General features: G+C 74.4%; 213 protein-coding genes, 3 tRNA genes, 2 pseudogenes and 1 riboswitch (2 of these 219 running past the window's edge). Of the genes and pseudogenes, 97 read left to right on the forward strand and 121 right to left on the reverse strand.

Annotation, left to right across the window (positions count from 1 at the left end):
- From ACWIX7_RS12120 to ACWIX7_RS12130, 3 genes are all read left to right on the forward strand, one after another.
- Positions 1-54, forward strand: partial view of a TcmI family type II polyketide cyclase gene (locus tag ACWIX7_RS12120; protein WP_448621780.1) — the 3' portion only. Its footprint begins 1,992 nt before the window's first position; 54 of the gene's 2,046 nt are visible here — the last part of the coding sequence; its start codon lies beyond the left edge, outside the window; it ends in the stop codon at positions 52-54.
- Positions 55-70: 16 nt separating this feature from the next.
- Positions 71-502 carry a VOC family protein gene (locus ACWIX7_RS12125; RefSeq protein WP_448621781.1) on the forward strand — a complete coding sequence of 144 codons (432 nt, stop codon included), beginning with the start codon at positions 71-73 and terminating at the stop codon, positions 500-502.
- A 155-nt stretch (positions 503-657) separates the two neighbouring features.
- Positions 658-1,059: an aggregation-promoting factor C-terminal-like domain-containing protein gene (locus tag ACWIX7_RS12130; protein WP_448621782.1), complete on the forward strand. Its 402-nt coding sequence runs from the start codon at positions 658-660 to the stop codon at positions 1,057-1,059.
- A 57-nt stretch (positions 1,060-1,116) separates the two neighbouring features.
- Here the strand turns inward: ACWIX7_RS12130 and ACWIX7_RS12135 are convergent, their stop codons facing one another.
- Complete coding sequence (locus ACWIX7_RS12135; protein ID WP_448621783.1) at positions 1,117-2,106, reverse strand: LLM class flavin-dependent oxidoreductase; 990 nt, start codon at positions 2,104-2,106, stop codon at positions 1,117-1,119.
- A gap of 65 nt (positions 2,107-2,171) precedes the next feature.
- Positions 2,172-2,810: a dihydrofolate reductase family protein gene (locus ACWIX7_RS12140; protein WP_448621784.1), complete on the reverse strand. Its 639-nt coding sequence runs from the start codon at positions 2,808-2,810 to the stop codon at positions 2,172-2,174.
- Positions 2,811-3,047: 237 nt separating this feature from the next.
- Here ACWIX7_RS12140 and ACWIX7_RS12145 point away from each other — a divergent pair, with 237 nt between their 5' ends.
- The 3 genes from ACWIX7_RS12145 to ACWIX7_RS12155 all read left to right on the forward strand — a co-directional run bounded on the left by ACWIX7_RS12145 (position 3,048) and on the right by ACWIX7_RS12155 (position 5,088).
- Positions 3,048-4,208 (forward strand): PKD domain-containing protein, encoded by a 1,161-nt coding sequence (locus ACWIX7_RS12145; protein WP_448621785.1) that lies wholly within the window; start codon positions 3,048-3,050, stop codon positions 4,206-4,208.
- A gap of 67 nt (positions 4,209-4,275) precedes the next feature.
- Positions 4,276-4,932, forward strand: coding sequence for a class E sortase (locus ACWIX7_RS12150; RefSeq protein ID WP_448621786.1), 657 nt, complete (start codon positions 4,276-4,278; stop codon positions 4,930-4,932).
- Positions 4,933-4,935: 3 nt separating this feature from the next.
- Positions 4,936-5,088, forward strand: a complete 153-nt coding sequence (locus ACWIX7_RS12155; RefSeq protein WP_448621787.1) for a hypothetical protein — start codon at positions 4,936-4,938, stop codon at positions 5,086-5,088.
- A 72-nt stretch (positions 5,089-5,160) separates the two neighbouring features.
- Here the strand turns inward: ACWIX7_RS12155 and ACWIX7_RS12160 are convergent, their stop codons facing one another.
- From ACWIX7_RS12160 to ACWIX7_RS12170, 3 genes are all read right to left on the reverse strand, one after another.
- Positions 5,161-6,048: a serine hydrolase domain-containing protein gene (locus ACWIX7_RS12160; protein ID WP_448621788.1), complete on the reverse strand. Its 888-nt coding sequence runs from the start codon at positions 6,046-6,048 to the stop codon at positions 5,161-5,163.
- 2 nt (positions 6,049-6,050) lie between these two features.
- The gene (locus ACWIX7_RS12165; RefSeq protein WP_448621789.1) at positions 6,051-6,275 is read right to left on the reverse strand and encodes a serine hydrolase; all 225 of its coding nucleotides are present in this window, start codon (positions 6,273-6,275) and stop codon (positions 6,051-6,053) included.
- A gap of 223 nt (positions 6,276-6,498) precedes the next feature.
- Positions 6,499-8,337, reverse strand: a complete 1,839-nt coding sequence (locus ACWIX7_RS12170; RefSeq protein ID WP_448621790.1) for an ABC transporter ATP-binding protein — start codon at positions 8,335-8,337, stop codon at positions 6,499-6,501.
- 67 nt (positions 8,338-8,404) lie between these two features.
- On the opposite strand from ACWIX7_RS12170, the gene ACWIX7_RS12175 reads away from it, so the two are divergent.
- On the forward strand, positions 8,405-8,821 hold the full coding sequence (locus ACWIX7_RS12175) for a MarR family winged helix-turn-helix transcriptional regulator (protein ID WP_448621791.1): 417 nt from the start codon (positions 8,405-8,407) through the stop codon (positions 8,819-8,821).
- A gap of 635 nt (positions 8,822-9,456) precedes the next feature.
- On the opposite strand, the gene ACWIX7_RS12180 is transcribed toward ACWIX7_RS12175, so the two are convergent.
- Positions 9,457-10,533 carry an IS110 family transposase gene (locus ACWIX7_RS12180; RefSeq protein WP_448621792.1) on the reverse strand — a complete coding sequence of 359 codons (1,077 nt, stop codon included), beginning with the start codon at positions 10,531-10,533 and terminating at the stop codon, positions 9,457-9,459.
- A gap of 589 nt (positions 10,534-11,122) precedes the next feature.
- Here ACWIX7_RS12180 and ACWIX7_RS12185 point away from each other — a divergent pair.
- Positions 11,123-11,323, forward strand: a pseudogene (locus ACWIX7_RS12185) (HNH endonuclease); the annotation flags it as partial.
- Positions 11,324-11,520: 197 nt separating this feature from the next.
- Entirely contained in the window at positions 11,521-11,952 is a 432-nt protein-coding gene (locus ACWIX7_RS12190) for a DUF1707 SHOCT-like domain-containing protein (RefSeq protein WP_448621793.1), read from the forward strand.
- A 136-nt stretch (positions 11,953-12,088) separates the two neighbouring features.
- Here ACWIX7_RS12190 and ACWIX7_RS12195 read toward each other — a convergent pair whose 3' ends face one another.
- From ACWIX7_RS12195 to ACWIX7_RS12230, 8 genes are read right to left on the reverse strand one after another with little or no spacing between them, the layout of a single operon-like run.
- A complete protein-coding gene (locus ACWIX7_RS12195) occupies positions 12,089-12,988 on the reverse strand; it encodes a fumarylacetoacetate hydrolase family protein (protein WP_448621794.1) in 900 nt (299 codons plus the stop codon).
- Positions 12,985-14,178, reverse strand: a complete 1,194-nt coding sequence (locus tag ACWIX7_RS12200; protein ID WP_448621795.1) for a CaiB/BaiF CoA transferase family protein — start codon at positions 14,176-14,178, stop codon at positions 12,985-12,987. The genes ACWIX7_RS12195 and ACWIX7_RS12200 overlap by 4 nt, the downstream gene beginning before the upstream one ends.
- Entirely contained in the window at positions 14,175-14,951 is a 777-nt protein-coding gene (locus ACWIX7_RS12205) for an enoyl-CoA hydratase/isomerase family protein (RefSeq protein ID WP_448621796.1), read from the reverse strand. Before ACWIX7_RS12205 ends, ACWIX7_RS12200 begins: the two co-directional genes overlap by 4 nt.
- A complete protein-coding gene (locus tag ACWIX7_RS12210; RefSeq protein ID WP_448621797.1) occupies positions 14,944-16,482 on the reverse strand; it encodes a tripartite tricarboxylate transporter permease in 1,539 nt (512 codons plus the stop codon). Before ACWIX7_RS12210 ends, ACWIX7_RS12205 begins: the two co-directional genes overlap by 8 nt.
- A gap of 1 nt (position 16,483) precedes the next feature.
- Positions 16,484-17,173 (reverse strand): tripartite tricarboxylate transporter TctB family protein, encoded by a 690-nt coding sequence (locus ACWIX7_RS12215; protein ID WP_448621798.1) that lies wholly within the window; start codon positions 17,171-17,173, stop codon positions 16,484-16,486.
- Positions 17,170-18,153, reverse strand: coding sequence for a tripartite tricarboxylate transporter substrate binding protein (locus ACWIX7_RS12220; RefSeq protein WP_448621799.1), 984 nt, complete (start codon positions 18,151-18,153; stop codon positions 17,170-17,172). Before ACWIX7_RS12220 ends, ACWIX7_RS12215 begins: the two co-directional genes overlap by 4 nt.
- A gap of 40 nt (positions 18,154-18,193) precedes the next feature.
- Complete coding sequence (locus tag ACWIX7_RS12225; RefSeq protein ID WP_448621800.1) at positions 18,194-18,589, reverse strand: thioesterase family protein; 396 nt, start codon at positions 18,587-18,589, stop codon at positions 18,194-18,196.
- An 11-nt stretch (positions 18,590-18,600) separates the two neighbouring features.
- Positions 18,601-19,866, reverse strand: a complete 1,266-nt coding sequence (locus ACWIX7_RS12230; RefSeq protein WP_448621801.1) for a CaiB/BaiF CoA transferase family protein — start codon at positions 19,864-19,866, stop codon at positions 18,601-18,603.
- Between the two features lie 182 nt (positions 19,867-20,048).
- Between ACWIX7_RS12230 and ACWIX7_RS12235 the strand changes: the two genes are divergently transcribed.
- The 12 genes from ACWIX7_RS12235 (at position 20,049) to ACWIX7_RS12290 (ending at position 30,616) form a co-directional block, all read left to right on the forward strand.
- Positions 20,049-20,822, forward strand: a complete 774-nt coding sequence (locus ACWIX7_RS12235; RefSeq protein ID WP_448621802.1) for a GntR family transcriptional regulator — start codon at positions 20,049-20,051, stop codon at positions 20,820-20,822.
- Positions 20,806-21,231 carry an FAS1-like dehydratase domain-containing protein gene (locus ACWIX7_RS12240; RefSeq protein WP_448621803.1) on the forward strand — a complete coding sequence of 142 codons (426 nt, stop codon included), beginning with the start codon at positions 20,806-20,808 and terminating at the stop codon, positions 21,229-21,231. Before ACWIX7_RS12235 ends, ACWIX7_RS12240 begins: the two co-directional genes overlap by 17 nt.
- On the forward strand, positions 21,228-21,632 hold the full coding sequence (locus ACWIX7_RS12245; protein ID WP_448621804.1) for a MaoC/PaaZ C-terminal domain-containing protein: 405 nt from the start codon (positions 21,228-21,230) through the stop codon (positions 21,630-21,632). Before ACWIX7_RS12240 ends, ACWIX7_RS12245 begins: the two co-directional genes overlap by 4 nt.
- Positions 21,629-22,540 (forward strand): U32 family peptidase, encoded by a 912-nt coding sequence (locus tag ACWIX7_RS12250; RefSeq protein ID WP_448621805.1) that lies wholly within the window; start codon positions 21,629-21,631, stop codon positions 22,538-22,540. Before ACWIX7_RS12245 ends, ACWIX7_RS12250 begins: the two co-directional genes overlap by 4 nt.
- A 28-nt stretch (positions 22,541-22,568) precedes the next feature.
- Positions 22,569-23,336 (forward strand): dihydrodipicolinate synthase family protein, encoded by a 768-nt coding sequence (locus ACWIX7_RS12255; RefSeq protein ID WP_448621806.1) that lies wholly within the window; start codon positions 22,569-22,571, stop codon positions 23,334-23,336.
- 52 nt (positions 23,337-23,388) lie between these two features.
- Entirely contained in the window at positions 23,389-24,756 is a 1,368-nt protein-coding gene (locus tag ACWIX7_RS12260) for an FAD-binding oxidoreductase (RefSeq protein WP_448621807.1), read from the forward strand.
- A gap of 145 nt (positions 24,757-24,901) precedes the next feature.
- Positions 24,902-25,993, forward strand: coding sequence for a winged helix DNA-binding domain-containing protein (locus tag ACWIX7_RS12265; protein WP_448621808.1), 1,092 nt, complete (start codon positions 24,902-24,904; stop codon positions 25,991-25,993).
- Between the two features lie 9 nt (positions 25,994-26,002).
- Entirely contained in the window at positions 26,003-26,200 is a 198-nt protein-coding gene (locus tag ACWIX7_RS12270) for a hypothetical protein (protein ID WP_448621809.1), read from the forward strand.
- 66 nt (positions 26,201-26,266) lie between these two features.
- On the forward strand, positions 26,267-26,476 hold the full coding sequence (locus tag ACWIX7_RS12275) for a hypothetical protein (protein WP_448621810.1): 210 nt from the start codon (positions 26,267-26,269) through the stop codon (positions 26,474-26,476).
- Positions 26,477-26,506: 30 nt separating this feature from the next.
- On the forward strand, positions 26,507-26,635 hold the full coding sequence (locus ACWIX7_RS12280; RefSeq protein ID WP_448621811.1) for a hypothetical protein: 129 nt from the start codon (positions 26,507-26,509) through the stop codon (positions 26,633-26,635).
- 40 nt (positions 26,636-26,675) lie between these two features.
- Complete coding sequence (locus ACWIX7_RS12285) at positions 26,676-28,745, forward strand: hydantoinase/oxoprolinase family protein (protein WP_448621812.1); 2,070 nt, start codon at positions 26,676-26,678, stop codon at positions 28,743-28,745.
- Positions 28,742-30,616, forward strand: a complete 1,875-nt coding sequence (locus ACWIX7_RS12290) for a hydantoinase B/oxoprolinase family protein (protein ID WP_448621813.1) — start codon at positions 28,742-28,744, stop codon at positions 30,614-30,616. Before ACWIX7_RS12285 ends, ACWIX7_RS12290 begins: the two co-directional genes overlap by 4 nt.
- A gap of 80 nt (positions 30,617-30,696) precedes the next feature.
- On the opposite strand, the gene ACWIX7_RS12295 is transcribed toward ACWIX7_RS12290, so the two are convergent.
- Entirely contained in the window at positions 30,697-30,894 is a 198-nt protein-coding gene (locus ACWIX7_RS12295) for a hypothetical protein (RefSeq protein ID WP_448621814.1), read from the reverse strand.
- A 63-nt stretch (positions 30,895-30,957) separates the two neighbouring features.
- Positions 30,958-31,452: a DnaJ family domain-containing protein gene (locus ACWIX7_RS12300; protein ID WP_448621815.1), complete on the reverse strand. Its 495-nt coding sequence runs from the start codon at positions 31,450-31,452 to the stop codon at positions 30,958-30,960.
- A 163-nt stretch (positions 31,453-31,615) separates the two neighbouring features.
- Here ACWIX7_RS12300 and ACWIX7_RS12305 point away from each other — a divergent pair, with 163 nt between their 5' ends.
- Positions 31,616-32,626 carry an ATP-dependent DNA ligase gene (locus tag ACWIX7_RS12305; protein ID WP_448621816.1) on the forward strand — a complete coding sequence of 337 codons (1,011 nt, stop codon included), beginning with the start codon at positions 31,616-31,618 and terminating at the stop codon, positions 32,624-32,626.
- A 179-nt stretch (positions 32,627-32,805) separates the two neighbouring features.
- A complete protein-coding gene (locus tag ACWIX7_RS12310; protein ID WP_448621817.1) occupies positions 32,806-34,137 on the forward strand; it encodes an ATP-dependent 6-phosphofructokinase in 1,332 nt (443 codons plus the stop codon).
- A 6-nt stretch (positions 34,138-34,143) separates the two neighbouring features.
- Here the strand turns inward: ACWIX7_RS12310 and ACWIX7_RS12315 are convergent, their stop codons facing one another.
- From ACWIX7_RS12315 to ACWIX7_RS12330, 4 genes are all read right to left on the reverse strand, one after another.
- Positions 34,144-35,286 carry a low temperature requirement protein A gene (locus tag ACWIX7_RS12315; RefSeq protein WP_448621818.1) on the reverse strand — a complete coding sequence of 381 codons (1,143 nt, stop codon included), beginning with the start codon at positions 35,284-35,286 and terminating at the stop codon, positions 34,144-34,146.
- A 100-nt stretch (positions 35,287-35,386) separates the two neighbouring features.
- Complete coding sequence (locus ACWIX7_RS12320; protein WP_448621819.1) at positions 35,387-35,881, reverse strand: MarR family winged helix-turn-helix transcriptional regulator; 495 nt, start codon at positions 35,879-35,881, stop codon at positions 35,387-35,389.
- A gap of 32 nt (positions 35,882-35,913) precedes the next feature.
- Positions 35,914-36,912, reverse strand: coding sequence for an anti-sigma factor RsbA family regulatory protein (locus ACWIX7_RS12325; protein ID WP_448621820.1), 999 nt, complete (start codon positions 36,910-36,912; stop codon positions 35,914-35,916).
- Between the two features lie 104 nt (positions 36,913-37,016).
- On the reverse strand, positions 37,017-42,143 hold the full coding sequence (locus ACWIX7_RS12330; RefSeq protein WP_448621821.1) for a SpoIIE family protein phosphatase: 5,127 nt from the start codon (positions 42,141-42,143) through the stop codon (positions 37,017-37,019).
- Between the two features lie 196 nt (positions 42,144-42,339).
- Between ACWIX7_RS12330 and uraD the strand changes: the two genes are divergently transcribed.
- Both uraD and ACWIX7_RS12340 read left to right on the forward strand, forming a co-directional pair.
- Positions 42,340-42,915 carry a 2-oxo-4-hydroxy-4-carboxy-5-ureidoimidazoline decarboxylase gene (gene uraD / locus ACWIX7_RS12335; protein WP_448621822.1) on the forward strand — a complete coding sequence of 192 codons (576 nt, stop codon included), beginning with the start codon at positions 42,340-42,342 and terminating at the stop codon, positions 42,913-42,915.
- A gap of 115 nt (positions 42,916-43,030) precedes the next feature.
- Positions 43,031-43,225 carry a hydroxyisourate hydrolase gene (locus ACWIX7_RS12340; protein WP_448621823.1) on the forward strand — a complete coding sequence of 65 codons (195 nt, stop codon included), beginning with the start codon at positions 43,031-43,033 and terminating at the stop codon, positions 43,223-43,225.
- A gap of 59 nt (positions 43,226-43,284) precedes the next feature.
- On the opposite strand, the gene ACWIX7_RS12345 is transcribed toward ACWIX7_RS12340, so the two are convergent.
- The gene (locus ACWIX7_RS12345; RefSeq protein WP_448621824.1) at positions 43,285-43,779 is read right to left on the reverse strand and encodes a hypothetical protein; all 495 of its coding nucleotides are present in this window, start codon (positions 43,777-43,779) and stop codon (positions 43,285-43,287) included.
- Positions 43,780-43,843: 64 nt separating this feature from the next.
- On the opposite strand from ACWIX7_RS12345, the gene ACWIX7_RS12350 reads away from it, so the two are divergent.
- A complete protein-coding gene (locus ACWIX7_RS12350; protein WP_448621825.1) occupies positions 43,844-44,338 on the forward strand; it encodes a phosphoribosyltransferase in 495 nt (164 codons plus the stop codon).
- Positions 44,339-44,390: 52 nt separating this feature from the next.
- On the opposite strand, the gene ACWIX7_RS12355 is transcribed toward ACWIX7_RS12350, so the two are convergent.
- From ACWIX7_RS12355 to msrA, 4 genes are all read right to left on the reverse strand, one after another.
- A complete protein-coding gene (locus ACWIX7_RS12355) occupies positions 44,391-45,974 on the reverse strand; it encodes a methyl-accepting chemotaxis protein (RefSeq protein ID WP_448621826.1) in 1,584 nt (527 codons plus the stop codon).
- A 132-nt stretch (positions 45,975-46,106) separates the two neighbouring features.
- A complete protein-coding gene (locus ACWIX7_RS12360) occupies positions 46,107-47,198 on the reverse strand; it encodes a class I SAM-dependent methyltransferase (RefSeq protein ID WP_448621827.1) in 1,092 nt (363 codons plus the stop codon).
- A gap of 67 nt (positions 47,199-47,265) precedes the next feature.
- Positions 47,266-48,396, reverse strand: coding sequence for a class I SAM-dependent methyltransferase (locus ACWIX7_RS12365; protein WP_448621828.1), 1,131 nt, complete (start codon positions 48,394-48,396; stop codon positions 47,266-47,268).
- 96 nt (positions 48,397-48,492) lie between these two features.
- Positions 48,493-49,146, reverse strand: a complete 654-nt coding sequence (gene msrA / locus ACWIX7_RS12370; protein WP_448621829.1) for a peptide-methionine (S)-S-oxide reductase MsrA — start codon at positions 49,144-49,146, stop codon at positions 48,493-48,495.
- Between the two features lie 79 nt (positions 49,147-49,225).
- On the opposite strand from msrA, the gene ACWIX7_RS12375 reads away from it, so the two are divergent.
- The 3 genes from ACWIX7_RS12375 to ACWIX7_RS12385 are packed head-to-tail and all read left to right on the forward strand — an operon-like array spanning position 49,226 to position 51,180.
- Complete coding sequence (locus ACWIX7_RS12375) at positions 49,226-50,245, forward strand: NADP-dependent oxidoreductase (protein WP_448621830.1); 1,020 nt, start codon at positions 49,226-49,228, stop codon at positions 50,243-50,245.
- 36 nt (positions 50,246-50,281) lie between these two features.
- The gene (locus ACWIX7_RS12380; protein ID WP_448621831.1) at positions 50,282-50,491 is read left to right on the forward strand and encodes a hypothetical protein; all 210 of its coding nucleotides are present in this window, start codon (positions 50,282-50,284) and stop codon (positions 50,489-50,491) included.
- On the forward strand, positions 50,488-51,180 hold the full coding sequence (locus tag ACWIX7_RS12385; protein WP_448621832.1) for an alpha/beta fold hydrolase: 693 nt from the start codon (positions 50,488-50,490) through the stop codon (positions 51,178-51,180). Before ACWIX7_RS12380 ends, ACWIX7_RS12385 begins: the two co-directional genes overlap by 4 nt.
- Here ACWIX7_RS12385 and ACWIX7_RS12390 read toward each other — a convergent pair.
- From ACWIX7_RS12390 to ACWIX7_RS12405, 4 genes are all read right to left on the reverse strand, one after another.
- Positions 51,177-52,196, reverse strand: a complete 1,020-nt coding sequence (locus ACWIX7_RS12390) for a 1-aminocyclopropane-1-carboxylate deaminase (RefSeq protein ID WP_448621833.1) — start codon at positions 52,194-52,196, stop codon at positions 51,177-51,179. The genes ACWIX7_RS12385 and ACWIX7_RS12390 overlap by 4 nt on opposite strands.
- The gene (locus ACWIX7_RS12395) at positions 52,183-52,842 is read right to left on the reverse strand and encodes a GntR family transcriptional regulator (protein WP_448621834.1); all 660 of its coding nucleotides are present in this window, start codon (positions 52,840-52,842) and stop codon (positions 52,183-52,185) included. The genes ACWIX7_RS12390 and ACWIX7_RS12395 overlap by 14 nt, the downstream gene beginning before the upstream one ends.
- A 74-nt stretch (positions 52,843-52,916) precedes the next feature.
- Positions 52,917-53,468 (reverse strand): GNAT family N-acetyltransferase, encoded by a 552-nt coding sequence (locus ACWIX7_RS12400; RefSeq protein WP_448621835.1) that lies wholly within the window; start codon positions 53,466-53,468, stop codon positions 52,917-52,919.
- 129 nt (positions 53,469-53,597) lie between these two features.
- Positions 53,598-54,110, reverse strand: a complete 513-nt coding sequence (locus ACWIX7_RS12405; protein WP_448621836.1) for a VOC family protein — start codon at positions 54,108-54,110, stop codon at positions 53,598-53,600.
- Between the two features lie 97 nt (positions 54,111-54,207).
- Here ACWIX7_RS12405 and ACWIX7_RS12410 point away from each other — a divergent pair, with 97 nt between their 5' ends.
- Positions 54,208-54,915, forward strand: a complete 708-nt coding sequence (locus ACWIX7_RS12410; RefSeq protein ID WP_448621837.1) for a Mut7-C RNAse domain-containing protein — start codon at positions 54,208-54,210, stop codon at positions 54,913-54,915.
- A gap of 25 nt (positions 54,916-54,940) precedes the next feature.
- Here the strand turns inward: ACWIX7_RS12410 and ACWIX7_RS12415 are convergent, their stop codons facing one another.
- Positions 54,941-55,255, reverse strand: coding sequence for a hypothetical protein (locus ACWIX7_RS12415; protein WP_448621838.1), 315 nt, complete (start codon positions 55,253-55,255; stop codon positions 54,941-54,943).
- Between the two features lie 253 nt (positions 55,256-55,508).
- Here ACWIX7_RS12415 and ACWIX7_RS12420 point away from each other — a divergent pair, with 253 nt between their 5' ends.
- From ACWIX7_RS12420 to ACWIX7_RS12430, 3 genes are all read left to right on the forward strand, one after another.
- A complete protein-coding gene (locus ACWIX7_RS12420) occupies positions 55,509-56,801 on the forward strand; it encodes an Nramp family divalent metal transporter (protein WP_448621839.1) in 1,293 nt (430 codons plus the stop codon).
- A 107-nt stretch (positions 56,802-56,908) separates the two neighbouring features.
- The gene (locus tag ACWIX7_RS12425; protein WP_448621840.1) at positions 56,909-57,148 is read left to right on the forward strand and encodes a hypothetical protein; all 240 of its coding nucleotides are present in this window, start codon (positions 56,909-56,911) and stop codon (positions 57,146-57,148) included.
- A gap of 289 nt (positions 57,149-57,437) precedes the next feature.
- The gene (locus tag ACWIX7_RS12430) at positions 57,438-57,560 is read left to right on the forward strand and encodes a hypothetical protein (RefSeq protein ID WP_448621841.1); all 123 of its coding nucleotides are present in this window, start codon (positions 57,438-57,440) and stop codon (positions 57,558-57,560) included.
- Positions 57,561-57,611: 51 nt separating this feature from the next.
- Here ACWIX7_RS12430 and ACWIX7_RS12435 read toward each other — a convergent pair whose 3' ends face one another.
- The 3 genes from ACWIX7_RS12435 to ACWIX7_RS12445 form a co-directional block, all read right to left on the reverse strand.
- Positions 57,612-57,782: a hypothetical protein gene (locus ACWIX7_RS12435; RefSeq protein WP_448621842.1), complete on the reverse strand. Its 171-nt coding sequence runs from the start codon at positions 57,780-57,782 to the stop codon at positions 57,612-57,614.
- 127 nt (positions 57,783-57,909) lie between these two features.
- Positions 57,910-58,539 (reverse strand): TenA family protein, encoded by a 630-nt coding sequence (locus ACWIX7_RS12440; RefSeq protein WP_448621843.1) that lies wholly within the window; start codon positions 58,537-58,539, stop codon positions 57,910-57,912.
- 19 nt (positions 58,540-58,558) lie between these two features.
- Complete coding sequence (locus ACWIX7_RS12445) at positions 58,559-59,158, reverse strand: thiaminase II/PqqC family protein (protein WP_448621844.1); 600 nt, start codon at positions 59,156-59,158, stop codon at positions 58,559-58,561.
- A 68-nt stretch (positions 59,159-59,226) separates the two neighbouring features.
- A riboswitch (TPP riboswitch) is annotated at positions 59,227-59,339 on the forward strand.
- Between ACWIX7_RS12445 and ACWIX7_RS12450 the strand changes: the two genes are divergently transcribed.
- From ACWIX7_RS12450 to ACWIX7_RS12470, 5 genes are all read left to right on the forward strand, one after another.
- On the forward strand, positions 59,329-60,675 hold the full coding sequence (locus ACWIX7_RS12450; RefSeq protein WP_448621845.1) for a purine-cytosine permease family protein: 1,347 nt from the start codon (positions 59,329-59,331) through the stop codon (positions 60,673-60,675). It overlaps the preceding riboswitch by 11 nt.
- Positions 60,672-61,781 carry a glycine oxidase ThiO gene (thiO, locus tag ACWIX7_RS12455; RefSeq protein ID WP_448621846.1) on the forward strand — a complete coding sequence of 370 codons (1,110 nt, stop codon included), beginning with the start codon at positions 60,672-60,674 and terminating at the stop codon, positions 61,779-61,781. The genes ACWIX7_RS12450 and thiO overlap by 4 nt, the downstream gene beginning before the upstream one ends.
- A 5-nt stretch (positions 61,782-61,786) precedes the next feature.
- Positions 61,787-61,987, forward strand: coding sequence for a sulfur carrier protein ThiS (gene thiS / locus ACWIX7_RS12460; RefSeq protein WP_448621847.1), 201 nt, complete (start codon positions 61,787-61,789; stop codon positions 61,985-61,987).
- 1 nt (position 61,988) lies between these two features.
- On the forward strand, positions 61,989-62,801 hold the full coding sequence (locus ACWIX7_RS12465) for a thiazole synthase (protein WP_448621848.1): 813 nt from the start codon (positions 61,989-61,991) through the stop codon (positions 62,799-62,801).
- A complete protein-coding gene (locus tag ACWIX7_RS12470; protein WP_448621849.1) occupies positions 62,798-63,412 on the forward strand; it encodes a thiamine phosphate synthase in 615 nt (204 codons plus the stop codon). Before ACWIX7_RS12465 ends, ACWIX7_RS12470 begins: the two co-directional genes overlap by 4 nt.
- Before the next feature lie 3 nt (positions 63,413-63,415).
- Here the strand turns inward: ACWIX7_RS12470 and ACWIX7_RS12475 are convergent, their stop codons facing one another.
- The gene (locus ACWIX7_RS12475; RefSeq protein ID WP_448621850.1) at positions 63,416-64,807 is read right to left on the reverse strand and encodes a uracil-xanthine permease family protein; all 1,392 of its coding nucleotides are present in this window, start codon (positions 64,805-64,807) and stop codon (positions 63,416-63,418) included.
- Between the two features lie 286 nt (positions 64,808-65,093).
- On the opposite strand from ACWIX7_RS12475, the gene ACWIX7_RS12480 reads away from it, so the two are divergent.
- Positions 65,094-65,516, forward strand: a complete 423-nt coding sequence (locus ACWIX7_RS12480; RefSeq protein WP_448621851.1) for an ATP-binding protein — start codon at positions 65,094-65,096, stop codon at positions 65,514-65,516.
- 135 nt (positions 65,517-65,651) lie between these two features.
- Here ACWIX7_RS12480 and ACWIX7_RS12485 read toward each other — a convergent pair whose 3' ends face one another.
- From ACWIX7_RS12485 to ACWIX7_RS12500, 4 genes are all read right to left on the reverse strand, one after another.
- The gene (locus tag ACWIX7_RS12485; protein WP_448621852.1) at positions 65,652-66,092 is read right to left on the reverse strand and encodes an OsmC family peroxiredoxin; all 441 of its coding nucleotides are present in this window, start codon (positions 66,090-66,092) and stop codon (positions 65,652-65,654) included.
- Positions 66,093-66,141: 49 nt separating this feature from the next.
- Complete coding sequence (locus ACWIX7_RS12490) at positions 66,142-66,603, reverse strand: VOC family protein (protein WP_448621853.1); 462 nt, start codon at positions 66,601-66,603, stop codon at positions 66,142-66,144.
- Between the two features lie 423 nt (positions 66,604-67,026).
- On the reverse strand, positions 67,027-67,602 hold the full coding sequence (locus tag ACWIX7_RS12495) for a dihydrofolate reductase family protein (RefSeq protein WP_448621854.1): 576 nt from the start codon (positions 67,600-67,602) through the stop codon (positions 67,027-67,029).
- 503 nt (positions 67,603-68,105) lie between these two features.
- Positions 68,106-68,507 (reverse strand): hypothetical protein, encoded by a 402-nt coding sequence (locus ACWIX7_RS12500; protein WP_448621855.1) that lies wholly within the window; start codon positions 68,505-68,507, stop codon positions 68,106-68,108.
- A gap of 382 nt (positions 68,508-68,889) precedes the next feature.
- Here ACWIX7_RS12500 and ACWIX7_RS12505 point away from each other — a divergent pair, with 382 nt between their 5' ends.
- Both ACWIX7_RS12505 and ACWIX7_RS12510 read left to right on the forward strand, forming a co-directional pair.
- The gene (locus ACWIX7_RS12505; protein ID WP_448621856.1) at positions 68,890-69,444 is read left to right on the forward strand and encodes a dihydrofolate reductase family protein; all 555 of its coding nucleotides are present in this window, start codon (positions 68,890-68,892) and stop codon (positions 69,442-69,444) included.
- Between the two features lie 22 nt (positions 69,445-69,466).
- Positions 69,467-70,060, forward strand: a complete 594-nt coding sequence (locus ACWIX7_RS12510) for a dihydrofolate reductase family protein (protein WP_448622151.1) — start codon at positions 69,467-69,469, stop codon at positions 70,058-70,060.
- Positions 70,061-70,282: 222 nt separating this feature from the next.
- Here the strand turns inward: ACWIX7_RS12510 and ACWIX7_RS12515 are convergent, their stop codons facing one another.
- Positions 70,283-72,340: a SpoIIE family protein phosphatase gene (locus tag ACWIX7_RS12515; protein ID WP_448621857.1), complete on the reverse strand. Its 2,058-nt coding sequence runs from the start codon at positions 72,338-72,340 to the stop codon at positions 70,283-70,285.
- A gap of 729 nt (positions 72,341-73,069) precedes the next feature.
- Positions 73,070-73,741: a hypothetical protein gene (locus tag ACWIX7_RS12520; protein WP_448621858.1), complete on the reverse strand. Its 672-nt coding sequence runs from the start codon at positions 73,739-73,741 to the stop codon at positions 73,070-73,072.
- A gap of 315 nt (positions 73,742-74,056) precedes the next feature.
- On the opposite strand from ACWIX7_RS12520, the gene ACWIX7_RS12525 reads away from it, so the two are divergent.
- Positions 74,057-75,406 (forward strand): APC family permease, encoded by a 1,350-nt coding sequence (locus ACWIX7_RS12525; RefSeq protein ID WP_448621859.1) that lies wholly within the window; start codon positions 74,057-74,059, stop codon positions 75,404-75,406.
- Positions 75,407-75,419: 13 nt separating this feature from the next.
- A complete protein-coding gene (locus ACWIX7_RS12530; RefSeq protein WP_448621860.1) occupies positions 75,420-76,364 on the forward strand; it encodes a nucleoside hydrolase in 945 nt (314 codons plus the stop codon).
- A gap of 65 nt (positions 76,365-76,429) precedes the next feature.
- Here the strand turns inward: ACWIX7_RS12530 and ACWIX7_RS12535 are convergent, their stop codons facing one another.
- Complete coding sequence (locus ACWIX7_RS12535; protein WP_448621861.1) at positions 76,430-77,116, reverse strand: GAF and ANTAR domain-containing protein; 687 nt, start codon at positions 77,114-77,116, stop codon at positions 76,430-76,432.
- A 153-nt stretch (positions 77,117-77,269) separates the two neighbouring features.
- Between ACWIX7_RS12535 and ACWIX7_RS12540 the strand changes: the two genes are divergently transcribed.
- Positions 77,270-77,758 carry an ATP-binding protein gene (locus tag ACWIX7_RS12540; RefSeq protein ID WP_448621862.1) on the forward strand — a complete coding sequence of 163 codons (489 nt, stop codon included), beginning with the start codon at positions 77,270-77,272 and terminating at the stop codon, positions 77,756-77,758.
- Between the two features lie 192 nt (positions 77,759-77,950).
- Here ACWIX7_RS12540 and ACWIX7_RS12545 read toward each other — a convergent pair whose 3' ends face one another.
- The 4 genes from ACWIX7_RS12545 to ACWIX7_RS12560 all read right to left on the reverse strand — a co-directional run bounded on the left by ACWIX7_RS12545 (position 77,951) and on the right by ACWIX7_RS12560 (position 82,707).
- Entirely contained in the window at positions 77,951-79,561 is a 1,611-nt protein-coding gene (locus ACWIX7_RS12545; protein ID WP_448621863.1) for a GTPase, read from the reverse strand.
- Positions 79,558-81,255, reverse strand: coding sequence for an ABC transporter (locus ACWIX7_RS12550; protein ID WP_448621864.1), 1,698 nt, complete (start codon positions 81,253-81,255; stop codon positions 79,558-79,560). The genes ACWIX7_RS12545 and ACWIX7_RS12550 overlap by 4 nt, the downstream gene beginning before the upstream one ends.
- Positions 81,256-81,310: 55 nt before the next feature.
- Positions 81,311-81,970, reverse strand: coding sequence for a flagellar brake protein (locus tag ACWIX7_RS12555; protein ID WP_448621865.1), 660 nt, complete (start codon positions 81,968-81,970; stop codon positions 81,311-81,313).
- 101 nt (positions 81,971-82,071) lie between these two features.
- Positions 82,072-82,707 carry a flagellar brake protein gene (locus ACWIX7_RS12560; RefSeq protein WP_448621866.1) on the reverse strand — a complete coding sequence of 212 codons (636 nt, stop codon included), beginning with the start codon at positions 82,705-82,707 and terminating at the stop codon, positions 82,072-82,074.
- Between the two features lie 187 nt (positions 82,708-82,894).
- Here ACWIX7_RS12560 and ACWIX7_RS12565 point away from each other — a divergent pair, with 187 nt between their 5' ends.
- From ACWIX7_RS12565 to ACWIX7_RS12575, 3 genes are read left to right on the forward strand one after another with little or no spacing between them, the layout of a single operon-like run.
- Positions 82,895-85,588 carry a sensor domain-containing protein gene (locus ACWIX7_RS12565; protein ID WP_448621867.1) on the forward strand — a complete coding sequence of 898 codons (2,694 nt, stop codon included), beginning with the start codon at positions 82,895-82,897 and terminating at the stop codon, positions 85,586-85,588.
- Between the two features lie 36 nt (positions 85,589-85,624).
- Positions 85,625-86,284, forward strand: a complete 660-nt coding sequence (locus tag ACWIX7_RS12570) for a pyridoxamine 5'-phosphate oxidase family protein (RefSeq protein WP_448621868.1) — start codon at positions 85,625-85,627, stop codon at positions 86,282-86,284.
- Complete coding sequence (locus ACWIX7_RS12575; protein ID WP_448621869.1) at positions 86,284-87,141, forward strand: formate/nitrite transporter family protein; 858 nt, start codon at positions 86,284-86,286, stop codon at positions 87,139-87,141. The genes ACWIX7_RS12570 and ACWIX7_RS12575 overlap by 1 nt, the downstream gene beginning before the upstream one ends.
- Positions 87,142-87,294: 153 nt before the next feature.
- On the opposite strand, the gene ACWIX7_RS12580 is transcribed toward ACWIX7_RS12575, so the two are convergent.
- The 7 genes from ACWIX7_RS12580 to ACWIX7_RS12610 form a co-directional block, all read right to left on the reverse strand.
- Complete coding sequence (locus tag ACWIX7_RS12580) at positions 87,295-87,531, reverse strand: hypothetical protein (protein ID WP_448621870.1); 237 nt, start codon at positions 87,529-87,531, stop codon at positions 87,295-87,297.
- 62 nt (positions 87,532-87,593) lie between these two features.
- Positions 87,594-89,093: a phospholipase D-like domain-containing protein gene (locus ACWIX7_RS12585; RefSeq protein ID WP_448621871.1), complete on the reverse strand. Its 1,500-nt coding sequence runs from the start codon at positions 89,091-89,093 to the stop codon at positions 87,594-87,596.
- 5 nt (positions 89,094-89,098) lie between these two features.
- Positions 89,099-89,803 carry an NYN domain-containing protein gene (locus ACWIX7_RS12590; protein WP_448621872.1) on the reverse strand — a complete coding sequence of 235 codons (705 nt, stop codon included), beginning with the start codon at positions 89,801-89,803 and terminating at the stop codon, positions 89,099-89,101.
- Positions 89,804-90,009: 206 nt separating this feature from the next.
- The gene (locus tag ACWIX7_RS12595) at positions 90,010-92,109 is read right to left on the reverse strand and encodes a putative bifunctional diguanylate cyclase/phosphodiesterase (protein ID WP_448621873.1); all 2,100 of its coding nucleotides are present in this window, start codon (positions 92,107-92,109) and stop codon (positions 90,010-90,012) included.
- A 130-nt stretch (positions 92,110-92,239) separates the two neighbouring features.
- Positions 92,240-93,871: an acyl-CoA dehydrogenase family protein gene (locus tag ACWIX7_RS12600; protein ID WP_448621874.1), complete on the reverse strand. Its 1,632-nt coding sequence runs from the start codon at positions 93,869-93,871 to the stop codon at positions 92,240-92,242.
- Between the two features lie 21 nt (positions 93,872-93,892).
- A complete protein-coding gene (locus ACWIX7_RS12605; protein WP_448621875.1) occupies positions 93,893-95,143 on the reverse strand; it encodes an MFS transporter in 1,251 nt (416 codons plus the stop codon).
- Between the two features lie 153 nt (positions 95,144-95,296).
- Complete coding sequence (locus ACWIX7_RS12610; RefSeq protein WP_448621876.1) at positions 95,297-96,535, reverse strand: DUF222 domain-containing protein; 1,239 nt, start codon at positions 96,533-96,535, stop codon at positions 95,297-95,299.
- Positions 96,536-96,662: 127 nt separating this feature from the next.
- Here ACWIX7_RS12610 and ACWIX7_RS12615 point away from each other — a divergent pair, with 127 nt between their 5' ends.
- Positions 96,663-97,100: a GNAT family N-acetyltransferase gene (locus tag ACWIX7_RS12615; RefSeq protein ID WP_448621877.1), complete on the forward strand. Its 438-nt coding sequence runs from the start codon at positions 96,663-96,665 to the stop codon at positions 97,098-97,100.
- A gap of 11 nt (positions 97,101-97,111) precedes the next feature.
- On the opposite strand, the gene ACWIX7_RS12620 is transcribed toward ACWIX7_RS12615, so the two are convergent.
- The 3 genes from ACWIX7_RS12620 to ACWIX7_RS12630 are packed head-to-tail and all read right to left on the reverse strand — an operon-like array spanning position 97,112 to position 99,131.
- Positions 97,112-97,507 carry an SRPBCC family protein gene (locus ACWIX7_RS12620; protein ID WP_448621878.1) on the reverse strand — a complete coding sequence of 132 codons (396 nt, stop codon included), beginning with the start codon at positions 97,505-97,507 and terminating at the stop codon, positions 97,112-97,114.
- Positions 97,504-97,857: a cupin domain-containing protein gene (locus ACWIX7_RS12625; RefSeq protein WP_448621879.1), complete on the reverse strand. Its 354-nt coding sequence runs from the start codon at positions 97,855-97,857 to the stop codon at positions 97,504-97,506. Before ACWIX7_RS12625 ends, ACWIX7_RS12620 begins: the two co-directional genes overlap by 4 nt.
- Positions 97,857-99,131: a competence/damage-inducible protein A gene (locus tag ACWIX7_RS12630; protein ID WP_448621880.1), complete on the reverse strand. Its 1,275-nt coding sequence runs from the start codon at positions 99,129-99,131 to the stop codon at positions 97,857-97,859. Before ACWIX7_RS12630 ends, ACWIX7_RS12625 begins: the two co-directional genes overlap by 1 nt.
- Before the next feature lie 121 nt (positions 99,132-99,252).
- Here ACWIX7_RS12630 and ACWIX7_RS12635 point away from each other — a divergent pair, with 121 nt between their 5' ends.
- Entirely contained in the window at positions 99,253-99,942 is a 690-nt protein-coding gene (locus ACWIX7_RS12635; protein WP_448621881.1) for a hypothetical protein, read from the forward strand.
- Positions 99,943-100,187: 245 nt separating this feature from the next.
- Here ACWIX7_RS12635 and ACWIX7_RS12640 read toward each other — a convergent pair whose 3' ends face one another.
- The 4 genes from ACWIX7_RS12640 to efeU all read right to left on the reverse strand — a co-directional run bounded on the left by ACWIX7_RS12640 (position 100,188) and on the right by efeU (position 105,408).
- On the reverse strand, positions 100,188-101,801 hold the full coding sequence (locus ACWIX7_RS12640) for a protein kinase domain-containing protein (RefSeq protein WP_448621882.1): 1,614 nt from the start codon (positions 101,799-101,801) through the stop codon (positions 100,188-100,190).
- 243 nt (positions 101,802-102,044) lie between these two features.
- Positions 102,045-103,340, reverse strand: coding sequence for an iron uptake transporter deferrochelatase/peroxidase subunit (efeB, locus tag ACWIX7_RS12645; protein ID WP_448621883.1), 1,296 nt, complete (start codon positions 103,338-103,340; stop codon positions 102,045-102,047).
- A gap of 18 nt (positions 103,341-103,358) precedes the next feature.
- Positions 103,359-104,507 (reverse strand): iron uptake system protein EfeO, encoded by a 1,149-nt coding sequence (efeO, locus tag ACWIX7_RS12650; RefSeq protein ID WP_448621884.1) that lies wholly within the window; start codon positions 104,505-104,507, stop codon positions 103,359-103,361.
- Positions 104,494-105,408 carry an iron uptake transporter permease EfeU gene (efeU, locus tag ACWIX7_RS12655; protein WP_448621885.1) on the reverse strand — a complete coding sequence of 305 codons (915 nt, stop codon included), beginning with the start codon at positions 105,406-105,408 and terminating at the stop codon, positions 104,494-104,496. Before efeU ends, efeO begins: the two co-directional genes overlap by 14 nt.
- 192 nt (positions 105,409-105,600) lie before the next feature.
- Here efeU and ACWIX7_RS12660 point away from each other — a divergent pair, with 192 nt between their 5' ends.
- Both ACWIX7_RS12660 and ACWIX7_RS12665 read left to right on the forward strand, forming a co-directional pair.
- Positions 105,601-106,377, forward strand: a complete 777-nt coding sequence (locus ACWIX7_RS12660) for an enoyl-CoA hydratase-related protein (protein ID WP_448621886.1) — start codon at positions 105,601-105,603, stop codon at positions 106,375-106,377.
- Positions 106,378-106,593: 216 nt separating this feature from the next.
- On the forward strand, positions 106,594-107,196 hold the full coding sequence (locus ACWIX7_RS12665; protein ID WP_448621887.1) for a hypothetical protein: 603 nt from the start codon (positions 106,594-106,596) through the stop codon (positions 107,194-107,196).
- Here the strand turns inward: ACWIX7_RS12665 and ACWIX7_RS12670 are convergent.
- From ACWIX7_RS12670 to ACWIX7_RS12680, 3 genes are all read right to left on the reverse strand, one after another.
- Complete coding sequence (locus ACWIX7_RS12670; protein ID WP_448621888.1) at positions 107,170-108,693, reverse strand: dynamin family protein; 1,524 nt, start codon at positions 108,691-108,693, stop codon at positions 107,170-107,172. The genes ACWIX7_RS12665 and ACWIX7_RS12670 overlap by 27 nt on opposite strands.
- Positions 108,690-110,495, reverse strand: a complete 1,806-nt coding sequence (locus ACWIX7_RS12675) for a dynamin family protein (protein ID WP_448621889.1) — start codon at positions 110,493-110,495, stop codon at positions 108,690-108,692. Before ACWIX7_RS12675 ends, ACWIX7_RS12670 begins: the two co-directional genes overlap by 4 nt.
- Positions 110,496-110,609: 114 nt before the next feature.
- Positions 110,610-111,905, reverse strand: a complete 1,296-nt coding sequence (locus ACWIX7_RS12680; RefSeq protein WP_448621890.1) for an IniB N-terminal domain-containing protein — start codon at positions 111,903-111,905, stop codon at positions 110,610-110,612.
- Between the two features lie 292 nt (positions 111,906-112,197).
- On the opposite strand from ACWIX7_RS12680, the gene ACWIX7_RS12685 reads away from it, so the two are divergent.
- Complete coding sequence (locus ACWIX7_RS12685) at positions 112,198-114,123, forward strand: Hsp70 family protein (protein ID WP_448621891.1); 1,926 nt, start codon at positions 112,198-112,200, stop codon at positions 114,121-114,123.
- Positions 114,120-116,669, forward strand: a complete 2,550-nt coding sequence (locus tag ACWIX7_RS12690) for a LuxR C-terminal-related transcriptional regulator (RefSeq protein ID WP_448621892.1) — start codon at positions 114,120-114,122, stop codon at positions 116,667-116,669. Before ACWIX7_RS12685 ends, ACWIX7_RS12690 begins: the two co-directional genes overlap by 4 nt.
- Positions 116,670-116,709: 40 nt before the next feature.
- Here ACWIX7_RS12690 and ACWIX7_RS12695 read toward each other — a convergent pair whose 3' ends face one another.
- On the reverse strand, positions 116,710-117,063 hold the full coding sequence (locus tag ACWIX7_RS12695) for a hypothetical protein (RefSeq protein WP_448621893.1): 354 nt from the start codon (positions 117,061-117,063) through the stop codon (positions 116,710-116,712).
- Here ACWIX7_RS12695 and ACWIX7_RS12700 point away from each other — a divergent pair.
- On the forward strand, positions 117,062-117,700 hold the full coding sequence (locus ACWIX7_RS12700; protein WP_448621894.1) for an MBL fold metallo-hydrolase: 639 nt from the start codon (positions 117,062-117,064) through the stop codon (positions 117,698-117,700). The genes ACWIX7_RS12695 and ACWIX7_RS12700 overlap by 2 nt on opposite strands.
- 16 nt (positions 117,701-117,716) lie before the next feature.
- On the opposite strand, the gene ACWIX7_RS12705 is transcribed toward ACWIX7_RS12700, so the two are convergent.
- From ACWIX7_RS12705 to ACWIX7_RS12720, 4 genes are all read right to left on the reverse strand, one after another.
- On the reverse strand, positions 117,717-117,986 hold the full coding sequence (locus ACWIX7_RS12705; protein WP_448621895.1) for a GlsB/YeaQ/YmgE family stress response membrane protein: 270 nt from the start codon (positions 117,984-117,986) through the stop codon (positions 117,717-117,719).
- 99 nt (positions 117,987-118,085) lie between these two features.
- Complete coding sequence (locus ACWIX7_RS12710) at positions 118,086-118,358, reverse strand: GlsB/YeaQ/YmgE family stress response membrane protein (RefSeq protein ID WP_448621896.1); 273 nt, start codon at positions 118,356-118,358, stop codon at positions 118,086-118,088.
- Positions 118,359-118,485: 127 nt separating this feature from the next.
- A complete protein-coding gene (locus ACWIX7_RS12715; protein WP_448621897.1) occupies positions 118,486-118,971 on the reverse strand; it encodes an SRPBCC family protein in 486 nt (161 codons plus the stop codon).
- Positions 118,972-119,157: 186 nt separating this feature from the next.
- Complete coding sequence (locus tag ACWIX7_RS12720) at positions 119,158-119,898, reverse strand: GntR family transcriptional regulator (protein ID WP_448621898.1); 741 nt, start codon at positions 119,896-119,898, stop codon at positions 119,158-119,160.
- 222 nt (positions 119,899-120,120) lie between these two features.
- On the opposite strand from ACWIX7_RS12720, the gene ACWIX7_RS12725 reads away from it, so the two are divergent.
- The gene (locus ACWIX7_RS12725) at positions 120,121-120,681 is read left to right on the forward strand and encodes a TetR/AcrR family transcriptional regulator (protein ID WP_448621899.1); all 561 of its coding nucleotides are present in this window, start codon (positions 120,121-120,123) and stop codon (positions 120,679-120,681) included.
- Between the two features lie 3 nt (positions 120,682-120,684).
- Here ACWIX7_RS12725 and ACWIX7_RS12730 read toward each other — a convergent pair whose 3' ends face one another.
- Both ACWIX7_RS12730 and ACWIX7_RS12735 read right to left on the reverse strand, forming a co-directional pair.
- Positions 120,685-122,001 (reverse strand): metallophosphoesterase, encoded by a 1,317-nt coding sequence (locus ACWIX7_RS12730; protein ID WP_448621900.1) that lies wholly within the window; start codon positions 121,999-122,001, stop codon positions 120,685-120,687.
- A 130-nt stretch (positions 122,002-122,131) separates the two neighbouring features.
- Positions 122,132-123,718, reverse strand: a complete 1,587-nt coding sequence (locus ACWIX7_RS12735; protein ID WP_448621901.1) for a CYTH and CHAD domain-containing protein — start codon at positions 123,716-123,718, stop codon at positions 122,132-122,134.
- Between the two features lie 141 nt (positions 123,719-123,859).
- On the opposite strand from ACWIX7_RS12735, the gene ACWIX7_RS12740 reads away from it, so the two are divergent.
- On the forward strand, positions 123,860-124,852 hold the full coding sequence (locus ACWIX7_RS12740; protein ID WP_448621902.1) for a PRC and DUF2382 domain-containing protein: 993 nt from the start codon (positions 123,860-123,862) through the stop codon (positions 124,850-124,852).
- Positions 124,853-124,878: 26 nt separating this feature from the next.
- On the opposite strand, the gene ACWIX7_RS12745 is transcribed toward ACWIX7_RS12740, so the two are convergent.
- The 6 genes from ACWIX7_RS12745 to ACWIX7_RS12770 all read right to left on the reverse strand — a co-directional run bounded on the left by ACWIX7_RS12745 (position 124,879) and on the right by ACWIX7_RS12770 (position 129,403).
- The gene (locus tag ACWIX7_RS12745; protein WP_448621903.1) at positions 124,879-125,637 is read right to left on the reverse strand and encodes a nitrilase-related carbon-nitrogen hydrolase; all 759 of its coding nucleotides are present in this window, start codon (positions 125,635-125,637) and stop codon (positions 124,879-124,881) included.
- Between the two features lie 10 nt (positions 125,638-125,647).
- Positions 125,648-126,844, reverse strand: a complete 1,197-nt coding sequence (locus ACWIX7_RS12750) for a pyridoxal phosphate-dependent aminotransferase (RefSeq protein WP_448621904.1) — start codon at positions 126,842-126,844, stop codon at positions 125,648-125,650.
- Between the two features lie 158 nt (positions 126,845-127,002).
- Complete coding sequence (locus ACWIX7_RS12755) at positions 127,003-127,227, reverse strand: RNA-binding S4 domain-containing protein (protein ID WP_448621905.1); 225 nt, start codon at positions 127,225-127,227, stop codon at positions 127,003-127,005.
- Positions 127,224-127,937, reverse strand: a complete 714-nt coding sequence (locus tag ACWIX7_RS12760; protein ID WP_448621906.1) for an MOSC domain-containing protein — start codon at positions 127,935-127,937, stop codon at positions 127,224-127,226. Before ACWIX7_RS12760 ends, ACWIX7_RS12755 begins: the two co-directional genes overlap by 4 nt.
- A gap of 1 nt (position 127,938) precedes the next feature.
- Complete coding sequence (locus ACWIX7_RS12765) at positions 127,939-128,856, reverse strand: aldose 1-epimerase family protein (protein ID WP_448621907.1); 918 nt, start codon at positions 128,854-128,856, stop codon at positions 127,939-127,941.
- Positions 128,857-128,935: 79 nt separating this feature from the next.
- On the reverse strand, positions 128,936-129,403 hold the full coding sequence (locus ACWIX7_RS12770; protein ID WP_448621908.1) for a GNAT family N-acetyltransferase: 468 nt from the start codon (positions 129,401-129,403) through the stop codon (positions 128,936-128,938).
- 106 nt (positions 129,404-129,509) lie between these two features.
- Between ACWIX7_RS12770 and ACWIX7_RS12775 the strand changes: the two genes are divergently transcribed.
- On the forward strand, positions 129,510-129,968 hold the full coding sequence (locus tag ACWIX7_RS12775; protein WP_448621909.1) for a DUF1707 SHOCT-like domain-containing protein: 459 nt from the start codon (positions 129,510-129,512) through the stop codon (positions 129,966-129,968).
- Positions 129,969-130,048: 80 nt separating this feature from the next.
- On the forward strand, positions 130,049-130,426 hold the full coding sequence (locus tag ACWIX7_RS12780) for a nuclear transport factor 2 family protein (RefSeq protein WP_448621910.1): 378 nt from the start codon (positions 130,049-130,051) through the stop codon (positions 130,424-130,426).
- A 104-nt stretch (positions 130,427-130,530) separates the two neighbouring features.
- Here ACWIX7_RS12780 and ACWIX7_RS12785 read toward each other — a convergent pair.
- Positions 130,531-130,613: transfer RNA gene (locus ACWIX7_RS12785), tRNA-Leu, on the reverse strand.
- A 176-nt stretch (positions 130,614-130,789) separates the two neighbouring features.
- Here ACWIX7_RS12785 and ACWIX7_RS12790 point away from each other — a divergent pair.
- The 7 genes from ACWIX7_RS12790 (at position 130,790) to pknB (ending at position 140,356) form a co-directional block, all read left to right on the forward strand.
- Positions 130,790-131,599, forward strand: coding sequence for an FhaA domain-containing protein (locus tag ACWIX7_RS12790; RefSeq protein WP_448621911.1), 810 nt, complete (start codon positions 130,790-130,792; stop codon positions 131,597-131,599).
- A 73-nt stretch (positions 131,600-131,672) separates the two neighbouring features.
- Positions 131,673-132,137 (forward strand): FHA domain-containing protein FhaB/FipA, encoded by a 465-nt coding sequence (locus tag ACWIX7_RS12795; protein ID WP_448621912.1) that lies wholly within the window; start codon positions 131,673-131,675, stop codon positions 132,135-132,137.
- A gap of 28 nt (positions 132,138-132,165) precedes the next feature.
- Positions 132,166-133,569, forward strand: coding sequence for a PP2C family protein-serine/threonine phosphatase (locus ACWIX7_RS12800; RefSeq protein WP_448621913.1), 1,404 nt, complete (start codon positions 132,166-132,168; stop codon positions 133,567-133,569).
- Positions 133,566-134,987, forward strand: coding sequence for an FtsW/RodA/SpoVE family cell cycle protein (locus tag ACWIX7_RS12805; protein ID WP_448621914.1), 1,422 nt, complete (start codon positions 133,566-133,568; stop codon positions 134,985-134,987). Before ACWIX7_RS12800 ends, ACWIX7_RS12805 begins: the two co-directional genes overlap by 4 nt.
- Positions 134,984-136,426 carry a peptidoglycan D,D-transpeptidase FtsI family protein gene (locus ACWIX7_RS12810; protein WP_448621915.1) on the forward strand — a complete coding sequence of 481 codons (1,443 nt, stop codon included), beginning with the start codon at positions 134,984-134,986 and terminating at the stop codon, positions 136,424-136,426. Before ACWIX7_RS12805 ends, ACWIX7_RS12810 begins: the two co-directional genes overlap by 4 nt.
- Positions 136,426-138,240, forward strand: a complete 1,815-nt coding sequence (locus ACWIX7_RS12815) for a protein kinase domain-containing protein (RefSeq protein WP_448621916.1) — start codon at positions 136,426-136,428, stop codon at positions 138,238-138,240. The genes ACWIX7_RS12810 and ACWIX7_RS12815 overlap by 1 nt, the downstream gene beginning before the upstream one ends.
- Positions 138,241-138,367: 127 nt before the next feature.
- Positions 138,368-140,356: a Stk1 family PASTA domain-containing Ser/Thr kinase gene (gene pknB / locus ACWIX7_RS12820; RefSeq protein ID WP_448621917.1), complete on the forward strand. Its 1,989-nt coding sequence runs from the start codon at positions 138,368-138,370 to the stop codon at positions 140,354-140,356.
- A gap of 66 nt (positions 140,357-140,422) precedes the next feature.
- On the opposite strand, the gene ACWIX7_RS12825 is transcribed toward pknB, so the two are convergent.
- Both ACWIX7_RS12825 and ACWIX7_RS12830 read right to left on the reverse strand, forming a co-directional pair.
- Positions 140,423-141,079: an aminodeoxychorismate/anthranilate synthase component II gene (locus tag ACWIX7_RS12825; RefSeq protein WP_448621918.1), complete on the reverse strand. Its 657-nt coding sequence runs from the start codon at positions 141,077-141,079 to the stop codon at positions 140,423-140,425.
- Between the two features lie 107 nt (positions 141,080-141,186).
- On the reverse strand, positions 141,187-141,924 hold the full coding sequence (locus ACWIX7_RS12830) for a DUF881 domain-containing protein (RefSeq protein WP_448621919.1): 738 nt from the start codon (positions 141,922-141,924) through the stop codon (positions 141,187-141,189).
- 98 nt (positions 141,925-142,022) lie between these two features.
- Between ACWIX7_RS12830 and crgA the strand changes: the two genes are divergently transcribed.
- Positions 142,023-142,295: a cell division protein CrgA gene (gene crgA, locus ACWIX7_RS12835; protein ID WP_448621920.1), complete on the forward strand. Its 273-nt coding sequence runs from the start codon at positions 142,023-142,025 to the stop codon at positions 142,293-142,295.
- Between the two features lie 495 nt (positions 142,296-142,790).
- On the opposite strand, the gene ACWIX7_RS12840 is transcribed toward crgA, so the two are convergent.
- Complete coding sequence (locus ACWIX7_RS12840; protein ID WP_448621921.1) at positions 142,791-143,951, reverse strand: thiolase family protein; 1,161 nt, start codon at positions 143,949-143,951, stop codon at positions 142,791-142,793.
- A gap of 257 nt (positions 143,952-144,208) precedes the next feature.
- Here ACWIX7_RS12840 and ACWIX7_RS12845 point away from each other — a divergent pair, with 257 nt between their 5' ends.
- Positions 144,209-144,616 carry a PH domain-containing protein gene (locus ACWIX7_RS12845; protein WP_448621922.1) on the forward strand — a complete coding sequence of 136 codons (408 nt, stop codon included), beginning with the start codon at positions 144,209-144,211 and terminating at the stop codon, positions 144,614-144,616.
- Positions 144,617-144,682: 66 nt separating this feature from the next.
- Here ACWIX7_RS12845 and ACWIX7_RS12850 read toward each other — a convergent pair whose 3' ends face one another.
- From ACWIX7_RS12850 to ACWIX7_RS12870, 5 genes are all read right to left on the reverse strand, one after another.
- Positions 144,683-145,441: a rhomboid family intramembrane serine protease gene (locus ACWIX7_RS12850; RefSeq protein WP_448621923.1), complete on the reverse strand. Its 759-nt coding sequence runs from the start codon at positions 145,439-145,441 to the stop codon at positions 144,683-144,685.
- Between the two features lie 131 nt (positions 145,442-145,572).
- Positions 145,573-146,106 carry a peptidylprolyl isomerase gene (locus tag ACWIX7_RS12855; RefSeq protein WP_448621924.1) on the reverse strand — a complete coding sequence of 178 codons (534 nt, stop codon included), beginning with the start codon at positions 146,104-146,106 and terminating at the stop codon, positions 145,573-145,575.
- 50 nt (positions 146,107-146,156) lie between these two features.
- Positions 146,157-147,317, reverse strand: a complete 1,161-nt coding sequence (locus tag ACWIX7_RS12860; RefSeq protein WP_448621925.1) for a S49 family peptidase — start codon at positions 147,315-147,317, stop codon at positions 146,157-146,159.
- Positions 147,318-148,031: 714 nt separating this feature from the next.
- The gene (locus ACWIX7_RS12865; RefSeq protein WP_448621926.1) at positions 148,032-148,679 is read right to left on the reverse strand and encodes a response regulator; all 648 of its coding nucleotides are present in this window, start codon (positions 148,677-148,679) and stop codon (positions 148,032-148,034) included.
- Positions 148,676-149,743 carry a sensor histidine kinase gene (locus ACWIX7_RS12870; protein ID WP_448621927.1) on the reverse strand — a complete coding sequence of 356 codons (1,068 nt, stop codon included), beginning with the start codon at positions 149,741-149,743 and terminating at the stop codon, positions 148,676-148,678. Before ACWIX7_RS12870 ends, ACWIX7_RS12865 begins: the two co-directional genes overlap by 4 nt.
- 311 nt (positions 149,744-150,054) lie before the next feature.
- Here ACWIX7_RS12870 and ACWIX7_RS12875 point away from each other — a divergent pair, with 311 nt between their 5' ends.
- On the forward strand, positions 150,055-150,528 hold the full coding sequence (locus ACWIX7_RS12875; protein ID WP_448621928.1) for a DUF6326 family protein: 474 nt from the start codon (positions 150,055-150,057) through the stop codon (positions 150,526-150,528).
- A gap of 423 nt (positions 150,529-150,951) precedes the next feature.
- Positions 150,952-151,545, forward strand: coding sequence for a TIGR04222 domain-containing membrane protein (locus tag ACWIX7_RS12880; RefSeq protein ID WP_448621929.1), 594 nt, complete (start codon positions 150,952-150,954; stop codon positions 151,543-151,545).
- Between the two features lie 6 nt (positions 151,546-151,551).
- Here the strand turns inward: ACWIX7_RS12880 and ACWIX7_RS12885 are convergent, their stop codons facing one another.
- Positions 151,552-151,782 (reverse strand): hypothetical protein, encoded by a 231-nt coding sequence (locus ACWIX7_RS12885; protein WP_448621930.1) that lies wholly within the window; start codon positions 151,780-151,782, stop codon positions 151,552-151,554.
- A 317-nt stretch (positions 151,783-152,099) separates the two neighbouring features.
- Between ACWIX7_RS12885 and ACWIX7_RS12890 the strand changes: the two are divergent.
- A pseudogene (locus ACWIX7_RS12890) lies at positions 152,100-153,047 on the forward strand (tyrosine-type recombinase/integrase); the annotation flags it as partial.
- A gap of 205 nt (positions 153,048-153,252) precedes the next feature.
- Here the strand turns inward: ACWIX7_RS12890 and ACWIX7_RS12895 are convergent.
- The 7 genes from ACWIX7_RS12895 to ACWIX7_RS12925 all read right to left on the reverse strand — a co-directional run bounded on the left by ACWIX7_RS12895 (position 153,253) and on the right by ACWIX7_RS12925 (position 161,366).
- Positions 153,253-153,325, reverse strand: a tRNA-Ala gene (locus ACWIX7_RS12895).
- Positions 153,326-153,353: 28 nt separating this feature from the next.
- The gene (locus ACWIX7_RS12900; RefSeq protein ID WP_448621931.1) at positions 153,354-153,497 is read right to left on the reverse strand and encodes a DLW-39 family protein; all 144 of its coding nucleotides are present in this window, start codon (positions 153,495-153,497) and stop codon (positions 153,354-153,356) included.
- A gap of 93 nt (positions 153,498-153,590) precedes the next feature.
- Positions 153,591-153,664, reverse strand: a tRNA-Ile gene (locus ACWIX7_RS12905).
- Positions 153,665-153,961: 297 nt separating this feature from the next.
- Entirely contained in the window at positions 153,962-154,687 is a 726-nt protein-coding gene (locus ACWIX7_RS12910) for a DUF3566 domain-containing protein (RefSeq protein WP_448621932.1), read from the reverse strand.
- 160 nt (positions 154,688-154,847) lie between these two features.
- A complete protein-coding gene (gyrA, locus tag ACWIX7_RS12915) occupies positions 154,848-157,316 on the reverse strand; it encodes a DNA gyrase subunit A (protein ID WP_448621933.1) in 2,469 nt (822 codons plus the stop codon).
- 162 nt (positions 157,317-157,478) lie between these two features.
- The gene (gene gyrB / locus ACWIX7_RS12920) at positions 157,479-159,521 is read right to left on the reverse strand and encodes a DNA topoisomerase (ATP-hydrolyzing) subunit B (protein WP_448621934.1); all 2,043 of its coding nucleotides are present in this window, start codon (positions 159,519-159,521) and stop codon (positions 157,479-157,481) included.
- 429 nt (positions 159,522-159,950) lie between these two features.
- The gene (locus tag ACWIX7_RS12925) at positions 159,951-161,366 is read right to left on the reverse strand and encodes an APC family permease (protein ID WP_448621935.1); all 1,416 of its coding nucleotides are present in this window, start codon (positions 161,364-161,366) and stop codon (positions 159,951-159,953) included.
- 130 nt (positions 161,367-161,496) lie between these two features.
- Here ACWIX7_RS12925 and ACWIX7_RS12930 point away from each other — a divergent pair, with 130 nt between their 5' ends.
- Positions 161,497-163,029 (forward strand): SDR family oxidoreductase, encoded by a 1,533-nt coding sequence (locus ACWIX7_RS12930; protein ID WP_448621936.1) that lies wholly within the window; start codon positions 161,497-161,499, stop codon positions 163,027-163,029.
- Positions 163,030-163,132: 103 nt separating this feature from the next.
- Here ACWIX7_RS12930 and ACWIX7_RS12935 read toward each other — a convergent pair whose 3' ends face one another.
- The 7 genes from ACWIX7_RS12935 to dnaA all read right to left on the reverse strand — a co-directional run bounded on the left by ACWIX7_RS12935 (position 163,133) and on the right by dnaA (position 172,637).
- Positions 163,133-164,908 carry an ABC transporter ATP-binding protein gene (locus ACWIX7_RS12935; protein WP_448621937.1) on the reverse strand — a complete coding sequence of 592 codons (1,776 nt, stop codon included), beginning with the start codon at positions 164,906-164,908 and terminating at the stop codon, positions 163,133-163,135.
- A 14-nt stretch (positions 164,909-164,922) separates the two neighbouring features.
- Positions 164,923-165,858, reverse strand: coding sequence for a hypothetical protein (locus ACWIX7_RS12940; protein ID WP_448621938.1), 936 nt, complete (start codon positions 165,856-165,858; stop codon positions 164,923-164,925).
- 88 nt (positions 165,859-165,946) lie between these two features.
- Complete coding sequence (locus ACWIX7_RS12945) at positions 165,947-166,447, reverse strand: DciA family protein (RefSeq protein ID WP_448621939.1); 501 nt, start codon at positions 166,445-166,447, stop codon at positions 165,947-165,949.
- Entirely contained in the window at positions 166,444-167,631 is a 1,188-nt protein-coding gene (recF, locus tag ACWIX7_RS12950) for a DNA replication/repair protein RecF (RefSeq protein ID WP_448621940.1), read from the reverse strand. Before recF ends, ACWIX7_RS12945 begins: the two co-directional genes overlap by 4 nt.
- A gap of 189 nt (positions 167,632-167,820) precedes the next feature.
- Positions 167,821-168,753, reverse strand: a complete 933-nt coding sequence (gene gnd, locus ACWIX7_RS12955) for a phosphogluconate dehydrogenase (NAD(+)-dependent, decarboxylating) (protein WP_448621941.1) — start codon at positions 168,751-168,753, stop codon at positions 167,821-167,823.
- Positions 168,754-168,861: 108 nt separating this feature from the next.
- A complete protein-coding gene (dnaN, locus tag ACWIX7_RS12960) occupies positions 168,862-170,022 on the reverse strand; it encodes a DNA polymerase III subunit beta (RefSeq protein WP_448621942.1) in 1,161 nt (386 codons plus the stop codon).
- Between the two features lie 851 nt (positions 170,023-170,873).
- Positions 170,874-172,637, reverse strand: a complete 1,764-nt coding sequence (gene dnaA, locus ACWIX7_RS12965) for a chromosomal replication initiator protein DnaA (protein ID WP_448621943.1) — start codon at positions 172,635-172,637, stop codon at positions 170,874-170,876.
- 589 nt (positions 172,638-173,226) lie between these two features.
- On the opposite strand from dnaA, the gene rpmH reads away from it, so the two are divergent.
- The 8 genes from rpmH to ACWIX7_RS13005 all read left to right on the forward strand — a co-directional run bounded on the left by rpmH (position 173,227) and on the right by ACWIX7_RS13005 (position 178,776).
- On the forward strand, positions 173,227-173,364 hold the full coding sequence (rpmH, locus tag ACWIX7_RS12970; protein ID WP_089305879.1) for a 50S ribosomal protein L34: 138 nt from the start codon (positions 173,227-173,229) through the stop codon (positions 173,362-173,364).
- A gap of 1 nt (position 173,365) precedes the next feature.
- Positions 173,366-173,743, forward strand: a complete 378-nt coding sequence (rnpA, locus tag ACWIX7_RS12975) for a ribonuclease P protein component (protein WP_448621944.1) — start codon at positions 173,366-173,368, stop codon at positions 173,741-173,743.
- Positions 173,740-174,075: a membrane protein insertion efficiency factor YidD gene (yidD, locus tag ACWIX7_RS12980; protein ID WP_448621945.1), complete on the forward strand. Its 336-nt coding sequence runs from the start codon at positions 173,740-173,742 to the stop codon at positions 174,073-174,075. The genes rnpA and yidD overlap by 4 nt, the downstream gene beginning before the upstream one ends.
- Entirely contained in the window at positions 174,068-175,201 is a 1,134-nt protein-coding gene (gene yidC, locus ACWIX7_RS12985; RefSeq protein ID WP_448621946.1) for a membrane protein insertase YidC, read from the forward strand. Before yidD ends, yidC begins: the two co-directional genes overlap by 8 nt.
- A 90-nt stretch (positions 175,202-175,291) precedes the next feature.
- A complete protein-coding gene (locus ACWIX7_RS12990) occupies positions 175,292-175,936 on the forward strand; it encodes a Jag family protein (RefSeq protein ID WP_448621947.1) in 645 nt (214 codons plus the stop codon).
- Entirely contained in the window at positions 175,933-176,604 is a 672-nt protein-coding gene (gene rsmG, locus ACWIX7_RS12995) for a 16S rRNA (guanine(527)-N(7))-methyltransferase RsmG (RefSeq protein ID WP_448621948.1), read from the forward strand. The genes ACWIX7_RS12990 and rsmG overlap by 4 nt, the downstream gene beginning before the upstream one ends.
- 76 nt (positions 176,605-176,680) lie before the next feature.
- Positions 176,681-177,739 carry a ParA family protein gene (locus ACWIX7_RS13000; RefSeq protein ID WP_448621949.1) on the forward strand — a complete coding sequence of 353 codons (1,059 nt, stop codon included), beginning with the start codon at positions 176,681-176,683 and terminating at the stop codon, positions 177,737-177,739.
- Complete coding sequence (locus ACWIX7_RS13005) at positions 177,736-178,776, forward strand: ParB/RepB/Spo0J family partition protein (RefSeq protein ID WP_448621950.1); 1,041 nt, start codon at positions 177,736-177,738, stop codon at positions 178,774-178,776. Before ACWIX7_RS13000 ends, ACWIX7_RS13005 begins: the two co-directional genes overlap by 4 nt.
- Before the next feature lie 58 nt (positions 178,777-178,834).
- Here ACWIX7_RS13005 and ACWIX7_RS13010 read toward each other — a convergent pair whose 3' ends face one another.
- The 9 genes from ACWIX7_RS13010 to ACWIX7_RS13050 all read right to left on the reverse strand — a co-directional run bounded on the left by ACWIX7_RS13010 (position 178,835) and on the right by ACWIX7_RS13050 (position 191,020).
- Positions 178,835-179,830, reverse strand: a complete 996-nt coding sequence (locus tag ACWIX7_RS13010) for a D-alanine--D-alanine ligase family protein (RefSeq protein WP_448621951.1) — start codon at positions 179,828-179,830, stop codon at positions 178,835-178,837.
- Positions 179,827-181,215, reverse strand: a complete 1,389-nt coding sequence (locus tag ACWIX7_RS13015; protein WP_448621952.1) for an aminotransferase-like domain-containing protein — start codon at positions 181,213-181,215, stop codon at positions 179,827-179,829. Before ACWIX7_RS13015 ends, ACWIX7_RS13010 begins: the two co-directional genes overlap by 4 nt.
- Before the next feature lie 154 nt (positions 181,216-181,369).
- The gene (locus ACWIX7_RS13020) at positions 181,370-182,518 is read right to left on the reverse strand and encodes an N-acetylmuramoyl-L-alanine amidase (RefSeq protein WP_448621953.1); all 1,149 of its coding nucleotides are present in this window, start codon (positions 182,516-182,518) and stop codon (positions 181,370-181,372) included.
- A 171-nt stretch (positions 182,519-182,689) separates the two neighbouring features.
- Positions 182,690-183,016 carry a thioredoxin gene (gene trxA / locus ACWIX7_RS13025; RefSeq protein WP_448621954.1) on the reverse strand — a complete coding sequence of 109 codons (327 nt, stop codon included), beginning with the start codon at positions 183,014-183,016 and terminating at the stop codon, positions 182,690-182,692.
- Between the two features lie 128 nt (positions 183,017-183,144).
- Positions 183,145-184,155, reverse strand: a complete 1,011-nt coding sequence (gene trxB / locus ACWIX7_RS13030; RefSeq protein WP_448621955.1) for a thioredoxin-disulfide reductase — start codon at positions 184,153-184,155, stop codon at positions 183,145-183,147.
- 96 nt (positions 184,156-184,251) lie between these two features.
- On the reverse strand, positions 184,252-185,874 hold the full coding sequence (locus tag ACWIX7_RS13035) for a hypothetical protein (protein WP_448621956.1): 1,623 nt from the start codon (positions 185,872-185,874) through the stop codon (positions 184,252-184,254).
- A gap of 65 nt (positions 185,875-185,939) precedes the next feature.
- Positions 185,940-187,973: a murein biosynthesis integral membrane protein MurJ gene (gene murJ / locus ACWIX7_RS13040; RefSeq protein WP_448621957.1), complete on the reverse strand. Its 2,034-nt coding sequence runs from the start codon at positions 187,971-187,973 to the stop codon at positions 185,940-185,942.
- Positions 187,974-188,124: 151 nt separating this feature from the next.
- The gene (locus tag ACWIX7_RS13045) at positions 188,125-190,473 is read right to left on the reverse strand and encodes a DUF6049 family protein (RefSeq protein WP_448621958.1); all 2,349 of its coding nucleotides are present in this window, start codon (positions 190,471-190,473) and stop codon (positions 188,125-188,127) included.
- A 70-nt stretch (positions 190,474-190,543) separates the two neighbouring features.
- Positions 190,544-191,020: an NUDIX hydrolase gene (locus tag ACWIX7_RS13050; protein ID WP_091220955.1), complete on the reverse strand. Its 477-nt coding sequence runs from the start codon at positions 191,018-191,020 to the stop codon at positions 190,544-190,546.
- 241 nt (positions 191,021-191,261) lie between these two features.
- Between ACWIX7_RS13050 and ACWIX7_RS13055 the strand changes: the two genes are divergently transcribed.
- Positions 191,262-192,686: a CCA tRNA nucleotidyltransferase gene (locus ACWIX7_RS13055; RefSeq protein ID WP_448621959.1), complete on the forward strand. Its 1,425-nt coding sequence runs from the start codon at positions 191,262-191,264 to the stop codon at positions 192,684-192,686.
- A gap of 40 nt (positions 192,687-192,726) precedes the next feature.
- Positions 192,727-193,716: a peptidase gene (locus ACWIX7_RS13060; RefSeq protein WP_448621960.1), complete on the forward strand. Its 990-nt coding sequence runs from the start codon at positions 192,727-192,729 to the stop codon at positions 193,714-193,716.
- A gap of 13 nt (positions 193,717-193,729) precedes the next feature.
- Here ACWIX7_RS13060 and ACWIX7_RS13065 read toward each other — a convergent pair whose 3' ends face one another.
- The gene (locus tag ACWIX7_RS13065) at positions 193,730-194,980 is read right to left on the reverse strand and encodes an MFS transporter (RefSeq protein ID WP_448621961.1); all 1,251 of its coding nucleotides are present in this window, start codon (positions 194,978-194,980) and stop codon (positions 193,730-193,732) included.
- Positions 194,981-195,097: 117 nt separating this feature from the next.
- Between ACWIX7_RS13065 and ACWIX7_RS13070 the strand changes: the two genes are divergently transcribed.
- The gene (locus ACWIX7_RS13070) at positions 195,098-195,757 is read left to right on the forward strand and encodes a YqgE/AlgH family protein (RefSeq protein ID WP_448621962.1); all 660 of its coding nucleotides are present in this window, start codon (positions 195,098-195,100) and stop codon (positions 195,755-195,757) included.
- Positions 195,758-195,954: 197 nt separating this feature from the next.
- Here ACWIX7_RS13070 and ACWIX7_RS13075 read toward each other — a convergent pair whose 3' ends face one another.
- From ACWIX7_RS13075 to ACWIX7_RS13090, 4 genes are all read right to left on the reverse strand, one after another.
- On the reverse strand, positions 195,955-196,713 hold the full coding sequence (locus ACWIX7_RS13075; protein ID WP_448621963.1) for a hypothetical protein: 759 nt from the start codon (positions 196,711-196,713) through the stop codon (positions 195,955-195,957).
- A gap of 210 nt (positions 196,714-196,923) precedes the next feature.
- Positions 196,924-198,003: an inositol-3-phosphate synthase gene (locus tag ACWIX7_RS13080; protein WP_448621964.1), complete on the reverse strand. Its 1,080-nt coding sequence runs from the start codon at positions 198,001-198,003 to the stop codon at positions 196,924-196,926.
- A gap of 52 nt (positions 198,004-198,055) precedes the next feature.
- Positions 198,056-198,517, reverse strand: coding sequence for a PepSY domain-containing protein (locus ACWIX7_RS13085; RefSeq protein WP_448621965.1), 462 nt, complete (start codon positions 198,515-198,517; stop codon positions 198,056-198,058).
- 193 nt (positions 198,518-198,710) lie between these two features.
- Entirely contained in the window at positions 198,711-199,364 is a 654-nt protein-coding gene (locus ACWIX7_RS13090) for an FHA domain-containing protein (protein WP_448621966.1), read from the reverse strand.
- Positions 199,365-199,519: 155 nt separating this feature from the next.
- Between ACWIX7_RS13090 and ACWIX7_RS13095 the strand changes: the two genes are divergently transcribed.
- The 6 genes from ACWIX7_RS13095 to ACWIX7_RS13120 all read left to right on the forward strand — a co-directional run bounded on the left by ACWIX7_RS13095 (position 199,520) and on the right by ACWIX7_RS13120 (position 210,714).
- The gene (locus ACWIX7_RS13095) at positions 199,520-201,313 is read left to right on the forward strand and encodes a glycoside hydrolase family 15 protein (RefSeq protein WP_448621967.1); all 1,794 of its coding nucleotides are present in this window, start codon (positions 199,520-199,522) and stop codon (positions 201,311-201,313) included.
- Positions 201,314-201,369: 56 nt separating this feature from the next.
- A complete protein-coding gene (locus ACWIX7_RS13100; RefSeq protein ID WP_448621968.1) occupies positions 201,370-202,614 on the forward strand; it encodes an FHA domain-containing protein in 1,245 nt (414 codons plus the stop codon).
- A gap of 16 nt (positions 202,615-202,630) precedes the next feature.
- Positions 202,631-203,446 carry a protein kinase domain-containing protein gene (locus tag ACWIX7_RS13105; RefSeq protein WP_448621969.1) on the forward strand — a complete coding sequence of 272 codons (816 nt, stop codon included), beginning with the start codon at positions 202,631-202,633 and terminating at the stop codon, positions 203,444-203,446.
- Positions 203,447-203,548: 102 nt separating this feature from the next.
- The gene (locus ACWIX7_RS13110; RefSeq protein ID WP_448621970.1) at positions 203,549-207,019 is read left to right on the forward strand and encodes an ABC transporter transmembrane domain-containing protein; all 3,471 of its coding nucleotides are present in this window, start codon (positions 203,549-203,551) and stop codon (positions 207,017-207,019) included.
- 116 nt (positions 207,020-207,135) lie between these two features.
- Complete coding sequence (locus tag ACWIX7_RS13115) at positions 207,136-208,899, forward strand: trypsin-like peptidase domain-containing protein (RefSeq protein WP_448621971.1); 1,764 nt, start codon at positions 207,136-207,138, stop codon at positions 208,897-208,899.
- Positions 208,900-208,914: 15 nt separating this feature from the next.
- On the forward strand, positions 208,915-210,714 hold the full coding sequence (locus tag ACWIX7_RS13120) for a serine/threonine-protein kinase (protein WP_448621972.1): 1,800 nt from the start codon (positions 208,915-208,917) through the stop codon (positions 210,712-210,714).
- On the opposite strand, the gene ACWIX7_RS13125 is transcribed toward ACWIX7_RS13120, so the two are convergent.
- From ACWIX7_RS13125 to ACWIX7_RS13135, 3 genes are read right to left on the reverse strand one after another with little or no spacing between them, the layout of a single operon-like run.
- On the reverse strand, positions 210,704-212,068 hold the full coding sequence (locus tag ACWIX7_RS13125) for a phosphotransferase family protein (protein WP_448621973.1): 1,365 nt from the start codon (positions 212,066-212,068) through the stop codon (positions 210,704-210,706). The genes ACWIX7_RS13120 and ACWIX7_RS13125 overlap by 11 nt on opposite strands.
- Positions 212,065-212,892, reverse strand: a complete 828-nt coding sequence (locus ACWIX7_RS13130; RefSeq protein WP_448621974.1) for an ATP-grasp domain-containing protein — start codon at positions 212,890-212,892, stop codon at positions 212,065-212,067. The genes ACWIX7_RS13125 and ACWIX7_RS13130 overlap by 4 nt, the downstream gene beginning before the upstream one ends.
- Complete coding sequence (locus ACWIX7_RS13135) at positions 212,889-213,863, reverse strand: ATP-grasp domain-containing protein (RefSeq protein WP_448621975.1); 975 nt, start codon at positions 213,861-213,863, stop codon at positions 212,889-212,891. The genes ACWIX7_RS13130 and ACWIX7_RS13135 overlap by 4 nt, the downstream gene beginning before the upstream one ends.
- 285 nt (positions 213,864-214,148) lie before the next feature.
- On the opposite strand from ACWIX7_RS13135, the gene ACWIX7_RS13140 reads away from it, so the two are divergent.
- On the forward strand, positions 214,149-215,012 hold the full coding sequence (locus tag ACWIX7_RS13140) for a glycerophosphodiester phosphodiesterase (protein WP_448621976.1): 864 nt from the start codon (positions 214,149-214,151) through the stop codon (positions 215,010-215,012).
- 75 nt (positions 215,013-215,087) lie between these two features.
- Here ACWIX7_RS13140 and ACWIX7_RS13145 read toward each other — a convergent pair whose 3' ends face one another.
- Both ACWIX7_RS13145 and ACWIX7_RS13150 read right to left on the reverse strand, forming a co-directional pair.
- Complete coding sequence (locus ACWIX7_RS13145; RefSeq protein WP_448621964.1) at positions 215,088-216,167, reverse strand: inositol-3-phosphate synthase; 1,080 nt, start codon at positions 216,165-216,167, stop codon at positions 215,088-215,090.
- 115 nt (positions 216,168-216,282) lie between these two features.
- Positions 216,283-216,909 (reverse strand): PadR family transcriptional regulator, encoded by a 627-nt coding sequence (locus ACWIX7_RS13150; protein WP_448621977.1) that lies wholly within the window; start codon positions 216,907-216,909, stop codon positions 216,283-216,285.
- Between the two features lie 235 nt (positions 216,910-217,144).
- Here ACWIX7_RS13150 and ACWIX7_RS13155 point away from each other — a divergent pair, with 235 nt between their 5' ends.
- The 3 genes from ACWIX7_RS13155 to ACWIX7_RS13165 all read left to right on the forward strand — a co-directional run bounded on the left by ACWIX7_RS13155 (position 217,145) and on the right by ACWIX7_RS13165 (position 221,720).
- Positions 217,145-217,558 carry a DUF5318 family protein gene (locus ACWIX7_RS13155; protein ID WP_448621978.1) on the forward strand — a complete coding sequence of 138 codons (414 nt, stop codon included), beginning with the start codon at positions 217,145-217,147 and terminating at the stop codon, positions 217,556-217,558.
- Positions 217,559-217,727: 169 nt separating this feature from the next.
- Positions 217,728-220,172 carry a transglycosylase domain-containing protein gene (locus ACWIX7_RS13160; protein WP_448621979.1) on the forward strand — a complete coding sequence of 815 codons (2,445 nt, stop codon included), beginning with the start codon at positions 217,728-217,730 and terminating at the stop codon, positions 220,170-220,172.
- Positions 220,173-220,196: 24 nt separating this feature from the next.
- Complete coding sequence (locus tag ACWIX7_RS13165) at positions 220,197-221,720, forward strand: glycosyltransferase family 87 protein (RefSeq protein ID WP_448621980.1); 1,524 nt, start codon at positions 220,197-220,199, stop codon at positions 221,718-221,720.
- 54 nt (positions 221,721-221,774) lie between these two features.
- On the opposite strand, the gene ACWIX7_RS13170 is transcribed toward ACWIX7_RS13165, so the two are convergent.
- Positions 221,775-222,599, reverse strand: a complete 825-nt coding sequence (locus ACWIX7_RS13170) for a deoxyribonuclease IV (protein WP_448621981.1) — start codon at positions 222,597-222,599, stop codon at positions 221,775-221,777.
- A 264-nt stretch (positions 222,600-222,863) separates the two neighbouring features.
- Here ACWIX7_RS13170 and rpsF point away from each other — a divergent pair, with 264 nt between their 5' ends.
- The 4 genes from rpsF (at position 222,864) to rplI (ending at position 224,420) form a co-directional block, all read left to right on the forward strand.
- Positions 222,864-223,151, forward strand: a complete 288-nt coding sequence (rpsF, locus tag ACWIX7_RS13175; protein ID WP_448621982.1) for a 30S ribosomal protein S6 — start codon at positions 222,864-222,866, stop codon at positions 223,149-223,151.
- Positions 223,152-223,153: 2 nt separating this feature from the next.
- A complete protein-coding gene (locus tag ACWIX7_RS13180) occupies positions 223,154-223,633 on the forward strand; it encodes a single-stranded DNA-binding protein (RefSeq protein ID WP_012951017.1) in 480 nt (159 codons plus the stop codon).
- A gap of 92 nt (positions 223,634-223,725) precedes the next feature.
- Positions 223,726-223,962, forward strand: coding sequence for a 30S ribosomal protein S18 (gene rpsR, locus ACWIX7_RS13185; protein WP_073422051.1), 237 nt, complete (start codon positions 223,726-223,728; stop codon positions 223,960-223,962).
- Positions 223,963-223,964: 2 nt separating this feature from the next.
- Complete coding sequence (gene rplI / locus ACWIX7_RS13190) at positions 223,965-224,420, forward strand: 50S ribosomal protein L9 (protein WP_448621983.1); 456 nt, start codon at positions 223,965-223,967, stop codon at positions 224,418-224,420.
- 132 nt (positions 224,421-224,552) lie between these two features.
- On the opposite strand, the gene ACWIX7_RS13195 is transcribed toward rplI, so the two are convergent.
- Positions 224,553-224,858 (reverse strand): RidA family protein, encoded by a 306-nt coding sequence (locus ACWIX7_RS13195; RefSeq protein ID WP_448621984.1) that lies wholly within the window; start codon positions 224,856-224,858, stop codon positions 224,553-224,555.
- Between the two features lie 385 nt (positions 224,859-225,243).
- On the opposite strand from ACWIX7_RS13195, the gene dnaB reads away from it, so the two are divergent.
- Positions 225,244-226,833, forward strand: a complete 1,590-nt coding sequence (gene dnaB, locus ACWIX7_RS13200) for a replicative DNA helicase (protein ID WP_448621985.1) — start codon at positions 225,244-225,246, stop codon at positions 226,831-226,833.
- A gap of 150 nt (positions 226,834-226,983) precedes the next feature.
- Here dnaB and ACWIX7_RS13205 read toward each other — a convergent pair whose 3' ends face one another.
- On the reverse strand, positions 226,984-227,396 hold the 3' portion of the coding sequence (locus ACWIX7_RS13205) for a hypothetical protein (protein ID WP_448621986.1). It continues 52 nt past the right edge of the window; 413 of the gene's 465 nt are visible here — the last part of the coding sequence; the start codon falls outside the window, past its right edge — the gene reads right to left on this strand; its stop codon occupies positions 226,984-226,986.

Raw genomic sequence — 227,396 nt, forward strand, 5'->3', positions numbered from 1 at the left:
GTGGCCACGGTGTTCTACCGCTGGCAGGCCGACGACTGGCAGCCCGAGGGCTGAGGGGCGGGTGCCGACGATGACCCTGCGCGGGATCACCACCCTCATCTACCTGGTCGACGACGTGGCCGCGGCCACCGACTGGTACACCGACCTCCTGGGCTCGGGGCCCTTCTTCACCCGGCCCGGGCCCGGCGGCCGCGTCCAGTACGCCAAGTTCGCCGTCGGCGAGTCGGGAGCCGAGCTCGCCATCGCCGACCGCACCAAGGCCCCGCCCGGCACGGTGGCCGGGCCGGGCGGCGTGATCGTGCACTGGCGGGTCGACGACCTCGACGCCACCCTCGCCCGCCTGCAGGAGATGGGCGCGAAGGAGTACCAGGGGCGCACGCCCCACGGCCCGTTCGTCACCGCGGTCGTGATCGACCCCTTCGACAACCTGCTCGGCCTGCAGGGGGTCGCGGCCAGCCCGCACTACTCCGACGACCGCGACTGCGCCCCGGTCACCACCTGACCGTGGTCGTCGTCCGCCGGCCCGGGACCACCCCGGGCCGGCGGCCACCCCCTGCCCCTCAGGCCTCGGGCAGCAGCGCCCCGACCCGTACGACGCCACCGGCGCGCGCTGCCCTCGGCGTGCGCCCTCCGCAGAGCGCCCAGGAGGACTGCCCGATGCACACGCACGCCCGGACCCCCCGCCGCACCCTGCACCTGCTCACCGCCGCGGGCGCCATGACGGTCGCGCTCACCGCCACCGGCGAGTCGGTCGCCCACGCGGCGTCCGCGAAACAGGACTACAAGGACTACGCGGCGAGCCAGTTCCGGAGCCCCGCCCAGTTCGACTGCCTCGACCTGCTGTGGGAGGCCGAGAGCAACTGGAACCCCACCGCGCAGAACCCGACGAGCACCGCGTACGGCATCGCCCAGTTCCTGGACGCGACCTGGGCCACCACCGGCATCGCCAAGACCTCGGACGCGTACCGGCAGATCGACGCGGGCCTCATCTACATCGACGAGCGCTACGACACCGCCTGCAACGCCTGGGCCTTCCACCAGGCCAACAACTGGTACTGACGCACCGACGACGAGGGCCCCTCCCGGTGGGGGAGGGGCCCTCGTCCTGCACCGGCTTCAGGCGGCGACGGTCTCCATCGCCTCGGCGGTGAGCTGCACCGACCGCAGCCGGCCCTCCACCCCGGGGAACTGGTGGGCGACGATCAGCTCGTCGGCGTCGGCCTCCCGCGCGAAGCCGGTCAGGTACTCGCGCACCTCGGCCGGCGTGCCGACGGCGGTGTGGGTCAGCATCGTGTCGACGTGCCGCCCGGCGCCGCCGTCGAGCAGCAGCTGCGCCTCGTCGTCCGACAGCTGCCTGCCCCGGCCGAACAGGCCGACGGCCAGCGTCCGGCGGACGGCGGCGTACGCGGACTCCGCGGCCTCGCGGGTGTCGGCCGCGACCGCGTTGACCCCGGCGATCACGTACGGGGCGTCGAGGTGCGCCGATGGCTGGAACTCGCGCCGGTAGGCCTCGACGGCGGGCTGGAGCATGGCCGGCGCGAAGTGCGAGGCGAAGGCGTACGGCAGGCCCAGCGCGGCGGCGAGCGTGGCGCCGAACATCGACGAGCCCAGGATGTACAGCGGCACGTTCGAGCCCTTGCCCGGGACGGCGTCGACGCCGGGCACCCGGGTGTCGCCGGTCAGGTAGCCCTGCAGCTCCAGCACGTCCTGCGGGAAGCGGTCGGCCGAGCGCGGGTCGCGGCGCAGCGCGTACATCGTGTTCTGGTCCGAGCCCGGCGCCCGGCCCAGGCCCAGGTCGATGCGGCCCGGGTGGACGGCCTCGAGCGTGCCGAACTGCTCGGCGATCGTCAGCGGCGAGTGGTTCGGCAGCATGACGCCGCCGGCGCCCAGCCGGATGGACGAGGTGTGCGCGCCGACGTGCGCGATCAGCACGCTGGTCGCCGAGGAGGCGATGGTCGGCATGTTGTGGTGCTCGGCGTACCAGACGCGGCGGTAACCGGCCTGCTCCGCGCGCTGGGCCAGCGCGACGCTCGCCGCGATGCTCTCGCCCGGCGTCTGACCCCTGGAGATCGGCGCCAGGTCGAGGACGGACAACGGGATGCTCATGTGCTCCAGACCTCTCACGTGGTGTTGCCATGGGCAACCACCGCCGTCCCGCCGTCCTTCCCCGCTCAGCCGTTGCCGGCGTCCTCGTACTCGGCGCCCAGCGCGCCGGTCTCGACCTCGCCACCCCGGCGGTAGGTGCACAGCAGCACGCCGGTCGGCGTGGCCGCCGACGAGGTCAGCCGCCACGACCGCGGGATCGCGCCGTCGCCGAACAGCCGCTTGCCCTCCCCGAGCACCACCGGCGCCACGACCAGGCGCAGCTCGTCGACCAGGTCGGCGCGCAGCAGGGTCTGCACCAGGCCCGGCGAGCCGTGCACCTGCAGCTCGCCGCCGTCCTGGTCCCGGAGCGCGCGGACGGCCTCGACGACGTCGCCCTCCACGAGCCGAGCGCCGGACCAGCCGAGCGAGGTCAGGGTGCGCGAGGCGACGTGCTTGGTGCGCGTGTTGAGCGCCTCGGCGACCGGGTCGTCCTCCGTCGGCGCCTGGGGCCAGGCTCCGGCGAAGATCTCGTAGGTCCCGCGGCCGAGCAGGAAGTCCTCGACGCCGGCGAACCAGGCGTCCATCTGCGCGCCGAGGGTGTCGTCGAAGAACGGCACCAGCCAGCCGCCGTGCGCGAAGCCGCCGGTGGTGTCCTCGTCCGGGCCGCCGGGAGCCTGCACGACCCCGTCCAGCGTCGTGAACTCGGTGACGACGAGCGGTCGCATGGTGTCCTCCTCGGGTCGGGAGCAGTCCTCGGAGATGGGACGGCGGACCGACGCGCGACTCATCGCTGCCGACGAGTGCGTCACGGAGAGTGACGACGCGGCGGCAGACCCCCAGCCTGGGAGTCACCCAGGCGGGCGTCCGGGGGTGTGGCCCGCGCCGCGCTGCCCTCGACGCTCCAACTGCTCGACGGGGGACGGGCAGGCCGGCCCCTGCGTGCACGACCACGGGGGACGATCGTGAAGCGCACCACCAGCCTGATCACCGCGGGGGCTCTGACCCTCGGCACCACGGCCCTGCTCGGCAGTGTCGATCCCGGGACCGCCTCGGCGTCCGGCTGCGGTGTCACCACGCTCGACATGGTCGGCCTCCAGAGCACCTTCAACGGCGCGCTCAGCGGAGTGGGCGGCGGCGCCACCGCCGAGATGCTCCCGGGTGGCCTGCGCATGACGACCCCCTCGGCCGACGCCGACCCGGACCGGGCCGCCTACGCCGCCTGGTTCGTGGACGGTCTGGACCTCGCGCTCGCCGACGCGACGGCGCAGTCGAACTACGCCGTCGACACCACGCCCGCCGCGGGCCAGCCCATCGACAACCACCCGACGTACGAGCTCTACGTGGACCTCGACGGACCGGCCGCCGCAGGCGAGGACCTCCTCGTGTACTGGGCGCCCGAGGCGGGCGAACCGACCGACGTCTGGGAGAGCATCTTCAGCCCGCTGACCGCGATGGACCCGGATGCCTCCGAGGCCCCCGAGGAGGGGACGCTCGTCGACATCAGCGCCGCCTACCCCGACGCCGTCGTCACGGGCCTGGGCTTCCAGCTCATCGACCAGCCGGGCGCCGACGTCACCGTCCACGGCATGACGTTCGGCTGCAACGAGTTCCGGTTCAGCTCCGGCCCGGGCGGCGGCCCCGGTGGGCCCGGCGGTGACCCGGGCGGCGACCCCGGTGGTGACCCGGACGGCGACCCGGCCAATCAGGCGCCGATCGCCGCCGTCACGGCCACCAGCACCGGCGCGACCTTCGCCTTCTCCGCCGCCGGGTCGACCGACAGCGACGGCGAGATCGCTGGTTTCACGTGGAGCTTCGGTGACGGCTCCGCGCCCGCCGAGGGCGAGGAGGTCGTGCACGAGTACGCCGCCGCCGGCACCTACACCGTCACGCTGACCGTCACCGACGACGACGGCGCCTCGACCACGGCCACCCGCGAGGTCGTCGTCCCCGCGAGCGACGCGGGCGGTCCGACGGACCCGGCGGAGCCGACCGAGTACGGCACCCCTCTCCCCAACACCGGTGCCGACGTCCTGGGCCTGGCCGCGGTCGGCGGGCTGGTCCTGGCCGGCGGTGGCGCCGGGCTGGTCGTGAGCCGTCGCCGCAGGGCCGGCTCCCCGTCCTGACCGTGGCCACCCGCGTCCCGCCCGCCGGCACCCGGCGGGCGGGACGCGCCATCGGACAGGGGGACCGATGATCCGCACGCTCGTCCGCGGGCTCTCCGAGCTCGCGGTCACCGCCGGCGCGGTGCTGCTCCTCTTCGTCGTCTACGAGGTCTGGGTGACCGACCTGTCCAGCGACCAGGCGCAGGACCAGGTCGCCGAGGAGCTCCGCGAGGACTGGACGACCGGAACGCCCGATCCCGAGCCCGATCTCGGCCAGGCCTTCGCCTTCGTGCACGTCCCGCGCTTCGGCGCGGACTGGACCCGCGCCGTGGTCGAGGGGACCGACCCGGACGAGCTCGAGGAGGGCCCCGGCCACTACGTCGGCTCGGCCATGCCCGGGGAGCAGGGGAACTTCGCCCTGGCCGGCCACCGCGTCGGGCGCGGCAGCCCGTTCCTCGCCCTCGACGTCCTCCGGCCCGGTGACCCGGTCGTCGTGGAGACCGTGGACGCCTGGCACGTCTACCGGGTGACGACGACGACCGTCGTCGACCCGAGCGAGAGCAGCGTCGTGGCACCCACCCCCGGCGGGGCGGCGAACGGCGAGCCGACCGGGGCGTTCCTCACCATGACCACCTGCCACCCGAAGTTCTCCACCCGCGAGCGGCTCGTCGTGCACGGGGAGCTGGAGGGCTCGACCAGCAAGACCGCGGCCCCGGACGGCCCCGCGGCCCTCGAGGAGGTCTGAGGCGTGTACTCCTGGATCTGGCGCCACCTGCCCGGCCCCCTCCCGGTACGGGGGACGACGGCGCTCGTGCTCGTCCTCGCCGTGGTGGCGCTGCTGCTGTTCGTCGTCTTCCCGGCGGCCTCCTCCCACCTGGAGTTGTGGACGCCCTCGCTCTGAGGCACGACGGCACGCGACAGCGGGCGGGACAGGGGGCGGGACAGGGGGAACCGGCCCGCCCGCTGTCGTCGGTCAGCGCTGGAGCGACGAGTACAGCGCCGTCTCGAACTCCAGGTAGCCGCCGAAGGAGGTGGCGTCTCCGAAGGGCAGTACCTGCGTCGCCCAGAAGCCGCCGCAGCCGTTCTCCCGGTCGATCCAGTAGAAGAGGTTGCCCAGCCCGGCCCAACCCAGGGCGCCCGCTGGTCGGCCGGTCGGCGCGGGCTCGTCGTCGACCATGAACGGCAGCGACCAGGACTTCGACAGCCCGGGGAAGAACTCCGCGTCGTGGGTCACCGACGGGATCACCCCGGGCAGCATCTTCAGCTTGAGGTCGCCGAGGTGGTTCTGCACGGCCATCTGCACCGTCTCCGGCTGCAGGACGGCGCCGCCCTCCCCGCGGCCGTCGTCGAGCCACATGCGGATGAAACGCATGTAGTCCCCGACCGTGCCGTAGAGCCCCTGGCCGCCCATGTGCACCTCGGGCGGCTGCGGCAGGTCCCAGTCGTCCAGCGGCCTCAGCGACCCGTCGTCGCCCCGGGCGTGCATGGTCGCCCGGCGTCCCTGCAGCCGGGCGTCCGGCTCGAACGTCGTCTCGGTCATCCCGAGCGGCTGGAAGATGCGCGCGGCGAAGACGTCGCCCAGGCGGTCACCGGTGACGCCCTCCACCACCTGGCCGGCCCAGTCGGTGTTGCTGCCGTACTCCCACCGCTCGCCCGGGTCGAACAGCAGCGGGGTCTGCAGGCACGCCTCGGTCGCGGTGAGGACGCTGGGCTGCCCGTGCTCCCTGGTCAGCCGGTTGTAGTGCTCGTTGAAGAAGTTGTATCCGAAGCCGGCGGTGTGGGTGAGCAGGTGCTCGGTGGTGATCTCCCGCTTCGGGTCGCGCAGTCGGGGTGAGCCGTCGTCGTCGAACCCGTCGAGCACCTTCAGCTCGCCGATGGCAGGTGCGTACGTGCGGGCCGGGGCACGAGGTCCAGCCGCCCCTCCTCCACGAGTTGCAGGACGGCCGTGGCGGCCACGGCCTTGGTGGTGGAGAACAGGGCGAAGACCGTGTCGGTCGTCATGGGCACGTCCCCGCCGATGCGGCGGGTGCCGGCCGCCCCCTCGTAGACGTTGCCCTCCCGGTCGGTGGCCATGGCGACCACGCCCACGACCGGCGCGTCGGCTCAGACCGAGCGCTCGAGGATGGCATCGGCCTCGTGGCGGAAGGTCTGTGCGACCTGCGTCGTCTGCGACATCGCAGTCTCCTCGTGGGTGGGACGGTGCCGGCGATCCGGCACACCACAGGCTGTCAGCGGAACTCGGAGCCCGGGAGCGGCCACCTCGTCGCACGTCCCCCGATGGGGCCGACGCCGTCCGGTCGTGGTGAGCCGGTCAGGCGGCCAGCGCGGGCTCGCGGTCGCCGGCGGCCACGAGGGCGGCGTAGCGGCCGCCGCGGGCGACCAGCTCGTCGTGCGTGCCGCTCTCCGCGACCCGGCCGGCGTCGAGGACGGCGATCCGGTCGGCGTGCCGCACGGTGGAGAGCCGGTGGGCGATGGTGATCGTCGTCCGACCGCGGCTGGCCTCGTCGAGCGCGGCCTGCACAGCCCGCTCGGTGCCGGTGTCCAGCGCGCTGGTGGCCTCGTCGAGCACCAGCACGCGCGGGTCGCGCAGCAGCGTCCGGGCGATCGCCAGCCGCTGCTTCTCCCCGCCGGAGAAGCGGTGCCCGCGGGCGCCGACGACGGTGTCGTAGCCGTCGGGCAGCGCGACGACGGCCGCATGGATCTGGGCGCGGCGGGCGGCGTCCTCGATCTCGGCGTCCGTCGCGTCGGGCCGGGCGTGCCGCAGGTTCTCCCGCACGGTCGTGTGCAGCAGGTAGGTCTCCTGTGCGACGACCCCGACCACCCGCGACAGCGTGGCCAGCGAGAGGTCGCGCAGGTCGACGCCGTCGATCGTCACCCGGCCGGCGGTGGGGTCGGCCAGCCGGGCGACCAGCGAGGCCAGCGTGCTCTTGCCCGACCCGGTCTCCCCCACCAGCGCCAGCGACGTCCCGGCGGGGACGGTCAGGTCCACGTCGGCCAGCGCCGGCCGGTGCCCGTCGGGATAGGTGAACGAGACGCCCTCCAGCGCCACGTCGCCGCGCACGCGGGCCGGGTCCAGCGGCACCGGGTCGGCCGGGTCGTCGACCTCCACCGGCAGGTCGACGTACTCGAACACCCGGCTGAACAGCGCCATCGAGGCGGTCACCTGCACGCCGACGTCCAGCAGGCCCATGAGTGGGCGGAACAGCGTGCCCTGCAGTGCGGTGAAGGCGACCAGCGTGCCGATCGTCATCCCACCGGAGGTCGCCGGCAGGCCCGCGGCCAGGTAGATCAGCGCCGGGATGCCGGCGAAGACGATGCTCATCGTGGCCATCCGCCACCGCCCGGCCAGCTGCGCCCGGACCTCGAGGCCGACGAGGTCCGCGGAGGTCTCGGCGAAGCGCCGGGACTGGGCGGGGCCGGCCCCCAGGGTCTTGCCGAGCAGCACGCCGCTGACGCTGAGCCCCTCCTCGACCTGGGCGTGCAGGTCGGCGAGGTGGCGCTGGCGCTGGGCGGTGACCGTTCGGCGCATCCGCGCGACCTTGCGGGTGAGCACCACCGCCGGCGGCAGGACGAGCAACGACAGCAGCGACAGCCGCCACGACAGCGCGACCATGGCGACGATCGTGCCGACGACGGTTGTCGCGTTGGACGCCAGGGACGTCGCCGTCGAGGTCACCACCGACTGCATGCCGGAGATGTCGTGGGTCAGCCGCGACTGCACCTCGCCGCCGCGCGTGCGGGTGAAGAAGCCCAGCGACTGGCGCTGCAGGTGGCTGAACACCGAGGTCCGCAGGCCGTGCATGACCCGTTGCCCGACCGTCGTCGACAGCCAGGTCTGCACCACGCCGAGGACGGCGGTGGTGGCGGCGACGGCGAGCATGCCGAGGACCGCCCAGACCAGCAGCCGCACGTCCTGCCGCGGCAGCGCCTCGTCGATGACGAGCTTGACGAGGAACGGCGTCGCCAGCGCCACCAGGGACGAGGCGACGATGAGCACCACGACCGTGGCGACCTGCCAGCGGAACGGTGCGAACAGCGCGGTCACCCGGCGCAGCGGCACCGGGTTGCGCTCGAGTTGGGCCCGGTCGGCCGGGTCGAGGGTGCGTCCGCCGCCCCTGCCCTGCGCTCTCGAGTCGTCGATGGCGACCACCTCCCGTGTCCGATGCTGAGGTTACCTCACCATGAGGCAACCACGCGATCAACGGTAGGGTTTCCGCATGCCGGACGACGACGCCGAGGTGCTGGGCGAGCTGCTCGTGCGGGTCACCCGCGGGCAGCGCCGACGGTGGCGCGAGGCGCTGACGCCCTGGGACCTCTCCCCCCACCACGTCCGCGCCCTGCGGGTGGTCACCGATCGGTCCGGCACCCGTCTCTCGGAGCTGGCCGAGGCGCTGCACATCGCGCCGCGCTCGGCCACCGAGGTCGCCGACGCGCTGCAGGCCCGCGGGCTGGTCGAGCGGACGTCCGACCCCACCGACCGGCGGGCCGTGGTGCTCACGCCCACCGAGGAGGGACGGCGGGTGCAGGCCGAGATCGCCGCCGCCCGTGCCGCCGACAACCGCGACCTGTTCGCCCGGCTGGACGCCGACGACCGCGCCACCCTGGCCCGGATCCTGCGCACCCTCGCCGAGTGAGTCGATGCGGGGCACCGCGCGCTCCGGCGCCGCCGCAACTGCTGGGCCAGCCGCACTCGCGGGGTGACGGAGGCGGTCATCCGAACTCGCAGTGACCAGACCGTGGCCCCCTGCAGACCGGGTGGAGAACTCCTGGTCGGCGGCCGAGAACTGTCGTACCTCGTACGTGTTCGGTCCATGCCGCAGCTCACCGGTCAGGTCTCGCCCATGGCGAGGTCAACGGGCTGCCGATGACCGCCGCGCACGTGCGCGAGCTGCTGACCCGCCTCGGCGCGCTGGGGCTGCGCGCGCCCGAGGGCGGCTCGCTGACCCTGGCGCTCACCGCCGCCGACGGCGCGCTGCGGGCCACCACCACTTCGGAACAACGTCAGCGGCTGGCCCGCCGCGGCTGTAGGCAGCACCCCGACCGCGACTGCGGCTGCCCGATGCTGCAGCGGCCGGCGCCGACCGACGCCTACACCCCCACCGCCGCCCAGCACGCCTTCCTCACCACCCGCGACCGGGCCTGCCGGTTCCCCACCTGCGGCCAGCGGGTCGGCCGGGCCGACCGCGACCACGTCATCCCCCACCACTGCGGCGGGCCCACCGACTGCGCCAACCTGACGCTCCTATGTCTCGTCAAGCGGCGTCGGGTGTCAGCGCGGTGGCGGCGAGGAACGGGCCGCGAGGGCGGGCTGGTCGGCCATCACGGCGGCGTAGATCTCTCGGGCGACGTAGCGCTTGAGCGCTCGCATGATGAACTTCTTGTCCTTTCCCTCGAGCGTGCGGCGCATGACGTAGGCCTTGGTGCGCGGGTCGTGGTTCATGCGGGTCAGAACAATGCGCCAGAGGGCATTGTTGGCGTCGCGGTTGCCGCCGGTGTTGAGCCGGTGGCGGCCATTGGTCTTGCCGCTACCGTCGGGCAAGGGGCTGACTCCAGCCATGGCGGCGAACGAGGATTCGCTTCTCATGCGGTCGGGATTGTCGCCGGCCGCGACCAGAAGAGCGGCCGCCACGTCGGTTCCCACGCCCATGCGGCTACGCAATTGCGGAGCGGCGCGCTCAATGATCGTGGCCATCTCGCTGTCGAGCTCCTGGAGCTCGGCGTCGAGAGCATGGATTCGCCGGGCGAGGCTGCGCAGCGCAAGCTTCGCTGCCGCGGTGGGCTCGGTGCCTTTCGGCCGCAACGATGCGCACTTGTCGGGCAGCGTGTCCTTGGTCAGTCCGCGCAGCTGCTCGCGGAGGTCGTCGGGTGCGGTGACGATGAGGGCCTTCATCGAGTTCAGCGCCTGAGTGCGGGCCTTGACCGCGGTCTTGCGGGCGACGCGGAGCATGCGCAGGCACTCGACGTCGCCGACCCGGGACTTGGGGCTGATCTTGAGCTCCAGCCGGTGCAGCCGCTGCGCGGCGAGCAGGGCGTCGATGGCGTCGGACTTGCCCCGGTTACGGCGGACCGCGGCGTCCTCCCGTTTGGGCCGAGTCGCCTCGACCACGTACTGGCCCTTGGCCTGCAGGAACCGGGTCAGGCTGGCCCCGTAGCTGCCGGTGCCTTCCACCGCGAAGGCCACGACGGTCGCGCCGAGACTGCCGGCCCAGGCCAGCAGGTCGGCGTTGCCGGCCGGCGTGGTCGGCACGGTGATGGAGGCGGGGGCTTCGTCGCCGATCGTGCGGCCGGCCTCGTCGACGGCGGCGGCGACGTTGACGTCCTTGTGGGTGTCGATGCCGATCCACACCTCCTGCGCCGAACCAGGAGCCGTTGTCTTCGCTCTTTCCCGGAACAGACTGGCGACCGGATCGGCCGTTCGACCTGAAGCCTTCGATTTCATCACTTCTGCACTACTCCTGTCGACTTCCGAAGGGACCTCTCGACCGCTTCGTCCGCAATGGACAGCACTGCTATCGGCCATGCACTAGCGGCGTGGCACGCTCCTATTCGGTCACGCGGGCTGGCGGTCAAAGGAACGGAGCTCGGTACCTGCGGCGACGAGTCCATTGCAAGACACGAGGGTCAGTGATCCAAGAAGTCAGTCCACAGGGCGAGGATCCGCCGTTGCGGACAATGACACCAGAGCCATTCTTTGGATCTGACCGGGGTGAAGCCGAGAAGGGCTGCCGCCCGCCGACAGGCCAGATTCGAGGCAGCGAAGCGCCCGTGTGCTGCCTTCGGTCAGGCGGAGCGGCAGCCCGGTCAGAGGGGCAGCGGCGAAGCCTCCGGGCCAACAACTCCCGAGTGGACCACTGGGCCGGTCCTGTACCCCTTGCGGTCAGACCCGAAGGCCTCGTCAGCACCCCTCAGAGGCTGCCCTTCAGGTCTAGCAGGGCTGCCTGTGCCGCACCCACCACCGCCTCAAGACCCACGCCCGCGGCTGGCACTTCGCCATGGACCCCGACGGCACCCTGCACGTCACCACACCGTCCGGGGTCACCCGCACCACCCGACCACCCGGCCTGCGCGCACCGGCACCCGACCCACCGGAGGCCGACGGCCCGGCACCGCCGGACGACGATCCACCGCCCTTCTGACCCTGCACGATGACCTGTGTCGGCCCGGCCTCACGCGGCCGAGCCGACACGGGGCAGGCCCGTCGCCAGGACGGAGGTCGCCGGGGACGGAGGTGCGGGTACTCGTGGCAGCGGTCCGGGACGAGAGGAACACCCGGCACGAGCCGGCCGCGCGTCGGAGCTCCCGCAGCGGGCGGCCGCGGTGTCACGATCGGCGCGTGATCGAGCCGGTGCACCCCGACCAGCTGCGCGTGTCCGACCCGGAGCGGGCCGCCGTCCAGGAGAAGCTCCGCCGCGCCGTCGCCGCCGGCCAGCTCGACCTGCACGAGTTCGACATCCGCGTGCAGTCGGCCTGGGCCGCCCGCACGCGCGGCGAGCTGGCCCGGGTGACCCGCGACCTGCCCGAGCCGCCACCTGAGCCGCCGTCCCCGCCACCGCTGGGCCGCCGGTTCTCCGACGACGACGCCGGCACCGCGATGCGGGTGCTGATGATCATCTGGGCGAGCGTCACCGCGGTGAACCTCCTGGTCTGGGGGCTCGTGTCGGTGAGCAGCGACGGGGACGTCTACCCGTGGTGGATCTGGCTGTCGGTCCCCGGCGCCGCCCTGCTCGTCCTGTACGTCGTCGGCATCGGCCGGCCGCGGCGCTGACGCCGTCGTCCCCGGGCCACCGCACGTCCGGTGCGGGCGGTCCAGCCGGTGTCGGCGAGGGCCGGGCTGCTCGCGGCCAGGCCGGCGAGGACCTGCTCCAGCGTCGCGTCGTCGGTGTGGGGCACCGCGGTCACCGTCACCAGGGCGCCCCGGCCGGCACGCGTCGCGCTCCGGCCGCCCGCGCGGCGTCCAGCGTGCCGACGGGGTTGGTGAGGGTCCCGACGTGCTCGACGGTCACCTCCACCTCGTCCCCCTCGAGCAGCGTGAAGTCCAGACCCGGCACGATCCCGGTCCCGGTGGAGAGCACCGCTCCGGCCGGGAAGTCCTGCGCCGCCACGAGGTGGGACACGAGCTCGGCCACCGACCGGCGCATCCGCGCGGTCGACGTCGTGCCCTCGAAGACCGGAGCGCCCGCGCGGGTCACGCGGACGTCGATGGCCAGCGCCGACGCATCGGGCACCTCCCACGCCGGCCGGATCCCCGCGGCGAGCGCGCAGCTCCCGGCATAGATCTTGGCCTGGGGAAGGTAGAGCGGGTTCTCCCCCTCGATGTCGCGGGAGGAGACGTCGTCGCAGACGGTGTAGCCGAACACCTCCGCGGTCGCCGTGACGACGGCCGCCAGTTCCGGCTCGGGCACCGTCACCGCGGAGTCGGGCCGGACGGCGATCGGCTCGCCGTCGGTGACCACCCGCCAGGCGACGGACTTGAAGAAGAGCTCGGGCCGGTCGGCGGCGTAGACCCGGGAGTAGACGTCCTGGACCTGGCTCTCCTCGACGCGCGCGTCCATCGACCGCTCGTAGGTCACGCCCGAGGCCCAGACCTCCGTCAGCCCGTCGACCGGCGGGAGCAGCCGGACCTCGCCCACCGGGACGGCCGGCTCCCCGGCCGCGGCCTCGACCGCGGACCTGGCTGCGGCCAGGTCCCCGCCCAGCAGCTCGGCCATCGAACTCACGCCCGGCACGGGCCGCACGGCACCGTCGTCGAGGACGCCGACGCGCACGACGCCGTCCGACTCGTAGCGGACCACGTGGGTCATCGGCCGTTCCCCTCCTCGAGCCAGCCCAGGATCTCCTCGTCGTGCTGACCGAGCAGCGGCGGCGCGCTGTGCCGGTGCCGTCCGGCCGGGGCGCCGGCCAGGGTCTCCAGCCGCAGGGGTGGTCCGGGCAGCTGCACGGTGCCGAGCGTGGGGTGGTCGACGTCGACGACCAGGCCCTGGCTGAGAGTCTGCGCCCACGTGTAGACCTCGTCCAGCGTGCGCACCTTGCCCGACGGCACCCCCGCCTCGGCCAGCAGCGCGAGCCACTCGGCGGCCGGCCGGGTGACGAGCCGCTCCTCCATGGCCTCGATCAGCTCCGGCCGGTGCGCCACCCGGTCCCGGCCGGTGGCGAACCGCGGGTCGGCGGCATCGAGGCCGAGGACGGCCGCCATGGCGCGCCACTGCGCGTCGTTGCCGGCGGCCACCTGGATGATCCCGTCCTGCGCCCGGAAGGCGCCGTAGGGCGCGATGGCCGGGTGGTGGTTGCCTGTCGCGCGCGGCACCTCCTGGGCCACCGTCCACCGGGTGCCCTGGAAGGCGTGCACGCCGACGATGGCGGCCAGCAGGGACGTCCGGACCACCGTCCCGCGGCCGGTCCGGGCCCGCTCGGCCAGCGCGGTGGCCACCCCGAACGCGCCGTACATGCCGGCCAGCAGGTCGCCGATCGGCACGCCGACCCGGGTGGGCTGCTCCGGCGAGGGCCCGGTGAGGGACATCAACCCGGCCTCGCCCTGGGCGATCTGGTCGTAGCCGGCGCGCCCGCCCTCCGGCCCGTCGTGCCCGAAGCCGCTGATGGACAGCACCACCAGGCCCGGGTTGAGCTCCTCGAGCCGGGCCGTGCCGAAGCCGAGCCGGTCGAGCACCCCGGGCCGGAAGTTCTCCACGAACACGTCGGCCCGTTCCAGCAGCCGGGTCAGCGCCTGTCGCCCGGCCTCGGACTTCAGGTCCAGCTGCAGCGACTCCTTGTTGCGGTTGGCCGACAGGAAGTAGGTCGACACCGGGTCGTCCTCCGGGCCGACGAACGGCGGGCCCCACGACCGGGAGTCGTCGCCGGTCCCGGGCGTCTCGACCTTGATGACGCGCGCGCCCATGTCGCCGAGCATCATCGTCGCCTGCGGCCCGGCCAGCGCCCGGGACAGATCGACGACGAGGGTGCCGGCGAGCGGGCCCCCGGCGGACGGGTCCGTCACCGGCCCTGCCAGACGACGGGCTGCTTGGTCGCGAACGCGGCGACCGCCGAGTGGAAGTCCTCGCTGGCGAAGACCCGGCTGACGATGTCGTCGCCGTCGGGGAGGGTGGCCCGGCGGATGCGGCGGACCGCCTCCTTCGCCGCCCACATGCTCAGCGGCGCGTGCCCGAGCAGCGTCGTCACCACGGCGTCCGTTGCGGTGTCCAGGTCCTCCTCGGCGCACAGTTCGGCGACGAAGCCGGCGGCCGCAGCCTCCTCGCCGGTGAACAGCCGCGCCCGCAGCAGCATGTCCAGGGTCCGGGCCGGGCCCAGGTGGTTCAGCAGGATCGAGTAGTTGTTCATCGAGAGGCAGTTGCCCAGGGTCCGCGCGATGGGGATGCCGAAGCGGGCCGAGGGCGTGGCGATCCGCAGGTCGCAGACCGAGGCGATGCCCAGGCCGCCACCGACGCAGAACCCCCGGACGGCCGCGACGGTCGGGACGTCGACGTCCTCCAGCCGGTTGACGATCCGGGCGATCTTCTCCTCGTACGCGACGCCCTCCGAGCCCTCGCGGAAGTCGGCGAACTGGCCGATGTCCGTGCCGGCCACGAACGCCTTGTCCCCCGCCCCCTTCAGGACGAGGACCCGGACGTCGTCGTCGGCGTCGGCCTTCTCGCAGGCCTCGTAGAGGCCCTCGTACATCCCCCAGGTCATCGCGTTGCGCTGGCGGGGGCGGTTGAACGTGACGGTCAGGACGCCGCCGTCCTGGGCGACGAGCAGCTCTGGTTCATCCACGGGTGGAGCCCTCCGGGGTGCTGTCGGCGGAGTCGGACCGCCGGGAACGGGTGGTGGCACGGCGCCGCAGCAGCCGGGCCATGATGCTCGGCGCGACGAGCTGCAGGACGGCGATCGCCAGGACCACCAGGGCGAGCGGGCGGGTGAAGAGGATGAGCAGGTTGCCGTCGCCGATCGCCGAGGTCTGGACCAGCGCCTTCTCGAACAACGGGCCGAGCACGAGGCCGAGGACCAGCGGGGCCATGGGCAGGTCCAGCCGCTTCATGAAGTAGCCGATGATGCCGAAGACCAGCACCACCCAGACGCTGTACATGCCGTTGGTGATGGAGTACGCGCCGACCAGGCTGGTCAGCAGGATCAGCGGGTACATGTAGCCGTAGGGCACGCGCAGGAGCTGCGCGAACACCGGGGCCAGCGGCAGGTTGAGGAACAGCAGGATCACGTTGCCGATGAAGAACGACGCCAGCAGGCCCCACACGAGGTCGGGCTGCTCGTCGAACAGCAGCGGACCCGGCTGGATGCCGTAGATCAGGAAGGCGCCCAGGAGGACGGCCGTGGTCGCGCCCCCCGGGATGCCCAGGGTCAGGGTGGGCACGAAGTTGGCGTTGGCCGCCGCGTTGTTGGCCGCCTCCGGAGCGGCCACGCCCTCGATCGCGCCCGTGCCGAACTCCTTGCCCCGCTTGGAGACCCGCTTCTCGATGCCGTAGGCCATGAACGAGGCCAGTGTCGAGCCGGCACCGGGCAGGATGCCGAAGACGAAGCCGAGGAAGCTGCCCCGCACGATCGGGCCCCCGGAGCGGCGGAGGTCCTCACGGCTGATCATCAGCTCCCGGAACCCGGCACGGATCGGCGCCGCAGCCCCCTGCCGGATCTGGTACAGCACCTCGCCCACCGCGAACAGGCCGATCATGACCTCGACGAACGGGATGCCGCTGAGCAGGTAGATGGACCCGAAGGTGAACCGGGAGGTGCCGCTGCCGGGGTCGACGCCGACGGTCGCGATCAGCAGTCCGACCAGCGCCATGAGCAGCCCGAGCATCCGGTTGTCGCCGGCGAAGCTGATGATCGTGGCGAGGCCGAGGATCATCACGGCCAGCATCTCCGGCGGACCGAAGTCCAGCGCGAACTCCGCGAAGGGCGGCGCCAGCGCCACGAGCAGGGCGAGCGAGATGATCGCCGCGACGAAGGACCCGATCGCCGCGATGGACAGGGCCGCACCCGCCCGCCCCTGCCGCGCCATCTGGTAGCCGTCGAGCGTGGTGACCACGCTCGATGCCTCACCGGGCGTGGAGATGAGGACCGAGGTGATGGTCCCGCCGTACTGCGAGCCGTAGTAGATGCCGGCCAGCATGATCAGGCCGGTCACCGGCTCGAGGGAGAGCGTCAGCGGCAGCAGCACCGCGACGCCGGTGGTCGACCCGAGACCCGGCAGGACGCCGATGACGGTGCCGACCAGCACGCCGACGAAGCACCAGAGCAGGTTCTCGAGGCTCAGCGCGGTCGAGAAGCCGAGGACGAGGTTGTCGAGCACGTCAGCCTCCGATGCCGATCAGCCCGGTGGGCAGTGGCACGCCCAGGAACCCGACGAAGACGCCGTAGACGGCGGCGACCGCCAGGAACGACACGACCAGGGAGGGCACCCAGCCTCGCCGCTCCACCACCGCGGAGATGAACACCGACAGCACGAGGAGGGAACCGAGGAGCCCGAGCAGCGGGACGAGCAGGGCCGCCACGATGAGCGCGGCGCTGACCGTCCACAGCTGGCGGCTCCGGTCCGCGGGCGTGCGCCCGAAGATGTCCACGTCGTCCGGACCCGGACCCGGACCCGGACCCGGACCCGGGCCGGGGCCGGGGATGTGGACCGGGCCGCCGTCCGGGGACATGGAGCCCGAGCCGCCGGAGGGGAGACCCCCCGGGGTGGCGCTCTGCGACGAGGCGCCGCCCCGGGGGGCGTCCACGGCGGCGGCGGCGACGACCTCCGCCAGCCCCTGGTCGTGCGGGGTCCGGTGACCGCGCAGGGTGGCGATGAGCTCCCAGCCGGCGATGAGCGCGGTCAGGCCGCCGACCACAGCGGGCACGAGGCCGGGCCCGACGCGGGACTCCTCGAGGAAGAGCCCGTAGTCGAGGGCCATGACGAGTGCGCCGAGGCCGAGGGCGGTGAGCAGGCCGTACACGACGGCCTGCTCGACCGCGATGCCCCGACGAGCCGTGGGCGTGGTCATCCGCCCAGGACCTGCTTCAGCAGCTCGTTGTTGCCCTCGAGGTACTCGACGAACTCGTCACCTGCAGCGGTGTTGGCCTGCAGGTAGTTCTCCTCGATGTACTTCTGGTACTCGTCGGTCTGGACGGCGGCCTGCATGGTCTCGATCCAGAACTGGCGGGCCGCCTCGTCGATGCCGCCGGGCGCGAGCACGCCGCGGAACTGGGCGAAGGCGACGTCGATGCCCTGCTCCTCGGCCGTCGGGATGTCGGCCAGCTCCGCGTAGTCGGAGTAGCGCTCCTCGGAGAAGGCGCAGAGCGCCTTCACCTCGCCGGCCTCCAGCTGACCGATGATCTCGCCGGGGTTGAGCGAGGCGATGTCGATCTGGCCACCGAGCAGCGCGGCGGTCAGCTCGCCGCCGGACTCGAAGGGCACCCGGTCGAACTCGACGCCGGCCTGCTGCTCGGTGAGCGTGAAGACGATGTTGTCCAGGCCGGTGATGCCGCTGATGCCGGCGGTGATCCGCTCCGCCTTCGCCGCCTCGACCACGTCGGTGCAGGTCTGGTAGGGGCTGTCGGCATTGACGATCATGAGGGTGAAGTCGTCGCCCAGCTTCATGATCGGTGTGAAGTCGGTGTAGTCGAACTCGACGTCACCGCTGATCGGCAGGGCCAGCAGCGCTGTCTCGGTGGCGAGCAGGGTCTCCGCGTCACCGGCCTGACCGAGGAAGTTCGAGTAGCCGACGGCACCGGAGCCACCCTCGCGGTTCTCGACGTTGACGTTCACGTCCTCGTTCGCCGCCTCGATCATGGTGGCGGTCGCGCGACCGGCGAGGTCGCTGCCGCCTCCGGCGCCGAACGGCACGATCATCGTGACGTCGCCGCGCGGCGTGAACCCGCCGCCGGCGGCCGAGCCGCCACCGGACTCGGCACCGCCGCAGGCGGCGAGGGACAGGGCCAGGACCGAGGTCGTGGCCAGGACGGCGGAACGCGTGCGCTTCACAGGAACTCCTCGTCGGTTGGGCGGATCGGGTGGCGCGGGATCACCGGAGCTGCTGGGCCTTGGCGGCGAGCCGGCCCTCGAACGAGGGCAGGTCGACGACGAACCGCTCGTGCGTGCCGTGGCCGATCAGTTCCTCGTCGTCCTCGACGCGGATGTCGAACAGGACGCGGCGACGGTCGACCTCGGTCACGGTGGCGGTCGCCCGCACGGTCTGGCCCCGCAGCGTCGGGGCGATGTGCGCGACGTCGACCTTGCTGCCCACGCTGGCCTGGTCGTCCCGGAGGTGCGGAGCCAGGCCCTCGATCGCGGCCTCCTCCAGCAGGAGGACGAGGTTGGGGGTCGAGAAGATGTCGTACTCACCGCGGCGGGTGCAGTGCTCGGCCTCGACGGTGCGCTCCAGGACGCCCTGGACACCGGGTTCGAGTGTGCTGGTCATGCGAGGGCTCCTCAGAGGGGTCGGTCGTCGGCGGGGAGCGGGGCGACATCGGGAGCGGCCGCCACGGTGTGGGCCGGGTCGGCGGCGACCCCGGACTCGATGAGCGCGTCGATCTCGGCGGGCGGGATCTCCGCCCACTCGAGGGCCGCGCGGGTCCCGGTCCCCAGCTGGGGACCGGCGCTGTCCTGGCGGGCGGGGGTGCGTGACAGACGCATGGGCGACCCGAGCTGACGGACCGGACCCAAGATCGGGTGCGGGGCGTCCCAGAAGTAGCCGCGCTGGTTCAGGTGGTCGTCGGTGAAGACCTGGCCGTAGTCGGCGATCGGGGCGCACGGCACGCCCGCCTCGTCGAGTGCGGCCACGACCTCGGCGGTGGTCCGGGTGGTGGTGACCGCCTCGATCGCGGGGATGAGGGTGTCGCGGTGGCCGTGCCGCGCGGAGGCCTCCTGGTAGCGCTCGTCGTCGAGCAGCTCCTCGAGCCCCAGAGCCATGCACAGCCCCTTCCACGTCTTCGGGGTGACGGCGCCGACGGTGACGTGGCCGTCAGCGGTCCGCACCGCCTGGTAGGGCGCCGTGCTCTGGTGCGCCGAGCCCAGGGGGCGACCCACCTCACCGGTGGCGAAGTACTTGCCGGCCTCCCAGATGGCGAACGAGACGCCGCTCTCCAGCAGGGACACGTCCAGGTACTGGCCCTCGCCGGAGCGGTCGCGCTCCTTGAGGGCGGCGGTCACCCCGAGGGCGACGTACATGGCGCAGACGAGGTCGCAGATCGGGACGCCGATCTTGACCGGGTCGCCGTCCGGGGTCCCGGTGATGCTCATCAGCCCACCGCGCGCCTGGGCCATGATGTCCAACCCGGGCAGCGCGGCCAGCGGGCCGTCCTGGCCCCAACCCGACGCCGAGGCGTAGACGATCCGGGGGTTGACCTCGCGGATCGCCTCGTAGCCGAAGCCCAGCCCCCGCATCGCCCCGGGCCGGAGGTTCTCCACCAGGACGTCGGCCCGTGCGGCCAGCCGGAAGAACGCCTGCTTGCCCGCGGGGGACTTGAGGTCCAGCGCCACCGACTCCTTGTTCCGGTTGAGCCGCACGAAGGGCGAGCTCTCACCGTCGAGGAAGGGGCCGGTCGCCCGGACCGGGTCGCCGCCGGTCGGGTTCTCGACCTTGAGGACCCGGGCGCCGAGATCCGCCAGCTGCATCGTGGCGAAGGGGGCGGCCATGAAGGCGCCCACCTCGAGCACCGTCACGCCGGCCAGCGGGCCACCTGTTCCGACCGCCATCCGCAGCCTCCGTTCGAGATTTCGGGCGCTGCGGGGTGGTGTGCCTCACAGCAGGTCGACTACTGTCTACAAAAGACCGAGCACCATGACAAGGGTCACAGCTCGATCCGTTACGAAGGGATGTCGCTCACCGCGGCCGGGCAGGCTGGGGCACCGACCCCGAGACAGGAAGGAGGACCCCCGTGACCGCACCGCCGGACCCGGTGTCCTCCGCGCGCCGCATCGAGGCGCCGCCGAGCATGTCCGCCCTGGCCGCCCAGGCCCTCCGCCAGATGGTGCTCAACGGGGAACTGCGCCCCGGCGACCGCGTGATCGAGAACCGGCTGACCGAGGAGCTGGGCGTCAGCCGCCCGCCGCTGCGCGAGGCGATGCGGGTCCTCGAGCAGGAGGGCCTGATCGTGCAGGTGCCCCGCAAGGGCGCCGTCGTCGCGTCGGTCACGCCGCACGACATCTACGAGATCGTGTCGCTGCGCGAGGAGATCGAGCAGATCGCCGTCCGCCTCGGCGTCCCGGTGCGCTCGCAGGAACGGCTGGACCGCCTGCGCGATGCGTTCGTCGACCTCCAGGCCGCCGCCGAGGAGGACGGCGCACCACGGGTGGTGGAGTGCAGCTTCGCCTTCCACCTGGCGATCGTCGGCCTGGCGGGGCACCGCCGGCTCGAGGACGTCTACCGGTCGCTGTCGCTGCAGATGCGCATGTGCATGGCCATGAACCGCCGCGCCCGGGCCGGGATCGAGACCGCCCGCCAGGACGCCGCCCGCCACCGACCGCTCATGGACCTGGTCGAGGCCGGAGACGTCGACGCCATGGCGCACGCGCTGGCCCATCACGGCCAGCGGACGTACCTGCTGAGCATCGAGGACGACGCCGAGGGCCACTCGCCCGAGTCGCGGGCGTGGTTCGCGCGGATCCGGCAGGAGGAAGAGGAGGCGATGCGGCGTGACGGACACGCCTGAGACCGGCACCGACCCGCTGGAGGCGCTGCAGGCGGCGATCGGCTGGACCGCCGACGAGCGCGTCGACGTCATCGAGCGGCGCCACCTCCGCGACTACCGCAGGGCGATCGGCGCGGACGAGACCGGCACCGATGTGCCGGCCACCATCACCGCCTGCTTCCTCACCGAGCCCCCGACCATGCCGGAGGCGCTGGCCTACGGCATGGGGTGGATCAACGGCGGCGACCGGTTCGAGGTGCACCGCCCGCTGCGGCTGGGCGACGAGGTGACCTCGCGGCTGACGTTCACCGGGGTGGAGGAGAAGACGGGGCGGTCGGGCACCCTCGCCCTGCTGACCTTCGTCACCGAGTTCCGGCTGCCCGACGGCACGCTGGCGGTCCGCCACGTCGGGACGCGGGTGCGGCGATGAGCGGGACCGACCAGCGGACCGACGAGATCACCCGGGTCGAGACCGCCACCCTGCGCACCCTGGTGCAGTACGCCGGCGCCAGCGGCGACTTCTACGAGATGCACTACGACGTCCCCTTCGCCCGCGAGCGCGGCCACCGCGAGCTCGCGGTGCACGGGCTCCTCAAGACCGCCTGGCTCGGCCGGCTGGTCGAGGAGTGGTTCGCCGGCCGGGGTCGGATCACCGTCCTGGACGTGAGCTATCGGGGCATGGACTTCCGCGACGAGCCGGTCACCTGCGGAGCCCGGGTCACCGGCCACGACGGCGACCACGTCGCCCTCGAGGTCTGGACCGGGAGCGCGGACGGGACACGGACGACCATCGGGACGGCCGAGGTCGCACTCACGGAGGACCGGTCATGACCCTGGAACGCCTCAACAGCCTCTGCGCCGGACTGGGGCACCCGGTGCTCAGCCACGGCGCCGACTCGGCCGGGCGGTTCCCCGACGGCTCCCGCTACCGGGTCGAGATCCCGAGCTGCGAGGGCCCGGACGTCATGGCGGCCGTCCTCGACGAGGCCGACCGTCGGGGCGTGCCGGTGCACCGCGTCTCCCAGGGCAGCGGCGTCATGATGCTGACCGACGCCGAGATCGAGCGGATGGTGACCCTCGGCGCCGAACGCGACATCGAGGTGAACCTCTTCCTCGGCCCGCGCAGCGCCTGGGACGTCGGCGGCCAGGCCAAGGTGTCGGCCGCCGTCGGTGCAGCCGCCCGGGGGAACGCGGCTGTGGCCGCCTCCCTCTGCGACGCCGAGCGCGCGGTCCGGCTCGGCGTCCGCAGTCTCCTCGTCGGTGATCTCGGCGTGCTGCAGCTGTTGGGCCGGATGAAGCGGGACGGCCGGCTGCCCGAGGACCTGGTGCTGAAGACCTCGGTGCTCATGCCGCTGTCCAACGGCCCGACCGCCGCCCTGTACGAGGAGCTCGGCGCGACCAGCCTCAACATCTCCACCGATCTGACCGTGGCCCAGATCGCCGAGATCCGGGCGGCGACGACGGTGCCGATCGACATGTACGTCGAGGTCCCCGACGACCAGGGTGGCGCCGTCCGGTTCTACGACGTCCCCGAGGTCGTCCGCGTGGCGGCTCCGGTGTACCTGAAGCTCGGCCTCCGCAACGCCCCCAACATCTATCCCGTGGGCGCACACATCGGTGCCATGGCGCAGCACCTGGGCCGTGAGCGCGTGCGCCGAGCGGAACTGGTCCTGCGACTGCTCACCGAGCTCGCGCCGGAGCTGACCACCGACCCCGCCGCGGCCACCGTCGCCGGCTGACCCGACCCACGTCCGAGAGGAAACCCCCGTGCCCCCGCTGTTCACCGGTGTCGGCGTCGCCCTCGTCACGCTCTTCGACGACGACGGCCGCCTCGACGCCTCCGCCACCGCCGACCTCGCCGTCCAGCTGACCGGTCTGGGCATGCGCTCGGTCCTGGTCGCCGGCACCACGGGCGAAGCCATGTCGCTGTCCGCCGATGAGCGCAGGGAGCTGATCGCCGCCGTCAGGGCAGCGGTTCCGGCCGACGTGCCCGTGCTCGCCGGGACCGGCGCCCCCACGGGCGCCCAGGCCGCCGACCTGACCACACGCGCCTTCGACGCCGGTGCCGACGCCGCGCTCGCGCTCTCGCCGCCTGCGGTCGCCGACCCGCGGCGGTACTACGAGCGGGTCGCGCAGGCCGCCGCCTACCGGCCGCTGCTGGCCTACCACTTCCCGTTCGCCGCCTCCCCCGGGATCCCGGTCGAGGTGCTCCCCGATCTCCCGGTGACCGGGCTCAAGGACTCCTCCGGCGACGCCGGCCGGCTCCTCGACGAGCTCGAGGTGTTCGACCGCGACATCTACGTGGGCGCGACCACCGTGCTCACGATGGGGGGCGCGGTCGGCGCCACCGGCGCGATCCTCGTACTGGCCAACGCCGAGCCCGAGCGCTGCATCGCCGCCTTCGCCGGGGACGGCAAGGCGCAGGTCGAGCTGTCCGCGCCGCACCGCGCCTCGATGGTCGGTTTCCCGGCCGGCATCAAGGACCTGGTGGCCCAGCGCTTCGGCGTCTCGGCCGTCGCCCGGATCGGTGCCTGACACGACGCCGCAGGCCGTCGGTGCGAACGCAGCGAGAGGGAGAGGCACGACCGTGACGGCACCCGTCGACGAACTGGCGGCGCTGCTGCCCGAGGGCGCCCTCGTCACCGACGAGGCGACGAGCGACTCCTACCGGCACGACAGCGCCAGTTCCTGCGCTGCCGGGCGTCCGCTGGGCGTCGTCCGGCCCACGACCACGGCCGAGGTGCAGGCCGTGATGCGCTGGGCCACCCGGCACCAGGTGCCGGTCGTGCCCCAGGGCGCCCGGACCGGGCTCTCGGGCGGTGCGAACGCCGTCGACGGCGCGCTGGTGGTCTCGATGGTGCGGATGAACCGCATCGTGGAGATCGACGAGGTCGACCAGGTCGCCGTCGTCGAGCCCGGGGTGGTCAACGCCGACCTGTCCCGGGCCGTGGCCGCGGTCGGCCTCTTCTACCCGCCGGATCCCTCCTCCTGGGAGCTGTCGACGATCGGCGGCAACCTCGCCACCAACGCCGGCGGCCTGTGCTGCGTGAAGTACGGCGTCACGGCCGACTTCGTCCGTGGCCTCGAGGTCGTCCTCGCGGACGGGGAGGTGGTCCGCGTCGGACGCCGCACGGCCAAGGGCGTGGCCGGCTACGACCTCACCCGTCTGCTCGTCGGGTCGGAGGGCACCCTCGGCATCATCACCGAGGCGACACTGGCCCTGCGTCCGGCACCCGAGCCGGCGCTGACCATGGCGGCGGTCTTCGACAAGACCGCCGACGCGATGACGGCCGTCGCCCGCATCATGGCCTCGGGGATGCGCCCGTCGATGATGGAGTTCCTGGACAAGGCCTCCATCCGGGCGGTCCAGGCCTACCGCGACATGGGCCTGCCCGTCGACGCGGAGGCCATGCTCATCACCCAGTCCGACCGGGGTCCCCTGGCCGCGGCCGACGTGGCCGCCATGGGAGCGATCTGCGAGGAGCTGGGGGCGAGCGAGGTCGCCGTCGCCGAGGACGCCGTCGAGTCCGCGATGCTGACCCAGGCCCGGCGGCTGGTGAACCCCGCGGTCGAGGAGCTCGGCGCGACGCTCATCGACGACGTCGCGGTGCCGCGTGCCCGGCTCGTGGACCTGCTGGCCGGCATGGAGGAGGTCGCCGCCACGACCGGGACGCTCGTCGTCTGCCCCGGTCACATCGGCGACGGCAACATGCACCCCACGGTGGTCTTCGACCGGGGCGACGCCGCCGCCGCGGAGCGGGCCCGGGCGGCCTTCGACGCCATCATGCGACTGGCCCTGGACCTGGGCGGCACCATCACCGGGGAGCACGGCGTCGGGCTGCTCAAGCGGACGTGGCTGCGCTCGGAGCTGGGTGAGCGGTCCTACGCCCTGCAGCAGCAGATCAAGTCGGTCTTCGACCCGCTGGGGATCCTCAACCCCGGCAAGGTCCTCTGAGGCCCGAGGGCGCCCACGGCCGAGCGACCGGCCGTCGGAGGAGCCGGCCGCGCGGTGCTCGACCAGCCGGCGAAGCGGCACGTCGGGCTGACCGAGCGGAGAGCTGACCTGGTGCTCCGACCGTCCAGGGCGGAGGGTGTGGGGCGTGGGAGTCTCCTCGACGCGCAGGCGGGTGCTCGACCTGCGGGTCCACGCCCAGCAGCTCGGCCGCGCCGCAGGCAGCATCGCCGACACCGCCGTCCTCGACCTCGGGGTGCAGGACACGGGGGCGGACGGCGGGCTGTGGGCGCTCGCGCTGCGCGGCGTGGACACCGCGGCCCTGGACGGCGACGAGCTGGCGACCGTGTGGACCCTCCGCGGTGCACCGCACCTGTACCGGCGGGCCGACCTGCCCGGGGTCGCCGCGGCCACCGCGCCGTTCTCCGACGCCGACGCGGGCAAGCGCATCTACGACGCCGCCGAGCCGCTGAAGGCCGCGGGCATCGGCAACCTCGAGGCGCTGGACGCCGTCGCCGACACCATGCGGTCACTGGTCACGGTGCCGATGGTCAAGGGCGAGGTGTCCGGGCGGCTGACCGAGCTCCTGCCCGAGCCCCACCTGCGGTTCTGCCGGCCGTGCGACGCCACGCACGTCCACGAGATGCCGTTCCGGCTGGCCGCGCTGCGCGCCGGGCTGGAGCTGGAGCCGGGCACCTCGCCGCCGGTGCTGCGCCCGGTCCCGGGCCTGGTCCCCACCGACACCGTGCCTCCGCACCTGGACGTCGTCCGCGGCTACCTGCGGTTGCTCGGCCCGGCCACGCCCAAGCTGGTCGCCGGTCACCTCGACGCGCCGGTCAAGGACGTGCAGGCCCGCTGGCCCGACGACGCCGTCGAGGTCACGGTGGACGGCGAGCGGCGCTGGCTGCTGGCCGAGGACGCCGACCGGGTCGACGCCGTCCCGCCCGCGGCCGGCGTGTTCCTGCTCGGCCCGTTCGACCCGTTCCTGCAGGCCCGCGACCGGCCGCTGCTGGTCGACGACCCCGCCCGGGCCAAGGCGCTGTGGCCGGTGCTCGGCCGGCCCGGCGCGGTGCTGGCCGACGGCGAGGTCGCGGGCACCTGGCGGCCGCGCAAGGCCGGCTCGACGCTGACCGTGGCGGTCGAGCTGTGGACGCCGGTGCCACGGGAGGCGGTCACCGAGGCCGCCGAGCGCTTGGCCGCCTTCCGCGGGGTAGTGCTCAAGGACGTCCACATCGACTGAGGAGAGGCCATGACCGGTCCCGACGACGCCTTCCTGGCTCCTGACGACGCACTGCGCGGCTTCGACGACGACAGTGACGTCGAGTCCGGCACGGGCGGTGCCGAACGTCCCGGCGCGGACGACGTCGAGCGCCCGAACCCCGCCGGCGCCGCGGTCGAGGACGCCGGCCGCTCGACCGGCTCCCTCGAGGGCGGGACCGAGGGCTGACGACCGCCCCGGCGCGACACGGCTCGGCTGCGGGTCGGCGTCCTGCCGTCCTGGCAGGGTGCCCGCATGACCGCGCCCGGGCACTCCTCGCCCGTCCGGCGCTGGACGGTGTGGACGCCGCTGGGCGTCGCCCTCGCCGTCGTGCTGTTCCTGGCGACCATCGGGAGCCTCGGCGTCGGCTTCGGCGTGATGACCGACTGCACCAACACCCACAGCTGCACCTCGACCGGGTGCACGCCGTGCGCGAGCACGAGCGCCTGGCTGGCCGCCGGCTGAATCGGGCAGGGGGCGCTGCTGCTGGTCGCCGTGGCGCTCGTCGTCCTCGCCGCGCGCCGCCGCCGGCTGCCGGCGGTCCGGGCGACGGCCCTGGTGCTGCCCCCGCTCGGCGTCGTCCTGGTCGTGGCCACGACGGCTCTGGCGATCGCCGCCGCCTGACGCTTCCCCACCCGGTATCTCAGCCCTAAGGTATCTGCGCATGGAACCGCGTCGCGTCCGCATCGGCATCGACACCGGCGGGACCTTCACCGACGTCGTCGCGGTGGACGAGGCGACCGGCCGGACGACGACCACCAAGACGCCGTCCACCCCGGCCGACCCCGCCGAGGGCTTCCTCACCGGCGTCCGCAAGGTGCTCGACCTGCTCGGACTGGACGGCGGCGCGATCACCGCGGTCAGCCACGGGACGACGGTCGCGACCAACCAGCTGCTCGAGGGCAGGCTCGACCGGATCGGCTTCATCACCACCGAGGGCTACGAGTCGGTGCTGGAGATCGCGCGGCAGTCGGTGCCCGACGGCTACGGCAACAGCTACTTCTGGGTCAAGCCGCCGCGGATCGTCCCCGCCGACCTGGTCCGCACCGTGCGCGGCCGGCTCGACTCCCGCGGCGGCGAGGTGCGCCCCCTCGACGAGGACGACGCCCGCGCCGCGGCCCGGTTCCTCCGCGAGGCCGGGGTGGCGACCATCGGCGTCTGCCTGCTGCACTCCTACGCGAACGACGCCCACGAGCGCCGGGTCCTGGAGGTGCTGCGCGAGGAGCACCCCGACGCGGTGGTGAGCATCAGCTCCGAGGTGCTGCGCGAGTACCGCGAGTACGAGCGGTCGGTGACCACGCTGGTCGACGCCGCGGTGAAGCCGCGGGTGGGCGCGTACGTGACGGCGATCCGCGAGCGGCTGGACGGCATCGCCCCGGGCGTGCCCTTCTACGTGATGAAGAGCAACGGCGGCGTGCTGTCGGCCGAGGAGGTCGTGCACCAGCCGATCACCACGATGCTGTCCGGGCCGGCCGCCGGCGCCCTCGGCGCGGCCCTGGTCGCGGGCGCGGCCGGCTTCGACCGGGTGCTCACCTGCGACGGCGGCGGCACCTCCACCGACGTCGCGGTCGTGGTGGACGGCGAGCCGGCGCTCACCACCGAGGGCTCGGTCGGCGCCTACCCGTCGAAGATCCCGATGATCGACGTCGTCACCGTCGGCGCCGGCGGCGGCTCGATCGCCTGGCTGTCGCCGGAGGGCACGCTCAAGGTCGGGCCCCGCTCGGCCGGCGCCGACCCGGGGCCGATCTGCTACCCGGAGGGTGGGTCGGAGCCGACCGTCACCGACGCGCACGTGGTGCTCGGCCGGATCCCGCCGCACCTGCTGGGCGGGGAGATCCCGCTGTCGGTCGAGGCCGCACGCGCGGGCCTGGAGCAGCTCGGGGAGAAGCTCGACCTGGACCTCGAGCGCACCGCCACCGGCATCCTCGAGATCTCCGCGTGGAACCAGGCCAACGCACTGCGCCAGGTCACGGTGGCCAGGGGCCTCGACGTCCGCGACTTCACGCTCACCACCTTCGGCGGCTCCGGCTCGCTGCTGGCCTGCCGGCTGATGGACGTCCTCGGTCTGCCCCGCACCCTCGTCCCGCCGGACCCCGGCAACCTCAGCGCGTTCGGCCTGCTGACCGTCGACGTCCGCAACGACCACGTGCAGACGACGATCAGCCGGCACGCCGACCTCGACCTCGACCGCGTCCGCACGGTCTTCGGTGAGCTGGAGGCCCGGGCGCGGGAGGCGCTCGACGGCGAGGGCTTCCCCCGCGACCGGCAGCGGATCCAGCGCAGCGCCGACCTGCGCTACGTGGGCCAGGCGTTCGAGGTGCGCGTCCCGGTGGCGGACGGCGACCTGGACGACGCCGCCGCGGAGGACGTCGCCCAGGCCTTCCACGCCGCGCACCGCCAGCTCTACGGCTACGACTTCGCCGAGGACCCCCGCCAGGCCGTCGAGTGGGTGAACCTGCGGGTGAGCGGCATCGGACCGATCCGCCGTCCGGACCTCGTCGAGCTGCCGGCCGCCGAGGGCGGGGCGGACCGGGCCGTCACGGGCTCCCGGCCGGTCTTCTTCGACGACTGGGTGGAGACGCCGACGTACGACCGGCCGCGGCTGGCCCCCGGGGACGTGGTGCACGGCCCCGCGGTGATCGAGGAGTTCGGCTCGACCGTGCCGGTGCACCCCGGCTTCCGCGCGACCGTGGACCTCCACGGGAACCTGCTGATGGAGAGGGACGCCCGATGAGCACCGCGGAGACCGCCGACCCGGTGCTCGTGGAGATCGTCGCCGGCACGCTGGCCGCGATCGAGCGCGAGGTGGAGACCTCGATCGGGCGGACGTCGCGGTCGCCGATGATCCGCGACGCGCACGACTTCCGCGCGGGCATCCACGACCGGGAGCTGCGCAAGCTGACCGGCCGCTCGTACTCCGCACTGGTGCACCCGGTGGTGCGTGACCACCCGATCGAGACGATGAACGTCGGCGACGTCTACTTCCACAACGACGTCTACCTCTCCGAGGGCGGGATCGGGCACCTGCCCGACCTGTGCGTCACCGTCCCGGTCTTCGCCGAGGTGGACGGCCCCGCTGGTCCGGAGGCGAAGGTGGTCGCCTTCGTGCAGGCGTTCGGCCACCACGACGACATCGGCGGCGCGGTACCCGGGTCGATGCCGTCGGCGGCGACGAGCGTGTACGAGGAGGGCCTGATGGTCCCCCCGATCAAGCTGTGGGACCGCGGCGTCCGCAACGAGGCCGCGATGACGATCATGACCCGCAACTCGCGGATGCCCGACTCGCTGGCCGCCGACCTCGACGCCGAGTGCTCGGCCTGCCTGGCCGGCGCGCGGCGGCTGGGCGAGCTGTTCGAGCGGTACGGGGTGCCCGCCGTCGAGGCCTGCTTCGACGCGATCCTGGCCAACTCGACGGAGGTCTACCGACGCGAGGTGCTCTCGCAGATCCCCGACGGGACCTACGTCTGGGAGGACTACGCCGAGCACGACGGCGTGGAGCCGCCGAAGCTGCACCGGCAGCGGATCACGCTGACCATGGACAACTCCGCCGACGTCCCCCTGGTCATCGACTTCACCGGCACCGGGCCGCAGGCCAAGGGGCCGATCAACCACTGCGGCGACCACGCCGACGGCAACTTCCTCAAGAAGTGGCTGGCGCCGATCCTGCGCAACCTCGCCGAGACGCCGGAGCGGATGGCCGAGCTCGACGTCAACGAGGGCGTCGTCCCGCTGATCGAGATGCGCTTCCCCGAGAAGGGCACGCTGCTCACCCCGGTGTTCCCGGCGCCGACCAACGCGCGGACGTTCGTCATCCTGCGGCTGCTCGGCGTCCTGGCCGGGGTGCTCGCCAAGGCGACCGGCGGCCGGATGCCCGCCGACCAGGAGACGATCCGCTACACCGGCGTGTACGGCACCGACGCCGACGGCCAGCCCTACCTGATGCGCGAGGTGCTCGGCGGCGGCTCGGGCGGGCGGTACTACGCCGACGGCGAGGACACGATCCACGTCGTCCCGGACTCGCGGAACCTGCCGACCGAGTTCACCGAGAGCCGCTTCCCGCTGCGCGTCGAGCGGCTGGGGCTGGCCCTGGACTCCGGCGGGCCGGGCCGCTACCGCGGTGGCTGCGGCTACGAGAAGCACATCCGGGTGCTGCGCGACGCGCACTTCATGTCGATCGCCGACCGCTCGATCCTGTCCTGCTGGGGCGTCGCCGGCGGTCGCGCCGGGCGGCCGTTCCAGATCACCGTGGACCCGGGTGGCCCCGACGAGCACGACGTCGACGCGCTCGCCGACGCCGAGCCGCTGGCCGCCGGCACGGTCGTCCGCATCCGGACGACGGGCGGCGGCGGGTGGGGCGACCCGCTGGACCGGCCGGTCGAGGAGGTGCTGCGCGACATCGCCTGGCGCAAGGTGAGCGTCGCCGGCGCGCGGGCGGACTACGGCGTGGTGGTGCGGGACGACGGCACCGCCGACGAGGCGGCCACCGCGGCCCTGCGGGAGGAGGTGCGGGCCGCCCGCACCGGCGAGGAGCCGTTCTTCGACCGCGGGCCCGGCTACGCGCGGCTGTCCGGCGGGGCGGCGTCCAACGAGTTCGACCTGCTCTGAGAGGACCCCGCTGCCCCCACGGCTCGCGAGCTCGCCGCGGGAACCTGCAGGGGGCCGGGGCGGGGCAGCGGGGTCCTTCCTCAGGGCGTGCCGAAGTCGGTGCTGCCCGCCGGCGGCTTGGCCTCGTCGCCGGTCTCGCCCTCGTCGCCGCGGTTCGTCGGGTTGTCGCTGGTGCGCGGGTCGTCGTCGGTGTCGTCGACGTCCTCGGGGACCAGCGGCGTCTCGTGGAGGACGTGCTCGCGCGCCTCGTCGCGGTCGGTGCCCGGTACCTCGGTCATGGCGACCTCCTCATCTCGGGGTCGAGCACCTACCCGGCGGCTCCGTGGCGGATGCGCCCGCCGCTACGCCCGGGGCGAACGGCGGCGCCGCCACCAGCGGGTGCGCACCGGTGCGGACGGCGGTGCCGCGACCGGCTCGGGCTCCGACGACGGCGGTCGGGTGGCGTGCCACAGCCGCACGAGCGCGTCCTCGTCGGCCAGCCCGGGGACGGCGTCGGGCCCGTCCGCCGGACGCCGCCAGTGCTGCTCCACCCGGGCGTTGAACTCGGCCACCGTCGCGCGCACCGCGGCCTCGCTGGGGAGGCGGGGGACCCGCAGCGCGAGGTCCTCCCGCTCGCGGCGCAGCGCCATGCCCGGCGGCAGCAGGTCGCGCGGGTCGGCCTGCTGGCGGCGCGCCCACTCCAGCGCCCACTCGTAGCTGGTCTGCTCCTTGTCCAGCCGCGGCAGCGGCCGGCCGGTGCCCCCGAGCCCCTCGAACGCACCACGCTCCTGCGCCTGGGCGATCTGGTGGTCGATCCAGGTCTCGAAGGCCATCCCCGGGGGCTTGCGCTCGGTCATCGTCCCCCTTGGTACCCCGCCGTTGCCGGATCGTGCCTTGACCTCCGACGTCACCCGTGCGGGGACCCCGGCGTCCTCGCGGAGCGTGGCGACCGGCCCCGAAGGGGTGAACCGGCAGCTCAGCGCCCTGCGCGGAGGGCCGGGAACCACCACGCTGACCGTCGTGCCGCTGTCCGTGCCCGGCTTGCCCGACGTGCCGCCCGAGCTGGCCGGACCGGTCGCGGTGGAGCTGGCCAAGCCGGTGCGCGACCTCCCGCGGGCCGACGCGCTGCCCGGCGGCGTCCTCTACGAACCCAAGTGGGACGGCTACCGCCTGGTCGTCGTCCGCACCGGTGGCACGACCCGGGTCTGGTCGCGGCAGGGCCGCGACCTGTCGTCCCGCTTCCCGGACGTCGTCGCCGCGGCCGTCGCCCAGGTGCCGCCGGGCACGGTGCTCGACGGGGAGGTCGTCGTCTGGAACGGCTCACGGCTGGACTTCGGGCTGCTCCAGCAGCGGATGGTCGCGGCCGGCGGCCGGATCGGGACGCTGGTCGCCGCCGCGCCCGCCTCCTACGTCGCTTTCGACCTGCTCGCGCTCGGCGGCGCCGACCTGCGCGGCCGCCGGCTCAGGGAGCGGCGGGCGGCGCTGGAGGAGCTCGCCGCCCGCTGGGTCCCGCCGATGCAGCTGTCGCCGGTCACCACCGACCCCGCCGAGGCCCGGCAGTGGTCGGCCGACTTCCGCCCCGCCGGGGTGGAGGGGTTGGTCGCCAAGGGCGCCGGCACCCGGTACGCGCCCGGCCGCCGCGAGTGGCTGAAGGTGAAGTCCTGGGAGACCACCGAGGTGCTCGCCGGCGGTGTCATCGGGCCGCTCGAGCGGCCCGGCCAGCTGGTGGCCGGGCGCTACCGGGACGGCGAGCTGGTCGTCGTCGGCCGGACCAGCCCGCTCTCGCCCGCGCAGTCCGCCGAGCTGGCCGACGTCCTCACCCCGGCCGGGCCGGACCACCCGTGGCCCGAACGGATCGGCACCGGCGCCTTCGGCGGCGGCCGGCTGTCGGTGCCGCTGACCCGGGTGCGCCCGGACGTCGTCGTCGAGGTCAGCGCGGACGCCGCGCTGCAGGCCGGCGTCTTCCGCCACCCGCTGCGCTTCGTGCGGGTGCGCCCGGACCTCGCCCCGGACGACGTGCCCGGGCTGTGACACCGTCGGCCTACCGGCCGACACCGCGGCCACGAGCCGTCCCCGACGAGCGTCGAGCCCACCCGCCGCCTCGTCGCGGACCCCTCCGGGGTCCACTCCTCGACGGCAGCGATGTCATCCCGGCACAGCAGACCGGCACGGTAACCCGGCCGGAACACGGGGCGCGGACGATCGGGCGGGTGCACACCGGCGACCAGCTCTGCCTGACGGCGGCCGACCTGACGGTCCGCACCCTCGGCCCGGCGACCGTCCCCTCCCCGCTGGACGGCTCCCTGCTCGACCCGCGAGACAGCGTCCACTACGTCGCCGAGACCGACCGGGTGCTCCTCGACGACACCCTCGACATGGCCGTGCGCCGCGGGCTGCCCACCCGCGAGCTGCCCGCCTTCGAGCCCGGCGGCCCGCGCTCCCGGCTGTTCTTCGACCCGCCCCGCACCCGCGTCGGCGTCGTCACCTGCGGCGGGCTGTGCCCGGGGCTGAACAACGTCATCCGCGGGCTGGTGCTGGAGGCGTGCGGCCACTACGGCGTCGCCTCGGTGACCGGCTTCCGCAACGGCTACCGCGGCCTGACCCGCGCCGGCGCGGCGGACGCGGTCGAGCTGACTCCGGCCGCCGTCCGCGGGATCAACGACCAGGGCGGCACCGTGCTGGGGACCTCCCGCGGCGGCCAGGACCCGGCCGAGATGGTCGACACCCTCGTCGCGCGCGGCATCGACGTCCTCTTCGTCATCGGCGGCGACGGCACCCTGCGCGGTGGGCAGGACATCGCCGACGAGGCCACCCGCCGCGGCCTGCCGATCGCCGTCGTCGGCATCCCCAAGACGATCGACAACGACATCCCGTGGATCGACGCAAGCTTCGGCTTCCAGACCGCGTTCGGCCGGGCCGCCGAGTCGATCCGGGCCGCGCACACCGAGGCGCGGTCCACGCCGAACGGGGTCGGGCTGATCAAGCTGATGGGCCGGCACTCGGGCTTCATCGCCGCCTACGCGTCACTGGCCAGCGAGGACGTCGACGTCGTCCTCGTGCCGGAGGTGCCCCTCGACCTCGACGGCCTGCTGGCCCACCTCGGCCGGGTGCTCGACCGGCAGGGGCACGCGGTGGTCGTCGTCGCCGAGGGCGCCGGGCAGGAGCACTTCGCCGGGCAGCCGCAGGAGCGGGACGCCTCGGGCAACCTGCGGATGGGCGACATCGGCGCGCTGCTGCGCGACCGGATCACCGCCGACGCGCGGACCCGCGGCCGCGACCTCAGCCTGCGCTACGTCGACCCGGGCTACGCCATCCGCAGCGTGCCGGCCAACCCCTTCGACAGCGTCTACTGCGCGCGGCTGGCGCAGGCCGCCGTCCACGCCGCCATGGCCGGGCGGACGGCGACCGTCGTCGGCCGCTGGCACGGCCGGTTCGTGCACCTGCCCATCGCGCTGGCCACCGCCAGCCGCAACCAGGTCGACCCGCAGGGCGACCTGTGGCTCTCGGTGCTCGAGGTCACCGGCCAGCCGGTCGGCGGTTGAGCGATCTCAGCCACCGACCGCGACCCGGTCCTTGGCCACCTGCACCGCCGCGACCAACCCGGCGAGGACGACCGCGGTCAGCTGGACGGGAGCGCCGAGGAAGGCAGTGCCGAGGACGAGCACGGCGGCGACCGGGAAGCCGACCTGCGCGACCGGGCCGTAGTGGTCGCCGCGGTGCCGGACGTGCAGAGCCCAGACCACCAGCAGGAAGACCGCCACGGGCAGCGGGACCGCCAGGTCGCCCGCCAGCTCGGGGCCGGCGTAGGCGCCGGTGTCGACGTCGATCGCCACCTCCAGACCCGAGCCCACCGCCGCGGTCGCCGCGAAGACGGCGTAGTGCCCGTAACCCCACAGCAGGGGCAGCCGCCGGCCGGCGAGCAGGTCCCCACGCGGCTCGTCGAAGTAGAGCCACCACAGCGCGAAGACGACGACGAGGCCGGCGGCAGCCAGCGTGGACAGCGGGAGCCGCTCCGCGCTGTGCTCGGTCAGGGCGTCGGTGATGGCGTTGGTCGCCCCGAGGATCACCTCACCGAGCACGATGAGGGTGAACAGCCCGTAGCGCTCGGCGATGTGCTCCGGGTGCCACGGCGTCACCAGCCGGCGCTCGGCCAGGGCCGGCACGGCCAGCTCCGCGGCGACCAGGACGACGACGGCCGGCCACAGCAGCGCCTCCGGGAGCAGCAGCCGCAGCAGCCACAGCGCCTGGACGGCGGTGACCAGCACGGCGTAACGCAGCGCGGGCTCGCGGAACTCGGGGGTCGACGCCGCCGCGCGCAGCCACTGGCCGACCATCGCCAGCCGCATGACCACGTAGCCGAGGGTGGCGATCCCGAAGTCGCCGTCCCCGGCCACCGCGGGGACACCGGCGGCGAGCACCAGCACGCCGGCCATCTGCACGAGGGTGGTCAGCCGGTAGACCCCGTCGTCGGTGTCGAAGGCGGAGGCGAACCAGGTGAAGTTCATCCACGCCCACCAGATGGCGAAGAAGACCGCGAGGTAGCCGACGACACCGCTCGCGGCGTGGTCCTCGCTGACCGCGTGGTGCAGCTCGGCGGCCGCGGAGGCGACGGCCACCACGAAGCACAGGTCGAAGAGCAGCTCGAGCGGGGTGGCGGCGCGGTGCTCCTCGTCGGGCCTCCGGGGGCGCATGCGGCGACGCCAAGGCGACTGCGGTCCGGTGTGGGTCTCGGCGGGCACGGCAGGATGCAACTGCGGCCGGCCTGCGCCGGTCAAGGACGCCCCGGGGTCGCTACGGCACCCTCCCCAGGGCGATCAGGAGGCGGCGCAGCAGGCCGGCGAGGGCGTCGAGGTCGTCGTCGGAGAGGCCGGTCAGCAGCCGGCGCTCGGTCTCCAGGTGGTCGGGCAGCGCGGCGTCGAGCGCCGCCCGGCCGGCCTCGGTCAGCGTGACGACGACGGCCCGCCCGTCGGCCTCGCTGCGCTCGCGGGTGATCAGCCGCTTCTCCTCCAGCCGGTCCAGCCGCTGGGTGATCGCGCCGGAGGTGACCAGCGCGGTCCGCATGAGCGCGGTGGGGGTCAGCTGGTACGGGGCCCCGGCCCGGCGCAGCGCGGCCAGCACGTCGAAGGAGGGGACGTCGAGACCGTGGCGGGCGAAGGTGGCGCGCTGGGCGAGGTGGACCTCGCGCTGCAGCTGGGAGATGCGCCCGATGACGCCCATCGGGCTGCAGTCGAGGTCGGGCCGCTCCCGGGCCCACTGGGCCAGGATCTGGTCGACGGCGTCCCCCACCCCGATACCTCAGCAGTGAGGTTTCGACGCCGTCAAGCGGGGTGCAGGCGGGTGCTGAGCCGGACGGTGAGCCCGTCGGGACCGGGCAGCAGGTCGACGGAGTCCCAGAGCTTGCGGGCCAGCCACAGGCCCATGCCGCCACGGCCGAGGTCGGCGCCGTGGGCGGGCAGGAAGCCGGCCAGCGGATCGCCGAAGGAGTGCCCGGAGTCGGTGATGGCGCAGACCAGCCGATCGCCGTCGGCCCACATCCGCGCCGACACCGGCCGGACGCCGTGCCGGAAGGCGTTGGCGGCGACCTCGGCGGCGGCCAGGTGCAGGTCCTCCCGCTGCTCGCGGTCGGGCACCCGGGCGGCGAGGACCCGGCCGATCCCGTGGCGCAGCGCCACCAGGGTGGGGACGTCGTCGAGGGCGAGCACCGGCGCGGTGTCCTCGACCGGCTCCCGCGGCCACGGCAGCCGGGACAGGTACTCCGCCGGGTCGCGGTAGGCCGGGCTCGGCGCCCAGGCACCGTCGACGACCAGGAAGGGGTGGGTGGCGGCAGCGGTCTCGACGACCGCCGCGGGCAACCGGCGCCGGTCGTAGAGGCAGAGGGACTCGACCGGCATGTCCTGCACGACCCGGCTGGCCGCCGACTCGAACCGCACCCCCTCGCGCCAGCCGGCCGGGGTGGGCCCGAAGTCCACGAGGGAGAGGACGCGCAGCTGCCGGTCCCCCGCCTGCTCGGCGGTCCGCCGGGCGTGGGCCAGCGCGTCGGGCGCCCGGGCACCGAGCAGGCTCAGCCGCGGGTCGTCGCGGACCTGCGCGGCGCGCTCACCGAGTGCGCCGCAGAGCAGCGCCGCGACGTCGGGCGGGCAGGTCAGCGCCACGACGTCCCCGGCACGCAGCCCGGCGTCGAGGAAGGGCAGGGCCACGGCCAGCAGGTCGGCCTCCCCGCGCACCACCGCGGCGGCGTGCCGCGACAGGACCCGGGAACCGACGCCGCTGCGCAGGTGCGGCAGCGGCGCCCGGGCCTCGCCCACCGCTCGGTCCACCTCGTCCGGTCCTCCCTCCGGCCGAGAGCTCAGGCCGGGTGCCGCGTCATCCTCGTACACGTCCACCCCCCGCTCACCTGAGGGGGTGCCCAATGTGCGCGCCGTCACGCCTGCAGTTCCTCCCAGGCCTGCTCGTCGACCCCCGCCAGGGCGAGGATCCGCGCCGGCGGGGTCCCGGGCCGGGCCAGCACCCGCAGCTCGACGCCGGCCCGCTGCGCCCGGGCGACGGCCTCCAGGACCAGTCCGACGCCCGCGCTGGCCAGGTAGCCGGTCGGCCGGAGGTCCAGCGTCGCCACCGACCCCGGGGCGAGCTGCTCGAGCCGGACGAGCACCTGCCGGCGGACCCGCGCCGCGGTGGCCAGGTCGACCTCGCCGTACACCTCCAGGCGCGGGCCGCCGGGCTCGTCGTGCACGGCCACGCTCGTCCCGCCGTCCCCCGCCGTCCCTCCCCCACCGTCCCCCGCCGGCGCCCGCTCGAGGCGGGCCACCGGGCCGGGGACGGCAGGGACCATCCGGAAGCGGACCGTGGTGCCGACGACCCCCGGGGCGTGCACCACCTCGACGTCGGTGCCCAGCGCCTCGATCAGCTCCAGGCCGCGCCCGCGGTAGCCGCGGTCGGCCGGGGGCGGCCGCCACAGCCCGGTGTCGCGCACCTCGACCCGCACGCTGCCGTCGGGCTCGCGGGCGACCCGGTAGCTGCACTCGCCGTCGTCGGGGGACGCGGCGTAGGCGTGCTCGACCGCGTTGGCCAGCGCCTCGCCCAGCGCCAGCTGCAGGTCCTCGGCGGTGTCCCCGGGCAGCCCGACCGCCACCGTCCACGCCGCCACGGCCCGGCGGATGCCGGACAGCCGGCGCGGGTCGGCGGGCAACCGCGCGGTCAGCGGCTCCGGCAGCAGCCGGGCGGCGATCAGCGCGACGTCGTCGGGCTGGGCGGCGTCGGCGAGGACCTCGGCGAGCAGCTCCCCGGTCAGCGCGACCGGATCGGCCGCGGCGTGCCGGGCGGCCGCGGCCCGGACCCGCTCGAGCCCGACGTCGAGGACCTCGCCACGGCGCTCCACCAGGCCGTCGGTGTAGAGCAGCAGGGTCGCGCCGGGAGCGATGTCGGCCGTGCCCTCGGTGTAGGGACGACGTCCGGGTACGCCGAGGACGGTCCCGGAACCGGCGCCGTCGAGCAGCTGCGCCCCACCCGGCGTCACCAGCAGCGCCGGCGGGTGCCCGGCACGGGCCCAGCGGACCGTGCCGGCCGTGCCGTCGACGACCAGGCAGGCCGCGGTGGAGGCCAGCGCGCCGGGCAGCCGGGCGGCGAAGCGGTCCAGCAGCTCCAGCGCCTCCGCCGGGCCGCAGCCCTGCAGCAGGGCGGTCGAGAGCGCGCTGCGCAGCTGTCCCATGACCGCGGCGGCGGCCGGGCCCTGGCCGACGACGTCGCCGACGGCGATCGCGATCCGGTGGTCGGCCAGCTCGACGACGTCGTACCAGTCCCCGCCGGCCTGGCTGCCCTCGGCGCCGGGCAGGTAGTGCGCGGCCAGTGCCAGCCGCTCCAGGGCAGGCAGCTGCGCCGGCAGCAGGCTCAGCTGCAGCGTCTCGGCGATGCCCCGCTCGGCCCGGTACAGCCGGGCGCGGTCGAGGGCCTGCGCGCACTGCTCGGCGACGGCGAGCAGCATCGCCCGGTCCGTGGCGGAGAAGCGCCGCACCTCGGGCCAGGCCACCGACAGGACGCCGACCACCCGGCCGGCCACGGTCAGCGGCAGCGCCGCCACCGCGGCCAGCCCGAAGTCCCGCATCGACGCGGCCAGCTCGGGAGCCAGTCCGCGGTCGGCCGGGGGCTGCGCGGTGACGTCCTCGATCCAGATCGGACGTCGCTCGTTGACGGCCGTGGTGGCCACCACCGGGGCCGACATCGGCAGCGTCCGCCAGAGCTCCCGCCCGGCCGGGCTGCCGCCGTCGATGGCCAGCGCGGACAGCGCCCGGTGCGAGGGGTCGACTTCGTAGACCGCGACCCGGCTGTCCGGGCCGGTCAGCGCGCGGACGTGCCCGCCGGCCACCTCGGCGACCTCCAGCGGGGTGGTCGCCGCGGACAGCTCGGCGGTCGCCCGCTGCAGCAGCGCCAGCCGCCGCGCCGCGGCCCGCTCCTCCGCGAGCAGCACCGCGTTGTCGACCGCCAGGGCGGCCCGGCCGGCGACCTCCTCGAGCAGCACCCGGTCGTCGTCGTCGTACGACGGCGAGTCCGGGTGCCGGGCCAGCGCGAGGACGGCGAGGACCCGGCCGCGGACCGACAGCGGCACCGCCATCCCCGAGCCGACGGCCAGGGCCTCCGCGATCTCCGGACGGTCGGGAGCCAACGGGGGCAGCTGCGCCCGCAGCACGGCCCGGCCGGTCGTCACCACCTCGCGCCCGAGCCCCGAGTCGGGGTCGAGGGCGGTCATGGCGGCCTCGGCCGCATCGTGGAGCCCGGCGACCCCGGCGAAGCGCAGCTGTCCGTCGTCCCCCAGCACGCGGGCGGTGCAGAGGTCCGCGAGGCGCCGGTCGACCAGCAGCCGGGCCAGGGCACCGAGCTGGCCCTCTACGGTGGTCTCCCGGTCCAGGGCCGTGCCGACCTCGGCGAGCAGCGTCTGTCGCGCCGTCTCGCGGGTCCGGGCGTTGATGTCGGTGCAGCTGCCGACGTACCCGGCGAACGTCTCACCGGCCCCGATGGGTGCGGCCCGCTCCAGCAGCCAGTGGTAGGTGCCGTCGGCGCGGCGCAGCCGGACGTCGACCTCCCAGCCCTCACGGCGGGCGGTCGCCGCGGCGACGACCTCGGCGTAGCGGTCGCGGTCCTCCGGGTGCAGGCCCTGCGCCCAGCCGTCGCCGACCTCCTCGCGGGCCGGGCGGCCGGTGAACTCGGTCCAACCGCGGTTGACGAACACCCGCCGTCCGTCGGGGTCGGCCACCCAGATGAGGGCCGGCGCCAGGTCGGCCATCGCGGTGAACTGCTCCTCCGCGGCGCGGCGGGCCCGGCCGAGCTCCAGGTGCGCGCCGACGCGGGCCAGCAGCTCCTGCGCGGAGAACGGCTTGACCAGGTAGTCGTCGGCGCCGGCGGCCAGGCCCTCGACGGCGGCCTCCTCGCCGGCCCGGGCCGAGAGCAGCACCACCGGGACGCGGGCGGTGCGCGGCTCGGCGCGCAGGGCCGCGAGCAGCCCCATGCCGTCGAGCTCGGGCATCATCACGTCGCTGACGACCAGGTCGGGCGGGTCGGCCAGCGCCGCCTCGAGCGCCTGCCGGCCGTCGGCGACGGTGCGGACGTCGTAGTGCGGGCCGAGCAGCCGCTGCAGGTACCCCCGCATGTCGGCGTTGTCGTCGGCGACCAGCACCCGCCCGGAGACCGCGGCCGGGCCCGGGACGACGGGTGGCAGCTCGGCGCCGGGCGCGCCGTCCCCACGGGGCAGCCAGCGCATGGCCTCGGTGACGAAGGGGACGGCGGCGGACGAGACCGCGGGCGCGTCCGGAGCGGCCTCGGCCAGCCGGTCGGCGGGCAGGTGGGCGGTGCCCATCGGCAGGGTGACGGTGAACGTCGTCCCGGCGCCCGGGGTGCTCTCGACGTCGATGCTGCCGCCGTGCAGGGCGACCAGCTCGCGCACCATCGCCAGGCCGATACCGCTGCCCTCCCCCGACCGGCCGCGGGCGTCGGCCACCCGGTGGAAGCGCTCGAACAGGCGGGGCAGCTCGTCGGCGGGGATGCCGGTGCCGGTGTCGCTGACGGTGAGCCGCGCGCCGTCGTCGTCCTGCCGCAGCCGGACGGCGATGCCGCCGGTGAAGGTGAACTTCAGCGCGTTGGAGAGCAGGTTGAGGACGACCTTCTCCCACATGTCCCGGTCGACGTGCACCGGCGCGTCCAGCGGCGCGCAGTCGACGGTGAACTCCAGCCCCGCGCGGACGACGGCCGAGCGGAAGACGCTGGCCAGCTCGGCGGTGGTGGCGGCGAGGTCGACGGGCTCGAAGCGGGCGTCGATGCGGCCGGCCTGGATGCGGGAGAAGTCGAGCAGGGTGTTGACCAGCCTGCCCAGCCGCTGCGCGTTGCGCTCGATCACCTCGAGCTCCTCGCGCAGCCGCGGGTCGGACGCCGCGGCCGGGGAGGCGCGCAGCTCGGCGACCGGGCCGGCGATGAGCGTCAGCGGGGTGCGGAACTCGTGGCTGACGTTGCTGAAGAAGTCGGTCTTGGCCCGGTCCAGCTCGGCCAGCGCCTCGGCCCGGCGGCGCTCGGCCTCGTAGCTGCCGGCGTTGGTGAGGGCGGCGGAGACCTGGTTGGCCACGAGGCCGAGGAAGCCGCGGTAGGCGTCGTCCCAGCGGCGGTGCGGGTTGAGACCGACGACGAGGAAGCCGGCGACCGGGCCGCGGTCGGGGGCCGTGGAGGCGATCGGCAGCGCGACGCCCTGCACCGGCGGGCGGTCCCAGGCGCCGGTCGGCAGGCCGGGGCACCGGTCGGCGAGGTCCTCCACCAGCACGTCCTCGCCGGCCAGGAGCCGAACCAGCGGCCACGCCCCGTGGTCGTCGGTCAGGACCCGGGGGACGGCGGGCGACCCGGGCTCGATGCCGACCGCGGTGCCCAGCCGGGCGGTGCCGTCGTCGTCCACCAGGTACACGGCGCTGAACGGCAGGTCGGCTGGGTTGCGGGCGAGCTGCTCGGCGGTGCCGGCGAGCACGGCCTCCGCGGAGCGCGCCGCCCCGAGCGCCGCGGCGAGGTCGCGCAGCGTGCCCATCCGGCGCTCGCCGACGACCTGCTGGGTGGTCTCGGTGACCACGCAGAACAGGCCGCCGGTGCCGCCGTCGTCGTCGGGCAGGGGGCTGTAGGAGAAGGTGTGGTACGTCTCCTCCGAGTAGCCGCTGCGCTCGAGGAAGAGCAGCAGGTCCTCGTCCCAGGTGGCGGCGCCGTCCTGGAGGACCGCGCGCGTGCGCGGCGCGATGTCGGGCCAGATCTCCGCCCACACCTCGGAGGCGGGCCGCCCCAGCGCCCACGGGTGCTTGGCCTGCAGCGTGTCGTGCCGGTACGCGTCGTTGTAGAAGAAGGCGAGGTCCGGGCCCCAGCCGGCCCACATCGCGAACCGCGACGTCAGCAGGATCCGGACGGTGTGGCGCAGTGCGGAGGGCCACTGCTCCGGCGGGCCGAGCGGCGTCTGCGACCAGTCGACCGCGGCCATCGCGCGGCCGACCTCGCCCCCACCGGCGAACAGCGAGGTGCCGGGGTCCTCGTCGCTCACGGCGTCTCCTCGCTGGCGCTCGTCGATGCTGCGAGCGGCACTGCTGTCCTCGTCCGTGACCTCGCACGCTCGGTCACGGACACCTTCACGAGGGGATGGTAGGTCGAGCGCCGCCACGGTCGGTTGCGGGCGGGGGGACCCGCGCGGCGAGTCGGTCGCCCCTGCCACGTGGACCGCCGGCTGCCATCCTCGTCGCATGGCCACCCTCGACGACTTCAACGGCGAGCCCGCCGACCGCGCCGTCCAGGCCCTCCGGGCGTGCAACGCCGCGCCGCGGTTCGCAGCAGCGGTGGTGGCCGGGCGGCCGTATCCGGACGTCGACGCGCTGGTCACCCGAGCCGAGGAGGCCGTCCGCGGGCTGCCGTGGGAGGAGGTCGAGCTGGCGATCGGCGTCCACCCGCGGATCGGCGAGCAGCCCGAGGGCTCCTCGCCCGAGGCAGAGGCCTCCCGGCGGGAGCAGAGCGCGGTGGGCTCGGCGGACGACGCCACGCGGACGGCGCTGGCCGAGGGCAACCGGGCCTACGAGGAGCGCTTCGACCACGTCTTCCTGATCCGCGCGGCCGGCCGCTCCCCGGAGGAGGTGCTCGCCGAGCTGCGCCGCCGGCTGGACAACGACGAGGAGACCGAGCGCACCGAGGTGACCGGTCAGCTGGCGGAGATCACCGCGCTGCGGGTGCGGGACCTCGTCTCGGACGCGACGGGCGAGCGAGCACCGCAGCGAGCGCCCGCGAGCGAGGAGCGGGACGAGCCCGGAGCGGAGCCATCGACGTGAGCGTGTCGACGCACGTGCTGGACTCCGTGCTGGGGCGGCCGGCGGCGGGGGTGGCCGTCCGGCTGGTCGCCGGGGAGGAGCTGGTCGCCGAGGGGGTCACCGACGCCGATGGCCGGTGCCGGCTGGCCGAGGGTCGACCGCCCCGGGCGCCCACCGGCTCGTCTTCGCCACCGGCCCGTGGTTCGCCGGTCAGGGGCGGGACACCTTCTACCCCGAGGGGGTGCTCGCCTTCGACGTCCGCGAACCCAGCGAGCACCACCACGTGCCGCTGCTGGCCCCGTTCGCCTACTCGACCTACCGCGGGAGCTGAGGCGGAGCTCCTGCTGAGCGGTGTGTGCACACACCGTGTGACGGGGATCAGGGGCGCGGTCAGCGGCCCCAGCTGTCGTCCTGCGGCGCGGTCTCGAGGCCGACCCCGGCGAAGAGCAGGTCGGCGTGCACGCGCAGGTCCGCCCCGCGCTCGTCGTCGGTGGTCAGGACGTCGGCACCCTCGGCCACGCCCACCCCGCCCACGCCGCGGCAGCTCCACCACACGTGCCAGCCGGCCGGCACCTGCACCCCCACGCCGCCCATCAGCGCCCGCACGGTGAGGTCCACCCCGCCGGGCACCTTGGGCACCGCGGTCAGGTCCAGTCGGACGCCGCCCATGAGCACGTCCAACCGCACCCGCGACAGCTCGGGGTTGACCGGCCGCAGCTCGTCGCCACCGACCACCACGACCCGCCGGATCCCGGCCGTGCTCTCGTCGCCCTCGTCCTTGCGCCGGGCCACCAGCCGGCCGGTCACGGCGATCACCGCCTGCACCCCCCACCAGCCCAGCAGCCAGGGCAGCAGCCGACGGACGGCGGGCGGGGGGCTCGTCATGCGCTCAGCCTGCCCGCCGCCCCGCCCGGTGCCCAGGCCCGGGCTCCTGGCACCATCGGCCGGCGTGGGCGACGAGCGCGAGGTCCTGACCTACGAGGCGTTCGGCACCGCGGCGCGCGAGCTCGCCGAGCAGGTCGCCGCCGACGGCTTCGAGCCGGACCTCGTCCTCTCCATCGCCCGCGGCGGACTGTTCCTCGGCGGCGCGCTGGGCTACGCCCTCGACGTCAAGAACCTGTTCGCGATGAACGTGGGGTTCTACACCGGCGTCGACGAGCGGCTCGACCTCCCGGTGGTGCTGCCCCCGACCCTCGACGTCGTCGACCTGACCGGGGCGCGGGTGCTGGTGGCCGACGACGTCGCCGACACCGGCAGGACCCTGGAGCTGGTGCGCGACTTGTGCGCCGGGCACGTGACCGAGGTGCGGACGGCGGTGGTCTACGAGAAGCCGCAGTCGGTCGTGCGCTGCGACTACGTGTGGCGGCGGACCGACCGCTGGATCGACTTCCCCTGGTCCAGCCAGCCACCCGTCGTCCGACGCAGCGACCGCCCGGCTCGGTGAGGTGCTGGACCGGCCCCTGCAGGGTCCCTCCATGGTGGAGGGCAGGGGGTCCTTAGTACCGGAAGCGCTGCACCGACGCGCTGAGTGCCGAGGCCATCCGGGCGACCTCGTCCATCGCCGTCCGGGCGTCGGTCATCGCGCGGGTCGTGGCGGTCGCGGCGCCGGCCACCGCGGTGATGTTGTCCGCGATCTGCCCGGCCGACTGCGCGGCCTCGGCGACGTTGCGGTTCATCTCCGTGGTGGTCGCGGTCTGCTCCTCGACGGCGGCGGCGATGGTGCCCTGCGAGTCGTTGATCAGGGCGATGATCTGTGCGATCTCACCGATCGCCCGCACCGCGCCCTCGGTGTCGCCCTGGATCGCCTCCACCCGCGAGGTGATGTCCTGCGTGGCCTTGGCGGTCTCCTGCGCCAGCTCCTTGACCTCGTTGGCGACGACGGCGAAGCCCTTGCCCGCCTCACCGGCGCGGGCGGCCTCGATGGTGGCGTTGAGCGCCAGCAGGTTGGTCTGCTCGGCGATCGCGGTGATGGTCTTGACGACGCTGGCGATCTCCAGCGAGGACTCCCCCAGCTTGGCGACGGTCGCGTTCGTCGCGTCGGCGACCTGCACCGCCTGACCGGCGACCCGGGCCACCTCGCTGGCGTTCTGCGCGATCTCGCGGATGGAGACGCCCATCTCCTCCGAGCCGGCGGCCACGGTCTGCACGTTGACCGACACCTGACCGGCGGCGTCGGCGACCACCCCGCTCTGCACCGAGGACTCGTCGGCCAGCCGGGTCATGTCCTGGGCGGTCGCCGAGAGCTCCTCGGTGGCCGAGGCGAGCGTCCCGGTGGTCTCCCCGATCGAGGTCAGGACGGCCCGCACGTTGCCCATCGAGGCCTCCAGCGCGGCGGCCATCCGGCCCACCTCGTCCCTGCTGGTCACGCCGGTGGAGCCGCGCAGGTCGCCGTCGGCCATCGCGGTCAGCACCGCGCCGACCCGCTGCAGGGGCCGCACGACCGACCGGGTCACCACCCAGCCGAGCAGGGCCAGCACGAGCACGCCCGCGACGGCGACGACGACCGCGAGCGTGGTCGCGCTCGCCCGCTGGTCCTCGGCCCCCTCGGCGGCGGACGCCGCGTGGGCGGCGACGGCCTCGCCGACGCTCGGCAGCGCCTCCTCCAGGGTGGAGAAGGCCGCCGAGAACTCGGGGTACGTGGCGCGCGCCTGGGCCGGGTCCTGACCGGCCAGGGTGACGACGCGCTGCGCCGTGGCGAGGTAGTCCTCGACGACCGGGCCGACCTCGACCACGGCGGCGTGCACGTCGTTCCCGAGGTCGGCGGCGTCCACCGCGGCCAGGCTGGCGCGGAGGGTCCCGCCGTGCTCGGCCAGATCGGCGGCCGCGGCGGAGTACTCCGGGCCGGCGACGGCGAGCATCGCCTGCAGCACGTCACCGCGGACGGCGTCGTGCATCATGTCCGCCTCCAGCGCCGCCCCGGTGGCGTGCGTGGTGGCCAGCAGCTCGTCGGTGCGTTCCCCGGTGCCGCGCAGCGCCTGCACCGTGAGGACGGCGAAGACGGCGAGGACGACGGCGCCCGCGGCGACGAGCGCTGCGAGCTTCACGCCGAGGGGACGGTCGGACCAGAGGTTGCGCGCCATGCCGGCACTCCTGCGGGGAGGGATCGGCGCGCTCGGTGCACGCCGTTGCCCCGTGTTCGGCATGTCCCTGGAGCCGTTACAGCGCAACCGGTCCGGCCGAGGATCCTTTCTGGTTCCGGAACGTGGCCGCGCTCACCCCCCGGCGCGCAGCCGGTAGAAGCGGAACACGTCGTGCTCGATGGGCAGGACGTCGACCCCGGCGAACCCGGCCTCGCGGGCGTAGCGCTCCAGGACCGACGGCCGCATCACCGTGCCGGTGCCCGCCGACGGCCGGGTGGAGAGCCCGTCGGGCAGGCAGCAGGTGACGCTGAAGCCGTACATCAGCCGTTCGACCTGGTCGCCGGGCGCGGTGAACCGCTCGGCCACCTTCTCGTCGACGACCAGCACGGTGCCGCCCGGGCGGACCATCCGGCGCATCGCGGTGAGCACCGCCACCGGGTCGGCCAGGTCGTGGACGCACTCGAAGGCGGTGACCAGGTCGTAGCTGCCCTGCTCCCCGGCGGCCGCGGCGTCCACCGTGGTGAACCGGACCCGGTCGGCGACGCCGGCCTCCTCGGCGTTGAGCCGGGCCTGCTCGACGGAGGGCTCGTCGATGTCGTACCCGTCGACCCGGGCCTGCGGGTACGCGCGGGCGATGCCGATCGCGGACCAGCCCATGCCGCACCCCACGTCGGCGACCCGGCCACCGGCCCGCAGCGCCGCGTCGATCTCGGGCACCGAGGCGAGGTCCTGCGAGGCCATGGGGCCGAGGAAGTACGGCCGGTTGCCGGCGGCCTGCGCGGCGCGGGCATCGCCCATCTCGGCCCAGGAGAGCCCCTCGCCGGTGCGGTAGACCTCGAGCAGCCGGGGCACGTTCCGGCTGAACACCAGCGCCTGCTGCACGAACGGCGGCATGAAGGCGAGGTCGTCGCGGTCGACGAGGACGGGGCGGTGCGCCTCCGGGAGCGTGTAGCGCCGCTCGTCGGGTCCGGCGGCCTCGTCGTCCACCGTGAGGAGGCCGGCGACAGCCTGCTGCTCCAGCCACTCTCGGGCGTACCGCGGGGCGGTGCCGGTGCGCTCGGCCAGCTCGGGCGCGGTCGCGGGGGCCTCGGCGAGGGTGCGGTACCAGCCCAGCTCGCTGCCCAGGTGGACCGCGGCCAGTTCCAGGGTGGCGATCACCCCGTCGAACAGGCGCTCGGCCAGGGCGGTGGTGGCGTCGACGGGCGGTGTCTCGGTCGTCGTCATGACCCCCGACCGTGGCCCGGTGGAGTCCGTCCAGCCAGGGCCGTCGGTCCCCCGGCCCTGCACAGGGTCATGCTCCGCGGCGGGTGGAGACGGTGACGGTGAAGCGCCGATCGGACGCCGCGACCTGCGTGGGGCCGACGAGCCGGCGCAGCGCGGCCCGGTGCGGCAGCCGGTTGTTGTAGACGCACCACAGCTCACCGCCGGGCCGCAGCACTCGCCCCGCCGCGGCGAACAGCCGGTCGGCCGCGCCGGTCACCACGGCCGCGCCCACGTGGAAGGGCGGGTTGCAGACGACGAGGTCCACGCTCGCGTCGGACACGGTCGACGCCGCGTCGTCCCGCACCACCCGGACCCGGTCGGCCAGCCCGTTGGCCGCCGCCGTCTCCGCCGCCGAGGCGACCGCCGCCGCGGACTGGTCGGTGGCCAGCACGGTCAGCTCCGGCCGGGCGAGGGCGAGCGCGGTGGCCAGCACGCCGGTGCCGCAGCCGAGGTCGAGCGCCGTCCGGGCGTCGGGTGCCATCCGGGGCAGCGCGGCAAGCAGGGCACGCGTCCCGGCGTCCACCTTCGTGCCGGCGAACGCGGCGCCGTGCGAGCAGACGGTCAGCCCCAGGTCGGGGTGCTCCTGCCGGCGCGGGAAGGACGACGTCACACCCGGCCGGGGCCCGCGGGCGACCAGCACCCGGGACTTGTGCCGGGCCAGCGTCGCGTGCACGTCGGTGAACCCGAGGCCCAGGACGTCGTTCATCGCGTGGGTCATGTGCTTGACCCGCGCTCCGACCAGCAGCGTGACGTCGGGCGCGGCGGAGGAGGCCACCACCTCGGTGAGCTCGCGCAGGGCGTCGAGGGACTTCGGCGCCTTGGCCAGCACGAGCCGGACGCCGTCCGCCAGCCCGGGGTCCAGCGGCAGCGAGCGGTACGTGCCGGTCAGCCCGGTGCGCTCGGCGTTGCGGCCCAGGGCCAGCTCGCCGACCAGCAGGTCCTGGTGCACCCGGACGTCGCGGGCGCCGGCGGCGACCGCGCCCAGGGTCAGCGCGCCGTAGGAGTCGTCGACGACGGCGACCGCACCGGGGCCGGCCGCGGCGAGCAGGTCGGCGGCCTCGTCGAGCAGCAGCCGGTCGGTCGCGTCGACGGCGACCAGGTCCGGCGCCTCGACGTCCGGCTCCCGCCGCAGCTGGTCGAGGAGCCCGAGGTCGGCCACGGCACTCCCCTCCTCCGGCGAGATCGCGCGATCTCGCACGCGTACGGCCCGGGAACCGTACGAGATCACGCGATCTCGCCGGAGTGGGGTGCGGCTTCAGACGCCGGAGAGACCCACCGGGCAGGAGACGCCGGTCGAGTGGATCGGGCAGTAGCCGTTGGGCACCTTGTACAGGTACTGCTGGTGGTAGTCCTCGGCGTAGTAGAAGTCGCCGAGCGGCGCGATCTCGGTGGTGATCTCGCCGTAGCCGGCCGCGGTCAGCCGCTGCTGGAAGGCCTCACGGCTGGCGCGGGCGGCGGCCTCCTGCTCCGGCGAGGCGTAGTAGATCGCCGAGCGGTACTGGGTGCCGACGTCGTTGCCCTGGCGCATGCCCTGCGTCGGGTCGTGGTCCTCCCAGAAGACCTTGAGCAACTGCTCGTAGGAGGTCACCGCCGGGTCGAAGACGACCAGCACGACCTCGGTGTGGCCGGTCTGCGCCGAGCAGACCTCCTCGTAGGTCGGGTTCGCGGTGTGGCCACCGGCGTAGCCCGCCGCGGTCGAGTAGACGCCCGGCTGCTCCCAGAAGACCTTCTCCACGCCCCAGAAGCACCCGGCCCCGAAGACGGCGGTCTGCATGCCCTCCGGGAACGGCGGCCGGATGCGGTTGCCGTTGACCGCGTGCAGCTCCGGGACGTTCGGCAGCGGCGTCGGGCGGCCCGGCAGCGCGTCCTCGGCTGCCACCGGCTGGGTCCTGGACCGGGAGAAGAACATGCTCCGAGCGTAGGCCGGTGCCGCAAGGAGGACCGGCGGCGAGGGAGCGGCCCGACCTCGGCGGATGCAGGATCGGGGCATGGCGGCGACGACGCGTGAGTGGCACCTGGCGGCCCGGCCCCACGGCGAGCCGACCCCCGAGGACTTCCGGCTGGTCGAGGTGCCCCTCCCTGAACCGGCCGAGGGGCAGGTCGTCGTCCGGGTGGTCGTGATGTCGGTCGACCCGTACATGCGCGGCCGGATGCGGTCCGGGCCCTCGTACGCGCCGCCGTGGGAGGTCGGTGAGGTGATGAAGGGCGGCGCCGTCGGCCGGGTGGTCGCCTCGCGCGCACCCGAACTGCCGGAGGGGTCGCTGGTCCTCACCGACGCCGCCTGGCGGGAGACCGCCGTCCTCGACGCCGCCGCGGTGACCCGGCTGCCGACCGAGGAGGACGTGTCCCCGTCCTGGTACCTGGGCGTGCTCGGCATGCCGGGGCTGACCGCCTACGCCGGGCTGTTCCGGGTCGGCGCCTTCCGCGAGGGGGACGACGTGTTCGTCTCCGGGGCCGCCGGCGCGGTGGGCAGCCTGGTCGGGCAGTTCGCGCGGCTGCGCGGCGCCGGCAGCGTCATCGGCAGCGCCGGGTCCGCGGAGAAGGTCGCCTGGCTGCGGGAGCTGGGCTTCACCGCGGGCTTCGACTACCACGACGGTCCCGTCGCCGAGCTGCTCGCCGCGCCCGCCCCGGACGGCGTCGACCTCTTCTTCGACAACGTGGGCGGCGAGCACCTGGAGGCCGCGATCGGCGCGCTGCGGGTGCACGGGCGGGCCGCGCTGTGCGGCGCGATCTCCGGCTACAACGCCGTCGAGCCGCCGCCCGGGCCGCGCAACATGTTCCTCATGGTCGGCAGGCGGCTCACCCTCCGCGGTTTCCTGGTGAGCGACCACGCCGACCTGCGCCCGGAGTTCACCGAGACGGTGACCGGCTGGCTGCGCTCGGGCGACCTGGTGGTCCGGGAGACCGTGCACGAGGGGATCGAGCAGGCCGTGCCGGCCTTCCTGGACCTGCTGCGCGGGGGCAACGTCGGGAAGATGGTCGTCCGCCTGGCGCCCGACCCCGACTGAGGTTCCCGCCGGCCGCATCCGGGCAGGATGGCGATCATGTGGCTCTTCCTGACCAGCCGGCTGCGCACCTGGCTGCTGCTGACCGTCGTCGTCCCCCTCGCCACCGGCCTGCTGCGCCGGGCCGCGCAGGTCCTCGAGCGGCGCACCGGGTCCACCCAGGTGACCCGCGGGCTGTACAAGGCCGGAGACCTCGGCGACCGCGCCCGCGCGACGCTCCGCGGCGGGCGCCGGCGCCGGCGCCGGTGACCACCAGCGGCGGGCGCCCGGGTCTGGACCACGAGCCCGCCCGGGGGCCGACCCGGGCGCTCGCCGTGTTCTGCCACGGCGGCACCGTGGCCAGCGTGCAGCCGCCCAAGGAGCGGGCGCTGTCGCTGCTGCGGATGCGCGCCATCGAGCAGTACGTGCGCGCCTCGGCGGCCGACCGCGGCCTGGGCACCTACCTGCTGCGCTACCGGGTGGCCGGCTGGAACGGCGTGGCCGCCGACGCGTACGCCGACGTCCGGTGGGCGCTGGGCGAGCTGCGGGCACGGCACGGGGACGACGTCCCGGTCGTGCTGGTCGGCCACTCGATGGGCGGCCGCGCCGTGCTGCGCGCCGGGGACGACCCCTCCGTCCGGGTGGTCTGCGCGCTCGCGCCGTGGACGCCGCCGATCGAGCCGGTCGAGCACCTGCGTGGGCAGACCGTCGCGATCCTGCACGGCCGCGGCGACCGCTGGGTGCCGGCCGCGCTCTCGGCCGACTTCGCCGTCCGCGCGGAACGGGCCGGCGCCCACATCGCGCGGTTCACGATCGCCGGCGGGCACAGCATGGTGCGCAGGGCGCCGGTCTGGCACGCCTTCGTGCGGGACGTCGTCCTCGCCGGGACCGGGCTCGCACCGTGGCGGCCCGAGCTGCGCGCGGCCCTGGACCGCCGCGAGCTCGCCGCCACCCTCTAGGAGAACAGCGCGCTGTAGCCGTTGAGCGCGGGCTGCCCGCCGAGGTGCGCGTAGAGCACGGTGGACGACGGGTCGATCTCCCGGCGGCCGACGAGGTCGATGGTCGCGGCCATCGACTTCCCCTCGTACACCGGGTCGGTGACCATGCCCTCGGTGCGGGCGGCGGTCTCCATGGCGCGGATCGTCGTCTCGTCCGGGATGCCGTAGACCCCTGCGTGGTAGCGCTCGTCGAGCTCGACGTCGTCGAGGGTGAGCTGGCGGCGCAGGCCGATCAGCTGGCCGGTGCGCTGGGCGATCCGCAGCACCTGGTCGCGCGTCTCGGCGGGCTTCGCGGAGGCGTCGACGCCGAGGACCCGGCGCGGGCGGGCGCCGTCCTCCTCGAGCTTCGCGAAGCCGGCGACCATGCCGGCCTGCGTCGAGCCGGTGACCGAGCAGACGACGACGGTGTCGAAGAAGACGCCCAGCTCGGCCTCCTGGGCGGCGACCTCCTCCGCCCAGGAGGCGAAGCCCAGCCCGCCGAGCGGGTGGTCGCTGGCGCCGGCCGGGATCGCGTAGGGCTTGCCGCCGCGCGCCTCGATCTCGGCGAGCGCGGCCTCCCAGCTCTCCTTGAACCCGATGCCGAAACCGGCCTTGACCAGCCGGACGTCGGCCCCGGCCAGCCGGCTGATCAGGATGTTGCCCACCTTGTCGTAGACGGCGTCGGGCCAGTCCACCCAGCTCTCCTGCACGAGGACGCACTCCAGCCCGACCCGTGCCGCCACCGCGGCCACCTGGCGGGTGTGGTTGCTCTGCACGCCGCCGATCGACACCAGCGTGTCGCAGCCCTGGGCCAGCGCGTCGGCGACCAGGTACTCGAGCTTGCGGGTCTTGTTCCCGCCGAAGGCGATGCCGGAGTTCACGTCCTCGCGCTTGGCCCACACCGCGGCGCCGCCGAGGTGCTCGGTGAGCCGGTCCAGCCGGTGCACGGGCGAGGGGCCGAACAGCAGCGGGTACCGGGGGTGGTCAGACAGTGCCATCAGGGGTCTCCTCCAGCTCGGACAGCAGGGCCGTCCAGATCTCGGTGGTGGTGGCGACGGCGGCGTCGGCGTCGGAGTCGGCGCAGGCGGCGATCAGGCGGTCGTGCAGGTCGACGGACTCCGCGCCGTGCGCCGCGGCGAAACGGCGGCGCTCCAGCCGGCGGACGGCGGGGGTGAGCCGCTCGACGGTCGCGGTGAGCGCGGTGTTGCCGCAGCGGGCCAGGAGCACGCCGTGCAGGTCGTCGTCGGCGGCCAGGGCGGCGTCGACGTCCCCGGCCCGCACCGCGGCGGCGAACCGCTGGTTGGCCGCGCGCATGGCGGCGACGTCGTCCGGGGTCACCGCGGGCACGGCCTCGCGGACGGCGAGCTCGTGCATCGCCCGGACGACGACGGCGGCGTCGCGGACGTCGCGCACCCGCAGCGGCGTCACGCGGGTGTGGCTCTGCGGCTTGGCCTCGACCAGGCCCTCGTCGGCCAGCCGGGCCAGCGCCGCGCGCACCGGGGTCACCGACAGGCCGAGGCGGGCGGCCAGCTCGGCGTCCTTCACCACCGTGCCGGGCTCGAGGTCACCGGAGACGATCGCCGCCCGGATGCGCTCGAGTGCGATGTCCCGCAGCAGGATGCGCGAGACGGGAGCCAGGGCCACAACTGACATCTCAGATGTCAGATGGCCTCGACGTCAACCCACTCCGGTCTTCTCCGCGGACATGGGCGGAGGACTCAGCTGCTGAGATCCGGTGAGGGGTCGTCGGCCAGCCGGCTCCAGATGAACTCGTCGTGCTTGAGCCCGTCGCCGTAGCGGTACGAGCGGCGCAGCCGCCCCTCGAGGGTGAAGCCGGCCTTCCCGGCCACCCGGCCGGAGGCGGTGTTCTCCACGGCGTGGCACAGCTCCACCCGCTCCAGCGGCACGGCCGCGAAGGCCCACCGGCAGGCCGCGTCCACCGCCCGGGCGGCGACCGCGCGCCCGCGAGCGGCCGGGACGGTCCAGTAGCCGATCTGCGCGTTGCCCTGCGCGACGGCGATGGAGTGCAGCGACACCGAGCCGAGCAGCGCGCCGGTCGCGGCGTCGGTGACCGCCCAGGAGGCGTGGTCGCCGGTGGTCCAGTCGCCGCGCCGGCGCAGGAATGCCACGGCGTCGGGGCGGGTCGTGGCCGGCAGGCCGTTCCACAGCTGCATGACCGGGTCCTGCATCACCGCGACGACGTCATCGGCGTCGTCCTCCCGCCAGGGCCGCAGGCGCAGCGCGCCGGCATCGAGCTCGACCGGGTCCACGGGGAGCCATGGTCTCCCACGGGACCGGCCCCTGCAGGATCCCGCCGCTGGCCCCGTCCCGAGGCTCGCGCCGAGCGTGCGACGCGTGAGGACGGGGTCCTTCCATGGCGGGGGGCAGGAGGTCCTTCCTCAGGCGGGGACGGAGACCCCCACGCCGCCGCGGGTGTCGGCCCCGTAGCGGGCGATCTCGCGGTCGAGGTCCAGCGGAGCGGTCATCGGGGCGCCCTCGGTGAGCTCCGGCGTGATCAGCGCGGCCGGGACCAGCCAGGAGACCTCGAACTCCAGCCCGTCGGGGTCCTGCGCGTAGAGGGCCTTGGTGGTCACGTGGTCCGAGGCCCCGACCAACGCGCCGGCCTGCAGCAGCGCGGCGCGGACGCGGGCGAGCTCGGCGAGCGTGTCGACCTCCCAGGCCAGGTGGTACAGGCCGACGGTGCGCCGGCCGGCCTCGGAGGCGCCGGCCGCGGCGCCCACCTGGAACAGGCCCAGGTCGTGGTCGTTGGTCGACCCCTCGGCCTGCAGGAACACCGCGGCACCGGGGATGTCGGTCTTCACCCGGAAGCCGAGGACGTCGCGGTAGAAGGCGAGGCTGCGCTCCACGTCGCGGACGTAGAGGACGGCGTGGTTGAGGCGCTGGACGGGCACGGCGGGCTCCTGACCGATCGGGACGACGCCGTCCAGTGTGCGCCCCCCTGCTTGAGAATTCAAGTATCCGCGGTGTCCGATGGGGTAGGTCGCGTCCGTGGGCAGCGCGTGCGTCACCGTCCGGGTCGTGCCCGAGCTGGCCTTCCTGTTGCGCCCCCGCGACCGGGCGGCGCGGGAGCGGCGGCTCGGCCACGACCCGGACGCCACGGTCGCCCACCTCGTGCGGGCCGCCGGGGTACCCCTGACGGAGGTGGGCGGGGTGCGCGTGGACGGCGATGCCGTGCCGCTGTCGGCGCGCACCCGTCCCGGCGCCGTGCTGGAGGTCGACGCGGTCCCCCGTCCGCAACCGGTGCCGGCCGGGGGCTTCCTGCTCGACGTGGGGCTGGGCACGCTGGCCCGCCGGCTGCGGCTGCTCGGCCTGGACGCCGCCTGGTCCAACGACGCCGAGGACGCCGACCTCGCCGCCCGGGCCGCCGCCGAGGAGCGGGTGCTGCTCACCCAGGACCGCGGCCTGCTGATGCGGCGCGGGGTGCCCGGGGCGCTGGTGCGCGGGAGCCGGCCGGACGACCAGCTGGCCGACGTCCTCGACCGCTTCGCGCCGTCCCTGGCCCCGCTGACCCGGTGCACCACCTGCGGCGCCCGGCTCGAGCCGGTGCCGAAGGCCGACGTCGCCGACCGGCTGCCCCCGGGCACCCGCCGGACCTTCGACGACTTCTCCCGCTGCGCGGCGTGCGGCCGGGTCTACTGGCACGGCGCGCACGCTCGACGGATCAACGCGCTCATCCGGGTGGCGCAGCGCGGCTGAGCTCGGCCACGGCGCGCCCGGTCACTCAGGGGGTGCTCGCGGCGTCCGGGGGGTACACCTGACCCAGGCCCCTCTCCAGGTCCTCGAGGTTCATGCAGGGTACGAACGTCACCTTCGCCTTCCCGTCGAGGAACAACGGCTCGGCGATGGCCGCGATCTGCGAGGTGTCGGCCATGTCGAACACGACGAGACAGCTGCGCTGCCCGCCCTCGGTCAGGAAGTAGGCGGCCTCCGGATCGAGCTGCTCGACGAGCCGCTGCGTGAGCTCCAACACCTGTCCCTTGCGCGCCGCCTCGTTGCCGGCATCGGTGTCGACGACGGCCTTCAGCATCATCCGCATGACCGCCTCCGGTGGTGTGGGGTGGGATGTGACTCCCAGCGTCGACCGGCCGGCCGACGGGCGCCCAGAGCCGTTCGGCACTGCCAACTCCACCCGGCCGGGGCTCCGGGGTCCACCGGGCGCCCGCACGCTCGCCGGCCCGGCCGACGAGTCGGCCCCGGGGGGCCACGGCTTGGCCCAGGTGTGACAGCCGCGGCGGGCAGCCCAGGAGCGCACACCCAGCCACTCCTGCTCCCGCTCCTGCGAGGCCGCCGTGTACCTGTCGAAGACCGAGGCCGCCGTCCTGCCCACCACGCTGGTCGGCACGCCGAGACGACCTCCCCAGGCCACCGGCCGGCGGCGCATCTGGCCGCTGCTCGGGCCTGCGTTCGTGGCCGCGGTCGCCTACGTGGACCCGGGCAACTTCGCGACCAACTTCTCCGGCGGCGCCGCCTTCGGCTACACGCTGCTGTGGGTGATCGTCGCGGCCAACCTCATGGCGATGCTCATCCAGTCGCTGACCGCGAAGCTGGGCCTGGCCACCGGCCGCGACCTGGCCACCAACTGCCGCGAGCAGCTGCCCAAGCCGGTCACCCGGGGGCTGTGGCTGCAGGCCGAGGCGGTCGCGATCGCCACCGACCTGGCCGAGATCGTCGGCGGCGCAGTCGCGCTGAACCTGCTGTTCGGCGTCCCGCTGCCCGTCGGCGGGCTGATCACCGCCGTCGTCGCCTTCGTGCTGCTGGCCGCGCAGTCGCGTGGGCACCGGCCGTTCGAGCGGGTGATCACCGGCCTGCTGCTGGTCATCGGGCTGGGCTTCGGCTACACGCTGGTCGGCTCGGGCGTCGACGTGGGCGGACTGGCCGGCGGTCTGGTGCCCTCCTTCGCCGGCCCGGACAGCCTGGTGCTCGCTGCCGGCATCCTCGGCGCGACGGTGATGCCGCACGTCATCTACGTGCACTCCGCGCTCACCCCGGGCCGCTACGGCGACGTCGTCACCGCCGGGAAGACCTGGGAGGGACGGCGCCGGCTGCTGCGGGCCCAGCGGCTCGACGTGCTGCTGGCCATGGGCCTGGCCGGGCTGGTCAACGCGGCGATGCTGGTCATCGCGGCGCAGCTCTTCACCGGCGGGGACGACGCCGGCTCGCTGGAGGGTGTGCACGCCGGGCTCGGCGACCAGCTCGGAGCCGGGGCCTCGCTGGCCTTCGCGCTGGCGCTGCTGGCCTCGGGGTTCGCCTCCTCCTCGGTCGGCACGCACGCCGGCCAGGTGGTCATGGCCGGGTTCCTTCGCCGGCACATCCCGGTGCTCGCCCGCCGGCTGATCACCCTCGCGCCGGCACTGCTGGTGCTGCTGCTCGGCGGCGACCCGACGACCGCGCTGGTCTGGTCACAGGTGGTGCTCTCGTTCGGCATCCCGTTCGCTCTGGTGCCGCTGCTGTGGCTGACCAGCCGGCGCGATCTGATGGGCGGCTGGGTGAACCGGCGGGTCACCACCGTCGCCGGTGCGGTGGTCGCCGCGCTGATCATCGGCCTCAACGGCCACCTGCTGCTGGGCTTCGTGCTCGGCTGAGGAAGGACTCCTGCCTCCCTCGGCGAGTTCAGGGCCGGGTTCGGGACGGGACCACCGGACCCGGGCATCCGAGACGAGTACCAGCGTGATGCACCAGCATCAGATGCGTGCGCACCACCTTGAGCATCGACGACGACGTCCTGCTGGCCGTCCGCGAACGAGCCCGGCGAGAACGGCGGACCGCCGGAGAGGTCCTCTCCGACCTCGCCCGCCAGGCCCTGACCGGCGCACACCGCACGCCGGCCGGATCCACGACCGCTCGGCACGGGTTCACCCCTCTCCCCCGCCGTGGTCCCGCGGTGTCGAACGCTCTCATCGACCGGCTGCGTGAGGACGAGGGAGAGTGAGGCGAGCCCTCCTCGATGTGAACGTCCTCCGCGCCCTGCTGGACAGCGACGACGTCGATCACGAGCGGGCAGGCAAGTGGTTGGACGTCCTGCCTGATGACCGAGAACGGTTTCGTACGGGTCATCAGCCAGCCGCGCCACCCGAGCCCGATCTCCCCGGCGCGGGCGGTCGAGCTGCTCGCGGCGGCCCAGGGGGCCGCCACCACGAGTTCTGGCCCTGCGACGTGGGTCTCCTGGACCCACGGGTCGTCGACCGCTCACGCCTGCACGCCTGCACGGCTCCCGTCAGGTGACCGACGCCTACCTCCTCGGACTGGCGGTGGCGCACGGCGGGCGGTTCGTGACCTTCGACCGGTCACTCTCCCTCACCACGGTGCACGGTGCGACGGAGGACCACCTCACCGTCCTGTGATCACAGTGGCGCTGCCGGGTTCCGCCGTCCGTCGACATTCCCGCGGGAACGTCAGGCGGGTTCGGGCACGCCACCCGGGTCGCCGCCGGGGTCGTCGGGGGTCGACTCGATCGGCGGGGGCGGGAGGGGCTCGGGCGCGTCGGGGAGCAGCTCGCCGGGGTCGTCCGGCACCGGCTCGGTCGGATCGATGCTCGGGTCCGGCTCAGGGATCGGCGCGACCATGCGGCGAGTCAACCACCCGTCCGCGCCTGTTCGCGGGGATGACCGCGGCCCGGCCCCGGGCACCGCGGCTCACCGACACCCGCGAACTCGTGGCCATCAGCCCGGGATCGCCACGAGAGCGCAGCGATCATGGCGTTTCCCGTGAAACGTGCCAGGCGGCGTCGAAGAAGCCGACCTCCAGCCGCATCGCCCGCCGGTACGCCGTCCGGACGGCGGGGACGTCGGAGGCGTGCCGGTCGAGCAGCCGCTCCAAGCCGGCGGCGAGCTCCTCGAAGCCCGGGTCGGCGTAGGTGGTGACCCACTCGGCGTAGTCCCCGGCGCGCTCGGCCGACAGCGACCGGCCCAGGTACGCGTAGAGCCGCATGCACGGGGTCATCGCCGCGCAGGTGGCGCCGACCCCGCCGAGGGACGCCGTCGCCAGCAGGAAGTCGGTGTAGGCGGTGGTCGCCGGCAGCGGCTCGACGCCGGCGAGGTCGATGCCCCAGCGGGCGGCGTAACCGGCGTGCAGGCGCAGCTCCTCGCGGACACCGGCCAGCAGGTCGGCGAAGGCATCGAGGGTCGCCCGGTCGGGGCTGTGCGCGACGCCGAGCGCGTAGGCGCGGGCGAAGGACTCGAGGAAGAACGCGTCCTGGGCGACGTAGCCGGCGAAGCGCTCACGGGGCAGCGTGCCGTCGCCGATGCCCGCGACGAACGGGTGCGCCAGGGCCTCCGCGGCAAGGTCGGCGTTGGCCGCCCAGAGGTCGGCGGCGAGGCTCACGCCGTCTCCATCGCCATGCTCATCGCGCCGAGTCCTGCGCCATCGCCCAGAAGGCGGTCTCGGCCGCGACCACCTCGGTGAACACCGCGTCCGCGTCGGGCGCGGGGACGCCGTCCGCCGCCGCCTCCAGGCCGGCCACGTAGTCAGCGAACCCGGGCTGCGTCCAGTGCTCGACGAAGGGGCCGTACTCCGGCGCCCCTGGCGACGCCCCCGACCAGGCGTCGAGGTAGGTGCGCTCGATCGTCCACAGCGCGGTCAGGGCCGTCCCGACGTCGGCGGCGTCGAGCCGCTCGAGCAACTCCGCGTAGGCGGCGGTGGCCGGCAGCGCGGGCGTGCCGAGGTCCAGCCCGCGGACGGCGGCCTGCTCCTCGAACCAGGCCAGCTCGTCGACCAGCGCCACCAGCCCGCCGGCGAGGACGGCCTGCGCCGGTCGGGGCACGCGCGCCAGCAGCCGGGCCTGGAAGCGCAGCAGGTCGGCGACGAAGCGGGCGTCCTGCACCAGCCAGGTGTCGAAGGCGGCGACCGGGACCGTCCCGTCGCGCACGGCGTCGAGGAACGGGTAGCGGGTCGCTCCCCGCCAGGCGTCGGGGTGGCGGGACAGGAGGTCGGCGACCGGCACGGCGGCGACCGTACGCGGCCTGGTCGGGCAGACCGCAGCGTGCGCTGCAGGGCGGGCCTATGGTGAGGACAGCCATGTGCGGGAGCTCGGGCGGAACGGGCTGAGAGGGCGACTCGACGCGTCGCCGACCGCTGGAACCTGACCGGGTAATGCCGGCGTAGGGAGCGACCATGAGCACGTCGGACGACGTCCGCACCAGCGCGCCCACCGCGGATGCGCCCCTGACCCTCGACCAGGCCCCCGCTCCCACGCTGGGCCTGCGCGACTCCTTCGGCCTGTGGGCCAACCTCGGGATCAGCCTGCTGCTGCCGGTCGCCGCGGTGTTCGTCGTCCTCCCGGGCCGGCCGCTGTCGACGACGCTCGGCGCGATCGTCGTCGGCGCCGCGATCGGCGCCGTCCTCCTCGGGCTGGCCGCCGCGGCCGGCGCGCGGGAGCGGGTGCCGACGATGGTGCTGCTGCGCGGGCTGCTGGGCCGCCGCGCCTCCGCGCTGCCCACCGCGCTCAACCTCGTGCAGTGCGTCGGCTGGGCGACCTTCGAGATCGTCATCATCGCCGAGGCCGCGTCGCGGGTGCTCGACGCGCCGCGCTGGCCGTTCGTGCTGGTCGCCGGCGTGCTGGCCACCGCGATGGCGCTGCGCCCGCTGGGCGTGGCCCGTGTGCTGGCCCGCTACGCCGTGTGGGCGGCGCTGGCCGCGGTGGTCTACCTCTTCGTCGAGGTGCTCGCCGAGCCGCTGCCGCCGCTGACGAACGGTGCCGCGACGTCGTTCTGGACGGCGGCCGACATCGTCATCGCCCTGCCGATCTCCTGGTTCCCGCTGGTCGCCGACTACACCCGGCACGTGCGCAGCGGCCGGGCGGCGTTCACCGGGGCCTCGCTCGGCTACGGCCTGGCCACCGTCGCGATGTTCACCCTCGGCGTCCTCGCGCTGGCCGCCTACGGCAGCTCCGGGCTCGACGTCATCGACGCCCTGCTCGCCGTCCCGCTCGGGGCGGTGGCGGTGCTCGTGCTGGTCGCCGTGGAGCTCGACGAGGCCTTCGCCAACGTCTACTCGACCGCGGTGTCGACGCAGAACCTCGTCGTCCGCGCCGACCGCCGGCTGCTCGCCGTGGCCGTCGGCACCGTCGCGACGCTGCTGGCGCTGACCTTCGACATCGCCGCCTACGAGCCGTTCCTCTTCCTCATCGGCGCGGTGTTCGTCCCGCTGGTCGGGGTCTTCGCCGTCGCCTACTCCACCACCCCGCGCGGCGCCTGGGACACCTCCGCCACCGCCCCGGCCCGGCCGCTGCTCCTGCTGCCGTGGCTCGCCGGCTTCCTGGCCTACCAACTCACGCTGCCGACCCACCTCTCCGGCTCGGGCGCCGGCTGGACGGCGTGGTGGACCGCCCGCCAGGCCGACCTCGGCATCGACCCGGCCAACGGCTGGTCGGCGTCGCTGGTGGGCCTGGGTGTCGCGGTGCTGCTCACCGCGCTGGTCTGCCTGCCGGGGTGGCTGCGCCGGCGGAGACTGCCGGCATGAGCGACGTCGCGGTCGCCGGCGGGGGGCTCATCGGGCTGGCCACGGCCTGGCAGGCGGCCCGGCGTGGGCTCTCGGTCACCCTCGTCGACGACTCCCCCGGCACCGGCGCGTCGGCCGCCGCCGCCGGGATGCTCGCCCCGGTCACCGAGGCCGGCTACCGCGAGGAGGCGCTGCTGCGGCTGGGCCTGGCCTCGGTCGAGCGGTGGCCGGCCTTCGCCGCGGAGGTCGAGCGGGCCAGCAGCACCCCGGTCGGGCTGCGCACGGCCGGCACGCTCGTCGTCGGCTTCGACGAGGACGACGTCCGCGAGCTCGCCGCACTGCACGCCTTCCAGCGGGAGCTGGGCCTGGACGCCGAGCGGCTCACCCCCCGGGAGGCCCGCCGCCGCGAGCCATCGCTCACGCCGCGGGTGCGCGGCGGGCTGCTCGTCGCCGGCGACCACTCCGTCGACGGCCGGGCCCTGCACGCCGCGCTGCTGGTCGCCGCGCTGGACGCCGGAGTGCGCCTGGTGCGCGACCGGGTCACCGAGCTGCGCGTCGTCGGGGGGCGGGCGGTGGGCCTGGAGACGGCGGACGGCGGCACGGTGTCGGCCAGCACCGTCGTCCTCGCGCTCGGCGCGCACAGCGGCCGCCTGCCCGGGGTCCCGCCGCTGCCGGTGCGCCCGGTGAAGGGCCAGATCCTGCGGCTGGCCGGCGCGAGCGACCTGCTCGAGGGCACAGTGCGCGCGCTGGTCCGCGGGCGGCCCGTCTACCTGGTGCCCTACGCGGGCGACCGGCTCATCGTCGGCGCGACGACCGAGGACCGCGGTTTCGACCCGACCGTCACCGCGGGCGGGGTGCACGACCTGCTGCACGACGCGATCGACGTCGTCCCCGGGATCAGCGAGCTGGAACTGGTCGAGACGCTGGCCCGGTGGCGCCCCGGCACGCCGGACAACGCCCCGCTCCTGGGCCCCGGTCCGCTGCCGGGCCTGGTGCTGGCCACCGGGCACCACCGCAACGGCGTGCTGCTCACCCCGGTCACCGCCGAGGTGACCGCCGAGCTGCTGGCCACCGGCGTGCTGCCCGAGCTCGCCGCCCCCTTCACCGCCGACCGCTTCGGGAGGTAGCCGTCATGCAGGTCACCGTCAACGGCGAGGACACCGAGCTGGCCACGGACGCCACCGTCGCCGACCTGGTCGCCGCGCGCAGCGGCGCGCACGACCGGGTCGCGGTCGCGCTCAACGGGGACGTCGTCCCCCGGAGCAGCTGGCCGGGGACGCGCATCTCCCCCGGCGACACCCTCGAGGTCCTCGCCCCGACCGCAGGAGGCTGACATGACCACGTCCGACCTGGCTCCCGCCCTCGCCCGCGAGGAGGCCACCGACCCGTTCGTGATCGCCGGTGAGACCTTCACCTCCCGGCTGCTGCTCGGCACCGGCGGCGTGCCCGACCTGGAGACCCTCGAGGCGGCGGTGCGGGCCTCGGGCACCCAGCTGGTCACGGTGGCGCTGCGCCGGGTGGAGGCGTCGTCGAGCGCGTCGATGCTCGAGGTGCTCGACCGCTGCGGCGTGCGGCTGCTGCCCAACACCGCCGGCTGCCGCACCGCCCGCGAGGCCGTGCTGACCGCGCGGCTGGCCCGGGAGGCGTTCGGCACGCCGTGGGTCAAGCTGGAGGTGATCGGCGACGAGCACACGCTGCTGCCCGACGCCGTCGAGCTGCTCGACGCCGCCGAGCAGCTGGTCGCCGACGGCTTCACCGTGCTCGCCTACACCACCGACGACCCCATCCTCGGCCGCCGGCTGGCGGACGCCGGGTGCGCCGCGGTCATGCCCCTGGGCTCGCCGATCGGCAGCGGGCTGGGCATCCGCAACCCGCACAACATCGCGCTGCTGCGGGAGGGCGTCGACGTCCCGGTGGTGCTGGACGCCGGCATCGGCACCGCCTCGGACGCCGCCCTGGCGATGGAGCTCGGCTGCGACGCGGTGCTGCTGGCCTCCGCGGTGACCCGCGCCCGCGACCCCGAGAGGATGGCACTGGCCATGCGGCAGGCGGTCGAGGGCGGGCGGCTGGCCAAGCTCGCCGGCCGCATCCCGCGCCGCTGGCACGCCGAGGCGTCGACGTCCTTCGAGGGCCTGCCGGAGCTGTGAGCGAGTTCTCCGCGGACAGCACAGCACGCCTGCCACGGCTGCTGGTCGTCACCGACCGGGTGCAGGCCGCCGGGCCGCTGCCAGGCGTGGTGGCCGACGCCGTCGCCGCCGGGGCCCGGGCGGTCCTGCTGCGCGACCGCGACCTGCCGGACGACGAGCGCGCGGCCCTCGCCGCCGACCTCCGCGCCGTGCTCGACCCGGTGGGCGGGTTGCTGGTCACGGCCGGGTCGGTCCCCGGGCCCGCCCACCGCGCCGTCCAGCCCGCCGTCCACCTGGCCGCGGCCGAGCCGTTCCCCGACCCGCGCCCGGCGCTGGTCGGCCGCTCCTGCCACTCCGCGGCGGAGCTGGCGCAGGCCCGCGCCGAGGGCTGCGACTGGGCCTTCCTCTCCCCCGTGTTCCCCACCGCGTCCAAACCCGGCTACGGCCCAGCTCTCGGCGTCGAGGGGTTCGCCCGCCTGCGGCCGCCGGGCCCGCCGGTCTACGCGCTCGGCGGCGTACTGCCGGAGCACGTGCCGGACCTGGTCGCCGCCGGTGCGCACGGGATCGCGGTGATGGGGCCGGTGATGCGTGCCCCATCCGCCGTCCGGGACTACCTGGCGGCCCTGGCCTGACCGTCAGCCCGCGGGCGGACGGTGCTCCGCGGCGACGTCCGCCACGACCACCTCGGCCGGCGCCGGCGGGTCCTCCGTGCGGCCCCTCCTGCCGGGGAGCACGAGGTTCAGGACGACGGCGACGACGGCCGCGACGACGATGCCCGAGTCGAACAGCGCGCCCCACTCGCCGGTCACCCGGTCGACGGCGTCCGGCGCGGCGGCGACGCCCCGGCCCAGGCCGACCGACAGCGCGACGATGAGCAGCGCGCGGGTGTCCAGGCCGTCCTTGCTGAGCAGCTGGATGCCGATCGCGACGACCATGCCGAAGAGCACCAGCACCCCGCCGCCGAGGACCGCGGGCGGGATCGCGGCGAGCACCGCGGCGACCTGCGGGAGCAGCGAGAGGGCCACCAGCACGACCGCGCCGAGGGTGACCACGTGCCGGCTCATCTGCTTGGTGAGGGCGACCAGGCCGATGTTCTGGCTGAACATCGTCGTCGGCAGGGCGCCGAAGGCGCCGCCGAGCACCGCGCTGCCGCCCTCGGCGAGGATGCCGCCGCGCAGCTCCCGCGCGGTCGCCGGCCGGCCCGCGCCGCCCTCGGTCACCGCGTGCACGGTGCCCACCGAGTCCACCATGTTGACCACTCCGACGACGGCCATCGACAGCACCGCGACCAGGGGGAAGGACACCCCGAACTCGAACGGCGTCGGCACCGCGACCAGCGGCCGGTCACCGACGCCGGACAGGTCGAGCAGGCCCAGCGGGATCGACACCAGGTAGCCGACGGCCACCGCGATCAGCACCGATGCGCTGCACAGCAGCCCGCGGCAGAACTGGTTGAGGACCACGGTGACCACCAGCACGAGGCCGGCGATGCCCAGGTTGACCGGTGCGCCGAAGTCCGGCGAGCGGACGCCGCCGGCGGCCAGGTTGATGCCGCTGGGCAGCAGCCCCAGGCCGATGACCAGGATGATCGTCCCGGTCACCACCGGCGGGAACAGCCCGGCGACGCGGTGGATGCCCAGCGCGATGGCCACCTGGACGGCGGCGGTGACCAGCACCCCGCCGAGGACGGCGTCCAGACCGAAGTCCCCGGCCAGCGGGACGGCGACGGCGATGAACGCGAATCCCGAGCCCATCATCAGCGGCAGCCGGCTGCCGACCGGGCCGATGCCGACGGTCTGCAGCAGCGTGGCCAGCCCCGCGCACAGCAGCGCGGCCTGCACCAGCAGCACCGCCTCGCCGGTCGTCGCGCCGATGACCCCGGCCAGCAGGATGGCCGGGGTGAGGTTCGAGGTGAACATCGCCAGCACGTGCTGCAGGCCCAGCGGCACCGCCTCGGTCCACGGCGGCCGGGCGTTCGGGTCGGTGCGGTCGAACGTCCGGGGGCTCGCCGGCCGGGTGGTCGCCATCGCAGCACTCCTGGGGGTGGGGGGTCGCTTCCCGGAGCAGGCTCGCTGCCGCGTGTTCCACCACGGTGTCACCGCGGTTGCGATCCGCTGAGCCGCCCTGGCAGGTCGCCGGGGCACACCGCCTGCGCTGGCCGGGGTGTGACACCTGTCTCACGATGTTTGGGACCGCCCGCGTGGACCCATACGCAGGTGTTCGACTCGCTCGCGAGCCGACGATGGGTCACGCCCAGCGGGCGAGGGCCAGGGTGCGCCTCCGGGCGGGACGAGCACGTGAGGGGACCACAGCGTGACAGGCGAGACGGCCAGGCAGCTGTGGCCGTCCGCACGACCACCCGCGGCTCCCGAGCACTTCGCCTGGGACCTCGAGAGCGTCGCCGAGCTGCCCGTCGTCCGCGCCGAGGTGCGGGCCCACATCGGCGGCCCCCACCAGGCCGACCTGCGCGACCGGCTGGTCCTGGCCCTCGACGAGATGGCCTCCAACGCACTGCGACACGGCGGCGGCCGGGTCCGCGCCACCGTGCGTCCCCTGGCGAACGCCTGGCTGATCGAGGTCCGCGACGGCGCGCCGGACACCCCGCCCGCCCCCGCCGTCAACCGCGACCCCAGCGACGGCGGGCTCGGGCTCTACCTCATCGCCGAGCTGGCCACCGACCACGGCTGGTACGTCACCGCCGGCGTCAAGCACGTCTGGGCCGTGCTCGCCCCCTGATCGGACGCAGTGCACGAGGTGCCCGGAGCCGTGTCGGGGTCGTGGCCACCGGACCGCGCGGGGATGTCGTCCTGGTGCGGGGCCGCGAGGTCAGGATCACGGCGCCGGCCGTGGAGATCGACGCGGACGGCGAGGTCAGCTCTCCAGGGTGGCGTCGAGGGTGACCTCGTCGACCCCGGCGAGCGCGCGGCTGACCGCGCAACCGGCCTTGGCGGCCTGAGCGGCCTGCTCGAACCCCGCGGCGTCGATGCCCTCGACCTCGCCACGGACGGTCAGCGCGATCTTCGTGATGGTCGGCGCGCCGTCCTCCTGGCCGAGGGTCACGTCGGCGGAGACCTCCAGCGACCGCGGCGTGCCACCGGCCTCGGCGATCTCGTAGGACAGCGCCATCGAGAAGCACGACGAGTGGGCCGCCGCGATCAGCTCCTCGGGGCTCGTGGTGCCCCAGGCGTCCTCGGCCGTGCGCTCGGGGAAGGACACGTCGAACGTGCCGACCTCGGAGCTGCTGAGCTCGACCTGGCCGGCCCCCTCCTGCGGGGTGCCGTTCCAGGCGGTACGGGCGGTGCGGATGGCCATGAGGCTGCGCTCCCTTGCGATCCCAGCGGAGAGTGGGTTCGCGACCGGCTCATCGGATGAGGACGCCGTCCGCGCGGGTGACCTGCCACATGTGGCCGTCGGGATCGGCGAACGCGCCGGCGTAGGCATCAGGGCTTCGCGTCTCCGCGAGGTCATCGTCCACCGGGACGGAGCCCCATGTCTGGTCTCCGGATTCGAAGACGATGTCGGCGCCGGCATCCTGTGCGCGACGCATCAGCTCGTCGACCTCGGCATCGGTGCCCAGCCCGATCACGACGAGACACTCGTGCGCATTCCGGGGCGATCGTCGCCGGCGGCCGATCACCCAGCCGAAGCCGACCGCCGGGATCAGCATCACCCGCATACCGACGCTGATCTCGAACTGCAGGGGCTCGGGAAGGCCATCGTCACCCGGCTCACCAACTGCCACGAACCCGAGGGCGGCGTAGAAGGCGTGTGACACCGAACGGTCCTTGATGGGCAGGCACACAGTCGCTCGGTCGAGTTCCACGATGCCCTCCTGAGGACGGATCCCGCTTCCTCAGCACCGACCCGACAGACGTCCAGAAGTCATCGCTCGGTTCGCCGTCCTCCTGCGACTGGACCGGCATCCCACCGTCCGACGTCCTCATGGGCCGGCGTCCCCGCAAGGCGAGCCCTCAGCGGCCACCTCTCACCGGGGCAGCGGGACGGCCATGGCGTCCCGGAGAGGATCGGCCACCGGACGCGTACCGCTTGCCGATCGTCCAGCCACCGCGCGCCACGCGGACCGCAACCCCTGGGGCGCCACGTGACCTGACCGTGACGCTGCTCTTCATCGGCCAGGGGCGAACCGCGGGCGTCGATGCACCGAGAACGCACTGCAGGAGGGTCCGTCATCGGTGGGGGGACCAGCCAGGCCTGGGCACTGCCACCCGCGGGCGGCAGGCCGGGGTCATGCCCTCACGCGGGTGTAGCTGGTGACCGTGGTGCCGCCGGTCAAGGTGCGCTGGTCGGTGACCGTGAAGGGCAGCGCAGAGGCGTGATCGGCGGCGATGGCCGGGATGCCGGTGCCGATCACCACCGGGTAGCGCTTGATGACCAGTTCGTCGATCTCGTCCAGCAGCGTTCCGGCCAGCGTGCCTCCGCCGGCCAGCCAGATCCCGGCGCCGTGCTCCTGCTTCAGCTGGCGGATCAGGGCGAGGGGCTCGGACACCACCGTCACCTGCGGATCGGAGCCGGCGGGCAGGGTGGTGGAGGCCACGTACTGGCGCAGGTGCGCGTACGGGCTGGTGATCCCCGCCTGCAGGGCCGGGGCGTAGGTGGCGCGGCCCATCAGCAGGGTGTCGAACCGGGTGCCCGGCGCGATGAGGCCCAGGTGAGCCCGCACGTGGCTGGGGAGGGTCTCGGGGAACTCCTCGGCTATGAAGTCCAGCACCGATCGATCGACAGGGAAGAAGTCGTAGGAGCCGTCGGGGGCGGCGATGTACCCGTCCAGGCTCACCCCCACGTAGTAGGTCAGCGCACGCACGTCCACCACTCCTCTCCGCGGACGCCCCTGGCGGGCTGCCGCAACCACTACGCCGTCGTCGCCGCAATCGTCCAGCGCATCCTCGAGGCCGCTCCTGAGCAGCCGCCGGGCACCACCGCGACCGTGCCGTAGCTCGATCGGTCACTGGGACGGGTCGCCAGCGGGCGCCGGGCAGCGCCCGCTGGCAGGTGCGGCGACTCTGATGGAGATGCCGGGAGCCGAGCGCCGCCCCGACCCGCCTGGTACCGCCGATGGCCGGTACCGGCCATACGGCACAGCCGCGAGCATGGCACGGCAACGCAGGCCTCCCTCGAGCGACTGTCCCGTGACCGGTACCGAGTCGATGACCTCGCCGCCTCAGGAGCACTCACCGCAGCCTCCGGTCAGAGGCTGGTGCTGCGGCCCGAGACCACGATCCACCATCGATCTCTGCTGAGGCCCAGGCCATCGCAGAGCTCGAGGCGCTCCTGGGGCCTACGCCCCTGAGTGCCGGACGAGATCTCTCAGAGCCCGGTGTCGTCCTCACCGGGAGGAGTGGGTCCGGTGCCAACGACCAAGGCCTGGAGCAGGCTTGCTTCGTCGCGGAGCCGCTGTGCCGCCTCGGGCTCCGCGCCACCCAGTGACTCGGCGGCAGCCCGGCGCTCGTTCGCCTCCTGCAGGACGATGTCGATCATGTCCTGTTCGGTGAGCAGGCGTCGCTGTACATCGGTCCGGCCGGCTCCGACCGCGGACAGTTCCCATGCACCGGCCTGGTGCGACGTGCCCGATGGGACGGACTCCGCATTGTCGATGGCTCCGAGCGCCGTCCGGTACGCGGCGAGTGCGCCGCGGTCGCGCTGCTTCATCGCTCGGATGACGGCGAGCTCGAGAGCATCTCGAATCGACGCCGCGTCGCTGCCTGTCACGTCCTCATTGGACCTGACGCCGGATGGGACGCTGCGCGCGCCGTCCCAGCCGGGGATCCCCCACGGGACCGCAGCACGTCAGCCCGTTCGCTGCTGTGAGTTGCACCGTTGGCGGTTCGCCAACCAGGACTCCCGACGAGCGCGACCCGTTCGCACCCCAGCTCGCGCTCGGCAGATCTGCACCGCCCGGTCGGTTCCGGGAGCTCGGGGCCGGCCGCGCGATGAGTTCGGCCGAGGTGGCGGGTCTTCACCTACATCAGCGGCCGCGCCTCCGCCGGGAGGCGCTCACTCGCCCGGGACAGCCGTGCACCGCTCTGCTGCACGCCACCACGCTACGGCCACCCGTGGCGACAGGCCCTCGTGAAGGGATCTGGTGGTGGTGATGCGAGACGTCGTCTCGTACTTGTCGATGTCCCTGGACGGGTTCGTCGGCAGCGACCGTGAGCACCCCGGGATCGCCATCCCCGAGGGCGTCGAACTGGAGCAGTGGGAGCTCGACGGCATCAGCGAGGCCGGTGCCCACCTCATGGGCCGCGTCACCTACCAGGAGCTGTCGTCGTACTGGCCGCAGTCGCAGGATCCGTACGCCGGGCCGATGAACGACATCCCCGAGGTGGTGTCCTCGAAGACGCTCGGCGACGCCGAGGCCACCTGGCCGGCGACCCGAGTCGCGCGGGGCGACCTGGCGACCGAGATCTCGACCATCGAGGCTGAGCCCGGCCCGGACGTCATCGTCCGGGGCGGCAGCCGGTCGGCCGGCGCGCTGGCCGCGGCGGACCTGGTCGACGAGTACCGCCTCCTGGTCCAGCCGTTGGTCCTGGGCCGCGGACAGGCCCTGTTCGACCAACTCCCGTGCTCGCGGCACCTGGGGCTCATCGAGGCCGAGCCGCTCCCCAGCGGCATCCTCGCGCGGGTCCACCGGCCAGAGCACACCTGAGGAGCGAGGATCCGTGGGCAGAGTGGTAGCGAACGCGATCATGTCCCTCGACGGGTACGTCGCCAAGCAGGACAACACCATCGGCCGGTTGTTCGACTGGCTGCAGAACGGCGAGGTCGCGATCCCGACCCCCGCCGGCGACTTCACCGTCCACCTGACCCCGGCCAGCGCGGAGCACTGGCGGCGGTGGACGTCCTCGCTGGGGGCGCTGGTCTGTGGCCGGACGCTCTTCGAGGTGGCCGAGGGCTGGCAGGGCCGACACACCCTGGACGTCCCCGTCGTCGTCGTGACGCACCGGGTCCCGGCGGACTGGGCCGAGGCGCACCCCGACGCTCCGTTCACCTTCGTGACCAACGGGATCGCGGCCGCGGTCGCACGAGCTCAGGAGCTCGCCGGCGACCGTGTCGTCGCGATCACCGGGGGCACCATCGCCCGGCAGTGCCTGGACCTGGGGCTGCTCGACGAGGTGGCCGTCGACCTGGTCCCCGTCGTGATGGGCGAGGGCAACCGTCCCTTCTTCGGCAAGCTGTCGTCCCGGGACGTCCTGCTCGGCAACCCGACGGTCTGCCTGCAGGGCGACAGGGTCACCCACCTGGTGTTCCCGGTGCTGCGGTGACCCGGCGGAACGCTCTTGCCGTCCGCCCACCGCTGACCGACCAGCTCCTCGACGGCTGACGGGCAGCCGCCCGTGAGAGGGACCTCGAACGGGCATGGTGCTGGTCGGGCGGAGTGCCACGGGCGCGCCACCCCGTACGACCCGCCGGGTGACGATCCCGCTGGGGAGCGCCGAACGGACTCGTCGCTGCCAGCAGGGCGCGCCGGCCGGTGACCGCCCGGCTCAGCCCTGGGGGTGCAGGCGGATGGCGACCAGGGCGATGTCGTCCTGCAGCCCCTCGGGGCGCAGCCGCTCGATGACCGCGTCGCAGAGCCGCTCCAGCGGCTGGTCGCCGAGGTCGGCCAGCGCGGCGCTCAGCCGGCCGATGCCCTCGTCCAGGGGCAGGTCGCGGCCCTCCACCAGCCCGTCGGTGTACAGCAGCAGGGTCGTCCCGCGGCGCACGGTCAGCACGCTCTCGGACCGCGACGCAGCCGGGTCGACGCCCAGCATCAGCTCCGGCCGCTCGGCCGCGAGCGCCTCCACCCGGCCGTCGGTGTGCAGCACCAGCGGTGGCGGGTGCCCGGCGTTCGACCAGCGCAGCGTGGTCAGCCCGGAGTCCCGCTGCTCGGGGCTCTGCTCGACCCGCGCCACCGCCGCGGTCGCCATCGTGCGCATGCCCAGCCCCTGCACGGCGGCGTCGAGGTCGCTGAGCACCTGCGCCGGGCCGACGCCGTCGCGGTAGGCGATGCCGCGCAGCAACCCGCGCAGCTGCCCCATCGCCGCGGCGGCCTCGGTGTCGTGGCCGACGACGTCGCCGATCACCAGCATCGTCGTCCCGGAGGGCTGGACGAACGCGTCGTACCAGTCGCCGCCGACCTGGGCGACCTCCACAGCCGGCCGGTAGCGGACGACGATCTCCGCGGCGTCCGGCGCCGGAGGGGCGCTGAGCAGGCTGCGCTGCAGGCCCTCGGCCAGCCGGCGCTGCTGCTCGTAGAGCCGGGCGTTGTCCAGCGCCAGCGCGACGCGCGCCGCGACCTCCTGGGCCGTGGCGACGTCGTCCTCGTCCGCGGCGGGCCGCCCGGCGGAGCGGTAGGTGCTCAGCGCGCCCAGCGTGCGGCCACGGGCGGCGAGCGGCAGCGTCACCGCCGTCCGCGGGTCGAGGGTCCAGAAGACGTCGCTGACCTCGCCGGGGGGCAGGGTGCGCCCGACAGCCGCGCCGACGTCGGCGACGGTCATCGTCCGGCCCGAGGCCAGCGCCCGCAGGATCGGCGCGTCCGGCTGGATCGAGGCCAGGCGCAGCTCGGCGTAGCGCGCGACGGTCGCCCGCAGCGCCGGGTCCCGGTGCCAACTGCCGACGTCCCGCATCCGGCCGTCCTCGCCGGCGAGGCTGACGATCACCCAGTCCCCCAGTACCGGGACGACGGACTCGGCCAGCCGCTGCAGCGCGGCGTCCTCCCCCGCTCCGGAGCCCAGGGTCTCGCCGGTCACCGCGCCGACCTCGGCGATGAGGGCAAGCCGGGCGGCGCTGGCGCGGGCCCGCGCCTCGGCGGCCCGGCGCTCGGTGACGTCGAGGAAGTAGACCGACAGCCCGTCGGGGCCCGGCCACGCCCGGACCTCGTACCAAGCGTCCAGCGGCGCCGGGTAGTAGGCCTCGAAGACCCGCTCGCGCCCGGTGGCCGCCGCTCCGCGGTAGTGCACCTCGAAGTCGCTGCCCACGGCGGCGGGGAACAGCTCCCAGATGTCACCGCCCAGCAGGTCGCCGCGCGAGCGCTGCAGCACCCGCTCGGCCTCGCCGTTGACGTAGGTGAACCGCCAGTCCCGGTCGAGGGCGAAGAACGCGGCGTTCATCGACTCGAGCACCCGGGCCACCCGGGCGTCCGCCTGGCGGTGCTCGGTCGTGTCGTACCCCGCCCCGAGCAGGCGCACGGAGGTGCCGGACTCGTCGGCCAGCGCCCGGCCCCGGCCCTGCACCCAGCGCGTCTCGCCGGTGGGCAGGACCACCCGGAACTCGGCGTCGTACTCCCCCTGGGTGTCGATGGCGCGCTGCAGCGCCTCGAGGGTGCGGGTCGCGTCGTCGGGGTGGAGACGCTCGGCGAAGGCCTCGATGGTCCCGGGCCAGCCGGCCCGGTCGTAGCCGAAGATCTCCAGCAGCCGGTCGTCCCACTCCAGCCGGCCGGTCACCAGGTCCCAGTCGAAGCTGCCGATCCCGGCCGCGTCGATGGCCAGGTCGAAGCGCAGGCGGGTGGCCGCGGCCTCCGGGTCGGGCTCCCCGGTCTCCGCCGGCGTCCGATCCAGGTTCACGGTCGACTCACTCGCATCCTCGGGCACGGACGTCAGGACTGTCGTCCACTTGCCCCGTGGGAGCACCCGGGACGCGCGGTCCTCCCTTTGTCTCACGCCCGGAGCCACCGCGGCCACCCCTTGTGCCGGATGTGACTACTGCGCACTGCGCGGGACCACACCGACGCCGACGGCGGGCGCCCCGGGCCGGGAGGGCGCCCGCCGTCGGCGGGGGAACGGCGGTGTCCGGCGCGGGAGGCGCGTCCTGCGGCGCACCGGCTCCTGGCTGCGGGTCGTCTCCTGCGGTCGACTCCCGGGCCAGCTGCGGCCGGCACCCGCCCGCCACGGCGCCGGGCCAGGTCGGTGCCGGTCAGAGACCCGGGGGACGGGTACCGGCGCGGACCTGTCGTCCCGTCGGACGGACCGCGTCGCTGGCCAGCCGTGCCGCACTGCGGTCGCCGCCTCCCTGGAGGGTCCGCGCGCTGCGTTCGGGGCGCAGTCGGCGGGGGGTCGAGGCGGGTACCGGTGGAGCAGCGACGTCTGGGGCGACGGGGGGAGCACCGTCGGAGGGGACAGCCAGGAGCGGTTGCGGGGTCGGTCGGGAGGAGCGGAGACCACCGTGCTGCGGCCGCCGGAGGGGGCGACGGCCGGTGCCGGGAGGCGGAGCGGGGGACGGCGTCCGTCCTGAGAGCGGCCCCGTCTCGGGTCCCACCCCGAGCGTGCGAGGGGTGGGGAGGACGGGGTCCTTTCTCAGCCGGATGGCTGCCCGCGGGCCGGAGGGGGTCGCGGATCGCCCCGGCTCCGGGCCGGGGCGGAGGCCCGGGCGACACCCGGCGGGCGGCCTGCCTGCGCGGTCCTCGGTGCGGGGGCAGGCCGCGGTGCCGGCACCTGCCGGGCGAGCGGGGCGACCACCGGGACGCGGGGGCGGGCAGCCGGCCGGGGGACCCGGGCCGGGGGTAGCGCCGCGGCGGGGGAAGGCGCCGCGGGCCGGACCGTGGGGGTGTTCGGCAGCTCGGTGAGCACCACCGGGCCGTCGGGGCGGGGAGCCGGCGCGGCCGGGCGTCCCCAGGCGAGGTGGGCGCCGTCGGGACCGGCGCCCCAGAGCGCCAGCCGGCGGACCAGGCCGCGCACTCGCGCCCGCAGGCCCCGGCGGGGCCCGGGAGCCGGGGCCGGCGCGGTCCAGACCGGCGCGGGGACCGGCGCCGGGGGCAGCGGCCGGGGGCGCGCCGCGGGCACCGGGACGGGGCGGACGGCGGCCGGCCGGCGCGCCGCGCCGGCGCGGCGCAGCGCCGGGCGGCCGGGCCGCAGGTGGGCCGCCTGCAGGGTCCCGCGAGCCTGCGAGTAGCGGGGGGCAGGCGGGTCCTCCTCCAGGTCGTCAGCCGAGCGCGACGGACGCGGAGCCACTGCCCGGTCGTTCGCCATGACGTCCTCCTGAGGTCGGTGCCGCGGTCGCTGCGGACAGGGAGAACGGTAGGGACGGCGGCCCCGCACGATGGCCTCCTGCGACACCTCCCGGAGAGCGCGTGACCGAACCGTTGCGACGGCGCCCCGAGGCGGACGGTGACCCGCCCCACCGGGCGGCCGCTTGTCGACACGATCACCCCCTCCGAGCGCGGGAGGCGCTGGTCAGGGCGTCGGTGACCTCGGGACGCGGCACGACGCGCCCGGCGTGTCGGGTTCTGGACCGCCCGGTCCGCTCCGGTTGCCCGGCCGTGCGGCCCTGCTGAGACTCGACCGGTGACAGACCAGGCCGCACCACCCGCCGACCGGACCGACACCCGGCTGCGCCGGGCCGTCACCGGGCCGCTGCTGTTCCTGTTCATCCTCGGCGACGTCCTCGGCGCCGGCGTCTACGCGCTGGCCGGCCGGGTGGCCGCCGAGGTGGGCGGGGCGATCTGGGTGCCGCTGTTCGTCGCGCTGCTGCTGGCCCTGCTCACCGCGGCGTCCTACGCGGAGCTGGCCACCAAGTACCCGCGCGCCGGCGGGTCGGCGGTGTACGCCGAGCGGGCCTTCCGGCAGCCGCTCGTCGCGTTCCTCGTGGGCTTCTGCATGCTCGCCGCCGGTGTGACCAGCGCGGCCGGGCTGGCGCTGGCCTTCGCCGGCGACTACCTGGGCGTCTTCCTCGACGTGCCCGCCACCCCCGCCGCGCTGGTGTTCCTGCTGCTGGTGGCGCTGCTCAACGCCCGCGGCATCCGCGAGTCGCTGCGCGCCAACCTGGTGATGACGCTCGTCGAGGTGTCGGGGTTGGTGCTCGTCGTCGTCCTCGGTGCGCTGGTGCTCGGCCGTGGGGACGGCGACCTCGGCCGCACCGTGGAGTTCCAGCCCGGCGTCGCCCCGGCCTCGGCGGTGCTGGCCGCCGCGCTGCTGGCCTACTACTCCTTCGTCGGCTTCGAGACCTCGGCCAACCTCGCCGAGGAGGTGCGCGACGTGCGCCGGGTCTACCCGCGGGCGCTGTTCGGCGCGCTGCTCACCGCCGGTGTGGTGTACGTCCTGGTCGGCCTGGCGGCCTCTGTGGTGCTGCCCCCGGAGGAGCTCGCCGCCTCCACCGGCCCGCTGCTGGAGGTGGTGCGCGCCGCGGACGCCGGGATCCCCGACTGGCTGTTCAGCGCGGTGGCGCTCGTCGCGGTGGCCAACGGCGCGCTGCTCACGATGATCATGGCCAGCCGGATGGCGTACGGGATGGCGGAGCAACGGCTGCTGCCCGGCGTCCTCGGCCGGGTGCTGCCCAACCGCCGGACGCCGTGGGTCGCGATCGCGGTCACCACGCTGGTCGCGATGGCACTCACCCTCGTCGGCGACCTGTCCACGCTGGCCAACACCGTGGTGCTCCTGCTGCTGTTCGTCTTCCTCAGCACGAACACCGCGGTCCTGGTGCTGCGCCGCGACCGCGCCGAGGCCGAGCACTTCCGCGCCCCGACGGTCCTGCCGGTGCTCGGCATCGCCTCGTGCCTGCTGCTCCTGTGGCAGCAGGAGGCGCAGGTCTGGGGCCTCGCCGCGCTGCTGCTGCTGGCCGGGGTCGTGCTGTACGTGGTCACCCGGCTGGCCGGACGTCGGCCGAGCGCGGCCGGGGGCGCTCCGCGCGGCTGACAGGATCGGGCCCGTGGCGACCCCCCTCGTGATCGACACCGACCCCGGTATCGACGACGCCCTGGCCATCCTGCTGGCGCTGGCCAGCCCGGAGGTCGACCTGCGGCTGGTCACCACGGTGCACGGCAACGTCGAACTGGCGCAGACCACCGACAACGCGCTGCGCGTGCTGCACCTTGCCGGGCGCTCCGACGTCCCGGTGGCCGCCGGCGCCCGCGACTCGCTGGTCTACCGGCAGCCCGAGCGGGCCGGCCACGTGCACGGCGAGACCGGCCTGGGTGGCGTCCAGCTGGCGCCCTCGCCGGCCGCGGTGGACCCGCGTCCGGCGGCGGTCGCGATGGCCGAGGCGCTGCTGGCCGCCGAGGCGCCGGTGACGGTGGCCGCGATCGGCCCGTGGACGAACGTCGCGCTGCTGCTGGCCACCTATCCCGAGGCCGCCGAGCGGATCGGCCGGCTGGTCCTCATGGGCGGATCGGCCGCGCGCGGCGGCAACGTCACCGCGGCCGCGGAGTTCAATGTCTGGGCCGACCCGGAGGCCGCCCAGCGGGTGCTCGGGTCCGGCGTCCCCACCGTGCTGGTCGGGCTGGACGTCACGCTGCCCACCGTGCTCGACGCCGACGGCATCGCCCGGTTCGCCGCGGCCGGGCCGGTCGGGGAGACCGCCGCGGCGATCCTGCAGCAGTACGTCGACCACGCCCGCACCAGCTACGGCACGACCGGCGTCGTGCTGCACGACGCGCTGGCGCTGACCGAGGCGATCGTGCCCGGCACGCTGGGCACCGTGCGCCGGGACGTCGTCGTCGACACCACCCTGGGCGCAGGCCGCGGGCAGACGCTGGTCGACCGGCGCAGCGTCTCGTCGTCCCCCACCGCGGTCGAGGTGGCGGAGACGGTGGACAGCGCGGCGGCGGTGGAGTTCCTGGTCACCCGGCTGGCGAGCCTGGACGCGCGGACCTGAGCGGACCGACCGCCTCCCGGGTCCCGTCCTCAGTCTGCGAGGGTGGGGAGGAGGGCGTCCTCCCACTAGCGCCGCTGGGTGCCCTCGACGATGCCGCGGGCGATGTCGCGCAGCTTGCGGTTGTAGCGCTGCGATGCCCCCCGCAGGACCTCGAACGCCTGCTCGGCGTCGATCCCCTGCTGAGCCATCAGCACGCCCTTGGCCTGCTCGATCACCGCGCGCGACTCCATCGCCAGCCGCATGTTCTGGGCGTGCTCGGCCAGCCGGTCGTGCGCGTCGGCGTTGGCGACCGCGACCGCCACCGCCTCGGCCACCGCCGTCGCCGCCTCCTCCGAGGCCTGCGAGGCGAAGGCCGCCGGCTCGGTCGAGTAGATGTTCAGCGCGCCGATCGAGCTGCCCTGGTAGGGCAGCGGCATCGACAGCGAGCTCCGCACGCCGACCTCGAGCACGTTGGCCGTGTAGTCGGGCCAGCGCTGCTCGGTGCGCATGTCGTCGATCCGCAGCACCACGCCGGCCCGCCCGGCGTCCATGCAGGGCCCGTAGCCGCGCTCGTACTGCAGCTCGTCGGCGACCAACGCCATCTCCCCGGTGTGCGCGGCGGTGAAGGCCTTGTCGCCGCGGACCAGCGTGATCGAGGTGGACTCCGCGCCGGGGATGCTGCGGGCGGCGATGTCGGTGACCTCGCCGAGGACGTCGCCGAGACTCCGGTCGGCCAACACCACCCGGCTCAGATCCCGCCACAGCTCCTGCACGCGGCCAGTCTGCCGCACGCACGCCGCCGCGAGCCGGGGACGACGCTCAGGGGCCGCCGCTGCGGGGAACGGGCCTTTCGGTCAGGATGGGAGAGCGGGTCGGTGGTGGGTCCACCCCGGCCCGATCGCCCAGCGACGGCGGAGGAGGTTGCCTTGGGCCAGGAGCCGTGGCCGCACGCACCCGTGCCGTCCCTCGCGGGCGACGTGTGGCACTGGCAGCTCGAGGCGATGCACGTCGTCTCCCGCGTGCGGGCCGACCTGCGGGCACGCATCGCCCACCCGTCGGTCTGCTCGACGTCCACCGACGACGCCCGCGACGGGCTGCTGCTGGTGTTCGAGGAGCTGGCGTCCAATGCGCTGCGGCACGGCGGCGGTGCGGTGCGCGCGCTCGTCGTCGCGGGCACCGACGGCTGGCTGCTCGACCTCAGCGACGAGGCGCCCGACCGCCCGCCGGTCCCCGCCGTCGACCGCGACCCGGCGCTCGGCGGCATGGGGCTGCACCTGGTCGCGCAGCTGTCCACCGAGTACGGCTGGGAGAGCCGCCCGGGCCGCAAGCACGTCTGGGCGATGCTGCCCAACGGCCTGGCCCCTCTCGAGACCGGTCAGGTGCCCGAGCCCCGCGCCGGAGAGCACCGCGACTGAGCTGTGACATCGCGATGACATCGTCGCCCTACCGGGCGACACCGCAGCCACGTGCCGTCCCCGATCCGCGTAGAGCGGTTGCCCGTGTCCCGGTCGGGGACCCTCCGGGCCCCGCGACCGGTCCACTCCGGTTGAGTGCCGTCCCCGACCGCCGCTGAGCCGTTCGCACTCGTCTCGGCCCTGCGGAGCCACCTATCTCCGCGCGCGGCTGACGGCGGCGCTGTAGCGGTCGTGGTCCTCGCGGACCTCGGCCATCGGGGCCAGGACCTCCTCCTGCGCGACGACGTCCACCGCCGCGTACAGCCGCTGCTCGGCCCGCCGCGCCCGCCGGCGTGCCCGCAGCCCCACCAGTGGCCGGGCGACCAGCGCCAGCAGCGCCCCGGCCAGCAACCCGCCGACCAGCAGCAGCGTGGGCAGTGGCAGCCCCTCCACCCGGGGCAGCGGGACGACGTCGTCGAGCTGGAAGAGGCCGAGGACCACCAGCGCCAGCAGCCACAGCGCGCCCGCCAGCGCGACCAGGGTGAGCAGCCACTGCAGCCCACCCACCGCGCGCTGCCACAGCGGGGTGCGCTGCGGACCGAGGTCGGTGCCGGCGACGGCCAGGTCGAGCCGGTCGGCCAGCTGCTCCTCCGACACCTCGACGGTCCGCCGCAGCTCGTCGCGCCACGCCTGGGGCAGGCCCTCCCCGGCGGCCTCCCGCGCCGCGCGCACCGCCCGGGTCACCCCGGCCCGCTGCACCGCGCCGGCAGCCGGTAGCGACGTGCGGGCCACCACCGCCCCGTCGTCGCCCGCGCCCTGCCCCAGGTGCAGCCGGTCGAGCGGGTCCGGGCGCAGCTTCCGCGTCCAGCGCACCAGCGGCCAGCCGGTGGCCGCCGTCCCGCTGCGGCGCACCGACCGCTCGACGGCGGCGGTGACCGCGGGCACCCCGGCGGCGTCGGCCAAGGCATCGGTGAGCTGCTCGCGCTCGGCCCGGCCCACGCCGCTCCCGCCCTGCGGGTGGGCGGGGGACCCAGCAGCACAGTGCGCCGCCAGCGCCGTCGCGGCCCCGCGGACGTCCGCGGTCAGCCGGTCGGTCGCCGCCCGCCGGGCCGACACCCGCCGGGCCAGGTCGGCGCGCAGCTCCCCGAGACCGGTGCCGGTGCGCGCGGAGACCGCCAGCAGCGGCGTGTCCGCGAGGCCCTCCCGGTCGAGCAGCCCACGCAGGTCGGCCAGGCAGGCCCGCGTGGCCGCGGGGTCGAGCCGGTCGACCTGGTTGAGGACGACGAGCAGCACGCCCGCGTGCCCGGCCAGCGGCACCAGGTAGCGCTCGTGGACGGCGGCGTCGGCGTACTTCTCGGGATCGAGGACCCACACCAGCACGTCGACCAGCTGCACCAGCCGGTCGACCTCCAACCGGTGCTCGAGCCGCACGCTGTCGTGATCGGGCAGGTCCAGCAGCACCAGGCCGTCCAGCGCCGGCTCGGGGGGGTGCCGGTGCCGGCGCGGCACCTGCAGCCAGTCGAGCAACCGGTCCTGCGGCTCGCCCCAGACGGTCGCGTGCGCGACGCCGGTGGTCGGCCGGCGGATGCCGGGGGTGCTCACCTCGCTGCCCGACAGCGCGTTGAACAGCGTGGACTTGCCGCTGCCGGTGGCGCCGGCCAGCGCGACGACGGTGGCGTCGCCGAGCGCCTCGCGGGCACCGGCCTTGGCCAGCAGCGTCCGGGCCCCGGCCAGCTCGGGGACCTCGAGGCGGCCGTCGGCGACCTCGACCGCCTCGCGCAGCGCCGCCAGCCGGTCGGCCAGCGGCGGCGTCCGTCCCCTCATGCCCGGTCCCGGGCCGCGGTCAGCGCGGCCGCGGCGGCGCGCAGGTCGGCGGCGGCGTCGGGCCCCGGTCCGGCCGCGTCGACCAGTGCGTCGAAGCGGTCCTGCTCGTAGCGCAGCAGCGCGTCGGCGCGGGCCTGCAGGTCCTCCCGGGCGCGGGCGGCCAGCGAGCGGACGGCAGCGTCACCGAACACCGCCTCCAGCAGCCGCTGGCCCAGCGCCGTCGTCCCGCCGGCCACCGCGACCTCCCCGCCGGTGAGCCCGCCGGTGTGCGCGAAGACGGCCACCATGACGACGGCGCCGGCGCCGTTGACCCCCCAGGAGAGCACCCGTGCGCGGGTCCGCTTGTCGGCGCCCTGGTCGCGGACCAGGTCGAGCACGTAGCCCTGCCAGTCGCGGACCTGCGCCGCGGCGGCCTCGGGGAAGTCCGGTGAGACGCGGTCGAGGTCGGTGTCGGCGGCCGCCAGCAGCGGCATGCCGCCGGGCAGCGCCCGCCAGACGGTGACCGTGCGCTCGGCGGCGCGGTCGGCCTCGGCGCGCAGCAGCGTCTCGACGCTGGTCTCCAGGGCTCCCTGCAGCTCGGCGGCGGGCGAGGGGCGGCCGGTGACCGCGGCGGTGACCCGGTCGCGCAGCCGGCCGATCGAGCTCTGCAGCGAGCGCATCCACTCGCCGGTGCCGACGAACTCCTGCCAGCGGGCCAGCACCTCGCCGCGCAGCAGGCTGCCGCTGCGCACGCCCTCGTCGATGCCCTCGTAGGCGGCGGTGTAGGACGCGGCGGCCGCCTCCCGCAGCGCGCCGGCGGCCTGCGCCTGCTGCTCGACCTCGGCGGCGATGCCCGCCACCCGGTCCTCCAGGCTGGCCAGTGCACCGGTGAGGGTCTGCCGGACGACGGCGGCCCGCTGCTCCTGGTCGGCGGCGAGCGCGTGCAGCCAGTCGCGCAGCGGGGCGACCTGGTCCTCGGGGAGGAAGCCGTCGACCAGCGGCCGCTCCTCGACGACGAACAGCCGCACCCCGGTCAGCCCGGCGCGGTCGAGCATCCCGGCGAGGTCGGGGGCGATCTCGCCGGCGGCGCCCGGCGGCACCCGGTCCAGGACGACGGCCAGCGCGGTGCCGCGCTCCTGCGCCGTCCGCAGCACGTCCCACGGGACGGCGTCGGCGTAGCGGGCCGCGGTGGTGACGAAGACCCACAGGTCGGCGGCGGCCAGCAGCTGGGCGGCCAGCTCGCGGTTGGACTCCACGACCGAGTCGACGTCCGGCGCGTCGAGCAGCGCCAGGCCGGGCGGGACGTCGTCCCGCGGCACCAGCTGCAGCGTGCCGGGGCCACCGGCCCCGCCGGTGACCCGGGCCAGGCCGGGCAGCACGCGGTCGCCCTCGAAGGCGGTGACGTCGGTGCGGGCGCAGACCAGCACCGGCGCCCGGGTGGTCGGCCGCAGCACGCCCGGCGTGGTGACCGGGGCGCCGACCAGGCTGTTGACCAGCGTGGACTTGCCGGCCCCGGTCGAGCCGCCGACGACGGTGAGCAGCGGGGCGTCGAGGTCGCGCAGCCGGGGCAGCAGGTAGTCGTCGACCTGCTCGACCACCCCGCGGGCCGCGCGCCGGGAGGCCTCGCTGCCCGGCGTGGCCAGGCCGAGCGGAGCGGCCGCGACGGCGTTCCGCAGGGCCGTGAGGGCCTCGGGCAGGCGAGCGGGGACGGTCACGCCCAGGGATCTATCCCGCTGGTCGGGCTTCTAGTCGGATCGTCCCCGCGGGACGTCACTCGTCGGCGTCGGCCTGCCGGGCGCGCTCGGCACGCAGCTCCGCGAAGACCCGCCGCCGCAGCCGGTCCCGGGTCTGCTCGGACGGGTTCGTGAGCGCCAGGGAGATCCACCAGCGGGCACCGCGCACCAGCACGCGCACGACCCGGGCCGGCGCGATCAGCTCGCCGTCCTCCAGGTCGAGGGCGATCTCCGCGGGCAGGCCGGGTTCCGGGGGCAGCCCCCACCCGTCGACCAGGACGCGGCAGCCGGCCTCGCTGAGGTCGGCGGTCTCCCCCACCGTGTCGGTGCCCGCGACGTGCACCCGGATCGGCAGCTGCACGCCGGCGCGCACCGCCTGGCGGCGCTGGCTGCGCTCGGCGGGACCGGTGACCCGCAGCTCCCAGCAGGCGTCGTCCTCGGACAGGACGGCCTCGACCGTGGCCGGCAGGGCCAGGCCGACCCCGACTTCGCGCCAGAAGACCTCGACCCGGTCGCCCGCCTTGATCGCCCACGCCTTCGCGAGCTGGGGCGCGTCCGGGCGGACCACGAGTCTCGAGTCGGCCAGCGTGGCGCCCACGACGGACTCGACCGACCCGGTCAGCGAGACACCCTTCCGCAGGGGGGTCAACTGGACCTCGGTGTCTGCGGTCGGCCGGCTGCCGCCGACGTCGATCATGGGGACCTCCCGGTTGCGTTCCTGCGGCGTCCCGGTTCGGGCGCCGTTGGTACATCGGCAGATCCCGCCGGTCCTTGAGCGTCCGCCGCCGGGTGGGTCCCTCAGGAGGAACTGCGGGCGCGCTCCTCGCGCATCGCCTGGAACACCCGGCGGCGGACCCGGTCCTGCTCCCGCTCGGGCAGGTCGAGGAAGCGCAGCGAGACGGCCCAGCGACGGCCCCGGGTGTGGTGCCACACGACCTCGGCGCGCGCCGTGACGTCGCCGTCCTCCAGGTGCACGGTGAGCGGGACGACGGTGCCCGGTGCCGGCGGGTTGCCGAAGGCGTCGAGGACGGCGCGGATGCCGCGCTCGCTGAGGTCGACGACCTCGCCCTCCAGGTCGACCTGGTCGAGCACCACGGTGACCGCCACCGCGAGGCGGGCGCGGACCGCCTCGCGCCGCTGGATGGACTCCGCGGGTCCGAGGACGGTCAGGTGCCAGCGGGGGGCGGCGCCGCGCTCGACGGTGGCGACCTCCGCGGGCAGCGCCCACACGCTGGCGGCGTCCTGCCAGAGGACCTGCACGTGGTCACCGACCCGGACGACCTCCTGGTCGGCGAAGTCGCCGACCGAGGGGCGCACCACGACCGTCTCGCCGGTGACCTGCTCGACGCGGGTGCTCACCGGGTACCGGTGCTCCCGCGGGGTCACCTCGGCCTCGTCGTCCACCTCCGGGCGGGCGGCGCCAGCGGTGTCCATCGGGCTCCCCCCGCTCGGTCCTGGCCGTGGCGGCACGGTGCCGCGACGGAACGGTAACCGTGACCGCCGTCCCCGGTGCGGACACCCCACCGGCGCGCCGCGGCCCCTCCTCCCTCCCGGCCCCCCCGAGGGAGGAGGTGGGCAACCGGTGCTCAAGGTGACGCGCATCCCGTCCGATCCGCTCCCCATGACCCGCAAGCTCCGTCCCTGGCACCGCGACCGCGGTCCGGCCCGGACCTCCGCACCCACCCTGTCCGAGCGCCTCCTGGCCGTGACCGACCAGGGTGTCTACGCCGTCGACACGGCCGGACGGTGCGTGCTGGCCAACGAGGCGGCCGCGCGCATGCTGGGGACCGCTCGCCCGCTCCTGCTGGGGACCCAGGTGCACGACGAGCACCACGGCCGGCCGGCCGACGAGTCGCCGGCCGCCTGTCCGCTCTGCGCACCGCTGCACACCGGCCGCCCCACACGCGGCACCGCGCCGCTCACGGCCGTGGACGGCAGCACGCTGACCGTGGACTACGTCAGCTCGCTCGTGACCCACGACGGGGAGCCGATCGCGGTCTTCTGGTTCCAGGACGTCGCACCGCGGCACCAGACCGAGTCGGCGCTGCAGCAGCTGGAGACCAAGTACCGGGCGGTCACCGAGTCGGCCAGCGACGCGATCGTCTCCGCGGACGCGCGCGGGTTGATCGTGAGCTGGAACCGCGGCGGCCAGGTCATGTTCGGCTACAGCGCCGAGGACGTCGTGGGCAGGCCGCTGACGATGCTGATGCCGGAGCGGTATCGCGACGCGCACGAGCGCGGCATGGGCCGGTTCCTGCTCACCGGGGAACCCCGGGTCATCGGTTCCGGTGCCGTCGAGGTGCACGCGCTGCGGGCCGACGGCACCGAGTTCCCGGTGGAGCTCTCGCTGTCGCACTGGGTCGGGGCGGAGGGCCGGTTCTTCACCGGCATCCTGCGGGACATCACCGAGCGCAAGCGGGCCGAGGAGGCGCTGGCCCGGGAGGCCGGCTTCGTCCGGCTCCTGCAGCGGGTCAGCGTCGCGTCCAACGAGACCTCCAGCGGGCGGGAGGCGCTGGAGACCGGCCTGCGGATGATCGCCGAGCACACCGGCTGGCCGGTCGGGCACATCTACCTCGTGGACGACGACGGCGAGACGCTGCGCTCGTCCAACATCTGGGTCCGCCCGGATGACGAGCGGCTGCTGCCGTTCCTCGACGTCACGACCGCGACGCCGTTCCGTGCCGGCACCGGCCTCCCCGGCCGCGTCCTGGCGTCCAAGCAGCCCAGCTGGATCTGCGACGTCACCACCGACGACAACTTCCCCCGTCGCGCCGCCGCCCGGGACAGCGGGCTGGCCGCGGCCTTCGCCTTCCCCGTCCTGGTCGGCACCGAGGTCACCGCCGTCCTGGAGTTCTTCACCTCCGAGCCGCTGCAGCCCGACGACGCCCTCTGCGAGGTCATGGGACAGATCGGCACGCAGCTGGGCCGGGTGGTCGAGCGCGAGCTCGCCCAGGACCGGCTCACCCACCACGCCCTGCACGACCCGCTGACCGGCCTCCCCAACCGGACGCTGCTGCTCGACCGGCTGGAGGTCGCCCTGGCGCAGCGCAACCGGGGCGGGATCGCGGTGGTCTTCGTCGACCTCGACCACTTCAAGCTGGTCAACGACAGCCTCGGGCACGCCGCCGGTGACACCCTGATCACCGCGGCCGCCACCCGGCTGCGGGCCGTCGTGCGACCCGGTGACACCGTGGCCCGCTTCGGCGGGGACGAGTTCGTCGTCCTCGCCGAGTCCGCCATCGGGGAGAGGGACGCCGAGGGGCTGGCCGAGCGGCTGGCCGGAGCGCTGGCCGAGCCCTTCGACCTGGGCGGCAACGAGGTCTTCGTGACCGCCAGCATCGGCATCGCCGTGTCCGACGGCATCGACGAGGACGCCCACGGCCTGCTCCGGGACGCCGACGCGGCCATGTACCGCGCCAAGGAGGCGGGACGCGCCCGGTACGAGGTCTTCGACTCGGTGATGCGGGCCGGGGCGGTCCGCCGGTTGGAGATCGTCAACGACCTGCACCGCGCGCTCGAGCGCGACCAGTTCGTGCTGCACTTCCAGCCGCAGATCGACCTGCGCACCAACAGCCTCATCGGTGTCGAGGCGCTCCTGCGCTGGGTGCACCCCGACCGCGGGCTGGTCCCGCCGATGGAGTTCATCCCGGTCGCCGAGGAGACCGGGATGATCAACGAGCTCGGGCGGTGGGTGCTGCGGGCCGCGTGCCAGCAGGGCCGGGCCTGGCTGGACCAGTTCCCCGACCGCCCGCCCCTGGTCATGAGCGTCAACCTCTCGGGCCGTCAGCTCGGCCAGCCGCGGCTGGCCGACGAGGTCGCCGCCGCGCTCGAGGACTCCGGTTTCCCGGCGGACCAGCTGGTCCTCGAGATCACCGAGAGCGTGCTCATGAACGACACCGCGACGACGATCCAGACCCTGGAGGCGCTCAAGCTGCTCGGCGTCCGTCTGGCGATCGACGACTTCGGGACCGGCTACTCGTCGCTGACCTACCTGCAGCGCTTCCCCATCGACATCCTCAAGATCGACAAGTCCTTCGTCGACGGGCTCGGTGGCGCGAACCTCGAGGAGTCGGCGGTGACCCGCACGATCGTCTCGCTGGCCAAGACGCTGCGGCTGGAGACCGTCGCCGAGGGCGTCGAGCGCAGCGAGCACGTGCGCGAGCTGCAGAGCCTGAACTGCGACATCGGCCAGGGCTACTTCTTCGCCCGGCCGCTGGACGCCGGCGCGCTGACCTCCCTCATGAGCCAGCCGGACACCCCGGTGGCGGCGCTGGGTCCGCTCACCGAGGTGGACCGCCTCCTCCGCTCGCACTGACCTCCACTCCCCTCCCCTCCGACCTAGGGACCCCTCATGCCCGGCTCGATCGGCGAGCACCTGCTGCAGGAGCGCCACGGCACCACCAACCGCGCCCGCGGCTTCTACAACCACCAGATGCTCGACCACCTCAACGACCACATGCGGGAGTTCGTGGCCCGCATGGAGATGGTCTTCGTCGCCACGTCCGACGCCTCCGGCGAGGCCGACTGCTCCTTCCGCGCCGGGCCGCCCGGGTTCGTGTGCGTGCTGGACGAGCGGACCCTGGCCTACCCGGAGTACCGGGGGAACGGGGTCATGGCCAGCCTCGGCAACATCATCGAGAACGGGCACGTCGGCCTGCTGTTCCTCGACTTCTGCGGCGACGCCATCGGGCTGCACGTCAACGGTCGCGCGTCGATCCTGGAGAACGACGACCTGCTCGCCCGGCCCGACCTGCCCGACAGCGTCCTCGACGGGCTGCTGCAGGACGGCGGACGGCGTCCCGAGCGGTGGGTCGCCGTGGACGTGGTCGAGGCCTACATCCACTGCTCCAAGCACATCCCGCAGATGGTCAAGCGGTCCGAGGTGCGCCAGGCGTGGGGCACCGACGACGTCGTCCGCAAGGGCGGGGACTACTTCAAGGCCAAGCACTCGACCCGTCCGTGGGTCGACGACGTGGCCGCGGGCGCCGCGGTCCCGGGCGGGGCCTCCTGATGCCGCGGACCCTCCCCGAGGCCGCCGCGGAGACCACGGCGCAGGCCGTGGCCAAGGCGGCCGCGGTCCGGAGCCCGGCCGGTTACCTCAGGAGCTCGGTGCTGGCGGGGGTCTACGTCGGGATCGCCGTCGTCCTCCTCGTGAGCGTCTCCGCTCCCCTAGCCGCAGCCGGCTCGCCGGTGACCAGGCTGGTGCAGGCAGCCGTCTTCGGTCTCGCGCTCACCCTCGTCGTCTTCGCCGGCGCGGAGCTGTTCACGGGCAACGTCATGGTGATGGCGCACGGGATCAGCCGGCGAGCCACCGCGTGGCGTTCCGTCGGGCTCGTCGGGGCGCTCTCCCTCCTGGGCAACGCGGTCGGCTCCCTGGCCCTGGCCGGCGCCGTGCACCTGAGCGGCGTGCTCGGCTCGCCGGCCGGAGCGACCGGACCGTCACCGGCCGTGGCGCTGCTCGACGGCATCGTCCAGGCCAAGGCCGCCGCCACCGGTCCGCAGCTGTTCTGGCGCGCGGTCCTGTGCAACGCGCTCGTCTGCCTGGCGGTCTGGATGGCCACCCGGGCCGCGACCGACGGAGCTCGCTTGGCGGTCCTGTGGTGGGGGCTGCTCGCCTTCATCGGCTCGGGCTTCGAGCACTCGATCGCCAACATGACGACCTTCTCGCTCGCCGCCCTGGAGGGGGTCGCCGGCTGGTCGGACCTGGCCGGCAACCTGCTGTGGACCATCCCGGGCAACGTCGTCGGCGGCCTGCTCGTGGCCGCCGCCTACGCCTCGCGGGCGGGACGCGGCGATGACGGGCCCGTCGTCCCACCCGGCGCCGCGACCCCCGAGCTCGCCGTCCCGGGACCCCGCCGGGCCGTCTGACGACGTCCGCGCCGGCCCCCTGCAGGGTCCCGCCGCGAGCCTGCGAGTGGCGGGGGCAGGGGGGTCCTCTCTCAGGCGGAGCCCCTGGCCTGACTCCGCGCCGCGGTCCGCTCCTCGCTCGCAGAGCTCGCTGCGATGCTCCCGCCGCTGTCGTCAGGCGGAGTCGGCGACCGGGGCGTCCCCGTGCTGGTGCCGCGCGCAGTGCGCGCAGCAGTAGAAGTGCCCCTCGACGACCACGCCGTGGCCGACGACCTTGACGCCGCAGTGCTCGCAGATCGGCGCCATCCTGTGGATCGCGCACTCGAAGCTGTCGAAGGTGTGCCGCGCCCCCTGGGCGACCACCTCGAAGCTCATCTCGTAGTCGTTGCCGCAGACCTCGCAGACCGCCATGGCCCCTCCTCGCCGTCCGGTGGTCGGTTCCTTCCCCGCCGCGGGCCGCGGGACACCGGCGGTCAGCGGCGGCGGGTCATCGAGCCGGACAGCTGCGGGCGGAAGCTGTGTCGCACCCGCTGCCACCGGTTCGGCGTCCGCTCGGGGTCGAGCAGCTCGGTCTCGGCCAGCGCCCGGTCGCCGGGGCCGAGGTCCGGCGGGTCGTAGCGCACCAGCGACCGCCCGTCCGGTCGGCGCAGGCTCTCCACCGCGGCGACCAGGCGGCCGTCGTGCGCGGCCACCGCCCGCGCCACCTCCTCGGGCGGCACGCCGAGGTGCTCGCCCAGCAGCCGGTCGCGCATGCCGGTGACCGCGGCCGAGATCTCGTCGTGCCGGGAGCCGGGCCGGGCCTCGATCGAGACGTCGCACTCGGTGTCCAGGCCCATCGAGCGGTTGTTGAGGTTCGCCGAGCCGATCCGCAGCAGCCGGTCGTCGACCACGAGCACCTTGGCGTGCACGTAGATCCGCCGGCGGCGCTCGGTGACCGGCACGTACAGCCGGAACCGGTCGTGCACGTCGGCGTCCTCGAGCAGCGCGAGCAGCTTGGCCCGCGCGGTGTCCATCGCCTTCTCCTCGAGCCAGCTCGCCGAGGTGTCCGGGTTCACGACCACGACGTCCGGCCCATCGGGTTCCGCCAGCCGCTGGGCGATGGCCTCGGCGATCCGCCGGTTGGCGAAGAACTGGCTCTCGATGTAGAGCCCGCGCCGGGCGGCGGCGATGGCGGCCAGCCACAGCAGCTCGATCTCGTGCACCAGGCTGGTCCCGCCGTGCTCCGGCCGGGTGCGGGAGATGGCGACGTCCACGTCGGTGAGCAGTGGGTCGACGTCGTCCGGCCAGCACACCTGCAGGTCCTCGACCGGTTCCAGCCGGTCGCCGGTGGCGCTCTCCCACCGCTCCCGCGCCAGGTCGCCGATGGCCCGGGCGGCGTTCCCGGAGACGACGCTGGTCACGTCGTGCCAGGGCCCCGACCGTTGGCCCGAGCCCGGCCGGCGGCGCAGGGGGTGCCTGTCACGGTGCTCGGAGGTGTCCCACCGGTCGGTGGTGACGTCGATGCCGCCGGCGAAGGCCAGGCAGTCGTCGATGACCACGATCTTCTGGTGGTGCGCGCCGCCGATCGGGTGGTGCTGGTCGACGGTGAAGGTGAGCCGGTCGGGGGTGCGCCGGTTGAGCAGCACGATCGGCGCCAGACCGCGGACCAGCGCGATCAGCATGCCGACGTCCCAGTGCAGGACGCCGATCTCCAGCTCGGGGTTCCGCCGGACGGCGGTCTCGAGGACCCGGCCCAGCCGGTCGGCGCGCGCGCTGCCGTCCCGGCGGGGGTCGAGCTGGATGCGCGGGTCGAAGTCCCAGCCGATGAACAGCACCCGGCGGCGCGCGCGCAGCACCGACCACTTCAGCGCCGCGAAGTAGTCGGCGGCGTCCACGAACACGGCGAACCGGTCAGCCCGCTCGATCCGCCAGCACGTCTCCCCCGGGACCAGCAGGTCCTCGGTGGCGACCGGCCCGGCACCTCCGTCGGCCACCCCGGTCAGCCGTTGCGGCGCACGTAGGAGCTGACGAAGTCCCGCAGGCTGCGGGTGGGCCGCAGCCAGGCGCCGTCCGGCGGCAGCGCGTCGAGGCGCACCCGGTCCAGGGGGACGGCGAAGGCGCCCGGCACGTCCTCGATGTCGATGAACTCCAGCAGGTCCGAGCCGATGGCGTAGCCGGCGACCTCGCTGAACGCGACGACGGTGACCTGGGTGCCGGCGCGGGCCAGCTCCTCCAGCGGCTCGGCGAAGTTGCGGCCGTCCCCGGAGAAGACGACCAGCCGGCGCAGCCGGTGGCTGTGCTGGCGGACCTCGATGTGGTCGAGCATCGCCTGGTCGATGTCGTCGTCGGGCTGCTGCTTGGGCCGGGCGAAGACGGCGAAGCCGAAGCTGCGCAGCGCCTCGACCCAGCGCTGCAGGCTGCCCACCACCGGCGGGATGTTGGCGAAGACGCAGGCCTCGACCTCGGGGGCGTCGGGCGCCATGTCACCCCCCGACCCGACCCCGCCGGCGCCCTCGACGAACCACGCGGCGATCGCGTCGAACCGGGGGCGCGAGGCCGCGGTGGGGCGGGCGCCGATCACCGTCGAGAGGGTCATGTCGATGTTCGGCGCGTCCCAGATGAGCAGGTCCAGCGCCGGGCGTGCCCGCCCGTCGAACGCGTCGGTGCCGGGGGCGGTCCCCGCGGCGGCGTCCAGGTCGGTCACGTGTCCTCCTCGCTGACGCTCGTCGTGCCACGTGCCCGACGGCGGTGCTGTGTCCTCGGGGGACCTCGCACGCTCGGTCCCCGGGGCAGTGTGCCTGGTCGGGGGCGCGTCGGGGGGCGGCGCACCTGGCGCGCGTGGCGGCCCGCCCGGTGACGTGGCCCGCCGGGGCGTGCGGCGGCGCAGCCGGTGGACCCGCAGCGGGCCGCTCAGCGACCGCGGGTCCGCAGCGCGAAGGCGCACGAGTCACCACCTGCTGCCCGGACCCGGGACGCCCACCGCAGGACGTCGGAGGCCGGCATCGGCTGGGCGAGGAGGTAGCCCTGGGCGAGGTCGCAGCCGGCGTCGCGGACCATCTGCAGGTGCTCGGCGGTCTCCACGCCCTCCGCGACCGAGCGGATCCCGAGGGTGCGCGCCAGCGAGACGATCGCGGCCAGCACCGGTCCGGTGCCGTGGGCCGCCAGCCGGGCGGCGGCGGTCAGCAGCGAGCGGTCGATCTTGAGCGTGCCGATGGGCAGCGCGAGCAGCTGGGCGAGGGAGGACCAGCCGGTCCCGAAGTCGTCGATCGCCACCGTCACCCCTGAGCTCTGCAGCACGGCGAGCTGGTCCTCGGCGCGGGTGGGGTCCTCGGCGACGCTGGTCTCGGTCAGCTCCAGCACCAGGTTCTCCGGGGCCAGCCCGGAGTCGTGCAGCGCCACCCGCACGTCGTGGACCAGCGTCTCGGCGGAGAAGTGCCGGGCGCTGATGTTGACCGACATGCGCAGCGGCAGCCCGTGCTCGGCCCACGCCGCGGCCTGCCGGGTGGTCTCGCCGAGCAGCCAGCGGGTGATCGGGATGAGCTGGCCGGTCTCCTCGGCCACGGAGAGGAAGGCGTCGGGGGTGAGCAGCCCGCGCTCGGGGTGCTGCCAGCGCAGCAGCGCCTCCACGCCCTCGATCTCGCCGGTGTCCACGCGGACGACGGGCTGGTAGTGGACGACGAACTCGTCGACGGCGCCGTCCCGGAGCCGGTTGGCCACCTCCAGCCGCCACCGCGCTGCCTCACGCAGCCCCGGTGAGAAGACGTGCACGCGGTCGCGGCCGGCGCCCTTCGCGGCGAAGGCGGCGGTGTCGGCGTCGCTGAGCAGCTGGTGGGCCCGGTCGGCGCCGGGCGTGGCGGCGGCGACGCCGATGCTGGCCGACAGCGGCACCGAGATGCCCTCGGCGTGGAAGGGGCGGGAGAAGGAGTTCTGCAGCCGGAAGGCCAGGGCCGCGGCCTCGGCGGTGTCGCAGTCGCGGGCGAGGACCAGGAACTGGTCGGCGCCCAGCCGGCCCACGGCGTCCCCCGGGCGGACCTGCTCGGCGAGCCGGCCGCCGACCTGGCGCAGCAGCTCGTCGCCGACCTCGTGGCCGAGGGAGTCGTTGACGGTCTTGAACCCGTCGATGTCGAGGAAGAGCAGCGCCGCCCGGCCGGTGCCGTCCTGGAGCGCCTCGCCGATGAGCTGCAGCAGCCGGGCGCGGTTGGGCAGGCCGGTGAGGTCGTCGTGGTTGGCCCGCCAGGCCAGGGCCTGCTGGTCGCGGACCCGTTCGGTGATGTCGGTGTGGGTGACGACGACCCGGCCAGAGGCCCCGACACGGGCGGCCTGCAGCCGGAACCACATCGGTTCGGGACCGACGGCGTGGGCGTAGTCGTGCACGAACTCCCGGTCGGCGGCGTCCTGGTCCTCGGCCCGCAGCCGCGCCAGCCCGTCCGCGATGGCCCGGCGGTCCGCCACGGGGAGACGCTGGGAGAGCACCGCCAGGTAGTCGTCGCCGACCCTGCCGGCCCGCAGCCCTCCCTGCGCGACGATCTTCGACGCCTCACCCCAGCGGCGGTTGGTCGACAGGATCCGGCCGTTCCCGTCGAGCAGCACCGTGGCCGGGGGCAGGGCCTCGAGGACGGCGCTCAGCTCCCGCAGCTCGGTCTCGCGTTGCTGGTCGGCGCGGTGCTGCTCGTCGACGTCGCGGAGGAAGGCGGTGAGGCCCCCGGCGTCGGCGAAGGCGCGGATCTCGAACCAGCGGTCCAGCGGCGGGTAGAAGTACTGGAACTCGCGGCACCGCCCGTCGGCGAGCACCGCCCGGTAGACGTCCTCGATGACCGTGCCGAGCGTCTCCGGGAAGCACTCGAAGGCGTAGCGGCCGATCATCTCGTCGGCCCGGCGGCCGAGGAGGCGCTCTGCGGCGGCGTTCACGTAGGTGAACCGCCACCTGCGGTCGATCCGGTAGACGGCGTCGGTGATCGAGGAGAAGGGGTCGGCCGGAGCGACGTGCCCAGCTGGAACGTGTCGGCGCACCCCTGCCCGCTCCCTCCCCCCTGCGGAACACGCGTCAGGTCCTCACCCCGGGGACCGCAGCCCCTGCACCGTCCCCTTCGACGGCCCCGGGCGCGCGACGCACGACCGAGGGTAACCACACGAATGCAATTCAGGCAGGGGAGACCCGCGCCCGCTCGAGGATCGCGGGGACCGGCGTGCCCCCGGGGAGGGTGCCGAGGACCGCACCCCAGTCGCCGTCCAACCGGGTCGCGCAGAAGGTGTCGGCGACCGCTGCAGGGGCGTGCCGCAGGAGCAACGAGGCCTGCAGGCACAGGGCGAGCAGGCCGGCGATGCGGCGGGCGCGCACGGGGAGCTGCTCGGGGTCGGCGAGCTCGGCGGCCAGCCGGCCGACCGCGGCGTCGAGCCGGGCGTCGGCGCCGCGGGCGAGGTCGATCTCGGCGCGGACGGCGGCGAGGGACGCCGAGGAGCGGCCCATCGCGCGGAGGACGTCGAGGGCGATGACGTTGCCCGACCCCTCCCAGATGCTGTTCAACGGCGCCTGGCGGTAGAGCCGGGGCATGCTGGACTCCTCGACGTAGCCGTTGCCGCCGAGCACCTCGAGCGCCTCGGCGACGGCCGTCGGGGTGCGCTTGCAGACCCAGAACTTCGCGGCTGCCCCGGCGAGACGGAGGAAGTCGGACTCGCCCGCATCGACGGCGGCGGCCAGCCGGACGGCGAGCGCGGTGGCGGCCTCGCTCTCCACGGCCAGGTCGGCGAGGACGTTCTGCATCAGCGGCTGGTCGGCCAGCAGCGCGCCGAAGGCCCGCCGGTGCCGGGCGTGGTGGATCGCCTGGGTGAGGGCGGCCCGGATGGTGGCGGCCGAGCCGAGCACGCAGTCCAGCCGCGTGGTGCTGACCATCTCGATGATCGTCGGGACGCCGCGACCGGGCCCGCCGACCAGCCAGGCCGTCGTCCCCTCGAACTCGACCTCGCTCGAGGCGTTGGCGCGGTCGCCGAGCTTGTCCTTGAGCCGCTGCAGCCGGAACACGTTGCGGGTGCCGTCGGGCAGCACCCGCGGGACGAGGAAGCAGGAGACGCCCTCGGGCAGCTGGGCGAGGACGAGGAACAGGTCGCTCATCGGGGCGCTGGTGAACCACTTGTGCCCGGTCAGCGCGTACGTGCCGTCACTGTTCGGGACGGCACGGGTGGTGTTGGCGCGGACGTCGGAACCGCCCTGCTTCTCGGTCATGCCCATGCCGGCGACCAGGCCGCGCTTGCCGGTCGGCTCGGCGAGGCCGAACTCGTAGGCGCTCGCGGTCAGGCCCGGTTCGTAGCGGGCGGCCAGCTCGGGGGCGGCGCGCAGCGCCGGGACGGCGGCGTAGGTCATGGTCACCGGGCAGCCGTGGCCCATCTCGATCTGCGTCCAGCCGAGGTAGCCGACGGCGCGGCGGACGTGCGCGTGCGGTTCGGGGTGGGCCGGGTCCTGGTGCCACGGCGCGCCGGCCAGGCCGTGCTCGAAGGCGGTGCGCATGAGGTCGTGCCAGGCGGGGTGGAACTCGACCTCGTCGACCCGGTGGCCGTAGCGGTCGTGCGTCCTGAGGCGCGGCGGGGTCTCGTTCGCCAGCCGGCCCCACTCCTGCGCCTGCTCGCTGCCGGCCAGCGCGCCGAGCGCCTTCAGCGAGTCGAGGGTGGCGACGTCGGCGTGCCGGACGCAGGCCTCGGCCAGGGCGGTGTCGCCGGCGATGGGGTCGTGCCCGGCCAGCGGAGGGACCTGGTTGGTGACCTCGTGCGTGACGCCCATGGCCGAACGGTACGACCAGGATCACACCCGCTCGGCGAGCTCCTCCGCCTCGTCCCCGACGTGGGTGATGTGGGCGAGCTGCCGCCAGATGAGGGCGAGGATGACCGCCGAGCCGGCGAAGCCGAACCAGAACGGCCCGGTGACGCCCCAGGCCCGGGCGAGCAGGCCGCCGACCAGCTGGCCGAGCAGGATGCCGCCGAAGAGACCCATGGAGTAGACGCTGCCGACGCGGCCCTGCAGGCCGAGTGGGGCGGCGCGCATCCGCACCGTGCGGGACGTCGTGCCCCACACGAAGGCGTGCGCGCCGAAGACCACCATGACGGCCATGCCCACCCAGGCGGTGGTGGTGAGCGCCAGGGCCAGGTGGGTGAGGGTCTCGAGGACGAGGCCGACGCGCATGAGGGTGGCGAGGCCGGCGTGCCGCTCGAGCCAGTCGTAGGACGCCGTCCCGACGAAGCCGCCGACGGCGGTGGCTGTGCTGAGCAGCCCGAAGCCGACCGGGCCGAGACCGAGGCGCTGGTCGGCGTAGAGCACCAGCACCGACCAGGCCGCGCCGTAGGTGACGTTGAAGCTGACGATGGTCAGGGTCAGCGTGCGGACGGCGGCGTTGCCCCAGGTCCAGCGCAGGCCCTCGACGACGTCCTGCCGGACGTGCGAGCGCTCGGCCGGCCGTTCGCGCACCGGCAGCCGCATGCGCGAGACCAGCAGCGCGCTCAGGGCCAGGAGGACGGCCTCGGTGACGAACGGCCAGGCCGTCCCGGCGACGAAGAGGGCGGCACCCGCGGCGGGACCGACCATCTCGTTCATGACGAGCGTGCCGGTCATGAGCCGGGCGTTGCCGACGCCGAGGTCGGCGCGTCCGACGACCATCGGCAGCAGCGTGCCGCGGGTGGTGTCGGCGAAGACCTCGGCGACACCGAGGACGAAGAGCGCGACCAGGACCGCGACGACGCCGACGTCCCCGGCGAGCAGGGCGGTCGCGAGGACGACGAGGACGCCGCCGCGGGCCAGGTCCACGCCGATGACCAACCGCCGGCGGTCGACGCGATCGGCGAGGACACCCGCCTGCAGGCCGAGGAGCAGCCACGGCAGCCGTTGCAACAGGACGCCCAGGGCGACGAGGAACGGGTCCTGGGTCTGGCCGGCGACCAGCAGCGGTCCGGCGGCGAGCGCGATGCCGTCGCCGAGGTTGCCCACCCAGGACGACCCGACCAGCCAGCGGAACGGCGTCCCCATCCGGGCGGGCAGCGCAATCTCCACCAGCCCCCGCACGGGTACGGACTGTAGGCACCGCCCCCGACGCCTGTCCGTCGCATTTTCCGGCTCCCCGGGCGCCGCATCGCTCGACGCGGGCCCGCGGTCACGCAGGCACAGCAACCGCGCGTTCCACGTGGAACGCGCGGCGGACGTGCGTCGTCGGTCGGTTCAGGCGGCTGTGGTCAGGGGCGGTCCGGTGCGTCCGGGGCCGATGAGGATCTCGGTGCCGTCGGGTCGCCAGGTGCGCCATCGCCCGTCGGGTTGTCGTTCGACCCGGAAGCCGTGGTGGACCTTCGTGTGGTGCCGCTCGCACAACAGCGCGGAGTTCTCCAAGTTGGTCTCGCCGCCGTCGATCCAGGCAAGCAGGTGATGGACGTCGCACCAGAACGTCGGGGCCCCGCAGCCGGCGAACACGCACCCTCCGTCGCGGACCTCGGCGGCGCGGCGGACGTGGGGTGGCACCAAGCGGAGGCTGCGCCCGTAGTCCAGCGGCATCCCGTCCGGACCCATCACGATCCGGGTGACCTGCCCGTCGCAGGCCAGCCAGCGGGCGCGGGCTGCGGAGATGGTGACGCCGGACCCGGTCTCGGCCGCACCCGGCCCGGTGGCCGGGCCGGCCAGGTCCTCGACGCCGATCTTGACGATGACCTGCGGCTTGTGGCCGCGCAAGGTCGGCAGGGTGCCGGCGGCCAGCTGGTTGTCGCACAGCTGCACCAGAGCGTCGGCCTGCTGCTGGTGACGGGTGCGCTCGTCCCCGGCGCACCGGCCTGCCTGCACCACCGACTCCAGCGCGGTCTGCAGCCTCTCCCCGCCGACGGCGTCCAGGTCGAACCGGCCGGTGATGCTGCCGTCGGCGTGCTTGGTGATGGCCAGCCGCCGCCCTTCGGTGGGATCGGGCTCCAGGCCGTCCTGATCGAGCATCGCCAGACAGCGATTCACCGCCTGCCCGAGCACCTGGTGCGGCTGCGAGGTGGCGATCGCCGTCAGCGCGGCGTCGATCTCGGCCAGGTCCACATCCTGTTCCGCGGCGGCGACCCGGTGCTCGTCACGCGCGATGGGGGCCACTGCGGCGACCTGGTCGGCGGTCACGCCCCCGGCCGCGAACGCGGCCCCCAGCGCCGGCAGGTGCTCCAGTGCACGCCCGGACCGGACCAGCTCAGCGGCCACCGCAGCCGAGAGTCGGGTGTGGTTCCGCAGCCACGCTGGCATCGTCTTCAGCCCGTCGTGCTCGCACGCCTGCCGCGCATCCGCGACGCGGATCGTGCGGACCAACTCGGCGTCGATCCGGTTCCGCTCGCGAATCAATGCAGCGGTGCGGTCGAGCAGGGCGCCGTCGTCCAGAGCGTGCAGGTCGTCGTCCGCCAGCACCGCCAACCTGGCCACGACACCCCCCACCGGACCGATCACCTGTTCGAAGCCTAGCCGATCGGGGAGGAGCGAGCCTCATGAATCCGCAGGTCAGCGACTTATCACCGGATGTGCTCGTGGTCTTGACGCGAGTCGCCGACGTCCGCCCCCCGACTACCGTGCGCCCGTGCACCTCGAGACCGAGCGGCTGCTCATGCCGCCGCTCTCCGGCCGGCACACCGGGGCGCTGACCGAGGTGTACGCCGACCCGGACGTGGCCCGCCACATCGGCGGAGCGACCCTCGACGCCGACGGCACGGCAACCCAGGTCGTCCGCTTCGAGGCGGTCTGGCGCGAACACGGCTTCGGCCAGAGCGCCCTCCTCGACCGGGCGACCGGCGGGTTCCTCGGCCGGGCCGGGCTGCACCCCTGGCTGCAGTGGGACGAGGTCGAGCTGGGCTTCGTCCTCGCCGGGCACGCGCATGGCCGGGGCCTCGCCACGGAGGCCGCGCGAGCGTGGCTGGACGTCGCGTCCGGCGAGCTCGGCCTCCGCCGCCTCACCGCGGTCGTCCACCCTGACAACGCACCGAGCCGGGCGCTGGTCACCCGCGCCCCATCCCTGTGAGGAGCTGCCCGTCAGCGCAGCGGACGGACCAGCCGGCCGATCGCCAGGTGGGCCAGCGGCGCGTAGCCGACCACCAGCGGCGCCGGCCCGGAGACCCGCAGCCCCGTCGTGCTGCCGCCGTCCGGGCCCTCGGTGACCCAGTGCAGCAGGTGCAGTCGCACGGGGCCGAGCGACACCGTCCACGACCAGCGCCGGGCCGCCTCGTCCACCGTGTCGACGACGAACGGCAGCGTCACCCCCAGCGGCGCCCGCACCCGCCCTCGCACGCCTGCCACCAACCGCGACACCGGCACCTCGACGCCGGTGATCTGCGGAGCCCACTCCGACCAGCGCGCGGGGACGGCGTAGCGCTCCCAGACCTCGTCCGGCCCGATGGGCCCGGTCGCGTGCAGGGTCAGCTCGGTCACGAGACCTCCTCGCCGGCCAGCGGACGGACATGGCACTGCACCACGATGGCGGTCAGCCCCTCGTCGGACCCCGACGCGTGGTCCTCACCCGGCGACCACAGCGCCGCGTCACCGGCCTGCAGCGGCCGGCGGTCGCCCGACGCCCCGGACACCCAGCCGCGGCCCGAGACGACGAGGAACATCAGCCACAGCCGGGTCGGGTGCCGTCCGATCGACCCGCCCGGCGCCAGCCGGACGACGTCCACCGCGAACCCGTCCTGCGGCTCCCGCACGAGCGCCGCGCGGAGCAGTTGCACACCGGAGCTGCCGTACGACGAGACCTGCCGGGCGGTCGGCGTCAGCAGCTCCATCAGGCGGGCGGCCCGCCGAGCAGGAGCTGGCGCAGCATGTGCATCGCCAGGGCCACCGACCGGTGCCGCACTGCCGACCGGGAGCCGGGCAGCACGACCGAGCGTGGCAGCCCCTCGGAGGAGGGCCCCACGGCACACAGGTGCACGGTGCCGACCGGCTTCTCCGGGGAGCCCCCGCCCGGTCCGGCGATCCCGGTGATGCCGACCCCCACGTCTGCGCCGAAGCGGGACCGCGCCCCCTCCGCCAGCGCCGCCGCGACCTGCGTGCTGACCGCGCCGTAGGACTCCAGCGTCTCCGACGGGACGCCGACCAGCGCCTCCTTCGCGGAGTTCGCGTACGACGCCACCCCGCCGAGCACCCACGCCGAGGACCCGGCCCGCTCGGTCAGCCGCGCCACCAGCAGCCCGCTGGTGCAGGACTCCGCCGTCGCGACGGTCAGCCCGCGGTCGGTGAACGCCGACGCCACCAGGTCGTCGACCGTGGGGCCGGTCGAGAACAGCTGCGGCCCGTGCGCCTCGTGCACCGCCGCGACCAGCCGGTCGTACTCCGGCTGCGCCTCCGGGCCGTAGCGGGTGACGATCTCCAGCTCGCCGTCCCGCAGGCAGGTGGTGACCTCCAGGCCGGGGAACTCCTGCTGCCGCAGCGTCGCCGCCAGCTGCGACTCGAGCGTCCCCCACAACCGCAGCGTCTCCTGCCGCAGCTCGCTGCGGCCGGCCAGCGCCCGCTGCACCGGCTCGGCGGACAGCGCTGCCGGCCACATCCCCTGCAGCTCCGACGGCGGCCCGGGGAGGACGACGACCACCGGTCCGTCCCGTCCCTCCGCCGGGGGGACGACGAGACCCGGCGCCGTCCCGACCGGCGGCAGCACGGTCGCCCCCTCGGGCACGAGCGCCTGCTTGCGGACGCCGGCCGCCGTGGCCTCGGGGTCGGCGCGCCACCCGCGGCCGTCCATGAGGCCCTCGACGATCCCGGCGATCTGCCGCTCCAGCCCCGGGTCGACCGACGACGGCCGACCCTGCACCTCGCCGACGACCTGCGCGGTCAGGTCGTCGGCGGTCGGGCCGAGCCCGCCGGTGGTGAGGACGACGTCCTCGTCGGCGAGGAAGCGCAGCGCGTTGCGCAGGTCCTCGGGCCGGTCGCCGACGACCAGCAGCGTGCCGACGTCCACCCCGAGCCGGCGCAGCTCCTCGGCCAACCACGGGCCGTTGCGGTCGCTCACACGGCCGGTGAGCACCTCGGTACCGGTGACGACGATCCCTGCGCGCACGGCCACCCGGCCGACCCTAGTGAGACTGCGGCGCGCCCGCGTTTCCTGCCGGGCCACCGGCCGGCCCGCCGCTAGCGTGCGGAGACGAACCGGTCCGGCGCATGCCGCGCTCGAGCGAGGAGGAACCGTGACGCACTCGAGTCCCACCCCCGAGCCGCCGGCACCGCGCGATCCGGCCGAGTGGGGCCCGCAGGACATCGCGTTCCCCTCCGCCGGCGCGACCGCCGCCGGCAGGCACCAGACGCCGCGGGTGGACGCCGACCCGGTGCCCGGCGGCGTCCGGCCCACCGGCCCGGTCACCACGCTGCCCGAGCCACCCGGTGCCGGCACCGGGGCTGCCGACCCGACCTTCGACCTGCCGCTCACCGCCGGGGAGGGCATCCGGCGGGCCCGGACGTCGCGCGCGCCCCGCACCCCGCGGCCTGCCCCGTCCCCTCGCACCGCGCGCTCGCCGCGGGAGCGCGCCGCCCGCATCGGCACCGGCCTCATCGCGCTCTCCCTGCTGCTGCTCCAGCTGGGTCTCGGCCTGGGCTTCGGCGAGGCGCCGCTGTGGTCGGCCGTGACGCTGTGGTCGGTCTTCGCGACCCTCGCCACCCTCGTCGGGGCGCTGCCGTTCGCCGGCCGCGTCGTCCCGGCGGCCCGGCAGCACCCCGACGCGGTGTGGAAGGCCGCGGCCGGCGGGCTGACCGGCGTGGCCGTGTTCTGGGTGCTGGTCGTGCTGCCGCGCGTCGACAGCGACCGCGGCCTCGTCCTCACCGCCGCGATGGCCGCCTTCGGCGCCGCGCTCTGGATCGCCCCCGGCCGCAGTCGCGGCTGACCGGGACCAGCGGCGGGACCAGCCCCGGCCGTTCCCCCGGCCCGGGTCGTCGGGCTTCTCGCCCCTACCCCTCCCCCTGTCCTCGCTCCGGCCGGGGCCCGAGCTGTCGTGCGCGTCGTAGACGCCCACCGGAGCCGGGACGGGGGCCGGGACCGGTGCGGGAACCGGGGCCGGGTCGCTCACAGCGTGCCAGCCAGAGCCCGCGCCGACAGGCCGGACCGGGACGTCCACCCGTCCGGGGACGGTCAGCTCTCGTCGCGGTCCCGGTCGCCGTCCCAGTCGCCGTCGCCCTCGCCGTCCCCGGACCACGTCTCGTCGTCCGACGACGTCGACGGCCCGGCCGTGCCCGACGGGGCGGTGGTCTCCGCCGACTCGGTCGCGGTGGCACTGGCCGACGAGCTCGACGTCGAGGTGGGCGGCGTGCTGGCCGGCAGCTCCTCCTCCGGGGTGGCGGTCGGCGTGGGCGCCGCCTCGGTCGACTCGGGCGCGGGCTCGGCCGTCCGCCGCGGCCGCTGCGCCTCGGTGTCCTCGGAGACGCGGGTCGCCGGTGAGGAGGTGCGCTGCCGTGGAGCGGGCGCCGGCGCCACGGCGACGGAGACCCGCACCGTGTCGCCGGGCCGCAGCTCGGTGCCGGCCGGGTCGACGGCGGTCACGGTGCCGGGCGCGGCGTCCGCGGTGACCTGTTCCTCGCGCTGCACCAGCAGGCCCAGCGCGGACAGCGCGAGCGCCGCCTCGTCGGCCTGCCGCCCCACGTAGTCCTCGGCGGCCAGCATGATCCGGGCGTCCTCGGTCTGCGCGGCGACCACGGTCGGCCCGGCGTCCTCGTCGCTGGAGACGGCGACGAAGACCCCGGCGGCCGCGCCGGCACCGAGCAGCAGCGTCACCACCGGCACCAGGACGGCGGCCGGCCAGCGGCGGCGCCGCGCCGGCGGTCCGACGGTCCGAGCGCCGGACCCGGCCTGGACGGGGGCCGCCGCGGGCGGGACGGCGAGGCTGCGGGTGGCAGGCTCGGGCACGGGGCGGCCGGCGCGGACGTCCTCGACCGCGGCGACGAACGCCGCGCCGTCCGGCATGCGGTCGGCCGGGGTCTTGGCCAGCGCGCGGCGGATCAGCCTCCGCACGTCGCGGGGCAGGTCGTCGGGCAGCGGCTCGGGGTCCTCGCGCACCTGCTTGAGCGCGATCGTCACGGCGTTGTCCCCGTCGAAGGCGGGGTGACCGGTCAGGCACTCGTAGCCGACCAGGCCGAGGGCGTAGACGTCGCTGGCGGGCGTGGCGTGGCGCCCTTCGGCGACCTCCGGCGCGAGGTACTGGGGGGTGCCGATCACCTGGCCGGTGCGGGTGAGCGGCACGCTGCCCGCCGACCACGCGATGCCGAAGTCGGTGATCTTCACGCTGCCGTCGTCGCGGACCAGGATGTTGCCGGGCTTGACGTCGCGGTGCACCAGCCCGACCCGGTGGGCCTCGGCCAGCGCGGAGGCGGTCTGCTCGAGCAGCGACAGCGTGACGGCGGCCGACAGCCGGCCCTCGCGCTGCAGCACCGCCGACAGCGGCTCGCCCTCGACCAGCTCCATCACCAGGAAGGCCAGCGTCTCGCCGCTGCCGTCGGTGGCCTCGGTCTCGCCGTAGTCGAAGACGGCGGCGATGTTCGGGTGGGAGAGCCCGGCGGCGTGCTGGGCCTCGGCGCGGAAGCGGGCGCGGAACGTGGGGTCGCCGGTGTACTCGCTGCGCAGGACCTTCACCGCGACCGGACGACCGAGGAGGACGTCGGTGCCGCGCCAGACCTGCCCCATGCCGCCGGCGGCGATCAACTCGGCGAGCTCGTACCGCTCACCCAGGTTGCGCCGACCCGGCTCCACCACCGTGGCTCACTCCTCGCCCGTGACCCGGCCGTCGACCACGGCCCGAGGGCGCCGGCGCCCCTGGGTCTGGATGTCCCGCACCCCTCGTGGCTACACATCCGCGCAGGATGCCGGGCGTGTCGCCACCTGGGGGGACGGCGCCGCGCGCTCCGGCCCGCGCCGCATCCGTCCACCGTCCATCGTCCCAGCCGACCGGGCTCTGCGAGGGGACCGTCCCGTCACGTTCCGGCCACGATCCGGGGGTCAGCCGGTGAACAGCGCCCGGCCCCACCAGTCGTCGTCGCCCCGGACGCCGGGCGGGCAGGCGAACACCGCCGAGGAGGTGTGCCGGACGTACTCGTTCATCGCGTCCGTGCGCAGGTTGCGCTGGACCTGCACGAACCCCGTCGCGGGGTCGCGCTGGAAGGCGATGAAGAACAGCCCGGCGTCCAGGCGGCCGAGCCCGTCGGAGCCGTCGACGAAGCTGTACCCGCGCCGCAGGATCGCCGTCCCCGAGTTGGTCGGGTGGGCGAGGAAGACGTGGCTGCGCTCCGGGACGGCGAACTCGCCGTCGACCTGCTTGGTGAAGTCCACCGGGTCGAACTCCGCGCGCTGGCCCAGCGGGGCACCGGAGCCCTTGGCGCGGCCGATCGTCTGCTCCTGCTCGACCAGCGAGGAGGTGTCCCAGGGCTCGACGAGCATCCGGATCCGCCGGGTGACCAGGTAGGTGCCGCCGGCCAGCCAGTCCGCCCCCGGGTCGCCGTCACCGACCCACACGAACCGGTCCAGCGCCGCGGTGTTCTCGGCCTTCAGGTTGTCGGTGCCGTCCTTGAACCCGAACAGGTTGCGCGGGGTGGTCTGGCCGGTGCTGGTCGACGACGTCCGGCCGAAGCCCAGCTGCGACCAGCGGACGCTGACCACCCCGGCGCCGAGCCGCACCAGGTTCCGGACCGCGTGGACGGCGACCTGCGGGTCGTTGGCGCAGGCCTGGACGCACAGGTCACCGCCGCTGATCGCCGGGTCGAGCTGGTCGCCGGCGAAGGCGGGGAGCTCGGCCAGCGGCGCCGGGCGGCGGGCGGCCAGGCCGAAGCGGTCGGTGCCGTCGGCGGTGGTGAACAGCGTGGGGCCGAAGCCGACGGTCAGCGTCAGCCCGGACGGCGGCAGGCCGAGCGCCTCACCGGTGTCGTCCGGGGGCGCGTACGGAGAGCCGGCCACGGCACCGACCGGGCCGGCGTCCTGCCCGGCGGTCATCCGGCGCGCGGCCGCCGTCCAGGCCTGCAGCACCTCCACCAGGTCCTCGCGCCGGTCGGTGGTGACGTCGAAGGCGACGAAGTGCAGCCGGTCCTGCGCCGGGGTGACGATGCCGGCCTGGTGCGCGCCGGTGAACTGCACCGCGTCGGTGGGGCGCGGCCCGGCGGCCGCCGCGACGTCGTCGACCGTGGCGCGGCCGATCGCACCGCCGGCCGCGCCGCCGGCCACCACGCCCGCCGTCCCGGCGCCGAGCAGGCCGAACAGCCGGCGCCGGGTCAGCCCCCGGCCGGGGGTCGTCGGTTCGCTCATCGTGGGCTCACCTCCGGCTCACCGGTCGGCGACGACGGCCGCGACCCGGCTGACCGACTCGGTCAGCGCGGTGATGCTGTCGCTCAGGCCGCGCAGCTGCTCCTGGGTGAGCTGGTCGTAGAGCACCCAGCCGTCGCCGGTGCGGTACTGCTCCAGCTCGCCCTCGGCGGCGGCGAACCGCTCGTCGATCTCGGCGACCAGGTCGGGGTCGGCCTCCTCGAGGTAGGGGCGCAGCGCCTGGACGGCGGCCTCCGAGCCCTCGAGGTTGGCGGCGAAGTCCCACAGGTCGGTGTGCGAGTAGCGGTCCTCCTCGCCGGTGATCTTGCCGGTGGCGATCTCGTCGAGCAGCGCCTTGGCGCCGTTGGCCAGCTGCAGCGGGTCCAGCGTGGTGTCGTCGGCCAGGCCGGCGACCTCCTGGACGTCGGCCTGCAGCTGGTCGGCGTACGGGGCCATGCCCTCGGTGCTGCCGTCGACCCACAGCGCCTGCTCGATGCGGTGGTAGCCGGTGAAGTCCTCGCCCTCCGCCTGGTCGCCCTCGCGGCCGTCGATCCGCGGGTCGAGGTCGCCGAAGACCTCCGCGACCGGCTCGATGCGCTCCCAGTAGGTGCGGGCGACGGGGAACAGCGCCTTGGCGCCCTCGACGTCCCCGGCCCGGACGGCGTCGGCGAAGGCCGTCGTCTGCTCGACGAGCGCGCCGGTCTGGCTGCGCACGTACCGCTGGTAGTCGGCGCCGGCCTGGGCGAGGGTCTCGTCCTCCGACAGCTGCGCGGCCTCGCCGGTGACGGTGAGGGCGCTGCGGATGCCGTCGCCGACCATGCCCGGCTTGCAGGCGGTCTCGTAGTCGCCGGCCGGCAGCTCGACGAGCAGCTCGCGGGTCAGCCCGGGGGCGATGTTCTCCACCTCGCCCATCACCCGGTCGCCCTCGGCGTAGACGTAGAACTCGGTGACCTGGTCGCCGCTGTTGGTCACCTGGAACTGGTGCGTGCCCGCGGCGAGCTCGCCGGTGGCGACGTCGCAGGCGTCGTCGGTGGCCGCGACCGTGATCGTGTCGGTGGCCCCCTCGCCGGCGCCGGTGTCGGCGCCGGTGCCGCCGCCGCAGGCGGCGGTGGTCAGCGCGGCGAGCAGGCCGGCGGTGAGGAGGGGCAGGCGGCGGTCACGCACGGACATGCTCGGGAGCCTCCGGGGACGGGGTGGACGTGGTGGTCGGGCCGGGCGGGGAGGACTCGGCGCGGTCGGCCGCGGTGGGGGTGGACCGGCGGACCGGCCAGAGGAAGGCGGTGAGCACCGGGACCAGGTAGGCGACGTAGGCGACCGTCTCGAGCACCGTGGGCGCCGCGGTGATGTTGAACATCCCGGCGATCGCCGCGCCGTACCAGCTGTTCGGGTCCAGGACGCCCGAGACGTCGAAGGCCAGCACGTCGAGGCCCGGCAGGACGCCGGCCTCCTGGAAGTCGTGGACGCCGTACTTGAGGATCCCGGCGGCCACGAACACCAGGAGCACGCCGCTGACGGTGAAGAACCGCGACAGGTCGATCCGGATGGCCCCGGCGTAGAGGCCCGCGCCGATGACCACGGCGGTGAGCACGCCGGCGGTGATGGCGACCAGCGGCGCCGCGGTCGTCGTGGCGCCCTGCGCGGCGGCGTAGAAGAGCAGCGTCGTCTCCAGGCCCTCGCGGACCACGGAGAGGAAGGCGACCCCGGCGACGGCGAGCCCGCCCACCGCCAGGGCGTTCTCCAGCCGGCCGGTCAGCTCGCCCTTCAGCCGGCGCGCGGTGCGCCGCATCCAGAAGACCATCCAGGTGACCAGGCCGACGGCCAGCACCGAGGTGACGGCCTCGAACAGCTCGCGGGAGCGGTAGTCGGCCAGCAGCGAGGTCTCGGTGTGGGTCAGCAGCGCCCCGAACAGCACCGACAGCGCGACGGCGGCCAGCACGCCGGCCCACAGCGGGACCAGCTGGCGGCGGCGCCCGGCCTTGACCAGGTAGGCCATGAGGATGCTGACCACCAGGGTCGCCTCGAGGCCCTCGCGGAGGCCGATCAGGTAGCTGGCGAGGAAAGCCTGGTCCATGCGAGGACCCCTCCGGGGCGCGGTGGATCCCTGCGACGGCGTCGTAGGGCAGCCTCACCTTACTCACGCCGCAACGGGACCTCGGCCCACCCGGGGCGGCATCGCCGATCTCGTACGCTCCCGGTCCCGGAGCCGGGCGAGATCGCCGATCCCGCCGTTCCCGGGGCCCGCCGACGACGAGGAGGGGCGACGATGCCCGAGACCGTGACCCGCGAGGACGCCGGCGGGGTCGCCACCGTCACCATGCTGCGGCCGGGGCTGACCCACCAGTCGCGGCGCGAGCTGCTCGACGTCGTCCGCGGGGTCGCGGCCGACGAGGCGGTGCGGGCCGTGGTGCTCACCGGCACCGGCCGGGCCTTCTGCGTCGGGCAGGACCTCGGCCAGCACGTCGAGGCGCTCCGCGGGGACGCCGCGACGTCGCTGTCGGTGGTCGAGGACGAGTACAACCCGCTGGTGCTGGCGCTGGCCGCGCTGCGGGTGCCGGTGGTCGTGGCGGTCAACGGCGCCGCCGCCGGTGCCGGGCTGGGCATCGCGCTCGCCGGGGACCTGCGGGTGGCCGCCGCGGGCGCCAAGTTCACCACCGCGTTCGCCGGTATCGGGCTGTCCAGCGACTCGGGCCTGGCCTCCCGCCTGGTGCACTGCGTCGGCGGCTCGCGCGCCGCCGAGCTGCTGCTGCTCCCCGAGCCGTTCCTCGCCGAGAGCGCCGCCGAGTGGGGCCTGGTGCACCGGGTCGTGCCGGCCGAGCAGGTGCTGGCCGAGGCGCAGGCACTGGCCGCGCGGCTGGCCGCCGGCCCGACCGCCGCCTACCGGGCCATCAAGACCGTGCTGGCCACGGCGGCCACCGACCGCCTCGAGGACACCCTGGCGCTCGAGGCCCGGCTGCAGACCGAGCTGGGCCGCACCGCCGACCACCGCGAGGCCGTCGAGGCCTTCCTGGAGAAGCGCACCCCGCGGTTCACCGGTCACTGAGGCAGGACCACCCTTCCCCCCTCCCCCCACGCCTCGCAAGCTGGCCTCGCCCGGAGGCTCGGCCCGAGCTTGCGAGGGCTGAGGGGGGCGAGGTCCTTCTGCTGCACGGGGGCCGACCGGGCTGGGGGCCGAGCGGGCTCCCGACGGTTGTGGGGTCGCACCCCGCGGTGTCAGGCTGCGACGGTCCGGAGGCCAGGTGTACGGGGGGAGCGGCACGTGACGGGGTCCACCAGGTCCGGCCAGGGACCGACGACGGCACACCGCCCCCTGCCGCGGCGGGTCGTGCTCAGCGGCAACGTCGCCGCGCCGCCGCCCCCGGCGCGGCCGGCGGTGACCAGCGACATCGCCCCGCCGCTCCCCCACAGCCGGCCGCCCCGGCCCGCGACCGTGCGGGCGGCCGTGGCGCTGTGGTGGGCCGGCTGCCTGGCCGCGGTCACCGGCATCTCGGCGGCGCTGCTGGACCTCGGCGCGCTCCGCGACCGGCTCGCCGTGCTCGCGACCGCCGAGGACCCCGCCGCGCCCGCCGACCTGGTCACCGACGGGGTGCAGGCCACCCTCGCGCTGGTCCTCGGCGGGGTGGGCGCGCTGGTCGCCGTCTCCCTGGTGTGGACGGCGCTGGTGCTGCGGGGTCGCGGGTGGGCGCGGTGGGTGCTGGTGCTCACCGTGGTGCCCACGGTGCTGGCCCTCGACGCGGCCCAGACGGTCGTCGCCGGCGGCGCCGACCTCGACCGGTGGGCGCTGGTCGCCGCCGCCGCGCTGTGCGTGCTCGCCGTCGTCCCGCTGTTCAGCCGGTCAGCGCGGGCGGCCGGCCGCCGCTGAGCGCCCCAGCGCGGCGAGCAGCGCCTCGCAGGCCCGGACGACGACCTCCGCGGCGTCCGCGGTCGCCCGGCCGGCGAGCGGGTCGTCGGCAGCGGTCCGCCAGCGGGCCAGGGCCTCGAGCGCCGCCTGCCGCAGCGCGTCGTCCGGCGTCCCGGCGGGCAGCCCGAGCCGCGCGGCCGGGCCGGTGCCCTCGGCGCCGAGCAGCCGCTCCCCCTCGGCCCGCAGCTCGGGCGGCAGCGGGCCGTGCGGCGCACGGGACCGGGCCAGCAGGTCGAGCTCGCCGAGGTCCGGGGTGGCCAGGCGCAACCGCTCCAGCTCCGCCCGCAGCTCGTCGTCCCCCGCGACGGGGTGCTCGGCGAGCACCTCCTCCACCAGTCGCAGCGCCGTCCCGGCCCGCAGCTGCGCGCCGCGCTCGGTGAAGTGCACCCGCAGCAGCCGCTGCAGACCGGTCAGCCCGCTGCGCCGCAGCAGCTCCTCGGCCAGCGCGGTGGCGTCCGGGACGCCGGCTCGCACCAGCGTGGTCGACAGCCGGATGCCGAACAGGCCCAGCCGGTCCAGCAGCGCGGTCCGCACCTCCGCCGAGAGCGGCACCGGCGCCTCCGGCCGGGTGAAGCGGTCGACGGTCAGCAGCATCCGCGACACCTGCTCCTGGTCGGCGTCGGCCAGCGCGCGCAGCGCGACGTAGTCGCCGTGCCGCAGCGTCCGGCCGGCCAGCGCCAGCAGCCCCGCGACGGGGACCACCGCGGAGCTCACCGCCGCGACCTGCGGGTCGGCCGACATCCGGCGGGCCATGGCGTCGGCGGCGTGCAGCGCGTCGAGCCGCCCGGCCCCGACCTCGTCGGCGCGGGAGAGGACGGTGATCGTCGTCGTCAGCGCCCCCTCGCCACCGGTGCCGGCCTGGAAGGCGGCCAGGACGGCGACGTCCTCGGGCTGCGGCTGGCGGGTGAGGAAGACGACGGCGTCGGCGCCGGCCACGCCGTCGTCGGCGCCGAGGAAGCCGTGGGTGCGCGCGCTCGTGCCGGTGGACAGCGACGCGATCCCCGGGGTGTCGACGACGGTGGCCCGCAGCAGGTCGTCGGTCGGCCAGTCCACGACCAGCTGCGCGACCTCCTCCGGCGGGGTGCCGCCGAGCTCCAGCCGCAGCCCGCCGTCCGCACGGCGCACCGGCAGGGTCCACCGTCCGCCGTCGGTGCCGTGCAGCTCGACGCGCGGGGTGGCGCCGTGCCGGTAGACGGTGACCACGCGGGTGCACTCCCCCGCGTCGGTCGGCGCGACCCGGGCGCCGACCAGGGCGTTGAGCAGCGTCGACTTGCCCGACTTCACCCGGCCGACCAGGGCCAGGCGCAGCGGCTCGTCCAGCCGCCGCCGCTGGGCCTCGAGCCGGGCTGCGGCCGCGGGGACGTCGGCGTAGTGCGCCACCGCGTCGTCGAGCAGCGCGCGGACGTCGTCGAGGACGGCGCTCCCCGTCTCCCCGCGGGACCTCACCGGCTCCGTCACGGGGTCCCCACCGCGGCCCGGTCCAGGGCGCGGACGTCGGCGGCCAGCCGGTCGAGCTGGTCGCGCCGCTGGCGCAGCGAGCGGATGCGGGCGTCGCGCTCGGCGGTGGCCTCCCGGGTGGCGCGCTGGGCGGCGGCGACCGCGTCGGCCAGCGACCGGGACATCTCCTCGGCGGTGTCGGTGATCAGGTCGCGCAGGGTGCGGGAGACGGTGCGCAGCCGGTCCTTGAGGTGCTTGGCGACCTGGAACACCACCTCGTCGAGGTGCCGCCGGACCGCGGCCTTGGCCTCCGACCGGCGCCGCTGCAGGCGCTGCTGCTGGTCGTCGCGGTAGGCCTTGCGCCCGAGCAGGACGCCCGCGGCCAGCGAGACCGGGTTGATGATCGCCATCCCGGCCAGGCTGGTGACCAGCCCGGTCATGAGGACGCCGGTGTAGGAGCCGCGCAGCCCGATGAGGGTCCGCTCGCGCAGCGTCATCGCGCCGTCGTCGACCGCCGGCAGCTCCACCAGGCCGGCCAGCGCGTCCCCGGCGGCACCCACGGTCAGCGCGGGGACCGCACCGCCGCCGTCCCGGGCGAACTGCTCGATGACCCGCTCGGCGAGCCACTCCGAGCGCTGCTCGGCCCAGACGTAGCTGTCGGCGACCGCGGCGGCGATGCGCCGGTCCAGCCACTCGGACAGCTCGGGCCACATCGGGCCGGGGTCCTGGGCGTCGATCGCCTCCTCGGCCTCGCGGACCACCACCCGGGAGCGGTCGCGCAGGTCGAAGTCGATGTCGGCCACGAGGTCGGTGACGCCGTCGGTGAGCACCTGCTGCCAGCGGGACGAGCGGCGGCGCAGATCGTCGGCGGCGGCCCGGGCCTGCTCGAGCCCGCGCACCAGCTCGTCGCGCGCGGACGGGTCCTCCAGTCCGGCCAGCTCCGTGCGCACCGCCAGGGAGAGGTGCTCGGTGACCGCGCGCAGGTCGTGCACCAGCGCGCGGCGGGTGAGCACCTCCGCGCGGTCGACGACCTCGCGGCGCAGGTGGGTGACCAGGGCGCCGATCCCGGACTCCTCGTGCAGCTCCCGGTCGCGGTGCTGCACCGCCAGCTGGGCGAGGGCAGCGGAGACGGCGAACAGCGGCGCCTCGATGCCGCGGCGGGCGAGGTGGCCCCGGTCGAGCTCGGCCACCTCCCGCCAGTGCGGGCAGGCGTCGGTCTTGGTCAGCACGCAGACGACCGTCGGGCACAGGGCGGCGGCCTGCTCGAGGAAGGCCATCTCCGGGGCGGTGAACTCCTGGCTGGCGTCGGACACCACCAGGACGGCGTCCGCGGTGGGCAGCAGGTCGACGGTGCGCAGCGCCCGCTGCGCGCCCACGCCACCCACCCCGGCGGTGTCGACCAGCTCCAGCCCGTCGAGCAGCCGGCGCGGCAGCTCCACCTCGGCCTGCACGAGCCGGTCGGTCCCCTCGCCGGTGATGCGGGCGGCCACCTGGTCGACCGGGACCGGCACCCGCTCGGTCGGCCCGTCGTCGTCCGGCTGCTCCCCCGTGGCCAGGACCAGGCTGGCGCGCGGCGCCTCCCCGGCCCGCACCACCGTGGGGACGACGGTCGCCACGTCGTCGGCCACCGGGCAGACCGGCGCGCCGACCAGGCCGTTGACCAGCGAGCTCTTGCCCTGCTTGGGCTCGCCGACGACGAGGACGCGCACCCGCGGGTCGGCGCTGCGGGCCCGGGCCTGGAGCAGCCGGCGCTGCAGGTCCGGCCGCCCGCAGACCTCGGCGAGCGCTCCCGCCCGGTCGAGCAGCTGCGCTGACGTTCCCACGGGCACACACCTCCTGACGCCCCGGTCCTACCACCCGGGGCTCCTACGGGGACAGCCGCGGACAGCCGGGTCCCGGTCGCCCCCGTGGAGCGACCGGGACCCGGTGTCGGGGTGTCAGCCGACCTCGACCTCGGCGCCGTCGTCGGCCTCGATGGCGGTGCTCTCCTCGTAGTCGACCTCGAACTCGAACTCGCTGGAGCTGTCCTCGTTCCCCGACTCCTCCTGGTAGCCGGTGTTGGCGTTCTGGCCGCCGATGGCCACCTCGTTGTCCTCGACGTTGACGTCGTCGTCGGAGAAGTCACTGCCGTTCCCCGAGCCGACGATGCTGTCGTCGATGCCGTCGTTGTCCTCGTCCTGCGAGTCGGACACCTCGCTGTCGACGATGGCGTCGTCGCCGGCGAAGACCAGGTTGTTGTCCTCGACCGTGGTCTCGGTGTTGCCGACGTCCTCCGAGTCGTTGACCACGGTCCCGTCGCCGGTCTGGACGATGGCGTCGTCGAACTCGACGTCGACGCTGTTGTCGGTCTCGCTGTTGTCGGTGACGACCGTGTTGCCGACCGCGTTGCCGTTCCCGCTGACGACCGTGTTGTCGTCCCCGACCACGAGCGCGTTGTCCCTGACCTCCACCTCGGTGTCGAAGCTGTCGACCGCCTGGTCGCCGCCGACGTTGACGTTGCTGTCCGCGATGTCGACGTCGACCTCGGTGTTGTAGGAGTCGCTCACCGAGCGGTCGCTGTTGTCGACCGAGGAGTCCTCGACGTCGTCGCCGGCGACGATGCCGCCCTCGTTGTCGATCTGGGTGACGTCGCCCCGGACGTCGCCGAAGATCGCCTGCGCGTCGCCGCTCACCCAGATGCTGTGCGAGGCGTCGATCTCGACGGTCGTCTCGGTGTGCGTGTGGTGCACCTCGTGCAGGTGGGTGATGACCACCGTCTCGGTGCCGCCGGCCGGCGCGGGGGCGTGGGAGTGGCCGCCACCGGCCTGGCCCTCGTCCTCGTCGTCGCCCTCCTCGCGGTCCGGCGCGACGACGCTGCCGCCGGAGGAGCGGTCGTCCGCGTCGTCGTCCACCGGCCTCGAGTGGTGTCCGCCCCTGTCCTCGTCGGCGTCGCAGGAGCCCCCACGGCCGTCCTCGCCGCTGGCGCGGTCGTCCCGGCCCCCGCCGTGGGAGCCACCGCCGTGAGAGCCACCCCCGTGGGAGCCACCGCCGTGGGAGCCACCGCCGCTCCAGCCGCCGACGGTGGCGTAGTCCGACACCATCGGGGCGAGGTCGGCCACGTCCGCCGGCGTACTGCCGGACAGGCCGGCGGCGTCCAGCGCGCCCTGCGGGTCGGCCTCGTAGGCCGCGGCCTTCTGCGGGTCGCGGAACAGGTCGAGCATGAAGTCGAGCAGCGTGCTCGCGATGGTCGACATGGCTGCACTCCTGGGTCTCGAGCCGTCCACCGTCGGCCGGCTGTTGCGGCGCAGTCCACGCCCGGCCGCCGTCCCCCGGCATCGGGGAGGCGCCCCCCATCGCCTGACCGGGATGGGGGATGTCCGCTGACGCTCCGTTAGGGGCTGCGGGGTGTCGCCCCTTCCTCACCGTGCGCGGCCGATCAGCTCCCGTGACACGCGGGACAGGACGGACGGCAGGGACATACGTTGCGACGCGACCCCGACCGGTCCGCAGTCGGACCCGGGGGCTCGTGTGGTCAGGGGGGGACCTGTGCGCAACGGCGAGTACGGGTTGGGGATCGACGTCGGGGACGGCGCGGTCTCGGCGGCGGTCTGCGGGCCGGACGGCGCGGCGGTGCCGCTGCCGCTGCCGCTCGGCGAGGGACCGGTCGCGGCAGCGGTCGGGGACGACGGGCGGATCGCCCTGGTCCCGGCCGACGGGACGGCGGGCCGCCCGCCCCTGGTGGCGCGGGTGGGCGACCCGGTGCCGATCCACGCCGGAGGTCGCGCGGCACCGGCCGCCGAGCTGGTCGCCGACGTCGTCCAGCACGTGCGGGTGCTCGCCGCCGAGCGGGAGGGCCGGCCCGACGCGTGGACGGTGGTGACCGTGCCGCCGTCCTGGGCCGGGCACCGCTGCGTCACCCTGGCCGCCGCGCTCACCGCCGCTGGCGTCCCGCGCTTCTCCCTGCTGTCCTCCGCCGTCGCGGCCGTCGCCGCGCACGTCGCGGCCGGGGACCTGGCGCCCGAGCCGACGGTCGCCGTCTACGACCTGGGCGCCGGGACGCTGGACACCGCCGTGGTGGGCCCCGGCCCGGACCGGCCGCTGGCGCACCTCGCCGTCCCGCCGGCGCCGCTGCCCTGGGGTGGGCGGGACGTCGACGACGTGGTCCTCGCGCACGTCCTCGACTGCCTGGACGCACCCCCTGGGGACGGCCGGGCGCTGCGGGCAGCCTGCCGGGCGGCCAAGGAGGCGCTGTCGACGGCCACCGTGGTCCGGATCGCGACCGACGGGCCGGACGGACCGGTCCGGCTCACCCGCGAGGAACTCGACGAGGTGCTGGCCGGGCCGGTGCGGGGGGCGGCCGAGGCGCTCGCCGCCGCGGTGGCGGCCGCGGGACTGGACCCCGCCGACCTGGACGCCGTGGTGCTGGCCGGCGGCGGCGTGCGGGTGCCGCTGGTCGCCGAGGTCCTCTCCGACGAGCTGGGCCGGCCGCTGGTCGTGGGCGGGGACCCCGCACTGACCCCCGCCCTCGGTGCGGCCACGCTGGCGGCGGAGGCGCTGGCAGCAGAGGCCCTGCCGGGAGAGGCACCCGCTGCCGCGCCGCCGGCCGAGCCGCCGGACGCGCCGTCCGACGCCGTGGACCCGCAGCCGGCGCCCCCGCGGCCGCGCACGCCTCGGGGGCGGCTCCGCCCGGGGTCCCCTCCCCGCGCGGCCACCGGACCGGCAGCGCGGCGGGGCGGGCGGCTGCGCCGCGGCGCGGTCGTGGCCGGCCTCGCGCTCGGGCTGCTCCTGCTGGGGCCCGCGGCGGCCGGGCTGTTCGACGCCGTCCTCCCGCCCGGACCCACGGGGCAGGCCGACGACGGAGACGTCATCGCCAGCGGGACGGCCGCCGTGGGCGGCTCCACCGCGCGCGCCGCGGAGAACGCCGTGGGCGGCGCGCCGCGGACGGCGACCGACCCCACAGGCTCCCCCCGGACCAGCCTCGCCGCCGCCATCGCCACCGCGGCCCGCGCCGGCACGCCGTCCTCCTCCGGCAGCGCGGTGCCGACGAGGGACCGCACCGCACCCGGGACCACGGCGTCCCCCACCAGCCCCTCCCGGGGTGCCGCCGGCCGGACCCCGTCCGGTACGGCGTCGACGAGTGCCCCGGCGCCCGGGACGGCGGCGAGACCGTCCCCGTCCGGCCCGGCCCCCGTCGTCGAGGAGCCGACCGGGAGCGGGCAGCCGACCACCTCGCAGCCCCCGGTCTCCCAGCCCCCGGTCTCGCGACCCCCCGTGTCCCGGCCGCCGGTCCCCGGTCCCCTCAAGCCGGACCCCCCGACCCAGCAGCCGCCGGCCTCCCCGTCGACCGTGGACCCGACGCCGTCGCCCGTGCAGGAACAGCCGACGACCGGGCAGACCGACCCCGAGCCGGAGACCGCGCCGACCGACGGCCCCCCGACCGGACCGGCTCCCTCGACGGAGGGGCCGGCGTGAGCGCGGCGACCGGGTGGGCCCCGGAGCTGGTGCGCGAGCTGACCGCCTCCTGCGGCCGGGTCCCCGCCGTCGTGACCGTGGTGGGCCCCGGGGGGACCGGGAAGTCGCTGCTGCTGGCCGAGCTGGCGACGGCGCACGAGCGGGCCGGGCTGGCGGTGCTCGACGCCGTCCCGGAGGACCCGGCCGCGCTGTCCGGACCCGTGGCGGTCCTCGTCGACGACGCGCACCACCTGTCCGACGCCGACGTGGCCCGCCTGGGCGTGCTGCTGCGCTCGCCGGCCGCCCGCGTGGTGCTGGCGCAGCGACCGTGGCCGCGGCCGGCCGCGCTGGGCGCGCTGCTGGCCGAGGTCGGTCCCGCCCGGCGCACCGTCGTCCTCGGGCACGCCGACCGGGCCCGGCTGCGCGAGTGGGCCCGGGAGCTGCTGGGCGAGGCCCTGGCACCCCCGCTCGCCGACACCGTCCTGACCCAGACCGGCGGGCTGCCCGCGTTCGCCGTCCCCCTGCTGCGTGCGCTGGGCCGGCGCGGCGGCGTCCCCGGGCAGCCGGGCCGCCTGGTGGTGCCCGACGAGGTCACCGACCGGGTCCGGGCCGACCTGGCGGCCGTGGCGGAGGAGACCCGCGCGCTGCTGCACGCCCTCGCGGCCGGGGCGCCGCTGGACGAGGACGTGCTGGGCGAGCTGCTCGGGGTGTCGTCGGACCGGGCGGTCGACCTGCTGGACGCCGGCCGGGCCACGGGGCTGCTGCTGGGCACCGGCGAGGTGGTGCCGCTGGCGGCCCGTGCGCTGCTGACGGTCACCCCGCCCGACGTGACGCGGCGGGTCCGGCGCCAGCTGCTGGCGCTGCTGGTCGAGCGCGGCGACGAACCGGTCGAGCTGGCCCGGCGGCTGGCCGCCGAGCGGGTGCGGGACCGGCACGCCGCCCGGCTGCTCGAACGGCACGGCGAGGCGGCGCTGACCGACGACCCGGCGCTGGCCGCCCAGCTGCTCGGCGAGGCGGCGCGCAGCGGGGCGCCGGTGGCGTCGCTGGCCGGGCGGCGCTCGCAGGCCGCCGCGCTGGCCGGGGACCTCGACGGTGCGCTGCAGTGGGCCGACACCGTGCTGGCCGACGAGACAGCGCCGGACCGGGCGCGGGCGGCCGGCGTGACCGCGGCCGTCCTGGCCCAGCGCGGGCTGCTGTCCCGCGCCGCGGGGCTGTGCCGGCTGGCCGGGGCCGAGCGTGCGGGGTCGGCGGCGCTGGCGCTCCTGGCGACCGGCGAGCCCGGCGCGGCGGCCACCGCCCTCGAGGCGGCGCGCACCGCCCGCGCGGTGCCCACGGTGCTCTCGGTGAGCGAGGAGCTGACCGCGCAGGGGGTGCTCCAGTCGCTGCGCACGGGGGACGACGCCGCCGCGGACATCGCCGCCGCGCTGTCGACGCTCACCCGCGCCGCCGCGCTGCTCGAGCCGGTGGGCCGCACCGCGCTGCTCGTCGACTCCCCCGCCGCACTCGCCGCGCTGGTCGCGCTGCACAGCGGGGAGCTGGGGGTGGCCGAGTCCGTGCTGCAGCGGGCGGTCGACGCCGACCTCGGGGGCCCGCCGTGCCGGCGCCGGCACCTGCTGCTGCTGGCCTGGATCGCGATGCTGGCCGGCCGGTTCACCCAGGCGCGAGAGCAGATGGCGCGGGCGCAGGAGGGCGGCGGCCCGCTCGAGCCGCGCGACGACGTCGTCCTGCAGGCCCTGGAGGTGGGGCTGGCGCGGCGCAGCAGCGACCTGCCGGCCCTGGTGCGCGCGTGGGTGCGGGCGCGCGAGGCGGTGGTGCGCCACCCCGTGGACCTGTTCACCCTGCTGCCGCTGGGCGAGCTGGTAGTAGCCGCGGCACGGCTGCGGGACGGCGAGCGGCTGCGCCCGCACCTGGCCGAGGCGCAGGCGCTGCTGGCGCGGCTGGGCGACCCGGAGCTGTGGGCGACCTCGCTGCACTGGAGCGGCGCGCAGGCGGCGATCCTGGCCGACGACCCCGATGGGCTGCGGCCACACGCGGCGGCGCTGGTCTCGGCGGCACGGACCAGCCCCTACGCGGCCACGGTGGCGCGAGCCGGGCGGACCTGGCTGCAGGTGCTGTCGGGGGAGGTCGACCCTGACGAGGTGGTGGCCGCGGCCGAGCAGCTCACCGCAGTGGGGCTGGGCTGGGACGGGTCGCGGCTGGCCGGTCAGGCGGCGGCGCGGGCGACCGAGCAGCGGGCCCGCTCGGTGCTGCTGGGCTGCGCCCGGTCACTGGCCGACAGCGCCGGCTGCGAGGCCGCGCCGGCGGTGCCGGTGTCGCGACCGGCCGGTCGCGACACCTCCCAGCCGAGCCCGCCGGCGGTGGGCACCGGGACGCTCAGCGACCGGGAGCGGGAGGTGGCCCGGCTGGTCGTGGCCGGGCAGACCTACCGCGAGATCGGCGGGCGGCTCTACATCTCCGCGAAGACCGTGGAGCACCACGTCTCCCGGATGCGCCAGCGGCTGGGCGCGGGCACCCGGTCGGACCTGCTGGCCCGGCTGCGGGCCGAGCTGGCCGAAGAACCGGCCTGAGCCTCCCCCGGCCATCTCCGCGGGGATGGCCGGGGGAGGCTCAGCGGCTGAGGACGACGCAGGCGGGGCAGACGTCGCGGGCCGGGGTGGGCCACGGCTGCTCGACGTCGACGCGGGCCAGCGAGCCGCAGAGGGTGAGCTCGCAGGCGCCGTCGACCTCGGCGGTCGGGCGGTGCATCTCGACGGCGTGCCAGAGGGCGGCCGTCGGGCCGTGCGGGCGGCTGCGGGCGGCGACGACGGTGGCGGCGAGGGTGGGGGCGCTCATGCCCGAGGTATCGACGACCCGCCGGGACGGGGTCAGTGCCGACCGGGGTCCGGTCACCCGGAAGGGTGAGCGGCTCACCCGGAGGCGGGCCGGGCGGGTCTCGCCGGCCGGGGGCAGGATGCGGGACATGGAGCTGACGAAGCACGGCCATGCCTGTGTCGTCCTCAGCGAGGACGACCGGCGGCTCGTCATCGACCCGGGGGTGTTCACCGACCCGTCGGTGCTGCAGGGGGCCGACGCGGTCCTGGTGACCCACGAGCACATGGACCACTTCGCGCCCGACGTGCTGCGCGCGGCCATGGCCGCCGACCCCGCCCTGGAGGTGTGGACCAACGGGTCGGTGGCCGGGCAGCTCGACGGCGCGGCCGGCCGGGTGCACGTGGTGGGGGACGGCGACGCGCTCACCGTCGCCGGTTTCGACGTCACCGTGCACGGGGAGCTGCACGCGGTGATCCACCCCGAGCTGCCGCGGGTGGGCAACGTGGGATTCCTGGTCGGCGGGGCGGTGTTCCACCCGGGCGACGCGTTCACCGTGCCCAGCGAGCCGGTGGCCACGCTGCTGCTGCCGGTGCACGCGCCCTGGTCGAAGACCGCCGAGGTGATCGACTACGTGCGGGCCGTGGACGCGGACCAGGCCTACGCCGTCCACGACGGGCTGCTCAACGACACCGGGCTGGGGTTGGTCGGCGGACTGCTGGGCGAGCGGGGCCCGGGGACGCCGACCCCGTACAGCCGGCTGGCCCCGGGGGACTCCGTCGAGCTCTGAGGCCCCGGGCTCGGCGTCAGCGGACGGCGCGGTTGCGGCCTGCGGACACGGCCTCGGCGACGCCGATGAGCAGGACGGCGACGATGAGGGCGAAGAGGAAGCCCCAGACGTTCAGCTCGGTGATCGAGCCGACGTCCAGCCAGTCGGCGATGAGGCCGCCGATGATCGCGCCGGCGACGCCGAGCAGCATCGTGGCGAGGATGCTCATCCGCTGCCTACCGGGCTTGAGCAGCCGGGCCAGGGCCCCGATGACCAGGCCCACCACGATGAGTCCGAGGATCTGCACGGTCTCTCCCTCGCGTTCGCGGGCCGTTGACGCGGACGCCGTCCGGCCGGCTGCCCCCGGGGGGCTCCGTCGGGCTCAGAGCCCCCCGGGGACCGGGAGTCAGCGGACGGCGCGCCTGTTCCGGCCGGTGAGCGTCGATGCCGCCACCACCAGCACCGCCGCCACGATGATGGAGATGATCCACCTCATCCAGTCGATGCCCGGAGTGGCCGCCACCCCCAGCGCGCCGCTCACGTAGTAGCCGATGAGCACCCCGCCGATGCCGCACAGCAGCGTGAGCCAGAGGGGCGTGTTGTCTTTCGCGCCGGGGGCGACGAACTTCCCCAGCAGGCCGATGATGAGCCCCGCGATGATCAACCCGATGATTTCCATAGCCAACTCCTCGGTAACCCGCCCGGAGCGCGCGGACCCGGCACAGCGCCGGGTGCTGCACACCGGATCATGACTATCCCGTACCCGGCGGTCGAGAGGACGATGCGCGCGTCGCCCAATCTGATGATCACGCCTGGAGGCGAGCGACGTGCGCGGGCAGCCGGTCGAGTTCGCCGTCCACCGTGCGCTGCACCATCTCGCGCACGCCGCCGCGCATCAGGCGCTGGGTGAGCCGCTGGGTGAGCCGGCCGTCGGAGCGCGGCTCGTGGCTGACGGTGATGGTCACGAGGGTGGCACCGGGGCCGGCGTCGGCGAGCTCGATCGTCGTCGTCCAGGTCTCGGGGGTCAGCTGCAGCCGGGTGGTGACCCGCTCTCGCGGCACCCACTCGACGATCTCGCCCTGGGGCGCCCCGGCCGGCGGCTGCGCCCCGTCGTCCAGGCGGCCGGGCACGCAGACGAACCGGGTCCCGCGGTCGGGCGCGCGGGCGCCCTCGACGACGTAGGAGACGTCGCAGACGGCGCAGTACGGCGCGAGCACCGCCAGCGCCTCCCACACCCGGCGCCGCTCGTGGGGCAGCTCGCGGCTGCCGCTGGCGGTGACCGGCTGGGGCATGGGACCTCCGGGGACGACGGGGTGCGGCCCCGCCGACGGTAGTCCGCGCCCGATGGTCAGCGGCTCGCCGCGAGCCCTGACGGCCCCCGTGCAGGGTCCCGCCGCGAGCCCGTGAGGTGCTGGAACGGCTCCCGTCCAGGGGCCCACCCTGAGCCTGCGAAGGGTGGGGAGGACGGGGGTCCTTGCTCAGCGGCCGCTGACCGAGACCTCGAACTCGACCTGGCTGACGTCGGGGCGCAGCCGGGAGAAGCTGTGCACCAACGGGTGCCCGGCGCTGTCGCGGACCGTCGTCCGGACCACCAGCAGCGGTGATCCGGCGACCACGCGCAGCAGGTCGGCCTCGTCCGGTGCCGCGGTGTCGACGTCGACGACGATCCGCGCATGGGCCAGGTCGGCCGAGTACTCCCGGCGGAGGAACTCGTACAGCGAGCCCTCGGTGAGGTCCGCCTCCGCCGCCTTCGGGTACGTGTCGGCAGGCAGGAAGCTGTGCGCCACGTGGTTCGGCGCACCGTCCACGCTGCGCAGCCGGACCAGTTCGACGACGTCGGTCGCGGGCTCGAGCCCCAGCTCGACGGCGACCGGCGGCTGGACGGGGACGATCCGCTGGGTGAGCACCGTGGTGCCCACCTGCGCGCCCTGCTCGGTCATCACCGAGCTCCAGCCGGCGATGCGGTGCACGAAGCTCTCACGGTACTCGTGGCGGATCGCCGGACGGGTCACGTAGGTGCCGCGGCCCTGCTCGCGCACGAGGTGCCCGTCGGCCACCAACCCGTCCACCGCGCGGCGCAGCGTTATCCGGCTGACCCCGTACTCCTCGCACAGGACCGGCTCCGGCGGCAGCAGCGTGTGCTCGGGCAGCGCGGACACCCGGCGGCGCAGGTGCTCGCGGACCGACAGGTACTTCGGTCCCGACACGGCGCTCGTCACGCCCCAAAGGTACTGCGGATGTAGACGTCTGGTCGTCTACAGACGTCTCCCCTCACTCGGCCGTGTCCCGTACGTGTCCGGTGTCACTCCTCCGTGGAGGGGACGGGTGTGCGGCAGGGACGGACGCCACACATGATGTGGTGTCTTCTCGGTGTCCTCCGCTGGGCACTGTCAGAAGTGGCCGAGCGCCGGTGGGCGCCGTGGACTGGAGGGGGACCGATCGTGGCCCAGGACCACCGCGCCCGCCAGTACGCCTCCACGCACCAGCGGATCTACGACGCCGCGATGGAGCTGTTCGCCGAGCACGGCTACGAGGACGTGTCGATCGCCCGGCTGGCCGCGGCGGCCGGGGTGTCGGTGCAGACCTTCTACGCGCACTACCCCGGCAAGGACAAGCTCATCATGGCGCTCCCGGACCGCGCCGAGATCGACGCCCTGATCGCGACGGTCCCGGCCGACCGGCCGCTCGGCGAGCGGATGCGCTCGGCGATCCTCGGCTTCGTCCGCGGGCTGACCGGGGACGTCCGGTCCGACGCCCTGGCCCGGTGGCAGCTCATCGCGACCACGTCCGGCCTGCGCTACCGCGCGGCGGAGTACGAGCGCGCGACCGCGCAGCTGCTCCTGGAGTGCCTCGGCGTGGAGAAGGACCCGGCCGCGGCCGTCGTCGTCACCGCGCACCTGTCGGCCTACACGCAGGGGCTGCTGCGCTGGGCGGACTCCGGCGGTGGGCTGGCGCTGGAGGAGGTCGTCGAGGAGGCCTTGGACGCGCTGCGCGAGCTGTGAGCCTCAGGGGGCGCGCAGCTCGACGACCGCGACCTCGGGCCGGGCACCGATCCGCATCGGCGGGCCCCAGAAGCCGGCGCCGGTCGTGACGTAGAGCTGGGTGTCCCCGACCCGGGACAACCCCTGCACGGCCGGCTGGTCCAGCCGCACCGCGTAGTCGAAGGGCCACAGCTGACCGCCGTGCGTGTGCCCGGACAGCTGCAGCCCGACCCCCGCGGCCGCCGCCTGCTCCACCTGCACCGGCTGGTGGGCCATGAGCACCAGCGGGACGGCGTCGTCGCGGCCGTCCAGCGCGGCGTCAAGGTCGGCGCCGTGGCCGGGGACGCCGGAGCTGAGCGCCGTCCGGTCGTCGATGCCGGCCAGGTCGACCGACGCGCCACCGCGCACGATCGGCACCCGCTCGTTGCGCAGCACCTGCACACCCAGGGTCGGCAGGTGACGCAGCCACGCGGTCGTGTCGACGAAGTACTCGTGGTTGCCGGTCACGAAGTAGACGCCCTGCTCGCTGACCAGGTCGGCCAGCGGGGCCACCTCCTCGCGCAGCTCGCCGAGCTCGCCGTCCACCAGGTCGCCCACGATCGCCACGACGTCGGGCCGCTGGGCGTTGACGGTCTCGACCAGCCGCTCGAAGCGCCGTCCGCCGTACAGGGCCGAGAGGTGGCCGTCGGAGAAGGTGACGATCCGCAGGCCCTCCAGGGCCGGGTCCAGGCCGGCGAGCGTGATCGGCACCCGGCGGACGACGGGGGCGCTGTTGGCGAGGTAGGCGCCCGTGCCGGCCGTGCCCAGCGCGACCGCGCCCGCCGTCACCGCCAGCCCCCGGGCGAGCAGCAGCCGCCGGGAGGGATCTGTCACATCGCGGTCCTGCCGGACCGCACCGCGGCCAAGTGCCGTCCCGGCCGCCGCGGAGCCGCTGCCCGTGTCCCGGTCGGGGAGCCTCCGGCCCCCGCGACCGGTCCACCCCGGCTCAGGTGCCGTACCCGACTCGACGTGAGCCGGTGCGTCCCTCCGGGCCCCACTTGCGGCGACAGGCTCCACCTCGTCGCCGGGGAGGCTCCGCGACCGCCGACGCAGGACCAGCCGCACCGGCTCGAGGGCGAGCAGGGTCAGGAACAGGTAGAACGCGACGCCCAGCCAGCTGAAGCCGATCCACTGCACGACCGTGCTCAGCGCGGAGTCCTCGCGCCGCAGCAGGACCGCGCCCATCGGCAGCACGGCGAGGACGATCACGCCCAGCGTCAGCAGCCGCCTCGTCCGGCCCGGGCGGGTGGTGCTGCGGACCAGCCGCCACCACAGGTAGCCGTGCAGGAGCAGCACGGCCATGAGGACGACGGTGGCGAACCCCAGCAGACCGATGAGGGACAGGTCGGGCTCCTCGTGCTCGTGGTGCGGCCCGGGCGGCCCGCCTCTCGGGGGACGACGCTCCTCCGCCGTCCGGGGTTCCCCAGCGGCCTCAGGTGAGTGAGGTCACGGCCTTGACCGCGCGCCGCAGCCCCGGCTCCAGTGTCCAGAAGCCCGCCTCGGCGGCCGCGGCCCGGGCCTCCTCGAGGGCGTGCAGCCGGCCGTAGGTCCAGGCGTTCTCGCCCGCGGCGAAGGCGGCCCGCCCGACCCGGACGGCGACGTCCCGGGTGACGACCGTGTCCTGGGCAGCCCCGAGCAGGTCCTGCACCTGCCTCGTGCAGGCGATGAGCGCGGTGGCCGGCTCGCCGAACTCGGCCTCGGCCACCTCCGCGGTGTAGCGCACCCGCTTGGCGGACTTGCGGACCTCGTGCAGGCGCTCGTGCCGCTCGGCCCCCTCGACCTCACCGGCGGCCGCGACGGCGCGGCGCAGCCGCTTCCCGGTGCGCCGGACGGCGTCGGCCAGCTGCACGGGGGCGGGCGTGGCGGCCAGCTCGGTGACCGGCGGCTCGGCCAGCAGCGCGTCGAGGGCGTCGAGCAGCCGCAGGTAGCGCCGGTCGGTGAGCGTGCGCGTGACCCGGCGGGCGCCGGCCTGGTGGTCCTTGACCTCGGTCTGCCGAAGGCGGGCGGCGACCGGCCCGAGCACCAGCTCGACCGGCTGGGTCGCGACCAGCTCGCGCAGGTGGGTCAGCGCCACCTCGGTGTCGCGGGCGCCGGAGAGCTGCGCGCCCACCCACTGCAACTCGACGCGCAGCGGCTCGGTGTGCTCGCGGTCCAGCACGGGACGGAACGCGGCGAGGATGCTGCGCAGCCGGCGACAGGCCACCCGCAGGTCGTGCACGCCCTCGGGCTGCTCGGTGCGCACCGCCAGGTCGGCGGCCCGCAGCGCCTGGAGCTGCCGGGCCACCGCGCCGAGGACCACCTCGCCGGCCGTGCGGACCGGGCGCTGCTCCTTCTTCGCCTTCTTGCCCTTCTTCGCCGTCCCGTCGGCCTCGGACGGCTCCGGGGCGGGGGCCCCCGGCGCCGGCAGCCGCCCGTCCAGCACTCGGGCGAGCTTCGAGGGGACGGCGGCGGGGCGGGCGCCGGCCGCGACGAGCCGCTCGGTGACCGCCTGGAGCAGCGTCTCGTCGCCGTCGACCAGCTCGACCTCGACCTCCCGCCAGGTGGTGACGGTGGCCGGCTCGCCGGGTGCGGTCGCGAACGCCGTGCCGACGACGGCGTCGTCGGCCACCTCGGCCAGCACCCTCCCCTCCCCGTCCAGCAGCCGGTGCACCACCCGGCGGGTGGAGAGGGTGGCGACCGGCTCGGCCGCGGCGGTGCCCAGCAGGCCCAGGAGCGGGGCGACGACGGCGCGCGGGGCGGTGCGGGCCGCCCGGCCCAGCGGCTGGTGCAGCTCGCGCCGGGCGCCGTCCGCCCGAGGGAGCTTCACGTGCCAGCCGGCGTCGGCCCCCCCGGTGCGCCGCCGCAGCGTGACGCGGGAGCGCAGCAGGCGCAGGTCCGGGGTGTCGTAGTAGGTGGCCTCGAGCGACTGCTCCTCCGGGTCGCCGACCGCGGCGACCCCTCCTGCGCCGGTGAGATCCGGGAGGACGAAGGTCTCGTCGGCCTCGAACTTGCGCTCGACCTCGACGTGCACGGTGGTCACGGGTGCCACGGTAGGCACGGACGAGCAGACCAGCACAGTGCGGACGCCGCGCAGCGACCCATGTTCAGCCGGTGTCCGTGGTGGGCACGCTGCACACGGACGGGTCCCGTCGGGATCTGTGAGGCGAGGGGAGCCGACCCGGTGTTGAGCGAGCGAGAACTGTCCGCGGCGATCGGCAGCGCGGCGTACGGCCCCGACGGCGAGAAGATCGGCACGGTCGAGCACTTCTTCACCGACGACCGCACCGGCGCCCCCACCTGGGTGGCGGTCTCCACCGGGCTGTTCGGCACCCGGCACTCCGTCGTGCCCGCGACCGAGGCGACCCTCACCGAGGGCACCGTGCGGCTGCCGGTCACCAAGGAGGCCGTCCGCACCGCCCCGTCGGTCTCCGACCAGCACCTCGACCCCGAGGCCGAGGCGCTGCTGCGCCAGCACTACGGCCTGGACGCCGGGACGTCCGCGACCGAGACGACCTCACCCGGGACGAGCACAGCCGGGACGACGACAGCCGGCACGGCGCAGGCCCCGCCCGGTGACGACACGACCACCCGCGACCTCTCCCAGCTGCCGGCCGACCAGAGCGCGGGTGGCACGCGGCAGGACACCGTCAGCGTCGACCGTGCGGCCGCCAGCGACCGGACGATGCCGGTCTCCGCCGTGCCGACCCCTCCCCCCGCGGACGGCGCCATGACCCGCAGCGAGGAGCAGCTGCGGGTGGCCACCGAGCGGTACGCCGCCAAGCGGGTGCGGGTGGTCAAGTACGTGGTCACCGAGGAGGTGCAGATCACCGTCCCCATCCGCCGCGAGGAGATCCGGATCGAGGAGATCCCCTTGGACGACGGCGCTCCAGCGACGACCGGCGCTCTCGACGCGGTCGGCACCGGTGGTCTGCCGGAGACGATCGTGCTGCACACCGAGCGGCCGGTCGTCAGCACCGAGGTCGTGCCGGTCGAGCGGGTGCGGCTGCGCACCGAGTGGGTGCAGGAGCAGACGCAGGTCCGCGACGAGGTGCGCCGCGAGCGGGTCGACGTCGACCAGGACCGGCTGGGTCAGGACCGCCTGGACCGGGAGCGGCCCCCTGCAGGGGCCGGCCGCGAGCCTGCGAGTGGCAGGGGGCAGGGGCTCCTCTCCTAGGCCCGTCGGTCGGCCAGGCCCTGCCGTCAGCGCCTGTCGGCGAGGAACTGCAGCCGCTCGCGGGTGGCGGCCACCTCGGCGGGGTCGACGTCGGCCACCAGCACCGTCTCCACGCCCGCGGCGGTCGCCAGCAGCTCGCCCATCGGGCTGACGATGCGGCTGTCGCCGGTGTGCTCGGTGCCGTCGCCCGCAGTGCCGACGCGGTTGCAGCCCACCACGTAGGCCTGGTTCTCGATCGCCCGGGCCTGCAGCAGCGCCTGCCAGTGCAGCCGACGGGCGGCCGGCCAGTTCGCCGTCACCAGGTAGACGTCGGTGTCGAGCGCGGCGGACCAGAAGACGTCGGCGAAGCGCAGGTCGTAGCAGACGAAGGGGGTCACCCGGAGGCCGCCGACCTCCACGGTCACCGGCTTCTCCCCGGCCCGGAAGCGCTCGTGCTCGCCGCCGTGGGTGAACGGGTGCAGCTTGCGGTAGCGGTGCACCGTGCCGTCGGGGCCGGCCAGGACGAAGGAGTTGAAGGGCAGGTCCCCATCGGGCGCGACCTCCGGGCAGCTGCCCGCCACCCAGACACCGTGCTCGGCGGCCCGCTCCTGGAGGAACTGCGCCGACGGGCCGCCCTCGGGCTCCCCCATCCCCGGCGTCATCGTGAAACCGGTCGAGAACGTCTCGCTGAGCAGTATGAACTCCGCCCCCGCGCCGACCGCGCGAGCGACCAGCGGCGCCAGGCGCGCGAAGTTCGCCGTCCGGTCCTCCCAGACGATGTCGTGCTGGACCACCGCGAACCTCATGCCGACCTCCTCATCGTCCCGCCCGACCCATCCCCGCCAACCTGTCGACCGCCGCGGCCAGCACGGCGTCGCCCTTGCAGAACGCGAAGCGCACGAGGTGGCGGCCCAGGTGCGCGTGCTCCGACGAGTAGAAGACCACCGTCGGGACGGCCACCACACCCGCACGCTCGGGCAGTGCCCGGCAGAACGCCAGGCCGTCCCCGTCGGGCTGCACCGGCCGGACGTCGACCGTGGCGAAGTACGTCGCCTCCGGGCACACCACCGGCAGGCCAGCGGCGGTCAGCCCCTCGACCAGCACGTCGCGGCGGTACTCCAGGTCGCGCGCGATGCCGGCGAAGTACTCGTCGGGCAGCCGCAGCCCGGCCGCGACCGCCGGCTGGAACGGCCCGCCGTTGACGTAGGTGAGGAACTGCTTGGCCGTGCGGACGGCGGACACCAGCGGCGCCGGCCCGCAGATCCAGCCGACCTTCCACCCGGTGACGTTGAAGGTCTTCCCGGCGCTGCCCACGACGAGGGTCCGCTCCCGCATGCCGGGCACGGTGGACAGGGAGGCGTGCCGGGCGCCCGTGAAGACCAGGTGCTCGTAGACCTCGTCGGCGAGCACCAACAGCTCGTGCTCCATGGCCAGCGCCGCCAGCGTGCCGAGCTCCGCGCGGGTGAAGACCTTGCCGGTGGGGTTGTGCGGCGTGTTCAGCAGCAGCCGCGCCCGCGGGGTGACCGCCGCGCGGAGCTCGGCGGCGTCGAAGGTCCACGGCCCGGTGCCGGACGGCGGGGGCCGCAGCGGCACCGGCCGGGCGACCCCGCCGGCCATCGCGATGCCCGCCGCGTAGCTGTCGTACACCGGCTCGAACAGGACGACCTCGTCGCCGGGCTCGAGCAGGGCCAGCAGCGCGGCGGTCAGTGCCTCGGTGGCGCCCGCGGTGACCAGCACCTCGGCGTCCGGGTCGTAGGCGTGGCCGCCGAAGCGGTGCACGTGCTCGGCCACCGCGGACCGCAGTTCCGGGATGCCGGGGCCCGGCGGGTACTGGTCGTGCGCGGTGCCGATCGCCGAGCGGGCAGCCTCCAGCACCTCCGGCGGGCCCGGGTAGTCGGGGAAGCCCTGCCCGAGGTTGATCGAGCCCGTGGCCACGGCGAGCGCACTCATCTCGGCGAAGACCGTCGTCCCGAAGCCCTGCAGCCGGGACGACAGGTACGGCGCGCGGGTCATGCGGCACAGCGTTCCACGTGGAACTCAGCCGACGACGACACCGGTCGGCCAGGCCCGCCTGCAGGGGTCCCGCCGTCGGCCCCGTCCCGGGTCCCGGCCTGAGCCTGCGAAGGACGGGGGGACGGGGTCCTTCCACGGGGGGGCAGGGGGGTCCTTCTTCAGCCGACGAGCACGTCCTCCATGCCCTCCATGCTCACCACGTCACCCCTGCGGACCTGCCGGCCGCGCCGCTCCTCGGGCTCGCCGTTGACCCGGACCGTGCCGGTGAGCAGCACGTCCTTCACCTGGGCGCCGGTCGGCACGGCGTCCACCAGCTTGAGCAGCTGACCCAGCCGGATGGACTCCTCCCCCGGCCGCAGTTCCACGGTGCGCACGCGGCTCATGCTGTCAGCTCGTCGCCCACCGCGACCGCGCCCGCCCGGGCGACCAGCGCCCCGACCGCGAGGGAGCCGTCCCGCTCGCGGTGGATGGTCTTGAGGACGCCGTTGTCCCGGCCGATCCCGCCGGGCTGCGGCCGGGTCACCATGACGCAGCGGCCCACCTGCTTGACGACGTCCAGCTCGGCGCCGCCCAGCCGCACCCGCCGGCCGACCAGCGCGTCCTCCCCCGTCCCCTCGAGGACGACGTTGGCGCGGAACCGCCGCCGGTCCCAGGTGCCCAGCGTGCCGGTGGAGACCAGCGACACCCGGGTGCGGCAGCTGTCGTGGAAGGCGCCGCGGGCGCCGGAGAAGGCGTCCCAGTCGTACTCGCCGGCCTCGCCGACCTCGTGGGGGCTCTCGTACCGGCGCTCGCCGGGCGCGTCCGCCGCGGCCCGCAGCACCACCGGCCGGCCCAGCCAGTCCGACAGCACGGCGTCGTCGGAGGTGACGGTCCCGTCCGGCAGCACCACCTCGACGTGGCCGTCCGCACGCAGCCGGCCGGAGAGGAACAGCAGGTCGGGCACCCGGCGGGCGGTCAGCCCGAAGCCGGTGCCGACGCCGAACAGCGCCCACTGCCGGTCTCCGGCCAGCCCCTCCCGGCCGACCTCGGTGCTGGTCAGCCGCTCGCCCTGCAACGACTTGACCGGGTACCGCCACAGTTCGGCGACCCGCACGTCAGACCTCCCAGGTGAGGGTCCAGGTTCCGGACCACTCGGCGCCCGGGTCGAGCACGACGAGGTCGACGTGGTCGGCCAGCGCGTTCGGCGGGCAGGTCATCGGCTCGACGGCGACGCTGCGCCGGCGCTGCCCGACCCTGAGCGTGTCGCCGGTGAAGACCTGCAGCCACGACCAGGAGCCGTCGACGGCGAGCTCGAGGCTGCCCAGCGCCGCGCTGCGCAGCCGCACGCGGGCCCAGCCGTCGGCGTCGCGGTCCAGGTCGGTGACCGGGGTGTCGAGGGAGCGGTCGCCGATCCGGCCGATCACCCCGTCGAAGGGACGCCGCTCGCCCGTCGGGAGCCCGCCGTCGTCGACGACCAGCTCGGTGCGGGCGGGCAGCTCCAGCTCGGCGTCGGCGATGCCGCCGTCCTCCTGCGCGCCGACGGCGAGGTACGGGTGGAAGCCGGCGCCGAAGGGGGCCGGCTCGACACCGGCGTTGCGGACCCGCATCGTCACGGTGAGCCGGCCGGTCTCGAGGGTGTGGTCGATCGCGGCGGCCAGCCGGAACGGGTAGCCGGAACGGGGCTCGACGACGGTGCCGACGGTCACCGCGTCGTCCCCGCTCTCGAGGACGCTCCAGGGCTGCCAGCCGACCAGGCCGTGCATGGCGGTGGGCTTGTCCGGGCCGGCGAGCTCCAGCTGCAGATCACGGCCACCCCAGCTCCACCGGCCCTCGCGGATGCGGTTGGGCCAGGGCAGCAGCACCCGGCCCCGGCTGCCGCTGGGCACCGTGTCCGCGGGGTAGCCGTCGAGCAGCTCGCGGTCACCGACGGTCAGCGCGCGCATGGCGCCGCCGCGCAGGTCGACGGCCAGCCGGGCGTCGCCGGAGGTGATCTCGACCTCGGTGGGCTCGGTCGCGGGCCAGGCAGCGCTCATGGCTCCACCCCACCACACGACGGGCGCGGTGCTCCATCGGCGCGGGATGGGCGATCTCGCCGGGAGACGGCGAGCCGGATCAGCCCTGGTCGAGCACCCGCTCGTAGAACAGCGAGTCGTCGGCGTCGTCCGAGTAGGGGCCGAAGGCAGCGATCGGCCGGTAGCCCGCGCCCTCGTACAGCGCGATGGCCTCCGGCTGACGGGGACCGGTCTCCAGGCGCAGCGTCGTCCAGCCGCGGTCCCGCGCGGCCGCCTCCAGCCCGGCGAGCAACAGCTTCGACAGACCCCGCCCCCGCGCCGCCGGCACGACGTACATCCGCTTGATCTCCGCGACGCCATCCCCCAGCGGGCGCAGCGCGCCGCACCCGACCGCCTCGCCGCCGGCGTCGCGGGCGACCAGGACGACGGCGACGTCCGCGGCCGAGGGCGGCGTCCCGGGCTCCTGACCGCCCTCGTAGCGCGCCCGCAGCTCGGCCTGCTGGGCGGCGGTCAGCCGCCGGACGTCGGCGTCGTCCCAGGCGGCCGGTGCGAGTCGCACGTCGAGCACGGCCCGACCCTACTGACGCGTTCCACGTGGAACCCGTGACGTCCGTCAGTACCGCCGGGGCCCGCACCGGGAAAGACTGGAGCCCCGACCCGAGGAGGCCACCCCGATGCCCGAGCCGCACCTGCGTGCCGCTGACGCCGACCGCGCCGCCGTGGCCGCCCAGCTGGGTGAGCAGATGAGCGCCGGGCGGCTCACCGTCGCCGAGTACGACGAGCGCCTGGCCCGTGCCTACGCCGCCCGGACCTACGGCGAGCTCGAGGAGCTTACCGCCGACCTGCCACGCCCGGCCGCGCAACCCCCGGCGCCCGCTCCGGTCCAGCCGCAGCCCGCCGCCCACGGCTGGCACCACGGCGGCTGGACCGGCGGGCCCTCCCGCGAGGCGGCCTGGCGCAACTGGGCCGTGACCGCCCTCATCGTGCTGACCGTCTGGACCGCCACGGTGATCGGCTCCGGCGAGTTCCGCTACTTCTGGCCGATCTGGGTCATCGGTCCGTGGGGCGCCGTGCTGCTCGCCCAGACACTCGGCCGCGGTCGCGACGACGACGACCGCCGCCGGCTGACCTGACGGCACGGGTGACGGTCCCTGGAGTGGGTACACCGACCCCGACCGCCCACGCCGCACACCGGGGGACTGCGATGCACTCCATGACCGAGCGCTTCACCGATGCGCTGCACCGGATCGACAGCGACCGCGACGTCCAGCCCATGGTGGACCTCACCGGGGACGACGCCGAGCTGGTCAAGCTGGACGAGCACCACCAGACGAAGGGCAAGGACGGCGCGAAGACCTTCTGGGAGGACTACCGCAACGTCTTCGGCGACCTGGAGACGACCTTCACGCACAGCGTCGTCGGTGAGGACACCGCGGCCCTGGAGTGGACCTCGACCGGCACCCTGCGCAGCGGCAAGCCGTTCCGGTACCGCGGGGTGACCGTCATCGAGGGCGACGAGGAACGGCTCACCGGCGTCCGGACCTACTACGACTCCGCGGCCTTCATCCAGGAGCGCGGCGGCACGGCCTGAAAGAGGCCCCCGCTCACGAGCTCGCAGCGGGACCCTGCAGGGGGCCGGACGGAGCCGAAGTGAAGGGCCCCGGGGAGATCTCCCCGGGGCCCTCGTCGCACCTGTGGGCAAGGGGGGAGTTGAACCCCCACGTCCTCTCGGACACACGGACCTGAACCGTGCGCGTCTGCCATTCCGCCACTTGCCCCGGCGGTGAAGGACACTAGCAGCCTCCGTGGCAGAACCCCGGCAGGGGGTGGGTCGTCCTCCCCGCGGGTCTGTCGCGCTGTCCGGAACGTGAGTCGGTCCGCGGCTGGCCGCTCCGTGGACGGCTACGATCATCGGTGGCAGACCGGAGGACCGCGCGAGCGCAAGGGAGCGACTGTGGGTGTGCTGCAGCGCTTCGAGCGGCGACTCGAGGGCATGGTCGGACTGGCCTTCGCCCGGATCTTCAAGGGCAAGGTGCACCCGGCCGAGATCGCCAAGGCCCTGACCCGCGAGGCCGACGAGCAGCGCTCGGTGATGGGCGAGGGTCGGGTCCTCGCGCCCAACATCTACGACGTGCGGCTGGGCCGCACCGACTACGACCACCTCGCCGAGTGGTCCGAGCAGCTGGCCGCCCAGCTCGCCGACATGGTCACCGAGCACATCGAGGGCGAGGGCTACCAGGTCTTCGACGCCGTGCAGGTGCGCCTGGAGCGGGACGAGCAGCTGCCCACGGGCGTCTTCGAGGTCAGCTCGCACGTCGCCGACCCGTCGGCCAAGCCGGGTCCGCGCCTCGACGAGCCGGTCGGCCCCCGCAGCGGCGCCGTCCCCCCGCTCCCCCCGCTGCAGGGCCGCATGGCCACCGACACCGGCCGGCAGGCGCCCTCCGCGATGGTCGGGCGCGCCGGCGCCAAGCCCGGCGTCACCCACGTCCTGCTGGTCGACGGCCCCGGCACGCGGCACGAGCTGACGACGGGGCGCAACGTCATCGGCCGCGGGACGGACGCCGACATCCGGCTGCCCGACACCGGCGTGAGCCGCAAGCACGTCGACGTCGTCCTGGACAACGGGACGGCGATCGCCGAGGACCTCGGCTCGACCAACGGCACCCTGGTCAACGGCCGGCGGATCACCCGTCAGCCGCTCGCCGACGGCGACGTCATCCGCATCGGCCACTCGGTGCTGGTCTACCGGCAGGACGGGACGTGACCGAGCTCGCGAGGTCACGCATGAGCAGAGCACGCCCCGGCACGCGGCCGACGAGCGCCAGCGAGGCGGGCGCGTGACGGCCGAGATCGTCCTGCAGATCTTCCGCTTCGGCTTCCTCCTGCTGTTGTGGCTGTTCATCTTCGCCGCCTTCCGGGTGGTCCGGGCCGACCTGTTCGGCGGCCGCGCCGGGCGGGTGGCCTCGGTGCCGCCGCGCGCCGCCACCCCGGGGAAGAAGAAGACCCGCGGCGCACCCAAGACCCTCGTCGTCACCGCCGGCCCGCTCACCGGCACGAAGATCACGCTGGGCGACCAGCCGATCCTCATCGGCCGCGCCGACGACTCGACCCTGGTGCTCACCGACGACTTCGCCAGCTCGCGGCACGCCCGGCTGACCAACCGCGGCGGCCAGTGGTACGTCGAGGACCTCGGTTCCACCAACGGCACCTACCTCGACCAGCAGCGCGTCCAGGGGCCGCTGCTCGTCGCGCCGGGTCAGCCGATCCGCATCGGGCAGACTGCGCTGGAGCTGCGCTCGTGACCCGCCGCCGCCCGGGGAGCCTGCCCCGATGAGCCTCGCGCTGCGCTACGCGGCCCGGTCCGACCGCGGCCTGGTCCGCGGCAACAACCAGGACTCGGTCTACGCCGGGCCCCGGCTGCTCGCCGTGGCCGACGGCATGGGGGGCCACGCGGCCGGCGACGTCGCCAGCAAGGTGGTCATCGCCGCCCTCGAGCACCTGGACGACGACGCGCCCAGCGGCGACATGCTGCAGGCGCTGCGCGAGGCGGTCTTCGACGGCAGCGAGCACCTGCGCGAGGTGATCCGCGAGTCCCCGCAGCTGGAGGGCATGGGCACCACGCTCACCGCCGTCCTGTTCGCCGGCGGCCGGCTGGCGCTGTGCCACGTCGGCGACTCGCGCGCCTACCTGCTGCGCGACGGCGTGCTGCAGCAGATCACCCACGACGACACGTTCGTGCAGACGTTGATCGACGACGGGCGGATCACGCCCGAGGAGGCCAACCACCACCCGCAGCGCTCGCTGCTGCTGCGCGCGCTCAACGGGCAGGACGTCGACCCCGACCTGTCGATGCGCGAGGCCCGTGCCGGCGACCGCTACCTGCTCTGCTCCGACGGCCTGTCCGGCGTGGTCAGCGAGGAGACGCTCGCCGAGGCCCTGCAGGACCCCGACCCGCAGTCGACCGCCGACCGGCTGGTCGAGCTGGCGCTGCGCAGTGGCGGGCCGGACAACATCACGGTGATCGTGGCCGACGTCGTGGAGGACGACGGCGAGGGCACCTACCCGGTCGAGCCGGTGGTCGACGGTGCCGCGGGCGACAACGTCGGGCAGCGCGCGGTCGACCCGCGCTCGGCCGCCGGGCGGGCCGCGCTGGCCGACCCGCGACCGGAGCCCAGCGCGTCGGCGGAACCCACGGCGGCCGCCCCGGCGCCCCGCCGCGGGCGCCGACGGGTGCTCGGCGCGCTCGCCGCCGTCGTCCTGCTGGGTGCCGCCGCCGTGGGCGCCTACCTGTGGGTGCTGTCCAACTGGTTCGTCGGGGTGCAGGACACCGCTGACGGCGCGCGCGTGACCGTCTTCCGCGGCCTGGACACCTCGCTGCTGGGCATGGACCTCAACCAGGTCTTCGACGTCACCGACCTCCCCGTCGCCGACCTGGCCCCGGCCGCCGCCAGCAAGGTGCAACGAGGCATCGACGCCACCGGCGCCGCCCACGCCCAGCGCATCGTGTCGAACCTGCGCGAGGAGCGTCTGGAGCCGTGCCCCACCGAGGAGGACGTCGAGCCGGCGACGGTCGCGCCGACCGCGCCCCCGTCGCCCTCCCCCACGCCGGCTCCGGACGGCGCGGCACCGACCGACGTCGCCCCCACCCCGCCCGAACCGACGACTCCCGCGCCGACGTCGACCCAGCCGACGAGGACGTACGAGCCCGGGGTGGACTGCCGGGAGGCCCCGTGACGTCCGGCCCGACAACCGACCCCCGCGCCGCGGCGCCGGGGACGACGAACCCGCCCAAGCGCCGCAACACCGAGCTGGCCCTGCTCGGCTTCGCCGTCCTGATCACGCTGGTCGCGCAGGCGATCGTCGACCTCACCGTCACCGGCTCGCTGACCACGGAGCTGGCGACCTTCGGGGTGTGGTTCACCGCGCTGTGGGCCGCCGCGCACCTCGTCGTGCGCCGGTGGGCGCCCTACGCCGACCCCCTGCTGCTCCCCGCGGTCGCCCTGCTGGTGGGTCTCGGGCTGTCGTTCATCCACCGGCTCGACCTGGCCGCCCGGCAGGCCGACAGCGCGGTCAGCCGGGAGGACGCCCCCGTCCAGCTGGTGTGGGCGACGCTGGGCCTGGTCCTGTTCGTCGGCGTGCTGCTGGTGCTGCGCGACCACCGGCTGCTGTCCCGGTTCGCCTACACGCTGGCCCTCGTCGGCCTGGTGCTGCTGGCCATCCCGGCGGTGCTGCCGTCGTCCCTCTCGGAGGTCAACGGCGCCAAGATCTGGATCCGGGTGGCCGGCTTCAGCATCCAGCCCGGCGAGTTCGCCAAGATCTGCCTGACGGTCTTCTTCGCCGCCTACCTCGTCGACAAGCGCGACGTCCTGGCGCTGGCCAGCCGCCGCGTCATGGGCCTGGAGCTGCCCCGCGGCCGCGACCTCGGCCCGGTGCTGGTGGCCTGGGGGCTGTCGATCCTCGTGCTGGTCTTCGAGCGCGACCTGGGCAGCTCGCTGCTGCTGTTCGGCATCTTCGTGGTGATGCTCTACGTGGCCACCGAGCGGGCCAGCTGGCTGCTCATCGGCCTGGGCCTGTTCGCCGGCGGCGCGCTCGTCGCCTACCAGCTGTTCGGCCACGTGCAGCAGCGCGTCGACTCCTGGCTGGACCCCTTCGAGTACTACGACGGCTCCGGCTTCCAGGTGGCCCAGGCGTTGTTCGGCCTGGGCACCGGGGGGCTCTTCGGTGCCGGGCTCGGTGGTGGCCGCCCCGACCAGGTGCCGGTGGCCAAGAGCGACTTCATCGCCGCCGCGGTCGGTGAGGAGCTGGGCCTGTTCGGCCTGGTCGCGGTGATCATCGTCTACCTGGTGCTGGTGGAGCGCGGGCTGCGCACGTCGCTGATCTGCCGCGACGCGTTCGGCAAGCTGCTGGCCGCCGGCCTGTCCTTCGCCATCGCCTGGCAGGTGTTCGTCGTCCTCGGCGGGGTCACCGGCCTGCTGCCGCTGACCGGCCTGACCACGCCGTTCCTCGCCTACGGCGGCTCGTCGCTGGTGGCCAACTTCGTGCTGGTCGCCGTCCTGGTGCGGATCAGCGACGCCGCGCGCCGTCCGGCCGCCCCCACCGGGCCGCCCAAGCCCGCGCTCGGTGACGCCCCGACCGAGGTGGTGCAGACGTGAACGCCCCCCTGCGCCGCGTCGCGATCAGCGTGCTCGTGCTGTTCACGCTGCTGATCGTCAACGTCAACGTCATCCAGGTGGTCCGCTCCGACGAGCTGCGCTCCGACGGCCGCAACACCCGCGTGCTGGTCGAGGAGTACGACAGCGAGCGGGGCTCGATCGTGGCCGGCGGCACCGAGATCGCCAACTCGGTCCCGACCGACGACCGACTCACCTACCTGCGGCAGTACGCGAACGGCCCGGTGTTCGCCCCGGTCACCGGCTACTACTCGCTGGTCTACGGCAACGCCCAGGTGGAGCGCGCGGCCGACGACGTGCTCTCCGGCGACGACGCCCGGCTGTTCACCCGGCGCCTGGCCGACCTGTTCACCGGGCGCGACCCCGCCGGCGGCGACGTCGTCCTGACCCTGGACCCCGCGGTGCAGGAGACGGCGATGGCCGGACTCGAGGGCGTCACCGGTGCGGTCGTGGCCCTCGACCCCTCGACCGGGGCGGTGCTGGGCATGGCGAGCACCCCGACCTACGACCCCAACCAGCTCTCCAGCCACGAGCCGGCCGCGATCCGCGACTACGCCGCGCAGCTCGACGGCATGGAGGTCGACCCCCGGCTCAACCGGGCCATCAACGCCCGTTACGAGCCGGGGTCGATCTTCAAGGTGGTCGTGTCCGCCGCGGCGCTGGCCAGCGGCCAGTACACCCCCGACACCGTCATCCCGGCGCCCCAGGAGCTCGTCCTGCCGGGCACCAGGACGGCGCTGGAGAACTTCGGCGGCTCGGCCTGCGACCCCAGCGGCCGGCAGAGCCTGCTCGAGGCGCTGACCATCTCCTGCAACACCGCCTTCGCCCAGCTCGGCATCGACCTCGGTGAGGACCGGGTGCGGGAGATGGCCGAGGCGTTCGGCATCGGCGGCGACCCCCTCGAGACCCCGCTCCCCGTGTCGGAGAGCACGCTCGGGGAGATCGAGACCGACGCGGCGCTCGGGGTCAGCTCGATCGGTCAGCAGGACGTGCAGCTCACCCCGCTGCAGGCGGCGATGATCGCCTCCGCGGTGGCCAACGACGGGACGCTGATGAGCCCCTACCTCGTCGACCAGGTGCGCGCCCCCGACCTGTCGGTCATCGACCAGACCGACCCCGAGGAGCTCAGCGAGCCGGTCTCGGCCGACGTCGCCGACCAGCTGACCGAGATGATGACCAGCGTCGTGGAGAACGGCAGCGGCCGGCGCGCGCGGATCCCCGGCGTTCCCGTCGCGGGCAAGACCGGGACGGCGGAGAACGCCGGCCCCGACCACAACTGGTTCATCGGGTTCGCGCCGGTCGACGACCCGCAGATCGCCGTGGCGGTCTTCGTGGCCAACGGCGGCGGCACGGGCGGCGACGTCTCCGCCCCCATCGCCCGGGACGTCATGCAGGCCTACCTCGATGGGCAGGGCGGCTGATGGCACTGTCGACCGGGACGATCCTCGCCGGGCGCTACGAGATCACCGCACCCATCGCCACGGGCGGCATGGGCGAGGTGTGGCGTGCTCGCGACCGCGTCCTCGACCGCGAGGTCGCCGCCAAGGTGCTCCGCAGCGAGTTCACCGGCGACCCGAGCTTCGTGGCCCGCTTCCGCAATGAGGCGCGGCACACCGCGGCGCTGTCCCACCCCAACATCGCCTCGGTCTACGACTACGGGGAGACCGAGGACGAGCGCGGCGCCCGGCTGGCCTTCCTCGTCATGGAGCTGGTCGAGGGCAAGCCGCTGGTCACGATCCTCCACGAGGAGGGCAAGCTCCCGGTCGACTGGACGCTGCACGTCCTCGGCCAGGCCGCCGACGGGCTCTCGGCCGCCCACCACGCCGGCGTCGTCCACCGCGACATCAAGCCGGGCAACCTCATCGTGCGCCCCGACGGCGTGGTGAAGCTGACCGACTTCGGCATCGCCCGGGCCCGCGACGCCACACCGCTGACCCGCACCGGCATGGTCGTCGGCACCGCCCAGTACCTCTCCCCCGAGCAGGCGCAGGGCTTCGAGGTCACCGCCGCCTCCGACGTCTACTCCCTCGGCGTCGTGGGCTACGAGTGCCTGACCGGCGGCCGGCCGTTCGACGGGACGTCGCAGGTCGCGGTGGCGCTGGCGCACATCAACCGCCAGCCGCCGCCGCTCCCGGCGAACGTGCCCCCGGCGGTGCGGCGGCTGATCGAGCGCGCCCTGGCCAAGGACCCGGCCGACCGCTTCCCCGACGGCGCCGCCTTCGCCGCCGCGATCCGGTCGGTGGCCTCCGGCAACGGCGTCTCCCCTGCCTCCCCGGCGGCGGGGCCCGCGACGACGCCGCCGTACCCGGTGGGCGCCGCGCCCACGGCGCAGACCGAGGTCGTCGACGACCTCGCCGACTCGCGCACCCAGGTGCTGGGCGCCGCGTCCGCCGGCGGGGCCGCCGTCACCGGGGCACGCACCTCGGTGGGCGCCATGCCACCCCTGCGCCGCACGGACGACGACGACGCGGACGGCCGGCACGCCCCTCCGCCGACGGACGACGGCCGCCGCCGCAGGCCCTGGGTGTGGCTGGTCGCCGGCCTGCTGCTGCTCGCGCTGGTGGGCGGCGGGCTGTGGGCCCTCTCGAGCAGCGGGGACGGCGGCTCGACCGGCACCGACGCCGCCCCCACCACCGCGGCACCGACCACGGCCACCAGCGCGGCGCCGGGGACGTTCTTCGTCGCGACCGGCGACTACGTCGGGGACAACGTCGAGGACGTCGCGGACCTCCTGCGTGCCGCCGACCTGCAGGTCGAGACCGACGAGGCCAGTGCCGCGCAGCTGGCCGCGGTCGGTCAGACCCTGGACGAGGGCGACGTGGTCACCACCGACCCGGCGAACACGAACGTCTCGCCCGGCGACACCGTGACCCTGTACTACGCCGCTGCTGACTACGCCCCCGACACCGGCGACGAGGACCCCGGCACCGGTGGGGACGAGGCTCCCGCGGCGCCGACCACCCAGGCCCCGCCCCGGACGACCGCTGCTCCGGCCCCGACGACGGCCAACAACCCACGCCCGTCGAGCTCGGCGCCGGCCCCGTCGAGCTCGGCAGCGGCCCCGTCGAGCTCGGCGGCCGCGTCCAGCTCCGAGGCCGAGGGGTCGGCTGTCCGGGAGCCCGAGCTGCCCGCTGAGCCGGCGCCCGACCGCCCCGACCAGGGCGGCAACGGCCGGCCGCAGGGGGACGGCCAGAACCAGCAGCAAGCGGTCCAGGGCGCGGGTCCGACGGCGTGAGCCGCACCCCTCGCGCCGCCCGGGTCCTGGCCGTCGCAGCGGTTACGCTGCCCGCCGGCCCACCCGTCCGCTGCGCTCCCCCGGGTCCCGCCCGGACGCAGGACCGCACCGCCCGAGAGGACCCCCGATGACCACGCCCCAGGTGCTCGGTGAGCGCTACGAGATCGGCGGGGTGCTCGGTCGCGGCGGCATGGCCGAGGTGCACCGCGGCCGCGACCTGCGCCTCGGCCGCGAGGTGGCGGTCAAGGTGCTGCGCAGCGACCTCGCGCGCGACCCCTCCTTCCAGGTCCGCTTCCGCCGGGAGGCGCAGGCCGCGGCCTCGCTGAACCACCCGGCGATCGTCGCGGTCTACGACACCGGCGAGGACCGGAGCTCGAGCGGCGCGACCCCGTACATCGTCATGGAGTACGTCGAGGGCGACACCCTGCGCGACGTGCTGCGCCGGGAGGGCGTGCTCCCCCCGGAGCGGGCGATGAACTTCGCGGCCGACATCTGCAACGCGCTGGACTTCAGCCACCGCAACGGCATCGTGCACCGCGACGTGAAGCCCGGGAACGTGATGGTCACGCCCGAGGGCACGGTCAAGGTCATGGACTTCGGCATCGCCCGCGCGGTGTCGGACTCGGCCGCGACCATGACCTCCACGGCCGCGGTGATAGGGACCGCCCAGTACCTCTCCCCCGAGCAGGCCCGCGGCGAGAGCGTCGACGCCCGCTCCGACGTCTACTCGGTCGGCTGTCTGCTCTACGAGCTGGTCACCGGAGCGCCGCCGTTCACCGGCGACTCGCCGGTCTCGGTGGCCTACCAGCACGTGCGCGAGGACCCGAGGCTGCCGTCGTCGGTGAACCCGGCGATCCCGCCGGAGCTCGACGCCATCCTGCTCAAGGCGCTGAGCAAGAACCCGGCCAACCGCTACCAGTCGGCTGCGGACATGCGCAACGACCTGCTGCGGGCGCTGGCCGGCCAGCGGGTCGAGGCCACGCCGGTGATGGGCGACGCCGAGAAGACCGCGATCATCGGCGCCCCGCCCGGCGGGTACGGCGGCGGCGACTGGGACGACGAGGACGACGCCGCCGGCAAGCGCCGGCGCAACCGGATCATCGCCGCGGTCATCGCCGGCGTGCTGATCCTCGGCGGTGTAATCGCCGTGGCGCTGCTGGTCAACGCCGGGGACGACCAGCCGGCCGCCGAGCCCACGGCCACGCAGATACCGGTGCCGAACCTGACCGGCCAGGACCGGGCGACGGCCACCCAGAACCTGGAAGCCGCCGGCCTGACCGTCGGCACGGTGACCAACCAGGTGACCGACGACGCGTCCCAGATCGACACCGTGCTGGGCACCGACCCGTCCAGCGGCACCCAGGTCGACCCGGGCAGCACGGTCGACCTGACCGTCGGAGTCGGGCCGGACACCATCGAGGTCCCGGCCGTGATCGGCCTGGACGTCGACCGTGCCGAGAACACCCTGGGGAACGCGGGCTTCGACAGCGTGGAGACCGAGGAGATCGACTCGCTGGCGCCCGCTGACCAGGTCGTCGACGTCAGCCCCGGCGAGGGTCAGTCGGTCGACCCGAGCACCACCGTGACCCTGCAGGTGTCCGACGGCGACGCCGAGGTGCCCGACGTCACCGGCCAGCAGCAGGCGGCGGCCACCCAGACGCTGCGGGGCGCCGGCTTCACCAACGTCACCTCCGAGCAGGTCGAGTCCCAGCAGCCCGAGGGCACCGTGGTCGCGACCGACCCCTCCGGCGGCGAGCAGGTCTCCGCGGACGACCTGATCACCCTGCAGGTGTCCAGCGGCCCCTCGGAGCCGGAGACGGTCACCGTCCCCCGCGTCGCCGGACAATCCGCGAACGCCGCGCTCGACGCCCTCGAGGGCCTCGGCTTCACCGACGTGCGCGTCGTCGACAGCACCGGCGCCGAGGTCGATCCGGCCCAGGCGACTGCGGTGAGCACGAGCCCGCCCGCGGGCGCCGAGGTCAGCCCCGACACCCGCGTCACGCTGACCGTTCAGGGCCCCACTCCCAGCGGGCAGACGCCCGGCAGCGGTTCGGGCGGCAACAACGGTGGCGGAGGCGGCGCCGGCAACAACAGCGGCGTCGGGCCCCCGAACTAGCCGCAGACGGCAGCAGGGCCCCTCCCCGCGCACGGGGAGGGGCCCTGCTGTCGTCTCAGGGGCCGCTCAAGCGGTCGTGGCGACCGTGGTGAGCCGGTGGGCCGCGGCGCTGGCCGCCTCGACGGTGGCCGGGTCCGGCGCCAGGCCGCAGGCCGCCAGCCAGGTGGCGAGCATCCGGTGGCCGCCCTCGGTGAGCACCGACTCGGGGTGGAACTGCACGCCCTCGATGGGCAGCTCCCGGTGCCGCAGTGCCATGACGATGCCCGAGGGCGTCGTCCCGGTGATCTCGAGCTCTGCGGGCACGGTGTCGCGGTCGACGGTCAGCGAGTGGTAGCGGGTGGCGGTGAACGGGGAGGGCAGCCCGGCCAGCACGCCGGCGCCCTCGTGCACCACCTGGCTGGTCTTGCCGTGCAGCAGCTCGGGTGCGCGGACGACCTCCGCACCGAACGCCTCGCCGATCGCCTGGTGGCCCAGGCACACGCCCAGGACCGGCGTCCCGGCCTCGGCGGCGGCCCGCACCATCGGCACGGTCACCCCCGCGTCGGCCGGCGTCCCCGGGCCCGGGGACAGCAGCACCCCGGCGACGTCGAGGTCGGGCAGCTCGTCGACGGTGACGGCGTCGTTGCGCCGGACGACGCACTCGACGCCCAGCTGACCCAGGTACTGGACCAGGTTGTAGACGAAGCTGTCGAAGTTGTCGACGACGAGGACGGGGCGGCTCACGATCCCTGTGTACCAGCAGGACCCCGTACCCCCGCCCGGCCCCGTCCGGATCCCGCCCCGAGCGTGCGAGGGGTGGGGAGGACGGGGTCCTTCACCTGCACGAGGCCTCAGCCGGCAGCGGCTGTGGCGTACTCCATCGCCGGCCGGCCGTCGTAGGCCGGCAGCGTGAGCTGGCCGCGCTCCTGGACGGCGAAGCCCAGGCCGTAGTCCTCCACCGCCTGCTGGAACACCTGCACCTGCGGAGAGGCGGCCAGCTGGGCGCGGATCGCGTCGGCGTCGCCGATGGCGGTGACCACGAACGGCGGCGACCAGGTGCGGCCGTGCAGCAGCAGGACGTTGCCCACGCACCGGACGGCGCTGGTCGCGATCAGCCGCTGGTCCATGATCGCCACCGCGTCGGCGCCGGAGGCCCACACGGCGTTCACCACGGCCTGCACGTCGGACTGGTGGATGACGACGTCGTCGGGTCGGGCGCCGATGGGGAGCGAGCCGTCGGGCCGGCGCGGGGCGTCGTCCAGGGTGATCTCCACACCGGGGCCGGTGAAGGCCACCAGGCCCGCCGAGAGGGCGCCGGCCTCCCCGGCGTCGCGGGCGGCCGCCACGTCGCCGTCGCGGGACGCAGCCTGGTCGGTGAGCGCCTGCACCTGGGCCTGCAGCGCCGCCAGCTGCTCCTCCTGCTGGGCGACGACGTCCTCCCGGGCGGGGATGAGGGCGGAGAGCTCGGTGGCCTCCCCGCCGCGCAGGTCCGTGCCCTGGGCGGTCTGGCTCGACGTCGCGAACAGCAGGCCGGCCGCCAGCGCCACCACGGGCACCAGGGCGGCCCACGCGGTACCCCCACGGGTCATCCGTGGGCGCAGGGTGCGGGCTGAGGCCACAGCTGCAGCTTAGGCTGGGGAACCGTCACGGCCGGTCGCGACGGACCGGCCCCGGAGGGAGTCGATCGGTGCCCAAGTCCAAGGTGCGCAAGAAGTCGGTCTACACGCCGCCGCAGGGCACCCTGCAGTCCGGGACGACGAGCGCGCGGGCCCTCCAGCCCAGCCCGCGCTGGTACGCCCCGCTCATGGTCACCCTCATGCTGCTGGGGCTGCTGTGGATCGTCGTGTTCTACGTCGCCGGCGACCGGATCCCGTTCATGTCGGGGCTCGAGTACTGGAACTTCCTGATCGGCTTCGGCCTCATGGTGGCCGGCCTGGTCATGTCGATGCGCTGGCGCTGAGAGAGCCCTCCTGCCCGCTCCTCCGACGCTCGGGGAGGGGCCAGGACCACTCGACGCGGCCCTCGTCCCACGGGACGGGGCCGCTCGTCTGTCACCAGCCGGATACGCACAGTGTTGTCCACACGCGGCGCTGTGCACAGCTGCTCGGCGCTGTCCACAGGTCGACAAAGCGCTGAACCCCCAGGGTTGTCCACGATGTGTGGAGAACGCCTGTTCGACCGCGCGCAGCTGACCTGCAGGTTCACCACGGGTGGGACAGATGTGACGAGAAGGGCAGCCGAGTAACTACAGCCCTGTGAGTTCATCCCCAGCTGTGCACACAACTGTGGACGAGTCGACATGGCGGCAGCCCTGCGCTCGCCGTCCTACCCGTCCTGTGGTAGCGCGACACGCGGCCTGACCACGGCAGATCCCGATCTCCCACGACGCCGTCCCCAGGACGTCGACGGCCCCCGGTCCACGAGGGACCGGGGGCCGTCGACCGGGGCCTGTGGATCAGGAGGTGAGCAACTCCAGGACGGTCGCGTTCGCCATCCCACCGCCCTCGCACATCGTCTGCAGGCCGTAGCGGGCGCCGGTGGCCTGCATGGTGTGGACGAGCGTCGTCATGATGCGAGCGCCGGACCCGCCCAGCGGGTGACCCAGCGCGATCGCGCCGCCCCGGGAGTTGAGCCGGTCGACGTCGGCCCCGGTCTCGACCTGCCAGGCCAGCGGCACCGGCGCGAACGCCTCGTTGACCTCGAACACCCCGATGTCGTCGACCGACAGGCCTGAGCGCTGCAGCACCTTGTGCGTGGCCGGGATGGGGGCGGTCAGCATGATGACCGGGTCGTCGCCGGCCATGACCGTCGTGTGGATGCGCACCAGCGGGCGCAGGCCGAGCTCGCGGGCCTTCTCCGAGGTGGTGACCAGCAGCGCGGCGGACCCGTCGGAGATCTGGCTGGCGTTGCCGGCGCTGATGACGCCGTCCTCCTTGAACGGGGTCTTCAGCGTGGCCAGCTTCTCCAGGGTGCCGCCGGGGCGGATGCCCTCGTCCGCGCGCACCACGGTGCCGTCCGGCGTGGTCACCGGGACGATCTCCTCGTCGAAGGCGCCGTCGGCCTGGGCCTTGGCCGCCTTCTCGTGCGAGGCGAGCGAGTACTCGTCGAGCTGGGTGCGGGAGAAGCCCCAGCGCTCGGCGATCATCTCCGCCCCGATGCCCTGGTTGGGGAAGACCCCGCCGTAGCGCTCGAGGAAGCGTGGCCCCAACGGCTTGCCCGCCAGGCCGTCCGCGCGGGCGGCACCCATCGGCACCCGGCTCATCGACTCGACGCCACCGGCGACCACGACGTCGGCCTGCCCGCTGATCACGGTCGCCGCGGCGAACGCCACCGCCTGCTGCGAGGAGCCGCACTGCCGGTCGATCGTCGCCCCGGGCACCGACTCCGGCCAGCCCGCGGCCAGGACGGCGTTGCGGGCGATGTTGAAGGTCTGCTCGCCGACCTGGCTCACGCAGCCCCAGAACACGTCGTCGACCACGGCCGGGTCGATACCGGTGCGCTCGACCAGCGCGTCCAGCACGGTGGCCGACAGGTCCACGGCGTGCACGCCGGACAGCCCACCTCCCCGCTTGCCCACCGGGGTGCGCACCGCGGCGCAGATGACGGCATCTCGCATGACCACTCCTCGTCGACGTGGGCGGCGTTCCGCCCACCGTGGCGCGATCGTAGGACGTCCACGCACCGAGGCGGCTGGCCCCGCCCAGAGGCTCGCAGGCTCCCTGCAGGGACAAGGCCCCCGTCCTCCTCACCGCTCGCAAGCTCGCGGCGAGCCTCTGGACGGGGGCCTGGCGCGAGCCCGCGGGTGGCGGGGGCAGGGGGTCCTCCTCCGAGGCGTGGGTGGGACGGGGTCCTCCTCCTGGGAGGCTGGACGGCGTGGAGTGGTCGCCGCGCACCGGGGAGACGGCGGTCCTGGCGGCGGCGAGCGTCGTCCTGGGCCTGGCCACGGTGGTCCTGGACCCGCTCGGCCGGGTGCTGGTCGGCGCGGCCGCCGTCCTGCTGCTCGCCCTGTCCGCACGCGACCGCCTGCTGCGCCCGCGGCTGGCCGCCGGTCCGGAGGGCGTCACCGTCCGCCGGCTGGGCGGAACCAGCGTGCTGCCGTGGGCCCGGCTGCAGGTGCGGGTGCGCGACGCCCGCCGGTGGGGGCTGCGCTCCCGGCTGCTGGAGCTGGACACCGCCGCCGGGCCGGACGACGACGGGGAGCTGGTGCTGCTCGGCCGCCGGGACCTGGGCGCCGACCCCGGCGACGTCGCCCGGGCGCTGTGCGCGCTGCGACCCTGGTGACGGACTGGACGGCCACCCCTCAGGGCCCCGCGCCGAGCCTGCGAGGCGTGGGGGGAAGGGTGGTCCTCACGCGAGGACGACGAGGGTGGGGACGGTCAGCGCGACCACCACGAGCGCCGCCGTCAGCAGCATCAGGCTCAGCACCTGCAGCTCGGTGCGCCGGCGGGCCAGCACGACCACCCCGGTGGCGACGAAGCCGGCCACCAGGCCGCCCAGGTGCCCCAGCAGGGAGACGCCGGGCAGGAAGCTGATGAGCACGTTGATCGCCAACAGGGTCAGCAGACCGCGGAGGTCCTCCCGGCGGGAGATCATGACCACGGCCAGCCCGCCGAGCAGGCCGTAGATCGCGGCCGAGGCCCCGGCGACCGGGCGCCCCGGCTCACCGAACAGCTGCAGCGCGACCGCTCCGCCGAGCAGCGAGACGAGGTACACGGCGAGGTAGCGCCACCGGCCCAGCTGGCGTTCCAGCTCGGAGCCGAAGACCAGCAGCGCCAGCATGTTGAGCACCAGGTGCAGCACACCGATGTGCAGGAACGCCGCGGTGACCAGCCGCCAGTCCTCGCCCAGCTCGACGAGGACCGGGATCTGCGCCAGCTGCACGAACAGCGGCGAGAACTGGTTGTCCAGCGGGTTGGCACCGGTGAGGCCGGCGGAGACCGCGGTGACCACGAAGACCACCACGTTGAGCGCGATGAGCGTCACCGTGACCGCGCCGAAGCGCCGTCCGGCCCGCTGCAGCAGCGGGGCCTGGCGGGGCCGGCGCACACCGGCGTTGCTGGCCCGGACGTCGTCCGGGCACTGGAAGCCGACCGATGCGGGGGTCATGCACTCCGGGCAGATGGGGCGGCCGCAGCGGGTGCAGGCGATGCGGGTGGGCCGGTCCGGGTGCCGGTAGCAACTGGGTGGCGGGGGCGCCGGCTGCGGCTGGCCGGCGCCCCCGTCGTCCGGGGTGGTGGTCAGCTGCGCTGCACCTCGACCGACTGCAGGACGACGTCCTCCACCGGGCGGTCGCCGCGGCCGGTCTGCACCTTGGCGATGCGGTCGACGACGTCCCGGCTGGCCTGGTCGGCCACCTCGCCGAAGATGGTGTGCTTGCCGGTCAGCCAGGTGGTCGGCGCGACGGTGATGAAGAACTGGGAGCCGTTGGTGCCGGGCCCGGCGTTGGCCATGGCCAGCAGGTAGGGCTTGGTGAAGGCCAGGTCGGGGTGGATCTCGTCGCCGAACTGGTAGCCCGGCCCGCCGATGCCCTGACCCAGCGGGTCACCGCCCTGGATCATGAAGCCGTCGATGATCCGGTGGAAGACGGTGCCGTCGTAGAGGCGGTCGGTGGTCTTCGCGCGGGTCTGCGGGTGGGTCCACTCCCGACGGCCCTCGGCGAGGTCGGCGAAGTTGGCGACCGTCTTGGGGGCGTGGTCGGGGAACAGGTCGACGGTGATGTCGCCGTGGTTGGTGTGCAGGACGGCGCGGCGTGCAGGAGTCGCTTGAGTCACGACGTCCACTCTCCCACCGGACCGGCCGGGCGTCGCAGCGGCCGGGGCGCTCAGCCCTCGGTGCAGGCGGCCGAGAGTTCCCCGTGGTAGGCCAGGACCAGCGGAGCGCCGGTGCACACGGTGCTGCGGCCGGGCTCGACCACCTCCGCGCCGATGCCGCCCACGGGCGAGTCAGCGCCGAGGAAGGACTCGAGGAACCCGGGCCCGACGATGCGGTCCACGCGGGTGTCGTCGGGGTCGACGCCGTTCATCTCCGCGGCGTACCGGTAGGCCTCCTCGCGGCCCAGGACCCGGTCGACCAGCCCACGGTCGACGGCGGTGTAGCCGTCGAAGACGAAGGCACCCAGCTCGTCGACGATCGTCTGCGCCGGGATGCCGCGCGCCTGGGACACCCACGCGACGAACTCCGCGTACTCCCGGTCCAGGCCGGCGCCCAGGACCGCCCGCTCCTCCTCGGTGATGTCGCGGTAGGGGTTGCCGAAGTCCTTGCCGCGGCCCCGGGTGAAGTACTCCTCGGTGATGCCGCCCTCGGTGGTCACGCCCGGCTCCAGCAGCGAGCCAGGGATGCCGGTGACGTCGCGGAAACGCTGGAACGGACCCATGACCACCCCGATGCTGCCGACGAGGCTGCCGTGGTCGGCCACGATCTGGTCGGCCCCGGCCATGGCGTACACGCCGCCCGAGGCGGACAGGCCCTGCACGTGGGCCATCACCTGGTTGCCGGTCCGCTTCTGGTAGCGCTCCACGGCGTCGGCGATGGCGCGCGAGCCGTAGATGGTGCCGCCCGGTGTGTTGAGCTCCAGGACCAGCCCGTCGGCGTCCTCGGTCCCCAGCGAGTCGATGGTGTCAGCGACGTCGTAGCCGTAGGTCGCGCCGCCGAAGGTGACGCCGTCGCTCGCCCCGCCCAGGATGACCCCGGTGACCGGGACGGCGATCAGCCGCGCCCCGGCTCCCGGCTCACCCCAGACCGTCTCCGTCACCGGGCCGAGGGACTCGCTCTCGCCGCCGCTCGACGCGAGCCCGACGAGGGCCAGCACCATGACCACGACCAGCCCCAGGCCGACCGCGCCCAGCGCCAGGCCGGCACCCAGGCTCGCCCCCAGGCCGAGGCCGAAGCCGCGCCGGAAGGGACTGTGCTCGCGCGGGAGCAGTGCCGGCAGGGGGCGCCAGACGGGCGGCGGCGCGTCGGGTGCCGGCTGCTGGGTGCTCACGTCGGGCCCTCCAGGTCTCGGGACAGCGAGGCGCGACGGTACCCATACCGGTCAGCGGCAGGCCGTCACCGCGCCGTGCCGTGCCAGCACCGTGACCGAGCAGTGCACGCACCGGGGGCAGCGACGGCTGCGTGCCGGACCCGGGGTCGAAGGAGTGGAGACGAGGGGAATCGAACCCCTAACCCCCGCCTTGCAAAATCGACCGAGGGGTGGTTTGGCACAGTGGGCTCTGACTGGAGACCCTACTCGACCAGCACTTTTGCCGATGGTCGCTCGCGGCTGTCGTTGGCCGATCTTGGCCATTCTGCGGACCATCTGCGGACTGTGTGCGGACTGGGGCCACCGCAGCCGGCGCCTCGGACACTGCCCTGACGACAGCACCCGCCCCCACACCCGCAGGAGCCTCTCCGACTGCGCCGGCCGCCGGAAGGGCGCTGCGCGTCCCTGCGGGATGGGCCTGCGGCCCACCCTTCCCCCGGCACTGCGCAGTCGGAGGAGGGCGGGTTATGGGAGGCGGGGTGGACCCTCGGCTGACCGCCCATTCCTGTCTTCTGCGCTCAGGGCTGACGTCATCGATCCGCTGGTGGCGATGGCGGGTCCTCCGACCACGATCGGTAGAGCTGGTGGATGCCCTCGGACTCGGCCAGCACGGTGCGCCACTGGTCGTTCTGCGGTGGGGAGTTGCGGCAAACGGCGGCGGGAGCCTTTGCAGCGTCAGATGCGGCCGGTCTCGTGGGCCCACATGGCGACCTCGACGCGGTTTCGGGCGCCGAGCTTTCGCATGAGGCCGGCGAGGTGGGCTTTGACGGTGCTCGGGGTGATGTAGAGCTCGCTGGCGATCTCGTTGTTGGTGCGGCCTTGGGCTACAGGCACGAGGACTTCCTCCTCGCGGGCGGTGAGCGGTTCTATCGGCTGCCTCGGTGGTGAGGTCTGTGCGTGGGCGAACGCTGCGAGCAGTCGGACAGTCACGCTGGGTGCGATCAGTGCGTCTCCGTCGGCGGCAGCGTGGATGGCCTGGGTCAGCAGGGCGGGTCCGGCGTCCTTGAGCAGGAACCCGCGGGCGCCGGCTTTGAGCGCCCCGTGGACATACTCGTCGAGGTCGAAGGTGGTGATGACCACGATCGGCAGGGGGTCGGTGACGTCGGGGCCGGCGAGGCGTCGGGTGGCTTCGATGCCGTCCATCAGCGGCATTCGGATGTCGAACAGGCCGACGTCGGGGCGCAGCTGGAGCGCCAGGCGGACTGCCTCGCGCCCGTCGGCGGCCGCGCCGACCACTTCGATGTCGGGTTGGGCGTCCAGCAGCATCGTCAGTCCGGTGCGCACGATGGGCTGGTCGTCGGCGATGAGGACCCTGATGCTCATCGTGGCGTCCCTGTTCGGGGCAGGACCGCCTCTACCCGCCAGCCCCGCTCGGCGGCGGGGCCTGCGTGGAAGGTGCCGCCGAGCAGTGAGGCGCGTTCCCGCATGCCCACCAGGCCGTAGCCCGCTGGGGCGCGGCCGCCAGCACCGGAGGAGCCGTCGTCGTCGATCGTCAGCCGTACCCGGTCGGCGTCGCCTGTGACGGCGACGGTGACCTGGGTCGCGTGGCGGGCGTGCCGTCGAGCGTTGGTGACGGACTCCTGGGCCAGGCGGTAGATCGCGGCCCCGACCGCCGGGCTGAGGTCGTCGAACTCGCCGGAGAGCGTCACCTCGACGCAGGGACGCGTCTGGCCATCGGTGGCGAGCTGCTCGACCTCGGCCACGCCGGGCTGCGGCGCGAAGTCGGTGTCCTGTGTGGCCCGGAGCACGCCGACGATGGCGCGCAGCTCGGTGAGGGTGCGGGTCGCTGCGTCCTCGATGACGGCCAGGGCCTCGACGGCACGCTCGGGGTGGGAGGCCGCGATGGCACGTCCTGCTTGGGCCTGGATGGCGATGCCCGAGACGTGGTGGGCGACGGTGTCGTGGAGCTCGCGCGCCAGCTGTTCGCGTTCGCGGGCCTTGGCTTGATCGATGTCGCGGATGCGGATCTTCGTGCGATAGCGGATCGCGGCGCCGAGCGCGGCGGCGAATAGGAAGAACGCGTACGCCCCGACCGTGTCCGCCAGGCTGGTGGGATCGGCGACGGTGGTGATGGGCAGCCAGAGCAGCATGACGCCGAGGCCGAGTGCGGCTTCCCGACCGGAGCCCCACCGGAACAGGGCGTAGGCCAGGATCAGCGCCGCGGAGATGCTGTTCAGCAGGGCGCCTTGCGACCCGGTGAGGATCCTGACGATGTCGACGATCGTCAACGTGCCGAAGGAGACCGCAACCGCGACGAGCGGGTGCGTGCGTCGCCACAGCAGGGGGCCGGTGACCGCGAGCGTGTCGAGCAGCAGCAGCGGGCGTGGCGCCAGGTCCTGGCGGAGCACCGCTTCCAGCAGGGACCAGCAGATCAGTACTGCGACCAAGGCCCAGTCCCGCGGCCTCCGGTCCGGGGCATTCGTGGGTCGAGGTTCGACCCACAGCGCGTGGAGTGCGCTGGTGGCCATCTGATCAGCCTAGGCAGCCCGCGTGCTCGGGGTATCGGCCGAAAGTACGAGAGCTCGGCTGTGCCAACGGCCAGGTCGGATCAGGCTCCGGGGCTGATGTGCCCGCCGCCGGCATCCGTGAAGGTGAAAGCACCCACCCGACCAAGCCAAGGAGCACTGTGATGAGAACGCCTCAATCCCACACCGCACTAGAGAATCCGCCATCGCGCAGCGCGCTGGAAGATTGGCGCATGCCCGTGCAGGCCAAACTCGCAGCAGCATGGACCAGCTTCATGTTCCTCTACATCTACATCGACTACTTCCACCTCCACAGGCCCGGCGTCATCGACGACCTCCGCGCCGGCGTCGTCTTTGAGTTCGACATCACCCCGACGTTGTTGACCATTTTCGTCGCGGTCATAGCGATCCCGGCCCTGATGGTGATGCTCTCCATGACGCTTCCCGCCCAGGTGAACCGCGCCACGAACCTCGTCGTGGCATCGCTGTACATCCCCGTCTCGGTGTTCAACGCGGTAGGTGAGTCCTGGTCCTGGTCCTACTTCTACGGCCTCTCCATCGGACTCGAGGTGCTGCTCCTGGCCTTCATCCTGCGCTCCGCCTGGACCTGGCCCCGCCGCACCGCATCACCGGCGACCAGGGCAGCCAGCCTCGACAGCGAGCCACTCCGCACGCCGCAGCAGGCATGCACGCCGCAGCAGGCATGACTGCCCGCCCCGCGCCCGACCATCCTTCGCTCGCCCCACCCGCGGGCACGGTCACCTGCCTCAACGTCCGCTGCTGAGCGCTGCGGACCCACCCCCATCCGCAGAAGAGGTCCCGGTCATGATCGAGGCACGCGAGCTCACCAAGCGCATCGGCGCCATCACCGCCGCCGCCCTCGTCCTGCTCCACCACGTGCATGGCCGCACGACATGATCAACGGCCGGCGGAGCCGTTACTGGGAATGGCTCACTGACCCCTGCACGGGCCAGCCGCCGCTCGCGCACCGACGGCGAGTCCCGGTCGACCACAGCCGGACCATATCCGCGCGTGCAATCGTGCAAGCACGCTCGCGGACGTCGGGCGGGACGTGCGACCGTCGGCGTGCGGCCGCAGCCCCTCGATCCTCGACCTGAAGGACGACGGACATGACCGGAACGCACGTCCCGCTGCTCCGCTCCGACCTGTACGAGATCGCCTATCTGGCCGGCGGCCCCCGACGCGTGGTGGAGACCGCGGTGGTCGCCCTGGTGGAGAACGGGCGACTGCGCGTGGACCGCGCCACGGGCCGGCTGCACGTCGTGGACCCCCACCGTCGGCACCCCGTCGAGGCGGTGGTCCTGGACGCCGTGGGACCGCGCGGACGCTCCTTCGGGGGACTCGCCTGGCGAGCGCGGTCGGACCGTCGCCTGGCCACCGTCGCCGACGGTCTGGACCGGAACGGGCTGCTCACCCGACGCGGGGGCGTGGACGCGCGGGAGCGGTCGTTCTGGACGCTGTCGGGTCTGACGCGGGCGGGCCGGGCCGCCCTGCGGCAGGTGCGGCAGAGCCCGCCGTTCCCACCGGCCACGGGCGGGAACGCCGCCCTGGCGGTGGCCCTGGCCGGTCCCAACGCCTGGGACGCCGAGCTCCGCACCGCGGTCTTCGACTACGACGGCGGCGCGGTCGGCGGCGGAGGCGGCTGGGGCGGTGGCTTCGGCGGCGACTGCGGCGGCGGTGGTGGCGGCGACGGGGGCTGCTGACCCCGCTCAGCCGACCGGCTCGGCCGCCGCCCGCATCGCCTCGAGCGCGATCGGCGGTGGGGCCGCGAAGTCGAAGGCGCGGAAGAGCACCGCGTGGCGGACCCCCATCGCCCGCCCCTGCAGCGCCGTGATCCCGGTGATCATCGCCCGCGGGGGCGGGTGCCCGGGGATGCCGGCCAGGTACTGCCCGTGCGCCTCCAGCGACGCGATGCCCCGCTGCAGCGGCTCTCCGGTCACGTCCACGCCGTGGGTGGGGCGCGGGTCGCCGCCAACCAGCAGCCAGCGCAGCTTCCGCCTCGGCCGCCGCGTCCTCTACCGCTCCGACGACCTCCACAGCTGGATCGATGCCCAGCACGGCCGGGTCGTTCCTGCCCCGGACGCCCGTCCGTGACCGGCCCGACCCACGGCGGGCGTTGCGATCCACAGATCAGGCTGCGCCTGCCGGAGGAACAGGGGGTCGAGCGCAAGCTTGCCTCAGGACGACCGCGTTGGTCGTCCAGGCGCATCGGCGCGGGCCACGGCTGCCCGAGCTTGAAGAGAGGCGGTGATCGAAGATGGCGTCGATCGCGCGGCGGCCTGATGGCACGTACCGGCCGCGGTACTGCGACGAGCACGGCAAGGAACACGCCCGCCACTTCAAGCGCAAGGCCGACGCCCAGCGATGGCTCGACGAGGTCACCGCGGCCGTGCAGACCGGCACCTACGTCGACCCCAAGCGGGCCAGGACGACCGTGGGCGAGCTGGCCGACGTCTGGCTCGCCGGGAAGATCAACCTCAGGCCCACCAGTCGTGCCCGCTACGCCGACGTCCTCAAGACCCACGTCCTGCCGCGCTGGGGGAACGTCGCGCTGATCCGGGTGACCCACGGCGACGTGGAGACCTGGCTGTCCGAGCTCTCCGACCGGGGGCTGGCCGGGGCCTCGGTCCGCAAGGCGCAGGGCGTCCTGTCCGGCATCCTCGGCCTCGCGGTGCGCGACCGGCGCCTGGCCGTCAACCCCGCGCTCGGCGTGGCACTGCCCCCGATGCAGGAGAAGCGCCGCCGGTACCTGACCGCCGAGCAGCTGGAAGCGCTCGCCGACGCCGCCGGGCCCGGCCGGGTCGCCGTCCTGGTGCTCGGCTACTGCGGGCTGCGCTGGTCGGAACTGGCGGCGCTGCGGGTGCGGCACTTCGACCTGCTGCGCCGGCGGGTGCTCGTCGAGGAGGCGGTCACCGAGGTCGACGGCTCCCGCCTGGTGTGGGGCACCCCCAAGACCCACGGCCGCCGCTCGGTGCCGCTGCCCCGCTTCCTGGTCGACGAGCTCGCCCGGACGGTGGTGACCCGCCCCGCGGACGAGCTGGCCTTCCCCTCCCCGCAGGGCGCGGTGCTGCGCAACCGCAACGCCCGGTCCGCCTGGTTCGACGCCGCGGCCCGGGCCATCGGAGAGCCCGGGCTCACACCGCACGAACTCCGGCACACCGCAGCCTCGCTGGCGATCAAGGCCGGCGCCAACGTCAAGGCCGTGCAGCGGATGCTCGGGCACGCCTCGGCGGCCATGACCCTGGACCGCTACGCCGACCTGTTCGACGACGACCTGGACGACGTGGCCGACCGGCTGGACACTCTGCGGGCCGCATCCCGAGGACGAGTTGCGGACTTTTTGCGGACTGAGACCCCTTCGGAGGGCTCGCCCGAGCCCCCGACGGAGGTGAATCCGCAGGTCAGAGGAGTGGAGACGAGGGGAATCGAACCCCTAACCCCCGCCTTGCAAAGGCGGTGCTCTGCCAATTGAGCTACGTCCCCGGGGTGGGAGGTGGAGCCTCCCGGTGGGTCAGCGGGTGGTGGGCGTGCTGACCCCCTGGGGGCCGCGGGTGGCCTCGGCCCAGAGGTCGGCCTCCGCCCTGCCGGACGAGCGCCGGCGGACGGCGGCGAGGGCGCCGGCGGCGGCGGCCGCGAAGACCAGCTTCCTCAGCACGCGGGGTACCTCCTCGAGGGGAGTCCCCCCTCCTCGGGAGGGGGCCGGGACCGACCCCCGGGACGGGGTGGGCCGGTGGCGCCGGAACACGGGTGGGCCTGGGAGGACTTGAACCTCCGGCCTCATCCTTATCAGGGATGCGCTCTAACCGCCTGAGCTACAGGCCCGTGGACCTCGACCAGCGTACCCGGCCGCTCTGCGCCGTCCGCAGGGGGGTGGCCCCGGCCCCAGCGACTTCGGATGACGCGTGCCTGACGGAGCTCTGGCCAGCACCGACCCCGCAACAGCGCCCGGGATGGGCGGAGCGGCGACGGTCCCATCTGGGTCGGGAACGGCTGGCGAGCCGGAGCGGCGCGGTCGCGGGGGCCCGGAGGGTCCCCGGCCGAGACGTGGGCAGCGGACCCCTGGCCCCGTCCAGGGGCCCGCCCCGAGCGTGCGAGGGGCGGGGAGGACGGGGTCCTTGCTCAGTCGCGCTCGGAGAGGGTGACCTCGAGGCCGCCGACCAGGTCGGAGCACATGTTGTAGATGAACGCCGCGACGGTGCACAGCGCGGTCATCAGCACGATGTTGATGGCCCCGATGACCGCGGCGCCACCGAAGACGATGCCCGGGGTGATGACCTCGCTGCGGCCGTCGCCACCCGAGGCGCTGCCGAGCTGGCCGAACAGGTCGTTGAGGGTCTCGAAGACCCCGAGGCCGGAGAGGATGCCGTAGAGCAGGCCGACGGCGACCATCCAGATGAAGAACATCGCGATGGACAGGACCAGCGAGATCTTCAGCGCGGAGAACGTGTCGATGTGCCGCAGCTGCAGCCGGGCGCGGCGCGGGCCGCGGGCGGTCTTGCCGCCGCCGCCTGAGGGTGCCTTCGCCGCACCGGTGGCCGCCTGGGCCCCGGTGGTGGGCTGGGCGCCGGTGGCGGCCTCGGCCCCGGTGGTGGGCCGGGCGCCTGCGGCGGGTCGGGCACCGGTGGCCGGGGGGACGGCGGTCTGCGTGCTCGACGCCGGGCCGGAGGCGGTCGGGGCCTCACCGTCGGCGGCGACGGCCTTGGTCCGGGCGGTGTTCGCGCCGGGGATGGTCTGCGTCGACCCCACCGAGGGCTTGCCGTCGACCGCGGGCTGCTGACCGGTCGCCGTCCCCTGTGCCGGGGTGGTCTCCCCGGTGCGCACCGAACCCTGCGTCCGGTCGCTCATGCGAGTCTCCCGTTCCCCAGCGGCCCTCGCCGCTGCCTCGCACCCGGTGTGCCCGGCGCGAGGCCGGGAGCGCCTGGGCGCCGGTCATGGCTGGGACGACGGAGGCGGGGCTGCCCGACCGCGGGCCGGCGACCCCGCCTCCACCGTCGTCGTCCACAGACTAGGCGGCAGGCTCGTCGTTGTCCGTCGTACGGGCGATCGCCACGATCGACACGTCTTCCGGCAAGTTCATGAGCTTGACACCCATGGTGGCGCGGTCCTTGTTGTGGCGGACGCCGTTGACCGGGGTCCGGATGACGCCGCCGCCGGAGGTGATGGCGTAGAGCTCGTCGCCGAGCCGGACCGACAGGGCCCCGACCAGGTTGCCCTTGCGCGCCTTGGGGTCGGCGGTGAGCACGCCCTTGCCGCCGCGGCCCTGCGGCGGGTAGTTCTCGATCCCGGTCCGCTTGGCGAAGCCGCGCTCGGTGGCGACGAGGACGTCGACGCCCTCCTCGACCACGATCATCGACAGCAGGGAGTCACCCTCGCCGAGGGAGATGCCGCGGACGCCCTCGGTGGCCCGGCCCATCGGCCGCAGCGTGGCGTCGTCGGCCTTGAAGCGGATCGACATCGCCTTGCGGGTGACCAGCAGCAGGTCCTGCTCGGGGTCGATGAGCGCGGCGCCCACCAGCTCGTCGGTCTCGCGCAGGTTGATCGCGATGACCCCGCCGCTGCGCGGGGAGTCGAAGTCGCTCAGCCGGGTCTTCTTCACCTGCCCGTTGGCCGTGGCCAGGACGAGGTACGGCGCGACGTTGTAGTCCTTGATCTGCATGACCTGGGCGATCCGCTCGTCGGGCTGGAAGGCCAGGATGTTGGCCACGTGCGCGCCGCGGGCGGTGCGGTTGGCCTCGGGCAGCTCGTAGGCCTTGGCCCGGTAGACGCGGCCCTTGTTGGTGAAGAAGAGGATCCAGTCGTGGGTGGAGCCCACGAAGAAGTGGTCGACGATGTCGTCCTGCTTCAGCGCCGCACCCATCACGCCCTTGCCGCCCCGGCGCTGCGACCGGTAGAGGTCGCTCTTGGTCCGCTTGGCGTAGCCGGTGCGGGTGATGGTGACGACGACCTCCTCCTCGGCGATGAGGTCCTCCATGGAGACGTCACCGTCGTTGGGCACGAACTTCGTGCGCCGGTCGTCGCCGTACTTCTCCACGATCTCGGCGAGCTCGTCGTGGATGATCTGCCGCTGCCGCTCGGGCGAGTCGAGGATGGCCTGCAGGTCGGCGATGCGGGCCTCGATCTCGGCCAGCTCGTCCATGATCCGCTGCCGCTCGAGGGCGGCCAGCCGGCGCAGCTGCATGTCCAGGATCGCGGTCGCCTGGATCTCGTCGATGTCCAGCAGCTCCATCAGGCCGCTGCGCGCCGCGTCGGCGGACTCGCTGGACCGGATGAGGGCGATGACGGCGTCGAGCTGGTCGAGGGCCTTGGCCAGGCCGCGCAGGATGTGCGCGCGCTCCTCGGCCTTGCGCAGCCGGTAGCGGGTCCGCCGCTGGATGACCTCGATCTGGTGCAGCACGAAGTAGCGGATCAGCTCGTCGAGCCGCAGCGTCCGCGGGACGCCGTCGACGATCGAGAGCATGTTGCAGCCGAACGAGGTCTGCAGCTGGGTGTGCTTGTAGAGGTTGTTCAGCACGACCTTGGCGACGGCGTCGCGGCGCAGGGTGATGACCAGTCGGCGACCCACGCGGTCGCTGGACTCGTCGGCGATCTCGCTGATGCCCTGCAGCCGGCCGTCGCGCACGGCCTCGGCGATGGCCTCGGCGAGGTTGTCCGGGTTGACCTGGTACGGCAGCTCGGTGACGACCAGCTGCACCCGGCCCCTGGCGTCCTCCTCGACGGTGACGACGGCCCGCATGCGCACCGAGCCGCGGCCGGTACGGTAGGCCTCCTCGATGCCCTCGCGGCCGACGATGAGGCCGGCGGTCGGGAAGTCGGGGCCGAGGACGCGCTGCATGCAGGCGGTGAGGGCCTCCTCCGGCTCGGCGTCCGGGTGCTCGAGCAACCAGAAGACCGCGGAGGCCACCTCGCGCAGGTTGTGCGGGGGCATGTTGGTGGCCATGCCGACGGCGATGCCGGCCGAGCCGTTGATCAGCAGGTTGGGGATGCGCCCGGGCAGGACCAGGGGCTCCTGGTTCTTGCCGTCGTAGTTGGGCTGGAAGTCGACGGTGTCCTCGTCGATGTTGGCGAGCATCTCCATGGCCAGCGGGGTCAGCCGGGCCTCGGTGTAGCGCATGGCCGCCGCGGGGTCGTTGCCCGGGGAGCCGAAGTTGCCCTGGCCGTCGATCAGCGGATAGCGCATCGACCACGGCTGGGCCAGCCGCACGAGGGCGTCGTAGATCGCCGAGTCGCCGTGCGGGTGGTAGTTACCCATGACCTCGCCGACGACGCGGGCGCACTTGACGTAGCTCCGGTCGGGGCGGAAGCCCTGGTCGTACATGGCGTACAGGACGCGGCGGTGCACCGGCTTGAGGCCGTCGCGGACCTCCGGCAGCGCGCGGCCCACGATGACCGACATCGCGTAGTCGATGTAGCTGCGCTGCATCTCCTGCTGGAGGTCGACCGGCTCGATGCGGTCGCGGGCAGGGGTCTCGGTCACGGTTCAGCTCTCCACGATTCGGTACACGAGCAGGGGGACGAAGTCCCAGGTCAGGCGGCTGGCCCCCTGCAGGGTCCCGCCGCCGGCTCCGTTCTCCTCACCGCGAGCGTGCGAGGGGTGAGGAGAACGGGGTCCTGACATGGCGGGGCAGGGGGTCGTCCGTCAGACGTCCAGGAAGCGGACGTCCTTGGCGTTGCGGGTGATGAAGCTGCGGCGGGCGTCGACGTCCTCGCCCATGAGCACGCTGAACAGCTCGTCGGCGGTCGCGGCGTCCTCGAGGGTGACCTGCAGCAGGATCCGCGTCTCCGGGTTCATCGTGGTCTCCCAGAGCTCGGTCGCGTTCATCTCGCCGAGGCCCTTGAACCGCTGGATCGCGTCGTCCTTGATCTTGCGGCCGGCCTCGGCGCCGGCCCGGAGGACGGCTTCCTTCTCCTTGTCGGTGTAGACGTACTCGTCACCGACCTTGCCGCCCCACTTGATCTTGTACAGCGGCGGCTGGGCCAGGTAGACGTGCCCGGCCTCGACCAGCGGCCGCATGAAGCGGAACAGCAGGGTCAGCAGCAGGGTGCGGATGTGCTGGCCGTCGACGTCGGCGTCGGCCATCAGCACGATCTTGTGGTAGCGCAGCTTCGACAGGTCGAACTCGTCGTGGATGCCGGTGCCGAAGGCCGTGATCATCGACTGGACCTCGGTGTTCTTGAGGACCCGGTCGATGCGCGCCTTCTCGACGTTGATGATCTTGCCGCGGATCGGCAGGATCGCCTGGAACATCGAGTCGCGGCCGGACTTGGCCGAGCCACCGGCCGAGTCGCCCTCGACGATGTAGACCTCGGAGTTGCGCGGGTCGGTCGAGCGGCAGTCGGCCAGCTTGCCGGGCAGGCCGGTCGAGTTCAGCGGGTTCTTCCGGGCCAGCTGGCGGGCCTGCTGGGCGGCGCGACGGGCGCGCGCGGCCGAGCTGGCCTTGGTGATGATCTGCTTGGCCTCGGTCGGGTTGGCCTCGAACCAGTGCCCGAGCTGCTCGTTGCAGACCCGCTGCACGAAGCCCTTGACCTCGGTGTTGCCGAGCTTGGTCTTGGTCTGGCCCTCGAACTGCGGGTCGCCGATCTTCACCGAGACGATCGCGGCCAGGCCCTCGCGGATGTCCTCACCCGTGAGCTTCTCGTCCTTGCTCTTGAAGAGCTTCTTCTCCTCGGCGTAGCGGTTGACGATCGAGGTCAGCGCCGCGCGGAAGCCCTCCTCGTGGGTCCCGCCCTCGTGGGTGTTGATGATGTTGGCGAAGGTGTGCACCGACTCCGAGTACGCCTCGGACCACTGCATCGCGACGTCCACCGACATCGCCGTGTCGTTCTTGCCGGTGCCGTCGGCAGAGAAGCCGATCACCGAGCGGTGGATCGGGGTCTTGGTCCGGTTCAGGAAGGTGACGTAGTCCTTGAGGCCGCCCTCGTAGAAGTACGTGACCTCGGTCGGCTCGAACGCCGGCGCCTCGGAGTCGGGGGCCGGGGCCTCCTCGGCGAGCGACAGCTCCTCGCCCATCCCGGTCTCGGCCTTGCCGTGCCCCGGGCGCTCGTCGCGCAGGACGATCCTCAGGCCCGCGTTGAGGAAGGCCATCTCCTGCAGGCGGCGGCTGATCGTGTCGAAGGAGTAGGTCGTCGTCTCGAAGATGTCGGGGTCGGCCCAGAAGGTGATCTGGGTGCCGCGCTTCTTCGTCGGGCCGATCTTCTCCAGCGGGCCGGGCTTGGCCTCGGCGTAGTGCTGGTGCCACTCGGTGCCGTCGCGCCAGATGCGCACGTCGAGCTCGCTGGACAGTGCGTTGACGACGGTGACGCCGACGCCGTGCAGACCACCGGAGACGCCGTAGCTCTTGCCGTCGAACTTGCCGCCCGCGTGCAGGATGGTCATGACGACCTCGACGGTCGGGCGCTTCTCGACCGGGTGCATGTCGACCGGGATGCCGCGGCCGTTGTCCTCCACCCGGACGCCGCCGTCGGGGAGCAGGGTGACCCGCACCGTGTCGCAGTAGCCGGCCAGGGCCTCGTCGACGGCGTTGTCGACGACCTCCCAGACCATGTGGTGCAGGCCACGCTCACCGGTCGAGCCGATGTACATGCCGGGACGCTTGCGGACCGCCTCGAGACCCTCGAGGACGGTGATGGAGCTGCCGGAGTAGGCGTCAGCCTGGGCGTCGGTCTTCGGTCGAGCGACCACGTGGGGCCCTTCTGTCGCGCACCCGGCGGCGGGCGCCCCGATCGTGGACAGGGGCGCAGAACGGCTCTCAGCCGGATGCTGGCGGTTTCTGCTCTCCAGGATACCGGGTGGTACGACAGGAATGCCGTCGTCCCGGCCCTCACGTCGTGTCTGCGCCACTCGCAGCACGTCTGCCACCACTGGTGTTGCCCCGAGGCCCGACACGCCGTCCCCGGGGCGCTGCGCGGCCCGCCCGGAGCCGGCCCCGTCCAGAGGCTCGCCGCGAGCCTGCCAGCGGTGAGGAGGACGGGGTCCATCGACGAGTGGCAGGGAGGACGGCGGCCACCCTCCAGGGTCCCGCCGGCTCCGTCCCGGGCCCCGCCCCGAGCGTGCGAGGGGTGGGGAGGACGGGGTCCTTCTCCGAGGCACGGGGGGAAGGGTGGTCCTTCGTCAGTTGACCGGGCCGCCCTTGGTGAACCGCTCGGGGTCCAGCGGCGGCACGGCGGGGCCCGTGCGCCGGTTGACCAGCACGGTGACGCCCCAGAGGACGACGCCGATCGCGAGCAGGACCCCGGCGATCCGGTACTGCTCCGTGGGCCGCCCGGCCCACGGCGTCGCGAGGTACGCGCAGGCGAGCGCGCCCACGACGGGGAGCACCGTCGGCGTGCGGAAGTGGTCGGCGTCCACCCGGTCCCTGCGCAGCACGAGGACGGCCACGTTGACGACGGTGAAGACCATGAGCAGCAACAGCGCCGTGGTGCCGCCGAGGGCGGGCACCGCCCCGACGAAGGTGATCAGGCCGAAGGCCAGCGCGGTGGTGAAGAGGATCGCCGTGGTCGGGGTGCGCCGCCGGGAGTGCACCCGGCCCAGCAGCGGGGGCAGCACGTGCTGGCGGCTCATCCCGTAGACCAGCCGGCTGGCCATGAGCATGTTGATCAGTGCCGAGTTGGCGACGGCGAACATCGTGATGACCCCGAAGACGCCGATCGGGAAGCCCGGCGCGCCGGCCTCCACCACCTGCAGCAGCGGGGTGTCGCCCTCGCTGAGCTGGGCGGCCGGCACGAGCGCGATCGCCGAGATCGACACGAGCACGTAGATCAACCCGGTCAGGCAGAGCCCGGCCAGCAGCACCTTCGGGAAGATCCGTCGCGGCTCCTTGCACTCCTCGGCCATGTTGACCGAGTCCTCGAAGCCGACCATCGCGAAGAAGGCCAGGCCGGTGGCGGCGATGACCCCGCCGACCACCGAGCGATCGCCGGTGTCGAACTCGGTCACCCGGGAGAAGTCCCCCTCCCCCAGACCCAGGGCCCAGACGCCGACCCCGATGACGATGAGCAGGCCGGTGAGCTCCACGCAGGTGAGCAGCACGTTGGTCTTCACGCTCTCGCCCACGCCGCGGAGGTTGACCAGCGCGACCAGCGTCATGAAGGCCAGGCCGATGAGGGTGATGCCGAGGCCCTCGCCCAGGCTGAGGCCGAACACGTCGGCGAAGTTGGCGCTGAACGCCCGCGCCGCCGTCGACGCCGAGGTGATGCCGCTGCTCATCACCGCGAACGCGACCAGGAACGTGACGAAGTGGATGCCGAACGCCTTGTGCGTGTACAGCGCCGCCCCAGCGGCCTGCGGGTACTTCGTCACCAGCTCCAGGTAGCTGAACGCGGTGACCAGCGCGACGAGGAAGGCGACCAGGAAGGGCAACCAGACCACACCGCCCACCTGGGCCGCGACCTGCCCGGTGAGCGCGTAGATCCCGGTGCCGAGGATGTCGCCGACGATGAACAGCAGCAGCAACCCGGGTCCCATGACCCGCTTGAGGGTGGGTTGACCGTCCTCGGTGCGGTCCGGTGCTGCGGTGGTGTCGGCCATGGGACCCCCTGCTCGACTCGTGCCGGTGGACGTGACCGCCGTTGGTCTCCAGGACGTGGGCCCAGCGTGGCGGGTGCGGGGGTGGTCCGCGACCCGAGCGGGTTCGGCGTTCCCGCCGGACACTCGTGACATGGCCGAGACCGACGGCACCACCCCCACCCCGACGGCGAAGACGTGCCTCGTCACCGGGGCCACCGGCTACATCGGCGGGCGGCTCGTGCCCCAGCTGCTCGCCGCCGGGCACCGGGTGCGGGTGATGACCCGCTCCCCCGAGCGGCTGCGCGACCAGCCGTGGGCCGGTCAGGTCGAGGTCGCCCGGGCCGACGCGGGCGACGCCGAGGCGGTAGCGGCGGCGTGCGCCGGGGTCGACGTCGTCTACTACCTGGTCCATGCGCTGGGCGCCGGCAAGGGGTTCGAGGAGACCGACCGGCGGACGGCGCGGGTGATGGCGCACGCCGCGCGCGAGGCCGGCGTGGGCCGGCTGGTCTACCTCGGTGGTCTGGAGCCCCAGGACGAGGAGCTCTCCCCGCACCTGCGCTCGCGCGCCGAGGTCGCCGAGATCCTGCTCGGCTCCGGCGTGCCGACCGCCGTCCTGCGGGCCGCGGTGGTGCTGGGCTCGGGGTCGGCGTCCTTCGAGATGCTGCGCTACCTGACCGAGCGGCTGCCGGTCATGGTCACGCCGCGCTGGGTGCACAGCCGGATCCAGCCGATCGCCATCCGCGACGTGCTGCGCTACCTGATCGGCTGCGCGACGCTGCCGGCCGACGTGCACCGGTGCTTCGACATCGGCGGCCCCGACGTCATGACCTACCTGGAGATGATGCAGCGCTTCGCCGCGGTGGCCCGGCTGCCCAGGCGGCGGATCCTGCCCGTCCCGGTGCTCAGCCCGGGGCTGTCGAGCCACTGGGTCGGCGTCGTCACCCCCGTGCCGGCGTCGATCGCCCGTCCGCTGGTGGAGTCGCTGCGCAACACCGTCGTCTGCGCCGAGCACGACATCGCGCGGTACGTCCCGGACCCGCCGGAGGGGCTGCTCGGCTTCGACGAGGCGGTGCAGCTGGCGATCCAGCGGGTCAAGGACCAGACGGTGGCGACCCGCTGGTCGTCGGCGTCCACGCCCGGGGTGCCGTCGGACCCGCTGCCCACCGACCCCGACTGGGCCGGCGGCACCCTCCACCTCGACGAGAAGACCCGGGAGACCGACGCCTCACCGGAGGCGCTGTGGCAGGTGGTCGAGGGGATCGGCGGGGACACCGGCTGGTATTCGTTCCCGCTGGCCTGGGAGGTGCGCGGCTGGCTGGACCGGGCCGTCGGCGGGGTCGGTCTGCGGCGGGGACGACGGTCTGCATCGGACCTCTACGTCGGCGACGCGCTGGACTTCTGGCGGGTCGAGGAGCTCGAGGAGGGCCGGCTGCTGCGGCTGCGCGCCGAGATGCGGCTGCCCGGGCTGGCCTGGCTGGAGTTCCACGTGGAACAGGAGGACGGGCGCACCCGGCTGCGGCAGCGGGCGACGTTCAAGCCGAACGGCCTGTTCGGCAACCTCTACTGGTGGGTGCTGGTGCCCTTCCACGGCCCGATCTTCGGGGGGATGGTGCGCAACATCTGCCGCGCCGCGGAGCGGGGCACGGCCGCCTCGGTGGGCGAGCGCCGGACGCGGGTGGCGTGAAGCCGTCCCCTAGGTGATCAGCTGAGCTGACCGTTCCCGGTCCTGGCTCACCACCGGTGGTGAGCCAGGAGCCGGGGGGATCAGCTCAGCTGATCACCGGGCGTCACACCAGCAGCTGGGCTGCCGCCAGTTCGCGGTAGAGGGGGCTGGTCTCCACCAGCTCCTCGTGGGTGCCGCTCGCAACCACCCGCCCGGCGTCGAGGACGACGATCCGGTCGCTGTCGAGCACGGTCGACAGCCGGTGCGCGACCACCAGCAGCGCCCGGTCGGCGGACGCGGCGGCCAGGGTGTCGCGCAGCAGCGCCTCGTTGCGGGCGTCGAGGCTGGCGGTCGGCTCGTCGAGCAGCAGCAGCGCCGGGCGGACCAGCAGCGACCGCGCGATCGCCAGCCGCTGCCGCTCGCCGCCGGACAGCAGCACGCCGTCGTCCCCCACCGGGACGTCGAGGCCGCGGGGTGAGCGCTGCACCACGTCGGTGAGCCCGACGTCGGCCAGCACCGTCCACAGCTCGGGGTCGGTCGCGTGCGGCGCAGCCAGCAGCAGGTTGTCGCGCACCGACCCGGCCAGCACCGGCGCCTCCTGCTCGACGTAGCCCAGCCGCGCGCGCAGGCCCGCCCGCGGCAGGTCGCGCACGTCGGTGCCGGCCCACCGCACTGCCCCGCCGGTCAGCGGGTAGAAGCCCTCGACCAGCGCGAGCACGGTCGACTTGCCCGCCCCCGACGGCCCGACGAGCGCCACCCGGCTGCCGGCCGGCACGCTCAACGAGACCCCGTGCAGCACGTCGGTGCCGTCCGGGTAGCGGAACGACACGTCGTCCAGCTCCAGCAGCGGGACCTCCGCGGACGGCGGCAGCGCGGGGACGGCGACGAGCGCCCCGCCCCGCTCGGGCCGCGCGTCGTCCTCCGGCTCGAGCGCGAGCACCTCCTGCACCCGCGCCAGCGCACCCAGCCCGCTCTGCAGCTGGGTCCAGGCCCCGATCGCCTGGCCCAGCGGCATGACCAGCAGGAACAGGTACAGGATGAACGCGACCAGGTCGGCGACGGCGATCGAGCCCGTCGCCACCCGGTAGCCGCCCAGGCCGAGGACGGCGAGGAACGCTCCCTGGACCGCGATCGAGCCGGCCGGGCTGACCAGCGCCTGCAGCCGGGCCACCCGCACGCCGGCCTCGTACGCCCGGCCGGCGCTGGCCGCGACGACGCCCACCTCCCGCGTGGTCGCCCCGCTGGCCCGGATGGTGCGCACCGCCGACAGCGCCCGCTCCACCGCGGCGGTCATCGCGCCGACCTCCTCCTGCGCCTGGCGGGAGAGCCGCTGCACGCCACGGGCGACCGAGACGACCACCGCCAGCCCGACGGCGACCGACCCCACGGTGACCAGCAGCAGCCACCCGTCGACCAGCGCCATCGCCACCACCGCGCCCACCGCGACCACCGCGGAGCCGGCGACCTCGACGACCCCGGAGGTCACCGTGGCGCGCAGCAGGGTGGTGTCCGCGCCGACCCGCGACATGAGGTCGCCGGTGCGCCGCCGGTCGTACTCGGCGATCGGCAGCCGCAGCAGCCGGTCGGCCAGCGTCCGCCGGGTGGAGAGCACGACGCCCTCGGCGGTGCGCTGCAGCAGGTACTCCTGCACCGCACCCAGCGCCGAGGACGCCAGCAGGACGACCACGAGCAGGCCGACGACGGGCAGCAGCGACCGGCCGGCCCCCACGGCCTCGATGACCCGGGCAACCAGCGCCGGCTGGGCCAGCGCGCCGGCGGCCGCGACCAGCGAGAGGACGGCGGCCGCGGCCAGCAGGTGGCGGTGCGGCCGGACCAGGGGCCACAGCTGCCGCAGCGTCGCACGAGGTGCGGTCCCCGCGGAGGTGCTCTCCTCGGCCACGGACGGCGCAGGGCTCAGAGGGCGGGGGCGAGGGCGCCGACGATCGCGGTCAGCAGCCGGGCGTGGTGCTCGATCAGTTGCGGCCGGTGCCCGTCCGGGCGGATCGCCGCCATGTAGCCGGCGGCCGTCCAGAACTCGTCGCCGTCGTCGGTGCCCAGCAGCAGCCCGCGCACCGTGGCGTCGCCGACCAGCGCGCGGGCGGCCGGGCCGTCCTCGGCGGCGAGCAGCACCCAGCGGGTGTCGAAGGCGGGGTCGCCGCTGGGGACCTGGACCAGCCCACCGGTGCGGTGCTTCCAGAAGCGGGCCGGCGACAGCCGAAGCGGCGGGAGGACGCCCAGCACCGGGGCGGCGGTGACCGCGTACTCGGGGACGGCGTAGCGCCCGGAGGCGTAGAGGACGTCGAAGGCGACCAGGTCGAGCGTGCCGTAGCGGCCGCGCATGACCCCGGCGGGCCGGTGGTCCTTCGTCGCCCGGACCGGCGCGGTGCGCACCAGCTCGGCGAGGACGGCGTCCTCCGGCGCGGTGCCGTCGGAGATGGCCCAGCCCTGCTGCACCGCCCAGCCCTGCGCGCCGACGGCGTCGCCCTGGTAGGCGAAGACCTGCTCGAGCTCACCGGGCTGCCGGGGCCGCCGGCTGCCGAAGAGGCCGCCACCGCGGGCGGGCTGCTCGCCCGCCGTCTGCGGGCCGGCGGCCGGGGACTGCGCGGGGCGGTCGGGGGTGGCAGGTGGCAGGTCCCAGCCCGGCGGCTGCCAGGCGGTGCTCCCGCCCGGCCGGTCGGCCGGCGGCTGGTCGGCCGGCGGCTGGTCGGCCGGCGGCTGGTCGGCCGGGGGCTGCGCGGGCCGGTCGGCCGGGGGCTGCTCGCCGTCCCCGCCGAGGTGGCCGGGTTCGCGCCAGCCGCTGCCCTCGTCGGGGCGCTCCTCGAAACCGTCGCGGTCGCGCGGGCTGCTCATCGCTGCCTCGTCTCCGTGTGCCCCGTGTCCGTGTGCCCCGTGTCCATGTGCCCCGTCCTCCCGGAGCCACCACCCCGGGCGGCGGCCCCTATCCGTACGTGTCCCGCGGACCGCGTCCGCGGACCGAGCGGGGCCCCTTCTTCCAGCTCGGGGCCGTCGGACCGACAACGCGCAGCCGGCTCACGACGTCCCCGCCGACCGTGGCGTGCAGCTTGGCGAGGATCGTCGGCGCCAGCAGCCGCAGCTGGGTGGCCCACGCGGTGGACTCCGCGACCACCAGAAGCTCTCCCTCGGTGAGCGTCTGCGGTGCGCAGTGCGCGGCGATCTCCGGCCCGACCAGCGCCGACCAGCGACCGAAGACCGCGCCGACCTTCGTGTGCTCGGTCCAGTCCTGGGTCCTGACGAGGTTGTCCACCAGCCGGGCCAGCGGCTGCGGGTCGTCGTCCCCCGGGCGGGGCCCGCTCCAGGCGCGCTTCGGCCCGGCGATCCGCCGCCGGGTGGGACGCGGCCGGGACGCCGAGGCCGCGCGCGCCGCCTCCAGCGCCGCGCGCGCGATGTCGCTGGGCCGTGACGGCCGCTCCTCGCTCACCTGACCCCCTCCCGCACTGCCCCATCCTCGGCGGCCTCCGGGTCGAGCGGTACCGCCTGCCCGCCGGCGACCTGCACCACCGTGCTGCGCAGCTCCCGCGGGACGTCGTCGAGCACCGCCGCGGTGACCAGGGACTGCTCCGCCGAGCGGGCCACGGCCGCCAGTGCCGCGCGACGGTCGGCGTCGAGGGTGGCGAAGACGTCGTCGAGCACGAGGATCGGCTCGTCGCCGTCGGCCCGCAGCAGCTCGAAACAACCCAGCTTCAGTGCCAGGGCCAGCGACCAGGACTCCCCGTGGCTGGCGAAGCCCTTCGCCGGCATCGACCCCAGCGAGATGGCCAGGTCGTCGCGGTGCGGCCCGACCAGCGTCATGCCGCGGTCGACCTCGTCGGTGCGGCGCTCGGCCACCCGCTCGCGCAGCGCGGCCGAGAGCTCCTCGGCCGTGGGCAGCGTCGTCTCCTCGGGGACCGGAGTCCCGTCCCCGGCCAGGGGCACGGTGCTGGCGTAGCCGAGCGCGGCGACGGCGGCGTCCGCACCTGCGACCCCGGCGTAGGCACGGGCCACGTGCGGAGCCAGGTCGGCGACCAGCCGCAGCCGCGCGGCGAGCAGCTGCCCGCCGAGGTCGACGAGGTGCCCGTCCCAGACGTCGAGCGTGGCCAGCGCGTCGCCGCGGGCCATCCGGGCGGTCTTGAGCAGGGCGTTGCGCTGCTTGAGCACCCGGTCGTAGTCGCTGCGCACGCCGGCCAGCCGGGGGGTGCGGCTGACCAGCAGGTCGTCGAGGAACCGCCGCCGCTCGGCGGGGTCGCCGCGGACGAGCACCAGGTCCTCGGGCGCGAACAGCACGGACTTCACCAGCCCGAGCAGGTCGCGGGGCCGCGGCAGCGGGGCCCGGTTGACCCGCACCCGGTTGGCCCTGCCCGGGTTGATCTCGATCTCGACCAGCAGCTCGCGGTCCTCGCGGCGCACCGCCGCCCGGACCACCGCCTGGGACGCGCCCTGCCGGACCAGTGGGGCGTCGCCGGCGACCCGGTGGCTGCCCATCGTGGCCAGGTAGCCGACCGCCTCGACGAGGTTGGTCTTGCCCTCACCGTTGCGGCCGACGAAGACCGTCGGCCCCCGGCGCAGGGCCAGGTCCACCCGGTCCCAGTTGCGGAACGAACCCAGCTGGAGGTGGCGCAGGTACACCTCAGCCCGCCCACGGTGAGGTGCTGGAACGGCCCCCCTGCTGCAGAAGGACCCCGTCCTCCCCGTCCTTCGCAGGCTCAGGGTGGGACCCGGGACGGGGCCGACGAGCCTCCGTCGGCCTTCCTGCAGGGGCCCGCCGCGAGCCTGCGAGCGCCGGGGGGCAGGGAGGTCCTTCCCGAGGGTCCTCCATCATGCGGGGCGTTCGACCTCCTGCTCGCGGACGGCGTGCACCGCGTGGCCGCCGAACTGCTGGCGCAGCGCCGCGACGGCCTTCATGGTCGGCGAGTCCTCCTGCCGCGAGGAGAAGCGCGCGAACAGCGAGGCGGCGATCGCCGGCATGGGGACGGCGTTCTCGATGGCCTGTTCGACGGTCCACCGGCCCTCGCCGGAGTCCTCGGCGTATCCGCTGATCTTCTCGAGGGCCGGGTCCTCCTCGAGCGCACGGACCAGCAGGTCCAGCAGCCAGGAGCGGATGACGGTGCCCTGGGTCCAGGACTTCACGACGCCGGGGACGTCCTCGATCAGGTCGACGGCGGCCAGCAGCTCGTAGCCCTCGCCGTAGGCCTGCATCATCGCGTACTCGATGCCGTTGTGGACCATCTTGGAGAAGTGCCCGGCGCCGACCGGCCCGGCGTGCACGAAGCCCGCTCCCGGCATCTCCTGACCGGACTCGTCCTTGGGCGACGGCGGCTTGAGCGCGTCGAACACCGGCTGGACCTTGGCGACGTCCTCCTTGGTGCCGCCGACCATCAGCGCGTAGCCGTTCTCCAGGCCCCACACCCCGCCGGAGACGCCGGCGTCGACGTAGCCGATGCCCTTCTCGCGGCACATGACGTCGTGGACCTGGTCGTCGGTGTACTTGGAGTTGCCGCCGTCGACGATCACGTCGCCGGGCTCGAGCACCCCGGCCAGCTCCTTGACCGTGGCCCGGGTGGGCTCCCCCGCCGGCACCATGACCCACACGACCCGCGGTGCGGTGAGCGTCTCGACCAGCGCCGGGAGGCTCTCGACGTCCCGTTTGCCGGGGGCGCGGTCGTACCCGACGACCTCGTGACCGGCGCGGCGCAGCCGCTCGGCCATGTTGCCGCCCATCTTGCCCAGCCCGATCAGCCCCAGCTGCACGACGCAGTCCTCTCCTCGACGATCCCGGTCGGCGTCCATCGTGCTCGTACGTCGACCTCCGTGCAGGGTCCCGCCACGAGCCTGCGAGTCGTGCGTGCAGGGAGGTCCCTACCCCGGGAGCCGCACCGGCATGATCAGGTACCGGTAGCTGCCCGGCCGCTCGGCCGGCCGGGAGGCCGCCTCGTCGTCGGTCGCCGGCTCGGGCACCCCGGAGAGGACGGCGGGCTTGAGCGGGCTGGTGAAGTCCATCCGCGCGCGCGGCGTGTGCACCGCGGCCAGTCCGTCGAGCAGGAACGTCGGGTTGAAGCCGATCGTCAGCGGCTCCCCCTCGAACTCGACGTCGCAGCGCTCCTCCGCCTGGCCCTCGTCGTCCGTGCCGCCGGCGCGCAGGGTGACCTGGCCGGGGGTGAACTCGCAGCGCAGCGGCGTGCCCCGCTCGGCCACCAGCGCGACGCGCTTGGCAGCGTCGGTGAACAGCCCGACCGGCAGCGTGGCGTTGCTGGCCGACTCGTTGGGCATGATCGCCCGGTACTTGACGAACTCGGCGTCGAGCAGCCGGGTGGTGGTCTGCCGGTCCTTGCCGGAGAGACCGAGGATGCCCTCGCCGGAGCCGCCCGAGGACAGCGAGAGCGTGATCTCCGGCCCGCTGGTCAGCGTCTTCGCCGCGTCGGCCAGCGTGCGCGCCGGCACCAGCACCGCGGCGGTCAAGCCCGGGGTCTCCGGCCGCCAGGCGAACTCGCGGACGGCGAGGCGGTAGCGGTCGGTCGCCGCCAGCGTCACCAGGTCGTCCTCGATCTCCAGCCGGACGCCGGTGAGCATGGGGAGGGTGTCGTCCCGCCCGGCGGCGACGGCGACCTGGCCGACGGCCTCGGCGAAGACGTCGCTGTCGACGACGCCGGCCGACGACGGCATGGCCGGCAGGGACGGGTAGTCCTCGACCGGCAGTGTCGGCAGGCTGAAGCGCGCGTTCCCACAGGAGATCGACAGGCGCGGGCCCTCGGCGGTGAGGTCGACCGGGTGCGGCGGCAGGGCGCGGGTGATCTCGGCGAGCAGCCGGCCGGGCACGAGGACCCGGCCGCTCTCGAAGGCCTGCACGTCCACCTCGGCGCGGGCGGAGACCTCGTAGTCGAAGCCGGACACCGACAACTGGCTACCGTCGACCTCGAGCATGATCCCGGCCAGCACCGGCACCGACGGCCGTGGCGGCAGGCTGCGCGCCGTCCACGCGACGGCATCGGCGAGCACCTCACGTGCCACCCGGAACTTCATGACCTGATCCACCCCAGCTGTCGTCGGTGTCCTCGTGGTGCGGTGCTCATCGTGCCCTCTGGGAGGGACATCGAGGTAACCGCTGCCCTCGACCAGGCGCTCGCAGCGCAGCTTCCCCACCCAGAGTGTGGTTCGAGAAAGCCTCGATCTAACTCCCTCATCCTCGTCATCACTGGTGTGGATCCTGGGGATCGAGGCCGTCCGCGCAGGTCAGCGCCGAAGTCGACATGTTGGCCGACTGTGGGTGGTCAGGCGGACTCCCGTGTCGACACGTGGACATCTCGACGTCCACCCACACCGGCCGACGTCTCTCCACGTCCTGTCCCCTGCTTGCCCCAGCGTCCGTCCCCAGTCCGTACCCAGGTCCGGGTGCCCGGAGCTGCGGCGACCGGCGTCCGACGTGACCGATCAGGGGAACGCGCAGGTCAGGACGTCAAGGGGCGGGATCCCCAAGGGTGGACGGAGCGGTGGGCATCTCTGGCCTGTCGTGACCGCGGGTGAGCGGGCGAGGAGAGATCTCCCCAACCTGTGCACATCGCTGGGGACAACTCGTCGACGAGTCGACCCGGTTCACCGGTGCGAGTGACCTGCACAGCACGCCTGACGCGGGGCCGACGACCGGCCGTCCACCCACAGGACTGTGGACGGGGAGCGGCCCTCCGGGGACACGGAGGTGGACGACCGAGGCGGCGTGTCCACCGGACACACCGTGCGCGGCTGGAACGCCGCACCACCCGCGCGGAGCGACCACCGCCCGTCGCAGGTGCGAGCGTGCTCCAGCAGGGCTCCGCTCGGCCGGGGGACGGCACGTGGCCGCGGTGCGGTCCCGAGGACCGCAGCGTCGTCGTCCCCTACGACCGCGCGCGGCTCTTGATCCGGGCCGTCAGCTCGGTGACCTGCGTGTACGTCGCCCGCCGCTCGCTCATCAGGTTGGTGATCTTCTTGACGGCGTGCATGACCGTGGTGTGGTCCTTACCGCCGAAGGAGGCACCGATCCGCGGCAGGGACAGCTCGGTGAGCTCCCGGCACAGGTACATGGCGATCTGGCGGGCGTTGACCAGCGTGCGGCTGCGGTTGGAGCCCTGCAGCTCCTCCATCGTCACGGAGAAGTACTCGGCGGTGGCGGCCATGATGATCGCCGCGGTGATCTGCGGGCCCTGCTCGTCGCTGATCAGGTCCTTGAGCACCAGCTCGGCCAGCGGCAGGTCGACCTGCTGCTTGTTCAGCGAGGCGAACGCGGTGACCCGGATGAGCGCGCCCTCGAGTTCGCGGATGTTGGTCTGCACCTTGCTGGCGATGAACTCCAGCACCGGGTCGGGCACCTGCAGCCGCTCGCCGTAGGCCTTCTTGCGCAGGATCGCGATGCGGGTCTCCAGGTCCGGCGCCTGGACGTCGGTGATCAGCCCCCACTCGAACCGCGTGCGCAGCCGGTCCTCGAGCGTCGTCAGCTTCTTCGGCGCCCGGTCGGAGGTGATGACGATCTGCTTGCTGGCGTTGTGCAGCGTGTTGAAGGTGTGGAAGAACTCCTCCTGCGTCCGCTCGGCGCGCTCCAGGAACTGGATGTCGTCGATGAGCAGGAAGTCGATGTCTCGGTAGCGGCGGCGGAAGTCCTCGGCCCGCCCGGAGTGGACCAGGTTGATGAACTCGTTGGTGAACTCCTCGGTGCTCACGTAGCGCACCCGGACGTTGGGGAACATCCGCGCCGCGTAGTGCCCGATGGCGTGCAGCAGGTGCGTCTTGCCCAGGCCGGAGTCGCCGTAGATGAACAGCGGGTTGTAGGCGCGGGCCGGCGCCTCGGCGACCGCGACGGCCGCGGCGTGGGCGAACCGGTTGCTGTTGCCGATGACGAAGCTGTCGAAGACGTACTTGGGGTTCAGCCCCGGGTCCTGACCGCCGGCCGGGGCCCGGCGGTCACCGAACAGCGGGACGGCGTCCCCGCCGCCGCGGGACCCGCCGCGCCGGCCACGGGACGGCGGCGCGGACGGCTCGGGGGCACCGTCGTCGTCGCCGGTGTCGAGGTCGAAGGGCAGCACGGCCACGCCGTCCTCGTCGAGGTCGGTGCCGCCCCAGTCGCGCTCGGCGGCGCGGGTGCCGCGGCCGGCCGGACGCCGGGCCGGCGGGCTCCAGTCGGTGGGGGACCACTCCTCGGCGTCGCGCTCGGCCGGTCGGGGATCGGAGGTGCTCCTGCCGCCGTCCTCCCACGCGGGCCGGACGTCGGCACGCACGCCGAACGCGCTGCGCCCGTCGTCGGCGCGGTCGCGGGTCTCCCGGTCCTCCTCGGCCCGCTGCGCCTCGACCACCGACCACGGACGGCGGGTCGGCACCTCGGGCGCGGGTGGGGCCGGCGGCCGGGCCGGGCCGTCCTCCACCTGGACGGCGACGCGGATGTCGCGGCCGAGGTGCTCCGACAGCGCCTCGGCCAGCACCCGGCGCATCCGGGACTCGAGCACCGTCTGGGTGAACTCGTTGGGCGCCGACAGCACCGCGGTGTCCTCGAAGACCCCCACCGGGCGGGTGAGGTTGAGCATCGCGTTCTGCTGCGGGGACAGGCTCGTCGCCAGCCGCTCGCGGATCTGGTCCCAGACCGTCGCCAGGTCCACCGTGGCATCGGCCATGGCCCTCGTCCTCCCAGGTTCCCGTGTGTCGTCGGCCCCGCCGCGGCCGCCCGTCGCCGGGTCCGTCGTCCCCCGGTCGGTCCCCACTGTGGACATCCGGACACACGGAGTCCACACCGGTGTCCACAGGCTGTGCACGATCGGCGACACATGCGCACCGGCTCCCGCGTGTTCCGCCGGGCTGGGGATGTCGCCGCTGGTCAGAGAGGAGTCGTCGCGGTTGTCCGGAGTGCGTGGTGGTCGGTCGACACCAGCGGGGCAGCCCCTGTGCCGGACGTCGGTGTCCGGTGTGGAGCGACGGCGACGCTAACAGCCCCGTCCACAGCCCGGCAACGAGGCCGGGGGCGGCTCCCGGCGCGCCGCGGGGCGTGTCGCGCACCGTCCGCGGCGCGGCACCGCGCGTCCCGTCCACCGTCGGGAGATCCTGGGGAGTCGGTGTCCGGCCGGGCCGCCGGTCTCCGCGCTCCCTCGGCTATGCTGGCGGGAGATCCGTGGACGGGGAACCGGCTCCCGCCGTGTGCCCGTCCCTGTCGCGCGCCCGCCCCCCGGTGGGCACGCCCCCGTCGATGTCGTGTAGTGGGAGTACCTCGTGAGCAAGCGCACGTTCCAGCCGAACAACCGCCGCCGGTCCAAGACCCACGGCTTCCGGCTGCGGATGCGCACCCGCGCGGGCCGGGCGATCATCGCCGGTCGTCGGCGCAAGGGTCGCGAGAAGCTCTCCGCCTGAGGTGCTGCCCGCGCAGGCACGCCTGCGCCGGCGTCCGGATTTCACCGCGGTCGTCCGGTCCGGCAGGCGTGCCGGACGGCCGACCATGGTGCTCCACTACCTCCCCGAACGGCCCGTGACCCCGACGCCCGGCGACGCCGGGAGGGTCGGTGGTCCACGGGCCGGCTTCGTGGTGGGCAAGGCCGTGGGCAACTCGGTGGTCCGTCACCGCGTGACCCGGCGGCTGCGTGCGGTGGTGCTCGACCAGCTCGACCGGCTGCCCCCCACCGCGGACCTGGTGGTCCGCGCCCGGCCGGAGGCGGCCACCGCCAGCTCGGCGGACCTGCGCCGCGACCTGACCGCCGGGCTCGACCGCGTCCTCCGGGTCCGCACCCCGTGACCGCCGACCCGCCGGCCCCTCGCGACGGACGACGTCCGGTCGCCCGGGCGCTGCTGGCCGTCGTCGGCTTCTACCAGCGGGCGATCAGCCCGGCGCTCCCCCCGCGGTGCCGCTTCCAGCCCACCTGCAGCGCCTACGCCGCTGAGGCGATCGCCGTCCACGGCGCCGGCCGCGGGAGCTGGCTGGCCCTTCGACGGCTGCTCAAGTGCGCTCCCTGGCACCCTGGTGGCCTCGACCTGGTGCCGCCGGCCCGCTCGACCGCGCCCGCACCCGACCGACCCGTCCCGTCGGCACCCCGCCGGGCCCCGCAGGAGGAGTCCCCCCGTGCTTGACTGGCTGTACACCGCCATCTCGTGGGTCCTGGCCCGCTGGCACTCGGTGTGGAACGCCGTCTTCGACGACCCCGCGGCGGGCACCGGCCTGTCGGGCCTGGCCTGGGCGCTGTCGATCGTCTTCCTCGTGGTCACCGTCCGGGTGATCCTGTTCCCGCTGTTCGTCAAGCAGGTCAAGTCGCAGCGGGCGATGCAGGAGCTCCAGCCGGAGATCCAGCGGCTGCGCAAGCAGTTCGGCAGCGACCGGCAGGGCTTCGCCGTGGCCATGCAGAAGCTGCAGAAGGAGCGGAACGTCAGCCCGCTCGCGGGCTGCCTGCCGATCCTGCCGCAGATCCCGATCTTCCTGTCGCTGTTCCACGTGCTGCGCCGGCTCGCACCGGACGCCCAGGGCCTCTACAGCTGGTCGCCGGAGCTCACCGACGAGGCGGCGCGGGCGCCGTTCTTCGGGGCGCCGATCTCGTCGTCGTTCTCGATGAGCGGGTCGAAGGAAGAGGCGATCCTCGCGATCACCGGCGGCTACACCAACATCCGGGTCGTCGCGTTCGTGCTCATCGTGATCATGAGCTTCACGACGTTCTTCACGCAGAAGCAGATCATGCGCCGCTCCGGCCCCGTCGAGGGCCAGGCCGCGATGGTGCAGAAGATGCTGCTCTACGTGATGCCGCTGGGCCTGTTCGTCTCCGGCTTCATCTTCCCCATCGGCGTCCTCCTGTACTGGTTCACCAACAACCTGTGGACGTTGGGCCAGCAGTTCTTCATCCTGCGCAAGATGCCGCCGCCCGGTTCCGACGCCGCCAAGGCCAAGGCAGCGGCGGACAAGCCCGCCGTCGACCCGAAGGCGCTGGCCCCCCGGCCCGGCGCGAAGCCGGTCCGCCCCAAGAGCGGCCGCACCGCCGCCCCGGCCTCGACGGTCGACACGGCCAACCCGGCCGGCGACACCACGGCCGGCGACACCACGGCCGACGCCACCGCGGCCGACGACGTCCCCACCGCGACGGGGGCCACCGCCGCGGGCTCCGAGGGCTCGTCGGCCGCCGCCCGCTCCTCGGGAGGTCGCCCGCGCACCGGCGGAGCGCGCGGCGGCAGCCAGGGACCGGCCAACCGCGGCAAGCGCAAGCGCCGCTGAGCCGGCGCGTGCGGCGCCCCGGCGGGCGCCCGCGCCGGTGATCGACCACCGGGGCCGACCCCGGACGCCCGCACGACTGGAGGACACGCCATGAGCGCCCCACAGCACCCCACCGAGCCGGTCGCCCCCACCAGCGAGGCCACCTCCGGCGCGGTCCTGAGCCCGCCTGCCGACGCCGACGTCCCGGCGCAGCCGGACCTGCCCGACGCGGACGAGGACGGGGCCGACGCCGCCGTCGAGCCGGCCGACCCGGCCGGGGACGACGAGGGGGCCGACGACCTGCTGGTCCGCGAGGGCGACGTCGCCGGCGACTACCTCGAGCGGCTGCTCGACATCCTCGACGTGGACGGCGACATCGACCTCGACGTCGAAGGCGACCGGGCCTCGGTGGCGATCGTCGGCGGCGACCTCAAGGACCTCGTGGGCCCCGACGGCGCCGTCCTGGAGGCGCTGCAGGAGCTCACCCGGCTCGCCGTGGCCCAGTCCACCGGCGTCCGCAGTCGCCTCATGCTCGACATCAGCGGGTTCCGCGCCCGGCGCCGGGCCGACCTCACCTCGCTGGCGGCCGAGACCGCGCGCCGCGTCGCGAGCAGTGGGCAGCCGGAGCGGCTGTCGGCGATGAACCCGTTCGAGCGCAAGGTCGTGCACGACGTCATCGCCGGGGTCGCCGGCGTGCACAGCGAGTCCGAGGGCGAGGAGCCCAACCGTCGCGTCGTGGTGCTGCCGGATCGGTGACCGAGCCCGCCCCGTCCGACACGGGCACCCCAGCCGTCCCACCGGCCCCGGAGGTCGCCCGCTCGGTGTTCGGCCCGGCGCTGGCCGACGCCGAGCGCTACGTCGCCCGGCTGGCCACCGACGGCGTCACCCGCGGGCTGATCGGCCCGCGGGAGGTGCCCCGGTTGTGGGAGCGGCACGTCCTCAACAGCGCCGCGGTCGCCGACGCCGTCCCGGCGGGCGCCCGGGTGGTCGACGTCGGTAGCGGCGCGGGCCTGCCCGGGATCCCTCTGGCGCTGGCCCGGCCGGACCTCCGGCTCACCCTCCTCGAGCCGATGGCCCGCCGGGTGGAGTTCCTCGAGGAGGTCGTCGCCGACCTGGGGGCCCCGTGGCGCGTCGTGCGCGGCCGGGCCGAGGAGCGCTCGGTGCGCGCCGCGGTCGGGTCCGTGGACGTCGTCACGGCTCGGGCCGTGGCGGCCCTGCCCCGGCTCGTGGCGTGGTGCCGTGGGCTGCTGCGCCCGGGTGCCCAGCTGGTCGCTCTCGTCGGGTCCCGCGCGCTGGAGGAGCTGCCGTCGCTGGTGCCCGAACTGGAGGCGGCCGGGATGCGCGAGATCCACGCACGGGCTGTCGGAGCGGGGCTGGGGGACGCTGCCACTACCGTGGTCGTGATGACGCGAGGGACCCGGTGACGCACGTTCCACGTGGAACCCCGTACGACTTCCCGCGTCCGTTCCACGTGAAACGGACCGGCAGGAAGGACCTGAGATGACCGACCCGGGCCAGCGGCTGCGGAGCAGTCTCACGGCCGAGCAGTCGGCCTCCGCCGTCGAGTTCGACAGCCCCATCGCGATGGAGGCGCTGCGGGCCACCCAGGTCCTGCACGCGGCCGACCAGGAGCCGTTCCCCGCGCCGGGTCGCATCCGGGTCATCACCATCGCCAACCAGAAGGGCGGCGTCGGCAAGACCACCTCGTCGGTCAACCTCGGGGTCGCCCTGGCGTTGTACGGGCTGCGGACGCTGGTCATCGACCTCGACCCGCAGGGCAACACCAGCACGGCCCTCGGTGTGGACCACAGCGTGGGGACGCCGTCAGTGTACGACGCCCTGGTCGGTGACAGCTCGCTCGCCGAGGTGGTGCACCCGACGACGGCCACGCCGCTGCTCTCCTGCGTGCCGGCGACCATCGACCTGGCAGGTGCCGAGATCGAGCTGGTCTCCGTCGTCGCCCGCGAGTACCGGCTGCGCCGGGCGATCGAGACCTATCTGCAGGAGCTCCCGCCGGAGCAGCGCCCGCACTACGTGCTCATCGACTGCCCGCCGTCCCTGGGGCTGCTCACGCTGAACGCGCTCGTGGCCGGCGACGAGGTGCTCATCCCCATCCAGTGCGAGTACTACGCACTCGAGGGCCTGGGGCAGCTGCTCAACAACATCGACCTGGTCCGCCGGCACCTCAACCCGGGGATCGCCGTCCGGACCATCCTGCTCACGATGTACGACGGCCGGACGAAGCTCGCCGACCAGGTCGCCGAGGAGGTGCGCAACCACTTCGGCAGCCTGGTGCTGGACACCGTCATCCCACGGAACGTGCGAGTCTCGGAAGCTCCGGGCTACGGCCAGTCGGTGGTCACCTACGACCCCGGGTCCCGCGGCTCGACCAGCTACGTGGAGGCCGCACGCGAGCTGGCCCACCGCGGCGTCTCCCTGCCCCCGTTGGCCTCGCGCCCGACCCCCGGTACCCCCGTCGCCGCGCCCGTGGGCACGGCGTTCCCCGACACCGACGCGGCAACCGTCCCCGTCCCCCCGTCCTCTGAGGAGCGAGCATGAGCAAGCGTGGCGGTCTGGGCCGTGGGCTGGCGGCGCTGATCCCCACCAGTGCCCCGGAGGACGAGCAGACCCCGCTGCCCGTCACGGACGACGGCGCCGACCAGGCCACGGACCACGAGGCCGCACCCGCCGCGCCGCCCGCGCCCCCGGTCCACCTGCTCCCCCCTGCGGCCCAGGCCGCGGCCACGGTGGCCGCGCAGGCCGAGGCGGCCGTCGGCGTCCCCGGCGCGCAGCTGCGCGAGGTCGCGGTGGTCGACGTCGTGCCGAACCCCAAGCAGCCCCGTCAGGTCTTCGACGACGAGGCGCTGGAGGAACTCACGTACTCCGTCCGCGAGTTCGGCCTGCTGCAGCCGATCGTCGTGCGCGAGCGCCCCGAAGGCGGCTACGAGCTCATCATGGGCGAGCGCCGGCTGCGGGCCGCCCGCGCCGCCGACCTGAAGTTCGTGCCGGCGATCATCCGGGACACCACGGACGACGCGCTGCTGCGCGACGCCCTGCTGGAGAACATCCACCGGGTCCAGCTCAACCCGCTGGAGGAGGCCGCGGCCTACCAGCAGCTGCTGGAGGAGTTCGGAGCGACTCACGAGGAGCTGGCCAGCCGGATCGGCCGCAGCCGCTCGCAGGTCACCAACACCATCCGGCTGCTGAAGCTGCCGGTGAAGGTGCAGACCCGCGTCGCTGCCGGGGTCATCTCCGCCGGCCACGCCCGGGCGCTGCTCGGCCTGCCCGACGCCGAGAAGCAGGAGTCGCTGGCCGCGCGCATCGTCGCCGAGGGGATGTCGGTGCGGGCCACGGAGGAGGCGGTCGCGCTGGCCGTCGCCGAGGAGCCCACGGCGAAGCGGCGGCCGCGGAAGTTCGCCGCGCCGGGCGTGGAGGACCTCGCCGGCCGGCTCTCGGACGCCTTCGAGACCAAGGTGAAGATCCAGATCGGCCGGGCGAAGGGCCGCATCGTCGTCGAGTTCGGTTCCGTCGACGACCTGCAGCGCATCATCGGCCAGATGGCCCCGGACATCACCGGACGCCGTCCCGAGGAGTAGCCACGGAGGCCTGGTTCCGTCACGGATGGAACCAGGCCTCCGTGGTCTCCGTCCTTCTTCAGCGGGTGGTGGCGGCCCGTCGGGTCAGCAGCCGGGCGAGGACGTCGCCGAGCGAGGAGCCGGCCGCCTCGACCGCCATCGGGAACATCGAGGTCTCGGTCAGCCCCGGCGAGACGTTCACCTCGAGGAAGTGCACCTCGCCGTCCGGCGTGACGATCGCGTCGGTGCGGGAGAGGTCGGCCAGGCCGAGCACCTCGTGCACCCGGACGGCGATCTCCGCGGCCCGTGCCGCCACCTCGGCCGGCACCCGCGCCGGCGCGTGGTACTCGGTGAGGCCGGGCGTGTAGCGCGCGGTGTAGTCGAAGACCCCCGACTCGGGGGCGATCTCCACCGCGGGGAGCGCCTCGGGGCCGTCGCCGAGGTCGACCACCGAGAGCGCCACCTCCACGCCGGCGACGTAGCGCTCCACCATCACGGTGTCGCCGTAGGCGAAGCAGCTGACCATGGCGGCGGGCAGGTCCTCGACCCGGCCGACCTTCTGCACGCCCAGCGCGGATCCGCCCGAGGCCGGCTTGACCATGAGGGGGAGGCCGAGGCGGGCGACGATGAGGTCCAGCACCGCACCGGCGCCCAGCTCCCGGAAGGTGCTGTGCGGCAGGGCCACCCAGTCCGGGGTGGTCACCCCGGCGGAGCGGACGACGGACTTCGCGGCCGGCTTGTCCCAGGCCAGCCGGCAGGCGGCGGCGGGTGAGCCGACGTAGGGGACGCCGGCGAGGTCCAGCACCGCCCGCAGCGCGCCGTCCTCACCCGTGGCGCCGTGCAGCGCGATGAAGACGGCGTCCGCGGGCGCGGCGGCCAGGCCCGGCAGCAGCTCGGCGTCGGCGTCGCGCAGCTCGGCCTCCACGCCGGCGCGGGCGAGCTCCTCGGCCACCTGGGTGCCGGAGGAGAGGCTGACCTCCCGCTCGACGTTCAGCCCACCGGCGAGGACGACGGTGCGCAGCGGGTGCGGCGCGGCCTCCTGCCCGGCGGTCGGTGCGGGCGAAGGGTCGCTCACGGGCGGTCCTCGTATCGGTCGCTGTTGGCCGGGCCGACGATCGGGTCGAAGGTGTGCGGCCCCGGGACGGCCCGGAAGGTGCCGGTGTCCACGCCGTCGAAGGTGGAGTGCAGGTCCAGCTCGGCCTCGATGACGCGGGCCAGCCGGCGGACCCCCTCGCGGATCTGGTCCGGCTCGGGGTAGCAGTAGGACAGCCGCATGAACTCCCGACCCGACCCGTCGGCGTAGAAGCCGATGCCGGGCACGTAGGCCACGTGCGCGTTGACCGCGCGGGGCTGCATGAGCTTGGCGTCCAGCCCGTGCGGCAGCTTCAGCCACACGTAGAAGCCGCCGTCGGGCCGGGTCCAGGTGGTGCCCGGGGGCATCAGTGCGTCGAGCGACTCGAGCGTCGCGTCGCGCCGCTCCCGGTACAGCTCGACGAAGTGCTTGATCTGCTCACGCCACGGCTGGGTGTCCAGGTACCGGGCGACGGCGTACTGGGTCAGCGACGGCGGGCAAAGCACCTGCGCCTCGGTGGCCAGCACCAGCTTCTCCCGGACGGCGAGCGGGGCGAGCACCCAACCCACCCGCAGGCCCGGGGAGAACGTCTTGGAGAACGAGCCGAGGTAGATGACCCGCCGGTCGTCGCGGGCCCGCAGCGCGCGCATCGGCTCGCGGTCGAAGCCGAGCAGGCCGTAGGGGTTGTCCTCGATGACCAGCAGGTCGTAGCGGTCGGCGATCTCCATGACCGCCTGCCGCCGCGGCTCGGACAGCGTGACGCCGGCGGGGTTGTGGTAGTTCGGCACCGTGTAGAGGAACTTCACCCGGTCACCGGCGGCGCGGCACTCGAGCAGCACCTGCTCCAGCGCCTCGGGGATCAGCCCGTCGTCGTCCATCGGGACGTGCCGGACGCGCGCCTCGGCCGCCTGGAAGACACCCAGCGCGCCGACGTAGGACGGACCCTCGGCGAGGACGACGTCACCGGGGTCGCAGAAGACGCGGGTCACCAGGTCCAGCCCCTGCTGGGAGCCGACGGTGACGACGACCTCGCTGGGCGAGGCGTCGGTGATGCCCTCGAGGGCCATGACGTCGCAGATCCGCTCGCGCAGCCGCGGGTCACCCTGACCGGAGCCGTACTGCAGCGTCTGCGCGCCCATCCCGGACACCAGCTCGCCGATCATCGAGCCGACCGCGTCCAGCGGCAGCGCGGTGACCGCGGGCATGCCACCGGCCAGCGAGACGACCTCGGGACGGCTCACAACGGAGAAGAGGGCCCGGATCTCCGAGGTCTTCATCCCGTGCGTGCGTGCTGCGTACCGGTCTGCCAGCGGGTCCAGCCGCGGGTGGCGCGGAGCGGGGTGGTGCACACCGGGGCCCGGGGGCGTTCCGGGCTGGAGATCGGCCACACACCGAGTGTAGGGACCGAGAGGAGCCGACCTGCCGGGGACACGGACGGGACGGACCCAACCGTCACGATGGCACCGTCGTCCTACCGGACGACACCGCGGCGAGGTGCGGTCCCGGTCCGCGTCGAGCCCCGTCCGGCTGGGCACCTCCCCTTCAGCGCTTCGCGGGGAGGATGAACGTGCCCGTGGGCGGGTCGGCCTCGGCGGGCAGGAACAGCCGCTGGACGGCGGCGAGGACGGCGCTGGCCACGGTGCTGCGCAGCCGGGCGTCGAGGAGCAGCAGCCGGTCGACCGGGTGGGAGAGGTAGCCGACGTCGATCCGGACGGCGGGCATGCGGCTCATCCGCAGCAGGTCCCACGTCTTGGGGTGCGACCCGAGGTCGAGCAGGCCGGTGCGGGCGACGACCTCACGACGCACGAGGTTGGCGAACTGCTCCCCCACGGTCGAGGAGGCCCCCGAGCCGGTGCCGTAGTAGTAGCTGGCCACCCCCCGGGCGTGCTCGGAGCTGTGCGCGTCGGTGTGCAGCGAGAGGAACAGGTCGGCGTGGGCGTCGTTGGCGAACGCCGTCCGCTCGGCCGGGGACGGGTCCTGGTCACGGCCGCGGGTCAGGTAGACGGTGGCGCCGGCGGCCGCGAGCCGGCCCTCGATGCGGGAGGCCAGGTCGAGCACCAGGTCGGCCTCGGTGGTCTCCCCGGCGGTGAAGCCGGTGTCGGTGCCGCCGTGGCCGGGGTCGACGACGATCCGCCGTCCGATGAGGTGCGGGCCGCTCTCCACGAAGCTGGCGCTCTGCCGCAGCAGCTGGGGGCGCCCGCCGATGACCTTGCGGCCGAGCTGGCGCAGCGCCCGCAGAGTGGCCGGCCCGCAGGTGCCGTCGGAGGTCAGGCCGTAGTCGCGTTGGAAGGCCCGCAGCCCCCTCTCGGTCTCCGGGCCGAAGACCCCGTCCACCGGGCCGGCGTCGTAGCCGAGCTCGTGCAGCCGGTCCTGCAGGTTCGTGACGTCGTCCCCACGCATGGGGCGGACCGGGTCGTGGTGCAGCAGCCGGTCGCCGAGGGACCAGCGGGCCTCGGACAGGGCACGGTAGGTCTCCTCGCCGACGCGGCCGTCGACGGAGAGCCCGCGCACCTGCTGGAAGTGGCGGACGGCGAGCTCGGTGGCCGCGTCGTAGACCGCCTGGTCCAGCGATGCCTCCTCCGCGGCACCCGCCGGTAGCAGGGCGAGGGCACGCAGGGCGGCGTGCACGTCGGCCACGGCGGGGCCACGGTCCCCCGGCCCCAGGGGCTGCATGCTGCTGTCGGATGCCATCGTGCGTCGATTGTGGTCCCCGGGCGCCCGAGCGGCCCGGTGGGGCCCCGCACGCGCGAGGGCCTCCCCCGCCGGCTGGCGGGGGAGGCCCTGAGGCGACCTGATGGAACGGCCCTCCTGCAGGGCCCGCCGCGAGCTTGCGAGCGGTGGGTGGCAGGAGGGCCCTTCTGCTTACAGGTAGTCGGCGAGGTCGGAGAGGATCGCGCCCTTCGGCTTGGCCCCGATGATGCTCTTCACCGGCTTGCCGCCCTGGAACACCGTCATGGTCGGGATCGACATGACCTGGTAGTCGCGGGCGATCTGCGGGTTCTCGTCGATGTTGAGCTTGGCGATCGTCAGCTTGTCGCCGTGCTCGGCGGCGATCTCCTCGAGGACGGGGGCCACCATCTTGCACGGCCCGCACCACTCGGCCCAGAAGTCGACGAGGACGGGCTTGTCGCTGCCCAGCACGTCGTCGGCGAAGGTCGCGTCGGTGACCGTCACGGTGTTGCCTGCCATGGTCGTTCTCCTCGGAGCTCGTGGACGGCCGGAGCACAGGGGCTCCGGCCGGGTGGGTCTGTCAGGGGACAACTGGTCGAGCGGCGCATGTATGCCCGGGTGAGACGGGCCCCTCCAGGGGCCCGCCTTCAGCGCTCGCCGAAGGCGGCGGCCAGCCAGCGCTCGGCGTCGATCGCCGCGGCGGCGCCGGTGCCGGCCGAGGTGATGGCCTGGCGGTAGATGTGGTCGACCACGTCACCGCAGGCGAAGACGCCCTCGATGTTGGTCCGCGTGGTGGGGTGCTCGACCTGCACGTAGCCCTCGTCGTCGAGCTTGAGCTGCCCGACGAAGAGCTCGCTGCGCGGGTCGTGCCCGATCGCCACGAAGACGCCCGCGACCGGCAGCTCCTCGGTGGCGCCGGTGCCGACGTCGGTCAGCCGGACGCCGGAGACGGTCTGCTCGCCGAGCACGTCGGTGACCTGCTTGCCCAGGGCCCAGCGGATCTTCTCGTTGTCCTGCGCGCGCTTCTGCATGATCTTCGAGGCGCGCAGCTCCTCCCGCCGGTGGACGACGGTCACCGTCTTGGCGAAGCGGGTGAGGAAGGTGGCCTCCTCCATCGCCGAGTCACCGCCGCCGACCACGACGATGTCCTGGTCGCGGAAGAAGAAGCCGTCGCAGGTGGCACAGGCCGAGACGCCGCGGCCGAGCAGCCGCTGCTCGTTGTCCAGGCCGAGGTACCGGTACTTCGAGCCGGTGGCGACGATGACCGCGTGCGCGCGGTGCACCTCGTCGCCGACCTTGACGATCTTGGGCTCGGCGGTGAGGTCGACCTCGGTGACGTCGCGGGCGACCAGCTCGGCGCCGAACCGCTCGGCCTGGGTGCGCATGTCGTCCATCAGCTGCGGGCCCTGGACGCCCTCGGCGAAGCCGGGGAAGTTCTCCACCTCGGTGGTGGTCATCAGCGCGCCGCCGAACTGCGAGCCCTCGAACACCAGCGGGTGCAGGTTCGCGCGGGCGGCGTAGATGGCGGCGGTGTACCCGGCCGGGCCCGACCCGATGATGATCAGGTCGCGGACGCCGTCGTGCTCGGCGGGCGGGATGGCGGGATCCACGTGTTCCGCCGTCACGGCGGGGCCGGGGGTCGGGTGGTCTGTCGTCACGGGCGGCACAACGGAGATCGTAGGTGCCGCATTCCCCGCCCGGCCCCCCTGCGGGGGCCGCCGCGAGCTCGCGAGGGGCGGGGGCAGGCGGGTCCTTCACCCAGCTGGCGTGAGGGTGACCTCGGCGACCTCGGCGGAGAAACCGCCGTCCGACGGCGCCAGTCCGGTCAGCCACAGCAGCACGTAGCGGGTGGTCACCGGCTCGTCGAAGGACAGGTCGGCCGAGTCGCCGAGCTCGCCGCTCGCGACCACCCGGTAGGAGTCGAGGTCGCCGTCGGGCTGGTCGCCGACCCGGACCTCCGCGGTGGCGCCCGCGGTGCCGGCGACGCCGAGGCCGGTGAGCGCCTGCTCCGAGCCGAGGTCGTACAGGACGCCGACCCCGTCCTTGAGGTTGCCGAACGCCGGCGACCCCCGGTAGGTCACCGTCGACCAGGCGGTGGACGGATCGCCGTCGAAGGACAGCGGGACCTGGTCGGGGTTCTCGGGGTCGCCGTCGCCGAAGGGGTTGTAGACGGTCGCGCCGGTGATGGTCGGTGCCGGGCTGTCGCCGGGGCCGGCCGTCTCCTGCCCGGGCGGCGCGCTGGACGCCGGGGCGCTGGGGACGGGCGCCTGGTCACCGGTGAGGTCGTCGGGCGAGATCACGTTGCCGAGCCAGACCGCCAGCGCGATGACGACGACCAGCGCCGCCACCGGCAGCCCGACGACGAGCAGGCGGCGCCGGCGCGCGTCCCCGGCCCCGCCGTCCCGCGGGCGCGCTCCGTCGTCGTCGGCGTCGTCCGACAGCGGCAGCAGGTCGTCCTCGTCGTCCTCGTCCCGACGGCCGGGGACGGGCGGCAGGCCGCGGGCGTCCAGCGGCGGGTACGCGCCGCCGGAGGCGTCGCGGGTCGGCGCGGGGTCGACGGCGACGTCCTCGGCCGCCCCGGCCGCGCGCTCCTCCTCGCGGCGCTCGCGCAGCCGGCGCAGCCACCCGCTGTCGGACTCGTCCGGGGCGCGCTGCGGCTCGGCGGTGTGCCCGGTGCGGGGGCGCTCGGCCAGCAGGGCGGCCATGGCCGCGACGCTGGACAGGCCCGCGCCGGGCTCGGTGGAGCGGGCGCGGCGCACCAGGGCGGCGAGGTCCGGGGGCATCCCCGTCGTCCGCCCGGCCGATGCGGTGCCCGGCCGTCGACCGGTGAGGCAGTACTCGAGCAGCTCCCCGAGCGCGGCGACGTCCCCCTGGACGGTGCCGCTGGCGGCCGGCACCGAACGCAGCCCGACCAGGCCGTTGGGCCGCAGGACGACGGTCTCCGGGGTGAGCCCGCCGACGGCCAGCCCCACCCGGTGCGCTGCGGCGACGCCCTCGGCGAGCCGGCGCAGCACGGTGCGGGCCTCCCGCTCGGGCATCGGGCCCTCGGCCAGGCGCTCGGCGAGGGTGCGGCCCTCGATCCACTCGTTGACGACGTAGGCCGCGCCCCCGGGCGCCGCGCCGTCCCCGCTGCCCTCGGCGGCGTCGTAGACCAGGGCCAGCGCGGGCGTGGCCAGCCCGCCCGCGGTGAGCGCGCGGGTGATCCACTCGCGGGCGGCCGGCCCGCCGGGGGTGTGCACCCGGATGGCGACGTCGCGGTTGAGGATCCGGTCCTTGGCCCGCCAGCAGTGGATGACGCCGGTGGCGGTGGTCTCGGTGGGGCCGACCTCGTCGATCGGGCGGTAGCGGTCTGGGAGGCCGGTGATCGTGGACGTCATCGGTGCGCCCGGCCCCCTGTCCCCTCCCTGCCGGCGGCTGGGTTGCCCCGGCGGCGTCACGCCGCTCACCTGCGCCCCAGCTTGGCCCGGACGGCCGCCAGGGGCTCCTGGACCTCGGGGACGCGGGCGAGCGCGAGCCCTGCGAGGGTCGCGACGCCGATGACCACGGTACCCAGCAGCACGGTGCCGAGCGACCCTGCCACCGACGGGGCCAGGGCACCGTCGGCCAGCGACACCGCCAGCCAGCCCAGCAGGCCGGCGACGACCGCCACCGCGGCGGTGCGCAGCACCGGGCCCAGCGTGGCGCGGGTCTCCAGCCCCCCGAGCCGCCGGCGCAGCACCGCGTGGCCGATCCCCCAGCCGGCCACGTAGGTGAGGCTGGTGACCAGCATCAGCCCGGCCACGACCCGCTCCGGGGGGACGACGACCGGCACGAGCAGCAGCAGCGGCACCCGGACGGCGACCATCCCCACCTGGATCAGGGTGGGGGTGCGCGAGTCCTTCGTGGCGTAGAAGACCCGCATCTGCAGCAGGGTGACCGCCATCGGGAGCAGCCCGAACGCGCCCACGGCCAACGCGACGCCGATGGCCCGGGCGTCGTCGGTGTCGGTGTTGCCGCGGGCGAACACGACGACGGCCAGCGCCGGGCCGAGCACGGTGAGCGCGGCGCTGATCGGCAGCAGACCGAGGGCCGACAGGCGGGTGCCGAGGGAGAGGTCGCGCACCACACCGGGGACGTCGGAGCGTGCGGCGGCTCGGCTCATCCGCGGCACCAGCGCGGTCAGCAGCGCCACGCCGATGATCCCGTAGGGCATCTGGAACAGCAGGCTGGCGTTGGCGAAGCCGATCGAGCCCAGCCCGCCCTCGCGCCCGGCTGCGTTGGCGATCCGGGTGGCCACGACCACGCCGATCTGGCTGACCGCCACGTAGCCGATCACCCAGAGGCCGAGCGTGCCGGCCTCGCGCAGCCCGGTGTTGCGCAGTCCCCAGCGCGGGCGCAGCGGGACGCCGGCCCGGCGCAGCAGCGGGAGGAGCACGAGCGCCTGGGCGGCGATGCCCAGCGTGGTGCCGACACCGAGGAGCCACACCTGCCCCTCGGTGATCGTGACCGGGGTCAGCGGGCCGGGACCGACGGCGGCGAGGAACAGCAGGCCGGTGGCGATGACGACGATGTTGTTGAGCACCGGGGCCCAGGCCGGCGGCCCGAACACCCCGCGGGAGTTGAGGATCGCCTGCGCCAGGGCGCCGATGCCGTAGAACACGATCTCGGCCAGCAGGATGCGGGCCAGCCAGGTCGCCAGCCGGTACTGGTCGGGGTCCCCGTCCAGGCCGTACAGCGAGGTCAGCAGGGGTGCGGCCAGGATCGCCAGGCCGGTGACCACGACCAGCCCGACGGTGGCGACCGTGGCCAGCCGCTGGGCGTAGGCCGCGCCACCGTCGTCGTCCCGTTCCTGGGCGCGCACGAGCAGCGGGACGACGACCGAGGTCAGCACTCCGCCCAGCAGCAGCTCGTAGACGATGTTGGGCAGCGTGTTCGAGGTGTTGTAGGCGTCGCCGACCAGGCCGACGCCCAGCGCCGCGGTGAGCACCATCGTGCGCAGCAGCCCGGTGATGCGGGAGACCAGCGTGGCCACCGCCATGGTGCCGGCGGCGCGCAGGATGCCCCGGCTGGCGCCGGGCCGGCCCTCGCGGGCCTCGACCTCCTCGTCGGTCTCGTCGACCCGGCGCGGCACCGCGGGCAGCACCGGGATGAGCTGGGTGTCGTCGGGCCCGGGCACCCACCGCGAGGCGCGCCGCGGCGGCGGCACCGGCGGCAGGTCGCGGACGCGGGGCGCCGGCGGCGGGACCGGCGGCAGTGGCCGTCCGCCGGGCGGGGCCTGGGGGTACGGCGGTGGGGGCAGCGGCAGGGCCGGCGGGGTCCCCGGACCGGGGACCGGTGGTGGCTCCCGGCGGGTGCGCTCGGCGGGCGGCGGCTCCCGCCGCCCGCCGTCACCCGGCGCCGGGGGGCGCTCGGTGGCGGGCCGGCGCGGCGCGACGGGGGGCGGCGGCACGGGGGGCAGCGGACGGCGCTGCTGCTCCCCCACTCGTCGCTCGCTCACGAGTTCGCCTCACTGGCGCCCGGCGGCCGCGTTCGCGGCGCTGCCGTGCTCATCGGTGAGCTCGCACGCCTGCTCACGGGCCCCCCTCGCTGGCGCTCGGAGGTCCCGCGAGCGGAGCTGCTGTGCTCCTGGTGTGAGCTCGCACGCTCGCTCACACGGGGCTCCGCGTGGGCGGCAGCGGAACGGCCGCGCCCTCGGGCGCCGAGCCGCCGGGCAGGTCGCCGTCCTCGTCGCCGGGGGTGCTCCGGCGACGGCGCAGCAGGTAGCGCACGAGCCGGCGCAGGAAGAGCAGCCCGAGCAGCACCGCCGCGCCGATGGTGACGACGACCGAGATCGACCCGTACGCGGTGCTCTGCACCTGCAACTGCACCGGGTCGCCCAGCGGTGCGCCGTCCGGGGTGGTGAGCGTGGCCGCGACGCCGAAGCGACCGGACTGGCGCACCTGGGCCGGCACCTGCAGCGTCGTCCGCTGCTCGGGGGCGAGCACCTGGTCACCGAGGTCGCCCACCGAGAGCGCGTTGCCGCGGGTCTGCACCCGCAGCTGGACGTGCAGGGCGAAGGGCAGGTCGTTGCTCACGGTGAGCACCAGCGGGGCGTCGCTGGAGGCTAGGCTGTAGGTGCCGTCGGCCGGGGAGAGCAGGGTGACCCGCTCGGTCAGCCGGTCCATGGTCGTCCGCAGGTCCGCGGCGGCCGTGGCGAAGCCCTCGGGGTCGTCCCGCCACGCGGCCGAGGTGGTGCGGGCGGTCGCCGCGTCCCAGCGCGCCAGCGCCACGTCCGGGTCGCCGGCGACGGCGCTGGCCAGCTGGTCGCGGATCGAGACCGCGGCGGCGACGTCGGCCAGCCCGGCGGCCTCCAGTCCGCCCGGGTCCGCGGGGGTCACCAGCTCGCCGGTGTCGGTGGTGGGGCCGTCGCCGAGCTCGGCCACGGTGGCCGGCCGCAGCCAGGGGAACTGCGCCGAGGCGGCCATCATGGCGCTCACGCCGGAGGGGTCGGCGTCGACCTCGCGCGGTGGGGCCACCAGCACGCTCTGCTGCGCGGTCGCGCCGCCGGGCTGCAGGCCGAGCAGCGCGAGCTCGGCGATCGAGCGCTGCTCCGCGGCGCGGCTGCCCATGGGGGCCCGCGCCGCGCCCCCGGCGAGATCGCCGAGCGCGGGGTCGGCGACCAGGGCCGGGACCTCGCCGTCCTCGGTGGGCACCGTCGTCCGGGCCGCGGCCGGGCCCTCGAGGCCGAGCGCGGCCGCGCCGTCGGTGAGCCCCCCAGGAACGAGCACGACCTCCTCGACGCCGCCGTCCCGCAGCACGCCGAGCGTCTCCGGGCGCAGCGCGCCGCCCACCGCCCAGGCCAGGTCGGTGCGCGCCTCGACGCCCAGGACCTCCCGCAGGATGTCCGCGCCGGCGGTGCCGTCGGCCTGGACCTCGGCCGGTGCGCCGGTCGGGGGCGCGGCGGGGGCGTCGGGGTCGTCCTGCGCCGTCCCCTCGGCGCTGCCCGGCAGGCTGCGGGTCACCACCGGGGACAGGCCCGCCCCGGTCAGGGAGTCGGCGTCGACGTCGCCGTAGGGCAGCGCGACCACCGGGTGGACGGCGGCGACGGCGCGCAGCCGCTGCAGCCAGGCGGCCGCCTCATCGCTGCCCGACCCGGCGTCCTCGTCCCCCACGACGGCGTAGGGGCCGTCGGCCATGACCTGCAACTCCTCGACCAGCGCCGGGTCGACGGCCAGGGTCACCGGGACCACCGGCGCCGGCTCGCCGCCCCCGGGCGCGATGGTCCGGGGCAGGCGTTCCACCGTCGCCAGCGCGCGGTCCAGCCGGCCGCCGGCCGCGACCTCGGCGGTCAGCCCGTCGTCGACGAACGCGCCGGAGGCGTCGCGGTGGGTGCGCTCGACCAGCGGCCACAGCCAGGCGACGCTGGTCGGCGTCGTCGACAGCACCGACGGCTGCACCAGGTAGGTGGTCAGCTCGCCGACCCGGCGGCGCTCCCCGTCGGCACCGACGCCGTTGAGGTTGAGCAGCACCGGGTAGACGCCGTCGCGGTCGATCGCCAGCGCGTCGGTGGTCGTGGTGAGGGTGAAGGAGACCATGGCACCCGGGCGCAGCTCGCCCGCGACGTCCTGGAACGGCGTGGCGACGGCGGCCGTCAGGTCGGGGTCGCCGTCGACGGCCTGCAGCTCGGCGCGGGAGTCCAGCAGCTCACCGCGCTGCAGCCGCACGTCGATGTCGGTGAGCGTCTCGGTGCCGGTGTTGGTCAGCTCCCCCTCGACGGTGACCGTCGCGCCCGGCAGCAGCGTGCGCGGGTCCAGGCGGGTGAGCCGGACGCTGACCGGCTGGTCGTCGGCGGCCGCCTCGGGGGCGGCGGGGTCCCCGGGAGCGGCCGCTGCGACCGGGGTGAGCGCGACGAGAGGGGTGCTGAGCAGCCCGGCCAGCGCGACGGCGACCGTCGTCCCCCGGGTCGTGCGGCCGCGGCCCCGCACGGCGGACCGGCCGGCGACCGACCGCCGCCTCACGACAGCTCCTCGCCGGCGCTCGTCGCCACGTGGCCGCCTGCTGTGTCTGCCGGTGAGCTGGCCAGCTGGCTCACGCGCTGTCGGCGAGGAGCGCGGGCGCCCGCTCGACCAACGCCCGCTCGTCGGCGTAGGCGAGCCGGGCGCCGAGCTCGTCGAGGGGCACCCAGGCGACCTCGGTCACCTCGATGTCGGCGTCGGACAGGGCTCCCCCGATGGCGCGGAGCAGGAAGTGGTGCACGGTCTTGTGCACCCGGCGGCCGTCGGCGACGAACCAGAAGTCGATGATGCCGAGCGGGGCGACGACCTCGCCGATGATCCCGGTCTCCTCGGCGACCTCCCGGACGGCGGTGTCCTCCGGGGTCTCGCCCTCCTCGATGTGGCCCTTGGGCAGGGACCAGAGCAGCCGGCCGCGGCGGTCGGTGCGGCCGATGAGGGCGGCGCGCGGCCCCGTGATGGGGTCGTCAGCGACCACCAGGCCCCCGGCGGAGGTCTCGTCGACCCGCCGCAACCGGCGGCCCGGGCGCCCTCGCCCGCCCGTCCCAGCCATGCCAGGAGGGTAGCGCGCGTCCGGCGACAGCTCAGGGAGCATCGCAGCGAGTAGAAGGACCCCGCTGCCCCCCACCGCTCGCAGGCTCGCGATGGGACCCTGCAGCGTGGCCACTCTCCATGTCGGCGCGGAGCCGGACCAGAGTGTATTCGCCGCGGCACTACCCTGGATCGTCGTGTCCGGTGAGCCTCCCCGTCCGACGACAGCTGCCGCCTCCGTGCCGCCCGCCGTCCAGGAGGCCGTGCGCGAGCTCGTCGACCTCTCCCCCGTCCTGACCAGGCTGGGGCAGCGCTTCACCGACGCCGGCTTCGAGGTGCACCTCGTCGGCGGGTCGGTCCGCGACGCGCTGCTCGCCGCGGGGTCGGGGGGGTCACGCGTGCCCGGGGACCTCGACGTCACCACCGACGCCCGGCCCGAGCAGGTGCTGCGGCTGCTCCGCGGGTTCGCCAGTTCCACGTGGAACACCGGCATCGCCTTCGGCACGGTGGGTGCCGAGGTGGACGGCGTCCGGCTGGAGATCACCACCTTCCGCGCCGACCGCTACGACCGCGAGTCGCGCAACCCCGAGGTGGCGTGGGGCGACTCGCTCGTCGACGACCTCGCCCGGCGCGACTTCACGGTCAACGCGATGGCGGTCTCCCTGGGGCCGGACCGCACGGTCACCGACCCGTTCGGCGGGCTGGGCGACCTGCTGGCCGGCCGGTTGCGGACGCCGGGCGCGGCCACCGAGTCGTTCCTGGACGACCCGCTGCGGATGCTGCGCGCGGTCCGGTTCGTCGCCCAGCTGGGCCTGACGCCGGTCGACGAGGTGGTCGAGGCGATGACCGCGCTGGCTCCCGAGCTGGCGCGGATCACCCCCGAGCGGGTCCAGGTGGAGCTGTCGAAGACGCTGCTGCAGGACTCGCCGCGGGCGGCGCTGGAGCTGTTCGTGGGCACCGGGCTGGCCGAGTTCGTCCTGCCCGAGCTCGCGACGCTGCGCATGGAGATCGACGAGCACCACCAGCACAAGGACGTCTACACCCACTCGCTGACGGTGCTGGACCAGGCGATCGCGCTGGAGAAGGCGGATCCGCAGGCCGGGTCGCCGGACCTGGTGCTGCGGCTGGCCGCGCTGCTGCACGACATCGGCAAGCCGGCCACCCGCCGGCACGAGCCGCGCGGCCGGGTCTCCTTCCACCACCACGAGGTCGTCGGCGCGAAGCTCGTCCGCAAGCGGCTGCAGGCGCTGCGGTACTCCAAGGAGGTGGTGGAGGCGGTCGCCCGGCTGACCTTCCTGCACCTGCGCTTCCACGGCTACGGCCGCGGCGAGTGGACCGACTCCGCCGTCCGCCGGTACGTCACCGACGCCGGCGACCTGCTGCCCCGGCTGCACAAGCTGGTGCGCTCGGACTGCACGACCCGCAACAAGCGGCGCGCTGCGGCGCTGTCGGCCACCTACGACTCCCTGGAGCGGCGGATCGTCGAGCTGTCGGCGGCCGAGGACCTCGCGCGGGTGCGCCCGGACCTCGACGGCAACGCGATCATGGCGATCCTCGGGATCCCGCCCGGCCGCGAGGTCGGCGAGGCCTGGACGTACCTCAAGGACCTGCGGCTCGAGCGCGGCCCGCTGGACCCCGACGAGGCCGAGGCCGAGCTGCGCGCCTGGTGGGCCGCCCGCAACGGCTGATCCGCTACAGCCGGAGCCTCCGGCTGCCGACAGGAGACACGTGCACGAACAGGGACCCGGCGCCCCGGATCCGGGCCTGCCCACCTCCCCGACCGGCCGCACGCCGCAGTGGGTGGTGGACGAGGCGCTCGGCCTGCCGGTCGCGGCCGTCCCGTGGCGCGCTCCCGAGCCGCCCCGACGCCGACGGCGGCGCGGGCGCCTGCTGAGCCTCCTCGCCGTCCCGCTGGTCGTCGGCGGCGCCCTCGGGGCCGCGGTGTTCACCGGCACCGTGCCCTGGCCCGGGGAGTCCTCGGCCGCCGTCGGGGCGCCGTCCGCCCCGGGGCCGGACCGCAGCGTCCCGACGACCGCGGCGGCACCGGCGGACCGCCCCACCCCGGGTGCCGGCGCCCGCCCGGACCCGTGGGGTCAGGCCCCGCCGGCGCCCGCGGCGGGTGGGGCCCACGCGTTCGCGCTCACCCAGGCCGACGGCACCACGCCGGTGGCCTACGACCCGTGCCGGGTCGTCCACTACGCCATCCGGCCCGACGGCTCCCCCGACGGTGGCGAGGAGCTGGTGCACGCGGCGATCGCCCGGGTCAGCCAGGTGACCGGGCTGGTCTTCGTGTACGACGGCCCGACCGCCGAGGCGCCGACTCCCGAGCGGGCGGCGTTCCAGCCCGCCCGCTACGGGGACCGCTGGGCACCGGTCCTCGTCGCCTGGCAGACCGAGGGGGAGAACCCCGCGCTGGCCGGCGACACCGTCGGCGAGGCCAGCAGCCTGGCGGTGTCGCTCGGGGACGGGCCGCGGGTGTACGTCACCGGCACCGTCTCCCTCGACGCCGGCCACTTCCCCGAGATCACGGCGGACAGCCCCGCGACGGCCTCGGGGGTCGTGCTGCACGAGCTGGCCCACCTCGTCGGCCTGGACCACGTGGACGACGACTCGCAGCTGCTCCACCCGGAGACCGTGCCGGGCGTCACCGACTACGCCGCCGGGGACCTCACGGGCCTGTCCCGCCTCGGTCAGGGGCCCTGCGTCCCGGAGCTCTGACGGCCGTGGCCGGTCAGCGCGCGAGCGGGGAGCGGGCGGCGTACAGGGCGGTGAGCACGTAGGCCGCGCCGACGGCGACCACGGCGGGTGGGGAGACGCCGTCCGCCGGCAGCAGGTACGCCGCCACGAGCAGGGCGAGGACGTAGCTGACGTTGACGAGCATGTCGTAGACCGAGAACGCCCGGCCGCGGACGTCGTCGTCCACCACCCGCTGCAGCGTGGCGTCCACGCAGATCTTCACGCCCTGCCCGAGGAAGCCGAGCACCGCGCCGGCCAGCACCACGGTCACCGGCAGGAAGGGCAGGCCCAGCGCCGTCAGCAGGACGCCCCCGAGCGCCAGCAGCAGGGTCACCCACCGCGCCGTCCCGAGACGGCGCACCGCCCCGGGTGTCGCCACGGCCGCCAGCAGCGTGCCGACCGCGCCCGCGGCGACCGCCGCCCCCACGCCGAGCAGGCCCTCGCCGGGCGGTGCGGTGGCGCGGGAGAACAGCACCGTCGCCAGGGTCAGCACCCCGAAGCAGAGCCGGTGCACCGTGATGAGGACCAGCGCGGTCCCCGCCGGGGGGCGGGCCCGCACGTGCCGCACGCCGGCCACGAGGCCGGCGACCACCTGGCGGGCGGACGACGTCGTCGCGCTCCCGTCCGGCCCGAGCGCCCCCGGCGGGAAGCCCGCGGCGAGCGCCGCGGCGAGCAGGTAGGGGCCAGCGGCGCCGAGGGTCAGCAGCGCGTACCCGGCGTCCCCCGCGATGCCGGCGGCCTGCTGCACCGCGACCGCGGCCGCTCCACCCACCACCGTGGCCACCGCGCCGGACGTCGTCGACAGCGCGTTGGCCGGCACCAGGTCGCGGGTGGTGTGCGGCAGCGCCGCCGACAGCGCCGACAGCACGAAGCGGGCGACCGAGAACAGCACCAGCCCCGCGAGCAGCAACGGCAGACCGCCCGACCCGCCGGCCACGAGCAGCGCCAGGACGCCGACCAGCCCGGTCCGCAGCAGGTCGGCGTGCACCAGCACCTGGCGACGGCGCCACCGGTCCAGCCATACGCCGGCGAAGGGGCCCACCAGCGAGTACGGCAGCAGCAGGACGGCGAACCCCGCGGCGACCGCCACCGGGTCGGCGGCCCGTTGCGGGTTGAACAGCACCGTCCCGGCGAGGGCGGCCTGCAGCACGCCGTCCCCGAACTGGGCCGAGAGCCGGGTGGCCAGCAGCCGGCGGAAGTCGCGGCGGGACAGCAGCGAGCGCACGGTCGTCCCCGCCTGCCGCACCCGGTCACCCTACGGTGGCCACCCCTCCGCAGAGGGTGGACGACGGGCCGCGCGGGCACTCGTTGCGGGCGTGACCACTCCCGCCGGACTGCCCGTGGGTGGGGCACACTGGGACCGATGACTCCCCCGTCCTCGCCCGATCCCGAGTCCGGGCCGCCGGCCCGGCCCGCGACGGGCAGACGCCGTCCGGACGCGGTCCCCGCGCTGTCGACGGGGACCCTGGACGACGTCCGGCCCGGGTCGCTGCTGGTGGCCATGCCGAGCCTGACCGATCCCACCTTCGCGGGCACGGTCGTCTACGTGCTCGACCACAACGACAGCGGCACGCTGGGCGTGGTGCTGGGCCGGCCGAGCCAGGTGGAGATCCGCGACGTGCTGCCGGGCTGGTGCGACCTCGCCGTCGACCCCGGCGTGTTCCACGTGGGCGGCCCGTGCGAGACCGACACCGCGCTGTGCCTGGCGGTCTGCCGCACCCCCGGTGAGGACTGCGGCCTGCGGCAGGTCGCCGATGACGTCCACCTGGTCGACCTGGACGCCGACCCCGACGAGCTGGTCGGCCGGGTGCGGGGCCTGAGGGTGTTCGCCGGCTACGCGGGCTGGTCGCCGGGCCAGCTGGCCCTGGAGGTCGCCGAGGGCGCCTGGGCCTGCGTGCCGGGCCGCCCGGACGACGTGATCAGCGAGCTGGCCGGCCCGGAGCTGTGGCGCCGGGTGATGGGACGCCAGACCGGGCGCCTGGCGGTGCTGTCGACGGCGCCCGCCGACCCGACGGTGAACTGATCCGCGCGTCAACGGGTGCGCGGACGCCCGGCATCTGATAGGAACGTCGTCGGAGGGGGCGGTCTGGGGAAGAGGCCGCCCCCTCCCCCATGCCCGGCCCACTGAGGTGCTGGAACGGCCACCCTCCAGGAACCCGCCGGCCCCGTTCAGGGCACCGCCCCGAGCTTGCGAGGGGTGAGGAGAACGGGGTCCTTCTCCTACAGGCCGACGGTCGCCGCGACCTCCGGGTGCGCCGCGCCGTCCACGGACTCCCCCTCGCCCGGCAGCGTGATCTCCCGCGGGCCGTGGTCCGACAGCGTCACGGTCACCTCGAACTCCTCGCCCGGCAGCGGGGTGCGGTACTGCACCAGCAGGTCGGTGGAGCGGTCGACCGCGACCGACCAGCCGGCGTCCGAGGCGTAGAGCTGGGTCAGCTCGCCGTCGATCGAGCGGTCGCCCTCCCAGGTGTAGCCCGCGCCGCGGAAGTCGCCGGCGTCGTCCGGCTCCTCGGCGGAGAGGTTGAGCACCACCTGGGTGAGCACGTCGACCAGTGATGCCTGCTCCCCCAGCGTCACGGGACGGCGCACGTAGGAGGCCTCCGGCAGCCCCTCGGCGCCCAGCGCGGCGGCCAGGCCGGGCACCTCGCCGAACCACAGCTGCTCGTCGGTGAAGAAGAGGGTGCGGGTGTCGTCGGCGCGGCCGTCGCCGTACGACGTGACCGCCTGCGCGCGCCCGGCACCGCCGGCGAGGTCCACCTCCCCGGTGAGGGTGAGCACGGTGTCCTCGCCGTACGGGGCGGTGACCACGAAGTCCGCGCCGCCCCGGTCGTGGTTCTCGGCCAGCAGCCCGGCGAGGACGCCGGCTTCCTCCTCGGTGACCGGCGAGCCCTCCGCCCGCTCGTCCCCGCCGGCGCAGCCGGCCAGCAGCGCCACTGTCAGCCCCAGCGCCGGGAGCAGCGGACGGCGGCGCGGGGGCATGCGGTCAGCGTAGGCATCCGGGCAGGTCACCGACGGCGTCCCACGCGGGGCCCCGGACACGCGGCAGGGCCCGCGATCGGCACGGATCGCGGGCCCGGCCGGCCCCGTCCAGAGGCTCGCCCCGAGCGTGCGAGGGGTGAGGAGGACGGGTGGAAGGACCCCTGCCCCCCACCGCTCGCAGGCTCGCGGCGGGACCCTGCAGGGCGGCCGTCAGCGGTCGACGTCGCCGCGGATGAAGGCCTCGACGGCGTCGCGGGCCTGGCTGTCGCTGTACTGCACCGGCGGGCTCTTCATGAAGTAGGACGACGCGGAGAGGATCGGGCCGCCGATCCCGCGGTCCTTGGCGATCTTCGCGGCGCGGACGGCGTCGATGATGATGCCGGCCGAGTTCGGGGAGTCCCAGACCTCGAGCTTGTACTCCAGGTTCAGCGGGACGTCGCCGAACGCGCGGCCCTCGAGGCGCACGTAGGCCCACTTGCGGTCGGTCAGCCACGGCACGTGGTCCGACGGGCCGATGTGCACGTTGTCGGTGCCCATGTCCCGGTCGACCTGGCTGGTGACGGCCTGGGTCTTGGAGATCTTCTTGGACTCCAGGCGCTCGCGCTCGAGCATGTTCTTGAAGTCCATGTTGCCGCCGACGTTGAGCTGCATGGTGCGGTCGAGCTGCACGCCGCGGTCCTCGAAGAGCTTGGCCAGCACGCGGTGGGTGATGGTGGCGCCCACCTGCGACTTGATGTCGTCGCCGACGATCGGCACCCCGGCCGCGGTGAACTTGTCGGCCCACTCCTGGGTGCCGGCGATGAACACCGGCAGCGCGTTGACGAAGGCCACGCCGGCGTCCAGGGCGCACTGGGCGTAGAACTCGGCGGCCTGCTGCGACCCGACGGGCAGGTAGCAGACCAGCACGTCGGCGCCGGACGCGCGCAGCGCCGCGACGACGTCCACCGGCTCCTCGTCGGACTCCTCGATCGTCGCCCGGTAGTACGTGCCGAGGCCGTCGAGGGTGGTGCCGCGCTGCACGGTCACGCCCAGCGGCGGGACGTCGCAGATGGTGATGGTGTTGTTCTCGCTGGCGACGATGGCCTCGGAGAGGTCGCGGCCGACCTTCTTGGCGTCGACGTCGAACGCCGCGACGAACTGCACGTCGGCGACGTGGTAGTCGCCGAAGCGGACGTGCATCAGGCCCGGCACCGGCGTGGTCTCGTCGGCGTCGCGGTAGTAGTGGACACCCTGCACGAGCGAGGCGGCGCAGTTGCCGACACCGACGATGGCGACCTTGACGGAACCCACAGCAGTGCTCCTCACTGTTCGGCGCTTTCCCGGTCGGCGGGCTGTCTCGGTCTCAGTCCCAGTAGGTGTCTCGGTTGATGCTCGTGACCTGGCCGGTAGCGGCGTCCACCTCGACCTCGGTGGTGGAGCCGTCGTCGTGCAGCACCGTCACGTCGTACCGAAGGCCGGTCCGCTCGTTGTCCTGGTCCCACTCGACGACGCGGCCGGGAGCGACCTCGGTGGCGACCGCCTTCGCGTCCTCGAGGGTCAGCGGGGTGGAGGTGGGCGCCGGGGCCGACGAGGGTGTCCCGGTGGTCTCGGGCAGGGAGTCCGCCGAGGGCCGAGCCGACGGGTCGAGGGAGGTCCCGGCCGTCTGGGCGCGGGCGGCCTGCAGTGTCTCCGCGTCTGAGGTGGCGGACCAGATGGCGGCCGCACCCAGTGCGATGCCCACGCCGACGAGGACGACGAGGACGAGCCGGAGGAACCGCCGCGGAGCCGGGGGGCGGTACATGGGAGTGGTCGAGGAACGGTTCACGGGAGCGGTCCTTTCCGGTCAGGCTGCTCGGGTCGGGCGACCCGGCTGGGCCTGTCAGGAACTGTCGAGGTCCGCCGACTCCGTCAGTAGCCACCCTGGGTGGCGGGAACCCCCACCCGGAGGTCGTCGTCGTCCACCTGCGGTGAGGCGGCGCGCGACGCTCCGGCGGGTGGGGACGAGCGTTGCGGAGGGGCTACAGGTCCTTGCGGCTGACGATGCCGAGCCCGAGGACGCGCTCGACCAGCTTGACGCGCTTCTGGTTCTGCGGGAGGTCCTCGATCTGGAACTTCTGGAACAGGGTGCGCAGATGGGTCTTCACCGCATCGACGCTGAGGAACAGCTCGTCGGCGATCCGTTGGTTGGACGCCGGGGTGGCGTACGGGTCGTCGTGCTTGTACGGCCGGCACAGCGCGGTGACGATCTGCCGCTGGGTCGGGGACAGCGACGTCGCGGGGACGAACTGCTCACCCACCTTGGTCAGCTGGGTCGTCCCCCGGTTGGTGTCCCGGAAGCGGAAGGACGTCGAGCCGAGCACGAACGTGTCGTCGTCACGCAGCCTGCGCCGGCCGCTGAGTCGTTCGCCGTTGAGGAACGTCCCGTTCCGGGACAGTCCGTCGTCGACGAGCGTCCAGTCGTGACCGACGAGTTCGAGCCCGGCGTGCACCCGCGACACCCGCTCGTCCCAGCCCAGCCGGACGTCACAACCGGAGCCGCGCCCGATGGTCAGCGATGTCCTGCCCTCGAGCGGGACGAACCGCTGCGCCCCGGTGTCGTCGCGGTACACCAGGACAGCACCCTCCGCACCGGCCCACTGCCACCGCCGGGCACCCTCGCCCGGGCCGGTCATCGGCCCCGCCGCATGTCCCTACCGTACGACCTGACGTTGCGTTGGCGGGGGTGTCGGGAGCGGGGTCCTGGGCCCTCGGGGCCGCTAGGCTGACCGTCCCGGTCCGGTCTGTCCCCCCCTCCCGGGAGTGGGACACGGGACGACGCGAGGCGTGGATGGCTGCTCTCATCGAGGACCACGGCATCATCGGCGATCTCCACACGGCCGCTCTCGTGTCCACCGACGGCGACATCGACTGGCTCTGCCTGCCCCGGTTCGACTCGCCGTCGGTGTTCGCATCGATCCTCGACGAGGAGCGCGGGGGCCGGTTCACGGTGCGGTGCACCGGCGCCACGAGGGTGAAGCAGATGTACCTGCCGGACTCCAACGTCCTCGTCACCCGGTTCCTGGGCGAGCACTTCGTCGGCGAGGTCGTCGACTTCATGGTGCCGCACGAGCAGGGGTCGAGCAGGCGCGGCGCCAGCCAGCTCGTGCGCCTCGTGCGCGCCATCCGCGGGCGGGTGGACGTCGAGATCCGGTGCGCACCAGCGTTCGACTACGCCCGAGCGCGGACCGAGGTAGAGATCGTCGAGGGCTCCGGTGCCTTCTTCTTCTCCCCGATCGCCCAGCTCGTCCTCCGGTCCACCGTGCCGTTGACCGCCGAGGGATCCGCGGCCGTCGGTCACCCGGTCCTCGGGGAGGGCGAGAGCCTCGCACTGGCGCTGTCCCGCTGGGGCTCGCCGCACCCGCTGGAGACGGGGGAGGTCCAGGACCTGCTCGCCGCCACGCTGGACTACTGGCAGCGGTGGATCCGTCAGTCCCGGTACCGGGGTCGGTACCGGGAGATGGTGGAGCGGTCGGCGCTGACGCTGAAGCTGCTCGTCTACCAGCCCACCGGGGCGCTGGTCGCCGCCCCGACCACCTCGCTGCCGGAGGCGATCGGCGGCACCCGGAACTGGGACTACCGCTTCACCTGGGTCCGCGACGCCGCCTTCACCGTCTACGCGCTGATGCGGCTTGGTTTCACCGAGGAGGCCGGCGCGTTCATGAGCTGGCTGGAAGCGCGGTGCATCGACGCCGAGGCGGACAAGGGCCTGCACATCCTCTACGGCATCGACGGGGAGGTCGTGGGGACCGAGTCGACGCTGGACCACCTCCGGGGCTACCGCGACTCCGGTCCGGTGCGGATCGGGAACGGCGCCGCGCACCAGCTCCAGCTGGACATCTTGGGCGAGGTCATGGACTCGGTCCACCTCTACGACCGGAACGGCAGACCGGTCTCCTACGAGCTGTGGACCGCGCTGTGCCGTCAGCTCGACTGGCTCGAGGCGCATTGGGAGGAGCCCGACTGCGGCGTGTGGGAGGTCCGCGGTCCCACCCGGCGCTTCACCTACTCGACACTGATGACCTGGGTCGCCTTCGAGCGCGCCGGTCGGCTGGCGCACCGGCGCGGGCTGCCCGCGCCCCGGGCCGCGTGGCGGCAGGCGGCCGACCGGGCTTACCTGCAGATCCAGGAGCACGACTGGAACCGGCAGATCGGCGCGTACGTGCAGTACCCGCACGCCACGACGCTGGATGCCGGGACCCTGATGATCCCGCTGGTGCGGTTCACCGGTGCGGAGGACCCACGGTTCCTCTCGACCCTGGACCGCATCGAGGCGGAGCTGGTGACCGACAGCCTGGTGCACCGCTACCACACCGACGGCAGTGACGGCTTCGACGAACCCGAGGGCACGTTCAACCTGTGCTCCTTCTGGTACGTCGAGGCGCTCACGCGGGCCGGACGACTCGACCAGGCCCGGCACACCTTCGAGAAGATGCTGACCTACGCCAACCACCTCGGGCTGTACTCCGAGGAGATCGGCGCATCCGGTGAGGCGCTGGGCAACTTCCCGCAGGCCTTCACGCACCTCGGCCTCATCCGCGCGGCCGTCAAGCTGGACCGGGCCCTCAGGTCCTCCGGTCACTGACCCGCCGGTCTGCCGCGCGAGGCGGACCGGGAAGTCCCGAGAACTGGCAGGTGAGCATGTCCGGGTCCCCGACCGAGGAGCCGCCTCCCTCCTGGAGTGACTGGGCACGGGTGCAGGTGCACCCGGGGACGGGCGTGGTCGACCGGCGGGGCAGCGCCCTGCTCGTCGTCCCGGTGGTGGAGACGTCCCACCGGGAGGGCGTCCTCGAGCTGCTCGAGCTGTGCCACCTCCCCGACCTGACGGGCCACGCCCGGGTCGACGAGCTGCGCGCGCTGCTCCACCTGCGCTCCTCCGCGGAGGCGCCCGGCTTCGCGTTGCTGCTCCGCACCGGACACTCGCTGCGGGTCCTCGTCCACGGCCCGGTGCGGGTCCTCGTCGACGGACGCACGCCGGAGTCGCCGGCCGACGGGAGTGAGGGGCGGATCGCCGAACACGTCCTCGAGGACGGCGCGTGGCACGGACTGACGGTCGCCGCGGACGGGGAGGTGTTGCAGCCGGACGTCACCGACGGCCTGCCCCTCGACCTGGAGGCCGGCACCGTGCGCGGTGCCGGGGTCACCGTGCACCGTGTCCCGGCCGGGCCGGCGCAGCGGCCGTCCGCCGCAGAACCCACGGCGATGCTGCCCCCCGCGGGGGTCGCCACGTCCTCGACGGCGCTGCGGCCGGCGGTTGCGTTCCGGTCGGTCCTGCTCGGGCAGTGTGCCGCCCAGGGCTCCGGAGGGCAGCCGGCCCGGGGTCGACGACGGCCGCCGCTACCGATCACGGGTGCGCACGGCGGGGACGCGGGCGGCACCGGGACGACCGGACCCGAGGTCCCCGTGGAGGGGGTGCTCTGCCGCACCGGGCACTTCACCGACCCGGACCTGCCAGCCTGCCGGACGTGCGGCGCACCGCTGTCCCCCGGGGGGCGGGTGACGCTGCCGCGGCCACCGCTGGGCATCCTCGTCACCGACGGCGGGACCATCTACACGGTGACCGGCGACTTCGTCATCGGGCGCGAGGCGGAGCAGGCGCCGGACGTGCTCGCGGGGCGGGCCCGTCCCCTGCCGCTGCGCGATGCGGCGCGCAGCACCTCCCGGGTCCACGCGCGCCTGACCGTCAGCGGCTGGAAGGTCCTGCTCAGCGACGACGGGTCCGCCAACGGCACCTTCCTGAGCCGGCACGGGGCGGCCGGCCCCTGGCTGCCGGTGACGGCGCAGGTCCCGGTGCCCCTGGTGCACGGCGACCGCGTGCGCCTGGGCAAGCGGCAGCTCCTCTTCGACACCTGGCGGGAGACGGTCGTCCCCCAGGTCTTCCGGTGAGGGACGGGCGGCCGCCGTGGACAGGGCCGGGGACTACGTCTTCCTCCGAGAGCTGGGCCGTGGCGAGCACAGCCACGTGTACCTCGCCACGCCGCCGCGTCGCCTCGGGATCGCCACGGACGCCGTCGCTGTCAAGGTGCTGTCCCTGACCGGGACCGACGGCTTCGACGCCCTGGCCGACGAGCTGAGCCTCTTCGCCGGCCTCGGCTCGTCGCACCTGCTCCCGATGTACGACGTCGGGATGGACGCCGGCGTGGTGTTCTACGCGATGCGCCACGAGCCCCTCGGGTCGCTGTCGGCACCGGCGCGGGAGCTGACGCGCCGCGAGCGCCTCCTGGCCGTCGCCCGGGCGGCCCGCGGCGCGCACGAGCTGCACGAGGCCGGCCTGCCGCACCGGGGCATCGGGCCGACGAACGTCCTGCTCGGCAAGGCCGGCGCCGTCCTGGCCGAGCCGGCCGTCGCGCACCTGCTCACCCACGGGCACACGCTCACCGGCCTCGGGGCGGGTGCGCGCGCCGGCGGGCTGGAGCTCGTCGATCCGGAGCTCATGCGAGGGCGCCCGGCGGGCCGGGAGAGCGACGTCTGGTCGCTCGGGGTCACCCTGCACCTGGCTCTGACCGGCCACGGGCTGTTCCCGGCGCTGGTGTCCGCGGACCCGTTCACGGCGGTCCGGATATACCTGAGGAGCCAACCGGAACCGGGCGAGGAGCTCAAGGACGGCGAACGGGCGGTCGTCCTCACCGCGCTGCACCCGGACCCCACGCGCCGCTACCGCACCGCGGCAGATCTCGCCGAGGCGGTCGAGGAGGTCGCCCGGCGCTCCGGGCGGTGACCGCGGAGCCGGCGGCACCGTTCCTGGTCCAGGACCGGGGGCTGGGGCTAGCCTGGCGCGCGAGCGGCCCCGGGAGGCGCGCGTGGCCACGGACGGCCCGTCATGAAGGGCGGCGGCGACCTCCGTCGCACGCTGCGGATGTTCGGGCGCTTCACCGCGGGGCAGCGCCGCGCCTTCGTGTTCGCCACCGTGCTGCTTGCGCTCGAGGCGGTCACCGCGATCGCGGTGCCAGACCTGATCAGCAAGCTGACCGACTTCCTCAACATCGGCAAGCTGCCGGAGTGGTTCGGGTTCGTCCCGCCGGTCGAGGCCACCATCGTCGTGATCGCGGCGGGTATCGTCGCGGCCACGGCCGTGAACAGCTTCTCGGCGTCCCTGGCGGAGATCTCCCTGGCCCAGGCCGCGCGCACGCTCGGGTTCAACCTGCGCGGCACCCTCTTCGCCCACCTGCAGCGGCTCCCGCTGGCCTTCCACCTCAGGCGCAGCACAGGCGACGTACTCACGCGCCTGACCGGCGACGTCAAGGCCATGGAGGACTTCGTCGAGGACTCCGTCGGCGACCTCGTGGGCAGCGTGCTGATCATCGCGGCGACGATGGCCTACCTCTTCCGGCAGTCCTGGCAGGTCGCGCTGCTCGCGGTGGCGATCGTGCCCCTGCTGACGGTGGTCTCGAACGTGTTCGCCCGGCGGATCAAGTCGGCCTCCAAGCAGCTGCGGGCCAGCGAGGGCGAGCTGGCGTCCACCGCACAGGAGATGCTGTCGACGATCAGCCTCGCCCAGGTGTACGGCCGGAACGAGTTGCAGGCGCAGAAGTTCGCGGGCCAGAGCCGCTCGGCGCGGGACGCCGTCCTGCGCACGGCGCGGCTGGAGGCCGTCTTCAGCTTCACCGTCGCGATCGTGGAGTCGATCGGCATCGCGGTCGTGATCCTGGTGGGCGCCCGGCTGGTGTCGGCCCGCACGCTCACCGCCGGCGACCTCGTGGCGTTCATCCTGCTGATCCAGAACCTGTTCAAGCCGATCCGCCGGATCATCAAGCAGTGGAACAAGGTCGCGGCCGTCTACGCCAGCGTGGACCGGGTCGGTGAGCTGCTCGACCTCCGGCCCACGGTGCTGGACACGCCCGACGCGCGCCCGGCGCCGCCGCTCCGGGGCGAGATCGAGTTCCGCGACGTCGGCTTCGCCTACCACTCGGTGTCCGACGACCCGGAGGAGGCGGACGCGCGGCTGGCTCTGCAGTCCGTGAGCTTCCGGATGACCGCCGGCGAGGCTGTGGCACTGGTGGGGCACAGCGGGGCGGGCAAGAGCACGATCGCCCAGCTGGTGCCGCGGCTCTACGACCCCCACGTGGGCGCCGTCCTCATCGACGGCCAGGACGTCCGGCAGTTCACCCTCGAGTCCCTGCGGTCGCGGATCAGCATGGTGCTGCAGGAGACGATCCTGCTCCGCGGCACGGTCGCCGAGAACATCGCCTACGGCCGCGAGGGAGCCACGATCGAGGACGTCGTCCGCGCCGCCGAGCTGGCGAACGCCCACGACTTCGTCATGGCACTGCCCGACGGCTACGACACCGTTCTGGGCGAGCGCGCCGCGACGCTGTCCGGTGGCCAACGACAGCGCCTGGCCATCGCGCGCGCGTTCATCCGCGACACCCCCATCCTGATCATGGACGAGCCGACGACGGGGTTGGACGCCGAGTCGGCCGCGCTCGTGGCCGAGGCCCTGCAGACCCTGGCCCGCAACAGGTCCACGCTCATCGTGTCGCACGACCTGAACCTCATCCGCACGGTGGACCGAGTCCTGGTGATCTCGGCCGGCCGGATCCTCGAGGAGGGCAGCCCGGCCGACCTGCTCGCCAGCGGCGGGCTCTACGCCGAGCTGTACGCCCGGCAGTTCGGGCAGGCGATGGCCGCTGCCCCCTCGGCCGACGCCGCAGCCGGCGGTGCCCTGGCCGGGGCGCCGGCCGGCGTCGCACCCGAACGCGAGGCCGAGCCGGAGCTGGACGCCGCGGAGACGGTGGAGCCGGAGAGGTTCGGCACCGTCCTCACCGAGTGGGTGCCACGGCCGGCGTCCACGGACGAGTTCCGGGCACTCACCGGCTGGATCCCCACCGTCCCTCGCCGGTCGCCCGGCGAGGACGGCCTGGACCCCCTCCGCTCCCCCGCCCTGATCCGGGCACTGCCGGGGCTGGCCGAGGCACTGACCGCTTCGGCGATGGCTCCGCGCCTGCAGCGCATGCTCGCCGACGACTGGGAGCTGCTGGCCTGCTCACCCGGGAAGCCGTCTGTCGAACCGGGGCAGGGGGCCACCCTGCAGTACCGGCTGGAGCTGCGGCGCCGAGGTACCGGCGAGACGGTGGAGCAGCTCGTCGCGGGGCGGTTGTCCTCGACGGCGGAGGGTGTCGAGAGGTGGCTGTCGCACGTCGACCCGCTGGCCGATCACCTGGACGGCCGAGACGACCTGCGCGCCTTCACCCGGCCGGTGCTCCTGATGCGCGAGCTGCGCCTCGTCCTGCACGCGTTCCCGATCGACCCCGTGCTCCCGGGCCTGGTGCTCGCCACCGATACCCCGGAGCTCGTGGAGATGCTCGGGCCGTTGCTCACGAGGTCGGTGCCCGGACTGCTCCTCGGGGGCTGCCGTGCCGAGGTGGTCCGCTACGGGCCGGACAGCTGTGTGCTCCGGTACGACCTGGCGTGGCGCCTGCAACCGAGCCGTCGCAGCCTGAAGCAGGTCGTCTACGGCACGGTGTACGGGGACGGTCGGGGGGGACTCGTCGGTCCGGCCGTGACCGCGCTCCGGGAGGGCCTGCTGGACGGGTCGGACTCATCCCTGCCGTTCCTGGTGCCCCGGTTCCAGGCCTACCTCCCCGACCTCCGGCTGGCGCTCCTCGAGGCGGTGCCCGGATCCCCGCTGCTGCCGGCGCTGATACGGGCCAGGGCGGGCGTGGCCGCCGCGCCGGCGGCCGCTGGCCTCACGCCCGAGGGGGCGGTCGCGGCCTGTGCCCGCATCGCCGCCGCCCTGCACCGGTCGTCGATCCCGGTCGGGGCCACTCGCACTCTCGCCGACGAGATCGACAGGGTGCGCGCCGCCGTCGATGACCTCGCCCCGCTGACCCCGGCGCTCGCCGCGTCGCTGCACCGTCACCTCGGCGCGGTCGGCGACCTCGCGTTCGACCCACCGGGACCACTCGGCGTCGCCCACGGCGACTTCCACCCCTCGCAGGTCCTGTTCGACGGCCCGACCACCGGCCTGGTCGACTTCGACACGGTGTGCCTCGCGGAGCCGGCCCTGGACCTCGGTCAGTTCACCGGGTACCTCGCGGTGACGATCCGCCGGGCCCAGGACGCAGGCGGGGTGACCCGTGCCGGCGGTGAGGACCTCGGGTCCGCCTTCCTCCGGGACTACCTGCGGCTGAGTGGCAGCAGCGACCCCGGCGTGCTGCTCGGCCGGGTGGCCGCGTACCGGACGGTGGCACTGGCGCGCCTCGCCGTCCGGAGCTGGTGCCAGCTCAAGCCGGAGCGGCTGCGCCACACGCTGGCTCTCCTCGACGAGCCGCAGCGCAGCTCCGTGTCCTGACGGCCGGGACGAGGGATCCGGGAATCGGTTGACACCCCCCTGTGGCGGGTCTTGCATGGTCCCCTCGGGCCCGATCTGGGTGGCTTCCCCACTGCCATGGGCCACACGGAGTGCACATGACTGCTCACCGTCGCCGAATCCTCTTCGTCGTCGCTCTCGCCGCCGCTTTGTCGCTGCCCGCGGTGCCGGCCGGCGCGCACGAGCACCCCACGCCCACCGAGCGGGCTGCACCCGGTGTCGTATACGTGGAGGCGCGGGCCAAGGTCGAGGTCGCCCTGGTGGAGCACCTGCTGAGCGACCCCGGGGGCATACACATCCGGATCATCCAGAGCACCTCGACCCCGGTGCTCGCCACCGCCAGCGGGTTCGTGGTCGAGTCGACCGGGACGATCGTCACCACGGGTGCGATCACGCAGAACGACCTCGACCGGGCGCGGGTCTACGCGATCAACGAGGCCTTCGTGAAACGGTACGGGGACCAGGCGCCCCTAGGCGGCGACCTCTTCACCGAGCAGCGGGTCGGCGACCCCGCGAGCCGGCTCCAGCAGCGGCTGGAGGCCTGCTACCCGCCGCACCGCACCAACGACGCCGGGGGATGTGTCGTCACGGTCGAGCCGACCTACGTCGTCTACCCCCACGTCACCTCCCAGGAGGAGTACGGGCAGCTGCCGGCCGAGCTGCTGCAGAGCAGCACGCCGGACGTCGCGGTGCTCCGGGTCCGGGGAGCCAGCGGCATGCCGACGGTGCCCCTCGGCGAGTCCACGGCGGGGGCGTACATGCTCGCGGGCCTCGGGTTCACGGGCGTCCCGAACGGTGCCGACCCGCCGCGGTCGGTCAACGCCCACCTGGCCGAGCCCGGGGGGACCCGGCTGAAGACCGAGAACCTGGACGAGAAGGAGTACAAGGCGAACGTCGACATGGCCGCCGCACTGCCGGCCGGGATGCTCGGCGGCCCGCTCGTCGCCGAGCAGGGCCAGGTCGTCGGCTTCCTCGTGCCGGACGCGGACTCCGGACCCCCGCCGGCCGCGCCCGGCCGGCTCGTCGACGCCGGTGCGATCCGCGGCGTCCTGTCCGCGGAGGGGATCACGCCCCGCCAGGGACCGGTGGACACCAGCTACGAGGCGGCGATGCACGCGTTCAAGAACGGGGGGTTCGCCGCCTCCATCCCCAGCCTGAGGGCGACCCTCGACCTCTTCCCCGGCCACGCCCTTGCTGCCGCCAACCTCGCCGTGGCCGAGCAGAACGTCGCTGCAGGGACACCGGGGCCGGCGCCTCCGGCCCCTCCCGCCGACTCGGCGGGCACCGGGAGTGCGACCAGCTTCCCCTGGGCGGTCGTGCTGCTCGTGCTGCTGCTGCTCGCGGTCGTCGCCGTGCTGGTCCTGCGCCGGCGGCGCCACGCCTCAGCCCCGGGCAGCGGGACCCCGTTGCCGGGGATGCCGAGGCCCAGAGCAGGGGCGGCCGGGTACGGGGAGGGCCAGACCGACCCGTCCGACCCGTCGGGGACCGGACGCCGAGAGCGGCAGGCGGCGCCCAGCGTGGCCTCCGGCTCGGGCTCCGGCACCGGGACCGGTTCGGTGGTCGTCGTCGAGAGCGACGAGTCGAGGCCGGGCGCGGCGCCGTCCACCAACCGGGGCGAGCCGACTCCCTCGGGGTCTGCACCGTCCAGGCCGGTCACCCGGCACGGCCAGGCAGGCGCTGGCGGTGACGGCTCCCATCGGGCGTCACGCGCCTTCGCCGAGCCGACGCCGGTGCCCTCGACCCGTCGCGGGGCCGCGTCCCAGCCGACCGCGGAGGACCGGCCCACGTTCTGCACCTCGTGCGGGGTCCGCCTCGCGCCCCAGCACCGGTACTGCGGCCGGTGCGGCCAACCAGCAGGGTAAGCGGAGCGGAGGATCATGCCGATCCAGCAACCAGGCACCCTGGTCGCGGGTTACCGGATCGAGTCCCTCATCGGCCGTGGCGGCATGGCGGTGGTGTACCGGGCGGAGGACATGCGCCTGGGCCGGAAGGTGGCGCTGAAGCTGCTGTCTCCGCAGCTGGCCGACACCGAGCAGTTCCGGCAGCGGTTCATCAGGGAGTCGCGGCTGGCCGCATCGCTGGACCACCCGAACATCGTGCCCATCTACGAGGCCGGAGAAGCCGACGAGCAGCTCTTCATCGCGATGCGCTACGTGGTGGGGAGCGACCTGAAAGGTGTGCTGGCGGAGGAGGGCGGCCGGCTGCCGGTGGATCGGACGCTGCGGTTGTTCGGTCAGATCGGGGATGCGCTGGACTCCGCCCATCGGGCCGGGCTGGTGCACCGGGACGTCAAGCCGGGCAACATCCTGGTCACGGCGGGCCAGGAGCAGCCCCGTTCCGCACGCGGTGATCACGTGTACCTGACGGACTTCGGCCTCACCAAGCGCGCCTCCGAGCTGTCGGGCGGGCTGACCGGCACGGGGCACTTCCTCGGCACCGTCGACTACGTCTCTCCCGAGCAGATCCAGGGCAGACCGGTGGGACCCGGCACCGACATCTACGCGCTGAGCTGTGTGCTCTACGAGTGCCTGACCGGGCAGCTGCCCTTCCGCCGGGACGACGACACCGCGCTGCTCTGGGCACACCTGGTGGAGGCGCCCCCGCCGGTCACGGGTGCCCGTCCGGAGCTGCCCGCAGCGGTCAACGCCGTGGTGGCGCGGGCCATGGCCAAGGACCCCGCGGACCGGTACGAGTCGTGCCAGGAGTTTCTCGGGGAGCTCGAGCTGGCCCTCGACGTGTCCGCCCCGGTCTCCCCCACCGGAGGTCGGCCGACCCGGGACGGCGGAGGGGTCGGCGCCGAGGCCACGTCCGACAACTCCTCAGCGGAACCCGGCACGGTCACTGACGAGGTGCTCGGCCGGAGCGAGCACCCGTCCTTCCCGTCCGGCTCGATCGTGCGGTTCCCGCCCCCTGCGGGTGCCTCGCGCGACACCGTCCTGCCGGTAGGCCACGAGCCCGACCCCGAGGAGTTCTCCGAGTCCTACCCGGACGACGAGGCCGGCTCGGACCACTCGGACGGGGGGCAGGGACCACGAGGGTCGCGCCCTGCACCGCGGGCGCCGAGGCGCCGATGGGGGCTCGTGGCCCTCGTCGCGGTCGCCGCCGTGCTCGTCGCCGTGGCCGCACTGGCCGTGCGTGCTTGGCTGCCGGAGGACTACCGGAGGTACACCAGCGACCTGACCGTGGTCCCGTTCCGGCTCGACCACCCCGCAGACTGGGACTCGAGGGCGGGACCGGCCAGCGACATCCTCCTGGGACCCGACCCGGCCGCAGCCACCGGCCTGTTCTTCAACAAGGACTGGACGAGCACGGCGGCGACCGTGCGGGCCGGCTCAGCCGACGCCGTCTGGCTGTACGTGTACAGCTTGGCCTCCCCGTTCGACACCTCCTCGCCCGAGGCGCTCGAGCAGCAGCTCGGATGGCTGCTGCCCCCGGTCACACAGTTCGAGCCGACGCACCGCCAGGTCGCGGTGGCCGGCGTCATGGCCGATGAGAGGGAGGCCGTCATCTCCAACCCGCAGGACCCGCGGACCCAGCTGCGGGCGCTGGTGGACGTCGTCCAGCCACCTGGTGCCGGAGGAACGGTCCTCCTCGCGTTCGCCGCTCCTCCGGACAGCTTCGAGGACCACCGGCCCACGTTCGAGCGGATCCGGGACTCCCTCGTGATCACCGGCTGACCGGCGTCCCGGGATCCTCGACGGACGCCAGCGAGCGGGAGACCTCGTCGAGCACCGCGGCCACCTCCCCGGCTCGTGGGCTGTGCAGCCGGTTGACCCGGCGCGCCGCGATCTTGAGGAGGAGCGCGGCCTCGAACACGGGGGCACGCCCGGCGATGCCCGCACAGGTCGTCGCGGACTCCCCGCGCTCGGCGAGGCAGCGGAGGTACGTCGAGAGGAAGGCGTCGGCGGCCACCTCGAACCACGCCCGCCGACCGGCTCTGTGGTGCCAGAGCCCGGCAGGCCGCAGGTAGGCGAGGAAGTAGCCGACGTCGAGGGCCGGGTCGGCCAGGCAGAACTGGTCGAAGTCGACGAGGAACACGGCACCGTCCCGGGCCAGCAGCTGACTGGGCTTGTAGCTGCCGTGCCCGGGGCGGAGGGTGTCCGCCGGGAGACCAGCCAGGGCGGTGCACAACGCGCCGGTGACCCGGCGGACCTCCGGGGCGAGCTCGGGCACGTACTGCTCGAGCAGCCGCACGCGCTTGGCCGCCTTCCCGGCCTCGTCGGCTCCCGTGCGCCGCCTCAGGCCGCCGGTGTCCAGGCCGCTGGTGTGTAACTCCGCGAGGGCCCGGGCCGCCCGGCGGACCACGTCGAGCGCCTCCGCGGACCCGAGGTGGACGACGTCCAGGCCGGAGCGCGCGGGCACGGGGTCGCGGCTGCTCCCGAGGTCCTCGGTCAGCGCCAGGGCCAGCCCGGGCACGACGCCGACAGGCCGGGCGGTCCAGGCGGCCGCTGCCTGGGCGTGCAGCCGGGCGAGGAGGTCCGTGGCGGCCTGAGCCTCGCTCAGCTCCCGGTACAGCTTGGCGACCAGGGTGCACGTCCTCGCGGCGGTGTCCGCTCCCTGGGCGCTCCCCGGGTCGCCGAAGCGCAGCCGGTAGCGGATCACGCACCGGTCCCCGGGCTTGTACCGCACGGGCTCGGCGACGACGTCCAGCAGGTGCCAGTCGGATGGCACGTCGTGAACCTGTCGGGAAGCCGACTCCAGGGCCAAGGCGAGGGGGCGGTGCTCGGACGGCGCCATGACGGTGTCCAGGTCCGGCAGCTGTGGATCGTCCGGGAACTGGTGGACCGCGGGGCCGGAGGAGCCCGTCGGAGCGTCGGGCGCCTCGAGGAGGGACCGTTCGTCGACGGTGACGGTGTAGATGTCCCCGAGCTGATCCGGGCCGAAGACCGCGACGAGCCCACGTCCGGGCTTGCGACGCAGGTATCGCAGCGGGGGCCGGGCCCGGGCTGTGCCCTGCCGGGCGAGGTAGGCGTCGAGCGCCTCCGTCGCGCCGATCACCCTGGGTCTCGCCGGCCCGGTCTGTGTGCTCATGCCGCCACCGTCCTCGTGGCCGTCCTGACGGTCGAGAGGAAGCGGAGCAGGGAGGCCGCGGGCTCGCGTGCGCCGCGGAACCCGGGGAAGGGGTTGACGTCCACCGCCACCGGCCGCCCCCCGCTGATCAGCAGGTCGACGCCGTACAGCTGCAGCCCCAGGGCCGCCCCGGCGTCCCGCGCGGTCCGGGTCCAGTCCGCCGGGAGGTCCGCCGGGTCCAGCAACTCGTCGGAGTTCTTGTCGGTGGACTCCAGCGCGCTGCGTCGACGTGCCGCGGACAGACTCGCGCCAATCACCCACACCTTGATGTCGAACCCGTCGTTGGCGGCGAATTCCTGGGCCACGACCGGCTCGTCGCCCCACTCGGGCAGCAGCTCGACGAGCTCCGTCGGGTCGGCCACCAGGCGTACGAGGTCACGGCGCGAGCTGGTGCGGCTCTTGACGACCAGGGGCCACGGCAGCGCCGCTCCGTCCGCGGCCAGGTCGCGCAAGGCGGGGACGAACCAGGTGCGGGGGGCCGGGACGCCGGCGCGGTCCAGGGCCTCCGCCGTGGCGGCGCGGTCCAGCGCCGCGGCGGTCGCGGCCGCGGGGTTCACCACCAGGCTGCCGGCGCGCTCCGCACTCTGCGCGACCCGCCTCGCCTCCGGGGAGCGGGACTTGAGGAGGACGACGTCCGGCGGCGCCGGCAGGCCGCGGTCCCGGCCGTACCCCGCGGGGAGGGTCCGGGAGTCGTGGACCGCGACCTCGTGCTGGCGAGCCAGGACGTCCATGACGGCGGTGAGGACGGGGTTCGGGGACGACTCGACGAGCAGGTGGATCCTCATGCCGTGGCCTCCAGGAGAGGAGCGAGGGGCGCAAAGGTGGGGCGGAGGCGGGTGCAGGCGCCGGACGTGGCGCGGCGCCTGGTCACACGCAGCACGGTGCGCGCCAGCCGCCAGGCCGCCTCGGGGACCATGCCGAAGCTGGGGAAGTCATTGACGTCCAGGACGACCGGGCCGTCCGGGGTCTCGACGACGTCGAGGCCGTAGATGTCCAGCCGGAACGCCCGGCCGACCGCGAGGGCCAGCGACCGCAGCTCGGGGGTGACGGGGATGGGCTCCTCGACGACATCGGCGCCGGGGTGCAGCGGCGAGCGGCGCACCGCGGCGAACACCTCGTCGCCGGTGTTGTACAGCTTGAGGTCGTAGCCGGGGTTCGGCAGGTACGGCTGCGCGAGCAGGTGGCCGCTGTCCTCGAGGTCCAGCTGCGAGAGCTCGCTGGGGGTGTCCACCCGGAGCACCTGCTCGCAGGAGCTGCCGTTGTTGGGCTTGACCACTAGGGGGTACGCGCTCGGCGGGATCTGGTGGAGCAGGGCCGAGCGGGACGCGAAGTAGGTCCTCGGGAAGGGGATGCCGGCGGCGCGGGCACGCACGGCGGCGACGGCCTTGTCCCGTGCCAGCCGGATCGCCCGGTGGTCGTTGACCGTGGTGATCCCGGCGGCCGCAGCGGCCTCGAGCAGGCTCAGGCCCGGGCCGGAGGAGACGGTCTTCAGGACGAACGCGTCGTATCCCGTGGAGTCCGACGGGAGGACGTCCCAGAGGTCCGCCACCGCGGCGTTCGGCCGCAGCACGTCCACGTGGTGTCCCCAGGACCGCAGCACGTCCGCGACGGCGCCCGGCATCACGTCGTTCTCGTACTTCTCCTCGACGATGAAGCACAGCCGTGCGGGCGAGGTCAGCACCGCCGCGCCGGCCGCCGTCCTGACCGGGGAGATGCCGGTCCTCGTCCCCGTGATCCGCCTGGTCGACCTGGTCATCCTCTGCCACCCCTTGGATCCCCGGCCGGCGCTCGGCCTGACACGACTCTGGGTCCGGGAAGGGCCGCGACGTAGGCATCCCAGGACTGGGGGAGCGCCGTTCCGGGTGTGCGCCTCTCCCACCAAGGTGAGCACCGCTCGGCCTGCGCGAAAGCGGGGCCACCAAGGTCTACAGGAGCAACACCTCGTGAGGTCCCCCCTCACCCCTGCAGTGGCTACCGAGGCACCTCACCGCGACGAAGGCTCTCGCTGACGGATCCCCCAGGCAGGTAGACGAGGTCGGCGATGGACGAGAACCACGGCCTTCACCGGCACGGCCGGGAGGTGGTCGCCGTACCGGAGGACGTCCTCGTGCCTCCGGTACGGGAGAGCGACCGGGTCCGGGTTGTCGGACACCGAGGGTCACCGGCCCCGGGGTGCCCGGAGAACTCCGTGGCAGCCGTGACCGAGGCCCTGCGCCAGGGTGCGGACGGGGTCGAGGTCGACGTGCGGCTCACCGCGGACGACACGCTCGTCTGCGCCCACGACCCGGTCGTGCTCACCCGGACCGGGACACGTCGGGACGTGGCGGCCAGCGTGAGCGGCGACCTGCTCGGCGTCGCCGGCCGGAACTCGCTCGCGACGCTGGCCGAGGTGCTCGCTGCAGCGCAGCAGCACGTCGGCTCCGAGGTCGTCGTGGAGGCCAAGCCGGTGACCGACGTCACCGTCGCGGCACGGACCGCGCACGCCCTGGCTGACGTGCTCGGCGCCACCGCAGGAGGCGCCGAGGTCACCGTCTCGTCCTTCGACCCCGCCCTGCTCGCGGTGATCCGCAGGATCTGCGTGGACCTGCCCGTGCGGACCGCACTGCTCGGCGACACGTGGACGCGGACCGCCGCGGTCGTGTGGCGCGCCCACGAGGACGGGCACGACCAGGTGCATCTCCCGCTGGTCGGTGTCCGGCGTGCGCCGCAGGCGGTGGGGACGGCGCGGTGGCTCGGCCTGCCTGTGACGCTCTGGACGGTCGACCGACCTCGCGACCTGCGCTGGGCAGCCGACCTCGGCGTGGATGCCGTGATCACCGACGACGTGCCGGGCGCACGGAGGGAACTGCACCGGGCCGCACCCGGGGAGCCGGCCGGGGCCGTCCCGGCGGCCGCCGCCTCCTGACGCACGTCACCCCCTTCTCCTCCCGGTGCGCGCACCGGGAGGAGACGGGGTGAGCTGTGGGGTGGGCGGGGTCCTTCAGCGGTCGACGTCACCCCGGATGAAGGCCTCGACGGCGTCGCGGGCCTGGCTGTCGCTGTACTGCACCGGCGGGCTCTTCATGAAGTAGGACGACGCGGAGAGGATCGGGCCGCCGATCCCGCGGTCCTTGGCGATCTTCGCGGCGCGGACGGCGTCGATGATGATGCCGGCCGAGTTCGGGGAGTCCCAGACCTCGAGCTTGTACTCCAGGTTCAGCGGGACGTCGCCGAACGCGCGGCCCTCGAGGCGCACGTAGGCCCACTTGCGGTCGGTCAGCCACGGCACGTGGTCCGACGGGCCGATGTGCACGTTGTCGGTGCCCATGTCCCGGTCGACCTGGCTGGTGACGGCCTGGGTCTTGGAGATCTTCTTGGACTCCAGGCGCTCGCGCTCGAGCATGTTCTTGAAGTCCATGTTGCCGCCGACGTTGAGCTGCATGGTGCGGTCGAGCTGCACGCCGCGGTCCTCGAAGAGCTTGGCCAGCACGCGGTGGGTGATGGTGGCGCCCACCTGCGACTTGATGTCGTCGCCGACGATCGGCACCCCGGCCGCGGTGAACTTGTCGGCCCACTCCTGGGTGCCGGCGATGAACACCGGCAGCGCGTTGACGAAGGCCACGCCGGCGTCCAGGGCGCACTGGGCGTAGAACTCGGCGGCCTGCTGCGACCCGACGGGCAGGTAGCAGACCAGCACGTCGGCGCCGGACGCGCGCAGCGCCGCGACGACGTCCACCGGCTCCTCGTCGGACTCCTCGATCGTCGCCCGGTAGTACGTGCCGAGGCCGTCGAGGGTGGTGCCGCGCTGCACGGTCACGCCCAGCGGCGGGACGTCGCAGATGGTGATGGTGTTGTTCTCGCTGGCGACGATGGCCTCGGAGAGGTCGCGGCCGACCTTCTTGGCGTCGACGTCGAACGCCGCGACGAACTGCACGTCGGCGACGTGGTAGTCGCCGAAGCGGACGTGCATCAGGCCCGGCACCGGCGTGGTCTCGTCGGCGTCGCGGTAGTAGTGGACACCCTGCACGAGCGAGGCGGCGCAGTTGCCGACACCGACGATGGCGACCTTGACGGATCCCATGGGTTCTCCTTCTTCTTCACAGACCGGATGCGGTCGGTGGACACGGACCGCGCACGGTCCTGCTGGGGGCGGCGGGCGCGGAGCTCTCCCACCGGGGATGTCGGGGACGGACCGCTCAGGGCTGCGGCGGCGTCTCGTCCGGAGGTGCCGGGGGGTCCCCGGGGTCGGCGCCGTCGGCTCGGCGCCGCTGGTTCTCGTCCAGCTCGCGGTCGATGAGCTCGGCCAGCCAGCGGACCTCGCGGTCGACCGAGTCCAGACCGTGGCGCTGCAGCTCGAGGGTGTAGCGGTCCAGCCGCTCGCGGGTCCGGCTCAGCGAGGCCCGCAGGCCCTCGCGCTGCCGCTCGACGGTGCGGCGGCGGCCCTCGAGGACCCGCAGCCGCACGTCGGCGGCGGTGTGCCGGAAGAACGCCAGGCGGACGCCGAAGAGCCCGCCGTCGTCGTACGCCTCCGGACCGGCCTGGCTCACCAGCTCGTGGAAGCGCTCCTTGCCCTCGGCGGTGATCGTGTAGACCACCTTGCCCCGCCGGCCGGTCAGCGGTGGTGCGTCCGCCGGCAGGAGGGCGCGCCGGTCCGGCTCGTCGGTGGTGACGTAGCCGGCCGCGTGCAACCGCTTGAGCGCGGGGTACAGCGACCCGTAGGAGATGCTGCGCAGACCGCCGAGGACCTGGGCCAGCTGTTTGCGCAGCTCGTAGCCGTGCATCGGCGACTGGTGCAGCAGACCGAGGATGGCGAACTCGAGCACGTCGCCTCCCTCGCCGTCCTGCGGATCGATGTATCGGGACGATACATCAAGGCCCCCTTGCCCCACCGCTCGCACGCTCGCGGCGGGACCCTGCACGGGGGCCGGGGTCCTCTGTGCAGCGGGGCCGTGCCATCCGGGCACCAGGCTCGGCGCGAGCTCCTGGAGGTGGGCCGGATGACGGTGTCGATGTCGGCGGGGGCCTGCCGGTGTCCCCGCCGGTGCGTACATTGGCGCCGTGCCCGGACGTCGATCCGTCGTGGACTACTCGCTGCAGCGGCGAGCCGTCCTCGCCGACGTGTACGCCGGCCGCACGGGTCTGTTCGAGGTCTGCGACGCCAGTCCGTACCTCACCCGGGCGGCGAAGTACCACGGCGAGGCGACCGACGTCGTGTGCCCGGTCTGCCGCAAGGTGGAGCTCACGCTGGTGAGCTACGTCTACGGCGAGCACCTCGGCCCCACGGCCGGCCAGGCGAAGACGCAGGCCGAGCTCGCCCGGATGGACGGAGCCCAGGAGGAGTTCTCCGTCTACGCCGTCCAGGTGTGCCGCGGCTGCGGGTGGAACCACCTGGACTGCTCGTACGTCCTCGGGGCCGAGCCGGACCCGGGTCGCCAGCCGCGGCGCACGCGTCGGCGGGCGGCCACCGAGTAGTAGTACGCGTCACACGGGGAACACGGGGTGCCCCGCGTGGTCGTTGATACACCTGGGCGTCGCTGCGCCGCGGGTCGTCCTCGCTCGCACAGCAGAAGACGCCACCCTGGGTGCTGGATGCGTCACGTCCTGTGCGCCCACCGAGACCCGAACCAGAGAGGGGCCCTGCGTGCCTCCCCACGACGAGACCTCACCGGTCGGGCCGCGCAGCGGCTCGGTCCGCCGTCCGCCGTCCGGCCGCACCGCCGGTGGCAGCGGCGGAGGCGGGCGTCCGCCCGCCGGACGCGGTGGCCGCCCACCGGCCGGCCGCGGGGGCCGGACGACGGCGTCCCGCTCCGGCCCGGCCGCGAAGGGCGCCCGACCCGCCGGCAAGGCCGTGCGCACCAGGAAGCAGCGCCGCAGTCGCCGGCTGAAGGCCCTCGGCGCCGCGTTCGCGGGCATGCTCGTGCTGCTCGGCGTCTTCGTGGGTGTCGTCTACGCGACGACCGAGGTGCCCGACCCGAGCTCGGTGCAGAACGCGCAGACGACGGTCGTGTACTACGCCGACGGCACCACCGAGATGGCGCGGCTGGGCGTGGACGGGGGCAACCGCACCAACGTCGACCTGACCGAGGTCTCCGAACCGGCCCGCGAGGCGATGCTCGCCGCGGAGAACCGCAGCTTCTACTCCGACCCGGGGATCTCCTTCACCGGCATCGTGCGCGCCGCGTGGAACAACCTCACCGGCGGCTCGACGCAGGGTGGTTCGACCATCACCCAGCAGTACGTGAAGAACGCCTTCCTGACCTCGGAGCAGACGTTCAGCCGGAAGTTCCAGGAGCTGTTCCTCGCCGTCAAGCTCGACAACGAGTACGCGAAGGACGACATCCTCGAGAACTACCTCAACACCATCTACTTCGGCCGCGGTGCCTACGGCATCGAGTCCGCCGCCAACACCTACTTCGGTGTGCCGGCCAGCCAGCTGACCGCCCAGCAGGGCGCGGTGCTCGCCGTCCTGGTCCGCAGCCCCTCGACCTACGACCCCGAGTCCAACCCCGAGGGCTCGTTGGACCGCTGGGGCCTGGTGCTCGACGCGATGGTCGACGAGGGCTGGCTGACCGAGCAGGAGCGGCAGGCCTCGGTCTTCCCGCCGGTGCTGCCGCGGACCGGCTCCAACCTGGGCATCCCCGACGGGCCGGAGGGCCTGGTCGTCCAGCGCGCCATCGCCGAGCTGGAGGCCAAGGGTTACGACGAGCAGCAGATCCGGGCCGGCGGCCTGCGGATCACGACCACGGTCGACAAGCGCTACCAGGACGCCGCCATCTCCGCCGTCGACGACGTGATGGACGGCCAGCCGGCGAACCTGCGCGAGGCGCTGGTGTCCATCGACCCGAACACCGGTGCCGTGCGGGCCTACTACGGCGGTCCGATCGGCGCCGGCGACGGCGCCGTGGACTACGCGCAGGCGCTGCGCCAGCCCGGCTCGTCGGTCAAGCCCTACGTGCTGGCCACCGCGCTGGAGGACGGCATCAGCGTCAACGCCCGGCGCGACGGCTCCTCGCCGCAGGAGTTCCCGGACCGCCCGGGCCTGCCGGTCCGCAACTCCGGCGGCGCCTCGTGCGGGTCCTGCACGCTCATGGAGGCGCTGACCCGCTCGCTGAACACCACCTACTACGGGCTGGCCTACGAGGTCGGCGCGGACCGGGTGCGGCAGAACATCCTCGAGGCCACCGGGCTGCCGGAGGCCTGGCCGGACGAGCCGGCCTACGGGGTGCTCGCCGGCAGCAACACGCTGGCCGACCCGCAGACCGGCGGGACCGGCGCCTCGATCGGCATCGGCCAGTACGAGATGCGCCCGATCGACCAGGCGCACGGCTTCGCCACCCTGGCCACCGGCGTCGAGCACGAGCCGTACTTCGTCGCCCGCGTGACCGACAGCGAGGGCGCGGTCCTGCTCGACTACGACGGTGACGCCGGCGACCAGGTCTTCGAGGCGAACGTCGTCAACGACGTCACCTACGCGATGACCGACGTCGCCGCCCACTCGCGGCGCTCGCTCGACGGTGGCCGCGAGGTGGCCAGCAAGACCGGCACGCAGGGTCAGGGCGAGGACAACTCCGACGCCTGGATGGTGGGCTTCACGCCGTCGATCTCCACCGCGGTGTGGATGGGCAACGACTCGCCGGCCCAGCCGATCGAGGACGTCAACGGCCGGATCATCTACGGCTCGGGCCTGCCGGGCGCCATCTGGCAGGAGTTCATGGACGAGGTGCTGGACGGGACGCCGGAGGAGGACCTGCCCGACCGCGCGCTGATCCGCGGCGACACCGGCAACGGCGTGCCCGCGCCGCAGACGGAGACGCGGACCCAGGCGCCGACCCAGGTCACGACCCAGCCGACGGAGCAGGCCGAGCCCACCCAGACGCCGACCCCGACCCCGACGCCGTCGACCCCGGTCACCCCGAGCACGCCGTCGACCGCGCCGACCGAGACCGAGACCGAGACCCAGTCGCCCCCGCGGCAGACGGGCGGGTCCACCCCGACGTTCGTCCCGGGCAACACCCCCGCCCAGCCCCCGAACGGCAACGGCACCGCCACCGGCACCGGCGCCGACGGTCAGCAGCGGGGCGGCTGACCCCCGGCGGGCAGACTGACCCGCATGAGCACGATCCCCACGGGCCCGTCCGCACCAGCGGACGGGCCCGCGGCGTCCGGCATGGCGTCCCCGGCCCCGGACGGCCGCCCCGACCGCGTCGTCCCCAGCTGGACCGACCCGGTGGTGGCGCAGGCCAGCGAGGCGGTGGGCGGACCCTGGGGTCGCCACGCGGTCGTCGGTCAGGCGCCGTTCTGGACCCCGCTGCGGGTCTGCCTGCTGTTCGCCTCGACCGTGCTGGCGTTCGCCTGGCTCAAGCAGGCACCCTGCGCCGACGGCAACTGGACCGGATCGCTGCAGTACACCCACCTGTGCTACTCCGACCCCGTCCCGCTCTTCGGCCTCTACCGCCAGGGCGAGGGAGCGCTGCCCTACCTCGACGCGCGGGTGGAGTACCCGGTCCTCACCGGCGCGGTCATGGCGCTCGCCGCGCTGCTCTCGGGCTGGTACGACCGGCTGGCCGCCACGGTCGGCGTCCTCCCGGCGGTCCCACCGGTGGAGAGCTACACCGTCGTCACGGCGCTGCTGATGTCGCTGTGCGCGCTGGTGGTGGTGCGCGCCGTCCTGCCGCTGACCGGCCGGCGGCCGTGGGACACCGCGATGGTGGCGCTCTCACCGGTGCTGCTGGTCTACGCCTTCAACAACTGGGACCTGCTGGCCGTCGCCCTCGCCACCCTCGGGATGTGGGCGTGGGCCCGGCAGCGGCCGGTGCTCGCCGGAGTGCTGCTCGGGCTCGGCGTGGCCGCCAAGCTCTACCCCGTCCTCGTGCTGGGCGCGCTGTTCCTGCTGTGCCTGCGGGCCGGTCTGCTGCGGACCTGGCTGCGGACGGCGCTGGCGGCGGCCGGGGCCTGGCTGGCGGTCGACCTGCCGGTGGCCCTCCTGGCGCCGGAGAACTGGGGCTGGTTCTTCTCCTTCAGCCGGCAGCGCCCGGCCAACCCCGAGTCGATCTGGAACATCCTGCTCACGGTCACCGACAACCGGGTGCTCGACGGGCCGCTCGCCGAGGGCGAGACCCCCTCGGTGCTCAACGCGGTGGTGACCGTGCTGCTGCTCGCGCTCGCCGCCTGGGTCGCCTGGCTGGTGCTCACCGCCCCGGTGCGGCCGCGGGTGGCACAGGTGGCCTTCCTGCTGGTGGCCGGCTTCCTGCTGCTCAACAAGGTCTACAGCCCGCAGTACGCGCTGTGGCTGCTGCCCCTGGCGGTCCTCGCCCGGCCGCGGTGGCGCTCGCTGCTGGTCTGGCAGGTCAGCGAGGTCCTGGTGTGGGTGCTGACGATGCTCTACTACCTGGGCACCGAGAACCGCGGCGTCGAGGTGGAGTGGTTCTTCACCGCGGTCCTGGTCCGCGACGCCGTCCTGGTGGCGCTCGTGGTGCTCGTCGCCCGCGAGGTGCGGCGGCCGGACGACGACGTCGTCCGCACCAGCTGGCCCGGCGTCGACGACCCCGCCGGCGGTGTGCTCGACGGAGCCCCGGACGTGGTCACACTGCCATCCTCCGGATCGCACCGCGGCCAGGTGCCGTCCCCCCGGTGAGCTGAGCCGCTGCCGAGTGCCCAGCCCCGTGCTCCACGTGGAACACGGGCCCGGTCACCCCAGGGCACCCCGGAGCAGGGTGATCTCCTCGGCGTGGCTGGCCGCGTCACCCGGGGTCTCCAGGACGACGGGGCAGTCCGCCGCCCGGGCCACCTGCACCAGCAGCTCGGTCGGGATCTCCCCCTCGGTCAGCGGGGCGTGCCGGTCGCGGCTGGAGCCCTGCGGGTCGCGGCTGTTGTTCAGGTGCACCAGGTCGACGCGGCCGGTGACCGCCCGGACGTCGTCCACCGCGGTCGCCAGGTCCCACCCGGCGGCCCACGCGTGGCAGGTGTCGAGCACGAAGCCGGCCCCGAACTCGCCGATGGCGTCCCACAGCCGGGCGAGGGCGTCGAGGTCGCGGGCCATGGCGTTGCCGCCGCCGGCGGTGTTCTCGATGAGCAGCGGGACGGGGAAGCCGCCCTCCTCGGCCTGCCGGGAGAACGTCTTGCGCCAGTTGTCGACGCCGGCGGCCGGGTCGTCGGTCCCGAGCACGTGACCGCCGTGCACGACCATGCCGCGGGCGCCGATGGCCGCGGCGACCTGGGCGTGCTGGCCGAGTGTCTTGCGGCTGGGGATGCGGATGCGGTTGTTCGTCGACGCCACGTTGAGGACGTAGGGCGCGTGCACGACGAGGAACAGGTCCGCGGCGCGGTCACCCGAGAGGGCGGACTGCTGGTCGGCGGACAGCCGCGGTGCCTTCCACCCCTGCGGGTCGCCCAGGAAGACCTGCACGCCGTCGGCGTCCATCTCCGCGGCCCGGGCCAGCGGGCCGCCGTTCTCCATCCCGCCGTCCTGGGTCAGTCCTGGGCCGACGTGTACGCCGATCGGGTGAGCTGCCACGTGCCCGACCCTAGGAGGACCGCCCGCTCCCCGTCGCTCGCACGCTCGCGCCAGGCCCCGTCCCGGGTCCCGCCCCGAGCGTGCGAGGGGTGAGGAGGACGGGGTCCTTCTGCCTGCAGGGGGCCGGCGGGCCGGTCGGCGCTGGTACGCTGGTCGGAGCGCGTTCCACCGGTGGCTGTCACCGGGTGGGGCGCGCGACGCGTGTACGACCCTCCTGCTGCAGATCGACTGCAGCCGCCCAGACCAGAGGAGGTGGGGTTCTCCGTGCGTCACTACGAACTGATGGTCATCCTCGACCCCGAACTGGAGGAGCGCACGATCGCTCCCTCCCTCGACCGGTTCCTCACCGTCGTCACCAACTCCGGTGGCACCGTGAAGACCGAGATCTGGGGCCGCCGCCGGCTGGCCTACGAGATCAAGAAGCAGGTCGAGGGCATCTACGCCATCGTCGACATCCAGGCCACGCCCGCCGCGGTGGCCGAGCTCGACCGGCAGCTGAACCTCAACGAGTCGGTCCTGCGCACGAAGCTGATGCGGCCCGAGGTCCACTGACCATGGCCGGCGAGACCGTCATCACCGTCATCGGCAACCTGACGTCGGACCCGGAGCTGCGCTTCACGCCCTCCGGTGCCGCGGTCGCCAACTTCACCGTGGCCTCGACGCCGCGGACCTTCGACCGTCAGTCGCAGGAGTGGAAGGACGGCGAGGCGCTCTTCCTGCGCTGCAACGTCTGGCGGCAGGCGGCGGAGAACGTCGCCGAGTCGCTGACCCGCGGATCGCGGGTGATCGTCTCCGGCCGGCTCAAGCAGCGGTCGTTCGAGACCAAGGAAGGCGAGAAGCGCACCGTCGTCGAGCTCGAGGTCGACGAGATCGGCCCCTCGCTCCGCTACGCCACCGCGAAGGTCACCAAGGCCTCGCGCGGTGAGGGTGGCGGTGGCTTCGGCGGCGGTGGCGGTGGCGGTTTCGGTGGTGGCGGCGGGTCCAGCGACCCCTGGTCGACCCCGGCCCCGCCGTCCGACGAGCCGCCCTTCTGAGAAAGGACCCCCTCGCCCCCCGCGCCTCGCTCCGCTCGGCGCGGGCCCCTGCGAGGGGGCCCGTTCCCTCCCCTCACGTCCTGGAGAACCCAGTGCCCAAGCCCCCTGTTCGCAAGCCCAAGAAGAAGGTCTGCCAGTTCTGCAAGGACAAGGCGACCTACATCGACTACAAGGACACGACCCTGCTGCGGAAGTTCATCTCCGACCGCGGCAAGATCCGTGCCCGCCGCGTGAGCGGCAACTGCAGCCAGCACCAGCGGGACGTCGCCACAGCCGTCAAGAACAGCCGTGAGATGGCCCTGCTGCCCTACACCTCCACGGCGCGCTGACGATGAGCACCCAGAAGCTGATCCTGACGCAGGAGGTCACCGGTCTCGGGTCCTCCGGTGACACCGTGGAGGTCAAGGGCGGCTACGCCCGCAACTACCTCCTGCCCCGCGGCCTGGCCATCGTCGCCACCCGCGGTGCCGAGAAGCAGGTCGAGTCGCTGCGCCGTGCGCGTGCCGCCCGCGAGGTGCGCTCGCACGAGGAGGCGCAGGCCGTGGCCGGGCGCCTGTCGGGCATGACCGTCCGGGTGCCGGCCCGCGCCGGTGCGGGTGGCCGCCTGTTCGGCCGCATCACCACCGCCGACGTGGTCAACGCCGTGACCGCCGCCGGTGGCCCCCAGCTCGACCGGCGCCGGGTGGAGCTGCCCAGCAGCATCAAGACCACCGGCCAGCACACGGTGACCGTGCGGGTGCACCCCGAGGTCACCTCGCAGCTGACCATCGAGGTCGTCCCCGGCTGAGGGAGGACCCCGTCCTCCCCACCCTCCGCAGGCTCAGGGGCGGGGCCCGGGACGGGGCCGCACGTCGACGTGCAGTGCCCGCGAGGGGCGTCGGACTCCGGTCCGGCGCCCCTCGCGGCGTCGTGGGGCCGGTCAGCCGACCGCGGTGGCCTCGATCTCCACCATCAGGTCCGGGAAGGCCAGGCGAGTGACGCCGACGAGCGTGCTCGTGGGCCGCACGCCGGCTGCGGTGGACCGCTCGGACAGACCCTGCCAGGCGCCCAGCATCGCGTCGACGTCCGTGGTGAACACGGTCATGCGGACGACGTCGGCGAGTGTCATCCCGGCCTCCCCGAGCACGGTCTCGAGGTTGTCCACCGCGAGCGAGACCTGAGCGGCGAGGTCGCCGGCGTGCTGCGGTGTGCCGTCGGCGTCCACGGCGGCCTGCCCGGAGAGCACGAGGACGCGGTCGCGCCCTCCACCAGCTGCGCCTGGTCGAACCCGTATCCGAGCGACCACGGCCAGGGGTTCACGGACGTGCGGGTGGCGGTCATCGGTCATCCCTCCTGGCCCGCCGGCGCATCGACGGCCGGCGGGACGACGTCCCTTGGTGGACCTCCGCCGGGCGGGCGTGGGCCTGTGGACGTGTGACCGCTGGGGCGGCTGCGGCCAGGCCCTCGACACGCCGGACGTCGACACCCGGATTTCTCGCAGATTTCTCCCGTCCACACCCGGTGGGTCGTCCCTGTGCAGGTCAGGGGCGGGATACGGGGGGCGGCGTCGCGGCGTCCCCTGCTGTCTCCACATGTCGACACGGCTGTGTCCACCGACTTGTCCACAAGTTGTGCAGAAGCGCGTGCACACCGGTGTTGGACTGGTCCGTCCGCACTTCCTAACGTCCTCCACGGCTGCTGTCGGGGAGGAACTGTCGGTCCCCCGCGGTAGCAATGACCCGAACGCACGTTCGAGTCAGGTGTGCAGCGTTCTGGTGCTTCCCCCACCAGGCCCCGGCGATCCCGCCGGGGCCTGTGCGTGGGTGCGCCGTGAGTGGATGGAGGACCCCGTGGCGGTGGCCGACGACTTCGAGCGCCCGTCCCCGACGGCGCCGGCGTACGACCGGCAGCCGCCGCAGGACGTCGCGGCGGAGCAGTCGGTGCTTGGTGGCATGCTGCTGAGCAAGGACGCGATCGCCGACGTCGTCGAGGTGTTGCACGGCAACGACTTCTACCGGCCGGCGCACCAGGTGATCTACGACTGCATCCTCGACCTGTACGGGCGGGGCGAGCCGGCCGACGCGATCACCGTCGCCGCCGAGCTGAACCGCACCGACCAGCTGTCGAAGATGGGTGGCGCGGTCTACCTGCACACCCTGATCCAGTCGACGCCGACGGCGGCCAACGCCGGCTACTACGCCGCCATCGTCGCCGAGCAGGCGGTGCTGCGGCGACTGGTCGAGGCCGGCACCCGCGTCGTCCAGCTGGGCTACGGGGCGGCCGGAGGCAAGGGCGACGTCGACGACATCGTCGACCGCGCCCAGCAGGAGATCTACGACGTCACCGAGAAGCGCATGAGCGAGGACTACTCGCGCCTCGAGGACGTCCTGCAGCCGACGATGGACGAGCTGGACGCCATCGCCTCCCGCGGCGGCACCGCCCGCGGCGTGCCCACCGGCATCCGCGATCTCGACGAGTTGACCAATGGTCTCCAGGCGGGCCAGATGGTCGTCATCGCGGCTCGTCCTGGTGTTGGTAAATCGACGCTGGGATTGGACATTGCGCGATCTGCAACTGTCAAACACCATCAGGCGACGGTGATCTTCTCGCTCGAGATGAGCAAGCACGAGATCACCATGCGTCTGCTGTCGGCCGAGGCGAAGGTGCCGCTGCACCACATGCGTGCCGGCACGCTGTCCGACGAGGACTGGTCGAAGCTGGCCCGCCGGATGGGTGAGATCGCCGACGCACCGCTCTACATCGACGACTCGCCGAACATGACGATGATGGAGATCCGGGCGAAGGCGCGGCGGCTCAAGCAGCGCAACGACCTCAAGCTCGTGGTCATCGACTACCTCCAGCTGATGACGTCGGGAAAGCGCGTCGAGAGCCGTCAGCAGGAGGTCTCGGAGTTCTCCCGTGCGCTCAAGCTGCTGGCCAAGGAACTCGAGGTCCCGGTCATCGCGATGTCGCAGCTGAACCGCGGGTCCGAGCAGCGCCAGGACAAGAAGCCGATGCTCTCCGACCTCCGCGAATCGGGTTCGATCGAGCAGGACGCCGACATGGTCATGATGATCCACCGCGAGGACATGTACGAGAAGGAATCACCGCGGGCCGGCGAGGCCGACATCATGCTGGTGAAGCACCGCAACGGCCCGACCGCGAACGTCACGGTCGCCTTCCAGGGGCACTATAGCCGCTTCGTGGACATGGCGAACTGACCCGAGCAGTGAACGCCGGAGGCCCGGGACGCACGTCGTCCCGGGCCTCCGGCGTTCACCGCACCCCCGGCTGCCGGTGCGGCACCCGTGGTTCGTCCCGGCCCCCCGTGCTCGTCGAGCGCCGCGGTGTTCCTCGTGGAGCACGCCGGCTCAGCTGACCGGGACCCGCGCCAGGCTCTGCGCCCGCACCCGCAGCTCACCGCGGGCGACGTTCACCGTGCCGGTCAAGCCGAACACGGTCGCGTTGAGCGCCTGCAGCCCGGGCGCCGCGGTGCGCAGGTCGACCGCACCGTGCATCGGGATCTCCGCGTCGGGCCAGGTGAAGGCCGGGGCCGCGATCGCCTCGAGCGGCGGCATCGGCCCTGGCGGCGTCAGGTACCCGTGCACCCGGGTGCTGACCGTCCGCCCGCCCTCGCCCGAGAAGACCTGCCGGACGTCCATGACCCCGACGCCGTCCCGGCGCAGGAGGAGGTAGTCGACGCCGTCGACGGTGTCCCCGGTCAACGGGCCCTCGGTGATCGTCCCCTGGTAGTGGGCGTCCAGCCGCAGCCCTTCCGGCACCA

It is taken from the genome of Geodermatophilus sp. URMC 65 (genome assembly GCF_053502545.1).

Coding starts and splice junctions, on each gene's coding strand:
- ACWIX7_RS12125 (WP_448621781.1), top strand. CDS start 71: ATGACCCTGCGCGGGATCACCACCCTCATCTACCTGGTCGACGACGTG.
- ACWIX7_RS12130 (WP_448621782.1), top strand. CDS start 658: ATGCACACGCACGCCCGGACCCCCCGCCGCACCCTGCACCTGCTCACC.
- ACWIX7_RS12135 (WP_448621783.1), bottom strand. CDS start 2,106: ATGAGCATCCCGTTGTCCGTCCTCGACCTGGCGCCGATCTCCAGGGGT.
- ACWIX7_RS12140 (WP_448621784.1), bottom strand. CDS start 2,810: ATGCGACCGCTCGTCGTCACCGAGTTCACGACGCTGGACGGGGTCGTG.
- ACWIX7_RS12150 (WP_448621786.1), top strand. CDS start 4,276: ATGATCCGCACGCTCGTCCGCGGGCTCTCCGAGCTCGCGGTCACCGCC.
- ACWIX7_RS12175 (WP_448621791.1), top strand. CDS start 8,405: ATGCCGGACGACGACGCCGAGGTGCTGGGCGAGCTGCTCGTGCGGGTC.
- ACWIX7_RS12195 (WP_448621794.1), bottom strand. CDS start 12,988: ATGACCCACGTGGTCCGCTACGAGTCGGACGGCGTCGTGCGCGTCGGC.
- ACWIX7_RS12215 (WP_448621798.1), bottom strand. CDS start 17,173: ATGACCACGCCCACGGCTCGTCGGGGCATCGCGGTCGAGCAGGCCGTC.
- ACWIX7_RS12225 (WP_448621800.1), bottom strand. CDS start 18,589: ATGACCAGCACACTCGAACCCGGTGTCCAGGGCGTCCTGGAGCGCACC.
- ACWIX7_RS12230 (WP_448621801.1), bottom strand. CDS start 19,866: ATGGCGGTCGGAACAGGTGGCCCGCTGGCCGGCGTGACGGTGCTCGAG.
- ACWIX7_RS12245 (WP_448621804.1), top strand. CDS start 21,228: ATGAGCGGGACCGACCAGCGGACCGACGAGATCACCCGGGTCGAGACC.
- ACWIX7_RS12250 (WP_448621805.1), top strand. CDS start 21,629: ATGACCCTGGAACGCCTCAACAGCCTCTGCGCCGGACTGGGGCACCCG.
- ACWIX7_RS12270 (WP_448621809.1), top strand. CDS start 26,003: ATGACCGGTCCCGACGACGCCTTCCTGGCTCCTGACGACGCACTGCGC.
- ACWIX7_RS12275 (WP_448621810.1), top strand. CDS start 26,267: ATGACCGCGCCCGGGCACTCCTCGCCCGTCCGGCGCTGGACGGTGTGG.
- ACWIX7_RS12285 (WP_448621812.1), top strand. CDS start 26,676: ATGGAACCGCGTCGCGTCCGCATCGGCATCGACACCGGCGGGACCTTC.
- ACWIX7_RS12290 (WP_448621813.1), top strand. CDS start 28,742: ATGAGCACCGCGGAGACCGCCGACCCGGTGCTCGTGGAGATCGTCGCC.
- ACWIX7_RS12295 (WP_448621814.1), bottom strand. CDS start 30,894: ATGACCGAGGTACCGGGCACCGACCGCGACGAGGCGCGCGAGCACGTC.
- ACWIX7_RS12300 (WP_448621815.1), bottom strand. CDS start 31,452: ATGACCGAGCGCAAGCCCCCGGGGATGGCCTTCGAGACCTGGATCGAC.
- ACWIX7_RS12315 (WP_448621818.1), bottom strand. CDS start 35,286: ATGCGCCCCCGGAGGCCCGACGAGGAGCACCGCGCCGCCACCCCGCTC.
- uraD (WP_448621822.1), top strand. CDS start 42,340: ATGGCCACCCTCGACGACTTCAACGGCGAGCCCGCCGACCGCGCCGTC.
- ACWIX7_RS12345 (WP_448621824.1), bottom strand. CDS start 43,779: ATGACGAGCCCCCCGCCCGCCGTCCGTCGGCTGCTGCCCTGGCTGCTG.
- ACWIX7_RS12355 (WP_448621826.1), bottom strand. CDS start 45,974: ATGGCGCGCAACCTCTGGTCCGACCGTCCCCTCGGCGTGAAGCTCGCA.
- ACWIX7_RS12360 (WP_448621827.1), bottom strand. CDS start 47,198: ATGACGACGACCGAGACACCGCCCGTCGACGCCACCACCGCCCTGGCC.
- msrA (WP_448621829.1), bottom strand. CDS start 49,146: ATGTTCTTCTCCCGGTCCAGGACCCAGCCGGTGGCAGCCGAGGACGCG.
- ACWIX7_RS12375 (WP_448621830.1), top strand. CDS start 49,226: ATGGCGGCGACGACGCGTGAGTGGCACCTGGCGGCCCGGCCCCACGGC.
- ACWIX7_RS12380 (WP_448621831.1), top strand. CDS start 50,282: ATGTGGCTCTTCCTGACCAGCCGGCTGCGCACCTGGCTGCTGCTGACC.
- ACWIX7_RS12390 (WP_448621833.1), bottom strand. CDS start 52,196: ATGGCACTGTCTGACCACCCCCGGTACCCGCTGCTGTTCGGCCCCTCG.
- ACWIX7_RS12415 (WP_448621838.1), bottom strand. CDS start 55,255: ATGCGGATGATGCTGAAGGCCGTCGTCGACACCGATGCCGGCAACGAG.
- ACWIX7_RS12435 (WP_448621842.1), bottom strand. CDS start 57,782: ATGGTCGCGCCGATCCCTGAGCCGGACCCGAGCATCGATCCGACCGAG.
- ACWIX7_RS12450 (WP_448621845.1), top strand. CDS start 59,329: ATGAGCACGTCGGACGACGTCCGCACCAGCGCGCCCACCGCGGATGCG.
- thiO (WP_448621846.1), top strand. CDS start 60,672: ATGAGCGACGTCGCGGTCGCCGGCGGGGGGCTCATCGGGCTGGCCACG.
- thiS (WP_448621847.1), top strand. CDS start 61,787: ATGCAGGTCACCGTCAACGGCGAGGACACCGAGCTGGCCACGGACGCC.
- ACWIX7_RS12465 (WP_448621848.1), top strand. CDS start 61,989: ATGACCACGTCCGACCTGGCTCCCGCCCTCGCCCGCGAGGAGGCCACC.
- ACWIX7_RS12475 (WP_448621850.1), bottom strand. CDS start 64,807: ATGGCGACCACCCGGCCGGCGAGCCCCCGGACGTTCGACCGCACCGAC.
- ACWIX7_RS12485 (WP_448621852.1), bottom strand. CDS start 66,092: ATGGCCATCCGCACCGCCCGTACCGCCTGGAACGGCACCCCGCAGGAG.
- ACWIX7_RS12505 (WP_448621856.1), top strand. CDS start 68,890: ATGCGAGACGTCGTCTCGTACTTGTCGATGTCCCTGGACGGGTTCGTC.
- ACWIX7_RS12520 (WP_448621858.1), bottom strand. CDS start 73,741: ATGGCGAACGACCGGGCAGTGGCTCCGCGTCCGTCGCGCTCGGCTGAC.
- ACWIX7_RS12545 (WP_448621863.1), bottom strand. CDS start 79,561: ATGAGGGGACGGACGCCGCCGCTGGCCGACCGGCTGGCGGCGCTGCGC.
- ACWIX7_RS12555 (WP_448621865.1), bottom strand. CDS start 81,970: ATGATCGACGTCGGCGGCAGCCGGCCGACCGCAGACACCGAGGTCCAG.
- ACWIX7_RS12560 (WP_448621866.1), bottom strand. CDS start 82,707: ATGGACACCGCTGGCGCCGCCCGCCCGGAGGTGGACGACGAGGCCGAG.
- ACWIX7_RS12565 (WP_448621867.1), top strand. CDS start 82,895: ATGACCCGCAAGCTCCGTCCCTGGCACCGCGACCGCGGTCCGGCCCGG.
- ACWIX7_RS12570 (WP_448621868.1), top strand. CDS start 85,625: ATGCCCGGCTCGATCGGCGAGCACCTGCTGCAGGAGCGCCACGGCACC.
- ACWIX7_RS12575 (WP_448621869.1), top strand. CDS start 86,284: ATGCCGCGGACCCTCCCCGAGGCCGCCGCGGAGACCACGGCGCAGGCC.
- ACWIX7_RS12580 (WP_448621870.1), bottom strand. CDS start 87,531: ATGGCGGTCTGCGAGGTCTGCGGCAACGACTACGAGATGAGCTTCGAG.
- ACWIX7_RS12600 (WP_448621874.1), bottom strand. CDS start 93,871: ATGGGCGTCACGCACGAGGTCACCAACCAGGTCCCTCCGCTGGCCGGG.
- ACWIX7_RS12625 (WP_448621879.1), bottom strand. CDS start 97,857: ATGGAGCTGCTGACGCCGACCGCCCGGCAGGTCTCGTCGTACGGCAGC.
- efeB (WP_448621883.1), bottom strand. CDS start 103,340: ATGAGCGAACCGACGACCCCCGGCCGGGGGCTGACCCGGCGCCGGCTG.
- efeO (WP_448621884.1), bottom strand. CDS start 104,507: ATGTCCGTGCGTGACCGCCGCCTGCCCCTCCTCACCGCCGGCCTGCTC.
- efeU (WP_448621885.1), bottom strand. CDS start 105,408: ATGGACCAGGCTTTCCTCGCCAGCTACCTGATCGGCCTCCGCGAGGGC.
- ACWIX7_RS12660 (WP_448621886.1), top strand. CDS start 105,601: ATGCCCGAGACCGTGACCCGCGAGGACGCCGGCGGGGTCGCCACCGTC.
- ACWIX7_RS12680 (WP_448621890.1), bottom strand. CDS start 111,905: ATGTCGACCATCGCGAGCACGCTGCTCGACTTCATGCTCGACCTGTTC.
- ACWIX7_RS12700 (WP_448621894.1), top strand. CDS start 117,062: ATGGAGCTGACGAAGCACGGCCATGCCTGTGTCGTCCTCAGCGAGGAC.
- ACWIX7_RS12695 (WP_448621893.1), bottom strand. CDS start 117,063: ATGTCCCGCATCCTGCCCCCGGCCGGCGAGACCCGCCCGGCCCGCCTC.
- ACWIX7_RS12710 (WP_448621896.1), bottom strand. CDS start 118,358: ATGGAAATCATCGGGTTGATCATCGCGGGGCTCATCATCGGCCTGCTG.
- ACWIX7_RS12715 (WP_448621897.1), bottom strand. CDS start 118,971: ATGCCCCAGCCGGTCACCGCCAGCGGCAGCCGCGAGCTGCCCCACGAG.
- ACWIX7_RS12730 (WP_448621900.1), bottom strand. CDS start 122,001: ATGGCCGTGCTGCTCCTGCACGGCTACCTGTGGTGGCGGCTGGTCCGC.
- ACWIX7_RS12745 (WP_448621903.1), bottom strand. CDS start 125,637: ATGAGGTTCGCGGTGGTCCAGCACGACATCGTCTGGGAGGACCGGACG.
- ACWIX7_RS12750 (WP_448621904.1), bottom strand. CDS start 126,844: ATGACCCGCGCGCCGTACCTGTCGTCCCGGCTGCAGGGCTTCGGGACG.
- ACWIX7_RS12755 (WP_448621905.1), bottom strand. CDS start 127,227: ATGAGCCGCGTGCGCACCGTGGAACTGCGGCCGGGGGAGGAGTCCATC.
- ACWIX7_RS12765 (WP_448621907.1), bottom strand. CDS start 128,856: ATGAGCGCTGCCTGGCCCGCGACCGAGCCCACCGAGGTCGAGATCACC.
- ACWIX7_RS12775 (WP_448621909.1), top strand. CDS start 129,510: ATGCCCGAGCCGCACCTGCGTGCCGCTGACGCCGACCGCGCCGCCGTG.
- ACWIX7_RS12780 (WP_448621910.1), top strand. CDS start 130,049: ATGACCGAGCGCTTCACCGATGCGCTGCACCGGATCGACAGCGACCGC.
- ACWIX7_RS12800 (WP_448621913.1), top strand. CDS start 132,166: ATGAGCCTCGCGCTGCGCTACGCGGCCCGGTCCGACCGCGGCCTGGTC.
- ACWIX7_RS12815 (WP_448621916.1), top strand. CDS start 136,426: ATGGCACTGTCGACCGGGACGATCCTCGCCGGGCGCTACGAGATCACC.
- pknB (WP_448621917.1), top strand. CDS start 138,368: ATGACCACGCCCCAGGTGCTCGGTGAGCGCTACGAGATCGGCGGGGTG.
- ACWIX7_RS12830 (WP_448621919.1), bottom strand. CDS start 141,924: ATGACCCGTGGGGGTACCGCGTGGGCCGCCCTGGTGCCCGTGGTGGCG.
- ACWIX7_RS12840 (WP_448621921.1), bottom strand. CDS start 143,951: ATGCGAGATGCCGTCATCTGCGCCGCGGTGCGCACCCCGGTGGGCAAG.
- ACWIX7_RS12850 (WP_448621923.1), bottom strand. CDS start 145,441: ATGACCCCCGCATCGGTCGGCTTCCAGTGCCCGGACGACGTCCGGGCC.
- ACWIX7_RS12865 (WP_448621926.1), bottom strand. CDS start 148,679: ATGAGCATCAGGGTCCTCATCGCCGACGACCAGCCCATCGTGCGCACC.
- ACWIX7_RS12875 (WP_448621928.1), top strand. CDS start 150,055: ATGCCCGTGCAGGCCAAACTCGCAGCAGCATGGACCAGCTTCATGTTC.
- ACWIX7_RS12880 (WP_448621929.1), top strand. CDS start 150,952: ATGACCGGAACGCACGTCCCGCTGCTCCGCTCCGACCTGTACGAGATC.
- ACWIX7_RS12910 (WP_448621932.1), bottom strand. CDS start 154,687: ATGAGCGACCGGACGCAGGGTTCGGTGCGCACCGGGGAGACCACCCCG.
- ACWIX7_RS12925 (WP_448621935.1), bottom strand. CDS start 161,366: ATGGCCGACACCACCGCAGCACCGGACCGCACCGAGGACGGTCAACCC.
- ACWIX7_RS12930 (WP_448621936.1), top strand. CDS start 161,497: ATGGCCGAGACCGACGGCACCACCCCCACCCCGACGGCGAAGACGTGC.
- ACWIX7_RS12940 (WP_448621938.1), bottom strand. CDS start 165,858: ATGAGCAGCCCGCGCGACCGCGACGGTTTCGAGGAGCGCCCCGACGAG.
- dnaN (WP_448621942.1), bottom strand. CDS start 170,022: ATGAAGTTCCGGGTGGCACGTGAGGTGCTCGCCGATGCCGTCGCGTGG.
- dnaA (WP_448621943.1), bottom strand. CDS start 172,637: ATGGCCGATGCCACGGTGGACCTGGCGACGGTCTGGGACCAGATCCGC.
- ACWIX7_RS12990 (WP_448621947.1), top strand. CDS start 175,292: ATGAGCGCCCCACAGCACCCCACCGAGCCGGTCGCCCCCACCAGCGAG.
- ACWIX7_RS13000 (WP_448621949.1), top strand. CDS start 176,681: ATGACCGACCCGGGCCAGCGGCTGCGGAGCAGTCTCACGGCCGAGCAG.
- ACWIX7_RS13005 (WP_448621950.1), top strand. CDS start 177,736: ATGAGCAAGCGTGGCGGTCTGGGCCGTGGGCTGGCGGCGCTGATCCCC.
- ACWIX7_RS13020 (WP_448621953.1), bottom strand. CDS start 182,518: ATGGCATCCGACAGCAGCATGCAGCCCCTGGGGCCGGGGGACCGTGGC.
- trxA (WP_448621954.1), bottom strand. CDS start 183,016: ATGGCAGGCAACACCGTGACGGTCACCGACGCGACCTTCGCCGACGAC.
- ACWIX7_RS13035 (WP_448621956.1), bottom strand. CDS start 185,874: ATGACGTCCACGATCACCGGCCTCCCAGACCGCTACCGCCCGATCGAC.
- ACWIX7_RS13050 (WP_091220955.1), bottom strand. CDS start 191,020: ATGGCTGGGACGGGCGGGCGAGGGCGCCCGGGCCGCCGGTTGCGGCGG.
- ACWIX7_RS13070 (WP_448621962.1), top strand. CDS start 195,098: ATGACTCCCCCGTCCTCGCCCGATCCCGAGTCCGGGCCGCCGGCCCGG.
- ACWIX7_RS13075 (WP_448621963.1), bottom strand. CDS start 196,713: ATGCCCCCGCGCCGCCGTCCGCTGCTCCCGGCGCTGGGGCTGACAGTG.
- ACWIX7_RS13090 (WP_448621966.1), bottom strand. CDS start 199,364: ATGACCGGCCCGGGCGAGGGTGCCCGGCGGTGGCAGTGGGCCGGTGCG.
- ACWIX7_RS13095 (WP_448621967.1), top strand. CDS start 199,520: ATGGCTGCTCTCATCGAGGACCACGGCATCATCGGCGATCTCCACACG.
- ACWIX7_RS13100 (WP_448621968.1), top strand. CDS start 201,370: ATGTCCGGGTCCCCGACCGAGGAGCCGCCTCCCTCCTGGAGTGACTGG.
- ACWIX7_RS13110 (WP_448621970.1), top strand. CDS start 203,549: ATGAAGGGCGGCGGCGACCTCCGTCGCACGCTGCGGATGTTCGGGCGC.
- ACWIX7_RS13115 (WP_448621971.1), top strand. CDS start 207,136: ATGACTGCTCACCGTCGCCGAATCCTCTTCGTCGTCGCTCTCGCCGCC.
- ACWIX7_RS13120 (WP_448621972.1), top strand. CDS start 208,915: ATGCCGATCCAGCAACCAGGCACCCTGGTCGCGGGTTACCGGATCGAG.
- ACWIX7_RS13125 (WP_448621973.1), bottom strand. CDS start 212,068: ATGAGCACACAGACCGGGCCGGCGAGACCCAGGGTGATCGGCGCGACG.
- ACWIX7_RS13130 (WP_448621974.1), bottom strand. CDS start 212,892: ATGAGGATCCACCTGCTCGTCGAGTCGTCCCCGAACCCCGTCCTCACC.
- ACWIX7_RS13135 (WP_448621975.1), bottom strand. CDS start 213,863: ATGACCAGGTCGACCAGGCGGATCACGGGGACGAGGACCGGCATCTCC.
- ACWIX7_RS13140 (WP_448621976.1), top strand. CDS start 214,149: ATGGACGAGAACCACGGCCTTCACCGGCACGGCCGGGAGGTGGTCGCC.
- ACWIX7_RS13145 (WP_448621964.1), bottom strand. CDS start 216,167: ATGGGATCCGTCAAGGTCGCCATCGTCGGTGTCGGCAACTGCGCCGCC.
- ACWIX7_RS13165 (WP_448621980.1), top strand. CDS start 220,197: ATGAGCACGATCCCCACGGGCCCGTCCGCACCAGCGGACGGGCCCGCG.
- ACWIX7_RS13180 (WP_012951017.1), top strand. CDS start 223,154: ATGGCCGGCGAGACCGTCATCACCGTCATCGGCAACCTGACGTCGGAC.
- rplI (WP_448621983.1), top strand. CDS start 223,965: ATGAGCACCCAGAAGCTGATCCTGACGCAGGAGGTCACCGGTCTCGGG.